The following is a 227589-nucleotide window of genomic DNA, read 5'->3' on the forward strand; positions in this document are numbered from 1 at the left end:
GCTCGGCGGTCGCCTTCATCGCGCTGAACACGCCGTACGCCGTGGAGAAGCCGCTGTCGCCCGAGCCGCCGTTGTGGCCGACGACGTACCGCGTGGCGGTGGCGACCGCGTCGAGGTCCTGCGCCGTCGTACCCACGTCGGCCGCGGTGAAGTAGCGCCCGGAGAGCGTGTCCACGAACCGACCGTACGCCGCCATCAGCTCCGGCGTCTTGATCGAGTCGGGGTCGCCGATGATGACGGCCTTGCCGCCACCGAGGGCGATGCCCGCCGCGGCCGCCTTGTGGGTCATGCCCTGCGAGAGGCGCAGCACGTCGGTGAGTGCCTCGGCCTCGCTGGCGTACGGGTAGAACCGGGTGCCGCCGAGCGCCGGACCGAGCCGGGTGTCGTGGATCGCGATGATCGCGCGCAGGCCGGTGGCCTCGTCACGGCAGAACACGACCTGCTCGTGGCCGGCGGAGCCGAGCTCGTCGGTGCGCTCGAAGACCAGGTCGACAGGTTCGGCGGGGGCGGCGGTGAGGGTCATGCGCACGAGCCTGGGGCCTGGTGGGCCGGGTCACAAGACTTGTCGCCCGGTTTGGCGTCGATCCGCAATCTGGGCGGCGAGTTGGCCCTCGGCTGCGCAACAGGGAGTGGGTCAGGAGTAGATTCCGTTGCGTGAGCGATGCCGCTGTTCTCGACACCACCGACCGCGCGATCCTCGACCTGCTGAGGGAGAACGCGCGCCGGCCGCTGCGCGAGATCGCCACCGCCGTCGGGCTGACCGTCGCGCCGGTGCAGCGCCGGATCGCGCGGATGGAGAAGCTCGGCGTGATCGAGCGCTACACCGTGAAGATCAACCACGGCCGGATCGCCACCGGCATCGAGGCGATGACCGAGCTGCACTTCGGTGACGACCTCGACCTCGCGCAGATCATGGAGTCCGTCGCGCAGATCCCGGAGGTCGAGGAGGTGCTCACCCTCGCCGGTGACCCGGACGCGCTCGTGCGGATCCGCGTCGACGGGGTCGAGGACCTGCGCCGGGTGGTGGGCCAGCTGCGCTCGGGCCGGGCCGTGGCCAGCACGAAGACGCTCGTCGTGCTGGAGCAGTGGACCCGCTTCGGCTGAGGTGGCGCGGGGGATCGGACCCACCGGTTCGGATGGGGTCGGCCGTGCGGGCGCCTCCGGCGCCTCCCGTCCCACCCCTCCGCGGCTCGGAGCGAGGGCCCCGCCGTCGGCGCCACCGTCGTGCGCACGACACATGCGGCTCCCGCGCCGACGGCACCCCGACTTCGCCGCGGAGGGTGGGCCGTCCGGCGCCTGCGGCGCCCGCACGGCCGACCGGGTGGCCGAACCGGTGGGTTCCGGCCGGCTGACGGCGGCTGGTCAGCCCAGCGCGATCGAGGGCGCGGTGCGGTTCCTGATCATCTCGGCGCGTGCGGCGAGGCCGGCGTCGGTGAAGTCGGGGTGCGTGATCACCCAGTACTCGCCGGCGGCAACGGCGTCGAGCACGATCCGGGCGTACTCCTCGCCGGGGATGCCCTCGTCGACGTTCTGCTGGGCGAGGTACTGGTGGAAGCCGAGCAGCGCCGGGTCCTCGGTGTCGGGCGCCTGGGCGAAGATCTCGCTGCGGACCGGGCCGGGCGTGACCACGGAGACCTTGACGGGCGACTGGGCCATCTGGAGCTCCATGGCCAGCGACTCGGTGAGGCCGAGGACCGCGAACTTCGTGGCGGTGTACGGCGCCATCATCGGGCTGGGCAGGAAGCCACCCACCGAGGAGACGTTGACGACGTGGGCCGCGGTGCCCTGGGCGACCAGGCGCGGGACGAACGCGCGGATGCCGTTGACGACGCCGCGCAGGTTGACGTCGATGGCGGTGTCCCAGTCCTTCGCGGAGATCGCCCACGAGTAGCCGATCCGCATCACGCCGGCGTTGTTGACGACGAGCTCGACGCTGCCGAAGCGCTCGAACGCGGCCTCGGCGAGGCGGTCGACGGCGTCGGCGTCGGCGACGTTCGTGACGACGGTCAGCACCTCGCCCGGCAGCTCGGCGGCCACGGCGGCGAGGCGGGCCTCGTCGATGTCCGCGAGGACGAGGTTCATGCCGAGGGACGCGGCGTGCTGCGCGAGCCCCTTGCCGATGCCGCTGCCGGCGCCGGTGATCACTGCGGTGCGGCCGGAGAAGACGTCGTGGGCCGTGCTCATGGGGAACCTCCCGGGTCGTTGGTGACCTCACTGTGGTGAGGCCGACCGGGGCGGTTGCCGCGGGTCCCGCTGGACGGGATCGTCGCAGGGTCAGGCAGGGAGCAGGGCCGCGCGGGTGTGCTCGATCGCGACCTCGCGCTGGGCGGTGCCGCCGCCGTTGACGATCGCGATCGCGAAGCCGTCCCACATCGCCCGCAGCCGGGCCGAGAGCCCCTCCGCATCGACGGTCCCGGGCAGGCAGGCGCGCAGGACCGTGACCAGGTCGCCGTGCCAGTGGTCGTCGAGCTCACGCTGGGCGGCCGCCAGCTCGGCGTCGTACGGCGCCCGCGCCCACAGCTCCAGCCACAGCATCCAGCGCGGGTCGCGCTCGTCGACGGGCAGGAAGACGCCGGCGAACTCGAGCACGGTGGCGAGGTCGCCCGTCCCGTCCGCGGCCCGCTCGACGAGCGGCGCCCGCTGCTCGGCGTACTGGCTCTCGCTCCAGCGCAGCGTCTCCAGGAGCAGGCCGTTGCGGGTGCCGAAGTAGTAGAGGAGGTGGCCGCCGCTGGTCTCCAGTCGGGCGGCGAGCGAGGCGATGGTGACCTTGCCGAGTCCCTGCTCGGCGATCATCTCGAGGGTCGTGGCGAGCACTTGCTCGCGGGGCCGGTCCAGGCGCCGGTTCGATCGGGTGCGTGCCACGGGCCTCACCCTAGAGGTCCTGCTTTGGTGACCGGTCGCGAAGAAAGAAATCCTGGCCCAGGGGTTGACGAGAGACCGTGTCGTACGTCACTTTGAATGTCGTTCAAATGTTTGTACGACGTTCAAAGTGCGTCGAGAGGCACTGCCGAGGAGTCCGGGAATGACCGAAACCATCACCGCGAGGGCGGCGGAGACCGCGCCCGCCGACGGGCGTGAGGGACCTGAGGGACACGGGGGAGGGCTGGCCCGCGTGCTGGGCCCGGCCGGCGCCGTGCTGCTGGTGCTGTCCTGCATCACGCCGGCGTCGAGCCTGTTCATCATCGTCCCCGAGATGATGGCCAGCCAGGGCAGCGGCGTGGTCCTCACGATCCTCGCCGGCATCCTGATCTCGGTCGCCGTCGGCGCCTGCTACGCCGAGCTCGGCACCCGCGTCGCCAGCGCAGGCGGCGAGTACGCGATGGTCAGCCACACCCTCGGCCGTTGCGCCGGCTGGCTGACCTTCGCCCTGTCCGGCGTGCTGCTCTGGGTGATCCCGCCGGTCATCGCGCTCGGCACCGCCGACTACCTCGCCGACCTGGTCAGCCTCGACCGCGCGATCACCGGTGCGGTCGTCATGCTCGTCGCCACCGGCATCGCGTTGCTCGACATCCGCGCCAATGCACTGGTCACCGGCATCTTCCTGCTGCTCGAGATCGTGGCTGCGGCCGTCGTCGCGCTGCTCGGCGCGGCGCACATCCAGCGCGGCCCCGGCGAGCTGCTGAGTGCGCATGCCCTCGGCGACAGCGGCCTCGAGCCGTTCACTGCCGCCCTGCTGGTCTCCGGCCTCACCGTCGGCGTCTTCGTCGTCAGCGGCTTCGGTACGGCGGCCTACCTGGCCGAGGAGGTCGTCGAGCCCCGCCGCAACGTGTCCCGCGTCGTGTTCTGGTCGCTCGGCCTCGGCGGCCTGGTCATCCTGGTCCCGACCGTCACCACCGTGCTGGCCGTCGACGACCTCGGCGCGCTCGCGACGGGCGACTTCTCCGAGTTCGTCCGCGCCTGGGGCGGCGACGCCACCGCCGTCGCGGTCAACCTCGGCATCGCGATCGCGATCCTCAACGCCGCCATCGTGATGGTGCTGCAGAACAGCCGCGTGGTCTACGCCTCGGGTCGCGACCGCGCCTGGCCGCCGGCGGTCAACCGCGCGCTCAGCCTCCTCGGTCCGCGGTACGGCGCCCCGTGGGTCGCCACCCTCGTCATCGGCATCCCCGGCGCGGTCCTCGCGTGGGCCGTCGACATCGAGGCCCTGCTCGGCATCACCTCGGTGATCATCTCGGCGATGTACGTCGCGCTGGCGATCGCCGCGATCAAGGTGCGCCGGATGAGCACCGCCCCGGGCTGGCGGATGCCGCTGTGGCCGTTGCCGCCGCTGCTCGTCGTCGTGGCCGTCGGCTACGCCCTCGTGGGTGCCGACCCCGTCGACCTCGCCATCACCGGCGGCATCCTCGCCGCCGCCCTCGTCTACTACCTCACCTACCTCGCCCGCCGGCCCGACGAGCGCTTCGTCGTGATCGACCCGACCGACGAGCCCGTCCTCCAGGAGAACTGACATGACCTTCCGCGACGTGATCGTGATCGGCGCCGGCGTGACCGGCCTGACCGCCGCCTGGCGCCTGGCCGAGGCCGGCCAGGACGTGCTGGTGCTCGAGGCCCGCGACCGGGTCGGCGGCCGCCTGCGCACCGATCTCACCGACCAGGCCGGCGACCCCGCCATGTTCGAGATGGGCGGCCAGTGGGTCTCGCCCGACCAGGACGCGCTCATCGCGCTGGTGGACGAGCTCGGCCTGGCCATGTACTCCCGCCACCGCGACGGCGACTCGCTGTACGTCGGCCGGGACCGGGTCGCGCGCCGCTTCACCGAGGACCTGCCGGTCTCGGCGTCCACCAACGCTGCGATCGTCGAGCTCACCAAGAAGCTGGACGAGCTCGCCGCCGCGATGGACCCGGCCCGGCCGTGGGAGCTCGAGGACGCCCGTCACCTCGACAGCATCTCGCTGCGCACCTGGCTCGAGGAGCAGTGCGACGACGCCGAGGCCCGCGACAACATCGCGCTCTACCTCGGCCCGGCGATGCTGACCAAGTCCGCCCACGCGTTCTCCGCGCTGCAGGCGGTGCAGATGGCCGCGAGCGCCGGCTCGTTCAGCAACCTGCTCGACGCCGACATCATCCTCGACCGCCGCGTCGTCGGCGGCCTGCAGTCGGTCCCGCTCGAGCTGGCCCAGCGGCTCGGCGACCGGGTCCGCCTCGGCCAGGACGTCACCCACGTCGAGTGGAACGAGGACGGCGTCGTCGTCCGCGTCGGCGACGAGCAGCACGCCGCACGCCGGCTCGTGGTCGCCGTACCCCCGACCGTCGTGCGCCGGGTCCGGTTCACCCCCGAGCTCCCCGCCGAGCACCGGATCGCCCGCGAGCACCAGTCCTTCGGGCTCGTGATCAAGGTGCAGGCGATGTACGAGACGCCGTTCTGGCGCGAGGCGGGCCTCGACGGCACCGCGTTCGGCCCCTACGAGCTGGTGCACGAGGCCTACGACAACACCCCCGAGGGGGAGACCCGTGGCGTCGTCGTCGGCTTCGTCTCCGACGTCAACGCCGACGCCGTGGGTCCCCTGAGCGAGGAGGAGCGTCGCGAGCGGGTCCTCGACTCCCTCGCGGCCTACTACGGCGAGCAGGCCCGCCACCCGATCGCGTACGTCGAGAGCGACTGGCAGCACCAGGAGCTCACCGGCGGCGCGTACGGCACCAGCTTCGACCTCGGCGGCCTGACCCGCTGGGGCCACGTGCTGCGCCAGCCGCTCGGCCCGATCGAGTTCGGCAGCAGCGACGTCGCCGGTCATGGCTTCCAGCACGTCGACGGCGCCGTGCGGGTCGGCTCCGAGATCGCCGCGGGGATCCTCGCCGCTCGCTAGATTCCCTCGCCACCCCGGGCAAGTAACACGCCGTCCACCCGACTGGTCGCCGGTTCTCAGCGCGACACGCCGGTGAATCAGAGCCGGTTCTGCTGACCAGCGTCAGGCAGTCAGGTGGACGGCGTGTTACAGCCCACCCCCGCCGCGCCCCACGGCGCGGCGGCCAGCTCTCGCACGGCCTCCGCTGTCGTCGCCTGCACTCTCCCGTCGTCGGGTCCCCGACGCGGCCGAGGTGCCGCTGGACGTCGTACCCCGGGCGGTCGAGGACGACCGCGAGCACCGTGGTGTGCTCGAAGCAGTAGCGGCCCCGCCCCGCGACCTTCTTGCTGAACGCGTCGAGCGCGGCCCGCGACGGTGTCGTTCACCCGTCGACTCACCCCTCGAGCGTACGTACCTTCCGCACCGGTCCGGTCGCGATCACCTCGATCGTCAGCGCCCGCCGCGCGATCAGCCAGCGGCCGTCGACCTGCGCGTACGCGTCGTCGTAGTGCAGGTACCAGGTCAGGTCGCGGGCCTGGCCGTCCTCGCCGACGCTCACGTGGTGCGCCTCGCAGGCGACCCGACCGGTCGCTCGGTCGGGTCGGTCCGGGTCGGCGTCCGCGATCCGGCCGACCACGGCGTGGAAGGTCGCCGCGAAGCCGGTGAGCCGGCCGAGGGCGGCGACGACCGCTTCGCGACCGTGCACCTCGACGGTCGGGAGGAGGGATGCAGGAGGGTCGGGCAGCACCAGCTCTGCGTCGAGCGTGAACAGCTCGCCCACCGCGGTGAACGAGCGCTGGTCCACGAGCAGGGCGTAGCGGTGGACGAGGTCGTCGAGGGCGAGCCGGTCGGCCGGGGGCAGGGGTGGCATGAGCACAGTCACATCTTGCCCTAGCGTTTGCTTGGTTCGTCACGTACTATGACGATTCGTAATACCCCGGAAGGTCATAACGAGAGGCTCGGGTCCTCGTGTCGAACTGGCGGGCCTGCCCGGTCTGCCCACGGTCATCAGAAGGAAATCTGGGATGAAGACACGTCTGTTCAAGGTGGTCGGCGGTCTGGCCGCCCTCGCCCTCGTCGCAGCGGGCTGCGCCGGCGAGGACTCCGCCAGTGGCAGCAAGGACGGCGAGTACCGCGTCCTGGTGCTCGGTGGCATCTCGGCCGAGGGCCCCCTCGCCGACAACGCGAACACGTCGGTGCTGTCCGCGAAGGCGGGCGTCGAGCTCGTCAACGCCAACGGAGGCATCGACGGCAAGAAGGTCAAGCTCGAGGTCCTCGACGACCAGGCCGACCCGACCGTCGCCGTCACCAAGCTGCGCGAGGCGATCGCCAAGGGCAAGCCCGACCTGGTCCTCAACTCGGGCCCGTCGACGGTCGCCGACGCGACCCTGCCGATCCTGAAGCAGAACAGCATCCTGTCGTTCAACATCGGCCCGACGGCGACCTCCGCGGACCCGAAGACCAACCCGTTGAACTTCGACATCTCGGCCGGCGCCCAGGACCAGCTCGACGCGTTCCCGCCGTACTTCGAGGAGAAGGGCTACAACAAGGTCGGCATCCTGCACGGCTCCAGCTCCTACGGTGAGGTCTACGGCGCCGCCGCCGAGACCACCCTCGATGGTGCTGGCCTCGACGTCGTCGCCAACGAGGAGTACGACGTCGCCGCGCTCGACATGACCGCGCAGCTCGAGGCGATCCGCGCCAAGAACCCCGACGCGCTCGTGCTCGACGCGTACGGCGCGCCGCTCGGCTACGTCCTCAAGGGCATCGAGAAGCTCGGCTGGGACGTCCCGATCGTGGGCAACACCTCGGTCGCCGCGACCAGCCTGATCTCGACCGAGCCGCCGTCGGGCGTCCTCGGCACCCCGGCCACCAAGAACCTGGTCATGCAGGTCTACACCAGCACGGCGTACGACGCGGCCGACTCCGCCGTCGTCGACCTGGTCGCCCGGATGAAGAAGATCGACGAGATCAAGTCGACTCTGATCCTGGCCTACAACAACGACGCCCTCGCCCTGGTGCAGGCCGCTGCCGACGAGGCCGGCTCGACCGACCCGAAGAAGCTTGCCGAGGCCCTGCTGGACCCCAAGGTCCAGGAGGCAGCCCACACCGCGGTCATCGGTACCTACCGGTTCACCGCTGACAAGCACTCGGCCCAGCCGGGTCCGGAGGAGTTCGCGTTCATCGCCCCCGGCCCCATCAAGGACGGCCAGTTCCACTGATGCGCTGACGCCGGCGGGGTGGGGCGACCCGCCCCGCCGGCGTTCGCCGTACGACCTGAGGGAATCACCGTGACTCTGATCTGGGGTGGCCTGTCCCTGGGGGCGATCTACGCGATCGTCGCCATCGGCTACAACATCGTCTTCATCTCTTCGAAGACCTTCAACTTCGCCCACGCGCAGCTGACCATGGTCGGCGCGTTCGTGGCCTACACCGGTCTCGTGACCTGGGACCTGCCCGTCGTCGTCGTGGTTGCGATGGCGGCCGTCGCGGTCGCGGTGGTCGCCGCGATCGAGGAGCGGATCGCGATCCGCCCCGTCGGCGACATGCACAACATCCTGGTCACCACGCTCGGTGCCTCGATCCTGCTCGACGGCATCGCTCAGCTGACCTGGGGCACCCAGCCCCTGACCGTTCCCTTCTTCGGTGGGGACAAGGCCATCACCCTGCTCGGCGGCCGCGCCTACCCGGTCGAGCTGTTCCTGATCGTGCTGGCCGTGCTGCTCGTCGTCGCGCTCGGCATCTACAGCCGCCGCTCGCTCACCGGTCTGGCCCTGCTCGGCATGGCCGAGGACCGGGAGGCCGCCCTGCTCCGCGGCGTCAACGTGCGCCGGATGGCGTTCATGGCCTTCGTTGCCGCAGGCGCGCTCGCCGGCTTCGCCGGCATGTTCGTCGGGTCCAAGACCTTCGCCGTCTCGACGCTCGGCGCGGCGCTCGCGCTCAAGGGCTTCGTGGTGCTGGCCATCGGCGGCTTCGGCTCGATGCCGGGCACGCTCGTCGGCGGCACCCTGGTCGGGCTCGCCGAGGCCTACGCGTCGCGCTACCTCGGCGGTGAGTACGCCAACCTCACGGTCTTCCTGATCCTCATCACCATCCTCATGGTGCGTCCCGCCGGGCTCTTCGTCCGCACGAAGGAAAGGGTGGTCTGACCATGGCTGCTCAGACGCTCGCTCGTCGTGTCGCCGGCGGTCCGCTCTGGATCGTCCCGCTGGCACTGGGCATCCTGTTGATCCTGGTGCCGTACTTCAACCTGGAGTACTCCATCGTCCGCCAGCTCCAGCTGGCGATGATCCTGTCGCTGCTGGTCAGCGGCCTCAACCTGAGCCTGGGTTTCGCCGGTGAGCTCGCGCTCGGCCAGGTGGCGATGTACGCCGCCGGCGCCTACACGGCCGGCCTGCTCTCCGTGCACGGGCACACCGACATCCTGCTGCAGCTGGTCGCGGCCGGCACTGCGGCGCTCCTGGTCGGCGTGCTGACGGGCATCCCCGGCCTTCGCCTGGGCAGCTGGTCGCTGGCGATGACCTCGTTCTTCCTCGTGCTGCTCCTGCCCGACGTGATCGCGATCTTCAAGGAGGACACCGGCGGCCGCAACGGCCTCAGCGGCATCCTCTCCCCGACGCTGTTCGGGCGGATGCTCACGCCCGAGGACTACTTCATGGTCATCGCGGTCGTGACCGTCGCCTGGTTCGCGGTGATGCGCAACATCGCCGTCTCCCGGCACGGCACCGCGCTGCGAGTGCTCAAGCAGAGCCCCGTCCTGGCCGCCTCCATGGGCATCAACGTGTTCCGGATGAAGCTGATGGCCTACGCCCTCGGCGCCGTCCCGGCCGGACTGGCCGGTGCGCTGTTCGCCAGCCTGGACCTCTACATCTCGCCCGAGGCCTTCGGCTTCACCGTCGCCACCACGATCCTGGCGGCCTCGGTGCTCGGCGGCTCGGCCAGCGTGTACGGCGCCGTGTTCGGCGCGTTCGTCCTGCAGTTCGGCCTCAACCAGTCGACCGACTTCCAGAAGTACTCGCTGGTCGTGACGGGCGCCTTCCTCATCATCGGTGGCGTGCTGCTCACCGGCGGCCTCTCCGGCCTGGCCAGGGCGCTGTGGCGCAAGGTGCTCGCCGAGGACCCGACCGCGGCTCCGGCCGACCGGGCCGCCGCCGCGAGCGACGAGGTGCCCGCCGTCCCCGGCAAGGTGCTCAGGGTCGAGGGCGTCGCCAAGGCGTTCGGTGGCAACCAGGCGCTCAAGGGCGTCGATCTCACCGCCGTCCCCGGTCGCGTGACCGCGCTGATCGGGCCCAACGGCTCGGGCAAGACCACGCTGCTCAACATGATCTGCGGCTTCTACCGCACCGACGCGGGCGTGATCGCCCTCGACGACCGGCAGCTGCAGCGGATGGGCCCGGACCGGGTCGCCCGCACGGGTGTCGCGCGTACCTTCCAGACGCCCAACATCCCCGAGGGCATCACCGTCCGCGAGGCCGTGATGGCGGGTCGGTACGCCGGTCACCGGGCCACCGTCCTCGAGGCCGTGCTCCGGCTGCCGCGCTACCGCAAGGTCCGCAAGAGCGACCTCCTCGAGGCCGACCGCGTGCTCGACCTGGTCGGTATCCGGCACCTCGAGAACGCCGAGGCGACCGCGCTGCCCCTGGGCCAGCGCCGGTTGCTGGAGGTGGCGCGCTGCCTGATCAGCAACCCGGGCGTGCTGCTGCTCGACGAGACCGCGTCCGGACTGGACGAGGACGAGGTCGAGCGGCTCGCCGAGGTGATCCGCCGGGTGCGCGACGCAGGCGGCACCGTCGTCCTGGTCGAGCACAACTTCCAGCTCGTGCTCTCCCTGGCCGACGAGATCGTTGCTCTCGCGCACGGTGAGCTGATGGCCAAGGGCACGCCGGAGGAGATCCAGAACAACGAGCGGGTGATGAGCGAGTACCTCGGCATCGACCCCGACGCGCCGTCGGCCCCGCACGTGGTGCTGGCCGACGTACTCAACGACGCAGCGCAGGACGGAGCGGGCCGATGAGCAACGAGAACGAGCTGCTGCTCGAGGTCCGCGGCCTCGGCACCGGGTACGGCGACCTGCGGGTCGTGTGGGACGTGTCGTTCGACGTGCGGGCCGGTGAGATCACCGTCCTGCTCGGCCGCAACGGCGCCGGCAAGACCACGACGATCCGCGCGATCAGCGGCCTCAACAAGATCGTCGCCGGCGAGGTCACCTACCGCGGCGAGTCGCTCGCCAAGGTGCCTGCGCACCAGCGGGTGCGGCAGGGGATCGCCTACGTGCAGGAGGGCAAGCGCGTCTTCCACTCGCAGACGATCGAGCAGAACCTGCTCCTCGGCGGCTACACCCGCAAGATGAAGCGGGCCGAGCTGCGTTCCGAGGTCGAGCGGATCTACGAGCTGTTCCCGATCCTCGCCGAGAAGCGGGCGCTGCCCGCCGCCAGCATGTCCGGCGGCCAGCAGCAGATGCTCGCCATCGGCCAGGCGCTGATGGCGCAGCCGCGGCTGCTCATGCTCGACGAGCCGTCCGGCGGCCTCGCCCCGGTCATCGTCAACGAGGTGATGGAGCGGGTCCACCAGCTCAAGGAGACCGGTATCGGCATCCTCCTGGTCGAGCAGGCGGTCGAGGCGTCGTTCGCGATCGCCGACCACGTCACCGTCCTCGACATGGGCCGCACGATGCTCTCCTCGCCCGCCAGCGAGGTCAGCGACATGACGCTCCTGCAGGACGCGTACTTCGGCAAGACCGCGGGCTGAGCCCTACAGCCGCCGACCCGGCAGAAAGTAGCGCCGGGTCGGCGCCGACCCGGCGCTACTTTGTGCCGGGTCGGCGCAATTCTCAGGCCAGGCGGAGGACGGCGCTGCGCTTGGTGGGCACCCAGTCCGGGTACAGCGTGCGGCTGGTCGTCCGGGCGGCGGCGATCAGCATCGGTCCGACCACGGGAAGCGGCAGGTGACCGCGCCGGACCACCGAGATTGCGGCCAGCGGCCGCGGGCCGCGCGGGCCCGGGATCACGGTCGCCATCGAGCTGATGCCGGTGCCGGGCAGGCCGTCGAGGATCGCGATGCCCTTGCGGCGTCGTACGGCGGCCAGCTCGTGGTGGACCGACTCGAGCCCACCCGGGGTGCGGTCGAGGTGACCGACGAGGGAGTCGACGCGCTCGGGCGCGAGGGCGGCCAGCATGGCCAGGCCGCTGACCGAGTCGGTGGCGATGATCCGGCCGCCGACCCGCGACGGGATGGTCGTGGCGCGCGCACCACCGACCTTGTCGAGGTAGTGCACGATCGGGCCGTCGAGGACCGAGAGGTGGACGACGGCGTCGGTGGCGAGCTGGAGCTCGTTGAGCGCGACCGACGCGGCGGCGCGCAGGTCGAGGTGCTCGCCCTCACTGCTGGTCGGGGACAGCCGGCGGCCGGGCGTGTAGCCGCGGCGGTCGTGGTGGACCCAGCCGAGGTCGCGCAGCGTGGTCAGCAGGCGGAAGACGGTGGTGCGCGGGAGCTCGGTGATCTCGGCGATGTCGTCGAGCCCGAGCGGCCCCGGCGCGTCGTCGAACGCGTCGAGGATCATCGTCGCGCGCTCGAGGACCCCCAGCCGCGTCGCCGTCTCCGTCATCGCCGACTCCCTCCTAGCCGCGGTGCTGCCGCAGCTCTGCCGACGTACGCCGGGCCTCGGCCGCGGACGACGTGCTCCAGGTGCGCGACGCCTCGTCGAGCTCGGCGAGCATCAGCTCGGCGCGGTCGCGCTCGTCGGCGTAGTAGCGCTCGGACCAGCGCAGCACCAGCTCCGGGAACGCCCAGCCGGGCTCGGCGGTCGCGCCCTCGCGATCGGCCTCGGCGCGCACCCGCATCCGCTCGGACTGGTCGCGGTGCTCGGCGAGGACGGTGCGCAGCCGGTCGGGGTCGGACAGGTGGCCGAGCCACAGGCGCAGCATCACGCCGTGCTTGAGGACGACCGGGTCGACATGGTCGTCGGCGGCCCAGTCGCGCAGCGCGGCCTGGCCGGCGGCGGTGATCTGGTACATCCGCTTGCCGCGGACGTCGTCGCGGTTCTCGATCCGCGAGCTCGCCAGGCCGAGCTTCTCCAGACGGCGCAGCTCGCCGTAGATCTGGGAGAACGACGGCGACCAGTAGAAGAACTTCAGGCTCCAGTCGGCCCAGCGCTTGAGGTCGTAGCCGGACAGCTCCTCGCCGAACGAGAGCAGGCCGAGGACCGCCCACCCGGTCGGGGGGAGCGCGGGCGTGGCGTCGTCCGACGGCACGTCGGATCCCTTGGTCGGCACGGTCTCATCCTAGCGTTCTGGTAGCGGATCGAACTATACCTAATAGGCATACAGGTGTCCCGGACGAGCGCTTGGTTGGCCAAGGGGTGATATCCCGCGTGACCTACCAACGAGTCACCGGCAGGGTGGGACACGTGCCTGCGACCCTCGCCGAACTCTGGTTCGACCGCGCCCGCACACATCCCGACGACCCGGCCGTCGACGACGGCCGCGGCTGGCTGACCTGGGGTGAGCTGCTCGCGGGTTGTCGCGCCGTCGGGGCGACGCTCGGCGAGGCCGGCGTCGAGCCAGGTGACGTCGTCGCGCTGCAGGCCCGGAACACGGTCGAGTGGGTGCTGGTCGCGGGCGGCGTCCACCTGCTCGGCGCGACCCTCGCGCCCCTCGGCGCGGAGGAACCGGTCGCGTCGCGCCGGGAGTACGCCGCACGCGTCGGTGCCCGGGTCGTCGTCGCCGAGGTCCCGGTCGCTGGGGAGCTCGACCTCGCGCTGGTCTGTGATCGGTTCAACTACCGAAATCGTCGTGAATCGACCGCTCTGGCGACAAATTCGGTAGTTGAATCGCCGGGACCCGCCGTGGTGCTGGCGACGTCGGGAACCACGGGGCACCGGAGCACGGTCCCGATGGACCACGACGTCCTCGTGCGGCTGTACGGCGACGTGGCGGGCATGCTCGACATCGAGCGGCACGACCGGCTGCTGGGCGTGGTGCCACTCGCGCACTCGTTCGGCTTCAACGGCCTGCTGGTGCTGGCGCTGCTGACCGGCGCATCGCTGCGACTGGTGCCCGACCGCGACCGGAACGCCCTCCCCGGGCTGGTGCGGGGCTCCGGGGCGACGATCGTCGCCGGTCCTCCCGCACTGCTGCACGACCTCGCGGCCGCCGTGAGCGACGGGGAGGAGCTGGGGCCGCAGGTGCGGCTGTTCATGACCGGCGCGACCGAGGTGCGGCCGGATGCGTTGCTGCCGATGGCGGCCCGGGCGGGGATCCCGCGGGTGTCGTCGGGCTACGGACTCACCCAGACCTGCGGCACGGTCGCGATCTGTCCCGACATCGGCCGGCTCACCGACGCGGGCCACGCCCCGATGACCGTCGTGCCCAGCGTCGAGGTGGTCGTGGTCGATGCCCTGGATGCTCCGGTCCCGCCCGGCGCGCGTGGTCGGGTGCTGACCCGCGGCTACCAGGTCGCGGTGCCCACGGACGCCGACGGCTGGCTGGTCACCGGCGACGAGGGACACCTCCACCCCGACGGCACCCTCTGCATCACCGGACGGGTCGACGACCAGCTCGTCGTGTCGGGGTTCAACGTCGACCCCGTGCGCGTCGAGCAGGCGCTTGCTCGGTCGCCGTACGTCGTCCAGGTGGCGGTCGTGGGCCTGCCCGACCTGCGGCGCGGGCACCGGCTGGTCGCGGTCGCCGTACCCGCCGACGGCGTGGATGCCGATGGGCGGAACGACGCGGCGGTGCTGGCGCAGGCGCGGGCTGTACTGGCCGGGTACGAGGTGCCCGACGCCGTGGTCTGGATGGACGACCTGCCGCACACCACCACGGGAAAGCTCTCGCGCGCCACCGTGCGCGGGATGCTCGCCGAGCGCCTGGGGGACCACGACCAGGAGGACTGATGAGCGCAGCAGTGGCGGACCGGTTCGGGGGAGGCGTCGCGCTGGTGACCGGCGCGGGATCGGGACTCGGGGAGGCGATGGCTGCCGAGCTCGCGGCGAGTGGTGCCCACGTCCTCGTCACCGACGTCGACCGTGAGCGCGCCACCGCGGTGGCGACCGCCTGCGTCGCGGCCGGCGGCAGCGCCGAGGCGCACCTGCTCGACGTCGCCGACGGACACGCCGTGGACGCGCTCTTCGCCTCCGTGTGGGAGCAGCACGGGAACGTCGACCTCGTCGTCGCCAACGCCGGCATCGAGGCAGGGGACCGGGTCAGCGACATGACGCCGGAGCAGTGGCGCCGGGTGTTCGCCGTCAACACCGACGGCGCCTTCCACTGCGCCCGCTCCTCGGTGCAGCGGATGACCGACCAGGAGCGCCCCGGCGCGCTGGCGGTCGTCGCCTCGGTGGGCTCGGTGACCACGCTGCCGTACCAGTCGGCGTACATCGCCAGCAAGCAGGCAGTGCTCGGCCTCGTCCAGTGCCTCGACCTCGAGCTGCGCGCCGCCGGGGCTCCGGTGCAGGTCTCCGCGCTGCTGCCCAACTGGGTACGGACCCGGATCTTCGACGACGTGCGTCGTGGGACGGAGCCGGTGAACGAGCTCGCGCGGGCCACCTTCGCCCGGATGGCGGCCTCGATCCAGGAGCAGGGCATGGACCCGGCGCAGGCGGCGGACCTGCTGCTCTCAGCGGTGGCCCGCGGTGACTTCTGGTGCTTCACCGACCCCGAGCGCGCGGCGCAGCTCTTCGAGGAGCGGGCGCGGACCCTGCGCGAGCTGCGCCCGCCCGAGCGCTCGGGGTGGCTGACCGCGCCTACTGCGTGATCGTCCAGCCGCCGTCGACGGGCAGGAAGACGCCGTTGACGTACGACGCCAGCGGCGAGAGCAGGAAGAGGATCGGCCAGGCCATCTCCTCGGGCCGGCCCATCCGCTTCAGCGGTACCCGGCCGAGGATGTGGTGGCCCATGTCGGACTGGGCGAAGCCGGCCAGTCGCGGGGTGTCGGTCATGCCGGGGCCGATGCCGTTGGCACGGATCCGGTCGGCCTTGTGGGCCGCGAGGTGGCGCACGTAGCCCATGACGGCGGCCTTCGATGCCGAGTACCAGTCGCTCTCGGTGCCGACCTTGTTGCCCGCGACCGACGCGGTCACGACCATGGCGGCACCGGCCGGCGTACCCGCGTCGAGCCAGTCCTGGGTCAGGCCGCGGACGCTGCCGACGCTGATCCGCACGGCCTCCTCGAAGTCGAGGGGGACCTGCGAGGACGGGCCGGCGTTGTTGACGAGGTAACGGGGTACGCCGCCGAGCGCCTCGGTCGTCGCTGCCAGCGCGGTGGTCCGGGCCGCGGCGTCCGCGACGTCGCAGACTGCCGTGTGGACGCCCTTGTCGGCGAGCTCCTCGAGGCCGTCGGGACGCAGGTCCCAGCCGCTGACGCGCAGGCCGGCGTCGAGCGCGCCGAGGGCGACCGCGCGGCCGATGCCGCTTCCTGCCCCGGTGACGATGACGGCGTCGCCGGGGGTGAAGCCGAGGTTGATCGTGTCGTTGGTCATCGCTGTCTCCTCAGACCCCGTAGCCGCCGTCGATGTCGAGCTTCTGGCCGGTGATGAACCCCGCCCGTTCGCTGGCCAGGAACGCGACGGCCTCGGCGATGTCGACCGCCGTACCGAACCGGCGCAGGGGGATGTTGGTCCGCGCGATCTCGAGGGCATGGTCGTCGAGGTCGCCGCTGGCGATCAAGCGCTCGGCCATGCCATCGGTGAGCATGCCGGGGCCGACGCAGTTGACGCGTACGCCGAACCGGCCCTCCTCGGCGGCGAGCCCGCGGGCGAGTGCCTCGACGCCCGCCTTGGGGGACGAGGAGAGGCCGTCGCGGATCGGGTACCGCACCGTGGCGGCGGTGGTGACCGCCGTCAGCGATCCCTGGGTCGCGCGCAGCGACGGCAGCACCGCGTGGGCCAGGTTGAAGAACGCGACGAGGTCCTGGTCGACCTGGGTCGAGAACTGCTCGGGGGTGACCTTCGAGAGGTGGACCATCGGCACGTGGGGGCCGGCCGCGTGGACGACCGTGCGGACCTGGCCGTGCTCGGCCTCGAGCTCGCCGATCGCCTGGGCGACGGAGGCGGCGTCGCTGAGCTCGCACTGCCGCGTGCCCCGGACGCTGGTGCCGAGCTCGCCGACGAGGGCGTCGGGCGCCGTACGCCGGTGCAGGAGCAGCAGCTCAGCTCCGTCCTTGGCGAGGCGGCGGCAGATCTCCGCGCCGAGGCCTCCGGTCGCGCCGGTGACGAGGGTGGTTCCGTAGCTCATGCAGTGGCCTCCGTGGGCTGGTCGGTGTTCGTGGGGGTGAGGCGGGCGCCCTGCGCCCAGGCGTCGAGGTGGCGGCGGAGCAGCTCGGGGATCTCGACCGAGTCGATGCCCGGGGAGACGGCGACGATCCGGATCCGTGCCCGCGCGACGACCTTGTCGTCAGCGGTGCGCACCATCCGGTGCAACATCTCGAACGAGCGCCGCCCGACCGCACCGAGCCGCAGCTCGATCCGGATCTCGTCGAACAGCCCGACCGCCTCGAGGTAGTCGCACGCCGTGTGCGCGGTGACCGTCCAGAACCCGTGGCGCTGCTTGAGCTCGTCCTGGCGCAGGTCGTTGAGCCAGAACCACTCGCTCTGCATCCGCTCCATCCACGGGAACCATGCCCCGTAGTACAGGATCCCGGCCGGATCGGTGTCGGCGTAGCTCAGTCGGAAGGTCGTCGAGTGGAGCGCCGGGCCTGGCCCGCCGTCCGCGACGCGTGCGTCGGTCGCCATGAAGACAACCTAGCACTTGCTTGGTTGGGGAGGTAGGGGTGTTGCGCGTGCGACCGGTCCAGAAATGCAGATCGGCGGGGGCCGGATCAACCAGGTTGATCCGGCCCCCGCCGATCTGGGGTCAGTGCCCGAGCCAGAGGGTCAGGCCTGTCGCAGGTCCGTCTTCAGCACCTTGCCGCTGGCGTTGCGCGGCAGCGCCTCCTCGAGCACCACGTCCCGCGGGACCTTGAAGTTGGCCAGCCGCTCACGCACCCAGGCGACCAGCTCCTCGGGAGTTGCAGAGGTGCCGGGGCGGAGGACGACGTGGGCCGCGCCGACGGCGCCCATCCGGTCGTCGGGGACGCCGATGACGGCGCTCTCCATGACGGCGGGGTGGGCGGCGAGGACGTTCTCGACCTCGGCGGGGTAGACGTTGAAGCCGCCGGTGATGAACATGTCCTTGATCCGGTCGGTGATCTTCAGGCAGCCGTGCTCGTCGAGGCGGCCGATGTCGCCGGTGTGGAACCAGCCGTCGGCGTCGATCGCGGCCGCGGTGGCCTCGGGGTCCTCGAAGTAGCCGAGCATGACGTTGGCACCGCGCAGCCAGACCTCGCCGTCGGCGCCGACCTCGACGTCGTTGCCGTCGCCACCGACCACCCGGACCTCGATGCCGGGAACGCCGGGACCAGTGGTCTCGGCGATGTGCCGCGGGTCCTCGTTGCGGCGCGACACGGTGGCGACGACGCACTCGGTCAGCCCGTAGGCCTGCGCGACGGTGTCGAAGCCGAGGATGTCGAGCATCTGCTCGAACAGGGTCTCCGGCACGGAGGTCGCGCCGGCGATGGCGAAGCGCAGCGACGACAGGTCGAACTCGGTACGACGCTCGTGGTTGATCAGCGTGATGAAGATCGTCGGCGCGCCCGGGAGGACGGTGATCCTCTCGTCCTGCACGAGCTGCATGAGTGCGACCGGGTCGAAGGTGATGACCGGGTAGATCGTCGTACCGGCGGTGAGCGAGGTGATCACGCCGGCCTTGTAGCCGAAGCCGTGGAAGAACGGGTTGACGATCGCGTAGCGGTCCTGCGGCGACAGCGAGGCGCCGTCGGCCCACACGTCGGCCACGCCGATGGTCTGGGCGTGGGTGCTCATCACGCCCTTGGGGATGCCGGTGGTGCCGGACGTGTAGAGGATGTCGCAGACGGTGTCGGGGGTGACCTCGGCGGCGAGCTTCTCGACCTCCTCGACCGACACGCGCTCGCCGAGGGAGAGGAACTCGACCCACGGGAGCGTGCCCGGACGGCCGGCGGAGTTGACGTCGACGAGGGTGCGCAGGTGCGGCAGGCCGGGTACGACGGGACCCGGCTCCTCGCCGCCGGCCTCCATCAGCATCGTGGAGTAGTCGGTGGTCAGGAAGCCGTCGCACAGCACGAGGGCGACCGCGCGCGAGCGCTGCAGCACGACCTGGGCCTCGTGGCCGCGGTAGCGCGTGTTGAGCGGGACGACGGACGCGCCGATGTACTGCGCTCCCAGCAGCGCCACGATGAACTCGACCCGGTTGGGCGCCCAGATCGCGACACGGTCGCCGGGCTCCACGCCGATGGCGCGGTAGGAGCGGGCGGTGGCGACGACGAGGTCCCGCAGGCCCTCGTAGGTGACGGTGGTGCCACCGTCGACGACGGCGGGGTGGCTGCCGTGGGTCGCGGCCCCCTGGGCCAGGAGGGCGGGAATGGTCCGTGCTGCCATCAGGCGAGACTCCTCGTGAACAAGTGCTTGTTAGGTACTGTAGTCCTGCCCGTCCCTGCCGGCCTGTGTGTCCGGCGAGAGGGACCGTGGGAAAGGATCAAGTCATGGCGAGCAGCAACAACGAGGCTACGGCCCGCGGCGGTCGACGCCGCAGCAATGGCGCGGGGTCGTCCCGGCGCGCCCAGCTCCTGGCGATCGCGGCGGAGATGTTCGCGACGCGCGGCTACTCGCAGACGACGGTGCGCGACATCGCCGACGAGGCGGGCATCCTGTCGGGCAGCCTCTACCACCACTTCGACTCGAAGGAGGCCATGCTCACGGAGATCCTCCGGGACTTCATGGGCAACCTGCTGAGCGAGATCCGCGACATCGCCGAGCGGGGCCAGACCCCGCGCGAAGCGCTCGACGGGCTGATCTACAACTCGTTCGAGACCATCCACCGGGTGCCGTTCGCGGTCGCGCTCTACCAGAACGAGTCGGCCCTGCTGGCCACGACGCCCGAGTTCGCGTTCGTCCACAAGGCGAGCCTCGACGTCGAGAAGGTCTGGCTCGGCGTGCTCAAGCAGGGGCAGGCCGAGGAGGACTTCCGCGCCGACCTCGACCCGGGCATCACCTACCGCTTCATCCGCGACGCCATCTGGTCGACGGTGCGCTGGTACAACCCGCGCGGCCGGCTGCAGCACCGCACCGTCGCCGATCAGTACCTCGAGATGCTCCACGGCGGCCTGCTCGCCTGAGTCGCGCCGACGACGGGAGTACGACGCGCTCAGCGTCGTACCTCCTTGTCGCGCAGCCCCTTCGGGTCCAGGACCGTGCGGATCAGCTCGAGCTCCTCGGCCGTGGGCAGCCGCGTGGTGCCGGCCGTGCTGGTGTCGATCGCGAACCCCGTGTTCTCGGCGACCTCCTCGGCCGTGACGCCGGGGTGGAGCGAGCGCACCTTGAGCCGGCCCTCGTCGTCGTAGTCGAGGACGGCCAGGTCGGTGACCACGACGCCGAGGTCGTGGAAGCGCAGCGCGCTGCCCTCGTGGGCGCGGGCCCGGTCGTTGCCGACGCCGGACACGACGTCGACGGCCTCGACGAGGACGCGTGCGCTGTGGTTGCTGAGCCAGTAGTCCGTGCGGTGGTTGACCGTGTTGCCGGGCGCCCCGCGCACGCCGATCAGCTGCCGGGTCGGCTTGCGCCAGTCGCCGATCGAGGAGATGTTCTGGTTGCCGTAGCGGTCGACCTGGCTGGCGCCCATCATGCTGTGCCGGCGGCCGGTCGCGAGGATCTCGAAGACCCGGCGGAACGGCGCCCAGGACTCGATCGTCCCGCCGCCGGAAGCGTTGCGGCCCAGTGGCGGCGGCTCGCTCATCAGGAAGCAGTCGCCGTCGGTGAGGACCAGGTCGGGCTCGAAGGTGAGCTTCGCGAGCCGAGCGCTGATCGTCGGCACGATGCCGACCGCGTGGGCCAGGATCTCGCCGGACCCGCGCCAGGCGTCGGCGCAGGCGACGACGCAGACCTCGGCGCGGGTGACGTCGGTGGTCTCGCTCATCGGGTGCTCTCCTCGAGGTAGTTCTTCTCGAACGCGGCCCAGGTCTCCGGGTCGCGGGCGGCCTCGGCGTACGCGCGCTGCGAGGTCTCGTCGCGGCCGTAGTCCGGGTCACAGCTGGTGAAGCCGGCGCCGCCCGGCGCCTCGACGACGCCCGAGACGAACATCCGACTGACCAGCAGCGACTGCGGCGCGGCGGTCGCGGTCAGCTCCTCGGTGGGGACGATCTTCTCGACGCTCATGATGGTGCGGTCGGCGGCCATCGCGTACAGGTCGTCGAAGTACGGGTCCGGGCCGAGGTACTGGCCGTTGCCGGCTGCGTCCGCACGGTTGAGGTGGATCAGCGCGAGGTCCATCCGGACGCCGGGGACGGCGACGTAGACCTCGTCGTCGTACGGCGACGCGACGGTCTTGAGCTCCGGATTCATGGTGAGCACGTCGGAGGCGAGTCCGGCCCGGGTCGGCAGGAAGCTCAGCCGGCTGGCGCCGGCGCGCAGGGCGGCGACGAACATGCCCTCGTCGTACTCGGTCGTCTCGACGGTTCCGGCCTCGCGCGCGGCCCGGAAGTGCGGGTCGAGCGGGATGCTGTCGAGCGAGACGAAGCCGTAGACCAGCCGCTTCACCTTGCCCGCGGCGCAGAGCAGGCCCACGTCGGGACCGCCGAACGTGACGACGGTCAGGTCGGTCACGTCGCTGCGCAGCAGCTCGCGGACCAGTGCCATCGGCTTGCGCCGTGATCCCCAGCCGCCGATTCCGATGGTCATGCCCGACCGCACGTGGCTCGCCACGTCGGTCAGCTGCATGGTCTTGTCCGCCATCAGTCCTCCATACCTAGCGCTTGCTTGGTGGCGACTGTACCTGCGGACGCGCGGCAGTGCCACTGGAGGGGACTGCCCTTGCGGCCGGGTCGCCGTGGTGATTGCATCACAACAAGCAAACGCTTGGTAGAGAGGTGGACCGGTGACCGGACACGTGGTGGTGACGGGCGGGGCGAGCGGGATCGGAGCGGCGGTCGTCGACCGGCTCCGCGAGCGCGGGCACGCCGTGACGGTCTGGGACCTGGCCGCGCCGGCGCGTGAGGACGTCGGGCACACCGAGCTCGACGTGACCGACGCCGACGCTGTGGCTGCTGCGGTGCGCGCGGCCGAGGAGGACCGGGGCGTGGTGCGCCACCTGGTCGCCAGCCACGGCATCCGCGGCGCCTTTGTCCCCGCCCTCGACCTCGACCCGGCCGGCGTACGACGGATGCTCGACGTCCACGTCGTCGGCACCCTGCTGACCGTGACCGCCGTCGCCCGCCGACTGGTGGAGCTCGGCGCGACGCAGGGCGGGTCCGTCGTGACGCTGGCGTCGACGACGGCGTACCGCGGCTGGGTGAACCAGTCCGACTACGGCGTCGCCAAGGCTGCGATCCGCCAGCTCACGGAGAACCTCGCGATCGAGTGGGCCGGCCTCGGGATCCGGGTCAACGCGGTCGCCCCCGGCCACACGCTGACGCCGATGGTGCAGGACATGATCGACAACGGGTACGACGTCGGCCCGGTCGAGGCGCGCACCCCGCTGGGGCGCCTGTGCACGCCGGAGGAGATGGCGCGCGAGATCGTGCACCTGCTGCTCGACGCCACCTTCACGACCGGCGTCTGCGTGCCCGTCGACGGTGGCTGGACGGCGGTGGGCAAGTGAGTGCCCTGCCGAGGCGGCGTCTCGGTGATCTCGAGGTCTCGGCGATCGGCTTCGGCGCGATGACGCTGACCCAGACGCCGGAGAGCGACGTCGAGCGCGGGACCCGCGCGGTGCACGCCGCGCTCGACGCGGGGATCACGTTGTTCGACACCGCCGACGTCTACGGTCCGACCGGCTACGACACCGGCGGTGCCTATGGCGTCAACGAGCGTGCGCTGATGGCGGCGCTGCGGTCGTGGGGCGGACCGCTCGACGACGTCGTGATCGCCACCAAGGGCGGGCACACCCGCGACGGGCTGACCTGGTGGATCGACGGCGGACGCGACCACCTGCGGGCGGCCGCGCTGGCGTCGCGGGAGCGGCTCGGCCTCGACGTGATCCCGCTCTACCAGCACCACCGCCCCGATCCGCGCCGCCCGTACCGCGAGTCGATGGAGGCGCTGCGCAGCCTCGTCGACGACGGGATCGTCGCCCGGATCGGCATCTCCAATGCCGACGTCGACCAGATCAGGCTCGCGGCCGAGGTCGTCGGGGACGCGCTGGTGTCGGTGCAGAACGAGTACTCGCCGCTGGCGCGGAGCAGCGAGCCGGAGATCGACCTGTGCGCCGAGCTCGGCCTGACGTTCCTGTCCTGGGGGCCGTTCGGGGGCATGCGGGAGGCCAAGTCCCTCGGCTCGTCGTTCGCGCCCTTCGCCGAGGTGGCCGAAGCGCGTGGCGTCAGCCCCCAGCGGGTCGCGCTGGCCTGGCAGCTCGCGCGCTCGCCGTGGATCGTGCCGATCCCGGGAGCCAGTCGACCGGAGTCGGTGCTCGACTCGGTGCAGGCGGCGACACTCGTCCTCACCGAGGACGAGCTCGCCGGCTTGTCGGGTGCGGATCAGGCGTGAGTCGGCGGCTCGACCAGCTCCACGCGGACCCGGTCCGGGTCGAGCACGTAGACGACGCGATACCCGGCCATCGGGGCGCTCGCCACGATCGGGTCCGACAGCACCGTGGTCCCCGCGGCGCGCAGGCGATCGAGTGTGCGGTCCAGGTCAGCCACCGCGATCGCGACGTGCGCGGCACCGACGTTGCCGTTGTCCGGGTCGAGCACCACGTCCGACCCGCCGTCGTACTGCAGCAGCTCGACGACCGTCGAGCCCTCCTGGGCGTGGACGAAGGCCTGACGTACGACGACGCCCGGGTAGCCGGTCACGGCGTCGATCCGGGGACCGCTGCGCTCGTACGGCCCGAGCCGCTCGCCGCCGAGCAGGTCCTCGTAGAACGCGAGGGACCGTTCCATGTCGCTGACCGTGATGCCCACGTGATGGATCGTCGTCATGAACGAAACCTAGCAAGCGCTTGGTTTATGTGAAACCCTGAGGAGATGAACATGCCGGACACCGCACCCCACCCGCTCGTCGACCTGACCGACAAGGTCGTCGTGGTCACCGGTGCCAGCCGCGGGCTCGGCGCCGCCCACGCCCGCACGCTGGCGCAGGCGGGCGCCACCGTCGTGGTGACCGACCTCGCCGCCGACGGCGTCGCCGAGGTTGCCGCGGAGCTGGGGGAGCAGCACGCGTCCGCCGCCCTCGACGTGACCTCGCCCGAGGCCTGGGCCGACCTCGTGGCGTTCGTCGTCGAGAAGTACGGCCGCGTCGACGGCCTGGTCAACAACGCCGGCCGGTGCGAGTACGCGCACTTCCTCGAGACCTCCCCGGAGATGTTCGAGGGGCACTTCCAGGTCAACGTGATGGGCGCGGTCCACGGCATGCAGGCGTTCGCCCCGCACATGCGCCCGGGCAGTGCCATCGTCAACATCGCCTCGGTCGCCGGCTTGGCCGCCTGGCCCGGCAGCAGCGCGTACGGCGCCTCGAAGTTCGCCCTTCGCGGCGTCAGCCGGGCTGCTGCGATCGACCTCGGCGGCGAGCGAGGCATCCGGGTCAACTGCGTGCTGCCGGGCGCGGCCGACACCGCGATGCTCTCCGAGGCCTCGCGCCAGGGCGGCGGCGTCGTCGCGACACTGCCCGTCCCGCGCGCCGCGCGCCCGCACGAGATCAGCGCGATGGTGACCTTCCTGCTCAGCGACGCGGCGAGCTACTGCACCGGCCAGGACTTCGTGGTCGACGGCGGGATGAAGGCCTGACCATGCCGTTCTACGAGATCGACGGCGTCGTCCCGGTCTGCGACCCGACGTCCTACGTTCACCCGTCGGCCGACGTGATCGGCGACGTCATCATCGGTCCCGGCTGCTACATCGGCCCCTCGGCCAGCCTCCGCGGTGACTTCGGCCGGATCAGGGTCGAGGCCGGCTCCAACGTCCAGGACTCGTGCACCGTGCACGTCTACCCCGGTGCTGACTGCGTCCTCGGCGAGGGCAGCCACGTCGGCCACGGCGCGATCCTGCACGGCTGCGTGCTCGAGCCGCGGGTCCTGGTCGGCATGAACTCCGTCGTGATGGACGGCGCCCGGATCGGCGAGGACTCCCTCGTCGGCGCCGGGAGCGTCGTCAGTGCGGGGTTCGTCGCCCCGCCGCGCTCGCTGGTGGTCGGCAGCCCGGCGAAGGTCCTCCGCGAGCTCGACGAGGCCCAGCTCGCCTGGAAGTCCAACGGCCCCGACGTCTACCGCCAGCTGGCCGAGCGCTCGCTCGCCACGATGCGCGAGGTGGCGCCACTGGCCGCCGAGGAGCCGGACCGGGCGCGGGTCAGCACCGACGCCTCGGTGAGCAAGCCGCTGCACGAGCTGCGGGCGGAGCGGGAGTCGCGGTGAACCCCCGCCGCGACCTGACGGAGGCGGTGCGCGAGCTCGCCTCTGCGATGGCCGTCACCGACGTCGACGACCCGGAGATGGTGCTGGCGGCCGCATCGGTGCGGGAGCTGACCAAGCTGCTGCGGGAGCGGCAGCTGGACGACGTCCCGCGGACGCCGTACGACGAGGCGGTCGGTGCCACCCACTACGGCTGGCACCTCGACAACCCGGCCCTGCCGGGGCTCACCATGGTCTTCGATGGTGGCCGGGCGACTGCGGTGGTCCCCGACGGTCTCGGGAAGGCCTACGCCGGCCCGCCCGGCAAGCTGCACGGTGGCGTCGGCGCGCTGCTGCTCGACGTGCTCCTGTCGAGCCTGGTCCAGCACCACGGCGTCCGCGCCGTCACCGCGTCGCTCAACGTCGACTACCGCGCCGCCACCCCGCTCGACGTACCGCTGCGGATCACCGGGGAGATCGTCGGCCGCAGTGGCCGGAAGGTCGAGACCGTCGGTGCGCTGTGGTGCGGTGAGGTCGCGACGGTCGAGGCGCGGGGGCTGTTTGTCCAGATCGGCTAGAGGAAGTGAAATCTCCTCAATGCTGCTGCGCGACGACTGGCTGCACGCCTAACGTGCCTCGCGTGCTGGCGGACGCCGATCAGGATCAGGCATCAAGACAGAGGTTCGTGTTGCGAACCGGGCTGACAACTCGCCGACGTGCCCTCGCCCTTGCGGTGCTCGTCAGTCTGGGACTGGTCTTGGTCGGAGTGGCGCCGGCCCGCGCCACGGGCTGGCCCCCGCCTTCGCCGACGGTCCACGACGGGTGCGGAACTGTGCAGGACCGGTTCTTCGTCCCGGCGAGCACGGGGGAGTACGCCGATGTCTCGTGGTTCCTCGGGGCCATCAACGAGGGGAGGAACCTGAGCTCGGGCGCTTGGAACTCGTCGGCGGGTGCGTCCTCTGTGACGGTGACCGCGAAGGACTACGCGAATCCAGCCAATCCGGAGGCGTCCTACACGCTCACGTTCGGCGTCAGCACTGCGGTATGCGTGGAGGCCGAGGATACGGTCGCCACGACGATAGGTGCCTGCAATCCGTCGAACAACGGCACCCAGGTCACGTTCACCTACACGAACACCGATGACGCCACTGACTGGTATCGCAAGGGCATGCAGGTCAACGTCGAGTTCTGGAACGGCGACTATGCGATCCGCGACGCCTATGTACTGCTCGCTCAAGGTGAGGTTGCCGATGGGGCGTCGGCTTCGGTGACTGGAGGCGACGCTTCGGAAATCGGCTCGTACAACGGCCAGTTCAACCAGTTCCGTCTGTATCCCGGGACATATCGACTCTGGCTCTACGGCGCCGGCGTCGCTCCGCACTACTTGGCGAACACCCTGTTCGTACCTCCGTGCGGTACATCATCGCTCGTGCCGGATGATCCCATGGGTGGGCCTCTGCCCGCATGGCTCCAGTCCTCCGCCAAGGTAGGGCAATGCACGGCGAAGAACACGGTCAAGGTCCGTCTCGACGCGCGTAGCTCGGCGATCCCGGTCGACTACCGCGTGACGTCGAAGCCGAGGCGGGGCAAGAAGAAGGAGCGCGCCTTTCAGGTCGGTGCCGGCGCGAGGTCGATCGTCACTCTTCGGAAGCAGCGTTCGGGCACGCTGGTGAAGGTCTCCGTTGGCAGCAAGGTCCTGTCCAAGCGTCGACTGAGCTGCTGACCCGCTAGGCGGGGGGCTGCGAGGCCCTGACGGGTGGCAGCCGCCAGGGCCGAGCGCCGCGGTGGCTACAGCTCGCCGGCGTCCCGCTTGTTCGACTCGGCCATGGCGGCGGCGTCGAGGCCGGCGAGCGAGTCGACGGTCACCTCGGCGTTGTGCGAGTGGGCGGCGTGGTGGAGCCCGAAGACGGAGTCCATGCCGGCACGCTGACCCATCAGGTCCTCGGCCTGGTTGATCGCCTTCTTGGTGAGGGCGAGGCCGAGGCGGGGCATGGCGGCGATGCGGCGGGCCATCTCGTCGACGGCGGCGTCCAGCTCGGGGCGCGGGACGAGGTGGTTGACCATGCCGAGCTCGTGGGCGCGGCGGGCGTCGAAGCGGCCGCCGGTGTAGAGGAACTCCTTGGCGGCGCGGGGGTTCATCACCCAGGGATGGGCGAAGTACTCGACGCCGGGGATGCCCATCTTGACGACGGGGTCCTGGAAGAAGGCGTCGTCGGAGGCGATGATGAAGTCGCAGACCCAGGCGAGCATCAGGCCGCCGGCGATGCACGCTCCCTGCACCTTCGCGATGACCGGCTTGGGGATCTCGCGCCAGCGGCGGCACATTCCGAGGTAGACCTCGGACTCGCGGGCGAACCGCGCGTCGACGCCCTGCGCGCCGACGTGGTCCCACCAGATGACGGCCTTGCGCTCGAACGACTCGTGGATGTCGCGGCCCGGGGTACCGATGTCGTGGCCGCCGCAGAAGTGCTTGCCGTTGCCGCCGAGCACGATCACCTTGACCGCGTCGTCGTCGACGGCGTCGGTGAAGGCCTGGTCGAGGGCGTAGGTGACCTTCGAGTTCTGCGCGTTGGCGTACTCCGGCCGGTTGAGGGTCACGTAGGCGACGCCGTCGCGGACGTCGTACGTCACCACCGGCTCGGTGGTCGTGGTCTCGTCGCTCATGGCTGCTCCCGGGGTCGTCGTACAAACCTAGCGTTTGCTTGGTATCGTAGCAGGATGACGATGCAACCCGACCTCGATGTGACCGACACCGCTGACTGGGCCGGCCGGTCCCTCGGGGAGCGCGAGGTCAGCTGGGACGAGCGCGACGCGATCCTGTTCGCGCTCGCGGTGGGTGCCCCCGCCGAGCGGCTGGACCTCGTCTTCGAGCGCGAGCTGAAGGTGCTGCCGACCTTCGCACTGACCCTGGCGCAGTGGGCGCCCGACGTGCTGGGTTCGGCGGGTGCCTTCGACGTCGGTACGGCGCTGCACGGCTCCCAGAGGCTCGAGGTGCTCGCGCCGATGCCGGCCACCGGTACGACGCTGATGCAGGCTCGGGTCGGCAACGTGTGGGACAAGGGCGCCGCCGCGGTCTTCGAGGTCGTCGTCGAGTGCGAGTACGTCCGCGCCACGTGGTCGATCTTCGCGCCGGGCCGGGGTGGCTTCGGTGGCGAGCGCGGCCCGGGCCGCACGGCCGGTCCCGAGGGCGACCCGATCGCGACCGTCGGCCTCGACGTCGCGGCCAACGCCGCGGCGCTCTACCGACTGAGCGGCGACCGCCACCACATCCACATCGACCCTGTCGCGGCCGAGAAGATCGGTCAGCCGCGGCCGATCCTGCACGGCCTCGCGACCCTCTCGGCCGCCGTGCTCGCCGCCGCCGAGGCGCAGGGCGCCTCCCCGGCCGACCTGACCCTGCTCGAAGGAAGGTTCAGCAGTGCTGTCTTCCCGGGCGAGCACCTGACCGTGCCGGTGTGGGCGGACGGCTCGTTCCGCGTCGACACCGAGCGCGGTACGGCGATCGACGGCGCGCGCGCCCTCTTCGCGTGACCACCGCCGCGGCGCCGGCGACCCCAGCCGTCCGGCTGCGGCCGGTCGTCGCGGTGCTCGCCGCCGCCGGCCTGGTCGGGATCCTCTCGCAGGCGCTGCTCATCCCGCTGCTCGGCGACCTGCCCGCGCGGCTCGACGTCAGCGGCGAGGCCGCGTCCTGGGCGATGACCATCTGCCTGGTCGCCGCCGCGGTGGCGACGCCGGTCAGCGGTCGCCTGGCCGACATCGTCGGTCGCAAGCGGGTCCTCGTCTGCTGCCTGTTCGCGACGACCGTCGGCAGCGTGCTGTGCGCGAGTGGCGGGCACTACCCGCTGCTCCTCGCCGGCCGCGCGCTGCAGGGCGCATCGAGCGCGGTCATCCCGCTCGGCATCAGCGCCCTCGCCGAGATCGCGGTCGGCGTCGGCCTGCAGCGCGGTGCTGCGCTGATCAGCGCCACCATGGGCATCGGTACGGCGGGCGGCGTCGCCTTCTCTGGGCTGATCGCGGCCGTCGCCGACTGGACCGCCGTCTTCTGGGTCGCTGCCGGGCTCGGTCTCCTGGTCACCGCTGCCGTCATCGTCGTGGTGCCGACCCCCAACCCGGACCCAGACCGAGCAAGCGACCGGACAAGGTTCGACGGCATCGGCTGCGTGCTGCTGTCCGTCGGACTCGCCACCGGCCTGCTCGCCGTCACCAACGGCGGCCGCTGGGGCTGGGCCAGCGCGCCGACGATCGGCTGCGCCGTCGGCGGCCTGCTCGTGCTGGCCGGCTGGTGGCGCTGGGAACGGCGTACGACGGACCCGCTGGTCGACCTCGACTCCGCCACCGAGCCACGAATGGCGCTGGTCCAGACGGCCTCCGTGCTCGCCGGCGTCGCGATGTTCACCCACGTGCTGGTGCTGCCCGTGCTCCTGCAGCACCCGGTCGACGGCAGTGCCGTCAGCATCCTCGTGGCCGGGCTGTGCCTGGTCCCCGCGGGTGTCGCGATGATGCTCGCGGCCCCGCTCGGGTCCTGGCTGGTCGACCGCCGTGGCGCTCGGTGGGCTCTCGCGGCGGGCCTGGTCTGCAGCAGCATCGGGTACGCCGCCTCCGCGGCCACCGCCCCGTGGCCGGCCGCGGTGGTCGTCGCGTCGGTCGTCATCGGGATCGGCATCGGCCTGTCCTTCGCGACCCTGCCGTTCCTGGTGGTCCGGCTCACCGCGCCCGAGGCGGTCGGTGCGGTCAACGGCCTCAACACCCTGATGCGGATGATCGGCGCCTCGGTCTCGAGCGCCGTCATCGGCGCCCTGCTCGCTGCCCAGGCCGGGTCGGCCGTCGGGTACGCCCTGGCCTACGGCTGGGGCGCGGTGGCGGCGGCGGTCGGCGGGCTGCTCGCCGTACGGCTCCCGAAGGAGCTGTAGCAGCTCAGACCGTCGTCGTCGTGAGGATGTCGATGACCGCCGCCGGGTCGGTCGCCGGGTTCACGAACGCCAGCCGCAGCACGGTCTGGCCGCGCCACGACGTGGGGACGCAGAGGATCCGGCCGGCGCGGGAGAGCTCGTCGGACCAGGCGTAGTAGTCGTCGCGGGTCCAGCCGGGGCGGTCGAACAGCAGTACCGACAGGTCCGGCTCCATCAGCAGCCGCAGGCTGGCGCTCTCCCTGATCGCGTCGGCGACGGCCCGCGTGGTGGTGAGCGTCTGCTCGACGGCGGCGGCGTACCGATCCGTGCCGTGCACCGCCAGGCTGAACCAGAACGGCAGCCCGCGCACCCGCCGCGACAGGTGCACGGCGAGGTCGGTCGGGTTCCACGCCTCGCGGTCGATCCGGTCGAGGTACGACGCGTGCTGGCTGTGCGCGGCGCGGGCCAGGTCGGGGTCGCGGTAGAGCAGCGCGCAGCAGTCGTACGGCGCGAACAGCCACTTGTGCGGGTCGACGATGAAGCTGTCGGCGCGCTCGATGCCGGTGAACCGGGCACGGGCGGAGGGGGCTGCGAGCCCGGCGCCGCCGTACGCGCCGTCGACGTGCAGCCAGATGCCGTGCTCCTCGCAGACGTCGGCGACGTCGGCGAGGTCGTCGATGATGCCGGCGTTCGTCGTGCCGGCCGAGGCGACGACGGCGAAGACGCCGGGCTCGTCGGCGATGGCGGCGCGCACGGCGGCACCGGTCAGCTGGCCGCGGTCGCCCTCGGGGACCTCGACGACCTCGACGTCCATCACCCGTGCGTCGGCGAGGATCGAGGAGTGCGCGCCGGAGGTGCAGGCGATCCTCCAGCCGCCCTCGGGACGGGACCCGCGGCGAGTGAGCGCGGTGTGCCGCGCGGTCACCAGGGCCGACAGGTTGCCGGAGGTGCCGCCGGAGACGAAGCAGCCGCCGGCCTCCTCGGGCCAGCCGAGCAGGGAGACCAGCCAGGCCAGCGCCTCGTTCTCGGCGAAGATCGCGCCGGCGCCGGCCTCCCAGGTGCCGCCGAAGATGTTGAAGCTCGACACCACGGCGTCGAACGCGAGGGCGGCCCGGGTCGGCGCGGCCGCGATGTAGGCCAGGTTGAGCGGGTCGTCCTGGGCGCGGGTGGCGGGCGCGATGACGTCCTGGAAGACGGAGAAGGCCTGGTCGACGCCGATGCCCGCGGGGGTGATCGTCGTACCGGCGTCGGCGCGCAGCGCGGAGATCGGGCGCGCGGTGGTCTTCGGGTCGGACGGGCTCGAGATCCGGGCGGACGCGATCTTCACGGCGGCTTCGGTGACGCGACGCTCGTCGCCCCAGATGTGGGTGGCCTGCATGGGCTGAGCAGATCAGGTCGGCGCCGGACTCCACAACCTGACCATTGGGAGGTGATCAGGATGCACATATCTGTCGAGCAACTGGCAGCGCAAGTAGGCAGATTGACTAGATTGGACGCGTGCTGACCCTGGACCAGATCGACCTCGCGCTGCTCACCGCCCTCACCGAGCACCCGCGCGCCGGCGACCTCGAACTGTCGCGGCAGACGTCGGTCGCCCGGGCCACCGTGCAGAGCCGGCTGCGCCGGTTGACCGAGGCCGGCGTGATCGCCGACTGGGACCCGACCCTCGACGTCGCCGCGGCCGGGTTCGAGGTGCAGGCCTACGTCACGCTCGAGATCGCCCAGGGCGCGCTCGACGAGGTGGCCCGCGACCTCGAGCAGATCCCGCAGGTGCTGGAGGCGTACGTCACCACCGGCTCGTTCGACGTCCTGTGCCGGGTCGCGACCCGCTCCCACCCCGAGCTCCAGGCGACGCTGGTGCGGATCGACCAGGCCTCCGCGGTCGTCCGCTCGACCAGCGTCATGGTGCTGTCGGTGCTGGTGCCGCCGCGCGTGCTCCCGCTGCTGGCCAGCGCGGAACCGGTGCCGAGTCGCCGCGCTCCGGCGTACCGCGACCAAAGTGGGACATCTGTACTAGACGGTTGACCCACACGCTCGGGATCCGGCACGCTGCCCGTATGGAGGGGCAGGCCGTGGCGAGCGCGCTCCGCGACCCGGTCGAGCCGGCGCCCCGGTCCTGGGTCGCCGCGATCTCGCTGGCGAACGCGGGTCTGTACACCGCGTGGTTCGGCCCGATCCTGACCCTCCTGGGGTTGCAGGCCGAACGCTTCGCCGGTGACGACAAGGAGGCCGCGCTGGCCTGGGTCGTCGGTCTCGGCGCGCTGTGCTCGACGGTGGCGAACCCGGTGTTCGGGGCGCTCTCGGACCGCACGACCTCGCGGCACGGCCGCCGCATCCCGTGGACCGTGGGCGGCGCGCTGGGCGGCGCCGCGTGCCTGGCCCTGCTCGCGTTCGCGCCGAACCTCGTGGTCGTCGCGATCGCCTGGTGCCTGGCCCAGGTCGCCCTCAACGCCAACCTCGCCGCGATCACGGCCGCCGTCCCGGACCACGCGCCGCACCGCCAGCGCGGGGCCGTCGGCGGGTACCTCGGCCTGGCCCAGACCCTGGGTGCCGTGGCCGGTGCGGGACTCGCCGCGGCGCTCGGCGGGATCGCCGGCGGCTACCTCGCCTGCGCCGTGGTGCTGCTGGTCGTCACGGTTCCGTACGTCGTGCTGCGCCGCGACGTCGTGCTCGACCCGGACGAGCGCCGCCCGTTCGACTGGGCATCGTTCGCGCGGTGCTTCTGGGTGAGCCCGCGGCAGCACCCCGACTTCGCCTGGGCCTGGCTGGTCCGCTTCCTGGTGAACCTCAGCTTCTCGATCGGGCTGGTCTATCTCCTGTACTACCTCGACGACGAGGTCGGCTACAGCGACCCCGAGACGGGGGTCTTCGTGCTCAGCGCGGTGAACTCGCTCGCCCTCCTCGTCACGGTGCTCGGCGCCGGCGTCGTGTCCGACCGGGTCGACCGCCGGCGGGTGTTCGTCCTCGTCGCCGGCCTGGTCATCGCGGGCGCGACGCTGACCCTCGCCGCCGTCGACGACTGGCCCTCGGCGGTGGTGGCGGTGGCGATCCTCGGGCTCGGGATGGGCGTGTTCACCTCGGTCGACCTCGCGCTGATGATCGACGTCCTGCCGGACGCGGCCGATCGTGGCAAGGACCTGGGCGTGGTGAACATCGCCGCCGCACTGCCCCAGGTGCTTGCGCCGGTGCTCGCCGCCCCGCTGGTCGCCTGGGGCGGCTATCCGGCGCTGTACGTCGTGGCCGCGGTGATCGCCACCTCCGGGGCACTGGCCGTGCTCCGCATCCGCTCTGTCCGATGAAGCCCGTGGAGGAACCCACATGACTGACCTGCCCGTCCTGCCCGCCGGCTTCGAGTACGGCGTGGCCACCGCGGCGTACCAGATCGAGGGTGCGCCCGACGCCGACGGGAAGGGGCCCTCGATCTGGGACACCTTCGTCGCCGAGCCGGGCCGCGTCCTGAACGGCGACACCGGGGCCGTGGCCTGCGACCACTACCACCGCCATGCCGAGGACGTCGCGCTCGTGCGCGACCTCGGCGCCGACCTGTACCGCTTCTCGGTCTCCTGGCCGCGGATCCAGCCCGAGGGTGCGGGACCGGTCAACGGGCCCGGCCTCGACTTCTACGACCGGCTGGTCGACGAGCTCGCCGCCGCCGGGGTGAAGCCGGCCGTCACGCTCTACCACTGGGACCTGCCGCAGGCGCTCCAGGACGCGGGCGGCTGGCAGGACCGCGCCACGGCCGAGCGCTTCGCCGACTACGCGGCCGCCGTCGTCGACCGCCTCGGCGACCGGGTGGACCGGTGGATGCCGCTCAACGAGCCGGTCGTCGCCACGATGATGGGACACGCGCTCGGCGTCCACGCCCCCGGTCTGGCGCTCGGCTTCGACGCCCTGCCCGTCGCCCACCACCTGCTGCTCGGCCACGGGCTCGCGGTCGCGGCCCTGCGAGCCGGGGGAGCCACCAGCGTCGGCATCGCCAACAACCACCAGCCGGTGTGGTCGGTGTCCGAGGCGCAGGAGGACCGCGACGCCGCCGGCCTGCTCGACACGATCTACAACCACCTCTTCTCCGACCCGGTCCTGCGCGGGGCCTACCCCGACGGCTTCGCCGAGGCGATGCCCGGCCCGGTCGCCGAGGACCTCGCGGTCATCGCCGCACCCCTGGACTGGTACGGCGTCAACTACTACACGCCGCTCCTCGTCGGCGCCCCGACCGACGACGCCGGGCCCTCGCCGGTCCTGGACGGTGCCTCGGCGGCTGGTCTGCCGTTCACGCCCCACGAGCTGGCCGGCGTACCGACCACCGACTTCGGCTGGCCGATCGTCCCCGAGGCGCTGACCGAGGTGCTGGTCGGGCTGAAGGACCGGTACGGCGCCGCCCTGCCGCCCGTGCTGGTGACGGAGAGCGGGTGCTCCTACCACGACCAGGCCGGGCCCGACGGCGTCCAGGACCAGGCCCGGATCGACTACCACGACGCCCACCTGCGGGCCGTCGCCCGGGTGATCGAGGCCGGGGTCGACGTCCGCGGCTACGTCGCCTGGTCCCTCATGGACAACTTCGAGTGGGCGATGGGCTTCCAGGAGCGCTTCGGCCTGGTGCACGTCGACTACGCCACCCAGGCCCGAACGCCCAAGGCGTCGTACCGCTGGTTCCAGCAGCTGATCGCCGCCGGCCGGGCCTGAGCGGACCCACCCCGAAGAGGCTGCGGACGGCGACCACTCCCTCCCGGCTGGCCGCCGTCCGAACCCGACTCGGTCCCTGGTCAGGGGCCGAAGACCTGGACCTCCCACAGCGAGTACCCGTAGTTCGTCGCGCGGCTCACGCCGTGCACCCGCAGGTAGCGCGCGGTCACCGGTGCGAAGCTCGCCACGTCGAGGCCGCCGTTGCCCTGGTCGGTGGACCAGACCGTGCGCCAGCTCGAGGCGTCGTCGGACACCTCGATCCGGTAGCTGCGGCCATAGGCGGCCTCCCAGTCGAGGAGCACCCGGGCGACCGTACGGGGCTGGTGCAGGTCGATCTGCAGCCACTGGTCGGCGCTCCACTCGCTCGCCCACCGTGTGCCCGGGTCACCGTCGCGCGCCTTCCAGCCGGAGTAGTCGTAGAACGACCACCACTCGGCGCTGCTCGCGGTCACCCACGAGGACCGTGCGAGGTTCTCCGGGGCGTTGTACGCCGTCGTCGCGGCCCAGGTGTCGAGGTAGGTCCGGGCTCCCTGGAACATGTCGTGGACCGCGTCGGTGCCGCCGACCCGGCGGATGTCCTCGATCCAGTCGGGCATCAGCCCGTAGTGCGCGACGCCGTCGGTGTTGACGTCCCAGGTCCGCTCGCCGGTGACCTGGCGGTCGAGGACCGCTCCGCCGTCGGTGCTGCGGAACGGGTACTCCACCTTGTTCGGCGCGTCCGCACCGCGCGGGGCCGGCCAGCCGCCGACGCCGTTCATGTCCATGCCGATGCCGATGCCCTTGTCGTACTTCGTGCGCAGCGCGTCGGTGCGTGCGGCCTCCTGCACGAAGCCCGGGCCGGCGGAGTCGTAGATCCCGCTCATCCCGCCGAGCTTGAACACCCGCTCGGTCCAGCTGATGTCCATCCAGCTGTGGCTCGACAGCACGCCCGGGTAGCCGACCGCCTCGAGCATGCTCAGCGCCCGGTCGGCCGCCTTGACGCTCATGTGGTCGATCTCGAGCATCATGTGCCGCTTGATCAGCCCGTTGACGGCGTACTCGCCGAGCCTGGTCAGGCCACGCACGTTGCACTTCGCGCTCGGGTCGTACGTCGGGACGCCGCCCGGCGGGACCGGCAGCTGCGGCGGCGCGGGTGCGTTGCCGATCGGGTTGTCGTACTGGGGGCCCTTGCACTGCTCGGTCTGCCAGAAGGTGCCGGTGGAGAAGAACTGGCCGACGTTGATCAGCGTGCCCTGGGTGCCGGGGTCGAAGCGGACGCCGCACAGGGCGTTGTCGACCTTGTGGCACAAGAACATGCTGCGCACGCCGAGCGCCTGCAGCTCGTCGAGACCGCGGTCGATGTCGGCCTTGCTGCACTGGGCGACGTCCATGATCTGCTTGCAGCCGAACGGCTCGGACGTCTCGACGCCCAGCACGACGGCGAGGCGTCCCGACTCGATGACCTGCTGGGCCTGCTCCGGCGAGGTGACGATGCGGAAGAAGCCGCGGCCGGTGCCGCCGTAGACCTGGTCGATGTAGTCCTGCATCTCGTAGGTCTTCTTGGCCTGCAGCCGCACCGAGTCCATCTCGTCGCAGCCGCGGTCCTTGGGCATGATCGGCAGCGAGCAGATGATGCCGTTGCTGGTGAGGTCGGTGACCATCACCCGCAGGCCACCGCGCCAGGCGCGCTCGATCCAGGCGTAGTAGTTCTGCTGGTGGCTCAGCGAGTCGTGCCGCGGCCAGTCCTTGAAGGTCGGCCAGCCGACCGGGTCGTGGTGCCAGTCCGGGTCGGCGGTGAGGTTCTCGAAGATCGCGCCGAAGCCGTCGGGGTAGTGCTCGGGGCAGTCCTTGAGGGCGTCGGCGATGCCCTTCTGCGAGAACGGCTTGCCGCAGATCATCCGGCCGCCGAAGCCCTCGTTGGTCATCACGTGGTTGTGCAGGTCGGCGAACCCGCGGACGTCACCGTTCTTGTCGGTGCCCGTGAACGGGGCGCCGGTCACGTTGACCTCCGAGTCGGGGGCGGGCCGGTTGGCCGGCTCCCACCAGGGGTCGCCGGGCGCGGCGCCGGCGCTGCGTCCGGGCGTGAGGAACGCCAGCGCGAGCAGCAGCACGGTGGCCAGTGCGGTGCAGAGCGTGCGGCTGCGATGCGGTGCCCGGCGGATGGATGACATGACGCCTCCCGAGAGTTGTGATCGGCGTCACCGTAAAGTGGGACAAGCGACCCGGTCAAGCGTCTCAGACTGCCGCTGGGACGGTCGTGGACAATGGCCGCTGCACTGCAGACGAGATGGGGAGGGTGACGGATGGCACGGGTCGCGGCCGAGGACCGGCGCCGGTTGCTGGTGGACGCGGCGATCCGCGTGATGGCCCGCGACGGCGTCCCGCGCGCGACCACCCGCTCGATCGTCGGCGAGGCCGACATGGCGCTGGCCGCCTTCCACTACTGCTTCCGTTCGAAGGCCGAGCTGCTCGAGCGCGTCGCGGAGGAGATCCTGGCCCGCACGCTCAGCCCCGCGCTGGAGATCGTGACGGGTGAGGGCACGCTCGAGGAGCGGGTGCGCTCGGGCGTGGCGTCGTACTGGCGGCACGTCGTCGAGCACCCCGACGAGCACCGGCTGACCTACGAGATCACCCAGTACGCCAGCCGCACCGAAGGACTGGAGGTGCTGGCCCGCCACCAGTACCGCGCGTACGTCGACGCGCATCGCAGCCTGCTCGAGGCCCTGATCGAGCACGACGAGCTCACCCTGGCCCGGCCTGCCGAGGACGTCGCCCGGTACCTCGCCGCCGTCGTCGACGGGATCACCCTGCTCTACCTCAACGAGGGTGACGCGGCCGCCGCCGCGACCGCCCTCGACGTGGCCGTCGACCACCTGCTGGGGCTACTGGGCTGCTGAGTCAGTCGCCCTCGTCCGGCTCGGTCCCGGTCTCGTCGTCGTCCGGAATCACCTCGCCGTCGAGCAGGTGCTCGACCAGGCCCTGCGCCTGACCGGGGGTCGGCGGGGCGTCGAAGTCCTCGGTCGCCGGCACCAGCTCGTAGAGCTCGGCCAGGCTCACCTCGTCGCCCGGACGCGTGTCATCGGTCCTCGGGTCCCCCATGATCCGAGCCTAGGCGCTACCGCGTCGGCGGGGGCCGGAAAGTTTTTCCTCGCAACATGATGACAACAGAGCGCGCGCTCTGGCATGCTGCTCTCGCCGCCGCAGGTGACCCGAGACGCCTGCGGCGGCTTCCATTTTTCCCTCGCCCGGCTCAGGACTTGAACAGCAGCGCGGTCTTGAAGTCCGTGTTCATGTAGTTCACCAGCGAGGTCAGCCTCTTCTCCGGGACCTTCACCCGCGACGTACCGATGGTGACCGCGACGACATTGCCGTAGACGCTGGAGTTCCACTGCCCCTGCACGAAGGACGGGTAGAGGCTGCCGTCGGGCAGCTCGAAGTCCGTGTCCTTCATCGCACTCTGTGCGGCCTTGGCGTGCCGCTCGGTGTCGAAGACGAGGAACACGTGGGTCAGCCGGACCTTGCCGCCGAGGGCGGTGAAGACCCACCGGGCGGCGTACTCGCAGCGTTGGTCGGTGAGCACCGACCCCTTCTCGACCGGCGCGCAGCTGGGGTGGTCCGTCGAGCTGACCAGGGTGGCGTGGTGCTCCACGTCGCCGAGCTTGAAGTCCCAGTCGCCCGGGAAGTCGGCGACCTCGACGTCGTTGTGGATGTCGTCGTCGGTGTCGTCGGACGGGGTGTACGGCGTCGTCGGGCCCGAGGTCGGCGTCGCGGGGGTGCCCTCGGAGGTGGCCCGGGACGTGGGCGCCGAGGTCGTCGTGCTGCGGGTCGGCTCGTCCGCGGCCCGGTCGTCGTCGCCCCCACCCGCGACGAGGAAGGCGCCGACCGCGACCGCACCGAGCAGCACGATGGCGAGCAGGACGCCGCCGATGACCAGCGCGACCCGCGCACCGCTGCCCTTGTGTGGCGGGGGACCGAAGGGCGGGTACGGCGGCGGCGGTCCCGTCGGAGGAGGGGGCGGGAAGCTCATGGGGGCGGTCCTACCCGTCCTGGTCGTGGCTCAACCGAGCCCGAAGACGACGCTTCCGTCCTCGAGGACGTCGTAGACCTCGATGCCCTCGGCGACGTGCGCCTCGTCGGTGCCGAGCGCGACCGCGACCTTGTTGGCGGCATTGCGGAGCAGGTCGAGGACCAGCTCGACCTGCTCGGCGGGTGAGTAGTGGGTGTGGACCGCGGCGACCAGGTCGGGGCCGAGCCCGGCGGGGTCCCAGACCAGGGCGTCGACCACGGCCAGGCCGGTGCGGTGCCGCTCCGACAGGTTGCTCTCGGTGTAGTCGTCGATCGCGTCGTAGGTCTCCTCGGTGCCCCCGGCGACCAGCGCCGAGCGGCTGCGCAGCGACTGGCAGATCCGGCAGTTGTGCTGGCGGGCCTGGCGCAGCCGGAGCACCTCGGTGGTCACCGGGTCGAGCACGCGCAGCCGGGCGATCGCGCGCCACAGCTCGTCGAGGGTGGGCCACGGGTCGTCGACCGTGCCGTCGGCCGTCGGCTCAGGCCGGCGCTCCCCGGCGAGCTGGCCGAGGGCCCGCCGGGCGCGGGGCACCCAGTCGGCGACGTACAGCTGGCCGGCGAAGGTACGGGTCCGCGGGCCGAGGGTGGCCGCCAGCGCCTGCCGCTGCCCGGTGCTGATCACCGACACGTCGAGCGCGAACTGCTCGGCGAACGCGACCACGTCGGCGGCCTCGTCGGCGACCAGCTCGTCGAGCGGGACGACGGGCAGACGGTCCAGCAGGGCGGCGACCTCGGGCGCGTGGGTACGGAGCACGACGCCAGCAGATCAGGCGGTCCGTGGCGTCCGGAGCCGCCGTGCCGGTGGCCGGGACGCGGCGCCGCGCATTCGAACGATCCAATCCGGAGCGTCGCCGGAACCGTCGTGAGACGGAGGCTTCGCCGATGTGCGTGAAGGCAAAACGGGTGTCATGGTGACTGTCACGCGGACGACGGTGTCCACGGATCGCACGATTCGAACCCCGGAAAAAACCGGGTGGGCTGTGGGGTAGCGTGCCCACACCTTGTCAAGGACCGAAAGGCTGGCGAATAGCACATGGTTGATGTGGAGCGGACGCTCGACGAGGCGGGTCTCACCAACCCCCACGTCCGTGAGTACGTCGCACACTGGGCCAACATCACCGGAGCAGAGCGCATCGAGGTCGTGTCCGCGGCCGACGACGCGCGCCTGATCCAGGAGGCACTGGACGCGGGCGAGCTGCTCCCCGCCGGCGAGGGCCGTTACTACTCGCGCTCCTACTTCAAGGACACCGCTCGCGCGGAGGAGCGCACCATCGTCGCGACCTCGAACGAGGCCGACAAGGGCATCTACAACAACTGGAAGCCCTCCGCCGAGATGAAGCCGAAGCTCGTCGAGCTGATGACCGGCGCCTCGGTGGGCAAGACGATGTACGTCATCCCCTACCTCATGTCGCCGAAGGGCTCGCCGGTCGAGAAGTTCGCCGCCGGTGTGGAGCTGACCGACAACCGCAACGTCGTCATGCAGATGATCCGCATGGCCCGCGTGGGCGTCGAGTACGTCAACGACCTCGGCGACTCGTTCGTCAAGGCCGTGCACGTCACCGGTGACCTGGAGAACCTCGGTCAGGGCACCCCCGACGACAAGCGCTACTTCGTGACCGTCGCCGACGAGCGCACGATCCTGCACTTCGGTTCGTCGTACGGCGGCAACGCGCTGCTCGGCAAGATCGCCCACGGCCTGCGCCAGGGCTCCTACGACGGCTGGAAGAACGGCTTCCTCGTGGAGCAGTTCATGCTGCTCGGCATCACCGACAAGGAGACCGGCAAGAAGTACAACATCTGCGGTGGTTTCCCGTCGGCCTCGGGCAAGACGAACCTCGCGATGACGCTGGCTCCCGACGCCCTCGGCGACCGCTACTACGTCGAGTTCTACGGCGACGACATCGCGTGGATCTGGGTCGGCGACGACGGCAAGCTCTACGGCATGAACCCGGAGAACGGCGTCTTCGGTGTCGCGAAGGACACCAACGAGAAGACCAACCCGACGGCGATCGACTCGATCGTCGACGGCACCGGCGCCATCTTCACCAACGTCGCCTACAACCCGAAGACCCAGGAGGTCTGGTGGGAGGGTCGCGGCGACAAGCCGACCGACCTCGACGGCTGGGAGGACTGGAAGGGCGACGTCATCGCCGACCGGGCCCCCGAGAACGCCGACGACCCGTGGGCGCACCCCAACAGCCGCTTCACGACCACCCTCGCGAACGTCCCGAACGTCGCCAAGGACTTCGAGGCCCCCGAGGGCGTCGAGATCCACGGCATCATCTTCGGTGGCCGCACGCGCGACCGTGAGCCGCTGATCCGTGCGATCACCGACGTCGCCGAGGGCGTCTACGACGGCCTCACCCTGGGCGCCGAGGCCACCGCGGCGGCCGACGGCCTCGAGGGCGTGCTGCGCTACGACCCGATGTCGATGCGTCCGTTCATGTCGTACTCGGAGGCGGACTACGCCGCGCACTGGCTCGAGGTCATCGGCCGCGCGACGACCAAGCCGATCTTCGCGCACGTCAACTGGTTCCAGCGTGGCGAGGACGGCCGCTTCCTGTGGCCCGGCTACCGCGAGAACCTGCGCCCGCTGAACTGGCTCATGGAGTTCCTCAACGGCGAGGTCGAGGGCGTCCAGACCGCCGTCGGCGTGCTGCCGAAGCGCGAGGAGCTCAACCTCGAGGGTCTCGACGAGCAGTGCCTCGCCGACCTGGACACGCTGCTCACGATCGACGTGGCGCGCTGGCAGCAGGAGATGGGCTTCCGCGAGAAGCACCTCGCCCAGTTCGACGGCCTGCCGGAGGAGATCTGGGAGGCGCACCGTCGGGTCGCGTCCGCGCTCGACAACGCCTGAGCTTCACCTCTTGGCGGCACCCCGGCTCTTCGGAGCCGGGGTGCTGTGCTTTTCCAGCAGTACGTCGAGCGCCGCGGTCGGGTCGATGCCCGTCGGCTCGGTCGCGCGGCGGCTGGTGAGTGCGGCCAGGCCGTGCACGCCGGACCACAGGGCGAGTGCTTCCTCGGGGCTCGGGCTGCGGCCGGTCGTGCGGGCCAGGGTGGCGCCGAGGTCGGTGAACCAGCGGCCGGTGATCTCGCGCAGGTTCCCGCCGGCGCCCTCGAGCAGGTCGTGCCGGGTGACCAGCGCGAACATCTCCGGGCGCTGCTGCGCGAAGTCGAGGTAGGCCCGGGCTGCCGCTCGCAGGTCGTCCCCGGCCAGGGCCGGGCCGATCTGCCGGTCCAGGTCCTCGAGGCCGCCGCGGGCGATGGCCGCCAGCAGGGCCTGGTACGTCGGGAAGTGGCGGCGCGGGGCGCCGTGGGAGACCCCGGCTGCGCTCGCGATCGAGCGCAGCGAGATGCCGGCCAGGCCGTGCTCCTCCAGCAACGCGGTGCCGACGGTGACGAGGTGGTCGCGCGGGCTCACGTAGACATTGTCTACGGTGCCGGGGCAGACTGCCAGTAGACACCGTCTACCTGTCCGGGAGGATGCATGTGGTTCTGGGTGCTGCGGTGGGTCCTGCTCGGCCCGGTCGTCCGGTGGTACACCCGCCCCCGGGTGCTTGGCCTGACGCACGTCCCGGCCTCCGGCCCGGTCGTGGTCGCCGCCAACCACCGCGCCGAGATCGACTCGCTGGTGCTCTCCCTGGTGCTGCCGCGGCAACCGCGGTTCCTGGCCAAGGCTGAGTACTACGCCGGCCACGGCCTGCGTGGCCGGCTCGAGCGGTGGCTGTGCTCGGTCACGGGCCAGATCCCCGTCGACCGGGCCGGCGGTGACGCCGCGTCCGCCTCGTTGGCCGCGGCCGAGGGGCTGCTGCGGTCCGGCGGCGTGTGGGCGATCTACCCCGAGGGCACCCGCTCCCCGGACGGCCGGCTGCACCGCGGCCACACCGGGGTGGTCCGGGTCGTGCGGGCCGTGCCCGAGACGGTCGTGCTGCCGGTCGGCCTGCTCGGCACCGAGCTCGTCGACCCGCCCGGCCGCCGGCGTCGGGGGTGGCGCCGCGGGCGGGTCACCGTCGTGGTCGGCGCGCCGGTCGACGTACGGCAGGGGGAGGTGCGGGCCGCCACCGATGCGCTGATGGCCGCGATCGGCGAGCTGACCGGCCAGCAACCACTCACGGAGTACGTCCCCCGGCGAACGGCATGATGTCCGCATGCGCGCCGTCGTCTGCCACCAGGCCGAGCTCACCGTCGAGGACCTCCCCGACCTGACGCCCGAGCGGGGGCAGCTGCTCATCGACGTGGAGCGGTGCGGGATCTGCGGCTCGGACCTGCACGCCCGGCTGCACTGCGACGAGACCGCCTCCGACGTCGCCGAGCTCGGCTACGACCACTTCATGAGGTCGACCGACCGGGTCGTGATGGGCCACGAGTTCGTCGGCACCGTCGCCGACTACGGTCCCAGGACCCGGCGGCTGTTCCCCGTCGGCACCCGCGTCGTCGCGCTGCCGGTGTTGCGCGCCGGCGGCTCCACGCACCTGACCGGGCTGAGCCCGCTGGCCTCGGGCGGGTACGCCGAGCAGGTGCTCGCCGTCCCGTCGATGACGATGCGCGTGCCCGACGAGCTCGACGCCGACGCCGCGGCCCTCACCGAGCCGATGGCGGTCGCCCTGCACGCCGTACGCCGGGGAGAGGTGGGAGCGAAGGACACCGCCGTCGTGATCGGCTGCGGCCCGATCGGCCTGGCCGTGATCGCGATGCTGAAGGCCACCGGCGTGCGCCACGTGATCGCCAGCGACTTCTCCGCCGGCCGCCGTGCCCTCGCCGAGAAGATGGGGGCCGACGTCGTCGTGGACCCCGCCGACGAGTCGCCGTGGGCCTCCTTCACGGAGTCGAAGCGCTACCTCACCGAGGCGATCGCCCTGGCCGACCTCGGCATCGACGCGATGGACAAGCTGCGCGCCGTACCCCTCCTGCCGTGGGCGCACGTCATGCGCGCCGCCGAGAAGGCCGGCGCCACCCCGCGCGGCCCGGTCGTCTTCGAGTGCGTCGGCGTCCCCGGCATGATCGAGCACGTCGTCGCCAACGCCCCGCTGCTCTCGCGCGTGGTCGTCGTCGGCGTCTGCATGGGCCAGGACTCCTTCCGCCCGTCGATGGCGATCAACAAGGAGATCGACCTGCGCTTCGCCTTCGCCTACGACCCCAGCGAGTTCCACCAGACCCTGCAGTGGATCGCCTCCGGCAAGGTCGAGGTCCGCCCGCTCGTCACCGGGGTCGTCGGCCTGGACGGTGTGGCTGGTGCGTTCGAGGACCTCGGCGACCCGGAGCGGCACGCGAAGATCCTGGTCGACCCGTCGGCCTGAGGCCTCAGCCGCGTCCGACCGCCCGCCCGGCGGCGCGGCCGGAGAAGATGCAGCCGCCGAGGAAGGTGCCCTCGAGCGCGTTGTGGCCGTGCACGCCGCCACCGCCGAAGCCGGCGACCTCGCCGGCGGCGTACAGGCCCGGGAAGGGCGAGCCGTCGGGGCGGACGACCTGGCTGTCGAGGTTCGTCTCGATCCCGCCGAGGGTCTTGCGGCTCAGGATGTTGAGGCGTACGGCGATCAGCGGGCCGTGCGCCGGGTCGAGGATCTTGTGCGGCTTGGCGACGCGCATGATCCTGCCGGTGCGGTCCTTGCGGCCGTTGTGGATCGCCATCACCTGGGCGTCCTTGCAGTAGGCGTTGTCGATCTGGCGGTCGCGGTCCTCGATCTGCTTGCGCAGCACGGCGACGTCCAGGACCCGGCCGCCACGGGCGATCTCGTTCATCCCGGCGACCAGCTCGTCGAGGTCGGTGGCGACGACGAAGTCCTCGCCGTGCTCCTTGAACGCCTCGACCGGGCTCGTGGCGCCCTTGCCGAGCCGCTCCTTCAGCATCAGCTTGACGTCCTTGTCGGTCCAGTCCGGGTTCTGCTCCGAGCCGGAGAGCGCGAACTCCTTCTCGATGATCGACTGGGTCAGCACGAACCACGAGTAGTCGGCGCCGGTGGCGAGGATCTGCTTCATCGAGCCGGTCGAGTCGGCGCCCGGGACACCCGACATCCCGCGAAGCCGCTGGCCGTCGGCGTCGAACCACATCGACGACGGGCCGGGGAGGATCCGGATGGCGTGGTCGGGCCAGACCGGGTCCCAGTTGTGGATGCCCTCGACGTAGGCCCACATCCGGTCCTTGTTGACCAGGTGGGCGCCGGCGGCCTCGGAGATGGCGAGCATCCGGCCGTCGACGTGGGCGGGTACGCCGGCGATCATGTGCTCGGGTGCGGGGCCGACCCGGTCGGTGGGCCAGTTGGCGCGCATCAGCTCGAAGTTGTGGCCGATCCCGCCCGAGGTGACGATGACGGCGGGGGCGCGCAGCTCGAAGGAGTCGACGACCTCGCGCGACGACTTCTCGCCGCGTCCCAGGTCGGACGGCTCGAGGACCGAGCCCCGCACGCCGACGCAGGCGCCGTCCTCGACGACCAGGTCGTCGACCTGGTGCCGGAAGGCGAAGCGCACCTGGCCCCGGGCCTCCGCGGCCTCGACCGGCTCGAGGAAGACCCGGACCACCTCGGGGCCGGTGCCCCAGGTCAGGTGGAAGCGCGGGACGGAGTTGCCGTGGCCGCTGGCCGAGCCGTCGCCGCGCTCGGCCCAGCCGACGAACGTGAGGGACTTGAGGCCGAGCTCGCGCAGGTAGGCGCGCTTCTCGCCGGCCGCGAAGTCGACGTACGCCCGCGCCCAGCGACTGCCCCAGTGGTCCTCGCCGCGCTCGGGGCCCGCGTCGTCCGGGTCCTCGCCGATCCGGTCGAAGCCCGCCGAGCCCTGCCAGTCCTGCCACGCCAGCTCGGGGGAGTCCTTGATCCCCATCCGGCGCTGCTCGGGGGAGTCGACGAAGAACAGCCCGCCCAGCGACCAGAACGCCTGGCCGCCGAGGTTGGCGCGGTTCTCCTGGTCGAGCACGAGCACCTTCCTGCCCGCCTTGACGGCCTCGTGGGTCGCGACCAGGCCGGCGAGGCCGGCGCCGACGACGATCGCGTCGGGCTGGAAGGTGGGGTCGACGCTCTGGCTCATCGGGGTCCTCGCTGCTCGGAAGGGGCGGTTCTGTTCCAGGTCCCATTCTGGGGGGCGGCCGGTTGGGTCGAACGCGAGGAGCTGACCTGTGTCACCAGCGCCTGGGCCCCGGACTCGACCGAGATCGACGTCCAGGTTGCACGGCCCGCCGTCACCGCGTGGGTTGGACCCGGCCGAGGTCGTGCATGCGGCAGGCCAGGTGCAGGGCGAACCGGACGTCGGGATCGCCGAGATCGAGCCCGAGGGCCTCCTCGATTCGCTGGACCCGGTAGCGCACCGCGTTGGGGTGCAGGTGCAGGTCCGCGGCCGCCCGTTTGGGCGAGCTCTGGTGGTCGAGGTAGACCGCCAGGGTGTGCACCGCCTCGTTGGCGAGCGTGGTGCCCAGGCGGTCGAGGGGCGCCAGCAGGTCCGTCACGATCTGGCGGCTGAGCGGTGAGGCCCACAGGTCGGCGAGCACGCGGCGCACCCCGGTCGCGTCGAACGAGGTGATCCGGCCGGCACGCGCAGCGGTCCGGCCGGCGTCGGCGGCGACGCGCGCCTCGATCGCGGACTGCCGCAGGCCGGCGATCCCCCGGGCGGCCGTACCGATCCCGAGGTAGACGGGGTCCTCCTGGGCGATCCGTCCGAGCACCCGCTCGAGCAGGCCGGTGACGCGCTGGGTGAGGGCGGTGCCGTCCAGGTCGTCGCTGGCCAGGATCAACAGCTCGCCGCCCATGCGCGAGACGTGGCACCAGCTCGAATCGGGCAGGAACTCCTCGAGGCAGGCCAGCTCGGCGCGGTCGACCAGCCGTCGGCGGACGGCGAGGTCGGACTCGCTGGTCCGGTCGGTGCTCGTCGAGAAGGACATCCACGCGGCGACGTGGTTCAGGTCGACCGGGAACACGAGGCGCCGCGCCTGCTGGGTGAGCGAGGTCAGGTGGGCGTCGTCGGCGACGGCGATCTGCGCGAGCAGCTCGGCCCGGGTCTGCGACGACGCGAACGACTCCTCGAGCTCGCGGCGCCGGCGCACGCTCACCGCCGCGGCGACGGCGGGCAGCACCAGCCGCGCCGCCTGCTGCCCGGGCGGGCTCACCACCTCGCCGACCAGGCGATCCCCGATCAGCACCGCTCCGGGACCGGCGCTCGCCGCGTCGACGACGAGCTCGAGCGGCTCGCCGAGAGCCGCGGTCACGTCGGCGAGCAGGTCCTCGACCGACGCGGCGGCGGGTACGTCGGCCAGCGCGGCCAGCGCAGCCTCGGCGCGCGAGAGCGTCTCCGCCGCTCCGCCACGGACCACACCGGTCAGCCACAGCACGAGCTCGGCGACGCTCGTGTCGGAGGCCGCGTGGACGACGGTCAGTCCGCCTCGGGTGGCCAGCTGCCGGCTGGTCATCGGCAGCGAGACCTCGCCCATGACGACGATGCAGCTGTGGCGACGCGCGATGCAGCCGCGGATCGCCACGTCGAGCTGGTACGGCTCGGCATGGCGCAGTGCGCGCGGCATCCACACCACCATCGCGCCCTCGGCGACCGCCCCGACCTCGGCGAGGTCGTCGACCGCGACGACGTCACCGATCTCGGACGGTACGTCGAACGGGCCGACGATCGCGGTCAGGCCGCGGTAGGCGCCGCCGCGCAGCACGTCGTGGACAGTGGCCATGCCGCATTGTTGCATCCCTCCAAGAAGTGCAACTTCATTGTCGCCAGCCTCCATGGACCTCGCGCGGCCGGTCGACGATGCTCTGTTGCATGACGGAGAAGACGCGTGAGATCAGTCTCACCAACCTCGACGCCTTCGCTCGCGGTTGCGCCATCCTCGGCACGGGCGGAGGCGGTGCGGTCGATCCCGGCCTCCTCGCTGCGCGTGCCGCGATCGAGACCGAGGGGCCGGTCCCGGTCGTCGAGCTCGACCAGCTCGACGACGACATGATCGTGCTGCCGATCGGCAGCATCGGCGCGCCGACGGTCTCGAACGAGATGCTCGGCAGCATCGACATGGTCTGGCGCCTGCGGGACGAGGTCGAGCGCACGGTCGGCCGTCCGGTCGGGGCGCTCATGTCGTCCGAGATCGGCGGCTCGAACGGCGTCCACCCGGTGGCGTGGGCCGCTCGCCTCGGGCTTCCCGTCGTCGACGCCGACGCGATGGGCCGGGCCTTCCCCGAGGTCCAGATGGTCTCCATGCACGTCGCCGGGCTGCCGCCGACCTTCGTCGCGATCGCCGACGTCGTCGGCAACGTGAGCGTGCTGCGTCCCGTGGACGGGCGCTGGGCGGAGCGGCTCGCCCGCTCGGTCGCCGTCGCGGCCGGAGCCTCCGCGCTGATGTCGGACTACGTCCTGAGCGCCGCGGAGTTCCGGGGCGCCGTCATCGAGGGAACCGTCAGCCAGGCCGTCGCGATCGGCGCCGCCACCGTCGGCGCCGCCGACCCGCTCGGCGCGCTGGTCGACGTCCTGGGCGCGCAGCGCGTCCTGACCGGCAAGATCGTCGACATCGAGCGTCGTACGTCCGGCGGCTTCGTCCGCGGCTCGGTGGTGCTCGAGGGCACCGGCGTCGATCGCGGTCGCCTGGTGCGCGTCGAGATCCAGAACGAGAACCTCGTCGTCTTCGAGGGTGGAGACGTGCGCGCGACCGTTCCCGACCTGATCAGCCTCGTCGACACGGCGACCGCCACGGCCATCTCCACCGAGTCCCTGCGCTACGGGCAACGCGCGACGGTCCTCGCCTGGCCCTGCGCGCCGCTGTGGCGCACCGAACGCGGTCTCGACGTCGCCGGGCCGCCCGCCTTCGGCTACGACCTCCCCTACGTCCCTGTCGAGCAGATCGGAGCGACCGTTGCCTGAGAACACCACGACCGAGGGCCGTGCCGTCGACCTCCGCATCGGGATCGACGTCGGCGGCACCAACACCGACGCCGTCGTCCTCGACGAGAGCAACGCCGTCATCGCCTGGACCAAGCAGCCCACCAGCCGCGACGTCATCACCGGGCTCGACGCGGCGGTCGGGCACGTGCTGGAGGACCTGGGCGAGCGGCGCTCCCGCGTCGGGCGCGTGATGCTCGGAACCACCCACGCCACCAACGCCATCCTCGAGCGGCGCGCGCTCGGCAAGGTCGCCGTGATCCGGATCGGGGCCCCGGCCACCACCGAGATCCCGCCCACCCAGGCCTGGCCCACCGACCTGCGCGACGCCGTCCTGCTCGACGCCACCATCGTCGGTGGCGGCCACCTGGTCGACGGATACCCGCTCGCCGAGCTCGACACCGACGCCGTACGACGCTTCCTCGAGTCCGTCGCCGGCAGGGCCGAGGCGGTGGCGGTCACCGGCGTCTTCAGCCCGGCCTTCCACGACCAGGAGCTCGAGGTCGCGGAGATCGTCAGGAGCGTGCTCGGACCGGACGTCCCGACCTCGCTGAGCCACGAGATCGGAAGTCTCGGCCTCGTCGAGAGGGAGAACGCGACGATCCTCAACGCCGCCCTGTACGGCGTCGCACGGGGCGTGACCGAGGCGCTCGCCGCCGTCCTGCGCCGCCACGAGCTGGACGTCACGAGCTACTTCGCCCAGAACGACGGCACCCTGATGGCGCCCGAGTACGCCGCCCGGTACCCGGTGCTGACCATCGGCTCGGGACCGGCGAACTCGATCCGTGGCGCGGCGTTCCTGTCGGGCGTGAGCGACGCCGTCGTGGTCGACGTCGGCGGCACCTCCAGCGACTTCGGCGTCCTCGTCAACGCGTTCCCCCGGGAGTCCGCACTGGCCGTCGACATCGGCGGGGTGCGGACGAACTTCCGGATGCCCGACATCCTGGGCCTGGCGATCGGCGGCGGCACCTGCGTGCGCGGCGACGCCGGCGCGCCGGCCATCGGGCCGGACTCGGTCGGCTACGCGCTGACGACCTCCGGGGTGACCTTCGGGGGCGGCGTACCGACCCTGACCGACGCCGCGGTGGTCGAGGGCCGGACGAGCATCGACGTCGCCGACCCCGGTCGCGTCGGGCCGCAGCTGCACACGCTGCTCGCGGCAGCCTTGAAGGCGACCGACCTCCTGCTCGAGGAGGCCGTCGACCAGGTCAGCCTCGGCAACATCTCGCAACCACTGATCGCGGTCGGCGGCGGCGCCTTCCTGGTGCCCGACGACGTTCCGGGCGTCAGCGCGGTGCTGCGGCCACCCCACGCCCAGGTCGCCAATGCCGTGGGGGCGGCGATCGCCCTCGCGAGCGGGCGCTGGGAGACGATCGTCCCCGCCGGCGCCGGACGCGGCGCCGCGATGGACGAGGCACGCCAGAAGGCCTGCCAGCGCGCGGTCCAGGCCGGCGCCGACCCCACCGCCGTCGAGGTGGTCGAGGTCGTCGAGATCCCCCTCAGCTACCTGCCGGAGCCGGCCGTGCGCGTGAGCGTCAAGGCCGCCGGCCCTCTTGCCCGGATCTGACATCCACCCGAAGGAGCACATCGTGAGAAGGAAGATCGCACTCGTCGCCGCCCTGGCGACACTGGGTCTCGGCGCTGCCTGCGGCTCGGGAGGTGGCACCGCGCCGGCGGACGACACGTTCGTCTACGCCTTCAACCTCGACATCGTCACCGAGTGGGACCCCGGTGTCTCGTACTCCAACGAGATCATCGCGATGCAGAACATCTACGAGACGCTGACGAAGTACGACCCCGCCACGAAGCAGGTCCAGCCGCGGCTGGCCACCGCGTGGAAGCAGTCCGAGGACGGCCTCACCTGGACGTTCACGCTCCGTGACGACGTCACCTTCCACACCGGCCGGAAGCTGGACGCGGCCGCGGCGAAGCAGGCGATCGACCGGACCATCGAGCTCGCCGGCGGCCCGGCGTACATCTGGGACGCCGTGAAGTCGATCGAGGCGCCGGACCCGACGACCCTGGTCCTCCACCTGAAGTACGCCGCACCGGTCGACCTGATCGCCTCGTCGGGGACGGGCGCCTACGTCTACGACGTGGAGGCGGCGGGCAAGGGCGGGGAGGACGCCCTGGCGGCCTGGTTCGACGAGGGACAGGACGCCGGCACCGGCGCCTACACGGTCGACACCTGGGAGCCCGGCACGGAGCGCGAGCTGCTGCTGGCGAAGTACGACGACTACTGGGGCGGCTGGGACGGTCCGCGGTACGACGCCGTCGAGTTCCGCGTGACGCCGGAGGTCACGACGGCCTGGCAGCTTCTGCAGTCCGGTGAGGTCGACTTCGTCCAGCGGCTCAGCCCCGAGCTCTTCCAGCAGGCCGAGAAGACCGAGGGCGTGCGCACCGTCCAGACGCCGTCGTTCCAGAACCTGATCGCCTTCTTCGACACCGCCGACGGCCCGATGGCCGACGTCCGCGTCCGGCAGGCGGTCGCCCACGCGATCGACGTCGACGGCCTCGCGGCAGCGCTCCAGGGGGCGGTCAGCCCCGCCGACGGGCTGGTTCCTGAAGGCCTCGTCGGTGCGGGCGCCGGCTACGCCACCCCCGCCGACCTGGACCAGGCGGCCGCCCTGCTGCGCGAGGCCGGCTACGGCAAGGACCACCCGCTGAAGCTGACGCTCACCTATGCCCAGGGCGACGACGACCAGCAGATGTTCGTGACCCTGCTGAAGTCCGCCCTCGCCGAGATCGACGTCGACCTGCGGGCCACGCCGATGCAGTGGAGCGCCCAGTGGGACCAGGCCAAGACCGGGAAGCGCCAGGACATCTTCCTCATGTACTGGTACCCGGACTACGCCGACGCCTACACCTGGTTCGGCAACCTGTTCCGCTCCTCCGACGAGCCGTACTTCAACCTGTCCTACCTCGACGACCGCGCGATCGACGACCAGATCGACGCTCTCCCGGCCCAGGCGGCCGGCGACCCGGACGCAGCGGTGAAGACCTACCACGCCCTGCAGCAGGAGCTGCTCGTCGACCAGGCCGCGGCGGTGCCGCTGTTCGTGCAGAACTTCCAGCGCGCCTACGCGTCGTCCGTGGAGGGCTACGTGGACAACGCCGCGTACTCGAACGTCGTCTTCGTGCACGACCTGACCGTCGCGGAGTGACCCGATGATCCGCTTTCTGACCCGCCGCCTCGGCCAGGTCGTGGTCGTCGTCCTCGGGGTCGTGGTCATCAGCTTCCTGATGGCCCGTCAGATCCCGGGCGACGCGGCTGTCTCGGCCGAAGGAGCGCGTGCCAGCAAGGAGCAGCTGGCGGCGGCGAGGGAGCGGCTCGGGATCGACCGGCCGTTGGCCGAGCAGCTCTGGAACTACCTGTCCGGCCTGTTCCACGGTGACCTCGGGATCAGTCTGGCGACGAAGCAGCCGGTGGCGGACGACCTCGCCCGGGCGCTGCCCGCCTCGCTGGAGCTGGTCGCCACCGCGATGCTGTTCGCCGTCCTGGTCGGGATCCCGCTGGGGGTGCTCGCGGCGCGGTACCGGCGGGGTCCGGCCGACGTCGCGGTGCGATTGTCGTCGATGTTCCTGGTGTCGGCGCCCGTGTTCCTGCTCGCGCTCACCCTCCAGCTGCTCTTCGCCACGCGACTCGGCTGGCTCCCCACGGCGGGTGAGTACGACGCGACGCTGGCCCGCACGCAGCCGGTCGACGGCCCGACCAACCTGACGATCCTCGACGCCCTGCTCACCGGGAACTGGCCGGTGCTCGGGAGCACGTGCCTGCACCTGCTGCTTCCGGCCGTCGTCCTGGCGGCGTACCCGACCGGGCTGGTCGCCCAGATGGTGCGCGCGTCGCTGGTGGAGGAGGCGACCCAGGACCACGCGGTCATGGAGCGAGCCCTCGGGTTCAGCCGGCTGGCGGTGCTGGTCCGGTTCTCGTTCCGCCCCGCGCTGGGTCCGGTGCTGTCCCTGCTGGCGCTGGTGTTCGCCTACGCCCTCGTCAACAGCTTCCTGGTGGAGGCGGTCTTCAACTGGCCGGGGCTGGGGAGCTACACGACCAAGGCGATCCGCGCGCTGGACGCGCCGGCCATCGCCGGCGTGACCCTGACGGTCGCGCTGGTCTACGTCAGCCTCAATCTCCTGGTGGACCTGGTCCAGGCCGCCATCGACCCGAGGGTGCGCCAGGCATGAGCGCCGTCACGGGCTCCCTGCCCGCACGTCTGGTCCGGTCCGACCGGCTCGCGGCCGTCGGCGCGGTCGTCCTCGCGCTGCTCGTCGTGCTGGCCGTGCTGGCCCCGTGGATCGCCCCCTACCCGGCGGACGCGAGGAACGCGACGCACGCGCTGGAGACGCTCCAGGCACCGAGCGGTCAGCACTGGTTCGGCACCGACACCGTCGGGCGCGACGTCCTCAGCCGGGTTCTCTTCGGCGCGCGGACCTCGCTCGGGATCGCGGCCTGCGTCCTCGTCCTGGCCGCGCTGGTCGGGGTGTCGCTCGGGGTGGTCGCCGGATTCGTCGGCGGCTGGGTCCGTGACGTGATCATGCGCGTCACCGACGTGTTCCTGGCCTTCCCGGCGATCCTGCTCGCGCTCGTCTTCGCGGTGATCCTCGGGCCCAGCGTCCGGACGACCATCGTGGCGATCGCGATCACGTGGTGGCCCTGGTACACCCGGCTCAGCGCCTCGGTCGCCGCATCGGTGCGCTCACGCGGCTACATCGACGCCGCGACCTGCCTCGGCGTACCCCGTCGTCGGATCATCGCCCGGCACGTCCTGCCCAACTCGCTCACCCCCGTCATCGTGCAGCTCTCGCTGGACGCCGGCGGCGTGATCCTCACCGCCGCTGCCCTGTCCTACCTCGGGCTCGGCGCGCAGGAGCCCACCAGCGAGTGGGGCCTGATGGTGCAGCAGGGCCAGAGCCTCTTCTCGACCCACTGGTGGATCGCCGGCGCACCCGGCTGCGCGATCCTGCTCGCCGCCTTCTGCTTCAACGTGCTCGGCGAAGGTCTGCGGCACTCGCTCGACCCCCGTGGAGGAGTCCGATGACCGCCCCTCTCCTGTCGATCCGGGAGCTCACCGTGGCGTACGGCGGACGGACCGTGTCCTCGATGCCCGAGCTCGACCTGCACCGCGGCCGCTGCATCGCGATCGTCGGCGAGAGCGGCTCCGGCAAGTCCACCGTGCTGCACGCGTCCATGGGCCTGCTGGCCGGGACGCAGGCGCAGGTGAGGGGGACGGTCCGCGTCGGTGACGTCGACATGGTGGCGAGCACCGAGCGGCAGATGGCCGCGGTCCGGGGCTCCCGGATCGCCATGGTCATGCAGAGCCCGCAGGGATCGCTGAACCCGGTCCTGCCGTTGCGGACCCTGGCTCGTCGGGCGATGCGCCGGCACGGGATCGGGCGGCGCGAGGCCGACGCGCGGATGGCCGTGGCTCTCGAGCGCGTCCGGCTCGACCCGGCGCTCCTCGACCGGCTGCCGTACCAGCTGTCCGGCGGTCAGGCCCAGCGGTTCGCGATCGGGCTGGCGGCCGCGCTGGGCGCCGGCGTCATCGCCGCCGACGAGCCGACCAGCGCGCTCGACGTCACCGTCCAGGCCGAGGTGATCGGTGTGCTGGAGGAGCTGCGTCGCGAGCAGGGAACCGCTGTGCTCCTCGTCTCCCACGACCTCGCCCTGGTCTCGACCGTCGCCGACGAGATCGTCGTCATGCAGGCCGGCGAGGTCGTCGACCGGGGCACGGTGACCCACATCCTCGAGGAGTCGACCGTGCCCTACACCCGAGCCCTGATCGACGCGGTCCCGACCGTCGGCGCGACCTGGGGAGGCGCAGATGCCTGAACCACTGCTCGAGGCACGGCAGGTGAGCGTCGCCTACGGGCGACACGTGACCGTGCACGAGGTGGACCTGGTGGTCGAGCCGGGCGCCCGGATCGGCATCATCGGCGAGAGCGGCTCCGGGAAGACGTCGGTGGCGCGGACCCTGCTCGGGCTGCTCGCGCCGTCCGCCGGCGAGGTCCGGCACCGCGGCGTCGCCCTGGCGACGATGGCGCGCCGGGAGCGCCAGCAGTACCGCCGCGAGGTGCAGCCGGTGTTCCAGGACGGCGTGGAGACCCTCGACCCGCGCATGTCGATCGCGGACGCCGTCGCCGAGGGGATGTCCGCCGTCCCACGACCCGAGCGCCTGCGTCGCGTCGCGGCCCTGCTCCGCGACGTCGGGCTGGACCCGGAGACCGCTCCCGGACTCCTGGACCGGCGGCCGCACGAGCTGTCCGGCGGGCAGCGGCAACGGGTGGGCATCGCACGAGCCCTGGCCGTCGAACCTCAGCTGCTCGTGCTCGACGAGCCCACGAGCGCCCTGGACGTCACGGTCCAGGCGCGGATCCTCGCGCTGCTGGAGAAGCTGACGGCCGAGCGCGGCCTGGCGCTCGTCCTGATCACCCACAACCTCGCGGTGGTCGACCGCCTGTGCGACACCGCGCTGGTGATGCACGCCGGACGCGTCGTGGAGCGTGGCCCCACCGCCCAGCTGTTGGCCGCGCCACGACACCCCTACACCCAAGCGCTCTGCGCTGCCGTGCCGCGCCTCGGCGGCCGCCCGCCCCGACCGGCAGGGACGGCGACCGGGCAGGTCGACAGCGGCTGCGCCTTCCGGCTGCGCTGCCCGCTGGCGTCCGAGCGGTGTGCAGCGGAGCGCCCTGAGCTACGCGAGAGCGACAACGGTCGCCAGGTGGCCTGCCACCACGTTTCGTCCTGGGTGACGGCAGCGCGGCCTGACATCCCCATCGATCCAGAACCGAGGAAGCCATGATCACCCACACCATCCGTGACGGCATCGCACTGACCGAGGAGCAGCGGGAGTTCGTGGCGCTCGCGCGTGACTTCGCCGAGCGCGAGATCCGTCCCCGCGCCCGCGAGGTCGACGAGGCCGACACCGAGTCGCCCCTGGACCTGTGGCGGGGTTGCCTGTTCAACGGCGGCCGGCCGAGGTGCAGGAGCTGATGGCAGGGCTCCTCCAGATCCCCGAGTGACCCTCGCCACCGTTCCTTGCCAGTGGCAAGGAACGGGTTCTAGTTTCGCCGCGTGGGCACGACGCATGGGGATGACAAGGCGGCCGGCTACGCGCGCTTCGCCGTACGACGAGCCGGGTGGGTGGTGCTCGCCTGGTTGGCGATCACGGTCGTGATGAACGTGGCGGTGCCGCAGCTCGAGGAGATCGCCGGACGCGACTCGTCGCCGATGGTGCCGAAGGACGCGCCGTCGATGCGTGCCGTCGAGCTGATGAACCAGGAGTTCAGCAACGGCGACGCCGAGAGCTTCATCGTGGTCGCGATGGAGCGGACCTCCGGGCTGACCCGGGCCGACCGGACGTACGCCGAGTCGCTGGTCACCGGCCTCGCCCAGGACAAGGGCGACGTCGCGTTCGTCCAGGACGTCCGCGACCCCGCGCTGCGCAAGGCACTGACCAGCGAGGACGAGCAGGCCCGCTACCTGCTGGTCGGCATCACCGGCGCCACCGGGGCGCCGGCGTCGCTGCGCCAGGTCGCCGCCGTCCGCGACATCGCCCGGGCCAGCGCGCCGGACGGGCTCAGCGTCGAGGTCACCGGTCCGACCGCGACGGTCGTGGACCTCGCGACCGAGACCGAGCACAGCGTCGTCCGGATCACCGTGGTCACCATCGGCCTGATCGCGCTGATCCTGTTCCTGATCTACCGCTCGTTCGTGATCCCCGTCCTCATCCTCACCGTGGTCGGCCTGGGTCTGGGACTCGGTCGCGCGGTCGTCGCCTGGTGCGGGCTGCAGGACCTCTTCGCGGTCTCCACGTTCAGCGGCTCCTTCCTCACCGCGATCGTGCTGGGCGCCGGCACCGACTACGCCGTCTTCCTCGTCGCGCGCTACCACGAGCAGCGCCGCCTCGGTGTGGACCCGGGGCGGGCGGCCGCGATCGCGGCGACCCGGGTCGGCTCGGTCATCGCCGGCTCCGCGGTCACCGTCGTGCTCGCCACGCTCGCGATGGCGCTGGCCGACCTCGGCTTCTTCAACACCACCGGCCCCGCGGTCGCGGTCAGCATCGCGGTCAACCTGCTGGTCAGCCTGACCTTGACGCCCGCGCTGCTGGCCCTCGCCGGCCGCCGCGGCTGGGCCGAGCCGCGGGAGTCCAAGGCGTCCGGGGTCTGGGCGCGGATCGCCGGTGTCGTGGCCGCGCACCCGGCCCGGATGCTCACGGCCTCGCTCGTCCCGCTCGCCCTGCTGGCGGCGGTGTTCCCCCTCACCGACCTGTCGTACGACGTCCGGGACCCGCTCCCGAAGGATGCCGAGAGCAACCAGGGCTACGCCCTGCTGGGCCGCCACTTCCCGGTCAACGAGGTGCTCCCGGACTACGTGCTGATCCGGGCCGACCACGACCTGCGCACCAGCACGGACCTGGCGGTGCTCGAGCGCGCGTCGGCCGCGGTCGCACAGCACGACGGGGTGGCGCTGGTGCGCGGCGTGACCCGGCCGCTCGGCGTACCGATCACGGAGGCGTCGGTCGCCTACCAGTCCGGCCTGGTCGGCGACCAGCTCGACGAGGCGCAGGGCAAGGTCGCCGAGGGCACGAGCGGCGCCGAACGGCTGGCGGACGGTGCCGGGCAGCTCGACGACGGAGCCGGGCAACTCGCCGCCGGCGCCGACAAGGCGGTGGCCGGCGCGGACCGGATCGCCGCATCCACCGGCAAGCTGACGTCCGGCATGACCAAGCTGCTCGACGGCGCGGACGCCGCGATCACCGGGACCGGCGACCTGCGGACGGGCGCGGGCGGACTCGCCGACGGCCTCGACGCCGCCGCCGACCAGGTGCAGCTCGCAGTCGATGGTCTCGGGCTGGTCCACGACGCGCTGGCCACCAAGAGCCTGACCTGCGGCCTCGACCCGGCCTGCCGGCAGGCCCGGACCGGGCTGAAGAAGATCTGGGAGGCCGAGCGCGACCAGCTGCTGCCGGGACTGCGACAGGCAGCGAAGGGCGCCCGGGCGCTGGCGACGGGCAGCGGCGACCTGCAGTCGGGTCTCCAGCAGCTGCGGGCCGGGCTCGCGAAGGCCCGCAACGGCAGCCGCCAGCTCGCTGACGGGCAGCGGGTCTTCGCCGACCGCCTCGGCGACCTCTCCGCCGGCGCCGACGAGCTCGCCGCCGGTGCGGACCGTCTGCACGGCGGCACCGAGCAGGTCGCGGCCTCGCTGCCCGAGCTCGAGGACGGCCTCGCGGCGGCGGCGCGCCACCTCCGCGAGACGCGTACGGCTGCCGACGACCCGGTCAGCGGTGGCTTCTACCTGCCGCCGACCGCCCTGCAGGACCAGGACTTCGCCGCCGCCATGCGGCTCTACCTGTCGCCGGACGGCCGCACCGCGCGGCTCGCCGTGCTCGGCACCACCGACGCCTTCGGCCCCGAGGCCTCCGACCGGGTCGAGGACATCCGGGCCACCGTCGAGACCTCGCTCAACGGCACCCGCCTCGACGATGCCGAGGTGCTCACCACCGGCATGGCGAGCACGAACGCCGACCTGCGCGACTACTCGATGTCGGACCTCGAGGTGATCGCCGGCTTCGCCCTGGTCGCGGTCTTCCTGGTGCTGCTCCTGCTGCTGCGCAGCCTGGTCGCGGCGTTCGCGCTGATGGCGACGGTGGTGCTGTCGTACGTCGCCGCGATCGGCCTCTCCGTGCTGGTGTGGCAGTACGGGCTGGGCATCCAGCTCGACTGGACGGTGGCCGCGGTCGCCTTCGTCGTTCTCGTCGCGGTCGGTGCCGACTACAACCTGCTGCTGACCAAGCGGATGCACGAGGAGGCGCCCGACGGGTCGGCGGCCGGGATCGCCCGCGCCACCGCCGCCACGGGCGGCGTGATCACCTCGGCCGGCGTGATCTTCGCGGTGTCGATGATGGCGTTGCTTGCCGGCCGGGTGACGACGATCGGGCAGGTCGGGTTCACGATCGCGGTCGGCCTGCTGCTCGACACCTTCGTCGTGCGCTCGCTCCTCGTGCCGGCACTCGCTACGTTGCTGGGGAGGCGGCTGTGGTGGCCGCAGCGAACCGGGGGCTGATCATGAGGCAGGTCGACCTGCGCCAACGGCTGATCCGCGCGGCTGAGCAGGAGATCGCAGCGTGCGGCCCGGCCAAGGCCAGCCTGCGCGCGATCGCCCGCCGGGTCGGCGTCTCCCACCAGGCGACCGCCCACCACTTCGACGACCGGGCGGGCCTGTTCACCGCGCTCGCGGTCGAGGGCTTCGAGCTGCTGCTGTCGTCGACCCGTTCGGCCGTCGTCGACGTGCCGGTCGCTGGGGGTCAGCAGGTCACGGCCGCGGGGGTCGCGTACGTCGAGTTCGCCGCCCGCCAGCCGACCATGTTCGACGTGATGTTCCGCCCCGAGCTGCTGCACGCCGACGATCCCGCACTCTGCGAGGTCCGGCTGGCCCACCGCGGCCTGCTGCTCGACCTCGTCGGGGCGGCGCAGGCGACGGGGTGGGCGGCATCGGTGCCGACCGAGGAGCTGGTCACGATCGGCTGGGCCACCGTGCACGGGCTGGCGGTGCTGCAGCGCGACGCCCAGCTGACCGCCGTACCCACCGAGGTCGACCTGGACCCGGCCAAGCTGCTCGTGGTGATCGGTCAGGCGCTCGGCGCGCTGGCCTGAGGCTTGTAACTAAGGGTTACAGCACGAGAACCGGTGCCACAGCGCCCGGGTAGTAGCAACAGCACCGAGGTGGATGGGTTTCAGCGTTCGCGCGCGGGGTGTGCGAGGCCGGACGTGCGTGACCGGCCCGGCGAGACAACTACCCGGGTGCTGTGGCCGCTACCCGGGCGTTTTTGCATCGCTCTCCGCGACGTAACACTTAGTTACAAGCGCTGGATCGCCAGGCGGGTCGGCTCGGTCCGGCCTCGGAGCACCACCTCACCGTGCTCGACCCAGTGGGCTGCCTCGGCGTCGCTGGCGGCGGCCACGGAGTCCCAGGACGCGAGCACCCCGCCGGGGACGTCCTTGGCGAGGTCGGTGAGCCGGGCGGCGGAGTTCACGGCGTCGCCGATGACGGTGTACTCGAAGCGCTGCTCGTGACCGACGTTGCCGGCGACGACCTGGCCGGTCGCGACACCGATCCCGGCGCCGACCTCGGGTACCTCGACGGCCAGCCGCGCGGCCGTCGACCGGGCCGCGGCCAGCGCTGCGGTGGCGTGGTCGGCGTGCTCGACGGGGGCGCCGAAGATCGCCAGCACCGCGTCGCCGATGAACTTGTTGACCAGCCCGTGGTGGCGGTCGACCTCGTCGACGACCACCTCGAAGAACCGGTTGAGGATGGCGACGACCTCGGCCGGTCCGTGCTGGGTGGCGTACGTCGTCGAGCCGACCAGGTCCACGAAGAGCACCGAGCACACGCGGGTCTCGCCGCCGAGCTCGATCTCGCCGGCCCCCAGCGCGGCCGCGGCGGCCGCGACCTCCTGGCCGACGTGCCGGCCGAACAGGTCGCGGATCTGCTCGCGCTCGCGCAGCCCGTGGACCATCGAGTTGAAGCCGGATTGCAGCTGCCCGAGCTCGGTACCGTCGTACACGACGATGTCGGTGTCGAGCCGGCCCTTCTCGACCTCCTGCATCGCGTCGCGCACCGACAGCAGCGGTGCGACGACGGAGCGTGCGTTGAGGTCGGTCAGCAGGAAGCCGAAGACCAGGACCGCGCCGCACACGATGATCGTCACCACCGCGAGCTGGGTCAGCGTCGCGTCCGAGCCGGCGGGCGTGAGGGCGAGGATGGCAGCGATGAGCAGCCCGACGACCGGTGCGCCGGTGCCCAGTGTCCAGAAGATCGCCATCCGCGGACCCACCCCGACGCCGCGCACCCGCTGGGTCACCTTCACGTCGGCGAGGGCCCGGGCGGCGATCGGGCGAAGCGTGAACTCGGTGAGCAGGTAGGCGATCCCCGCCACCACGACCGCGCCGATGCCGACGGTGAGGGCGGTGCCGACGGCGCGCGACGGCTGCAGCACGACCGTCAGGACGGTGAACAGGATCGTGCCCACCATCCAGATGTAGAACTGGGCGAAGGTGAGGGTGAGCGGCACCCGCAGCGCCCGCGCCCGTTGCGCCGGGTCGACGTCGATCTCCGGCTGGGTGGCCCAGCGCAGCGCGCGCAGCGACGACGTCGTGCCCCAGATCGCCCCCACGATCGCCGCGAGCACGACGTACGTCGGGATGGCGATCGCCAGCGCCAGCACCATCTCGCCGTTGGGGCCGGGCGACGGGATCGCCCAGGTGTTGATGACGAACACGACCAGGGCGCCGACCAGGTTCGTCGTCACGAGCATCACGGTCAGCAGCGCCTGGATCCGCACCCGCAGCTGGCGGGGCTCCTGGTCGCGCGGACCGAGGACGCGCGAGCCGAACGGGCTGCGTCGTCCGGAGGGCATGGGCCGAAGCCTAGGGCGTCAATTGGCCGGACCTGATTGGATCGACCCATGAGTGCAGCCCCCTCGTTCACCGCCGAGGAGATCACCGAGGCGTACGCCGCCTTCCACGAGCAGGTCGCGGACTTCGCGAAGACCGGGAACTGGGACGGGTACGCCGACCTGTTCACCCCCGACGCGGAGTACGTCGAGCACGCGATGGGCACCTTCCGCGGCCGCGACGAGATCCGCGCGTGGTCGGTGCGCACCATGACGTCGTATCCCGGACGGGTGATGCCGGAGTTCCCGGTCTCCTGGCAGGTGGTCGACGCCGCGCAGAACCGGCTGGTCTGCGAGGTCCTCAACCCGATGCCGGACCCGGGCGACGGGACGATGCTGACCGAGCCCAACATCACGATCATGACGTACGCCGGCGACGGGCTCTTCTCCCGCGAGGAGGACGTCTACAACCCGCTCCGCTTCCACGCGATGGCACAGACGTGGGCCCGGATCGCGGCGGCCCACGGCAACGCCGACGAGGACGTGCTCACCTGGCTCGACCGCTTCGGAGGTGGACGGTGACCGGCGCCGCGAAGCGGATCCTGCTGGAGGTCCTCGGCTGGCTCCTGCTCGTCGCCGGCATCGCCGCGATGGTGCTGCCCGGCCCCGGGCTGCTGCTGATGGCGGCCGGGCTGGCGGTGCTGTCGCAGCAGTACACCTGGGCCGAGCGGCTGCTCGACCCGGTCCTGCTCCGTGCCCTGCGCGCGGCCGCCGAGGGCGTCGAGACCTGGCCACGGATCATCGCCTCGAGCATCGGCGCCCTCGGGATCGGTGCCTTCGGCATGGTCTGGCTGCTCGACCCCGACATGCCGGCCTGGTGGCCGATCGACGAGAAGTGGTGGCTGCCCGGCGGCACCTGGACCGGCATCACCCTGCTGCTGTCGTGCGTGATCGCGCTGGGGCTGCTCGTCTACTCCTACCGGCGGTTCCACGGGAGGCCGGAGGCGCGCGCGGCGCTCGAGGGTGAGATCACCCAGGCGGACGACCGGCGGCACCACACCGACGAGCAGGAGCGGTGAGTGCGGTGGACGACACCCGGTCGACGAAGGAGCGGATGCTCGCCGGCGAGCTCTACGTCGCCGACGACCCCGAGCTGATCGCGGACCACGTCCGGGCCCAGGAGCTGACCGAGGCCTACAACGCGACGGGGATCCACGACCGTGGGCGTCGTACCGAGATCCTGGGCGAGCTGCTCGGCTCCCTCGGCGTGGACAGCGCGATCCGTCCGCCGCTGCGCGTCGACTACGGCAGCCAGATCCGGGTGGGGTCGGGGGTCTTCGTGAACTTCGGCCTGGTCGCCCTCGACGTCGTCGACATCACCATCGGCGACGACGTGCAGATCGGGCCCAACGTCCAGCTGCTCACGCCGCTCCACCCGCTGGAGGCGGGGTTGCGGCGCGACAAGTGGGAGAACGCAGCGCCGATCACGATCGGTGACAACGTGTGGCTCGGCGGCGGCGTGATCGTCTGTCCCGGCGTCACCATCGGGGCGAACACCGTCGTCGGCGCCGGCTCGGTCGTCACCCGCGACCTGCCCGCGGGCGTGCTGGCGGTCGGCAACCCGGCCCGGGTGGTGAGAGAGCTCCCGGAATGACGACCCTGCTCCACGCTCTCGCGCAGCGCCGTGCGTCCGGCAGCCGGCCGGGGCAGCGCACCGACGGTCACCGGATCGCCCTGGCCATCGAAGGCGGTGGCAGCCGGGCGGCGTACTCCGCGGGCATGGCGCTCGCGATCGACGAAGCCGGCCTCACCGACTGCTTCGACGACGTCTACGGCACCTCCGGCGGCGCGCTCAACGGTGCCTGGCTGCTGACCGGCGAGGCGCAGCGCTGGCTGCGCAGCTGGGCCTGGCCCGAGGTCCAGGCCGCGAGGGTGACCGACCCGCGGCGGGTCCTCCGCGGCGGCCCGGTCGTGGACCTGCGGCGGCTGGTCCACCACGTCTACGAGGCGATCACCCCAATGAACTTCGACGCGATCGTCGCCAACCCGATCGGGTTCCACCCGATCGCGACCGACGCCGCCACGGGCAAGGAGACCGACCTGGCGCCGTACGTCGTCGACCGGCTCGGCGCCCAGACCGCACTGCGCGCCAGCTCGTGCATCCCGCTGCTGGCCGGGCGTCCCGTGCGGCTGGGCGATCGGCGGTACGTCGACGGCGGGCTCTCGGAGGGCGTGCCCTACCGCACCGCGCTCGCGCAGGGTGCCACGCACGTGCTGGTGCTGCGTACCCGTCGCTCCGACCAGCGGGCGGTCCCGCCCTCACGGCTGGAGCGGATCCTGTTGGCGCCGTACTTCCTGCGGCACGGTCGGGCCGCCGGTGCCGCGCACATCGACCGCTTCCGGTCGTACGCCGCCGACGACCTGCGCCTCGCTGCGGGGACGCTGGCCGACGTACCGACCCTGGTCGAGGTGCGTCCACCGCTCGGCTCGCCCGACGTGTCCCGGCTCAGCGCCGACCTGTCCGCCATCGACGACGCGATCGAGCGCGGCCGGCTGGTGATGGCCGACTACCTCGACCGACTGTCGGCCTGATGTCCGACACCGTCCCGCAGCGCCGCCCACGCAACCGCAAGCAGCTGATCGTCGCGGCCGCCGCCCGGCAGTTCGAGCGCGCCGGCTTCCACGACGTCTCGGTCGCCGACATCGCCGCCGAGGTGGGTGTCTCGGCCTCCGCGCTCTACCGCCACTTCAGCGGCAAGACAGGGCTCCTCGCCGCTGCGGTCGAGCAGGAGATCGAGCTCCTCGAACAGGCGTACGGCGGCCCCACCGATCTGCCCGGGCTGCTCGATGGGGCGGCATGGGCACTGCTGCGACCGGACCGGCCGGGCAGCGTGTGGCAGCGCGGGCAGGTGTTCCTCGAGCCGGAGCGGGCCGCGGAGCTGGAAGCGCGCTACGACGCCGCTCTCGAGCCGTTGCGTCGTGCGGTCGGCGGGGAGGTCGCGGCCTGGGGTGTGCACTCGGTGCTCACGACCGGACGGGCGTTCGAGCGGGCGAAGGTGGACCGCGATCGCGCGCAGGAGCTGATGGTCCGGGCCGCGACCGCGGTGGCGGGGCTGGGGGACCTCGGGTCCGGTGGTGCCGTCGTACGCCGGCCGGCTGGCTCGGGGGACGGGCTGCAGCCGGCGTCCCGGCGGGAGGCGGCGCTTTCGGCCGCCGTACGCCTGTTCGCGGAGCGCGGCTTCCACGCTGTCGGCATGGACGACATCGGTGCCGCGGCAGGGATCTCCGGGCCGACGCTCTACCACCACTTCCCACGCAAGTCCGCGGTGCTGGCGCACGCCATCACCCGGTGCCTCGACGCGATGCAGTTCGACCTCGCCGGCGTCCTGTCCGCCACCAGCGACCCCGCCGAGGCGCTGGAGAAGGCGTTGGCGTCGCTGGTGCGGATCAACGTCGCGCAGGGCGACGCGCTGGCCGCGCTGTTCACCGAGCTGGTCCACGTGCCCGAGGACGAGCGGGCGCCGATCCGGCGGATGCAGCAGGACTACGTCGACGAGTGGGTCGTGCTGCTCGTCGCCTGCCGGCCCGAGCTGGCGCGCCCCGACGCCCATGCGCTGGTGCGCGCGGCGCAGACGGTCGTCAACACGATGCGGCTGCGGCTGGCGCTCGACGAGGAGGGCCAGCGCGACGGGTTGCTGCGGATCGGGCGGGCGGTGCTGGGGACTCCGTCGGCTTCTGCCGGACCACCTCAGTAGCCTCGGCCCCGATGACCCTCCACCTGCACCGCGCCGCGCGGACCGACCTGCTCGCCGACGAGCTCGGCCGGCTGCTGGCGACCCCGCTGGCCGACCCGTTCGCCAGCGAGGTGGTCGTGGTGCCGGCGCGGGGCGTCGAGCGGTGGCTCACCCAGCGGCTGTCGCACCGGCTCGGTGCGGGGCCGTCGGGTGGCGACGGGGTCTGCGCCGGGGTGCGCTTCCTGCAGCCCGCGTCGCTGGTCGGGCTGCTGCTCGGCCGCGACCGCGACGACCCGTGGCACCCCGACCGCCTGGTGTGGCCGCTGCTCGCGACCATCGACGACGCGCTCGGCGAGCCGTGGTGCATGACCCTGGCGACCCATCTCGGGCACGACCTCGACGGCGAGGAGGGCGAGCTGCGCCGCAGCCGCCGGTGGTCGGTCGCGCGGCGGCTCGCGGAGCTGTTCGCGTCGTACGCCGTCCAGCGGCCCGCGCTGGTCCGCGACTGGCGCGAGGGCCGCGACACCGACGGGGCGGGCGAGCCGCTCGCGGCGGACCTCGCGTGGGAGGCCGAGCTGTGGCGGCGGCTGCTCGCGCGGATGGCCGCGGCGGGGCACACCGAGGCACCCGACGTCCGGCACGACCGAGTGTGTGCGGCGCTGCGGGCCGGCGAGATCGCCGGCCTCGACCTGCCCGACCGGCTGTCGCTGTTCGGCCACACCCGGCTGCCCGAGACCGAGATCGACCTGCTCGTCGCGCTGGCGGCCCACCGCGACGTCCACCTCTGGCTGGCCCAGCCGTCCGCGGCGCTGTGGTCCGCGGTCGCCGATGCCGGGGTCGAGGTCGGCCCGCGGGACGCGTCCGTGTCCGCCGAGCTGGCCCACCACCCGCTGCTCGCCTCGCTGGGTCGCGACTCCCGCGAGCTGGCCACCGTGCTGGGGGCGCGGGTGCGTGCGGGGGAGGCCGCCGACGCCGGTGCGGCGCCGGACCCCGGGGCGCCGGACGACCTGCTCGGGTGGCTGCAGGCGGACCTGCGGGCCAACCGGGTGCTGTCGGAGGAGGAGCGAGCGGCCCGGGTGCTGCGATCCGACGACCGGTCCCTGCAGGTGCACGCCTGCCACGGCCCGGCGCGCCAGGTCGAGGTGCTCCGCGAGCTGCTCGTCGGCCTGCTCGAGGACGACCCGACCCTGGAGCCGCGCGACATCGTCGTGATGTGCCCCGACGTCGAGACCTACGCGCCACTGATCTCCGCCGGGTTCGGCATGGGCGAGCTGATCGGCGAGAGCGCCGGGGCGGGCGGCCCGCGTGACGCTGTGCTGCACCCAGCGCACCAGCTGCGGGTGCGCCTGGCCGACCGTGCCGCCAGCAGCACCAACCCGCTCCTCGCCGTCGCGGTCGTGCTCGTCGAGCTCGCGGGCGGCCGGGCGACCGCGTCCCAGGTGCTCGACCTGCTGGCCCGGCCGGTGTGCCGGCGCCGGTTCGGGTTCACCGACGACGACCTCGCGCGGATGACCCGCTGGGTCGCGGAGGCCGGGGTCCGGTGGGGGATCGACGCCACCCAGCGGGCGGCGTACGCGATGGACGGGTTCGAGCACAACACCTGGCGGGCCGGCCTCGACCGGCTGCTGCTGGGCGTCGCGATGAGCGACGACGACTACCGCCACGTCGGGCGCGGGCTGCCCGTCGACGACATCGCCAGCGGCGAGATCGAGCTGGTCGGCCGGATGAGCGAGGCGGTCGCCCGGCTCGGCGACTGCCTCGGCGCGCTGGACGCCGCGACCGCCGCCGACCAGTGGTTCGCCGCGCTGACCGAGGGCGTGCGCGACCTGTGCGAGGTCGAGGACGACGACGCGTGGCAGCTGCCGCAGTTCGAGCGCGAGCTCGCTCGGGCCCGCGCCAGTGCGGACGAGAGCGATCCCGACGTCCCGCTCCGCCTGGCCGACGTCCGGGCCCTGCTGCAGGCCCGGCTCGCCGGTCGCCCGACGCGGTCCAGCTTCCGCACCGGCATGCTGACGGTCTGCACGATGACGCCGATGCGGTCGGTGCCCCACCGGGTGGTGTGCCTGGTCGGCCTCGACGACGGCGTCTTCCCGCGCACCAGCGGGGTCAACGGCGACGACGTCCTCGGCCGGCGGCCGCGCGTCGGCGAGCGCGACCTGCGCGGTGAGGACCGTCAGCTGCTGCTCGACGCGATCCTGGCGGCCGGTGAGCGGCTGGTGATCACCTACACCGGCGCTGCCGAGCACACCGGTCAGGAGCGGCCTCCAGCCGTGCCGCTCGGTGAGCTGCTCGATGCCCTCGACCGCACGTCCGCCTCGCCCGTGCGCGAGCGGGTCGTCGTACGCCATCCGTTGCAGGGCTTCGACCCCCGCAACCACGTGCCCGGCGAGCTCGTCGGCGCGGGTCCGTTCAGCTTCGACCGTGCGTCGCTGGCCGGGGCACGGGCGTCGGTGCGCGAGCGGATGCCGGTCCCGACCTTCCTGTCCGGCTCGTTGCCGGCGCAACCGGCCCGGGACGTGTCGCTCGCCGACCTCATCGACTTCGTGCACCGCCCGGCGCGGACCTTCCTGCGTGGCCGCCTCGACGTCGCCACCCCGTTCGAGCCCGGCGAGGTCGCCGACGCGATCCCCGTCGACCTCGACAACCTCGAGAAGTGGGCGATCGGTGACCGCCTGCTGCGCGCGGTCCTGTCCTCCGAGGATCCGGCCACGACCGGCCAGGCCGTGATGCTCGCCGAGCAGCTGCGCGGGTCGCTGCCCCCCTTCGGACTCGGGTACGGCGCCCTGGTCGACGTCGTCCGCGACTGCCAGGCCCTGCTCCAGCAGAGCGCGCCGCTGCGCGCCACCCCCGCGCGCAGTGTCGACGTCGATGTCGACCTCGGGGGCGGTCGGCGGCTCACCGGCACCGTGCCGCGGGTCCACGGCAACCTGCTCGTCGATGTCACCTACTCGCGGCCCGGACCCAAGCAGCGGATCGCGGCCTGGCTCCGGATCGTCGCCCTCAGCGCCAGCCATCCCGACGAGAGCTGGACCAGTCACGCGATCGCCCGAGCCAAGGGCGGCCCGCAGCGAGCGCTGGCCGGACCGCTCGACCACCGCGCGGTCGAGTGGCTGCGCGCGGTCGTCGACCTCTACGACGAGGGCGCCGCCCGGCCGCTCCCGATCCCGCTCAAGACCGCGCACGCGTGGGCGGAGGCGCGGGCCAAGGAGCTGCGCGGGATGGACGTCGACCCGGTCGAGGTCGCCGGGCGCTCGTGGGTCACCGACCCGTTCAACCAGTACGGCATCGCCGGCGAGGACAACGACGCCGTGCACCGCCGGATCTGGGGGCACGACGCGCCGGTGTCCGTGCTGATCGACGCCGGGCTGCCGTCGTACGCGTGGACGCTGTGGGAGCCGCTCCTCGCCGGCGCCGAGAAGGTCGGCCCACTATGACCACCCCACGACGTTCTTCTCCTCCGCTTCGCTCCCCCGAACAACGCCGCGGGGGCCCCGGTCCCTCAGCGGATTCCCCCTCGGAGAGCATGACTCCCTTCGACATCCGCGGCCCGCTGCCCACCGGCACCACCCTGCTCGAGGCCAGCGCCGGCACCGGCAAGACCTGGACCATCGGCGCGCTGGTGACCCGGTACGTCGCCGAGGAGGGCGTGCCGCTCGAGCAGCTGCTCGTCGTGACCTTCGGGCGGGCGGCGAGCCAGGAGCTGCGCGAGCAGGTACGCCGCCAGCTGGTCGAGGCCGAGTCCGCGTTGGCCGGGACCCTGGCGACACCGCCCACCGAGGTGATCGAGCAGCTGCTCGACTGCCCGCCCGAGGAGAGGGCGCTGCGGCACCGCCGGGTGAGCCAGGCGCTGGCCGACTTCGACGCGGCCACGATCGCCACCATCCACCAGTTCTGCTCGCTGGTCCTCGACTCCCTCGGCGTCGCGGGCGACACCGACGCCCGGGCCCGGCTGGTCGAGAACCTCGACGACATGCTGGTCGAGGTCGTCGACGACCTCTACCTGCGGGCGTTCGCGCAGCTGCCCGACGGCACCGCGCCGGCGTTCACCCACACCGAGGCGCTCGCCATCGCCCGGCGCGTCGTCGGCGACCCGCAGGCCGACCTCGAGCCGGCGGACCTGCCCCGGGACGACCCGGCCGGGCGGCGGGTGGCGTTCGCCGCCGCCGTGCGCAACGAGATCGACCGGCGCAAGCGCCGCTTGGGCGTGCTGTCCTACGACGACCTGCTCGACCAGCTCGCCCACGCGCTGGAGAAGGAGGACTCCCCGGCCCGGGCGCGGATGCGGGCGCGGTGGCGGATCGTGCTGGTCGACGAGTTCCAGGACACCGACCCGGTGCAGTGGAAGGTGTTCGACCGTGCCTTCAGCGGCCGGGCCACCATGGTGCTCATCGGTGACCCCAAGCAGGCGATCTACGCCTTCCGCGGGGGCGACGTGACGACGTACCTCACCGCTGCGGAGACCGCCACCACCCGCCAGACGCTCGGGGTCAACCGGCGCAGCGACGCGGACCTGATCGCCGGGTTCGGCCGCCTGCTCGGCGGTGCCGAGCTCGGCGACCCGCGGATCGTCGTCCACGACGTGCGGGCCCACCACCAGGAGTCCCGGCTGGTCGGGGCGCCGAAGCCCGCGCCGTTCCGGGTGCGGGTGGTGCGCCGCGAGACCTTCGGCAAGCGCGGCGGCACCAACCTGACGGTCCACCAGGTCCGGCCCCACATCGCGCGCGACCTCGCCCACGACATCCGCGCGCTGGTCACCAGCGGCGCGACCTTCGACGGGCGCGACCTGCGTCCTGACGACATCGCGGTCATCTGCTACCGCCACGCCGACCTTGCCGCCGCCCGTGCCGCCCTGCAGGAGGTCGGTGTCGCCGCCGTCATCGCCGGCGGCGGCAGCGTGTTCGCGACCCCGGCCGCGGTCGAGTGGCTCTCCCTGCTCGAGGCCCTCGAGCAGCCCCACCGCACCCCACGGGTGCGGGCCGCGGCGCTCACCTCCTTCCTGGGGTACGACGCCGCGACCCTCGACGCCGGCGGTGACGACCTCAGCGACGACCTGGGCGACCGGCTCCGGTCGTGGTCCGAGGCGCTCGGCCGGCGCGGTGTCGCCGCGGTGGTCGAGGCCGCGACCTCCGGCGGCATGCCGGAGCGTCTCCTCGGCCAGGTCGGTGGCGAGCGCACCCTGACCGACCTGCGCCACATCGGCGAGGTGCTCCACGAGGCCGCGCTGCGCGAGCAGATGGGGGCTGTCGCGCTGCTGGCGTGGCTGCGCCAGCAGGTGCTCGAGGCGCGCGACGGTCGCGGTGCGGAGCGGACCCGCCGTCTCGACTCCGACGCCGATGCGGTGCAGCTCGTGACGATCCATGCGAGCAAGGGCCTGCAGTACCCCGTCGTCTACCTGCCCTCGCTCGCCGACCGCTGGGTCGCGTCGACGGCCGACAAGCCGCTCTTCCACGACGCCGACGGCCGCCGCTGCCTCGACGTCGCCAACGCCGGCCCCGACTGGGCCGACCACGTCCGGCGCTGGAAGGACGAGGAGAACGGTGAGTGGCTGCGGCTGCTGTACGTCGCCCTCACCCGCGCCCAGAGCCAGGTCGTCGCCTGGTGGGCGCCGACCAGCAACGCCAAGGCCTCCCCGCTCCACCGCCTGCTGCTGCGCGGTCCGGCACCGGACGGCGACGGCCTGAGCAGCGTTGTCCCCGTCGACCCGGCGGTGCCCGACGAGGACGCCGCGACCCGGCTCTTCGCGACCTGGCGCGACCGCGGTGCCTTCGTGCCCGAGGTCGCCGAGCCCGCGACAGCACTGCCCCCGCTGCCGCAGGACCCGCCTGCCGAGCTGAGTGCCCGCGCCTTCACCCGGTCCGTCGACACCGGGTGGCGGCGTACGTCGTACTCCGCGCTGAGCCACGTCGACCTCGGCGTCCCGGCCCCCGGCGTCGGCAGCGAGCCCGAGGTCGAGCCGAAGGACGACGAGGACCTGCCACCGGTGGTCGAGGTCGCTGAGCCCGACCCGGCGCTCGCCGTACCGTCCCCGATGGCGGGGCTGCCGCTCGGTGCGACCTTCGGCTCGCTGGTCCACGGCGTGCTCGAGCACGCCGACCCGGCGGTGCCCGACCTGCGCGCCGAGCTGCTCGGCCACATCGAGGACCAGCTGACCTGGTGGCCGGTGGCGCTCGACACCGAGGAGCTGGCCGACGCCCTCGTGGCGGTGCTCGACACCCCGCTCGGGCCGCTGATGGACGAGACGACGCTGCGTCGCGTCGGCACGGCCGACCGGCTCTGCGAGCTCGACTTCGAGCTGCCGCTGTCCGGCGGCGACCACCCGGTCCACCAGGCGCGCTCGCCGGAGGAGGTGCTGCTCGGCGACGTCGCGTCCCTGCTGAGGAAGCACCTGCCCGAGGGCGACCCGGTGAGGGCGTACGCCGACGCGCTCGACAACCCGCTGCTCGGTGGGCAGGTGCTGCGCGGCTACCTGACCGGCTCGATCGACGTCGTGCTCCGGCTGCCGACGGCCGACGGCGCGGACGTCCGCTACGTCGTCATCGACTACAAGACCAACTGGCTCGGGCCGACCGACGAGCCACTGACCGCGGGCGCCTACCGGCCGAGCGCGCTCGACGACGCGATGGGGCACTCCGACTACCCGCTCCAGGCCCTGCTGTACGCCGTCGTGCTGCACCGGTTCCTGCGCTGGCGCCAGCCCGACTACGACCCCGCGCGCCACCTCGGCGGGGTCGCCTACCTCTACCTGCGTGGCATGTGCGGCCCGGAGACGCCACGGGTCGACGGCAACCCGTGCGGCATCTTCACCTGGCAGCCGCCGGTCGACCTCGTGGTCGGGCTGTCCGACCTCCTGGACGGACGGAAGCCGTGACCGAGATCTTCGAGCCGACCTCGCCCCACGACCCACGCCTGGCACGGCGGGTCGACGGGCTGCTGGGCGCCTTCAACGCCGCTGGCGTCGTGGACGCGGCCGACGTCCGGGTCGCCGAGCGGGTGGCTGCACTCGCGGGTGAGGACGAGGAGCGCGTGCTGCTCGCGGCCGCTCTCGCCGTTCGCTCGGTCCGCGGCGGATCCGTCGGTCTCGACCTCGACGCGCTGCCCGACCTCGACGGCACCGACCTGCTCTGGCCGGACCGCGCCGACTGGGTCGCGGCGATCGAGGCCTCCGCCCTCGTGGCCGCCGAGGTGCTGCACGTCGAGCACGGCCTGGTCTACCTCGACCGCTACCACCGGCTCGAGCGCCAGGTCGCCGACGACCTGACCGCGCGGATCGTGCTCGGTCCGCCCGCCGTCGACGAGGCGGTCCTCGCGGCGACCCTGCAGCGCGTGAGCGGCGACCACCTCAGCACCGAGCAGGCGGCCGCGGTCGAGCACGCCGCCCGCCACCGCACCACCGTGCTGACCGGCGGCCCCGGCACCGGCAAGACCACCACCGTGGCGCGGCTGGTGCTGGCGCTGGCCGACCAGTTCGCGGTGGCCCACGAGCGGCGGATGTCGATCGCGCTGGCCGCGCCGACCGGCAAGGCCGCGACCCGGCTGCAGGAGGCGGTCTCCGCCGAGCTCGGCGCCCTGGGCGCGCTGGGCGACGCCGACCACCAGGTCGCGCCGCCCGAGGCGATGACCCTCCACCGGCTGCTGGGCTGGCGTCCCGACAACACCACGCGGTTCCGCAACGACCGCGGCAACCGGCTCAAGTACGACCTGGTCGTGGTCGACGAGGCGTCCATGGTCGACCTGACCATGATGGCCCGGCTGCTCGAGGCGGTCCGCCCCGACAGCCGGCTGGTCCTCGTCGGCGACCCGCGCCAGCTCACGTCCGTCGGCGCCGGCGCCGTGCTCTCCGACCTGGTCGCCGGCTTCGCCGACCATCCCGACTCGCCCGTCGTCGCCCTCACCGAGAACCACCGCTCCACCGAGGAGATCAAGGGCCTCGCCGCGGCCCTGCGCGACGACTCGCCGGACGCCGCCGACCGGGTGATCGAGGTGCTGCGGGCCGGCACCGGCGAGGTCGAGTGGCGCAACACCGACGACCCCGTCGAGGCGCTGCAGGCCGAGTGCACCGCCGCCGCGCTGCGAGTCCGGTCCGCGGCGGTCGACGACGGGCCCGAGGCCGCGCTCGCCGAGATCGAGGGCTTCCGGCTGCTCTGCGCCCACCGCGACGGCCCCTACGGCGTCCGTGTCTGGAACCGCCACGTCGAGCAGTGGCTCGCCGCCGAGATCGGCGCACCCCTCGGCTCGGCCTGGTACGCCGGACGCCCGCTCCTGGTCACCAGCAACGACTACGCCCTCGACGTCTACAACGGCGAGACCGGCGTCGTCGTGACCGACCCGTCCGGCCGGCCCCGGGCGTGGATCGCCGGCGCCGGCGCACCCCGCCCGTTCGCCCCGGCCCGCCTCGACGCGATCGAGACCATGCACGCGATGACGATCCACAAGAGCCAGGGCAGCCAGGCGACGCGGATCGCCGTGCTGCTGCCGGAGGAGGGCTCGCGCCTGCTCAGCCGCGAGCTCTTCTACACCGCCGTCACCCGCGCGCGAGAGAGCCTGCTCGTGGTGGGGTCCGAGGCCGCCGTACGCGCTGCGGTGACGACGACCGCACAGCGCGCGACCGGCCTGCGGCACCGGCTCGCGCCGTAGGACGCAGCCAGCGACGACGCCGCGCCCAAGCGGTGGCCCCGCAACCGGCCCGAAACCTGGTCGGGTTAGTGTCGAGACCATGCCATTCCTGCTCCGCGTGCTGCTGCCCGACGTCCCGGGGTCGCTGGGTCGCGTCGCGACGGCGATCGGTATGGCGGGCGGCGACATCGAGGCGATCGAGATCGTCGAGCACCGCATCGACGACGGCACCGCGGTCGACGACGTCCTGCTCGAGCTGGAGCAGGGGATGATGCCCGACTCCGTCGTGTCGGCGTGCAATGCGCTCGACGGGGTCGAGGTGCTCTTCGTGAGCCGCTACCCCGCCGGCGGCAACCTGATGCTGGACCTCGAGGCCGTCGAGGAGCTGACCGCTGCGCCCGACCAGGCCTTCGACAAGCTGATCGACCTGCTGCCCGCGACCTTCCGGGTCGACTGGGCCGCGCGGGTGCACCGGGCGAAGGGCGTCGTCTACGGCACCAGCGCCGCGCCCGACGACTTCGAGTTCATCGAGATCGAGTCCCCGACGCGGCTGGAGTCGCCCGAGGACGAGGTCACCCTGTTCGCGGCCGCGCGGCTCGACGGCAACGAGATCGTCGTCGTCGGCCGCCGCGGCGGGCCGGAGTTCGCCGACTCTGAGATCATGCGGCTCGGCCACCTGTGCGGCCTGACCGTCACGATCGCCAACAGCTGAGCCACGGCCGAGGGCTCGGCGTTTCCCGCGCGGTCAGCGCGGCTATCTTCCTGCCATGCATCTCGGGCACAGGTGGAAGGTCGGCGCGGTTCTCGCGTCCCTGGTGGTGACGGCAGCCTGCTCCGGCGGCGGCTCGGCGACGCCGTCGGCGGACAGCAGTCCCTCGGGCTCCCCGGCTGCCCGGGAGGAGAAGCCGAAGGCGGCGCCGACCTGGATCGGCACCGACGGCCAGGAGATCAGGATCGGCGAGCGCCGCTACGTCAGCCCGTGCCAGGTGCTGACGCCGCGGGACGCGTCGGTGGCCGTCGGAGGCTTCTCGGGGCGCGACAACATCGAGGAGGAGTACGTCGACTCCTCGAAGCCGAAGGATGGGCGCGCGTACCCGACGAGGTGTGAATACCTGCTGGTCCGCGGCCTCCTCGACGTCTGGACCCTCTCGGTCGAGGCCGAGCAGGTCGCGGACAGGCCGAAGCCCTCGGAGGCGCTCCTCGTCGACGACTTCGTCGCAGCCAGGGAAGAGCTGGAGCCGGTGGTCGCCCGCCTCGAGCAGGTCGTGACGGCCGACCCGGGACGACAGCTCGTGGCCCAGATGCGGGCCAGCCTCGAGCTGCTGCCCGACGAGCTCGACGTCCCGGTCACCGAGGAGCAGGTGGCGTCCCTCGTGCTGCCCGACCGATGGGCCACGTCCGGCGTGGTCGTGCGGCAGGGCGACACGGAGTGGACGGTCGAGTACCGCGGCGGCGACACCTACGGATTCGAGAAGCTGACCGACGACGACCTCCGCGAGCGGGCCGACGTGCTCGCCAGGGCGGTCGAGTCGGTGCGTGCGCACCTCGCGGACCCGGAGCTGTCCCAGGAGCCCGCGCCGACGTACCTCACGACGACGACGCACCGCGGCCCGTCCCCCGTCCTCGAGCCGTGCGCCATCCTCACCGACGAGGCGTTCGAGAAGATCCTGCACGGAACGCCCACCGTCACGGTCGAGCGGGCCTCGGCGGCGGTCGACCTCGAGGCCTCTCCGAGGGGAGTCGACGGGATCACGATCCTGCCGTGGAACAGCTGCAAACGGACCCACGACAGCGGGATCGGTCCGCTCGACGAGTCGAAGCAGACCTCGATCGAGATCTCCGTGTCCTATGCCGCGGATCTCGCGGAGCTCAAGCGAGACGGCCGACTCGAGTCGAAGTTCGCCCACCGGAAGCTGCGCACCCGGGCCGACTGGGCCAGGGTGAGCCTCGTGCTCGGCTCCCTGAGCTACGTCTTCCGGGTCGGCCCCTACTTCGTGATCCTCGACGTCAGCCGCCTCGATCGCGAGGCCGGCATCGGCGACATCGACACCGTCGACGGTTCGAAGCGCGACCACGTGCGCGCGATCAACGTCCTCTCCGACGCCCTGCGCGCGGCGATCGACCGGTCGACCACCCTGCTGGCCGACTGAACGCCGGGCTCAGGCGGCGACCGGCTCCAGCAGGAACACGGGGATCTCGCGGTCCGTCTTCTCCTGGTACGACGCGTAGGTCGGCCAGGTCGCGACGGCGTGGTCCCACCACTGCCGGCGCTCCTCGCCCTCGGCGATGCGCACCGTGCAGGCCTTCGGCTCCGGGCCGTCCTGGAGCTCGACGAGGGGGTTCGCGACGAAATTGGCGTACCAGCTCGGGTTCTCCGGAGCGCCGCCCATGGACGCGATGGCGGCGTACACGCCGTCCTTCTCGACCCGCATGACCGGGTTCTTGCGGAGCTTTCCGGACCTGGCGCCGACCGAGGTGATCACCACGATCGGGTCCTTCGATCCACGCAGCGTGTTTGCCTTCGTGCCGCCCGAGGCCTCGTACTCCGCGACCTGGTCGCGGACCCACTTCTGGCTGCTGGGCTCGTACTCACCGTGAAGGGTCATGCCCTTCTCAAGGGCACCGTGCGCCCGGCTATTCCGCTCAGCCGGCGAGGGCGTGGTCGATCTCCCGGTCCAGGGCGGCCTTCGGGCGCGCGCCGCGCAGCTCGTGGACGGGTACGCCGTCGCGGAAGACCAGCATCGTCGGCAGTCCCATCACGCGGTAGCGGGCCGAGATCACGGGGTTCTCGTCGCTGTTGACCTTCACCACCCGCAGCGCGCCCTCGCGCTCGTCGGCGATCTTCGCGAGGACCGGCGCGACCTGGTGGCACGGGCCGCACCACTGCGCCCAGAACTCGACCAGCACGGGCTGGTCGGACGCGAGCACCTCGTGCTCGAAGTCGGCGTCGGTGATCTCCTGCAGGGTCATGATGTCTCCTCGTGGTTCGTGGTGGTCGGGTAGTTCTCGGCGTCGCTCAACAGCCCGGACAGCTCGCCGCGCAGCTTGCTCAGCTCCTCGATCCGCTGGTCGATCTCGGCGATCCGCAGCCGGTAGGCGTCCAGCGACGACGGGCACACGTCGGCCCGCTCGTTGCCCGCCCGCAGGCACTCGACGAACGGCACCGTCTCGTCGGCGGTGAGGCCCAGCGAGAGCAGGGCGCGGATCTCGCGTACGACGAGCACGTCCGCGTCGTCGTACTCCCGGTAGCCGTTGGCCGCCCGCTCCGGCGTGATCAGGCCGCGCGACTCGTAGTAGCGCACCGCCTTCACGCTCACGCCGGCGCGTTCGGCGAGGTCCTTGATGAGCACGCACCGACCGTAGACCTTGCCCCCAGGGGCAAGGTCAAGCCCGAACCTCGTCATGCCCTAGGTTCAGGTGCCATGAGTGCGATCGAGGGCGTGAGCGAGACGTTCGACGCGAGCCAGTGGGATGTCGTCCCCGGCTTCGAGGACCTGACCGACCTGACCTACCACCGCGCGAAGGCGCACGGCACGGTCCGGATCGCGTTCGACCGCCCCGACGTCCTCAATGCCTTCCGCCCGCACACGGTCGACGAGCTGCTGCGCACGCTCGAGCACGCGCGCCAGTCCGGCGACGTCGGCTGCGTCCTGCTGACCGGCAACGGCCCCAGCGCGAAGAACGGCAAGTGGGCCTTCTGCACCGGCGGCGACCAGCGGATCCGCGGTCGCGCGGGCTACCAGTACGAGGACGTCTCGGCCGGTGCCGCGGACACCGGTGCCGAGGAGCCCAGCCCGATCGACAAGGCCCGCCTCGCGCGCCTGCACATCCTCGAGTGCCAGCGCCTGATCCGCTTCATGCCCAAGGTCGTCATCTGCGTCGTCCCCGGCTGGGCGGCCGGCGGCGGCCACAGCCTCTTCGTCACCTGCGACCTCGCCCTCGCCTCCACCGAGCACGCCCGCTTCAAGCAGACCGACGCCGACGTGGGCTCCTTCGACGGCGGCTACGGCTCGGCGTACCTCGCCCGCCAGGTGGGCCAGAAGTTCGCCCGCGAGATCTTCTTCCTCGGCCAGGAGTACTCCGCCGACGACGCCGTCCGGATGGGCGCCGCCAATCGCGCCGTTCCCCACGCCGAGCTCGAGGCCACTGCCCTCGAGTGGGGCCGCCTGATCAACGGCAAGAGTCCCACCGCCCAGCGGATGCTCAAGTACTCCTTCAACCTGCTCGACGACGGCCTGGTCGGCCAGCAGTTGTTCGCCGGCGAGACCACCCGGCTGGCGTACATGACCGACGAGGCGCAGGAGGGGCGGGACCAGTTCCTGGAGAAGCGGGAGCCGGACTGGTCGCCGTACCCCTGGTACTACTGATCTGGGCGGTTTGCGCAGGTCAGGAGTTTGACACGCTTGTCCAGGTCAGCGGCCTGCGTGGGCATCGTGAGGCAGATGCGTGGCGGGAATCGCGATCGAGATTCGGATCGCGATCGCTGTCGCCCGGACCGCGTCGCCCTGATGTCTCGCGCCCGTCGGGCCTGACGCCGGCGCCAAGACGGCACTCCTCCAGCAGGTCAGTGGTCGGGCGGTCAGAGACCGCCGGGGTATGGCGACAGCCAATCGGCATGACGGGCCTTGAGGGCGTCGCGCTCGACCGCATGCGGAAGTAGAACGTCGGTACCTCCGTCGTACGGGCAGTAGAGCCACTCGAGATTGGACGCGCCGATCACGAAGTGGCCTCGATCGTCGGCTGCCGCAAGGAGGAGCGCGTCGATCTCGGATTCCGACAGTCCGGTCGCCGCCCAGAAGTAGTTGTGGCCGGTGTCGGGATCTTCGTCTGTCGGGCCACGGCGCCAAGGCCAGGCGTCAGGCACGTGGCGCTTCGACCAGCCGGCAGACAGGTCCTGCCAACCCCAATCCGCAGCGATCACGCGCAAGGCACCAACGCGGTCGGAGCCGCGAAGCTCGTTGAGGACCGTGCGATGCCGTCGGAGGATCTCGGCGTACTCGGCCGGGTTCTCGGCGTACCGCTTCGACTCCGGGAGGCTGTGGAATCGGACCCATCGGTCGGCGTACTCGACTCGAAGCACGTGGCCGAGGGGCTCGGCCTTGGGCCACGTGCGCTGCCACAGATCCGTCAGTCGTGCTGCCCGCGCGCTGATCTCGCCCTGCTCGAACGCGCCGTGATGACCGCGTGCTCGTCGCCAACGGCTCGTGAGCGCCCAGCGCACCTGGAGTGACCTGAACCCGATCCGCCCACGCAGCGACTCGAGGGTGGGCGGCCGGCGCATGGCGACGAGCGTAGTGACCCGGACGGCCGGCAGCGGTACGTCCGCCATTGACAGGACGGTCTCTGTTCTACAGAATCAATCTCTGTAAAGCAGAGAATCGAAACGAAGGGACTGGCGATGGGTGTGGACCAGGAGCTGCTGGCGAACGTGAGGCGCGGCATGCTGCCGGCGCACATCTACAACGACGAGGGCGTCTTTGCTGCTGAGTGCGATCGGCTGTTCAGCCGGGCCTGGCAGTTCGTCGCGCACGAGTCCGAGATCCCCGAGGTCGGCGACTACGTCGTGCGCCGGGTACTGGATAACTCGTTCATCGTGTCGCGTGACCACGGGGGTCAGGTCAACGCGATGTTCAACATGTGCCTGCACCGCGGCATGCAGGTGTGCCGGGCCGAGCAGGGCAACGCTTCGCACTTCCGCTGCCCCTACCACGGCTGGTCGTACCGCAACGACGGCAAGCTGGCCGGCCTCCCGTTCCACAAGGAGGCGTTCGGCGGCGAGGAGGGCTTCACTCGCAAGGGCCAGCGCCTGCTGCCTGCGCCGTCGGTCGAGTCGTACAACGGGCTGATCTTCGTCTCACTCGACCCGGAGGCCATGCCGCTGCGTGAGTTCCTCGGCGACTTCGCCTTCTACCTCGACTACTACACGAAGCAGAGCCCGTCCGGTGTCGAGGTGCTCGGCCCCCAGCGGTGGCGGGTGAAGGCCAACTGGAAGATCGGCGCGGAGAACTTCGCCGGCGACATGTACCACACGCCGCAGACCCACACGAGCGTCGTGGAGATCGGGCTCTTCCGCGAGCCGAAGGCGGAGAAGCGCAAGGACGGCAACACCTACTGGGCCGGTCGTGGCGGCGGTACGACGTACAAGCTGCCGCCCGGCACGCTCGAGGAGCGACTGCGCTACGTCGGCTACCCGGACGAGATGATCGAGCGGATGAAGGCCAGCTGGTCGGCCGAGCAGCTCGACGTCATCGGGCGCGACGGCTTCATGATCTCGGCTGCGTCCGTGTTCCCGAACCTCAGCCTGGTCCACAACTGGCCGAAGGTCGCCGACTCCGACGAGGTGCTGCCGTTCATCTCGCTGCGTCAGTGGCAGCCGATCAGCGAGAACGAGACCGAGGTGCTCTCCTGGTTCGTGGTCGACAAGGAGGCGCCGGAGGAGTTCAAGGCGCTGTCCTACAAGGCCTACCTGATGTGCTTCGGCACCAGCGGCATGTTCGAGCAGGACGACGTCGAGAACTGGGTCTCGCTGACCAACACCGCGGGCGGCACGATGGCTCGTCGCCTCCTGCTGAACGGCCGGATGGGCCTGCTCCACGACGACAGTCCGGTGGTGCAGCCGCTCGGCCCCGACGAGTTCGCAGGCCCGGGGGTCGCGCACGTCGGGTACGGCGAGTACAACCAGCGTCACCTCCTCGACCTGTGGGCCGACCACCTCGAGATGCCGCCGGCACAGTTCGGTTCGATCGAGGTCGGCACGCCCGCGTCGGAGGTCGCGCGATGAGCACCTACATCCCGATCCGCTCCGACGACTCACCCCTCGGGCGTCAGGCTGCCGCGACCCAGCCTGTGGGGGCGAGCCTCGACTTCGCCGACCCGCGCCACCAGATGGCGCACCGCTGGCTGGTGGAGGAGGCCTACGTCCTGGACCGCCAGAGCTACGAGGAGTGGCTCGACCTGCTGGCCGAGGACATCCACTACTACATGCCGATCCGAGTCACGACCGCGCTGGGAGCCGGCTACGACACCGCCCGTCGGATGGCGCACTTCGACGAGGACAAGTACTCGTTGAGCCGACGGGTCGCCCGGTTCGCCACCGAGCACGCCTGGACCGAGGACCCGCCGTCCCGGATCCGGCACCACCTCTCCAACGTGCGCACCTTCGCGACGGAGTCGGCCGACGAGCTGGTCGTCGAGTCCGCCGTGCTGCTGTTCCGCAGCCGGGGCGACGTCAACGAGCCGTCACTCATCTCCGCCGGCCGGACCGACCTGCTGCGTCAGGTCGACGGATCGTGGCTCCTGGCCAGGCGCCACATCGCCGTCGACGAGTCGGTGCTGCGCACCCAGAACCTGGCGATCTTCCTGTGAGCCTCGCGTGGGAGGGGGAGCAGGAGGACGCCGAGGCCGCCCGTCGCGCGGCCGCCGACCGGGATGCCTTCCTCGCTACCCAGGAGGGCCCGGCTCTCGTGCTCGGCAACGAGTTCTCCGAGGTCCGGGTGCTCAAGGTGCACGGACGCAACGGCGCCCGCCTCATGATCGAGGCGCCGCGCTCGGGCCAGTGGATCACCCTCGACCCGCTCGAACTCGAAGCGCTGACCTGGCAGAACGCCGCGACCTTCACGGCGATGGTCGGCCAGCCGTTCGGCCCGCTCGTCCCCGAGGCGGAGTGATGAGCGGCTGGTTGGAGGGCAAGCGCGCCCTCGTCATCGGCGCCGGTTCCGGCATCGGCCGCGCCGTCGTTGACGCCTATCTCGGGGAGGGCGCGCAGGTCGCGGCGCTCGAGCTCGACGACGTGAAGTGTGCGCAGCTGCGAGAGGAACGGCCCGAGGTCGTCGTACTGCAGGGGGACGCCGCCACCCGCGGGGCCAACGACGCGGCCGTGGCCGCGACCGTCGATGCGTACGGCGGGCTCGACGTGCTGGTCAGCACCGTCGGCATCTTCGACTTCTACCGTCCGCTCGGCGACCTCGGGGCCGACGAGCTCGACGGGGCCTTCGACGAGATGTTCGCCGTCAATGTGAAGTCGCTCCTGCACTCGGTGAAGGCGGCGACGCCGGCGCTGCGCGGCTCGGGTGGGAACGTCATCCTCACCGAGTCGACGTCGGCGTACTACCCCGGCCGGGGCGGCGTGCTGTACGTCGCCTCCAAGTTCGCCGTCCGCGGGCTGGTCACCGCGCTGGGGCACGAGCTGGCCCCGGACGTGCGGGTCAACGGCGTCGCACCCGGCGGCACGCTGAACACCGACCTCAAGGGACTGTCCGCGCTCGGGCTGACCGAGAACCGGCTGGACGGTCCCGATCGCGCCGCCGCGCTCGCGGCACGCACTCCGCTCCAGGTGGCACTCAGCGGTGCCGACCACGCCGGGAGCTACGTCTTTCTCGCCTCCGACCGAGCGCGAGGGATCTCCGGCCGCACCGTGCACACGGACGGTGGCATGGGGATCAAGGTCTGAGAATCAAGGAGTTGAACTGAGATGGCTGTCCTCAAGGCCGACCTGGCCGCCTGCCAGGGGTACGCGAACTGCGTCGTCGCTGCCGATGACGCCTACGACCTCGACGACGACGGGATCGTGGTCCTGCTGATGGACCGCATCGACGAGTCCGACCGGGCCCGGATCGAGGCCGCCGCCCGCAGCTGCCCGGTCTCCGCCCTCTCCGTGGAGGACGAGTGAGGCACGGTGACCGCGTCGTCATCGTCGGCGGTTCCGTTGCGGGGGTCCGCGCCGCGCGGGCGCTGCGCGACGCAGGCCACGGTGGGTCGATCACGATCCTCGAGGCCGAGACGGAGCTGCCCTACGACAAGCCGCCGCTGTCGAAGGGAGAGGCCGGCGAGCGCGGCTGCGTCCGCCTGCTGACTCCGGACCAGGCAGACGAGCTGGGCATCGAGCTGCGTCTCGGGTTCCGCGCCGAACGACTGGACGTCGCCCCGCGTCGGGTGTGGCTCACGGACGACACCTTCGTCGACTACGACCACCTGGTCATCGCCACCGGCCTGACCCCCCGCCGGCCGTCGTACGACGTCGCGGGGATCCACGTGCTGCGCACCCTCGAGGACGCCCGCGGCGTGCGGGACGCGATCGACCGAGCCATCCGGATCCTGGTCATCGGTGCCGGGTTCATCGGCGCCGAGGTCGCGTCGATGGCGCGCGCCAGCGGCGTCGAGGTCGTGCTCGTCGATCCGGCGGTCGTGCCGATGCGCAGGATCGTCGGCGAGGAGGTCGGTCGGCGCTTCGTCGAGCTGCATGAGCGCCACGGTGTCGACGTCCGGTTCGGGGTGACAGCCACGACCATCGTCGAGGACGGGGACGGCTACCTGGTCGACCTCTCCGACGGCACTTCGCTCCCTGTTGACGCTGTGATCGCGGGCATCGGGTCCGAGGTCAGCCTCGACTGGCTCGGCGATTCCGGCCTGCCTCTCGACGACGGCGTCGTCTGCGACGAGCGCGGTGCCGTGGTCGGCGTCGACGGGATCCACGCAGTCGGCGACGCGGCCCGCTGGAACGGCGCGCGCGTCGAGCACTGGACCAATGCCGTCGAGCAGGCCGACTGCGTCGCTCACAACATCGTCCATCCGGACCAGACCGTCGCCAACACGGCGGTGCCCTACGTCTGGAGCGACCAGCACGACTGGAACATCCAGATCGTCGGGCACCTCGACCCGGAGGCCGAGCCGGACATCGTCGAGGAGGACGCGCCGTACCGGCTCGCCGCGACCTGGCGCGACGCCTCCGGTACGACGACCGGTGCCGTCACCGTGAACTGGCCGCGCGAGTCGCTGCGGGTGCGCAAGGCGCTGCGGCACGGCGGTGCCGCATGAGCCTCGACTCACTGCGCCAGGACATCGCAGACGGGTGTCGTGTGCTGGCCGCGCGGAACCTCGCGCCCGGCTTCCTCGGCCACATCAGCGTCCGCGTCGACGACGACCTGGTGCTGGTCCGGTGCCGTGGGCCGCGGGAGCGGGGCCTCGCGCACACGGAGGCCGACGACGTCCGACTCGTGCGGTTCGACGGAAGCGCCGGCGGCCCGGGCGAGCTGGACGGCTATGCCGTTCCCGCCGAGCTGCCGTTGCACATCGCGGTGCTGAAGCGACGCCTCGACGTGACCAGCGTCGTGCACGCACACCCCGTCGATGTCGTCGTCGCCGACCTGGCAGGGCTGCCGTTCGTGCCGCTGGTGGGCGCCTACGACATCCCGGGCGCCGTGCTCGCTGCCGGCGGGATCCCCGTCTTCCCGCGGTCCTCGCTGATCTCTACGCCCGAGCTCGGCGACGCGGTCGCGGGAGCCCTGGGTGACCGTCCGGTCGTGGTGATGCGCGGGCACGGCCTGACCTCGACCGGGGCGACGGTTGCGGAGGCGGTGCTGCGGGCGTCGTCGGTCGCGACCATCGCGGGCCTGGCGCGGGCGGTCGCTGCGGCCGGGGGCACGCCCCGGGCCATTCCCGACGAGGACCTCGCCGACCTGCCCGACCTCGGCGGCGGCCTCAACCTGGACACGGCGTGGCGTCACGAGCTCGCCCGTCTCACCGAACGCAGCCTCCTTCCGTGACCATGCGGTGCGCGGTCGTTACAGTGCGCGGGTGACCAACGGCAGCGATGCGCCGCGACCGCAGTACCCGATCGAGTCCGTCGACAACGCGCTCAAGATCCTCCTGCTCCTCGGTGAGCGGCGCAGCATTCGGCTGACCGACGTCAGTGAGTACCTCGGCGTCGCGTCCTCGACCGCCCACCGCCTGATGGCGATGCTGCTCTACCGCGGGTTCGCGCGGCAGTCCACCGACTCGCGCGCCTACGAGCCGGGCCCGGCGATGACGACCATCGCGTTCTCGGTGCTCCGGCAGGTCGACGTCCGTGCGCGGGTGCATCCCTATCTCGAGCGGCTCTCCGCCGGTCTCGGTGAGACCGTCCATCTGAGCCGCCTGCAGGGCAGGGTCGTGTCCTTCATCGACGCGGTCGAGAGTCCGCGGGCGGTGCGCGTGGGTTCGCGCCTGGGAGTGACAATGCCGGCGCACTGCACGTCGTCCGGCAAGGCCCTGCTCTCCACGCTCGACGACGCCGCACTCGAATCCCTCTATCCCGACGAGGAGCTCGTCGGGATGACCCCGAAGTCGATCACCAAGCGCTCGACGTTGCTGCGCCAGCTCGCCCGCGCCCGACAGGACGGATTCGCCGTCAGCAACGGGGAGAGCGAGGAGGGCGTGGCTTCCGTCTCGGTCCCGCTGGGTGAGTACGACGGGGCGCGCTACGCCGTCAACGTGTCGACTCCGAAAGCGCGAATGACCGACGAGACCCGCGCGGAGATCGCTGACGAGCTGAAGGCGGTCGCAGCGGACGTCGCCGGGTTCTTCCTCTGACGCCGCATCGGGTGGTGTGCCCGGCTCTGCCTACAGGCGCTCGATGATGGTGGCGTTCGCCATTCCCGCCGCCTCACACATGGTCTGGAGCCCGTATCGGCCGCCCGTCGCCTCGAGGTGGGTGAGCAGCGTCCCGAGCATGCGCGTGCCCGACGAGCCGAGGGCGTGGCCGAGAGCGATCGCGCCGCCCCGAGGATTGAGCCGGGCCGGATCGGCGTCGAGCTCGCGGGCCCACGCCAGCGGTACCGGGGCGAAGGCCTCATTGACCTCGTAGGCGTCGATCGCGCTCAGGCTCAGCCCGGCGCGTGCCAGCGCCTGTCGCGTCGCGGGGATCGGGGCGGTCAGCATGAGGAGGGGGTCGTCACCGGTGACGGCGAACGACACGAACCGCGCCCGTGGCGTGACACCGAGGCGCAGAGCGGCTGCCTCGCTCATGATCAGGGCCGCTGAAGCCCCGTCGGTCAGGGGCGAGGAGTTGCCGGGCGTGATGTTCCACTGCAGGTCGGGGAAGCGCGCAGCCAGCTCGTCGGTCCGGAAGGACGCCCGCAGGCCGGCGAGGCCCTCGCGGCTCGTCGAGGGACGCACAGTCTCGTCGACGAGATGGGTCGTCGACGGTCCGCCGTCCGTGCCCGGCACGACGAGCGGCACGATCTCGCGGTCGAACGATCCGGCATCGATCGCTGCCGAGGCACGGCGGTGCGACTCTGCGGCGAAGGCATCGAGGTCGTCGCGATCCAGGTTCCAGCGGGCCGCCACGAGCTCGGCCGAGACTCCCTGGTTGACGAGGCCGTCCGGGTAGCGGCTGGCCATCTCGGGGCCCTCGAAGTCCTGGCCCAGGGTGGCCGCGTTCATGGGGACCCGGCTCATCGACTCGACGCCGCAGGCGATCACGATGTCCTGGACGCCGGCCATCACGGCCTGTGCCGCGAAGTGCACCGCCTGCTGGCTCGAGCCGCACTGGCGGTTGAGCGTCGTGGCCGGCACCGACTCCGGGAATCCGGCCCCGAGCACGGCACTGCGCGCCAGGTTCATCGACTGCTCGCCCACCTGCTGCACGCAGCCCGCGATGACGTCGTCGACGACACCGGGATCCAGGTCGTTGCGTCGAACGATCTGCTCGAGGCCGCTGACCAGCAGCGAGACGGGGTGCACTGTTGAGAGTGCGCCTCCGGGCTTGCCTCGGCCGGATGCGAGCCGGACGACGTCGACGAGAACGGCGTGTGCCATGTTCGGTACTCCTCCTACGCGCCGCGACGTACGGCACGGTCGATGACGGCGCGAGCGGCGTCCGCGGCGCTGCGGACCTCCCGCGCCACTTCGGGGATGCGGCTGTGGGGGCATCGGGCACGCGCCATGGCCACGCCGAACGCGCCGTGCACCTCGCCGACCGAGTCCCGGACGGCGACGCCGACCGCGACCACGTCGCGCTCGGTCTCCTCCATGCTCACGGCGTAGCCGGCCCTGCGTACGGAGGCGAGCTGCTTCTTGAGCGCGTCGAGGCTGCGCGGCGCCGGTCCGTAGGAGTCCGGGAGGTCGCGCGGGTAGAGGGCGTCGAGCTCGGACGAGGTGAGGGTGCTGAGCACCGCCTTCCCGACCGCCGTGGCGTGGGCCGGCATCGTCATCCCGACTCGCGACGTCACGCGTCCGGGCAGGGTGCGCTCCGCGCCCGCCATGAAATGGGCCGCGGTGCCCCGGACGACGACGAAGTGCGCGGTCTCGTCCAACCGTCCGGCCAGGTTCGCCAGGATCGGATCGAGGGGGAGGGCAGGTGCCGGCAGGGGCCGTGAACCCTGCGTGGGACCGATCGCCGTCGCTTCGTACGCCCGCCGCGCGTTGCGCGTGGCGAAGCCGCGGAAGACGAGCATCGCCAGCAGCCGATGGGCCGTCGAGGGTGCGACGCGCAGCTCGCGGGCGGCCTCGGTGACGCCGACCGCACCGCGCTCCTCGAGGAGCCGGATCAGCCGAAGCGCGTTGTCGACGGACTCGATCGGATAGGCGACGGAGCTCGGCTGTGCGGTCATGCCCGGTTCTCCTCTCGAACCTGGTGGTGCGGGACGGTCGGCCGGGTCAGGCCCGCGCGCCCCGACGGACCTGGGGGTACTTGGCGGCGTCGGCAGGCACGCCGTCGCTGTCGACCGGCAGGTGGGCGACGTCATCGGCCCGCAACTCACGGGTCCAGGCGGCGAACTCGAGCAGGACGCCGTCCGGGTCGAAGAAGTAGAACGAGCGGACGTAGACACCGTCGTGGAAGTCCCGGGCCACGCCGTACTTGCTCTCGTCGTGGTCGAGCACCGGGCCCGTGGTGACACCCTTCGCCTCGAGGTCGGCCTTGTACTGCTCGAACTTGTCGAGGGGCACCTTGAACGAGACGTGGTTCATGCTCGCGTGGGCCGTGGCGATGTCGCCGATGCCCGGGAGCTCAGCCGGGGAGGCGATGCCCGGGGCCCGGTCGGGGGCGTCCTTGAACCAGAAGAACGCCAGGTACTGGTCGGCGCCCATGTGGAAGAAGAAGTGCTGGCCCATGGGCATCTCCACGGTCTTGGCCAGCTTCATGCCGAGGACGTTCGTGTAGAAGTCGACCGTGCGCTCCATGTCCGAGCACACGAGGGCGAGGTGACACACCCCGCCGAGCTCGAACTCGTCGTTGGTCAGGTCTGCTGCAGTCATCGTCGGCCTCTCGATCCGGGTGCGGCGGTATGTGCCGTCGACGCTAGGAGGGATATGTTCGTTCGACAAGGACGTACGATCGTTCTCTCGAAACCGAACACTTCTGGTCCGCGGTGAACAGCGCGACCGGAGAGGGTGGGACATGGCCGCCTCCAGCACGCACCGGGATGAACACGCGTCGACCGAGCCGGACGGCGCGCTGGTACGGGCGCACCGGACGGCGCAGGGGATCGCGCTGCGTCGCCTGGCGGCCGAGATCGGGATGAGTGCGTCGGCCCTCAGCGACTTCGAGACCGGGAAGACCCAGCTGCGTCCTGCGCGCCTGAGGGCGCTGTGCGACCGCCTCGGCATCGCACTGCCTCCCGAGGAGGACGCCTCTTTCGACGACTGGCGCGTGTACGAACCGATCGCGGTCCCGCGGGTCTACCAGGCCGCGCTCGAGCTGTTCTCCGAGCTCGGCTACCACGGCACCTCGATGCGCATGATCGCGGAGCGGGTCGGCATCTCGGTCGCGGGCCTCTACCACCACGCAGCGAGCAAGCATGATCTGCTGACCTGGTTGCTCGAACGCGCGATGGCCGAGCTCGAGGCACGCTGTACGGCGGCGGCCGCGGAGTCGCCCGACGCGCTGGCGCAGGTCCGGGCCGTGACGGAGTGCCTGATCCGGTTCCACGCCGATCGCAAGGCGTGGGCCCGCCTGGCGGCGAGCGAGCTGCGAGCGCTCGAGCCGCCCGCACGGGCGCGGCTCTGGGGTGAGCGCGCACGGGTCTACGAGCGGGTCCGGGCGAGCGTTGCGACGGCCCGCGGGGTCGCGGAGGACGATCCCGCGGCGGACCACGCCGCGATCGCCATCGTGACGATGTCGGTGGCGGTCGCCGACTGGTACCGGCCCGGAGTGGACGACGTGGAGGCGATCGCGGCCGACTTCGGCGAGCTGGCAGTGGCCATGGCTTCCCGGAGGCCGGAATGTGATTCTGCTCATAAGAATGCCCTGTGATGGGCCGAGCGCGGCCGCCGGGCGGCGGTGATCCTCTCCTGAACCAGCAATCGGCGCAGTCGCGCCGGGACGGATCAGGAGAATCATGCGAAACCAGATCACTCACGACCGGCGGTCCGTCCGCCGGATCGTCCGCTCGCGGGGGCGGGCGGCCGCTCTCGGCGCGGCACTGTCGCTGACCGTGGCGTCCCTGGCCGCCTGCTCGTCGGATGCCGGCGGCGCGGACTCGGACACCATCACGATCATGATCGAGGGCGCGATCTCGGGACCCGTCTACGCGCTCCCCGAGATGGTGACCGGTGCCGGCGCCGCCGTGAAGCGCATCAACGACGACGGAGGCATCGACGGCAGGAAGGTCGAGCTGGTCGTCTGCGACGACCAGGGCAACCCGAACAAGGCGGCCGAGTGCGGCCGCAAGGCAGCGTCCGAGAAGGTCGTCGCCGTCGTCGGCGGACTCTCGACCTACGACAACCGGTTCATCCCGACGCTCGAGGCAGCCAAGATCCCCTACATCGGATCCGTCGACCAGCTGCCCGAGACCCACCTCAGCCCGGTCTCGTTCCCGATCGTGTCCGGTGCGGTGACCTATGTCGCGGGCGCCAAGCTGCTCAGCCGGGAAGGGTGCACCAAGCCGTCGATCCTGGTCGTCGACCAGCCGGGCGTGGACGACACCATCGCGCAGATGACCTCCGGCTACCGCGACTCCGGCACCAAGGACGTCGGCGTGTTCAAGTTCGCCACCAACACCACCGACTTCAGCGCCGCGGTCGGTGCTGCCACGGCGAACGGCGCCGACTGCCTGCAGCTCGGTGCCGGACCGCAGGCGCTCGCCGGGATCCTGCTGGCCGTGAAGAAGGCGGGGATCGACATCCCGCTCGCCGTCTCGACGTCAGCCGTGCTCGACTCGCTGCTCCAGCCGATCGACTTCCCTGCCGGCCAGCTGCGCGCGACCGGTCCGTTCTACCTGCCGGGCTCGGGTGCCGGCGCCGAGCAGGACGAGGCTCTCGAGCAGTTCGTCTCCGACATGAAGGCGATGAAGAAGAGTGGTCAGGAGGCCGCGATCGACGCCCTGTCGCTCAACTCCTACGTGACCACCCTGATGTTCGCCGACGTGGCCAAGGACCTCGACGAGGTGACGGCGTCCTCGGTGCTGGAGGCGATGAGCTCCTACCAGTCGACGCTGCCCTACACGGGCCCGATCGACTTCGGCGGCAAGGCGCCGATCGAGGACCACCCGCAGGTGCACGCCAATGTCTCGATCGTCTACGCGTGGGACGGTTCCGCGCTCAAGGTCGAGGGCGAGCCGATCGTCGTCGAGTGACACGGTCCGTGGGCGGGGCGCCGCCTCGCCCACGGACCTCTCGTCGTCGGCTGCCGGCCAAGGAGAAGTCGTATGTCTTTGTTCTTCCAGTTCGTCCTGCTCGGCCTCGCGAGCGGTGGGCTCTACGCCCTGTCCGCGCTCAGCCTGGTCGTCGTGCACCGCGTGTCGGGGGCGATCAACTTCGCCAACGGTGCGATCGCGGTGAGTGCGGGCTATGCCCTGTCGTACCTGCGCACCAGCGGAATGCCGATCGTGCCCGCCATCGCGATCTCCCTCGCCCTGGGCGCTGTGCTGGGCGTCGTCATCCAGCTGCTCGTGATGCGCCCGCTGCGGGCGGCGAGCACGCTGACCAAGGCGATCGCGACCCTGTGCGTGCTCGTCGTGCTCCAGGCCGCCTGCGCGTTGAAGTTCGGCACCCAGCCCCTGATCGTCGCGACCTACCTGCCGCAGGACCAGGTCACCATCTTCGGCGCGACCATCACGGTCGACGTCCTCATCACCGTGGCGATCGCGCTGGTCCTGGCCGTCGGCCTGTCCGTCCTCTACCGCCGCACGCGTTTCGGTCTCGCGACATCGGCGGTCGCCGAGAACGGCGAGGCGTTGTCGGCGCTGGGCTGGTCCACCGACCTGGTCGCCCTCGGCAACTGGGCGATCGCCGGATTCCTCGCCGCGGTGACGGGCGTGCTGCTGGCGCCGAGCATCGGCGTCAGCCTGGCCGGGATGACCACTCTGCTCCTGCCGGCATTGGCAGCCGCGCTGTTCGGCGGGCTCCGCTCCTTCACCTGGACGTTCGTGAGCGCTCTCGGCATCGGCGTCCTGACCGCCGAGCTGGCCCTGTACGCGCAGCGACCGGTGCTGCGGGACTTCCCGAACCTGCCCGACGCGATTCCCTTCCTCATCATCGTGACCGTGCTGATGGTGCGTGGCCGGAGCCTGCCCACCCGGGACTTCGTGGAGGCCCGGCTGCCCGCGCTGGGCTCCGGGCGGATCCGGCCCGTGGTCGTCGTACCCGTGCTGGTCGGTGCTGTCGTGCTGATCCAGTGGGTGCTGCCGGTCGACTGGGTGCAGGCGGTCACCACGACGATGATCGCCGGTGTCATCCTCTGCTCGCTGGTGCTCCTGATCGGGTACGCCGGACAGCTGTCCCTCGCGCAGCTTTCCATCGGTGGCGTCGGCGCCCTGGTCGCGGCGCGCCTGGTGGCCGATGCCCAGCTCCCGTGGCTGTTGGCGGCTGTGCTGGGAGTTCTGGCCGCCGTACCCCTCGGGCTGCTCGTCGGGCTCCCGGCCGCGCGCGCTCGCGGTGCGACACTTGCCGTCGTCACGCTCGGGCTCGCCGTCACCCTCAATGCGCTGGTGTTCAGCACGACGCGCCTCACCGGAGGCAACGCCGGGATCGATGTCGGGCTGCCGACGGCCTTCGGGGTGAGCATCGACGAGACGCTGTACCCGCGCCGCTACGCGCTGGTCGTCCTCGCGTTGTTCGCGGGACTTTCCCTGCTGCTGTGCGTGATCCGACGCTCGGCCTGGGGACGGCGGATGATCGCCGTCCGTGGCAACGAGCGGGCCGCCGCGTCGGTGGGGATCTCGGTCGTGTCGACCAAGCTGACCGCCTTCGCGGTCTCGGCCGCCATGGCCTCGGTGGGCGCGGTCCTCGGTGCCTTCCGGTACCCGACGGCGCTGTTCACGGCCTTCGACCCCTTCCAGTCGGTCAACTACGTCGTGGAGGCCATCGTCGGCGGTGTCGGGTTCGTGTCCGGCGCGGCGGCGGGAAGCACGCTGGAGCCCAGCGGCGTGGGAGCTCGCATCCTCGAGAACGGACACCTCGGCAACCTGCTCACGCTGGTGGGCGGGATCCTGGCGCTGATCACGGTGGTCGCCAACCCGGACGGGCTGGCCGGCGGCTGGCGTCGCAAGCGCCGGTCGGTCGTTCCCGACGACGAGACGCCGGCGCCGTCCGCGGAGGGGCAGCCGCCGGGTGACCTCGTTCCGCTGCCGTCCGGATCCGACCTGCCGGACCTGACCACCCTCGCGGTGAACGACCTCGTCGTCAGGTTCGGCGCCGTCGTGGCCGTCGACCACGTCGGTTTCGAGCTGCGCGGTGGTGAGGTGCTCGGGATCATCGGGCCGAACGGCGCCGGCAAGACGACGCTGATCGACGCATTGACGGGCTACGTTCCGGCGTCGGGCAGCGTCACCCTCGACGGACGCCCCGTCCACGACCTGGAGCCGCACCGGCGCAGCCGGCTGGGCATCCTGCGGTCGTTCCAGTCACTGGAGCTCTTCGAGGACCTCAGCGTTCGCGAGAACCTCATGGCAGGCCGCAGCCCGGGCCGGCACGGGCGCCGCAAGGGCGAGCTGAGCGACTTCGCGCGCGCAGCGGTCGAGGAGCTCGGGCTGTCGAGCTCGTTGGACCGCCTGCCGAGCGAGCTCAGCTATGGAAAGCGGCGGCTGCTCGCGATCGCCCGAGCGCTCGCCTCGCGCCCGTCGGTGCTGCTGCTCGACGAGCCCGCCGCGGGTCTCGACGACCGCGATCGCGAGGCGCTCAAGCACCTGGTGCGCCACCTGGCCTCCCAGTGGCGGATCGCGGTCATCCTCATCGAGCACGACGTGGACCTGGTCATGTCCGTGTCCACCAGGGTCCTCGCTCTCAACTTCGGCAAGGTGATCACGATCGGGAGCCCGCAGGAGGTGCGACGTCACCCCGAGGTGGTCGACGCGTACCTCGGCGCGGACGTCGCGACGGAGGGAGTCTCATGACAACGAACGGTCTGGTCGCGCGCGGGATCTCGGCCGGGTACCACGGCGTACCCGCCATCTCGGAGGTCGACATCGAGGTCCGGGCGGGGGAGGTGGTCGCGCTCCTCGGCGCCAACGGCGCCGGGAAGACGACCACGCTCAAGGCGTTGTCCGGTCAGCTGCGCCTGATGGGAGGCGAGGTGGCGAGCAACGGTACGACGGTCTGGCGCCCCCTGCACCGACGAGCCCGCGCCGGGCTCGGCCTGCTGACGGAGACCAGGTGCGTCTTCATGGACCTGACCGTGCGCGAGAACCTGCGACTCGGACGCGGCGCCGAGTCGGCGGCGCTGGGCTACTTCCCCGAGCTCGAGCAGCGGATCGACGTCCGTGCCGGTCTGCTGTCCGGAGGGGAGCAGCAGATGCTCGCCCTCGCCCGCATCCTCGCGGGTCGGCCGAAGGTCCTGCTCGCCGACGAGCTCTCCCTGGGGCTGGCCCCGCTGGTCGTCGCCCGCCTGTTGCGCGCCCTGTCCGACGCAGCGGCTGAGGGGACAGCGGTGCTGATGGTCGAGCAGCAGGCCCGCGCTGCCCTCGGCGCAGCCGATCGGGCCTACGTCCTGCGGCGCGGCCGTGTCGTTCTGGACGGTCGTGCTGCCGACCTGGCACAGCGCCCCGAGGCGCTCTCGGAGCTGTACATGTAGTGGGTGGGCCCACCACGACGAAGGGTCGGCCCGCTTCCCTCCGGGGGAGCGGGCCGACCCTTCGTGCTGGTCAGCGGGCGAGGCGCCGAGTCAGCCGATCAGCTCGGCGAGCTCGGTCACGGCCTCCTGCAGCACGCCGACATAGCGGTTGCGTGCCGCGGTGGTCATCCGGTGGACGGGGGCAGCCACGTTGAGCGCGAAGTGGTGTCCCGCGGTCGTGGTGGTCGGCACGGTGACCGCGACGGAGACGACGCCGTCCTCGCTCTCCTCGTGGTTGGTCGCGAACCCGCGGCGGCGTACCTTGCGCAGCTCCGCGACCAGCTGGTCCCAGACGACGATCGACGTCGGGGTCATCTGCTCGAGCTCGTGATCGGGGAAGAGCGCGTCGAGCTGTGCCGTGGAGAGGCTGCTGAGCATCGCCTTGCCGGTGGAGGAGCAGTGCGCCGGCAGCACCCTGCCCGCGCGCGAGACGACTCGCACCGCCTGGTCGGGCTCGATCGAGTCGAGGAAGTGGACCCGGTTGCCTTCCAGGCGCCCGAGGGTGACCGTCTCCTGGACCTCGGTGCTGACCCGTTCCAGGACGGGACGGGCCAGGGCTCGGGCATCCAGGTGCCGGCTCACCGCATTCGCAATGACCGTGAGGGCCGGTCCCGCCACGTAGCTGCGCGAAGCGTCCTGCCGGACGAATCCCCGGTACTGGAGCATCGCGAGCAGCCGGTGCGCGGTCGACGAGGCGACGCCGAGGTGCGCGCTGACCTCGGTCGTGCGGACCCGCGGCCTGTCGGCGAACAGGAGCAGCAGCCGCAGGGCGTTGTCGACCGACTCGATCGGGTACTGCGGAGGCGGTCCGGTGATCATCGACGCCTACCGGCTGCCCTTCCCGAGACGCATGACCTCACGGTTGCCGGTGCACCAGCGCTGGACCGCGCGGACCTTGGTGATCCGCCACGTGCCGTTGTCGGGTGCGAGCTCCATCTCGTACTGGGCGCCGACGGTCCACAGCGGGTCCCCGGTCGGGGTGGCCTTGAGGTGGGTGGCGGTCACCTGCGAGACGCAGCGCACCTTGCCGTCCTCCTCGACCACGAAGTGTCCGCCGACGTGGTGGTGGGTGGCGTCGAGGTTGCCGAGGAGCAGTTCGGCGTTGCGGATGTAGTCCGCACGCGGCGTCCGCATGGCCTCGCCGCCGAAGAGGTCGGTGTAGTCGATCGTCACCTCGGGCGCGAGGATCTCGGCGAGTCGGGACCAGGCCCGCTCGTCAATGAAGTAGGTCAGCTTGGCGCAGGTCTCGATGATGGCGAGGCGGTCGTCGGTGCTGAGGGTCATGGTGTTCCCGTCGGTTCGGTGTCGTGGTGATGGGTGATCCCCGCGTCGAGCAGGGCGTCGATCTCTGCTGAGGTGAAGCCCCAGTCGGACAGCACCGGACGAGTGTCGGCGCCGTCGTCGTGGCCGGGGAAGGGCACGTCGAGCACGGTGCGCGAGAAGCGCGGTGCGGGGGCCGGCTGGACGGTGCCGCCGACCTCGATGAAGACCCCACGTGCCCTGTTCGGCGCGTAGGTGGTCGCCTCCGTGGGCGAGAGGACCGGCGCGAAGCAGGCGTCCGTGCCTTCGAGCAGGTCGCACCAGTGCTGTCGGCTGCGGCTGCGGAACCGTTCGCTGAGTGCTCGCCGCAGCGCGTCCGGGTCATCACGGACGGCGGCATCGATGTCCAGCAGGTCGCACAGCTCGGCCCGGAACCGCGGCTCGAGGGCGCCGACGCTGACGAAGTGCCCGTCCGCGGTCTCGTAGACGTCGTAGTGGGCGGCGCCGCCGTCCAGCACGTTCGCGGCGCGCTCCTCGCGCCACTCGCCGCTCTGGACGAGCTCCAGCATCGCCGTCGTGAGCAGCGCGGCGCCGTCGACGATCGAGGCGTCGACGACCTGACCCTTGCCCGAGGCTCGGGTCTCGAAGAGGGCGCTGACCACCCCGAGAGCCAGCAGCATGCCGCCGCCGGCCATGTCTCCGAGCAGGTTGCTCGGAGGAGTGGGCCGGTCGCGGGGGCCGATGCCGTGGAGCGCGCCGGAGATCGCCAGGTAGTTGATGTCGTGCCCCGCCGCGGCCGCCCACGGGCCGTCCTGCCCCCACCCGGTCATGCGCCCGTAGACGAGACGCGGGTTGACCGCCTGGCAGACGTCGGGCCCGAAGCCGAGTCGTTCGGCGACGCCGGGGCGGAAGCCCTCGATGAGGACGTCGGCGGTGGTGCAGAGGCGGAGCAACGTGTCGATGCCCTCACGACGCTTCAGGTCGAGGGCGATCGAGCGCCGGCCACGTCGTACCGGCTCGACGGTGACGAGCGCCTCGGCGGCCGGGGAGACCCGATCGACGCGCACGACCTCGGCACCGAGGTCCGACAGCAGCATGCCGGCGAACGGCAGGGGGCCGAGCCCCTTGATCTCGAGGACCCGTACGCCGTCGAGCGGCCCGGTCAAGCTGCCCCGCCTGCGGTGGCCGCCTCCGGCTGCCGGTGGGCGCGGAGCAGGTGCACCTGGTCGACCAGGTTGTCGAGGAGGCGGTGGATCAGCTTCGTGGCACCGGGGTCGTTGAGGACGCCGTCGTCGAAGCGGGTGTGCGCCTTCGTGACGAAGACCTCCGGGTGGTTCACGACGTGCGACTGGGTGAAGACGAAGAACTGGCGGAGCTGGGACTGCGCCCGCGCGGTGCCGAGCAGGCTCGGGGAGGCGCCGAGGACGGCGACCGCCTTGTGCTCGAGACCGGAGCGCCCCGGGGGCAGCGAGATCCAGTCGAGGGCGTTCTTGAGCACACCGGGCACGCCGAAGTTGTACTCGGGCGTGACCACGATCAGCGCGTCGGCAGCGCGTACGGCCGACGACAGGTCGGCGACCGCTGCCGGGACGCCGGCCCGGGCCACGTCCTCGTTGAACAGCGGGATCTCGCCGAGACGGTCGAACGCCTCGATCTCCAGGCCCGGAGGGCTGAGCCGGATGACGTTGTCGAGGAGGATCCGGTTGTAGGACTCGGCGCGCAGGCTGCCGACGATGGCGACGGCCCGCAACGGCGGGGTGGGGGTGGTGGTCATGGTCAGTTCCTCGGCTCGGGGCGTTGGGGTTCGCGGGGCAGCGCCAGGACCCGCTCGGCGATGACGTTGCGCATGATCTCGTCGGTGCCGCCACCGACCCGCAGGCCGAGAGCGCCCGTGAGGAGCTCGGACCAGCGGTTGGTCAGGACGCCGTCGGCGCCGAGCGCGTCCAGGGCGGTCTCGGCGGCCAGCTGTTGCCCGGTCGTGGTGAGGAGCTTGGTGATCGAGCCCTCGGGTCCCGGTGGAAGTCCCTCCGTCGCCGCCGACCGCAGCCGGAGCTTGAGGACGGTGAGGATGTGCTGGATCGTGACGACGTCGGCCGCGTGCCGCAGTGTGCTCGGGTCCGAGGTGCCGAGCTCCGCGAGGAGCGCAACGAGCGGGTCGGCGCCCACCTCCTCGGGTGCCAGGCTGTAGCGCTCGGCCATGAGCGTGCTGAGCGCGACCTGCCAGCCCTGCCCCCGCTCGCCCAGCACGGCGCCGGGCTCCACGACGGCGTCATCGAAGAAGACCTCGTTGAAGGTCTGGGCCCCCGTCGCCTGGCGGATCGGGCGCACGGTCACCCCCGGCTGCTCCAGGTCGATGAGGAAGGCGGTGAGGCCGTGGTGGCGCGGGCCCTCCCCGGTGCGCGCCAGGAGATAGCCGAAGCTGGCGTACTGCGCGTACGACGTCCAGATCTTCTGGCCGTTGATCCGCCAACCGTCGGCGGTCTGCTTGGCGGCGGTACGGACCGCGGCCAGGTCTGACCCGGCCTCGGGCTCCGAGAAGAGCTGGCAGGAGAGCTGCTCGCCGCGCAGCAGCGGCGCCAGGTAGCGATCACGCTGGTCGGGGGTGGCCCACTGCGCGAGCGTGGGCACGACCATGCCCTGGGTGACGGACTCCGCGTCCAGCGGCACCCGGTAGCGCGACTCCTCCTCGGTGAAGAGGAGGGACTCCGGCACCGTGCCGCCGGAGCCGCCATGGCTCTCGGGGATGCCGATTCCGGCCCAGCCGTCGGCGTGCTTGCGTGCCTGCCAGGCGAGGGCGGCCGCGACATGCCGGGCGGACTCCTCCGGGGTGCGCATCCCGAACACGGTCAGCCGGCCGGTGTCCGGCTCCTCGTGCTGCGGCGCGTTCTCGGCGAGCCAGCCGGCCGCTCGCTCGCGGTAGCGGAGGTCGGTGGTCGAGTCGGTGAGATCCATGTCTGCTCCTAGGCCTTCGGTGCCCGCAGGCGGGTCATCAGGAGGTCGCGGTGGTCATCGGCACTGCCCAGGAGGAGCGAGAGGAAATGAGCGCGCCGGACGTGCAGGTGCGCGTCGTGCTCCCAGGTGAAGCCGATCCCTCCGTGGATCAGCAGATGAGCCTCGGCGGCCTGGACGTAGGTGTCCGAGCACCAGGCCTTGGCCATCGGCGCCACGAGCAGCAAATCGTCGGTCGCGCCCTGGTCGGCGAGCCACGCGGCGTGGAAGACGAGCGAGCGGGCCGCCTCCACGCGCAGCAGCACGTCGGCGCAGCGGTGCTTGATGGCCTGGAACGAGCCGATCGGGCGCCCGAACTGGCTGCGGGTGCGCGCATACGCCACCGCTGCATCGAGGCAGGCGCTCGCGCCGCCGAGCTGGACGGCCGCGATGGAGACGGCGGCCCGCGCGAAGCCGTCGTCGACGTCCGGCTCGCCCGGCTGGTCGATGCGCCGCGCGGGCGTCGCGTCGAAGGTGATCGGGCTCAGGCCCGACGTCCGGTCGTAGGCGTACGCGGCGTCGTACGGCGCCCGGGTGAGGGCGTCGGCCTCGACAACGAACAGCCCGCGCCCGTCGGCGGTCTCGGCCGGGACGACGAGCAGGTCGGCCGACGACCCGTTGAGCACGGCCGCGCACGTTCCGATGAGGCGGGACTGCGCGTCGGCGCGGACGTCCGGCCGTGCCGGCGATCCCGCGCCGACCGGGAGCGTGGCCGTGGCGACGACCGTGCCGCCGGCGATGTCGGTGAGGTGCTGCTCGGCCACCGGGCCGCCCGCGGCGAGCAGCATCGGCGCCGCCAGCCCCGCGGTCGCCAGGTACGGCGACGGCGCCAGCGTCCGGCCGTGCTCCTCCAGGACGAGGGCAAGCTCGACGGTGCCGCCGCCCGAGCCACCCAGGCCCTCCGGTACGGCGATCCCGGCCAGCTCGAGCTCGTCGGCCGCGCGGCGCCAGGTCGCGGCGTCGTACTCGAGCCCGGCGTCGAGCGTCTCGCGGGCCCGCTCGCGCCCCGCCGTCTCCTCCAGGAAGCGCCGCAGCGCCTCCTGGAGTGCGGCCTGCTCGTCGTTGAATCCGAATCTCACGGGTGCTCCTAGGTGAGGAGGTCGGCCATCAGTCGGATCGCCTCCGGCTGCTTGGTCATGATCGACATCGAGGTGATGGGTGCGGCCGTCCAGTCCTCGACCAGCTCCTTGATGCGTGCCGGCGGACCGCACAGGGCGACCTCGTCGACCAGCTCGTCGGGCACAGCCGCGATCGCGGCTTCCTTGTCGCCGGAGAGGTAGAGGTCCTGGATCTTCCGCGCGGCGTCCTCGTACCCGTAGCGGCAGGCGATGTCGTTGTAGAAGTTCTTGCCGCGTGCGCCCATCCCGCCGACGTACAGCGCGACCATGGGCTTCACCTGTGCCCGGCAGGCATCGACGTCCGGCCCGACGACGACGTCGAGGATCGGGCAGAGGTCGAAGCCGGACCGCAGCTCGACGCCCTGCGGGATGATCTCCTGGTGGCGGCGGGGGGAGAAGAAGACCGGGAACCAGCCGTCCGCGACCTCCATGGCCAGCTCGGCGTTCTTGGGGCCGACGGCGGCCAGGTAGATCGGCAGATCGGTCCGCACGGGGTGCAGGATGAGCTTGAGCGGCTTGCCCAGGCCGGTGCCGTCGGCGCCGGTGTAGGGGATGTCGTAGTGCCGGCCGTGATGCTCGAGGGGAGCCTCGCGGCGCAGGACCTGGCGGACGATGTCGACGTACTCGCGGGTGCGGGCCAACGGCTTGCCGTACGGCGTCCCGTGCCAGCCCTCGACGACCTGCGGGCCGGAGAGCCCAAGACCGAGGCGGAACCTGCCGTTGGACAGGTGGTCCATCGTGGCTGCGGTCTGCGCGGTCAGGGCGGGCGAGCGGCCGGCCATCCCGAGCACGGCGGTGCCGAGGTCGATCCGGCTCGTCCGCGCCGCCAGCCACGCCAGCGGCGTCACGCCGTCCGATCCGTACGCCTCGCCGGCCCAGACGCAGCTGAAGCCGACGTCCTCGGCGAGCTCGACCAGGCCGAGCGTGTTGTCGCGGTCCGAACCCCAGTAGCCGAGGTTGAGGCCGAGTTTCATCGATTCCCTCCGAAGTCGCGTGGCAGACAGGTGGTGCGGGCCCAGCCTGATCGGTGGGACGGGGGTCGGCCACCGCTTGCCAGACAATTCTACTGTGCAGAGCGTTGTTCTGTTTTTGTTGTCACGGCGTGTTTCCCGGTGCGATGCTCGCCGGGCAGAAGCTGAACCTTTTTGATCCGAATGGAGTCCTGATGGCCACCGACCCGATCCTCGTCACGATGCCCGAGCCCGGGGTGCAGCTGATCACGCTGAACCGCCCTGAGCGGCTCAACGCCCTCAACCCGGGACTGATCATGGCGCTCAGCCGGGAGCTCGACGAGCTGGCCCACAAGGACGACGTCAAGGTCGTCGTCATCACCGGCGCCGGGCGTGGCTTCTGCTCGGGCGCTGACCTCTCGGGCGAGGTCTTCCCGACCGGCGTCGAGAACGACCCGAACCGGCACTGGTCCGCGGTCCAGGCGTGGTACTCCGGGGTCATCTCCCGGATGCGGCGGATCCCGCAGCCGGTGATCGCCGCGGTCAACGGCCCCTGCGTCGGTGGCGGGTTCTCGATCGCCATGGCCAGTGAGATCCGCTTCGCGGCACCCGCGGCGTACTTCTCGGCGGCGCAGATCAACATCGGCCAGTCGGTCTCGGAGATGGGCGCGAGCTACCTGCTGCCGCGACTCGTCGGGGGACGCGCGACCGAGATCCTGATGACCGGCCGCCGGGTCGACGCCGCCGAGGCCGACCGGATCGGCCTGGTCAGCGCGGTGGAGGAGGACGTCCTGGCCGCCGCCATGGCGACGGCACGAACCCTGGCGGCCAAGGCACCGCTCGCGCTGCGCATGTCGAAGGCCGCGCTCAACGCCTCCCAGGAGATCGGCAGCTTCGATGCGGCCATCGTGATGGAGGACCGCAACCAGGTCGTCTGCGTGATGAGCCGTGACCTCGCCGAGGGTGAGCTTGCCTTCCGCGAGAAGCGGCCCGCCGTGTTCTCCGATCAGCCCGGGGCCGGGCAGGAGTCCCGGTCGTGACGCCGGACGTGGCCGCGCCGTCCCGCTTCGAGCTCTACCTGCCGGGTGCGCCGCGGATCGCGGACGGGTGGCGGCTGGAGACGCTGCGCGAGCCCGGGCGGTTGTTCGGCGCGAACGGGATCCGCTTCCGCGACGGCCGGCTGTGGATCACCGAGCTCGTCGGCGAGCACATCAGCATCTGGGACCCGGAGGCCGACGTCGTCGCCGTCGAGTCCCCGCAGGGCTCACCGCTGCTCGGCCCGGACGACCTGGCCTTCGACTCCGAGGGCACCGTCTACGTCACCGAGACCATGAACGGCCGGATCACCGGCCGGCGGGCCGACGGCACCTACTTCGTGCTGGTCGACGACTGCCCGGCCGTCAACGGGATCACCGTCGATCCCGCCACGGACCGCCTGTACGTCGACGAGATGCGCGAAGGCGGCCGGATCCTCGAGGTCGACCGGCACACGCCCGACACGGTCCGTGTCATCGCTGAGGGCCTCGACTGGCTCAACGCGCTCGAGGTCGGGCCCGATGGCCGCCTCTACCTCCCGCAGGTGTTCGCCGGGACGGTCCTCGCGGTCGACCCGGAGACCGGTGCGGTCGAGACCGTGGTCGACGCTCTGGCCTGCCCGACCGCGGTCAAGTTCGGCCCGGACGAACGCCTGGTCGTGACGCAGTCGAGCCTCGGCAAGGTCACGGCCGTCGATCTCGTGACCGGGACGCAGGAGTGCCTGCTGACCACGGCGCCGGGCATCGACAACATCGACTTCGACGGTGACGGCCACATCTTCGTCTCGAACTTCGTCGAGGCGGCCGTGCAGCGATTCTCCCTGGCGACCGGCGAGGTCGACCGGGTGCTGTCGAGCGGCTCGTTCCTCGGCCCCTACCAGGTGGCGAGCGGCCCGCAGGGCCTGGTCGCCGCCGACCAGGGCAGCGTCTGCCGGATCACCGCCGACGGCGCGATCGACCGGGTCAGCCGCCTGCTCCTCGACCAGCCCTTCGTCGCGGTCGGCGTCGCGGAGGTGGCGGGACACCTCGTCGCGCTCAGCCAGGGCGGCGAGATCTACAAGCGGGTCGAGGAGACCGGCGAGTGGATCAAGGTGCTCGGCTCACTGAGCAGCTCGACCGACGAGTACTTCGCCACCGATGCCAACGGCGTCACGGCGATCGCCGTCTCCGGCGACTACCTGGTCTGTGGGCTCCGCAACGGCGACATGTCCGTCATCACGATCGACGGCACCGAGCTCAACCAGCACCCGACCGGGCTGGACTCGGTCACGGCCATCGCCGTCGCGGGCGAGACAGTGGTGGTGAGCGACGAGCAGACCGGCGAGGTCCTCGTGATCCACGGCGAGGCCCGGCGTCGGCTCACCGGCTTCGACCGGCCGCAGGGCGTCGCGATCAGCGCGGAGCACATCTTGGTCGCCGACCAGGGGACGCGGCAGCTGATCGCCGTCAGCCGCACGGACGACGAGCGCGTCGTCCTCGCCGAGGAGCTGCCGTTCGGCCTGCCGCGGTTCCGCGCCACCGATGGTCGGCGCAGCTCGGTGGCCGTGAGCGGCGACGGGACGATCGTGCTCGGCTGCGACGGCGACGGCAGCGTCCGCCGTCTGGTCCGCGGATGAGCGGGAGGAGAGAGCGATGAACCTTGCTGGACCGGTGCGGTACTGGGCGACGCGGTCGCCGCAGCGTGTCGCCATCGAGGCCGGGGACCGTGCGGTCACCTGGGAGCAGCTGGATCGCCGTACGTCCTGCCTGGCCCAAGGGCTCCGGTCGATCGGTGTCGAGCAGGGCGACCGCGTCGCCGTGCTGGTGCCGAACACCCTCGAGTTCTGCGAGACGGCCCTCGCCTGCTTCAAGCTGGGAGCGGTGTTCGTGCCGCTGAACTACCGCCTCGCGCCGGCCGAGCTCGGCGAGATCCTCGAGCACTGTGGCGCCACCACCCTCGTCACGGCGCGCGCGATGGTCGACCCTCTCCTCGGCCAGCGCGTCGTGCCGACCGGCGTACGACGCGTCGTCCTCGCGGACGCCGTCGCGGAGGAGCAGACGTACGCCGACGTGCTGGCCGGAGGGACGGAGGTCGATCCGCGCGCGGAGTTCGGGCCGGAGCACCCGGCGTTCATCTGCTACACCTCGGGCACGACCGGCAAGCCGAAGGGCGCCGTGCTCAGCCACCGCAACGTCCTCGCCGCGTGCGCCGAGCGCGCCACGATCGACGGGTGGAATGCGACGGACCGGACCTACGTGCCCTACGCGCTGGGTTTCACCGGTGGTCTGGTGGGCGTGTGGATGGCGCTCTACGCGGTCGGCGGCCAGATGCTCCTCGACGACGACTTCGACGCCGAACGCACGCTGCGTGTGTTCGAGGAGCGTGGCATCACCCAGTTCATCGCGGTCGGCTCGATCCTCGAGTCGATCTCCCGGGCGGCGACCTTCGAGTCGACCGACCTCAGCGCGATGCGTGCCATCGGAACCGGCGGTCAGGCGATCTCGCCCGCGATGCTGCAGGCGTTCGCGGGGCGAGGGATCCACATCAGCCAGGGCTACGGACTCACCGAGGGCGGTGCGATCTGCCTGGTGCTGCCTGGAGAGCTGGCCGAGCAGCACACCGGATCGGCCGGCATCCCCGCCCCGCAGACCCAGACCCGGGTCGTCGACCCGCTCGGCCAGGACGTCGTCCGGGGCGAGATCGGTGAGCTGTGGCTGCGCGGCCCGCAGGTCATGGAGCGCTACTGGCAGGACCCTGACGGCACCGAGGCCGCGATGGGCGACGGTTGGCTGCGCACCGGAGACCTGGTGTGTCAGGACGAGGGCGGCTTCTTCTATGTCGTCGACCGCATCAAGGACATGCTCATCTCCGGCGGCGTGAACGTCTATCCGGCCGAGATCGAGCGGGTCCTTGCCGGGTATCCCGGGATCGCCGAGCTCGTCGTCGTCGCCGTCCCCGACGAGAAGTGGGGCGAGGTCCCGGCGCTCGTGGCGTCTGTCGACAGCTCGGCCGAGCGCGTGCCCTCGGCCGAAGAGATCATCGCCTTCTGCCGTGAGCGTCTCGCCCACTACAAGGCGCCGAAGCACGTTCGCTTCATCGACGCCCCACTGCCGCGCAGCATGTCGAACAAGGTGCTCAAGAAGCAGGTCCTGGAGGAGTCGATGGCTGATCTCGGGCTGCGGGCGCGTGACTGACGCCGTGCGGGCGATCGAGGGACCGCTCCTCGGTGCGGCCGTGCTCGTCGCGGACCTGGACGGCGCGGTCCTGGCCTACGAGAACTGGGGCTTCATCCTCTCGGACCGCTCGTACCGGACGGAGTGGGGCATCGAGGTGGCGACCTTCGGGTTCGCCGACGGGAGCTACCTCGAGCTGGTGACGCCGCGCGACCGGGGCTTCGGCATCGCGTCCGCGATGGCGCGCGTCCTCGGCCGGAAGGGCGACGCGCTCTACCTGACCTGCTACCGCTCGGACGACGTGGCCGCCGCCCACGAGCGGCTGGTGACGGAGGGCATCGCGACGCTCGGCCCACCGCAGCAGGCGCCACCGTCGACCGGGGAGCGGGCCCGGATGGTGTGGCTCGACCCTCGTGCCGCCGCCGCCGCCGACGGCGTCGTTGTGCAGCTGCTGGAGCTGGTGGACGGTCCCCGTCGCTTCGCCCGGGTGACTCCGGGCAGGCGGTTGGTGGACGTCGCCACCACGGTTGCCGGCCGGGCCGGCCTGGTCGTCGAGGTCGCTGCCGGACATCGGCGACCGACGCACCCCCGGCACCTCGCACCCGGATGTGACATCGAGCTCGTCGACGCTGCCGTCGACGGGCCAGAGAACAGGGAAGAGATGGAATGAGTGTGAGCGTGACCAACGACCTGGACGTCCGGTACCTGGGCCTGGCGGCGCCGGGCCAGCCGCGAGCGGGCGCCGGCGGCTGGCCGTGCCAGGGCGCGTACTACACGCCGCGCGGTACCCGCCCGCGTACGGCGTTCATCGTGACCCACTACAACGTCGACTTCTCGCAGCACTACCTCGCTGAGCACCTGGCGTCCCGGGGGTTCGGCTTCCTGGGCTGGAACACGCGCTTCCGCAACGACCCGCTGCACTTTCTGCTCGACCGGGCGCTGGTCGACATCGGCGTGGGCGTGCGGTGGCTGCGCGAGGAGGCAGGCGTCGAGAACGTGATCGTGCTCGGCAACTCGGGCGGTGCGTCCCTGATGGCGGCGTACCAGTCGCACGCGACCGTCGGCAACGTGCTCCCACTCCCGGGCATGCGGCCCGCTGAAGGACTGGCGGAGCTGTCGCCGGGGGACGCCTTCATCGCTCTCGCGGCCCACCAGGGCCGCCCGGACGTGCTGACGAGCCAGCTCGATCCGTCGGTCATCGACGAAGACGACCCGACCAGCACCGACCCCCATCTCTACCTGTGGAACCAGGACCTCACCCGGCCCTTCGAACCCGCCTTCCTCGAGCGGTACCGCAGCGCCCAACAGGATCGGAACGCCCGGATCACGGCGTGGGCGAAGCAGGAGCTGCGACGGGTGAGTGCCGCCGGCCTGCGCGACCGCGTCTTCACCGTGCCGCGCACCTGGGCCGACCCCCGCTTCGTCGACCCGACCCTCGATCCCAACGACCGGCCCGAGAACCTCTGCTACCACGGCGAGCCGGAGCGCTCGAACCGTTCGACCTGGGGTCTGGTGACGTCCTCGACGCTGCGCACGTGGCTGTCGATGTGGAGTCAGGAGACCTCGCAGTGCAACGTCGCGCCGCACCTGGTGAACATCGCGGTGCCGAGCCTCGTCGTCAACGGACTTGCCGACGTCGGGGTGTTCCCGAGCGATGCGCATGCGTTGCACGAGGGGCTCGCCGCCCCGGACAAGACGGCGGTCGACGTTGCCGGTGACCACTACTTCGAGGAGCCGGTGGACGCGCGCAGCGTCGTCGCGGAGCTGCTCGCGGAGTGGGTGGAGGAACGGTTCTGACGAATTCCCACCCGGCAACCAGACCGGGAAGGACAGCGCCCCGCGGAGCTGCGGATTCTCGACCGTGCCGCGACGTCGCGACGCGTCAATCGGGTCGGGTGGGTGCTGACGGAGGACGGTCGGGCTTGAGCACCGGTGCCTGTCAATCCCTGGCGGTTGCCCGCTGCCACACCTGGGTGACGGCTGCGGCCGTCACGGCGAGGACGGCGTCGTGGGTCGAGGTCCAGGTGAACTGTGCCGCCCAGGCACGACAGGCGTCGGCCAGCTCGGCCCGGCGCTGCGCTCCACTGAGCTCGTCCAGCGCTTCGTCCACGGCGTCGGTGAGGGCCGCGACCGTCGTCGCCTCGTCCGGGTCGGCGGCGATCAGCCAGCCGGTGGTGCCTGCTCTCACCGATTCCCGGAGGCCGGGCACCCGACGAGCGACGGTCGGTACCCCGTGTCCCGCGGCTTCGAGGACGACCTGGCCCCATCCTTCGGCCTCGGAGGCGCACAGGTGGACGGTGGCCCGTGACAGCAGCAGGTGCTTGTCCTCCTCGCTCACGCGGCCGTGCATGCGAACGACTGCTGCGGCGTCGAGGGTGTCGATGAGGCGACGCAACCGGCCGTGCTCGGGACCGTCGCCGACGATGTCGACGCGCAGGCCGGGACGTCGCTGGTGCGCGGCGACGAGGGCGCGGACGGCGAGGTCGACCCGCTTGTGGTGGGAGAGGCGGCCGAGCACGATCACCCGCTCGTCGTCGGGCGCCGAGGTGGCCGGTGGTGCCTCGTCGGTCCCGTTGGGTACCACCAGGATCGGCGCCCGCCAACTGAGTCGCGTCGTCATCTCGAGCCGGGTGGACTCGGAGACCGCGACCGTCGTCGCGTTGCGGTACGCCCGCGGCATGGCACGCCGCTCGAGTGCGCGTGCGAGGCCCGCAAGGGGCTGCGGCATCGCCGTGAACTGCGTCTGGTGCACGTGATGGACGACCAGGACGATCGCGGTCCGGCGAGGTGACAGGGCGAGGGGTGAGAACGCCGGAAGTCCGCAGGCACAGTCGACGACCACGTCGAGACGTCGGCGCAGCCGGGCGAGGCGCAGGAAGGCACGCGGGAGGAAGGTGAGCCGCCCGCCGACACGGACGATGCGGATTCCTTCGCGCGTCGTGTGGTGCGCCTGGCCGTGGTCGCGTGCCGTGAGGAACTCGACATCGAGCCCGGCGCCGGCCAGCGCTCGGGCGAGCTCCCACGCGTACCGTTCGGCGCCGCCTGCCCGCGTGTGGTCGGTGTCGCGCCAGTTCACGACGACCGCCCGCCGCCCGGCGAGTCCGCCCTCGGCGGGCCCGGCACGGCGGGACGCGGGCATGGCGGGCCTCCGGTGCATGAGTGGATGGCACGTGCCGACGCGACGTGCGTCGGACGCGACGGTGATCAGCGGTGTTCGGCGACGATCGCCTGGTCGATGGTGCGTGACCAGTCGGCGACCTGATCGCGGAACGTGCTGGAGTCGCCGAGCGCGAAGGTCACCTCGCTACCGCTCAGGAGGCCGGCGACTGCCTTGCGGGCGACCTCCTCGGGCTCGATCGCGCCGACAGGGATCACCCCGGTCCCGAAGGGCTCACCCGCACGAGGCCCGAACTGCTCCGGCCGACTGCGTTGCGAGTCCAGGATGCGACTGGCGACCTGGCCCGGGCAGAGGAGGGTGACGTCGATGCCCTCGGGCGCGAGCTCCTGGCGAAGCCCGCGGCTGATCGCCACCACGGCCTGCTTGGTCGCGCTGTAGAGCGCGGTGTACCCCGGGTCCGGGAGGAAGGCATGGGTCGAGGCGGTGTTCATGATGTGCCGCCATCCGCTCTGCGCGCGCATCCGCGGAACGAAGGCGTGCACGCTGTTGAGCAGGCCCTCGACGTTCACCGACGAGAGCCAACGCCAGTCTCCGATGGGAGAGTCGGCCACGTTCCCGAAGGTGAGGACGCCGGCGTTGTTGCAGACCAGCTCGACGGATCCGAACGACGCGTACGCCATCTGCGCGAGGCGTTCGACGGACGCCGCGTCGCTGGTGTCGACGCGCACGGCGAGCGAGGAGACCCCCCGTGCCTCGAGCTCGCCGGCGATCCGTTGGGCTCCTTCCTCGTCGATGTCGGCCACGACGACCGCCATGCCCCGATCGCCGAGCTCGGCTGCGAGTGCAGCGCCGATGCCGCTCGCGGCTCCGGTCACCACAGCGGTGCGGTCCTTCAGGTCTTCGTGGGTGAGCACGTGATCCTCCTGTGCGAGATGTCGCGGCCAACTGACCGAGCAATAAGTAGGCTACTGCTGGGTGATGCCCCTCACAAGACCGTCCTGATGACCCAGGCCAGGGCCACTGCCGCCGCGACCGCCGTGGCGATCGCGAGGGTGGCCGTCGGTGCCGAGCCGGGCAGGGCGGCGCCGGTGCGCAGGGCGAGCTCGGTGTGGCGCCACCGCTTCCAGCCGGCGAGGGAGCAGATCAGCGCACCGACGCACAGCGCGCCGGAGCTGGTGATCCGCTCGACGTCGGGCAGGCCCGGCACGATCGCGGCGAAGGCCACTGCTCCGGCGATGAGCGCGAGGCTGGTCCGGATCCAGGCCAGGAACGTGCGCTCGTTCGCGAGGGAGAAGCGCGGGTCGGGCTCGTCGCCGTGGTCGTAGACCGATCGGGGTCGGCGGCTCACGGCTGCACCAGCAGGTCGCGGCGCAGCATGGCAGTGAACTCCTTCATCGCGGCGACCATGTCGAAGGTCTCGTCGACGAGCCACTGGGACTCGAGACCTCCGACGCCCGAGATCACGAAGGCGGCGACCAGGTCCGGGTCTGCGGAGGCGCGCACGGTGCCGTCGGCGATGGCGTGGGCGACGACGCCCGCCAGCTGCGCGCGCAGGCGGCGGGTGCGTTCGCGCGCCCAGGCTGTCGCGAGGGGCGGGTGATGGGCGGCGCCGAGATGTCCCAGTCGGGCCAGTGTGCGGTGCTGGGTGTTCCAGGCGACCATCGCCTCCGCGACCTCCAGAGCGCGCTCGAAGGGGGTGACGTCGTAGTCGCGCCCGATGTCGACGGCAGCGAACGCCCGCTGGTCCCGTTCGTCCAGGACTGCCGAGAGCAGGGCCTCCTTGCTGTTGAAGTGGTGCAGCAGGCCGGGCTGACTGATCTCGACAGCGCGGGCCACGGAGGCCAGCGACGTGGCGTCGTACCCCCGGGCTGCGAAGAGCTCGAGTGCGGCGTCGACGATCTGGGCGCGGCGTTGGACGCCCGCGCGCTCTGCTTCTTGGGTGCGTGCCATGGAACTCCTTCAACGAGGGCCGTTGCAAACCGACTTAATGATAGGTAGGTTAGCCCGCGCATGTGGCGATCGCCACACCGCACCATGACCGATGCGGGCTTCCCGAACCCCGCCGATCGCCCGAGGAGTGCGACCTTGCGCAAGCCCACGAAACTCGTCTCCCTGCTGTCCGCCGCCGTGCTGGGTGCCGCCGCACTGGCTGGGTGCGGGGGATCGTCGGAGGGGAACAGCGCGTCCAAGGACACGCTCACCCTCGCCACCCCCACTCCGCTGACGACCTTCGACCCGACGCAGATGGACTGTGGTTCCGGACGCCTGTACTGCCAGGCCGCGTACGACACCCTGCTCCACCCCGGCGCCGACGGCACGCCCGAGCCGGGCATGGCGACCTCCTTCACCTTCAACGAGGCGCGGACCGAGCTCACGCTCGAGCTGCGTCAAGGCATCAGCTTCAGCGACGGCGCCGCCTTCGACGCGACTGCCGCCAAGACGGTCCTCGACTGGTTCCGCAAGACCGACGGTCCGCGCAGCAACATGGCGGACGCGATCGAGAGCGTCGAGGCCCCCTCCGCGGACCGTCTGGTCATCAAGCTGAAGGAGCCGGACCCGGCGCTGCTGGTCAACCTGACCGACAACCTCGGGATCATGACCTCGCCGACAGCCCTGAACGCCGAGGACCTCAAGAAGGCGCCGGTCACCTCGGGGCCCTACGTCTACAACGCCAGCAAGTCGCAGACGGGCACGACCGTGTTCGACCGCAACGAGGACTACTGGGACAAGAAGGCCTACCCCTTCGACCACGTCAAGCTCGTCCAGCTCGCGGACCCGAACACGCTGCTGAACGCGCTCAAGGTGGGCCAGATCGACGCCGCCGGCATCCTGAGCCAGCAGCTGAAGGCCGTCAAGAGCGCCGGCTTCGAGATCCGCGAGTCCGCCGGCTCCTGGTACGGCCTGATCCTCGCCGACCGCGCCGGCAAGGTGCTGCCCGCGCTGGGCGATGTCCGGGTGCGCCAGGCGATCAACCTCGCCGTCGACCGCAAGGTGTTCACCGAGGAGCTCCTGCCCGGTGGATCCACGCTCACCACACAGATCTTCGCGCCCGGCGGGGCCGTCTACGACGAGGAGCTCGACAGGCAGTACGACCGCGATGTCGCCAAGGCCAAGGACCTGATGGCCGCGGCGGGCTACGCCGAGGGGTTCACCGCTGAGATGCCGGACCTGAGCCAGTTCGTCGGCAGCCCGGCGCTCAACACGGCGATCACCCAGCAGCTCGGGTCCATCGGCATCACGGTGGTCTGGAAGAAGATCCCCGTGATGCAGCTGCTCAGCTCCATGCAGGACGGCCAGTTCCCGATGTTCTTCATGTCGCTGGGCACCAAGTCCCCCTGGCAGGACATCCAGCTCTCCGTCCTCCCGAAGGCCACCTTCAACCCCTACCGGAGCGAGGACCCCGCGCTCGATCCGCTGCTCTCGACCGCCAAGAACGAAGCCCCGGGCGAAGCCCAGGACGAGGCCTTCCGTGCCATCGACGCGTGGCTCGTCGAGAACGCCTGGTTCGCGCCGATGTTCGCGAGCTCGACGAACTGGGCCTCGGTCGACGGCATCACCGTCGAGCCGCAGGTCCAGGGCATCGACCTGGTCCGCTTCCAGCGCTCGGAGAAGTGATCTGTCGATGGTGACGATCCTGCTCAAGCGGTTGGTCGCCGCGGTGATCCTGCTCTCGGCGGTCTGCGTCGTCGGGTTCGTGATCACCGGTCTCGGTGACGCCAACCCGGCGCGCAACATCCTCGGGCCCGAGGCGACCAGGGCGCAGGTCGTCGCCGAGAACCACCGACTGGGCGTGGACCGCCCCATGATGGAGCAGCTCGGGGACTGGGTCGGAGGCGTCGTGCGCGGCGACCTCGGCAACTCCTACGTCGGCGACCAGCCGGTCGCGGACAAGATCAGGGCGAATCTGCCGGTGACCATGTCGATGGTCGCGCTCAGCATGCTCGTGATCGCCGCGCTCAGCCTGGCGCTCGCGGTCGCCTCGGTCTACGGGCGCCAGTCGGTGGACCGGTTCGTGCAGTCACTCGCGGTCATCGGGCACGTGCTACCGGCCTACCTGCTGGCTCTCCTCCTGCTGCTCGTCCTGGCCGTCAAGATCCAGGTCTTCCCGGTGTTCGGCTACGTGCCCTTGGGTGAGTCTCCCGGCGGCTGGCTGCGCTCGCTGGTGCTGCCCGTGCTCTCGCTCACCCTCGGCAGCGTGGCCGGCGCATCTCTTCAGGCCCGCGGGTCACTGCTGGACGTGATCGAGGCCGACTACATCCGTACGCTCCGCTCGCGCGGGATCTCCGGCCGCTCGCTGCTGTTCCGGCACGCGCTGCGCAACGCAGCGCCTCCGTGGCTGACATCGCTGTCGCTCGGGTTCGTCGCGATGCTGGGCGGCGCCTTCATGGTGGAGAAGGTCTTTGCCCTCCCGGGACTCGGCGCGCTGTCGGTCGATGCCACCACGACCGGGGACCGGCCGGTGATCATGGGCATGGTCCTGCTGACCGGTGGCCTGGTGATCCTCATCAACCTGCTCGTCGACCTCGCCCAGATGTGGCTCATTCCGAAGGCGAGGACAGCATGAGTGTCGAGATCTCGGCGCAGGCGATGGATGCCGCCCCGGCGCGCACCTCCACGTTCCGAGCGATCCTGCGCAACCCGCTGTCCCGGGTCGGCGCGATCCTGCTGGTCATGGTCCTGTGCGCCCTCGTCGCAGCGATCGTGATGGACTGGGTGGCTCCCGACGCGCCCTGGCACGCGGACCTGTACCACCTCAACGAGGCTCCGGGCACGAACGGGCACCTGCTCGGCACCGACAGCGGCGGTCGGGACGTCCTGGCGCGACTGGTCGTGGCCACGAAGGCCACGATGTTCAGCGGCGTGATCGCGCTGACGGTGGCGATGCTGCTCGGGCTCCCCGGCGGGCTCGTGGCCGGCTACTACGGCGGCCGCATCGACCTGGTGCTGGACTGGCTGTCCAGCTTGGTGATGTCGCTGCCCTCGATCATCGTCCTGCTGGCCATCGTGTCCAGCCTGGGCACCTCCATGTGGATCACGATGACGGCGCTCGGCTGCATGATGGCGCCGGCGGTCTTCCGGCTGCTCCGCGCCCAGGTCCACGCCGTGCGCAACGACCTCTACATCGATGCCGCCAAGGTGGCCGGACTCTCCGACCGACGCATCATCGCGGGCCATGTCTTCCGGGTGGTGCGTGGTCCGCTCGTCCTGATGACCAGCGTGATGGCGGGCGTCGCCATCACCGTGCAGACGGGTCTGGACTTCCTGGGGCTGGGTGACGCCACGACGATCACCTGGGGTGGGATGCTCGGCGAGGGATTCGCCGCGATGAACGCCAACCCCGTGCTGTTCATCTGGCCCGGGTTGGCCATGGCCGTGACCGTGGCGGCGTTCTTCCTCATCGCCAGCGGCGCGCGCGACGCGCTGCAGCAGACCGATGGCGGCCCGAAGACGGCGTCCCGTTCGACGGCGACCCACCTCAAGCCGGTACCGGGCTCCTCGCAGGCGCCTCCCGGCGCCGACGAGGTGCTCGTCGTACGGAATCTCACGGTCGGCTACCCGTCGGGAGAAGCGACGACCGAAGTGGTCCGTGGGGCGAACCTGACGTTGCGTCGCGGTCACACGCTCGGCCTGGTCGGCGAGTCCGGATCCGGCAAGACGCAGACAGCGTTCGCGCTGCTCGACCTCTTGCCGCGCCAGGCGATGTTGATGGCCGGAGAGGTGTGGCTGGACGGAACCGAGATCCGTCGTCTTGCTCCGCGGGACCGTGCCAAGCGCGTGCGTGAGGCGATCGCCTACATCCCGCAGGAACCCATGAGCAACCTCGACCCGGCCTTCACCATCGGGTTCCAGCTGGTCGAGCCGCTGCGCGCCCGCGGGATCGGTCGTGCCGAGGCGACGGAGCGTGCCGCGGTCCTCCTGCGCCGGATGGGCCTTCATGATCCCGAGCGGGTCATGAAGTCCTATCCGCACCAGATCTCCGGGGGGATGGCACAGCGGGTGTTGATCGCAGGCGCGGTCTCGACCGAGCCGCGGATTCTCATCGCCGACGAGCCGACGACGGCCCTCGACGTCACCGTGCAGGCCGAGATCCTCGATCTCCTGCGCAGTGTCCAGGAGGAGTTCGGCATGTCGATCGTCCTGGTGAGTCATGACCTCGGTGTCATCGCGGATCTGTGTGACGACGTCGCTGTGATGCGCAACGGCCAGGTGGTCGAGACCGCGTCGGCAGAGGACTTCTTCGACCGCCCACGGCACGAGTACTCGCGGATGCTGCTCGACGCCGTTCCCGACGAGAACCACGTCCGTCCCGACTACGTCGATGCGCCCGCCGAGCGTCGGGGCGCCCATGCAGGGGAGATCCACCGATGAGCCTGTTGGAGATCGATGACCTGGTCGTGCGGTACCCGGGTCGCCGTCGCGGCCGCAAGTTCACCGCCGTCGATCACGTGAGTCTGGACGTCCGTGCCCACGAGACCGTCGGTCTCGTCGGGGAGTCGGGCTCGGGAAAGACCACGATCGGACGCGCCGTTCTGGGACTCGCCCCGGTCACGTCCGGCAGCATCCGGTACGACGGCGTGGAGATCCAGTCGTTCACCCGGGCGCAGCGGCGTCCCCTGGCGTCGCGGATCCAGGTGGTCTTCCAGGATCCGTACACCTCACTGAACCCGGCGATGACGGTTGAGGACATCCTCTCCGAGCCGCTGCGTGCGGCCGGGTGGACCCGCGCCACGGCGCGGGGGCGCGTCGTCGAGCTGCTCGACCAGGTCGGGCTGCCGACCGGGGCTGCCGACCGCTTCGCGAGGGAGTTCTCCGGGGGCCAGCGACAGCGGGTGGCGATCGCCCGCGCCCTGGCCCTGGAGCCCGAGCTGGTCGTGTGCGACGAGCCCGTCTCGGCACTGGACCTGTCGACCCAGGACCGGGTGCTGCAGCTCCTGATCGACATCCAGGAGCGGACCGGCGTCGCCTATCTCTTCGTCTCGCACGACATCGGGGTGGTGCGCCACATCAGCCACCGGGTGGCTGTCCTCCAGCAGGGACGCAGGGTCGAGTTCGGCTCCTGCGCGCAGGTCACCTCCCGGCCCGCGCACGCCTTCACCGAAGAGCTCCTGCTCGCGTCGCCGGTCGCGAACCCGGCGCGCCAGCGCGAGCGCCGAGCGACGCGTCAGGCGCGGCGCGAGCTCGGGTCCGCTGCTTCGACGCCACCGATCACCATCCAGAGGAGAGTTCCATGAACATCGCCATCGCCGCCGTCGTCGGTGTCCTGCTGGCAGCCGTCACCTCCGTGGCGGGTGTCCATGCGGCGCAGCCGCAGGACCCTTCCAAGCAGGCGCCGGGGATGGTCGTGAGCTACGCCGATGAATGATCTGCGCCTCCAGGTCGTCGTCCCGGCATACAACGAGGCCGCTCGGCTGCCGGCAACGCTGGACCTGTTGCGCCGCCATGCGATCGCGGGCTCGTCCGGACGGGTTCCTCGCCTCGAGGCCATCGTGGTCGACAACGCGAGCACCGACGACACGGCGGCGTTCGCACGATCGGCCTCGAGCGCTCAGCTGCCCGTCGCGGTGATGAGATGCGAGCGACGCGGCAAGGGCGCCGCTGTCGCGGCCGGCGTGGCAGCGTCGGATGCACCGTACGTCGCCTACATGGACGCCGACGGAGCCACCTCGCTCGACGCCCTCGACCGAGCCATGATCGCCCTGACGGCGGGTGCCGACGTCGTGGTGGGCTCCCGGGCCCACCGGGACTCCGTGGTCAGCGCGCGACATCTCGCGCTGCGCGGATGGGGCGCGGCTGCCTATCGGGCGATCGCCGGGCGGGTCGTCGGAGGGATCTCCGACACGCAGTGTGGCTTCAAGGTCATGCGCGGAGAGCTGGCGAGGCGTGCCTTCCGCGACGTCCGCTCGACCGGGTTCAGCTTCGACGTCGAGCTGCTGGCTCGTCTCCGTGAGCACACGGCCGCGGTCGTCGAGCTTCCCGTCACCTGGACCGACGTGCCCGGTTCGACCTTCCGCCCGGCGCGCCACGGCGCGGCGGCGTTCGCGGACCTCGCCCGCATCTACTGGCGCACCCGCCCGGGAACGCAGCCGTTGCGCGAGCTCGTTCGGGTCGATCTGACCGACCCGTTGCAGCCGCAGCAGTGCTTTGCCCAGCTTCACCTCTAGTTCTCGGCCCCACCCTGCTCGACACCAGGAGAAAACCATGCGTCGCAATCTGCCCGTCGTACTCGTCGGCCTCGGTGCCTTCTTCGTCACCGCCGCCCTGGTGCTTCGGTTCTACGGGTCCGCCCAGCTCGCCGTCGCGGACAAGGATCCGCGCGACATCATCACGATGCACGCCAGCAACGCCACCGTCTTCGTCCCCGCGACCCAGTCGGAGGTCACCTCGGACGTCACGGTGAAGCAGAAGACGGTCGGAGACCTCGACTCGGCGAAGAAGGCGCCGGGCGGCGTGGTGGTGTGGTTCACCACGTCCACGCGCTCGACCAGCGATGGAGTCGTGGTGCAGCAGAGCATGGCCCGCACGGCGCTCGACGCCTCCACCGCAGTTGCCAAGCCGTGCTGCGAGAGCTTCGCCGAGGTCGTCGACCAGGCGATCGGCAAGGACCACCGGGACAGCCTGGTGCTGAGGTTCCCGTTCGGCACGGAGAAGAAGACCTACTCGATGTGGGACAGCGTCATGGGCAAGTCGGTGAAGGCCGCCTACCGCGGCACCGAGCAGGTCGACGGTGTCGATGCCTACAGGTTCGAGATCAAGGTTCCCGACACCGTCGTCGGCAGCCAGGAGGTCGTCGCGAAGACCATCGGTCTGACGACCGACGGCAAGGTTCCCGCCGACCGGACCTACGGCATCGACCGGACCATCCTCGTCGAACCGCGCACCGGCGCGATCCTCGACGACGTGCAGGACGTGCGTGACACGCTGACCATCGACGGTGAGGTCGTGCGCACACTCTTCGCCGGCAAGCTCGCCTACACCGACGCGCAGGTCAAGGCCAACGCCGAGAAGTACGGCGACCGCGCGGCAACGCTGCGGCGGGTCGAGGTCGTGCTCCCCGGGATTGCCTTGGTGCTGGGTCTGCTCAGCGCCGGCGCGGGCGCCCTGATGCTCCGTGGTTCGACCGCCCGGTCGGGACGTCGGGCCGCGCAGTGACCCCAGTCCGGATCGGGGTCGATCTCGGCGGCACCAAGGTCCTGGCCGGAGTGGTCGACGCGACGGGGCGGGTGGTGCGCCGGTCCCGCGAGGAGACCAGGATCGAGGACATCGGCAGCATGGTCGACGGCATCCGGCATGTCGTCACGTCGGTCGCTGCCGGTGCCCCGGTCTCGGGTGTCGGCGTGGCGGTCGCCGGGTTCGTCGACGTCAGCCGTTCAAGGGTGCTCGTCGCCCCGAACCTGGGGCTGGGCGACGCGCCGCTGCGCCACCTGCTCGAGGACGCTCTCGGCGCTCCGGTGACGCTCGAGAACGACAGCAACGCGGCGGCCTGGGGCGAGTTCCGCTACGGCGCCGCGCGCGGCCACGAGGAGTGCCTGGTCGTCACGGTCGGCACCGGCGTCGGAGCCGGTCTGATCCTCGACGGTCGGTTGCGGCGAGGCGCGACGGGCGTGGCAGGCGAGGTCGGGCACGTCCCGGCCCACCGTGGGGGCTTTCCGTGCGGGTGTGGTCGCACCGGCTGCCTCGAGCAGTATGCGAGCGGGAGCGCGCTCGTGCGCAACACTCGTGACCTGCTCGGGAAGGGCGGCGAGGAGACCGTCGCGCTGCTCGACCGCCTCGCCGGCGACGTCGGCGCCCTGACCGGGCCCGACGTCACCGAAGCAGCCCAGGACGGCGACCTGTTCGCCCGTGAGCAGCTCGCCGTGATCGGCGGCTGGCTCGGCGAGGTCCTCGCCGGTCTGATCACCGTGCTCGATCTCGAGACGGTGGTCCTCGGTGGCGGAGTGGCGGAAGCGGGGCCGCTGCTCCTCGACCCGGTGGAGCGCTCACTGAACGCCTCGCTCGTGCAACGCGCCGGGATGACCCGGGTCCGGGTCATCCCCGCCGAGCTCGGCGTGGATGCCGGGATCGTCGGCGCGGCCGACCTGGTGGCGATCGGCTGATCGCCACCAGGTCCGGTCAGGCGCCGGCCTCCAAGGCCGCGTAGGCGTGGAAGATCAGGTTGATCGCCCGCAGGTCCTGTGTCTCGGACGACATGTCGTTCATCGCGTAGCTCACGGTCATCCGGGCGTCCCGGTCCACCAGTGCCATGGCGCCGCCCCAGCCTGCCCACCAGAACGATCGCGGGTTCGGGCTCAGCGGGACCTCGGGGCTGACCAGGCCGAAGCCGATGCCGTAGCGCAGCGGATAGCGCATCACCGCGTCGAGCCCGCTGCTCTGCTCCTCCAGCACCCGGTCGAGCATCTCGGGTCCCAGGAGGCGAACGCCGTCGAGGGTCCCGTCGCAGGCGAGGGCTGCGTGCACCCGCGCGATCGATCGCGCGTTGCCCGAGCCGTTGGCGGCGGGGATCTCTGCCTCGCGCCACCAGCGCTCATTGGACTCGGCGCCGGTCAGCGGGCAGCTCGCGGTGACCCGGTTGGCCAGCTCGGCCTCCGTGGGATCGTCGACGGGAGCGGCCGGATCACCTCCGATGCCGAAGGCCGGCGGGGTGATGCGCGCGACGCGGTCGTCGTGGTCGGCAGGCAGGCCGATGTGGAAGTCAGCGCCGAGGGGCTGGGCGACCTCGCGATCGAAGAACGAGCCGAGGCTCAGGCCCGTGACCCGGCGGACGAGCGCGTCCTCCAAGAAGCCCTGGGTGATCGGGTGGTAGCCCGCGCGCGTGCCCGGACGCCACCACGGCTCCTGGTCGGCGAGGGCGGTGGTCACCCGTTCGTGATCGGCCAGGTCGTGCGGCGCGACCGGGATCGACCAGCCCGGGAGACCTGCCGTGTGGGCCAGGACGTGACGGACCAGCACCTCGTCCTTGCCGCGTGTGCCGAACTCGGGCCAGTAGCGCGCGACGGGTGCCTCCAGGTCGAGCTCGCCACGATCGGCGAGCATCAGCATCACGGTGGCGCTCATCGTCTTGGTCACCGACCAGACGTTGACGAGCGTGTCGGCCTGCCATTCCGCGCCGTTGCCGTCGCTGCCTCCCCACAGGTCCACGACGATCTCTCCGTCGAGGGTCACGCAGACGCTGGCGCCGTCCTCGAGGCCCTGGTCGAAGTTGCTGGCGAATGCGTCCCGGACGAGCTCGAACTCCGGTGTGCAGGTGCCCTGGATGGTTGCCATGGTGTCCTTCGCTGTTCCATGCCGGCCCTTGCTGACCGACCGATAGGTAAGTAGGTTAGTGGGCACCCCTCCCGAAAGGAACCGTCGTGCGCGCGATCATGGTCATGTTCGACACGCTGAACCGTCGCTACCTCCCGCCGTACGGCGCCGAAGGCATCCACGCCCCGAACTTCGAACGGCTGCAGCAGCGCTCGGTGACCTTCGACAACTGCTACGCGGGAAGCATGCCGTGCATGCCGGCGCGCCGTGAGCTGCACACCGGTCGGCACAACTTCCTGCACCGCAGCTGGGGGCCGCTCGAGCCGTTCGACGACTCGGTGCCCGAGATGCTCTCCCGCGCGGGCGTCTACACGCACCTGAGCACCGACCACTATCACTACTGGGAGGACGGTGGCGCGACCTACCACAACCGCTTCGACAGCTATGAGCTCTTCCGCGGGCAGGAGGGCGACAAGTGGAAGGGCCACGTGGCCGACCCGGAGGTGCTGGCGAATGCGTCGCGCGGGATGGGTGGCGCCCGCCAGGACACGATCAACCGGCAGTACATGGCCACCGAGGACCTGCACTGCCAGACCCTCACGTTCGATGCCGGGCTGGAGTTCATGGCCACCAACAGGGCTGATGACAACTGGTTCCTGCAGATCGAGACCTTCGACCCGCACGAGCCGTTCTTCAGCTACGACGAGCACCGGGCGCACTACCTGCACGACTACGACGGCCCGGAGTACGACTGGCCGGCGTACGGAAGGGTCACCGACGACGAGCAGGCCGTCGAGCACATCCGTGCCGAGTACTCCGCGCTGCTCACGATGTGTGACAAGTCCCTGGGCCGGGTCATGGATGCCATGGACGAGCACGCCCTGTGGGAGGACACGATGCTGATCGTGTGCACCGACCACGGGTTCCTGCTCGGTGAGCGCGGGTGGTGGGGGAAGTCGGTGCAGCCGTGGTACGACGAGACCATCCACACTCCACTGTTCATCTGGGACCCGCGTGCCGGCTCCCGCGGCGAGCGCCGGGACAGCCTGGTGCAGACCATCGACCTCGGTCCCACCCTGCTCGACTGGTTCGGCCTGGCCCCGACCCCCGACATGCAGGGCCAGCCGCTGGCGGCCGCGGTCGCCACGGACGAGCCGGTGCGCGAGGCCGGGTTGTTCGGGGTCTTCGGCGGGCACATCAACGTGACCGACGGACGCTACGTCTACATGCGCGCGAGCATCGACTCCTCCAACTCCCCGCTGGAGGAGTACACGTTGATGCCGACCCACATGAAGAGCCGCTTCGATCCCAGCGAGCTCCGCAGCGCTCAGCTCGCCGCGCCTTTCGGCTTCACCAAGGGCGTCCCGGTCCTGAGGCTTCCGGGCTCCAGCTGGGGCAACCCCTACGCCTTCGGGACCATGCTCTTCGACCTGGAGACCGACCCGACACAGCAGCAGCCGCTCGTCGACGACGAGCTCGAGCTGAGGATGGCGACTCACCTGGTCGGCCTCCTGCGCTCCGGCGAGGCGCCCCCCAGCCAGTTCGAGAGGCTGGGGCTGCCGGTGACCGGGCCGGTCACCACCGAGCACCTCCTCGCCCGCGAGCAGCGGGAGCAGGTCGTGGCGTCCTCGCGTCCGCTGCCCCCGCCCTCAGCGTTCCAGCGGGACGGGCTGAGTGCGCTGAGCACGATCGAGGAGCTCCTCGACGACGAACGCGGTCATGCCGCGATCGTCGCGCTGATGCCGATCCTGGCCCACGACGACCTGCGGTCGCGGGTCGGGCGGATGACCCCCTACAACCTTGCTGCCACCACGCCCGCGGTGTCGCCGGAGCTGCTGCACGAGCTGAATGCCGCCCTGGCCGAGCCCGACCAGGCGCCGGCGTGACCGCCTCCTCCGCAGAGACCGTCGAGCGGTACGTCGCGGCGGACGGCGTCACCTGGTTGGACCTGCACGTCTGCTCGCCCTCGGCGCCCCCGCGTGCCGCGGTCCTGCTCTTCCACGGCGGCGGATGGATGAAGGGGACACCGGCGATGCTGCTGCCCCATGCCCGGCGTCTTGCCGAGGCAGGGATCCTCGTGGCCAGCTCCGCCTATCGGCTCGTCGGATCGGGAGCCGCCTCCCCGGCCGACTGCCTGGCCGACGCCGCCCGGGCGGACCGTGCGTTCCGCAAGATCGCCGCGGACGCGGGCCTCGACCGCATCGCGATCGGCGGCGGTTCGGCAGGTGCGCAGCTCGCGCTTGCGCTGGCCATGCCCGCGAACGGGAACCAGCCGTCGGCGTACGACGGCCTCGTGCTCCTGAACCCCGCGGTGGACGTGTGCTGCAGCCGCGGCCCCCTGGCCGCCCTGTCCCGACGCCTGGTTGGTCTGACGCCCCAGACCGCGCGAGATGCCTCCCCCCTGCACCACGTCCGTCCCGGCGCCCCGCGCTCGATCGTCCTGCACGGTACGCGCGACCGCATCGTCCCGCTCCGGCTGGCGCAGGAGTTCCGGAAGGCGATGACGGCGGCGGGCAACGAGTGCGACCTGGTCGAGTTCGACGGGGCCGGCCACGGGTTCTTCCTGCCCCGACCGGACGGCAACCCGGCGTTCGACCGCACCGTGGAACTGATCGAGCAGTTCCTCCTTGCCACCACTGCCGATCCCGATCGGGATGGCCGGACTGACGACGGGAAGCATCCGGCGTGACCTCATTCCTCTGGGGAGCCAGCACCTCCCCCCACCAGACCGAGGGCAACAACCTCAACAGCGACTGGTGGGAGCTGGAGAACGCAGACCCCTCCTTCCTGCCGGAGCGCAGCGGCGACGCCCTCGACAGCTACCACCGCTACCGCGAGGAGATGACCCTGCTGGCGGAGGCGGGCCTGAACGCCTACCGGTTCGGCGTGGAGTGGGCTCGGATCGAGCCGGAGCCGGGCCGGTTCTCGGTTGCCGCTCTGGCCCACTATCGACGCATGATCGACGCGGCGCTCGAGCTCGGACTCACGCCGGTGGTCACGCTGCACCACTTCAGCAATCCGCGCTGGTTCGCGGCCGAGGGTGCCTGGGGGCGCCCGGACGCGGTCGAGCGGTTCACCAGGTACGTCGAGCGCACCTGCGACATCCTCGACGGCGTCGAGTGGGTGTGCACGATCAACGAGCCCAACATGCTCGCGATCATGGACAAGGTCCGCACGCTGCTCGCGGGACCGGACGGGTTCGAGGCTCTCGCTGCGGGGATGCCCGGACCGGACGAGGAGATCGGCAAGGTCCTGGTCGAGGTGCACCGTGCGGCGGTCGACGTGGTGCGCGAGCGCACCGACGCGGCCGTCGGATGGACGATCGCCCAGCAGGCGTTCCAGGCGGCCGGTCCCGAGCACGAGGACGTGCTGCGCCGGACGAACTGGGAGTGGGAGGACCTGTACCTCGAGGCATCCCGGGGCGATGACTTCGTCGGCACGCAGTCCTACACCAGCCAGCTCGTGGGGGCGGACGGGCCGATCCCTCACCCGGCGAGCCCCGACAACACGATCACCGGATGGGCCTACCGCCCCGACGCGCTCGGCATCGCGGTTCGCCACGCGTGGGAGGTCACCGGAGGCGTGCCCGTGCTGGTGACCGAGAACGGCATCGCCACCGACGACGACCGGCGCCGGATCGCCTACACGGAGGCGGCGCTGAGCCATCTGCGAGACGCGATGGCTGACGGAGTCGATGTGCGGGGCTACCTGCACTGGAGCGCCGTCGACAACTACGAGTGGGGTCACTGGGCCCCCACGTTCGGCCTGATCGCGGTCGACCGGAAGACGTTCGTGCGCACGCCCAAGCCGAGCCTCGCCTGGCTCGGCGAGGTGGCCCGTTCCGGCCGACCCTGAGGGTCGGCCGGAACGGCGTCAGATCCCGCCGGCGAATGCCTTGAACAGGGCCCGCTCCTCCGGTCGGAGGGGCGGGCCCTCGGCGTTCCACGACGCCACCACGGCGCCGTTGCCCGGGTGCAGCCGTGCGTACAGGTCGTCGGCCGCCTCGGGCCGTCCGGTGGCACGCAGGTGCGCCATGTAGTCCTCCGGGTCGGAGTAGAGCGTCGGGCCGTGCTGCAGCGAGACCTGCATCGGGTCGGGCAGCGCCCCCGGGGTGCCGGCGTGGAAGCTCCACCACTCGAAGAGCCGGGCCCGCATCCGGTCGGCCAGGTCCGGCTCCGCCTCGATCAGGTTCGTGGTCAGGTTCGGGTCCGCCTCCATGTCGAACAGCGACTCCCACTCGGCCTTGAACGAGCCCGGGTGGTACGTGCGGATGTAGAGATGCGTGCGGGTGCGTACGGCGCGCTGGAAGGTGTGCGCGCCGTGGCCCCAGACCAGGTGGTCGCGCGACTCGATCGACTCTCCGCGTACGGCGTCGGCGAAGGACGTCCCCTGCCACTTCTCGGGGATGGGGAGCCCGAGGAGGTCGCAGATCGTCGGCGCGTAGTCGATGTTGTAGAGCAGCGCGTCGTGGCTGCGCACCTCGGCCCGGTCGGTGACGCCCGGCCAGAACACCACCATCGGCACGTGGTGGGTCGGCTCGTTGGCCAGGCCGTGCTCTGCGTAGGACCCCTGCTCGCCGAAGGACTCACCGTGGTCGGCACTGACCACGATGGCGACCTCGTCGCTCAGCCCCATCTCGTCCAGGGCGGCGCGCAGCCTGCCGAACTGGCTGTCCCAGTACATGATGGCGCCGTCGTACCCGTTGATCAGGTGCTCGAAGTCAGCCCGGGTGGCGATCTGGTCGGGCATGTTGTGCGGAACCGGGCTCGTGCGCGGCGCCATCGAGTAGTGCAGGTCGCGCGCCGAACGGGGGCCGTAGATGTCCTGATGTCCGTCGATCGCGGCTTGGTCGGGCCAGGCGGGTGCCGGCCCGGATGCGGCCGCGGCCTCGGTCCAGCTGACGTCCTGGAGGTAGTCGGTGTGCGGGTCCCAGTAGGTCAGGTGCAGGTACCAGTCGTCGCGATGCCGGTTGCGTGCGATCCAGTCGATCGCCACGTCGGTGACTGCGTCGGCCGGTTCGTCACCGATCTCCGGCGTCGAGCGGATGCTCTCGCGGAAGTTCCCGTGGAAGAAGTGCGCACGGTGCCGTTCGGCGAAGCTCGACACGGCTGCCGTGTAGTAGCCATGGAACCCCAGCCACTGTCCGAGCAAGGGCCTGTCGAACTGCATCGCGTGCCCGGTGTCCATCCGGAACTGCGCGGCCGGGCCGCCATGGCCGACGACCCCGTTGGTGATCCCGAACTGACCGCTCATCAGTGCCGTGCGCGAGGGCAGGCACGGCGAGTCCGAGCAGTAGTAGTGATCGAAGCGCACCGAGTCCGCTGCCATGGCGTCCAGGTTCGGTGTCGTGGGACGCTGGTAGCCGTAGGGGCCGGTGTGGTCCGGACGCAGGGTGTCCACGTCGACGTAGATGATCTTCACGATGCCTCCGGCTGATTGCGAACTGACTTATTGCTCGGTAGGTTAGTTGAGGCGATGTGATTGCGGAAGGCCGGAGGTGGTCATGGGCGGGAGCTGTTGCGGCCCCGACCGGAGGTCGGTGGGCGACGGGCTCGCACCGCCCGCTCCGCGGTCGGTCCCGGCCGGGGGCGCCCGATCCCGGCCGGGTCGGCACCAGGTCGAGCAGGTCGCCGTACCCGGCGGCTCGTACCTGATCGGCGACATGCACGGTGACGGCAAGACCGGTGACGGCGAGACGCCGGTGCACGCGGTGGAGATCGACGGCTTCGAGATCGATGCCACGTCGGTGACCAATGCGGACTGGGCGCGGTTCGTCGACGCCACCGGGCACGTCAGCGAGGCGGAGCGGTTCGGCTACTCCGCCGTGTTCCACCAGGCGCTCGCGGCCGATCCGCAGGACGTGATGAGCCGCGCCGACCGGACGCCGTGGTGGCTCGGCGTCCGCGAGGCCGACTGGCGCCGCCCCGGAGGACGGCGCAGCTCCCTCGAGGGCCTCGAGGACCATCCGGTCGTCCACGTGAGCTGGAACGACGCCCAGGCCTACTGCGCGTGGGCCGGTCGTCGGCTCCCGACCGAGGCGGAGTGGGAGATCGCCTCGCGCGGCGGCCTGGCGGATGCCCGCTATCCCTGGGGTGACGACCTGCCTGCCCGCGACGGGACGGGGGAGTGGCCGTGCAACATCTGGCAGGGCAACTTTCCCCAGCTCAACACGGCGGAGGACGGCTGGCTCACGACGGCTCCGGTGCGCAGCTACCGGCCGAACGGCTACGGCCTGTGGCAGACGGTCGGCAACGTCTGGGAGTGGTGCGCGGACTGGTTCGACCCGCGCTACTACGCGCGCTCGCCTCGCCGCGACCCGCGGGGCCCGGATTCCGGGAGTGCCAAGGTGCTCCGCGGGGGCTCGTACCTGTGTCACGACTCCTACTGCAACCGCTACCGCAATGCCGCCCGCTCCGCCAACACGCCGGACTCGTCCATGGGCAATGCGGGCTTCCGCACCGCCTCGGTGCCGGTCGCCTAGGCTCCAGCCATGGCCAGTACCGAATCCGCCGAACGGTCGGGGAAGCTCTCCCGGGCGCGCATCATCGACACCGCGTTCGACCACTTCGCCGCGAACGGGTACCGCGGCACGTCCCTGGCCAAGATCGCAGCCGAGGTGGGCATCTCGCAACCCGGTCTGCTGCACCACTTCCCGAACAAGTCGGCGCTGTTCATGGCAGTGCTCGTCGAGCGGGACACGCGCGACCTCGATGCCGTGGGCATGCGTGTCGAGAAGATCGCTGAGCTGGATGCCCACGAGCTGCTCGAATTCTTCGAGGGACTCGTGCGCCACAACGCCCAGAACCGGAACATGGTGCAGATGGCCCACCTCACCGCTGCCGAGGCCACCGGACCGGACCACCCGGCCCACGAATGGGTGGTGCTGCGAACGAGCTACTTCCGGGAGCTGTGCACCTCCGCGCTGCAGAACGGCATCGACAGCGGCCAGGTGCGCAAGGACGCGGACCCGGGAGCCGTGGCGACGATGCTGATCGCGGCGTCGGAGGGCTTGGAGAACCAGTGGCTGGTCGACCCGACCGTGGACCTGGCCGGCTCCTTCGCCGAGTTCACCGCGATGCTGCGACGCGACCTGAAGCCGAGAAGGCGCTAGCACTGGCCTACCGAGTGTTCGGGTGGCTAGAGTCGCCGCGTGCGCCCGAACTTCCTGTGGATCGTCAGCGAGGACTGCCCCCCGCGCTTCGGCTGCTACGGCGACGCTCTCGCGCGCACTCCTCACCTCGACGCCCTCGCTGGCGAGTCGGTGCTCTGGGAGCGCGCCTACTCGCCCGCGCCGGTGTGCGCGCCCTCGCGGTTCGCGCTCCTGACCGGCATCCCGCCGGAGGCCCACGCCCCGGCCAACCACATGCGTGCACTGGCGCCCGTGCCGGCGTGGATGACGACCTATCCACAGGTCCTGGGCTCCCTCGGCTACTACTGCACCAACAACGCGAAGACCGACTACAACGCCGACGTCGACCCCGACCGCCTGTGGGACGAGTGCTCGGATCGGGCGCACTGGCGCAACCGGCCCGATGACCGGCCGTTCCTCGCGGTCTTCAACATCGATGGGACGCATGAGTCGGCGGTGTTCAGGTCCACGCGGCCTATCCTCGATCCAGCCGCGGTGCGGGTCCCGGCGTACCTGCCGGACACCGCGGAGATCCGTGCCGACATCGCGCGCTACTACGAGGACGTCGAGCGGATGGACGCCGTCGTCGGCGATCTGCTGGCACAGCTGGCTGACGACGGGTTGACGGACTCGACGATCGTCCTGCACACCTCTGACCACGGTGGGGTGAATCCGCGCTCCAAGCGACACTGCTACGACGAGGGGCTCCACGTCCCGCTGCTGGTGCGCGCCCCCGCTCCGTTCGCGCGGCGGCTCCCTCCGCCCGGCACCCGGCTCGGCTCGGCCGTCAGCACGGCCAGCATCCCGGTCACCCTGATCGACCTGGCCGGCGGCGACGTCCCGGCCCACATGGCCGAGCCGAGCCTGGCCGATCCCCGGCCGCCGACGGCGACCCTGGCCTTCGGCGCACGCAACCGGATGGACGAGCGCTACGACTTCGTCAGGACCGTGACCGACGGCCGGTACCGCTACGTGCGCAACTTCATGCCGCATCGCCCGTGCGGACAGCACAACGCCTTCGCGTGGGTGGCCGCCGGCTACCGCTCGTGGGAACGCGAGCACCTCGCCGGCCGGTTGACGCCCGGGCAGGACGCCTTCTGGCGCCCACGTCCGTCAACCGAGCTCTACGACCTCGACGCCGATCCCGACCAGGTGGCCAACCTCGCCGGCGATCCGTCGACCACCGAGGTCGAAGGGCGGCTGGCGTCTGCCCTTCGTGCGCGCATGCTGGCGATCAACGACAACGGATTCCTGCCCGAGGGTGCCCCGGCTGAGGGATGGGACGCGAGCCGCGAACCGGGAGCCTACGACCTGTCCGCCGTCCTGGACCTCGCGGACCTCGCGCTGGAGCGCGATCCCGATCACGCCTCGCTGCTGGTCGAGCGCCTGGGCGACGCCGATCCGCTTCTCCGGCGCTGGGCGGCCCTCGGGCTGGTCATACTGGCCGATCGCCTCGGGGGGCTGGCTGCCGCGGTGGCGCCGGCGCTGGCTGCGCGGCTCGATGTCGAGGACGATGCGACGGTGCAGGTCGCCCTGGCAGAGGCGCTCGCCCGGGTCGACCCGAGTGATGAGGTCGGCATCGCGGTGCTCGCGGACCTGGCGGGGCCCGACCTGCCGTTCGGGGTCCGCCTGGAGGCGCTCGACGCCCTCGGTTGCCTGGCGCCCGAGCGCCTGGGTCACCTGGGTGGGCGTCGTCTGGAGGGACGTGATCCGGATCCCTACATCTCGCAGGCCGTCGAGTACCTCGAGCTGCGGGTCTCGGGCAGGTACGAGCCCTCGGCGCCGATCGGTCCCTGGGCGGCCCTTTTCGCAGCGGAGGGCTAGCCTACCGAGTACTCGGTTGGTAGGTTGGGCGCTCCGCCACCCCGAGGAGAGCCATGTCGTCCGCGAACACCCCCGTCCCGTCCGACGAGCTCGAGGTGGTGCTGCTCGAACGTCTCGGCAAGCTCGACCTGGCGGCCAAGGTGCGCCTCCTCTCGGGCGCGGACTTCTGGACCCTTCCCGCCGACGAGACCATCGGACTCCGCTCGATCCTGTTCTCCGACGGCCCGGCCGGCGTTCGGGGAGAGATCGGTGACGAGCGCAACTCGTCGCTGAACCTGCCCTCCGGCAGCGCTCTCGGAGCGACCTGGGACACCGAGGTCGCCCGGAGATACGGCGACCTGCTCGGCCGCGAAGCGCTCCGCAAGGACGCCGACGTCGTGCTGGGGCCGACCATCAACCTGCACCGCTCGCCCTACGGCGGCCGTCACTTCGAGGCGATGGCCGAGGACCCCCTGCTGACCGCGCGACTTGCGTCGGCCTACGTGGAGGGCGTCCAGGCCCACGGGGTGGCGGCGTGCCCGAAGCACTATGTCGCCAACGACTATGAGGTCGAGCGGCACACGGCGAGCTCCGAGGTCGACGAGCGGGCGCTGCGCGAGCTCTACCTGGCCGCGTTCGAGGACGCGATCGTCGAGGCCAAGGCCTGGGTCGTGATGTCGGCCTACAACGGCGTCAACGGCGTCACGATGAGTGAGAACGACCTGTTGCGCGACCCGCTCAAGACCGAGTGGGGCTTCGACGGGGTGGTTCTGTCCGACTGGATCGCCGTCAAGACCACGGAAGCCTCGGCGAACGCGGCCCAGGACGTGGTCATGCCGGACCTGCTCAGTCCGTGGGGCGATGCGCTGGTCGACGCGGTCCGGGACGGTCGCGTCGCGGAGGCCGCGATCGACGAGAAGGTGCTCCGGGTGCTCCGCCTCGCCGCGCGAGTCGGCGCTCTCGATGGAGTGAAGCCCGCGCCGCGGACTGCCGGCGAAGCATCCGACCCGCTCAACCTCGTCACCGAGCTGGGTGCGGAGAGCATGGTGCTGCTGCGCAACGCGGACGAGCTGCCCTGGGGCCCGGGACCGCGCTCGATCGCCGTGATCGGCCCCAACGCCCTGTGCGCGCGCAGCCAGGGCGGAGGCAGCGCCACGGTCGTTCCCGATCGGGTGATCTCGCCCCTCGAGGGCCTGCGCAACCACTTCCCCGAAGCCACCATCTCCTTCGACATGGGGGTGCCTGCGCCGACGGAGATCTTCCCGCTCGACCGCGACCTCCTCCACGACCCCGTGGCCGACGGGCCGGGCGTCCATGTCGTGTTCTCCGCGGCCGACGGCTCCGTGCTGCTGGAGGAGGTCCGGTTGAGTGCCGAGCTGGCCTGGATGGGCACGATGCCCGAGGGCGCCACGACCCTCACGATGCAGACCCGATACACGCCGGCGACCACAGAGCGTTGCGACGTCGGCGTATCGGTGGCAGGCCAGGTCACGCTGTCCATCGACGGCGAGACCGTCATCGACAGGTCGAGCATCGTCGAGAGCGCAGGATCCGGTGACGGTGGCCTCGACACCTCCGACATCACCGCCAACATCTTCGCGCCACCCGTGACCACGGTGTCCGTCGACCTGGTGGAGGGCACCCCGGTCGACCTGTTCGCCGTCTGCGACCTGACGACGGCTCCACTGCCGATGGTCCACGCGATCATGATCGGCATGGCGCCACGGTCGGGGTCCGAGGAGACGATGCTGGCCGAAGCGGTCGCGGCCGCGGCTGCGGCCGAGGTCGCGGTCGTCGTGGTCGGCACCAGCTCGCGCACCGAGAGCGAGGGGTTCGACCGGACGACGCTGGCCCTGCCCGGTGGTCAGGACGCCCTGGTGGAAGCGGTCATCGACGCCAACCCACGCACGATCGTCGTGGTCAACGCGGGCAGCCCGGTGCTGATGCCGTGGCACGACCGGGCTCGAGCGGTCCTGCTGACCTGGTTCGGTGGGCAGCAGACCGGCGTCGCCCTCGCCGAGGTCCTCGCGGGGGACCGGGAGCCCGGCGGTCGGCTCCCCACCACCTGGCCCGGCGACGAGGAGTCCGTGCCGGTGGGACCGGACAAGCCCGTCGACGGGAAGGTCCGCTATGCCGAGGGCATCGACATCGGTCACCGAGCCTGGTTGCGGCAGGAGGGAACGCCGGCGTACTGCTTCGGCCACGGTCTCGGCTACACCACCTGGAGCATGTCGGACCTGGTCGTGCCGGCTGAGGTGGCGAGCGGGGAGAGCGTCTCTGTGACCGCGAAGGTCTCGAACACCGGCGACCGCCGCGGCAAGGAAGTGGTCCAGGTGTACGCCGCGCGCGAGGACAGCGACGTGGCCCGCCCTGTGCGGTGGTTGGCTGGCTGGGGCGTCGTCCGTGCCGATGCCGGCGAGACGGTGACCGTGGAGATCGTGGTACCTGCGCGGAGCCTCGCGGCCTGGGTCGACGGGGCGTGGTGGCACGAGCCCGGAAGCTTCGACCTTTACGTCGGCTCCAGCATCGACGACCTGCTTCTCCACGCGAAGGTCGAGGTGTCCGCGTAGGCGCGGAGGTCGGTGAAGCTCGGATGCGTCACATCTCCAGGCCCCTGCCTCGCGGGCATCGAGCTCTCCATCCAGCAGATCCACGCCTGGATCCGCGCCGAGCGCAACCGTCGGACAGGCTGAGGGCTGCCGATTCGCCACGGAGAAGGGCCGATTCCGGGTTCGCTTCGTGGCGTCTTGGTACTACCGAGCCGGCTCCTCGCGGCTGCGTCCCGCCGGCCACAGCGTCTCGATCGGCACCCGCTCGCCGAGCACGTTCTCGGCAGCGCGGTGCCCCGAGCGGAGGGCGGCGGTGACCGTTGCCGGGTCCTCGGTCCAGGTCGCCTCGCCCGCCAGGTGCAGGACATCGCCGACCGGCGTGGCGAGGACGTCGTGGTCGTCGGTCGTGGACCCGACGGTCATGTAGGCGTACGAGCCGCGGGCGAAGGGATCGTCGCGCCAGCGCGTGATCTCGACCGCCGTGGGAGTGACGTCGGCGTACGGGTGGATCTCGCGCAGCGCGGCGAGCACGGACTCGGTGATCGCCTCGTCGGTCCAGTCCCGGATCGCCTCCGCACACGGACCCGCCGCGAAGGTCAGCAGGGTCGGTACGCCGTGCAGCCGGGTGAGGTCGTACCACGAGTGCCACCAGGCGGCCGCCGGTCCCTGGCGCCGAATCGCATACACGTCGGGATCCCAGAACCGCTCGCGGAACCGCAGGAACACCTTCTCGAAGGCGTTCATCTCGAGACGATCGAGGGCGCCGGCCAGGGGTTCGGGCAGGGGCGGCTCGATGGCGAGTGCCCCCGACTTCAGCACGCCGACCGGAACGGTCACGATCGCGCAGCCGGCACGGACGGCCCGATCGCCGCAGCGTGCGACGACGCCGTCCGCGCTCCACTGCAACCGGGTCACCACCTGCTCCAGGCGTACGTCGAGGCCCTCCGCCAGACGCGTCGCGAGCACGTCGAACCCGTCGGGGAAGACGACCTCGTCGCCCTCGACCTGGTCGTCGTCGAGACCGTGCGCATCGAGGTCGCCGATCCACACGCCGTACTGCTCCTCGGTGCGGTGCCGCAGGAACTCACGTACGCGCTGCTCGCGATCGGCCGGCCACGCCAGCTCCGCCAGCGTCGCTTCGACCACGGTCTCGTACGACGTGCCGCGGGTCGATGCCGCGACGGTCGTGGCGAGTCGCGCGTCGAAGGTGTGGACATCGGCGGCGAACCGGTCCGCCTGCACCTGGTCGAGGCGCACGCCGTCGGGGTCGTAGTAGGCGATCGGGCGGCTGTCGGGCTGGTAGCTGCCGACGGTGAGCTCCACGGTCGGCATGCCGAAGGCCCGGGCCGCGGCGAACAGCGGGTTGTCGTCGATGCCGTGGATCCACGAGGCGCCGAGGTCCGTCACGATGCCCCCGCTCCGCTGCGAGTGCGTCCGCCCGCCGATGCGGTCGCGCGCCTCGAGCACGACGACGCGTTGCCCGGCGGCGGCCAGGAGTCGGGTCGCGGTCAGGCCCGCGACACCCGCCCCGACGACGATGGTGTCGATGTCACTCATGGCGAGAGGCTAGGCGACTCGACCTCGGGCGGAGACCGACAGCGCGAGCATTCGGGTGCGTTCGGGTCCGTTCGCGACAATGGCCGACGTGGTCAGCCTCCTGTTGTCGGTCTCCTTCTGCTGCGGCCTCGTCATCGCCGTGGCGCACGTCCTGAACCGCGCGTTCGTCGCTCCCGTCTACGACGTGGTGCTGAACCTGACGGCGTTCGGGGCGGCCGTCGCTGCGTCCTCGCTGCTCGACCACTGGGTGCCGGCCCTGCTGTCGACGGGCGCGATCGGCTGCTGGATCGTGCTCGCCCGGCGGACCCTGGTCGAGCGAGGTCGCCTGCGCGCGTGACCAGGCTCAGCCCAGCTCGAGGACCAGGTCGCCCCCGTCGACGGCGTGCGTCCCGCTGAACGCCAGCCGCTGCACGACCCCGGCCACGGGCGCGGTGATCGACGCCTCCATCTTCATCGCCTCGATGGTGGCGACCGTGTCGCCGGCGGCGATCTCGTCGCCCTCGGCGACGGTGACGGTGACGACGCCCTGGAAGGGGGCCGCGACGTGGCCGGGCTTCGTGGGGTCGGCCTTCTCGGCGGCAGCGACCTCGGCGGACACGGAGCGGTCGCGCACGGAGATGGGGCGGATCTGGCCGTTGAGGCGGGCCAGCACGGTGCGGTAGCCGCGCTCGTCGGGCTCGCTGATCGCCTCGAGCGCGACGAGGAGGCGCTTGCCCTCGTCGATGTCGACGGCGTGCTCGGTCTCGGGCTGGAGGCCGTAGAGGAACTCGGCGGTGGGTACGACGGACAGGTCGCCCCAGCGGGCCCGCGCCTCGGCGTACTCCCGGGTCGGGCCGGGGAAGAGCAGCTCGTTCAGGGTGCCGCGGCGATCAGTCGAGGCGGAGGCCAGGCCGGCCTCGTCCTCGTCCGAGAGCGAGGAGGCCGGCGGGGTCCACGGGCGGCCCTCGATCGCGCGGGAGCGGAACGGCTCGGGCCAGCCGCCGGGCGGGTCGCCGAGCTCGCCGTGGAGGAAGCCGATGACCGACGCCGGGATGTCGTACGACGACGGGTCGGCCGCGAACGCCACCGGGTCCGCGCCCGCGGCGACGAGCGCGAGGGCCAGGTCGCCGATCACCTTCGACGACGGGGTGACCTTGGGGACGCGGCCGAGGATGTCGTTGGCGGCGGCGTACATGTCCTCGACCTGCTCGAACTTCTCGCCGAGGCCCAGCGCGATCGCCTGCTGGCGCAGGTTGGAGAGCTGACCGCCGGGGATCTCGTGGCGGTACACCCGACCGGTCGGGGCCGGGAGCCCGGACTCGAAGGGCGCGTAGAGGCGGCGCACCGCCTCCCAGTAGGGCTCCAGCGCGTTCACGGCCGACAGCGACAGGCCGGTCGAGCGCTCCGAGTGGTCGGTGGCCGCGATCAGCGAGGACAGCGGCGGCTGGGAGGTGGTGCCGGCCATCGACGCGGTCGCGGCATCAACCGCGTCGACACCGGCCGCGATCGCGGCGGTGAGCGTGGCGAGCTGGCCGCCGGCCGTGTCGTGGGTGTGCAGGTGCACCGGCAGGTCGAACCGCTCGCGCAGCGCCGTCACCAACGTGGTCGCGGCGGGCGCCCGGAGCAGCCCGGCCATGTCCTTGATCGCCAGCACGTGCGCGCCGGCGTCGACGATCTTCTCGGCCAGGCGCAGGTAGTAGTCGAGGGTGTACAGGTCCTCGGCCGGCGACGACAGGTCGCCGGTGTAGCAGAGCGCCACCTCCGCGACCGAGGTGCCGGTGGCCCGGACCGCGTCGATGGCGGGCCGCATCTGCTCGACGTCGTTGAGCGCGTCGAAGATCCGGAACACGTCGATGCCGGTGGCGGCGGCCTCCTCGACGAAGGCGTCCGTGACGGCGGTCGGGTACGGCGTGTAGCCGACCGTGTTGCGGCCTCGCAGCAGCATCTGCAGGCAGATGTTCGGGACGGCCGCGCGCAGCTTGGCCAGCCGGTCCCACGGGTCCTCGGAGAGGAAGCGCAGCGCGACGTCGTACGTCGCCCCGCCCCAGCACTCCAGCGACCACAGCTCGGGCGTCATCCGGGCGACGTGCCCGGCCACGCCGACGAGGTCATGGGTCCGCACCCGCGTGGCGAGCAGCGACTGGTGGGCGTCGCGGAAGGTGGTGTCGGTGACCGCCACGCCCGACCGGGAACGCAGCTCCGCTGCGAACGCCTCCGGGCCGACCGCGAGCAGTCGCTGCCGCGAGCCGTCCGGCACGGCGGCCGCCAGATCGAGCGACGGCAGCTTGGCCGCCGGGGCCACCGAGATCGGGATGGCGCCGTGCGGCTGGTTGACCGTCACGTCGGCCAGGTAGGTGAGCAGCCGCGTGCCGCGGTCGCCCGACGCGCGGGCGGTCAGCAGCTGCGGGTGCGTCTCGATGAAGGACGTGGTGACGGACCCCGAGGCGGCGGCCGCGAAGTCCGGGTCGTCGAGCAGCGCCTGCAGGAAGGGGATGTTGGTGGCCACGCCACGGATCCGGAACTCGGCCACCGCCCGCCGGGCCCGCGCGACGGCGTCCTCGAAGGTGCGGCCGCGGCAGGTCAGCTTGGCCAGCAGGGAGTCGAAGTGCGGGCTGACCTCGGCGCCGGTGAACGTCGTACCGCCGTCGATGCGGACGCCCGCCCCACCCGGGGAGCGGTACGCCGTGATGGTGCCCGTGTCGGGACGGAACCCGTTCGCGGGGTCCTCGGTCGTGATCCGGCACTGCAGCGCCGCACCCCGCAGCCGCACCGTGTCCTGCGACAGCCCGAGGTCGGCGAGGGTCTCGCCCGACGCGATCCGCAGCTGGGCCTGGACCAGGTCGACGTCGGTGACCTCCTCGGTGACCGTGTGCTCGACCTGGATCCGCGGGTTCATCTCGATGAACACGTAGTTGCCGGCCGGGTCGAGCAGGAACTCCACCGTGCCGGCGCACGAGTAGCCGATCTCGCGGGCGAACCGCACCGCGTCGGCGCACATCCGCTCGCGCAGCTCCGGGTCCAGCCCGGGCGCCGGAGCGATCTCGACGACCTTCTGGTGCCGCCGCTGCACCGAGCAGTCCCGCTCGAAGAGGTGGATGACGTTGCCGACCGCGTCGGCCAGGATCTGCACCTCGATGTGCCGTGGGTCGACGACGGCCTGCTCGATGAAGACGGTCGGGTCGCCGAACGCGCCCTCGGCCTCGCGCATGCAGGTCTCGATAGCCTCGCGCAGCTGCGCCCGGTCGTCGACCCGGCGCATGCCGCGACCGCCACCACCGGCGACGGCCTTGACGAACAGCGGCGCCGGGATCGCCTCGGCCGCCGCGAGCAGGGCGTCGACGTCCGTGGACGGGTCCACCGACGACAGCGTGGGTACGCCGGCCGCCTTGGCCGCCGCGATGGCCCGCGCCTTGTTGCCGGTCAGGGTGAGCACCTCGGCCGACGGACCGACGAAGGTGATGCCGGCCGCCGTACAGGCCTCGGCCAGTGCCGGGTTCTCCGACAGGAAGCCGTAGCCCGGGTAGATCGCGTCGGCTCCGCACGCCACCGCCGCCGCCACGATCGCGTCCGGGTCGAGGTAGCTGCGCACCGGGTGGCCGCGCTCGCCGATCTCGTAGGCCTCGTCGGCCTTCAACCGGTGCTCGGAGCCCCGGTCCTCGTGCGGGAACACGGCGACGGTCGCCGCTCCCAGCTCGTACGCCGCACGGAACGCGCGGATCGCGATCTCGCCACGGTTGGCGACCAGGACCTTCGAGAACATCGGGACTCCTGCAGGCTAGAGCGAGAGACGGCGTACGTCGGCGGCCAGGTGGGCGAGGTGCGCGGTGAACCGTGCGGCCAGCGCACCGTCGATCACCCGGTGGTCGTAGGACAGGCACAGCGGCACCATCAGCCGGGGGACGAAGGTCTCGCCGTCCCAGACGGGTGCCGTCTTCGAGCGTACGACGCCGAGGATCGCGACCTCGGGCGCGTTGACGATCGGCGTGAACGCCGTGCCGCCGATGCCGCCGAGGCTGCTGATCGTGAACGTCGCGCCCTGCATGTCGGTCGCGGTCAGCTTGCCGTCGCGGGCCCGGGACGAGAGGTCGGCGAGGTCGCGGCTGATCTCGAGGATGCCCTTGCGGTCGACGTCGCGCACGACCGGGACGACCAGACCGCCGGGGGTGTCGACGGCGACGCCGACGTGCACGTAGTCCTTGAGCACGAGCTCGTCGCCGGACAGCGAGCTGTTGACCTCGGGGTACGTGCGCAGCGCCGCGGCCGCGGCCTTGAGCAGGAAGCTGAGCAGGGTCACCCGGTACCCGTCGGCCTTCGCGGCCTCGTCGAGCTCGCGGCGGTAGACGTCGAGGTCGGTGATGTCGGCCTCGTCGCAGTGGGTGACGTGCGGGACGTTGAGCCAGGACCGCTGCAGGTGCGGGCCGGAGATCTTCTTGATCCGCGACAGGGGCACGCGGCGGACCGGGCCGAACTTCGAGAAGTCCACCTCCGGCACCGGCGGGATCCCCGTACTTGCGGGGGTTCCGGCTGCCGCCGGTGCGACGCTGCGGTCGTAGTGGGTGAGCAGGTCCTGCTTGGTGACCCGGCCCTTGGGGCCGCTGCCGGTCACCGTGGTGAGATCGACGTCGAGCTCGCGGGCGAGGCGTCGTACCAGGGGGGTGGCCCGCAGGCCGTCCTCGGAGCCGGCCGTCGCCGGCTCCGGTACCTCGACCGCCTCCGGTACGGCCACCGGAGCGGGCGCTTGCTCGGCGGGAGCCTCGGCGGGCGCGGCCGGAGCGGCCGGAGCGGCAGCCGTCTCCGCCACCGCGATCACCGTGCCCTGGCTGACGGTGTCACCGACCTTCACCGAGACCGACACGATGGTGCCGTCGACGGGCGAGGGCACCTCCATGGTGGCCTTGTCGGTCTCCAGGGTGATGAGCGGGTCCTCGGCGCGCACGACGCTGCCGGGGGCGACGAGCACCTCGATGACGGGTACGTCGGAGAAGTCGCCGATGTCGGGAACCTTGATGTCCACTGTTGCTGTCCTCACGCGTGGGCCGGGTCGGCCCGGTCGGGGTCGATGCCGTACTTCTCGATCGCCTCGGCGACGACGTCGGGGGTGACGACGCCCTCGTCGGCAAGGCGGCGCAGGGCGGTGACGGCGATGAAGTGCCGGTCCACCTCGAAGTGCCGGCGCAGGTTGCGGCGGTAGTCGGAGCGGCCGAAGCCGTCGGTGCCGAGCGCGGTGTAGCCGCCGGGCACGAAGCCGCGGATCTGGTCGGCGTACGCCTTCATGTAGTCGGTCGCCGCGACCACGGTCCCGCTCCGTCCGGCGAGGCACTGCGCGACGTACGACGTCCGCGGCTCCTCCAGCGGGTGCAGCGTGTTCCACCGCTCGGTGGCCAGGCCGTCGCGGCGCAGCTCGGTGAAGCTGGGCACGCTCCACACGTCGGCCTTGACCTTGAAGTCCTTGGCGAGCAGCTCGGCCGCGGCGAGCACCTCGCGCAGGATGGTGCCCGAGCCGAGCAGGTCGACCTTCGCGGCGCCGCGGCCCTTGCCGGGCTGCAGCAGGTACATGCCCCGGAGGATCCCGTCGGTGACGCCCTCGGGCATCGGCGGGTGCTCGTAGTTCTCGTTCATCAGGGTCAGGTAGTAGAAGACGTCCTCCTGCTCGGCGTACATCCGGCGCAGGCCGTCGGCGACGATGACCGCCAGCTCGTAGGCGTACGTCGGGTCGTAGGCCACGCAGTTGGGGATCATCGCGGCCTGCAGGTGGCTGTGGCCGTCCTCGTGCTGGAGGCCCTCGCCGTTGAGCGTGGTCCGGCCGGCGGTGCCGCCGAGCAGGAAGCCGCGGGCGCGCATGTCGCCGGCAGCCCAGGCGAGGTCGCCGATCCGCTGGAACCCGAACATCGAGTAGTAGATGTAGAACGGGATCATCGCGGTGTCGTTGCTGGAGTACGACGTCGCGGCGGCGATCCACGACGACATCGCGCCCGCCTCGTTGATGCCCTCCTGGAGGATCTGGCCGCTGGCGTCCTCCTTGTAGAACATCAGCTGGTCGGCGTCCTCGGGCGTGTACAGCTGGCCGCTCTGCGAGAAGATGCCGACCTGCCGGAACAGGCCCTCCATGCCGAAGGTGCGCGCCTCGTCGGGGACGATCGGGACGACCCGCTTGCCGATCTCCTTGTCGCGCAGCAGCTTCGTCAGGATCTGGACGAAGGCCATGGTGGTGGAGATGGCGCGGCCGTTGGAGCCGGTCAGCTGGCCGAACGCCTCGACCCCGGGGACCTCCAGCGCGGTCGACTTCTCGCGGCGCAGCGGCAGGTAGCCGCCGAGCTCCTTGCGTCGCGCGTGCAGGTAGGCGTGCTCCTCCGAGCCCTCCGGGAAGGAGAGGTAGGGCAGGTCGAGCAGCTGCTCGTCGGCGATCGGGATGGAGAACCGGTCGCGGAAGGCGCGCAGTGCGGGCTCGGCGACCTTCTTGGCCTGGTGGCTGATGTTCATCGCCTCGCCGGCCGCGCCGAGGCCGTAGCCCTTGACCGTCTTGGCCAGGATCACCGTGGGCGTGCCGGCGTGGGCGTTCGCGGCCGCGTAGGCGGCGTACACCTTCTGCGGGTCGTGGCCGCCGCGGGTGAGCCGCCAGATCTCGTCGTCGCTCCAGCCGGCCACCATCTGCGCGAGCTCGGGGTCGACACCGAAGAAGTGCTCGCGGACGTAGGCGCCGTCCTTCGACTTGAAGGTCTGGTACTCGCCGTCGACGCACTCCATCATCCGCCGCTTGAGCGCACCGGTGGTGTCCTTGGCGAGCAGCTCGTCCCAGCCGGAGCCCCAGATCACCTTGATCACGTTCCAGCCGGCGCCGCGGAAGACGCCCTCGAGCTCCTGGATGATCTTGCCGTTGCCACGCACCGGGCCGTCGAGGCGCTGCAGGTTGCAGTTGACGACGAAGACCAGGTTGTCGAGCTTCTCCCGCGCGGCCATCGAGATCGCGCCGAGCGACTCGGGCTCGTCGGTCTCGCCGTCGCCGAGGAAGGCCCAGACCTTGCGGCCGGCGGTGTCGGCGAGGCCGCGCGCGTGGAGGTACTTGAGGAAGCGGGCCTGGTAGATCGCCATCAGGGGGCCGAGGCCCATCGAGACCGTCGGGAACTGCCAGAAGTCCGGCATCAGCCAGGGGTGCGGGTACGACGACAGCCCGTTGCCGCCCGTCTCCTGGCGGAAGCTGTCGAGCTGGGCCTCGGTGAGCCGGCCCTCGAGGAAGGCGCGGGCGTAGATGCCGGGGGAGAGGTGGCCCTGGACGTAGACCAGGTCGCCGCCGTGCTTCTCGGTCGGGGCGTGCCAGAAGTGCTGGAAGCCGACGTCGTACAGGGTCGCGGCGGACTGGAAGCTGGCGAGGTGGCCGCCGAGCTCGGTCGAGTCCTTGTTGGCGCGCAGCACCATGGCGAGCGCGTTCCAGCGGATCGCGGAGCGGATCCGGTGCTCGACCGCGCGGTCACCCGGGTGGGCGGGCTCGTCGTCGGCCGGGACGGTGTTGACGTACGGCGTGGTCGCCACGAACGGCACGCGCGAGCCGAGGCGCTGGGCCTCCTCGAGCACCTGGTCGAGCAGGTACTTCGTGCGCGCCTCGCCCTCGAACTCCAGGACGGCGGCGAGCGCGTCGCGCCACTCCTGGGTCTCGGCAGGATCGATGTCGGTCAACAGAGGTCCTCGGGTCGGTGGTGATGGCCGTCACCATCCTCAGGTCCTCGGCTGGAATGCGTCCAATGCCTAGTTTTTGGTTGATCTATGCATCGCCGACATGGATCTTCCGGCTGGCCCGCAGCACGTGCTCGCGGAAGTGGGCGGAGGCCGGCGGCAGGCTGCGGTCGCGGACCCAGGCCAGCCCGATCTCGCGGGACGCGCGCACGTCCTTGAGCCGGATGGAGGGTGCGGCGGGGGAGGCGCCGCCCCGCGGCTCGGGGAGCAGCGCGACACCGAGGCCCGCGGACACGAGGCCGCGCAGGGTCTCGACCTCCTCGCCCTCGAACCCGATCCGCGGTGCGAAGCCGACCTCGGCGCAGAGGTCCTCGGTGACCGTCCGCAGGCTGAAGCCGGGCTTGAGCACGATGAACTGCTCGTCCTGGACGTCACGCAGGCGCGCGGTGCGCCGACGCGCGAGCGGATGGTCGGGAGGTACGACGAGCCGCAGCGGCTCGAGGAACAGCCGCCGGCTCTCGAGCTGCGGGAGCTCCGGCCTGTCGCCGGTGATGGCGAGGTCGACCGCGCCGCCGAGCAGGTCGTCGATCAGTCCCTCGTCGCCGTGCTGGCGCAGGTCGAAGCGCACCTGGGGACGCTTGGCGCGGAACTCGCGGATCAGCTCGGGCACCAGCCAGGTGCCGAGCGTGTGCAGGAAGGCGACCGGTACGAAGCCGCCGTCCGGCGCGGTGATGTCCTGCACCGAGCGCACCCCGCGTTCGTAGGACTCGACGGTCTCCCGCGCGTGCACGGCCAGCTCGCGCCCGGCCGGCGTCAGCACCAGTCCGCGCCCGACGCGCTGGAACAACGGCGTGCCGACCTCGCGCTCGAGCCGGGCCAGGGCCCGCGACACGGCGGGCTGGGTGCGGTGGACCTGCTCGGCCGTCTCGGTCACGGTGCTGCCGTCGGCCACGGCGAGGAATGCGCGGATGGTGTCCAGCTCCATGGCACCCATGTTCTCAGCGCATGGGTAGTGGGGGTGTGGGAATCACCTCCTCGGAGGTGATTCCCACGCTTCCTGGCCGGTGCAACGGCCAAGAAGCGCCAGTTCCAGTCAGGAAGTCCCCGCGAAACCTCAAGCGCCGCCCGACAACTCCTCGAGGACCGCCTCCCGCAGCTCGGCCAGCCGAGGCCCGACGCCGGTGGCCCGCTCGACCAGGTCCGCGCCGGCAGCCGTCCGGTCGGCGTCGGTCAGGTCGAGCAGGTCGAGGACGTCGTACGGGTCCCAGCGGTCGTAGGCGATGCACTGGAACCGCGCGCCGGCCTTGGTGCGCCGCTGCGAGATCCCGACCAGTTTGCGGCCCTCGACGAGCACCTCGCCCGGCCCGAGCGCCGCGAAGCAGACCAGCCGGCCCCACGGCGTCTGCTCGAGCCCGCCGCGGTAGAGCTCGGAGGAGATCCCGAGGCGTGCCAGCGCCCGCTGCCACGCCTCCCCGAGCCAGAACACCGACTGCCGCACGTCGTCGCTCCACCGCTCGTCGTGCCGCGGCACCACGACGTCGATCCACACCGAGCGGGCCGGGTCGACGTGGACGGCACCGCCGCCGCTGCGGCGTCGTACGACGTCGACGTGGGCGGCTGCCGTCGCCTCCGCGGAAGCGGTGGTGTGGTCCTGGGCGCTGCCGAGGACCAGGGCCGGGGCCGAGGGCTCGAAGGACCACACCTCCGCCTCGGCGAGGTCGTCCGGGATCACCCGGGCGTGGAAGTCCGCGATCGAGCCGGTGACGTGGCGCAGCTGCACGATCACCGATTCTGCCCGAGGCCCGGGTCAGGGCGGTGGCGGCCTCCAGGCCACGCGGTGGGCCGCGCCGACGGCCGCAAGCTGCGACGACATCTCGAGCTTTGCGAGGATCGACTTGATCTGACTGCGGACCGTCGCCTCGACGACCACGCGTGCCCTGGCGATGTCCCGCACCTGGTCGCCGCGCATCAACGCTCCCAGGATCTCGCTCTCGCACGGGGTCAGGAGGTCCAGTCGGGTGCGGATCGCCTGCGTCTCCTCCCGATCGGCGAGCGCACCGAAGACCAGCGTCGCCCTCTGCTCGGCCGGCATCAGGGGCAGGCCGTCACGCACTCGTCGCGCGGTCGTGATCACCTGGGCCAGCGAGCACGTCTTGTGCAGCACGTCCTTGGCCCCCTGCCGCACGGCCTCACCCCAGAGGAGGCGGTCCCGGGACTCGGTGAGCAGCACGACGGATGCTCCCGAGGCGGTCAGCGGCGCGATCAGGCGCAGGCCGTTGCCGGCCCGGCCGAGGGTCTGCTCGAGCAGCACGAGCCGCCCGGCGCTCCGCAGCCCGGCGGCGAGCACGCTCGCGAGGGAGGCGTCACGCTCAGCGAGCTCGACGGAGCTGACGATGAACCCCTCGCACTCGAGGGTCAGTGCGAGCGAGTCGGCGAAGAGCGTGTGGTGGTCGATGATCGTGATGCGCATCGGGCGCGGACGGCCGACGGACACGGCATCGCCTCGTGGACGCACCGCAGCCGGGGCGGACGGAAGTGGAACGACGGACGACGACATGGACCCCCCAAGAAGCGCTGCGCGGAGGACTCGCGGGGTCCGGGCGGGTCGGTGCCGTCCTGTCTACCAGACTGCGGCGCCGTCCGCCAGCGTCGATCGGACGGACGAGTGACGCCGGGGACCGGGCCGGCCCGGTCTCAGGAGAGAGTGAGCTGGTTGCCCGTGAGCGAGCGATCGACCACCCGTCGCGCGACATCCTTGACCGGGAGGTTGTTGCGACGGCTGTAGCCCCGCATCATCTGGAAGGCCACGTCGACGTCGACGCCGGCACTCGCCATCAGGACACCCTTGGCCTGCTCGACCAGCACCCGGTTGTCGAGGGCGGTCTGGAGCTGCTCGGCGATCAACCCGGACTGGCGGACCGCGCGCTCCTGGAGGAGGCCGATGGTGGCGATGTCGGCGAGGGCCTGACCGACCGCCACGTCGTCGTCGCTCAGCCGGGCGTCGGTGGTGCAGAACAGGTTCATCGCACCGACGACGGAGTCCCGCAGGCGCAGGGGGATGGCGTGCGCGGACTGGAAGCCGACCTCCGCGAGCGCGGTGCTGAACCGTGGCCACCGGGAGCGGGCCTGCTCGCCCCCCACGTTGACGACCGCTCGCCCGGTCTCGAGGCACTCGAGGCACGGGCCCTCGTCGTTCTGGAGCTCGAGGAGCTCGAGGAGCTGTGCCCGGTCGCTCGTCGAGGCGACGACGTGCAGGACCCCGCGAGCGTCGATCAGGATCACGCCCGCGGCATCGGCGTCCAGGAGCTCGACGCTCCGTTCGGTGAGCGTCGAGAGGAAGTCAAGGGCGTCGAACTCGTCGACCAGCGTGTCGGCGAGCTCGACGAACACGCGGGTGAGCCGTTGGTCGTTCGTCATCGCGATCGCACCTCGTGGGTCCGGACCGGCGCGGGACGCCGGTGCCTGTACACAATCATTCCTCGTTCTCCTCAGGATGGATCCGGAGTCGCCCCGCCAGGATCTCGCGGGCGACGTGCACCAGGGACTCCTCCGCGGCGAACGCATGGGCGCGCATCAGCAGCAGCGCCTCGGCCATGCCGACCGAGGCCGTGACCGAGAGGAAGCCGGTCGCCTGGTGGATCACGGCGCGGTACGTCACCGGCCGGCCGAGCTCGGGGTGCAGCGTGCCCTGTGGCCACACCTGGTCCTGCAGGTGGAGCAGGACGGCGACCGCGGCGGCGCCGTAGGCACGGGCCGCCGTGGTCCGGTCGGCGTCCAGGCTCCCCGGGGCCGACCGGTAGAGGCACAGGCTGCCGAGCCGGACGCCGTCCACCTGGAGCGGCAGCGCGGTCACGGCCCTGATCCCGGCCGCCAGCGCGGACGAAGCGAACGCGGGCCAGCGGGCCAGGGCGGCCCTGCCGAGGTCGTCGTTGCTGACGATCCGGTTGGTGCGCGACGCATCCAGGCTCGGTCCCTCGCCGAGGTCGAACTGCAGGTCCTCGAGCCGGGAGGCGAGCGGTCCCGACGTACCGACCACCGCCTGGTGCCCGTCGTCGTTCATCAGCGTGATGCCGGCGCCGGCCAGGTCCAGGGACCGGGCGCAGTCGGCGCACAGCAGCTCGGGAAGCGATCGCCCGGTGCCGTCAGCGGCGCTGATCGCAGCGAGGATCTGCGTCGTCGTCCGCACGCTTTCGCCCCTCGGGCCGCAGGAGTAGTCTCGAATTCAAAGCCACCTCGGACCCCGGCGGCGCCATCTGCGAGCAGCCGGGAGTGTCATGTCCATCACCGATTCGGTGCATCCGCTGCCGCGCAGTGACTACGGCGAGCTGGTACGTGAGGTCCGGCATCGAGGACTCCTCCACCCTAGACCCGGCTACTACCTCGGGCTCGGCGCCCTCGACCTGGGATGCCTGGCCGCGCTCGTCCTGGCCCTCGTGGCGCTGCGGGACTCGTGGTGGGCAGTGGCCCTGGCTCCCGCCTTCGCCGTGGTGTCGACGCAGATCGCGTTCCTCTCCCACGACGCCGCCCACCGCCAGGTCGTCCGGGGCCGTCGTGCCACGACGGTGCTCTGCCTGGTGCTCGGCAACCTGCTCAACGGCCTCAGCTACGGGTGGTGGGTGGCCAAGCACGATGCCCACCACGCGCACCCCAACGACCTGGAGACGGATCCGGACGTCGCTCCCGGGGTGTTCGTCTTCGATCCGTCGCAGGCCGGTGCCCGCGACGGGGCAGCGGGTTGGCTGACCCGGCACCAGGCCCTGCTGTTCTTCCCCCTGCTGACGCTCGAGGCGTTCAACCTACGCGTCGAGGGAGCGCGCGCCCTCCTCCGGCCCGGGATCCGGAACCGACCCGTCGAGGCCGCGCTCGCCGTCGGCTACGTGGCCCTGTACGTCGGGCTGGTCCTCAGCACGCTCAGCCTGGTGCAGGGCATCGTGTTCGTCCTCGTCCACCAAGCCCTGTTCGGTGTCTACCTGGGCTGCTCCTTCGCGCCGTCGCACAAGGGCATGCCCGCCCCCACGGCAGAGCAGAGCGCGGACCCCCTGCTCCGGCAGGTGGTGTGCTCCCGCAACATCCGGGGCGGTCCCTTCCTCGACCTCGCGCTCGGCGGCCTGAACCTCCAGATCGAGCACCACCTGTTCCCGAGCATGCCGCGGCCCAACCTCCGGCTGGCCGCACCGATCGTGCGCCAGCACTGCCGGGAGCGCGACATCCCGTACGCCGAGGCGACGCTCCTCGCGTCGTACGGATCCGGGCTCCGGCACCTGCGCCAGGTCGGTGCCGTGCTGCGGGCGCGAGGACGGTCCCACCGGGCCGACAAGCCATCACAGGGAGGGACGTCATGACCACGCCGACCGAATCGAACCAGCCCACCACCGCCCGCGTCCCGCTGAGGATTCGGCTCGACAGCGGGTTCCCGTCACGACCGCTCGACGGAGCATGGTGGCCGCAGTCGCGCGACCTCCAGGTCGAGTGCGCCGACCTGGTCGACCACTTCCCGGGCATCGTCGGACGGCCGTCCAGGCTGCTGTTCTCGCGACCGGACTGGAACGCCATCGCCGGCGAGCCGTCCGTGCGCCAGATCATGGCGAGCCGGGGCATGGTCAAGGTGGGATCCTTCCCCAACGACGACACCCACCTGATGGTGGTCGTCATGGGCTCGGGAGAGCGGCTGCGCCTGCTCGTGATTCCCAGCGACGTCGACGCCGAGGTCGCACAGACGCTGATGGCGCAGGCGGCTGACGAGCGGAACAGCCGCTCCGCGACGGACCTGCTCGCGACCGCGCGCCGGCACTCGCACGATGCCTCGCCCTTCGCCACGAGTGTCTGGGACGACGAAGGGGGAGCCGGAGGCTGAAGCGGGCTCGCGGACCAGCTCCGCTCGGGGAGGACGGCGCGCGTCAGGGCCGGTGGCGCGTGGACGACGCCCGGACCACCAGGTCTGTCGCGAGATCCGCGCGGACCGTCGGCGGCCTCCCGGCCAGGGTCGCGGCGAGCGCGTCGACCGCGGCGCTGATCGTGTCGGCGGGGCGCAGCGAGACGGTGCTGACCGGCGGCGAGGTCGAGGCGTACGTCGGGTCCTCGCTCGCCGTGACCACGAGGACGTCGTCGGGAACCCGGAGGCCGAGCGCCTCCGCGGCCGCGACGATGCCGCGCCCGCTGTCGTCGAGCAGGCTGTAGACGGCGTCGGCCCCGTCCCGCAGCAGCTCTTCGGCCTCGGCGCGCCCGACCGGGTCCGTGCTGTCGGTGAGGGCGATCCGGGGCCGGCGCACCTGGGACCGGTACGCCGCGACGCAGTCGCGCGTGTAGTGGTCGGAGGTGTTCTGGGCGAGCAGTGCGATCCGCCGGGCGCCCTGCTCGCGGAGGTGGGCCACGACCTTCGCCATGGTGGCGGCGTGGTCGTTGTCGACCCAGGAGTCGAGGGGACCGAGCTCGTGGGGCCGGCCGTCGAAGGCGATCGGGATGCCGCGGGCCCGCAGCACCTGGGCCGCGGGGTCGCCCTCCGGGGAGTCGAGCAGGACCACGCCGTCGGCGGCCACGGCGTGCCAGCCGTCGGCGTCGAGGCTGGCCGGCAGCACGGTCAGGGCGTACCCGTGGGCGTGGGCGGCGGACGTCGCCGCGGCGACCATGTGGGCGTAGTAGGTGATCTCCGCGAAGTTCCAGGTCTGCTCGCCGAAGGTGGTCACCGCCAGGGCCAGGACGCCCGTGCGGCCGGTGCGCAGCGTGCGGCCTGCGGCATTGGGGCGGTAGCCCATCGTCGCGGCCACCTCGCGCACCCGGGCGCGGGTCGCGGTCGAGGCCCGGCCGGTGCCGTTGAGGGCGTTGGACACGGTCGCGACCGACACCCCGGCGGCCCGGGCGACGTCGAGGATCGTCGGCTTCATTTCCGTGGACCCCTTGTGATTAATGGATTAATCACCCACGGTACTGCCCATGCGCCTCGCACTGCTCGCCGCTGCCACGATCGCGGCCACCCTGGTCACCACGACCCCGACGACGGGCGCGGCCGCCGCCGCGACCGCGCGGGCCGACCTGGTGCTGCGGCACGGCTCCGTCGAGACCCCGACCGGTACGCCGGCCGAGGCGGTCGCCGTACGCGACGGGAAGATCGTCTACGTCGGCTCCGACGCGGGCGTGCGCCGCTTCGTCGGCAAGACCACGAAGGTCGTCGACCTCCAGGGCCGCACCCTGATGCCCGGGATCGAGGACGGGCACATCCACCTGAGCCCGCGACTGCCCGTGTGCGACCTCGACTACGCGTACCTCACGGTCCCCGAGACCCAGGCCCGGATCCAGAAGTGCCTCGACGACGACAAGGCGGCCGGCAAGACGGCCGCCGACTGGCTCTCGGTCGTCAACTGGGACCTGCCCGGCATGAAGCCGGCCGGCACGGTGCCGACCAAGGCGATCCTCGACGCGCTCGACACCGACCGGCCCATCTTCGTGTTCTCCGACGACGGCCACAACGCGCTGGTCAACAGCAAGGCGCTCGCCGTGGCAGGCGTCTCGGCGAGCACGCCGGACCCGCAGGGCGGCGTGATCGTCCGCGACGGCCAGGGAGAGCCGACCGGCTACCTCAAGGAGGACACCGCGATCGGCCTGGTGGCCGGCAAGATCCCGCCCGCGCCGCTGGCCGAGCGGGTCAAGGGCCTGCGCGAGACCCTCGCCTACGTCACCGCGAACGGCCTGACGGCGTACCAGCCCCAGCTGCTCGACGAGACCGACCTCCAGGCGTGGAAGTACCTCGCCGACCGGCACGAGCTGCCCGGCCTGGTGCGGGCCTCGCTCGACCTCGACGCCAACGACGCGTACGCCGACCTGCCCGGCACCCTGGCCCGGATCGAGGCACTCAAGGAGAAGTACGAGGGCCCCGGCTTCCGGATCACCGCGGTCGGCGAGATCTTCGTCGACGGCGTCATCGAGTACCCCAACCAGACCGCGCAGCTGCTGAAGCCGTACCTGGTCCGCAACAAGCACGGGAAGTGGGTCCCCGGCCCGACCCGAGGCCCGGTCCGGGTCAAGCAGAAGCGGCTGGACAAGGTCGTCGCCGCGCTCGACAAGGCGGGCTGGCAGGTGCACCTGCACGCCATCGGCGACGGCGCGACCCGGCAGGCGCTCGACGCGGTCGCCTACGCCCGCAAGCGCAACGGCAAGGACGGCCCGCGCCACATCGTCGCCCACGCCCAGCTGGTCGACCCGGCCGACTACCGCAGGTTCGCGAAGCTCGACGTGATCCCGGCGGTCGCGACGCAGTGGGCCGAGCGCGACCCGTACACGATGGACGCCCTCAAGCGGTTCATCGGCACCGAGCGGTGGCAGCGGATGTACCCGTGGCGCTCGCTCCTCGACGCCGGCGCGCGCCTCGCGAACGGCTCGGACTTCCCGGTCGACGACCTCAACCCGATGGCCCAGCTCGAGCGCGCGGTCACCCGCACGGCCGAGCCCACCGAGGGCACGAAGTACGACGCGCCGCTCGGTGCGGACCAGCGGATCACCCTCACGGAGGCGATCCGCGTCCACACCCTCAACACCGCTGCCCTGCTGGGCCTGCAGAAGCGCACCGGCTCGCTGGAGGTCGGCAAGCGCTTCGACGCGATCATGCTCTCGGGCAACCTGCGCACCGTCCCGGTGACGTCGATCAGCAAGCTGCGCGTCAAGGCGACCTGGGTCGCCGGCGAGAAGGCGTCGTGAGCGCCACCGCCCCGGGGACCGTCTTCTCCCGCACGACGGTCGACCGCGCCGTCGTCGACCACGCGCTCGCCGACGTGCGGGACGGCTGCTTCTGGATCGACGACCTGGCGCAGCGGCCCGCCCACCCGCCGCTGCGCAAGGCGATCGACACCGACCTGCTGGTCGTCGGCGGCGGCTACACCGGCCTGTGGACCGCTGTGGTCGCCAAGCAGCGCGAGCCCGACCGGCGGGTCGTGCTGGTCGAGGCCGCGCGGATCGGCTGGGCGGCGTCGGGGCGCAACGGCGGGTTCTGCGCTGCGAGCATCACGCACGGCGAGGAGAACGGCCGGTCCCGCTGGCCGGACCAGTACGACGAGCTGGAGCGGCTCGGGGTCGCCAACCTGGACGCGATCGAGGCGACCGTCGGGCACTTCGCGATGGACTGCGACTACGAGCGCACCGGTGAGCTGGACGTGGCCATCGAGCCGCACCAGGTCGAGGACCTGCGCGCCAGCGGTGCGGACGTCATCGAGGCCGACGATCTGAGGCGGATGGTCGCCAGCCCGACGTACCTCGCGGGCGCGCTCGACCCCGACGTCGCGCTGGTCCACCCCGCCAAGCTGGCCCAGGAGCTGGCCCGCGTGGCGGCCGAGCTCGGCGTCGAGATCTTCGAGGGCACGCGAGCGACGGGCATCGACGGCGACGGCACGCGAGGTCCGGTCCGGGTCACCACCGAGACCGGGATCGTCACCGCCCGCCGCGTCGCGCTGGCCACCAACGTGTTCCCGAGCCTGCTCGCGCGCTACCGGATGCACACCGTGCCGGTCTACGACTACGCCCTGATGACCGAGCCGCTGAACGCCGACCAGCTCGCGTCGATCGGCTGGGAGGGCCGCCAGGGCATCGGCGACATGGCCAACCAGTTCCACTACTACCGGCTCAGCCGCGACAACCGCATCCTGTGGGGCGGGTACGACGCGATCTACCACTACGGGCGCAAGGTCCGGCCGTCGTACGAGCACCGCCCGGAGACCTACCGTCGCCTGGCCGAGCACTTCCTCACCACCTTCCCGCAGCTGGAGGGTCTGCGCTTCAGCCACCAGTGGGCCGGCGCGATCGACACCTCGACGCAGTTCTGCGCCTTCCACGGACGGGCCATGAACGACCGGGTCGCCCACACCGCCGGCTTCACCGGCCTCGGGGTGGGGGCGTCCCGGTTCGCGGCCGAGGTGATGCTCGACCGCCTCGCCGGCCTCGACACCGAGCGCACCCGCCTCGACATGGTGCGCCGGATGCCGCTTCCCTTCCCGCCGGAGCCGATCGCCTCGATCGGCATCCAGACCACCCGTTGGGCGCTCGACCGGGCCGATCACCGCGGCGGACGCCGCAACGCCTGGCTACGCACCCTCGACGCTCTCGGACTGGGGTTCGACTCGTGACGACATCCACCATCGCCACCGCGGGGACCACCGCGGCCACCGCGCCCGTCATCTCGCTGCACGGCGTCGTCAAGGAGTTCGGCGACCACCGCGCGGTGGACGGCGTCGACCTCGACATCGCGCGCGGCGAGTTCCTCTCCCTGCTTGGCCCCTCGGGCTGCGGCAAGACCACGCTGCTACGGATGATCGGCGGCTTCGAGGAGCCCGACGCCGGTGACATCCGGCTGTCCGGCGACTCCGTCGTCGGGGTGCCGCCGCACCGCCGTACGGTCAACACGGTCTTCCAGGCCTACGCGCTGTTCCCGCACATGAGCGTCGCGCAGAACGTCGCCTACGGCCTGCGTCAGCGTCGTACGCCGCGCGGCGAGATCGCCTCCCGCGTCAAGGAGGCGCTGCGGCTGGTCCGGATGGAGGAGTTCGCGGACCGCCAGCCCCGCAAGCTCTCCGGCGGCCAGCAGCAGCGGGTCGCGATCGCGCGCGCCATCGTCAACCGGCCCGACGTGCTGCTGCTCGACGAGCCGCTGTCCGCACTCGACCGCCAGCTGCGTGAGCGGATGCAGGTCGAGCTCAAGCTGCTGCAGCGCGAGGTCGGCATCACCTTCGTCTTCGTCACCCACGACCAGGCCGAGGCGCTCGTGATGAGCGACCGGATCGTCGTGATGAATGCCGGCCGGATCGAGCAGGTCGGTACGCCGCAGGAGGTCTACCAGCAGCCCGGCAGCGCGTTCGTCGCGTCCTTCGTCGGCACCGAGAACCTCGCCGACGTCGTGCTCGGTGCCGACGGTGTGGCGGAGGGGTGCGGTGCCCGGTTCGCGGTGTCGCCCGACCAGGTGGCGCCGTACGCCGCCGGGGACGCGCTGCGCCTCGCCCTGCGCGCCGAGTCGGTGCGGGTGAGCGCGACCGAGCCCGCGCAGCCGGTCGACAAGGTGGCCGGCCGGCTGGCCGGGACGTCCTTCCTCGGCGGCGAGATCCAGTACGTCGTCATCGGCCCCGACGGTACCGAGCTGTTCGCGCGCAGACCCCTGCGCGAGGCCGCCGACGTGCAGACCGGCGACACGGTCTGGTGCTCGTGGGATCCCGAGTCGGTGCTCGTCTTCCCTGCAGGAGCGGGCTCTTGAGGGTCCTGGCGCCGCGGGCCGCCGTACCCCGGCTGAGCCGGCGCGCCCTCCTCGGCGGCGCGAGCGTCGTCGGTCTCGGTGCACTGGCCGGCTGTGGCGACCGCGCCTACGCGCCGACCGCCGCTGTCGACGGTCACAGGGAGAGCCGCCTCAACGTCTACTCGTGGGGCGACTACGACGATCCCGCGAACGTACGGCGGTTCCAGGACCGCGAGGGCGTCACCGTGCAGATGGACGCCTTCGCCTCCAACGAGGAGATGATCGCCAAGCTCGGCACCGCGCGCGGCACGAGCGGCTACGACATCGTCGTACCGACGGGCAGCTACGTGCAGCAGATGATCGCCAACGGGATGCTCGCGAAGCTCGACCACGACAAGCTCCTGAACCTCGCCCACCTCGAGGACAGCGCGCGCGGCCGGAGCTGGGACCCGCACGACGAGTACGTCGTCGCGAAGACCATCGGCACCACCGGCTTCGTCTACGACACCCGCCGGATCACCCGGCCGATGACGTCGTGGGCCGACTTCATCGCCGCCGCCCAGGCCGAGGCGAAGGGATCGACCTCGGTGCTCGACGACCCGTGGGAGGTGTGCGCGATCTACCTCGCCGCCAACGGCCAGGACCTCAACACCACCGACCCCGACGTCCTCGCCGCGGCACGGAAGTTCCTGGTGAGCGACCTCGCGCCGTGCATCCGCAACTTCAGCTCGGACCCGTCGCAGAACATCGTGCAGCGCGACTTCGTGCTGATGCAGGCCTACAACGGCGATGCGCGGCTCGGCATCGAGGAGGGCGACTACGAGCACTGGAAGTTCGTCTACCCGACGCCGACCGCGAACCTGTGGATGGACACCTGGGCGATCGCCGCCGGCTGCCAGCATCCTGACAACGCGCACGCCTGGATCGACTTCATGCTCGACCCGGCCGTGGCCTACCGCGACGTCGAGTACATCGGCTACCCGACCGGCCTGCGCGGGCAGCGGGACCTCGCCGAGAGCAACGACCTCAGTCACCCCGACCTGGTCTTCCCGTCCGACGACGTGATGGCGCGGCTGACGCCCGGGCTGGTCACCGGGTCCCAGTCGACGCTGGTCGACATCCTCAACGAGGTGAAGGCGGTGGCAGGAGCATGAGGCGTGGCGCGGCCTGGCTGTCGTTCCCGATCTGGGCATGGCTGCTGTTCTTCGTGTTCATCCCGATCGGCCTCGTCGGCTGGTACAGCTTCGGCTACAAGCCGAGCCTGTTCACCCCGGTCGCCAACGACCGGCTCTCCCTCGACCGCTACGGCGAGGCGACCACCGGCACCTTCGTGCGCACCTTCTGGAACACCCTCGAGATCGCCGGCATCGGTACGGCGCTGTGCGTGCTCGTCGCGGTGCCCTTCGCCTACTGGATGGCGGTCAAGGCGTCCCCGCGGCTCCGTGGCCTGCTGGTCGCGCTGGTGCTGGTGCCGTACTGGACCAACTTCCTGGTCCGCACCATCGGTTGGCGGATCATCCTCGCGCCGCACGGCTTCCTGTCCGACCTGCTCCAGGACCTGCACCTGATCGACAGCCCGCTCGCCGTCCTCTACACGCGCAGCGCGGTGCAGCTCGGCGTCGTCTACAACTACCTGCCGCTGATGATCCTGCCGCTGTACGTCGCCTTCGAGCGGACCGATCCCGCGCAGCGCGAGGCCTCGCGCGACCTCGGTGCCGGACGGGTGCGCACCTTCTTCTCGGTCACGCTGCCCGACGCCCTGCCGGGCCTGGCGGCCGGCTGCCTGCTGGTGTTCATCCCGCTGATGGGCGACTACATCACGCCGTCGGTACTGGGCGGGGCGCGCGGCAACATGGTGGGCCAGATGGTCGCGCAGCAGTTCTCCAGCGCCCAGGACTGGTCGCTCGGCGCGGCGATGGCGTTCGTCCTGATGGGCTTCATCCTGATTGCCGCGCTCGCGGTCGTGCTCGTCTTCCTCGCCGTGCGGGCCGCGCTCAGGTTCCGCCGCCGCATCGACCTGGCAGGAGTGGCCTGATGCCCGCCGCTGTTCGTCGTACCCGCCGCGATCCCGTGGACGCGCTGTTCTGGCTGCTCGGCCTGGCGGTGTTCGCGTTCCTGTTCGCGCCGATCCTGGTGATCGTCGTCTACTCCTTCAACGAGGGCCGCCTGCTCGCCTCGTGGGACGGCTTCGGCTTCAGCGCCTACAGCAAGGCGATGCACGACCCGACCATCCGCGGCTCGGTCCAGGTCTCGCTGATGTCCGGCGTCCTCGCCACGATCGTGGCGACCGCGCTCGGCACCATCGGCGGCGTCGCCCTCGCCCGGTCCCGGAGCAGGTGGGCGTTGGTGCTGACCGCCCTGCTCGCGATCACCCTGGTCACGCCGGAGATCGTGGACGCCATCTCGATCCTGCCGTGGTTCGTCACCCTCGGCACCGACGGGCACCTGGCCCTCTTCAACAACGGCCTGGTGCGGCTGGTCGTCGTACACACGTCGGTGGCGCTCGCGACGGTCACCTTCATGGTCCGCGCGAGGATGTCCGGCATGGATCCCGCGATCGAGGAGGCTGCGGCCGACCTCTACGCCGCGCCGTGGAACCGGTTCCGCCAGGTCACGCTGCCGATGGCGCGGCCGAGCATCCTGGCCGGCGCCCTCATGGCCTTCACGCTGAGCCTCGACAACACGGTCGTGTCGTCGTTCGTCTCCCTGCCCGGCTCCACGTCGTGGCCGGTACACCTCTTCGGCTCGCTGCGCACCGGGCTGCGACCCGAGGTCGCCGCCGTGTCGACGGCGATGCTGCTGCTCACTCTGGGGTCCCTGGTCCTCGTCGCGATCGTGCTCCGGCGCGGCGGCGAGGGCGACCTCGCGAGCACCCTGGCGGCGTCGTGAGGACCCGGGTCGTGGCGGCGAGTGCCGTCGAGGTCCCGCACGAGCCCGCCGAGGACGTCGTGTCCGGTACGCCGACCGTCGGCGTCGTCGAGCTCGGCACCTTCAAGGACGTCGAGCTCGGCATCTGGGAGATCACGCCCGGCGTGGTCCGCGACGTCGAGGCCGACGAGGTCTTCGTCGTCCTCGAGGGCGAGGGCACGGTGCGCTTCGAGGACGGCAGCGAGATCGAGCTGGCGCCCGGGTCGATCGTGCGGCTGCACGAGGGCGAGCGGACCGAGTGGACGATCCGCACTCGCCTGCGCAAGGTCTACCTGGCGTAGTCCGGCGCCGGCGCGTCCTTCAGCGCCGGGTCCAGCTCGAAGCCGCGGGTGAGGGCCGTGCGGGCCTCGGCCTCGTGGCCGAGGTGGCGCAGCGCGTACCCGAGCCGCACGTGGGTCGCGGCATCGTCGGGCTTGACCGCCAGCACCCGCCGGTAGAGGTCGACGGCCGCCTCGAGGTCCGCGCCCTCGGTGAGGATCGCGAGGTTGTAGAGCGCGGGCGCGAGGTCGGGATCGGTGTCCAACGCCCGCTGGTACTCGTCGATCGCGGTCGCCACGTCCGCGTCGTTCTGGGCGAGGTAGCCGAGGTTGTAGTGGGCCCACGCGTTCGCCGGGTCCAGGTCGAGCACCGATGCGAACGTGTCCCGCGCGGTCTCGAGGTCGCCGGCCGCGATCTGGTCCAGTCCGCTGGCCACGAGCCGGTCCGCCGTCGAGGTGGTCGGCTTCGCGGCGTCGGGCTTCTCATCGCCGCTGCCGCACCCGGCCAGGGCGAGAGCGGCGGCGAGCGCCAGGCTGCCGAGCGCGGTGGCGCTGCGGAGTCGGCGGGGCAGGAGCGGTGCGGGCACGGCCGGCCTTTCGTCGTACGGACAGGGCGGGACCCGGTCCCGATCGGTCGTCCGAGGGCGATTCTGAGAACTCTTCACCAGACGACCGCTCAGGAAGGCCGACCGGCCGCCGATGCGGGCCCACAGTGTCGGCGTCCCGCCGGCGGCTCACCCCCAGGACCGCGCATCCGGGTCCGTCCCCACTGAGGAGTTCGATGTCGATGAACAAGAAGTGGTGCCAGGTCGGGCTCTACTCCGTCTCCGTCATGGCCACGACGGCGGCGACCCTGTTCCCGCACGTGCCGGCGTCCGCCGCGGACGAGGCTGCCAAGGCTCGCCGCCAGGTGGTCGGCTGCTACGACAGCGAGACCGGCGCTCTCCGACTGGTCCTGAAGAACGGTCGCTGGCTGGTCGACGGCGACGCACGCAAGTGTGCGCCGGGTGAGCGGCTGATCCGCTGGCGGGTCGGCAAGGTCGTCAAGGTCAGTGGTGCCGAGTCCGGTACGCCGGGCGCGAAGGGCGCCACCGGAGCGACCGGTGCCACGGGCGTCACCGGTGCCATCGGTGTCACCGGGCCGGCCGGGCCGACCGGCGCCACGGGTGCGACCGGTGCCACGGGCATCGCCGGTGCCGACGGTGCGACCGGTGCGACCGGTGTGATCGGCCCCACGGGTGCGACCGGTCCGACCGGTGCGATCGGCCCCACCGGTCCGACGGGTGCCACCGGTGCCACCGGTGCCACGGGTGCCGGCGTCGCTCCGGCGTACGGCTCGTTCGTCAACAACTCCGCCGCGGTGATCGCAGTGGTCCTCGGTGGGACGCACATCCCGCTGCCGGCGAGCGGCGCGACCTCGGGCGTCTCGGCCGACGGCTCGAACACCCAGTTCACCGTCGACACCGCCGGTGTCTACCAGGTGTCGTTCCAGGTCCAGGCGACGGTAGGGCTGATGGCGAGCGTGCAGGTGACGGTCAACGGCAGTGGGTCGCCGCTGCTGAACGACACCACGACCGTTTCCGCCATGGTCTGGGCGGGCTCGGCGACCGTGCCGCTCGCCGCCGGTGACGTGCTCAGCCTCGACGCCTACGGCCTGCTGGGTGTGCTCACCCTTGACGGCACCGCGGGCGCGAACCTGTCGATCGTCCGGGTCGGCTAGCGTGCGCGAGGGGGCAGGGGCGTCGGGCCCCGCCCCCTCGCCACGGCAGGGAAGGGAGTCCAGGCGTGCCGGGCATCGGCCTGATGATGATCGTCAAGGACGAGGCGCACGTGATCCGGCGCTGCCTCGACAGCGTGCGGCCCTTCGTCGACTGGTGGGTCGTCGCCGACACCGGCTCGACCGACGGCACGCAGGACCTGGTGCGTGAGGCGCTGGACGGCGTACCCGGCGGGCTGGTCGAGCGCCCCTGGGTCGACTTCGGCCACAACCGGCAGGAGGTCCTCGAGCTCGCCCGCGCCAGCGCCCACCGGGCACCCGGCGACCATGCGCTGTGGATCGACGCCGACGAGCAGCTGTGTGGCCTGCCCGACCGCCGGCCCGAGCTGACGGAGTCCGGCTACCACCTCCAGGTGGGCTACGCCGGCACGACGTACGCCCGGCTGTGCCTGGTCCGGCTCGACGACCCGTGGCGGTGGGTCGGTCCGATCCACGAGTACCTCGATCTCCCCGGCGCGAGTCTCGGCAGCCTGCCCGCGCCGACCGTGCTGGTCACCCATGACGGCGCCCGAGCCGGCGACCCGGACACCTATCGCAAGGACGCCGCCCTCATCGAGCGGGCGTTGCGCGAGGACCCCGCCAACCCCCGGCTGCAGTTCTACCTCGGCCAGTCCTGGCGCGACGCGGGCGAGCCCGAGCGCGCCCTCGCCGCCTACGGCACCCGGATCGACAACCCCGCCGGCTGGGACCAGGAACGCTGGCAGGCGCGCTACCAGTCCGCACGACTCCGCGAGCGACTCGGCGAGCCGGTCGCGGCCGTGGTCGACGCCCACCTGGCGGCGTACCAGCACTGTCCCTGGCGGGCCGAGCCCCTCGTCGATGCGGCCAGGCTCGAGCGGTCGCGGGAGCGGTACGAGGTCGCGCTCGTCTATGCCCGCACCGCCACCACGATCCCGATGCCCGCGGGCGAGGCGCTGTTCGTCGACGCCGCGACGTACGCGTGGCGGGCGTGGGACGAGGTCGCCGTCAGTGCCTACTGGACCGGTCGGTACGACGAGGGCCTGGTCGCTGCGCGCCGTGCTCTCGCCGCCTGCCCCGACGAGCCACGCTTGCAGGCGAACGTGGAGTGGTGCAGGCAGGGCCTCGCCGCGCGCGGCGATGAACTCGTGGACGGGTGACGGCCGTCACCGGGGCGGCGGGTAGCCTCCCGTCGTGCCCCAGATCGTCGTCCTGACCGGTGCCGGCATCTCCGCCGAGAGCGGGGTGCCGACGTTCCGCGACGCCGACGGGCTCTGGGAGGGCCACCGGGTCGAGGACGTCGCGACGCCGGAGGGCTTCGAGCGCGACCGCTCCACCGTGCAGCGCTTCTACGACGAGCGCCGCGCCGCGCTCGCCACCGTCGAGCCGAATGCCGCGCACCGCGCCCTGGCCGAGCTCGAGGAGACCCTCGGCACCGGCCTGCTCGTCGTCACCCAGAACATCGACGACCTGCACGAACGCGCCGGCTCGCGCAACGTGGTCCACATGCACGGTGAGCTGCTCAAGGCGCTGTGCCGTTCGTGCGGCGTCGCCTCCCCGTGGTCCGGCACCCTGCTCGACGAGCCGGCCTGCCCGGGCTGCGGTGTCCACGAGCTGCGCCCCGACGTCGTCTGGTTCGGCGAGGTCCCCTACGAGATGGACCGGATCGCCGACGCGCTCTCCGAGGCCAGCATCTTCGTGTCCATCGGCACCTCGGGCGCGGTCTACCCGGCGGCCGGCTTCGTCCAGCACGCCCGCCGCCACGGCGCCCGCACCCTCGAGCTCAACCTCGAGCCCAGCGAGGGCAGCCACTTCTTCCACGAGTCCCGGCAGGGCCGGGCTGGTGAGCTCGTCCCGCTGTGGGCGCGCGAGGTGCTCTGGACCTGATCACCGGCTCCGCGCCGATGTCAGGACCTCGGCGAGCCGCGCCACGTCGGCCGCGTCGGTCCTGCGGTACGAGCGGCCCAGCACCCCGGACAGGGGCCCGAGTGCGCCGCGCAGGGTGATCTCGGTGTGCAGGTCGACGCGGCTCCTGTCCTCGTCGAGGGCCGTCACACGACGCCAACCCGCGACGTCGACGCTGGCGCTGCCGCCCGAGTAGGCGGCTTCGAGCGGGCCCGCTGCGTCGATGACCGTCGGCGTCCGGAACAGCATCCCGGCGAAGCTGAGCTCCTCGACCAGGACCTGCCCGGGTGTCGCCTGCCCGGGTGGGTCGACGGTGAACGTGCGGACCTGTGAGCGCCACAAGGGGTCGTTCCCCCAGTCCAGCACGAACGCCGCCACCTCGGTGGCAGGGCGTTCGATGCAGGTCGAGGAGACGAGCGTGATGGGGGATCGAACCGTCATGGTGCTACCCCTTGACCCGTACGGCGGAGCTGGTCGCCGTGCTCGCGGCGTATCCCGACCGGGTCGCGGTCACGCGTACGGCGAGCCGCTTGCCGCGGTCGGCGCGCACGACCCGGTAGGACCGCTTCTTGCCGGCCCTGCCCTTGATCGCCCTGCCGTTGCGCAGCCAGGTGAAGCGGTAGCTCACGCCCGGGACGGACCAGGCGCCGACGTGGGCCGTCAGGACGCGTCCCACCCTGGCCTTGCCCTTGATGCCGGGCCGGACCGTGTTGCTCAACGCGTGGTTCTTGTGCGGCTCCGGTGCGCTGAGCGCCGCCGGGGACCAGTCCGGCTCCGAGCCGCCGGGCAGGATGAGGGCGGACGGGATCGAGCAGTTCTGGGCACCTGATCGGGCCCAGATGCCGTCGGACTCCTGCCAGGCGAGCGAGTCGCCGTCGGGTCCCCAGGTCGGGTTCGTGAGTCCCCGTGCCGGGCCGATCTGGCACAGCGGGTCCGGCAGGCCCGGCGGCGGGCCGGCCGTCGCGTTGCCGTTCACTGCGTACCAGTAGATCGACGCGCCGTCGTCGAAGCCGCGCACTGCGGCGAGGTACCTGCCGTCCCGGGAGAGCTCGGTGTTCCCGAGGTCGGTCGAGGGCTCGTAGATGTCCTCGTCGTCGAACCAGTGCACCGGCTCCGTACCCAGGTCGTGGATCTGCACCTGGGAGTCGTAGCCTCCGGTCTGCAGGGTGCGTCCGTTGCCCACCCACGACGGCGACCAGAAGAACGTCGAGCGCAGCGGTGCCGGGTCCGTCACGCGGTCGGCCGCGGTGTAGCCGGTGGCCGAGCGGTAGCCGCCCGCCTCGGTGTCGAACTTGGTGAACGTGTAGGCGATGCGGGAGCCGTCCGGGGCGATGGCGGCGTCGACCGGCGTACCGTCGATGTTGTTGCCCATCGACGTCGGCAGGGAAGGCGGGTCGATGACGTTGAGCACCGTTCCCTGCTGGTCCATGCGGACCAGGCGCCCGATGGTGGTCGCCACGATGATCCCGCCGTCGGACTGGCTCGGTGAGCCGTAGGGCGACGACTGGCTGCCGTCGGTCGTGACCGCCCGGGCGTTGCTGCCGTCACCGCGGGCGATCCATACGTTGTCGTTCGAGATGTACACGATGGTTCCCGCTGAGGTTCCGGTCGTCACGGCCGCTCGGCCGCTGATCGTCACGGGGGACTCTGCCGCGGCCGAGCCGGGGGAGCCCGCCGTGAAGGCCGTGGCCAGCACCGCCAGGCCCAGTCCGTGCACCAGTGCTCCAGGTGGCTTGTGTCTCATCGCTTCTCCGTCGGCTGTCGATGTGCTCTTCGGCGTGACGATGCGGCACGACGCTGGGACGCGACTGGGGGTCGGCTGGTGCCGCGGCTGCCGTCGAGGTGGGCGGCCGGGCCGGGTGACGGGTTCCGGACGCTCCCCCAGTCCGCTCCCAGTGCCGCCGCGCACGCTCACGCCATGAGCAGCCACACCGACAAGTCGACCGACCACCCGCCGCTCCTCCTGTCGGGCCAGGCGGCGTCGCCGCCGGGGCCGTGCGACATGAGCGGGATGTACCTCATGCACCACGCCTTCCGCCGTGACCTGCGCGACCTCCTCGCAGCAGCCGAGCACACGCCGGTCGACGACCGGGCGACCTGGAGCGAGATCGGCCTGCGCTGGGAGCGCTTCGCCCACCACCTGCACGAGCACCACGCGGTCGAGGACCGCGTCCTGTGGCCCCTGCTCCTCGAGCGGGTCACCGCGTCACGCGACGGTGCCGGCCGTGCGGTGCTCACGGCGATGGAAGCTGAGCACGCCCTGATCGACCCGCTGCTGGACCGGTGTGCCGACCTGGTCCGGCGACTGACCGTCGGCCCCGACGAGGAGTCGCGGACCCCGTTGGTCGACATCCTCGCCGAGATCCGTCAGGTGCTCGACAACCACCTCGCCCACGAGGAGCGCGAGGCCGTCGTCCTGGTCCAGCGGCACGTCGGCGCGGATGAGTGGGATCGCCTGGAGCGCACCGAGTTCCGCGGTCGTCCCACGATGGGCGAGCTGCGCTTCCAGCTGCCGTGGATGGTCCACGAGGTCCCGGGCGAGGTGGTGACCGGCCTGGTCAAGGCGGCCGGTCCGGTCTTCGCGCTCATCCTCCGCATGTCCCGCGCGCGGTTCGTGCGGCACCAGCGGGCCGCCTTCCGATACGTGCCCGGTCAGGCGTGACCGGGCGGCAGCCGCAGCTCCATCCGGGTCCCTGAGCCGGGGCTCGGCGAGGTGATCTGAAGGACCCCGCCGAGCTCCTCGGCCCGCTCGCGCATCGAGCGCAGGCCGACTCCCTCGAGGGCGCCTTCGCCGATGCCGGTGCCGTTGTCGGACACGATGAACAGGGTGCCCGCGTCGGCCCGCCGGCGCAGGACGATGTCGCACCTCCCGGCGCGCGCGTGGCGCTGGGCGTTGAGCAGCGCCTCGCTGGCCATCTGGTAGATCGCGAGCTGGACCGAGGGCTCGAGATCCACGTCGGACGGGACGCTCACCCGGACCTCGAGCTCGTCGCTCTCGAACCGGCTCGCCAGCGACGTGAGCGCCGAGGCGAGGTCGCCCTCGTCGAGCGCCAGCGGGACCAGGGATCGGCTGAGCCGTCGCACCTCCTCGCCCTGGTTGCTCAGCTCGTGCTCCAGGGCGTCGAGCATCTCGTCCGCGGCGCGGGGGTCGCGCCGCTGGAGCCCGCGGGCGGCCAGGAGACCGAGCCGGATGCCGGCCAACGCCGGGCCGAGGCCGTCGTGCAGGTCCCGACGCAGGGTCCGCCGCTCCTCGTGCCTGATGCTCGTCATCCGACGGCGAGCGGCCGTCAGCGCGTCGACCGACTGGGTCAGGTCGATGGTCATTCCCACGAGTCCGGCCACCTCGGTCAGCGTCCTCGTGGTGCGCTGGTCCAGCCGCTCGCCCGGACGGGGCGTGGCGACCAGCAGGCCGACGCGGCGGCCGCGGCTGCGCAGGGTGATCGTCACATCACCGTCGCGCACGACAGGGTCGCGTGGCTCGCTACCGGGCTGCTCGGTCAGGATGTGGACGTCGGCCAGACGCAGGCTGCGGCGTAGAGCCGCGGCGAGGCCGTCGACGTCGTGCTCGCCCCGGCGCTCCGTGGTCGAGAGCAGCTGCGCGGGATCGGTCCCGGTGCCGTAGACCAGGTCGTCCACGCGACGTTGCACGAGCTGTCGCAGGGGGGCCGAGCCCAGGCCGACCAGCCCGACGCCCAGGGCGAGCGCGATCTCGGACTTGTGCGGCATCAGCCAGGTGGTGAGGCCGACGAGGAGGAGGTAGGAGAGCGCGATGGTCACGGTCATCATGGCCCACACGACGGTGCGGTTGATCCGCGCATCCACTCCCCACAGCTGCTGCCCGAGGACCAGGACGAGGAGCGCGGCGGGCAGGAACAGCTGAGCGAGCAGCAGCAGTGTGCCGCTCGCCTCGGTCGCGGCTGCCGCCCAGCCATCCGGTAGCGGTGCAAGGGACGCCGCGAACGTCGCGAACGTCGCCACCATGGCGGTGTGGCCGGCGAGCAGCCAGGTGAGCCCACGTCGTCGCGGTCCGCGGGTGCGGCGCACGAGGCTCGCCAGCCAGAGCCATTCCGCGGCGCCGAGCAGCGCGACGGCCCAGTGCGGCCACATCCCGAGGGCACGGCGAACCGACTGCCACCAGGCCACGTCGATGCCCAGGGCGTTGTGGGGGAGACCCGGTACGACGGCGGTCATGTCGGGAAGCGTCGTCAGCGTGATCAGCACCGCCGCGAGCGCCACCACGGGCCAGCGCCGCCGGACGCCCGGAACGACGAGGAGCGGGATGACCACGACGGTCGCGTACACGCCGGGCGGCCAGGCCCAGTACTGCGCGTAGAAGGCCAGGTCCTGGCCGGGTGGGCCTCCCGGGAGCGCCAGGTAGGCGGTCGCCAGGCCGGCGGCGCCGCACCCCAGCGCGGTCAGCGCCAGCAGCCACACCACCGGGTGCCGGGAGCGGGGCAGCATCATCACCACGACGATCCCGTAGACCGTGGCCGTCACCAGATCCATCACCCAGTTGGCGACCTCCGCGGGCTTCATCGCGGTCGCGACGAGCGCCGCCACGGCACCGAGCACCATCAACCAGGCCGTGCCCGCGATCAGCCACGCCACGGCGGTCCAGGGCGCGGCCCGTGGGTACCGTGTCGCGGCCGGTCGTCGCACGGTGGCAGGAGCGGCGAGGGTCATCCGGGCTCCGTCGGGCCGGCCAGGCGCGAGCGTGCCGCATGGGCGACGGCGGCGCCGATGATGAGCTCGCCGCGGGCCACGCCGCGGATCGCGCGCAGCACGTCGCCGGCCTCGGCCGCCTTGAGGAGGTAGCCGGCGGCGCCGGCCTGCAGCGCGCCGGTCACGTACTCGTCGTCCTCGTGCATGGTCATCACGAGGACCTTGAGGTCCGGGTGGGTGGCGAGGAGCGCGCGGGTCAGGTCGATCCCCGACTCGCCAGCCAGGTCGAGGTCCATCAGCACGACGTCGACGCCACGCTCGACCAGCTCGTGTGCGCCGGCGGACTCACCGGCGGCGCCGACCAGCTCCAGCCCGTCGAGCGAGCCGAGCAGACCGGTCATGCCCATCCGGAACACCGGATGGTCGTCGACGACGGCCACGCGCAGCGGTGCCGCTGGCCAGCCGTCGGCGGCGGCCGCCAGATCCCCACCGGCCGCGTCCGGCGCCTTCGCCCGCATCGGGTCGAGGACCCGCTGCCACAGCCAGGGGGCCGTTGCACTTCCTGGTTCCTCCAGAGCCGGCCCTGCCGCGACAAGCCGGGTCGCGGGTGGCGGAGTCCGCTGCCAGGTCACCGATGGGTCCTGGCGAAGGATCGCGGTCTGGAGCTCGCGTACCGGGGCGCTGGGCTCGACGCCGAGCTCCTCGTCCAGGACGGCGTGCAGGCGCTGCAGCGCCGCGAGCGCGTCGGCCTGCCGACCGGACCGGGCCAGAGCGACCGCCCACAGGGTCCACCACCGTTCGTGGAGCGGGTGAGCCTGGGTCATGGCCTCGAGCGCTGAGGCGATCTGGTCGTGTCGTCCCAGCGCCAGATGGGCCACCACGCGCAGTTCCTCGGCCGCGGCTCGGTGGTCCTCCAGCCGGGTCCGCTCCGCCTTGGTGTCCGAGTCGTCGTCGAGGTCGGCGTACGGGACGCCGCGCCACCCGGCCAAGGCCTGGTCCACGGTCGCGAGTGCCTTCTCGACGCTGTCGCGGACGGCTGTCGGCGCGCTGGGCCGCAGAGGATCGGGCACGACTGCCAACAGTTCCCGTGCCTGCGCAACGGTGTCGACGAGGATGCCGTCGTCCCGGTGCTCCCGATCAATGCGCAGCGCGTACCCGTTGTGCTCGGTGATCAGCACCCGAGCCGGCTGCCGCGGTCCGCGGTCGGGCTCGAGCGCGCGACGCAGCTGGCCGATGTAGCTCTGCAGGGTGCCCTGGACGCTGACCGGCGGCCGATCACCCCAGACTCGGGCGATCAGGCCAGAGACCGACAGGACCTTCCCGTGCTCGAGCGCCAGCGCAGCGACGATCGCGCGTTGCCGCGGGGTGCCGAGATCGATCTCGCGAGCATCCCGACGTACCCGGACGGGGCCCAGCACATCGATCTGCACGCTGGTCATCGTAGGGGCGTGACTGGGAGTCGACTGGGGCTTTGCCGGGACTGTGGTGGTGGTGTCGGCGCCCAGCGATCCACCAGCGCGGCGACGCAGGCTGCCCGACGAGATTCCACCGATCCGAACGGAGCACTGATGTCATCCCCCCGACACCGACCCTTGGGGCTGTGGGCCGCACTGCTGGCAGTGCTGGCGCTCGTCCTCACCGTCGCCCCGGCGCATGCCGAGCGCAACGACGACCCCACCGACCCCGGTGACCCGACCGGGCCGGCGTTGAAGTTCACCTCGCTGTCCGTCGGCCCCACCCCGGCCTACGGCGGCAGGCTCTCCTTGAGGTTCAGCACCAACTACACCGCCCAGGAGACCAGCGCGACGGTCTTCCTCACGCCCTCGCCGAACAGCCCCCTCACCGACGTGCTGGCGACGTCCAGCGAGGAGGGGTCGATCTCGTGGGCGACCTCGCCGCGGTTCAAGCCGGGCAGCTACCAGGTCACGCTTGTCGTCGGCAAGGAGACCACCTCGATCCAGAGCAGCCGGCTCACGGTCACCGTGGCCAAGTCCCGCGTGACCGCGACGGCGGCCGACGACGACCTGCGGGTCGCCCAGTACCGCCCGATCGACCTGACGGTGAGCCTGGCGAGCACGGCCCCCGACGCACCACTGGCGGGCGCGTACACCCTCTTGGCCCAGCCCGCCGCCGGCGGTCCCGACGTCGTGGTCCAGGAGGGTGGCTACGACGGACCCGGCCCCCACTCCTTCTCCCTGCAGCAGTTTGCCGCCACGCACCCCGGCCGGTGGGAGCTCCACTTCCTCACCTCCGAGACGCCGCTGCTCGCGTTCAGCAGCACCCGGGTCGCCGCACTCGAGGTGCTGCCGAGCCGGGTGCCGACCACCCTGGAGCTGACGCCCGGCACGACCGGCCACCGGTACGGCGACCCGTCGGCCGCCATCGCCGCCACCCTCACCCCCGGGTTCGAGGTGGCCGGGCTCGTGGGCCGGGTCCGCCTCCTCGACCATGGCGTGCCGACCGGGGACGAGGTCGAGGTGGCCGGCCCCGGCACCGTGCGCTTCGCGCTGACCACTCTCGCAGTCGGAGAGCACAGCCTGTCGCTGGAGTTCCTCGGCAACGACGTGTTCGACGGCTCCGCGACGGCGGCCCGGACGGTCACCGTCACCAAGCCGGTCCAGCAGGACCCCGGGAACGACCAGTCGCAGAAGCCGGGCACGACGACCTTCGCGGCCCAGGTCACCGGCAAGGTGAAGCTGAAGAAGGCCCGAAGGACGGTCGTCGTCAAGGCGGCGGTCATCGCTCCGGGCCTGAGCGTGCCGTTGACCGGTCAGGTGCAGGTCCTGGACGGCGCGAAGGTGCTGCGGACCGTGGACGTCACGACCACCGGTGGCCTGGTGAAGGTCAAGCTGAAGCTGAAGCGGCTCAAGCCGGGCAAGCACCGGTTCACGGTGCGCTACCTCGGCGCCGCGAACGTGCTGCCCGCAACTCAGGTGTGGAAGGTCAAGGTGCCCCGCCGCTGATCCTTCCCCCACGAGCAGGGGTGGCCTCGCCCGGGCGACGCCACCCCTGCTGTCCGAGAGCGCCCGAGAGCCCTGAGAGAAAGCCCGTCCATGTACCACGCACTACCGATGTTCAACCTCGCCCACCGCCACACGCCGCGCGATGTCGTCGTACCCCGCAGCGCCCGGGAGGTGCTCGAGGTCGTCCGCCGCGCTGCGGGTGCCCGCGAGCGGGTCCACCCGGTCGGCACCGGCCACGGCTGGATCCGCTCCATCGAGGGCGGAGTCGCGCTCCTGACCCGCGAGCTCGCCGGGGTGGAGGTCGATGCCGTGGCCCGCACGGCGCGGATCGGCGCCGGCAGCACGCTGGCCGACGTGCTCGCCGCCACCGCACCGTACGGGCTCAGCCCGCTGCCGGGATCCGCCCCGGGCGTGGGTGCCGTCGGGTATCTCCTCGGCGGCGGGCTCAGCCCGCTCGGTCGGACCTACGGCTGGGCCACCGACCACGTCCGGTCCTTCCAGGTCGTCACCGGAGGCGGCGAGCTCCTCACCGCCTCCGCGAGCAGCCACCCCGACCTCTTCCGTGCCCTGCTCGGCGGCAAGCGAGCCCCCGGCGTGGTGACGTCCGTCGAGCTCGACCTGGTCCGCCTGGCCACGGTGTACGGCGGTGGCCTGTTCTTCGACGGCGCCGACGCTGATGCGGTGCTGAGGGCGTGGGCCGCCTGGTCGGCCGGTGTGCCCGAGGAGGTCAACACCTCCGTTGCCCTGCTGCGACTGCCCGACCTGGAGAGCGTGCCGGCACCCCTGCGTGGCCGGTTCGTGGTCCACGTCCGGGTCGCGATCGTCGGGGACGAGGAGACGGCCGTCGCCCTGCTCGAGCCGATCCGCGCGGTGGCACGACCCCTCGTCGACACCGTCGCCACGCTGCCCGTCGCGGCGATCGGCGCTGTTCACGCCGATCCCGAGGACCCGATGCCGGTGCTCGAGGCCGGAGCGCTGCTGGCGTCGTTCGACGCCGACGCAGCCCGGGCGCTGCTCGCCGTCGCCGGTCCGCAGGCCAGGGTCCCGCTCGCCGCGGTCGAGCTCCGCCGGCTCGGCGGTCGACTGGCCGCGCCGCCGGTTCGTCCCGACTCGGTCGCCGGCCGCGATGCCGCCTACGGGCTCTTCGTCGTCAGCGCCCCTGTCCCCGAGCTGTTCGACGGTCCCGTGCCTGCGGTCGTCGGCGGCCTCGCCCGAGCCATGGCGCCGTGGGCGAGCGGTGGGTTCCAGCCCAACTTCGTCGGCTCGCTGAACCAGCCGACGGCCCTCGACGCCGCGTGGCCGGCCGACGTACTCGATCGGCTCGAGCAGGTCCGGGAGACCTACGACCCGGCCGGCGTCATCAGCCACTGAGCCGAACTCTGGACCAAGGAGAACCACCATGTCCCTCACCTCCCTCGCCCGCCGGGCGCTGGCCGGCAGTGCCGTGGGTGCACTCGCCCTGTCCGGGCTGGCGCTGACTGTCTCGGACGCCACCGCGACCACCCCGGCCCTGACCCCGGCCGCCGCGACGTCCGGCCCGGGCACCCTGGTCTACGTCAAGGGCCACGACCTGTACGTCGCCCGCTCCGACGGCAATGGCGAGCGTCGGATCACCTTCGACGGCACCGCCGCACAGCCGTGGCACTCGCCCACCGGAGCCGACGACGGCACCGTGGTGGCCGTCCGCGGCACGCTCGTGCACCGGATGGACCAGTGGGGCACGGTGCTCACCTTCCTCGACCCGCCCGACCTGCGTGACTCCGCCGGTCAGGTGATCGGCGGCAATGTCGACAGGGCGGCCGTCTCGCCCGACGGCGGCCTGATCGCCTACTCCTACCGGCACTACAGCTGTCCGCCCGGCCTCGCCTGCAAGACGCGGTGGGCGACCGCCGTGACGGCCGCCGGCCAGCTGACCTCCCCGGACGCCTACGGCACCACCTTGTACGGCAACCCCAGCTGGGTGACGGGATCGCGGCTGGCGGTCAACGGGATCAACTTCGACGCGATCCAGCTCTTCGACCTGGCCGCAGCCACCCGGCACTGGTTCCACGACGGCAACAACTCCAGCGAGTACCTCCAGCTCTCCGATCCCGCGGTCTCGCGCGACGGCACCATGCTCGCCAACCTGCGGGGGGAGGGGAACCAGTCCCACATCTGGACCTACCAGGTCGAGGGCAACGTGCTGTTCGGCGCGCCGCCGCCCCCGCCGGACCCGGCCTGCTCGACCCATCGCGCGGACGGCTTCGCGAGCCCGACCTTCGCCCCCGACAGCAGCGCGATCGCCTGGCAGGAGGTGGACGGCATCTACGTGAAGCAGTCGCCTCTGGACTGCGCGGTGCAGCCGGAGCTGGCCATCGCGGGCGGTACCGACCCGCACTGGACTGCTGCAGCGCTGCAGACCGTCCGGCCGACGTATCCGGACAAGAACGGAGGCAAGACCGGTCCCAAGACCAGCGGCGGCAGCTTCACGCTGGCGACCGCACCGAAGGTGTCCGGCAAGGCGCAGGTCGGGAGGGTGCTCAAGCTCAAGGGCGCCGCCTGGTCCCCGGCGCCCTTCAAGGTGGCCTACCAGTGGCTGCGCAACGGCAAGCCGATCGCGAAGGCCACGAAGGCGTCGTACCGGGTCACCGGCAAGGACCGCGGCGCGAGGATCTCGGTGCGGGTGACCGCCAGCGCCCCTGGACTCGCGAGCACCCGATGGACGAGCGCCAAGGTCAAGGTCCGGCGCTGACCCCAGCCGGCCACGGCCGACCCGTCAGGGGCGGGCGAGCTCCTCGTCGAGGATCGTGATGATCCGCTCCCGCTCGTGGCGCAGGCCGAGGGGCTCGAGCCAGTCGAGCAGCGTGGCGCGGAAGAGCTGGCCGGACTCGATGACCCGTGGGTCGCAGTGGCCCGTGGACTCGAGGGTGACGACGCCGTAGAGCGCCGACCAGGCGCGCATGTAGATCCACAGCAGGCCACGGTCCTCGGGCGGGATGTGGTCGGCCTTGGCCGGGATGAGCGGGTCGAGGACGGCCTCACGGATGACGGGGTCGAGGTCGTCGAGCGCCGGGTACGGGAACTGGTAGATCTCCCAGATCTGCCAGAGCAGGTCGGTGAAGTAGTGACCCGACGTCGACAGGGTGAGCAGGCCGCGGCGATCGCTGTCGGCCTCGGCGACCGGGTTGGCGAACACGAGGGCGAACTCCCGCGGCTTCGCCAGCGCCCACTGCCGGAAGCGCGCGCACGCCACGGCCAGGCGCGCGGCCGGGTCGTCCTCCGGGAACCGGGCGGCGGCCTCGGCCCACTCGGCGGTCGCCGCCTTGTCGAGCTCGAAGGCGACCAGGTCGACGAGCTGCTGGTAGCTCGCGACGTACCGGTACAGCGCCGGTGCCGTCATCCCCATCCCTGCGGCGACCGCGCGCAGTGACAGGTCCGCGCCTTCGTCGAGCAGGCGGGCGGCGACCTCGACGATCTCGTCGTACGTCGCCTCGCGCTGACGTTCCCTGCGGGTGGCGGGTGCGCGGAGGTGCGGCACAGGACTCCTCGAGATGGCCCGGGTCAGCGGGGTGAACACTTGACGACCAGAGTTTACACCGTTTACGGTTAACACCGTTCACGAAACTGACAGAGGTTTACTCGGGCCTCCGGGAGGAGTCGACATGATCGAGCGATGGGGTGCCCTGGTCGTGCGCCGGGCGGTTGCGGTCCTGCTGGTCGGGCTCTGTGTGACCGCGCTCGCCGCGATCGCCGGCGTCGGGCTCGAGGACAAGCTGTCGGCCGGCGGCTTCGACGACCCCGGCACCCAGTCGGCCCGCGAGCTGGCGCTCGAGCGCTCGACCTTCGGCAACCGGTCGATCGACGCCATCGTGATCTTCTCCAGCGACGACGAGGAAGCCTCCGCCCCGGCGTTCCGGGCCGAGGTCCAGCGCACCGTCGCGGCGATCCCGCAGGACAGCGTGGTCTCCGTGCTCACCTGGTACGACGTCCAGGACCCGGCGATGGTCAGCAAGGACGGCCATGCGACCGCGGTCTACGTCTCCCTTGCCGGTGACAGCCAGAACGACTTCATCGACTCCTTCGACGAGATGCGTCCCGCCGTCCAGAAGAGCTCGCTGCACACTGAGCTCGCCGGACCGTACGCCGTCTACACGGACGTCAACGAGGAGACGAAGTCCGACCTGCTCCGCGCCGAGATGGTGTCGATGCCGATCGTGCTCATCCTGTCGCTCATCATCTTCCGCAGCGTGGTCGCGGCGCTGATGCCGCTGCTGGTCGGCCTGGTGGCGGTGCTCGGCGCCCGCGCCACGATCGCCGGCCTCAACCACCTGGTCGACGTGTCGATCTTCGCGCCCAACATCATCACCCTGCTGGGGCTCGGCCTGGCGATCGACTACGCGCTCTTCGTGGTCTCCAGGTTCCGCGAGGAGATCGCCCGCGACCCCGACGACACGAGCGGCGCCGTCGTGCGCACCATGGCCACCGCCGGCCGCACGGTCGCGTTCTCGGCGCTGACCGTCGCCGCCGCGATGAGCTCGCTGCTGGTCTTCCCGCAGACCTTCCTCAAGTCGATCGGGTACGGCGGCATCGCGGCCGTCCTCATCGCGATGGTCGCCGCGCTCACCGTGCTCCCGGCCGTGCTGGCACTGCTCGGCACCCGGATCGACGCGATCCGGATCCCGTTCCTGCAGCGGGCCACCCCGGTCGAGACCGGCCACGGTGCCTGGGCCCGGCTGGCCCGCGCCGTGATGCGGCGCCCGGTCGTGGTCGCGACCGCCGTCGTGGTGGTCCTGCTCGCGGTGGCCTCGCCCTTCCTCGGCGTGAAGTGGGGCAGCGTCGACTACCGCGTGCTGCCCTCGGACACCCCGTCCCACCAGGCCTCGGAGCGGCTCAACAGCGACTTCGGTCCCGAGCGCTCGACCGCCAACATCCTGGTGCAGGGTGCGGACGAGGCTGGCGTGGCGTCGTACGAGAAGGCCCTGGCCGACGTCGACGGCGTCGTCGACGTCCGCCCCGTCGCCCAGGAGGGCGACACCACGTTGCTGCGGGCCGCGTGGGAGGGCAACAGCCAGACCGACCACTCCCAGCAGATGGTCCGCGACCTGCGCGCGGTAGCCGCGCCTGAGGGCTCCGACGCCCTCGTGGGTGGTCTGACCGCCGACACCGTCGACCTGGCCGGCTCGGTCGGCGACCACCTGCCGCTGATGGGCCTGATCGTCGTCAGCGTGATGCTGGTGCTGCTGTTCCTGGCGTTCGGCTCGGTCGTGCTGCCGCTGAAGGCGGTGCTCATGAACGGGTTCTCGATCACCGCCTCCTTCGGCGTCGTGACCTGGATCTTCAGCGACGGCCACCTCGCCGACCTGCTCGGGTTCACGCCGCAGGGCTTCCTGGACCTCACCAATCCGATCGTCATGCTCGCGGTGCTGTTCGGCCTGTCGATGGACTACGAGGTGTTCCTGCTGTCCCGGGTCCGCGAGCAGTGGGACGCGACCGGCGACAACGACCTCGCGGTGCAGACCGGCGTCCAGAAGACCGGCCGGATCATCACCAGCGCCGCCCTCCTGCTGGCCGTCGTGATCGGAGCGTTCAGCCTCAGCGGCGTCGTGTTCATGAAGATGCTGGGCCTCGGCATGCTGGTCGCCATCCTGGTCGACGCGACCGTCGTCCGCGCGCTGCTCGTACCGGCCACGATGAAGCTCCTCGGCCGCTGGAACTGGTGGGCGCCCGCGCCGCTGGCCCGATGGTGGGAGCGGCACGGGTTCCGTGAGGGTGGCGACGTACCTGCTGGTCCGGCCAGCCCGCAGGAACGGGTACTGGTCTAGACCCGAGCGGCAACGGAGGGCGACCTACGCAAAGAACGGCGGAATCCAGACACGTTGTGACGGACACTTGCGGATAATCGCCCCCGTGAACCGGGTGATCCGGGTGGGCGCGATCGACAACCACCCCGTGGTGCTGCTGGGTCTCGGGGCTGCGTTCGCCGAGACCGCTCCGGACATGCGCCTGGTGGCGATCGCGGGCTCGGCCGAGGAGCTCCTGGCGCGAGCATCCGACGGGCTCGACGTCGTCCTGCTCGACATGCGGATCCCCGGGCAGCCGGCGGCCGACGAGACCGTGGCGACGCTGGTCGCCCACGGCCTGGTGGTGGTGCTGTTCACCGCCGAGGAGCGGCCGGTGCCGGTACGCCGCGCGATCGACGCCGGCGCCGCGGGACTCATCCTCAAGGTGGATCCGGTCGAGTCGATCGCCCAGTCGATCCGCGACGCGGTGGCGGGCGAGCTGGCCTGCTCGAGCCAGCTGGCGACGATGCTGCTGTCCGACGAGGACGTCGGCGCCCGGCTCTCGCCGCGGCAGATCGAGATCCTGCGCGCGGTCAGCGCCGGCCTGCCCTACCGCCTGGTCGCCCGCCAGCTCGGCATCGGTGAGGTCACCGTCCGCGAGCACCTCGCCCGCGCCGCGAAGGCCTACCGCGAAGGTGGGGTCGAGACCGGCAACGTGCACGGTCTGATCAGTCGGGCGCGGGCTGACGGCCACCTGGACGGCTGACCGCACTCACCGCCGCCACCTCGAGCTCCCCGGGCGGCCCGGTGAGCAGCGTGGCGTCGGGGTCGAAGGTCGCCACCCAGGTCCGCGGCAGCGCCGCGGTGAGGGCGTCGGCGGCGGCAGCCGGAACCGCGGGTACGACGACCAAGCTGGTCTGCAGGGCGGTGCCGGAGAGTGTCACCCGGCCGGGGGCGACGGCGCGCAGCACCGCGATCGCGCTGGCCAGGGTCGCGCTCGCGGCCAGGTCCTGGTGGAGGGTGACGACGACGTGGGTGCCGGTACGGCGCAGCTGGTGCAGCTCCTCGCGCAGTGCCAGGTGGGTCGGCCCGGGGAGGTAGAGGCAGTCGCGCACCGAGTGGGCCAGCACGGCGGCACCGGCGGCGGTCTCGGTGCAGGTCGGCTTGGCGAGGGTGCGCTCGACCTCGGGCAGCAGCGGGCCGAGGAGGCTGCGCGCGGCGCTGCCGCGGTCCCGGCCGGGGCCGGCGCCGAGGCCGGCGAGGACCAGGCCGGCTCGACGGCACACGCCGATGATCACGGCCACGAAGAAGGTGTTGAGCGGCTGGACGAAGAGCAGGTGGGGGAGGTCCGCCGCCGCGACGCCCGCCTGGAGGGCGACCACCGTGATCGCGATCCCGTTCGGCACGAGGAGCAGGGCGACCACCCGCAGCGAGGCGGTCCAGGCGAGCACCATCGCGGGCAGGGCGGTGAACTCGACGATCCACGACTCCAGCCCGCCGAGGCCGCCGACCGAGACGGTGGGCAGCACGAGGGTGAGCACCGTGGCGGGGACCAGGCCGCCGACGACGAGGGTGGCGGCCGACACCGGACCGCGGTCGATCCGCCGCGCGAGCCCCGCGACCAGGACCGCGACGACGGCGGCACCGGCCCAGGTGGCGGGTTGGCGCACGCCGTCGGCCGCGAGCAGCAGCCCGGAGACGGCGTACCCGGCCATGAGGACCCCGCACATCCGCAGCGCTGCGCGCCCCGGCCGCCCGACGGCCGCCCGGGCGAAGGTGTCGGTGTCGGCGGAGAGGCCGAGGAGCCGAGCCACCCGGTGGGCGCGCCAGCCGAGGGTGACCAGGGTGCCCCCGCCCGGCGTGCTCGTGACGAGCGCGGTGCCGCCCGCCGCCTCGACCCGCCCCGTGACCGCCACGCGCAGGCCGACCCCCGGCGTGACGACGAAGCCCACGCCGTCGTCCTCGACGGTGAGCCGGATCCGGCCCGGCCGCTGCGTGAGGGTGATCGTCGCCCGGTGCCCGCCGCTGTGCCGGGCGACGTTGCGCAGGGCCTCGCGCACGGCGCCGACCAGGGCGTCGCGCACGTCCTCGGGTACGGCGGTCCGCCGGCCCCGCACGACCAGGAGCACGTCGAGCCCGCTGCTGTCCGCTGCCGCCCGGACCTGCTCGGCGAGCTGCGCCCGCGACCAGGTCGGTGTCTCGGTGCTGAGCCCGTCCAGCGCGTCGGCGGCCGCGGCCAGGGTGGGCTCGGCGCGCGGCAGGCTCGCGACGGAGAGCAGTGCAGGCACCAGGTCGTCGTGCACGAACGCCGTCGCCTCGACCTCGGCACGGTCGTCCTCGGCCGCCAGCCGTGACCCCTCCGCGCGCAGTGCCTGCTCGGCCCGCGCGGAGGTGCGCCGCATCAGGCCGACCAGCACGAACACGGCGAGCACGGTGCCGGTGATGAACGCGGCCTCCTGGACGCCGTACTGCAGCGACGCGGCGGTGCGGCCGGTCTCCCATCGCAGCAGGACGTACAGGCCGGCCACCGCGAGGATCGTCGCGGCCGGCAACCGTGCGGCCACCACGAGCAGCATCGGCTCGACGAGGTGGATGATCGGTGAGTCCGCGGCGCCTGCCAGCGGGACCGCGCCCTGGTGCAGCAGCGCACCGGCGACCATCGCGAGCGTGCACAGCAGCACGTCCGCGCGGCCGGGCCGGCCCAGGACGCAGCGCACACCGGCGGTGCCCACGCACGCGACCACGGCCAGGGAGAGCAGCACGTCGCGGGCGTCGTACGACGTCCGCTCGGTCAGGGCGGCGCCGAAGACCGTCGTCTTGGCGAGGATGACGACGCCGATCGCGATGTGGAGGCCGCGTTCGACGGACGCCGCGAAGTCGCGCGTCGGCCGCGGGTTCCCCTCCACACGTCGATGCTAGGAGCGCGGTTGCCGGACCGCAGCCGATCACGGAGGACTGCGGCTGTCCTCCATTCCGCTGGTACCGCTGCACCCACGCGGGCCGGGAGAATCGGGACCGGGTTCGCACCGTGGGGGAGCGAGCCCGGTCACGAGGAGCCGCGGCGCTCCATCCCCGCTCCGGACCGTGCTCTCGGGGACAACTGGGGGGTTGGTCGGTCCGGCGGGCAGCGCCGCGCTCCTCGTCAACGTCGCGCTGTGGTCCAGGAGATTCCGCACGTGGGCGGCGTCGTCGCGAGCGTCGCGAGACGCGGGTGATGGCATGGCGGCGGAGCGAAGTCGTGCTTGTCCGCCCATCGAGCGACGCCAACGCCGCCAGCGCCCGTGTGTCGCGGCGCGCAGCAGGCGGCGCCTACGTGCGGGATCTCTTGGTCCGGTAGAACAGAGGGGTGTCCTCGTCCTCCGGCCCCGATGGTCCCGGTGGCCCGCGCGAGCCCACGGCCGTCGGCGCCCGGATCGGGCGGTTCCGGATCCTCGAGCAGCTCGGCCAGGGCGGCATGGGCGTGGTCTACCGGGCGCTGGAGGAGAACCTCGGCCGCGAGGTGGCGCTGAAGGTCATCGCGCCGCTGTTCGCGCACGACCCCGAGTTCCGCGAGCGGTTCACCCGCGAGGCACGGGCCCAGGCCTCGCTCGAGTCGGCTCACGTCGTCGCGGTCTACGCGCACGGCGAGGAGGACGGCTACCTCTACATCGCCAGCCAGCTGATCTCCGGCGGTGACCTCGGTCAGCTGATCCGCAGCCAGGGCGTGCCGTCGCTGGTGGAGGCGCTCGAGATCATCGAGCAGGTCGCCAGCGGACTCGCCGACGCGCACGATGCGGGGCTGGTGCACCGCGACATCAAGCCCGGCAACGTGCTCGTACGCCGGCGGCCCGGCTCGGTCCGCGCGTACCTCGCCGACTTCGGCATCGCGCGCCGCATGAACGCGGACGCGACCCGGTTCAGCTCCTCGACGGCCGGTACGCCGTCCTACATGGCGCCCGAGCTGCACGGCGGTGCGCGCGCCAGCGCGGTCAGCGACCTGTACGCCCTGGGGTGCCTGCTGTGGGTGACCCTGACCGGGCGGCCGCCGTACCGCGGGGACTCGGAGTACCAGATCATCGCCGCCCACGTCCGCGACCCGGTCCCGCAGCTGGCCGGGACCAGCGCGATGGTGCACGCCACCAACCGGATCCTGCGCACCGCGATGGCCAAGGACCCGGGCGAGCGCTACCAGCGCGCTGCCGAGATGGGCGCCGACCTGCAGGCCGCGCTGCGGCTCCCGGTCACGCCCGGTGTCGCGCAGCCCGAGGAGCAGGGCGCCACCGCGCTGCGCCCGCTCGCCCGGCCCGTGGCGCCCACGCCCACGCCGACGCCGGCTCCGGCGACCACGATGCCGCCGCCCCCACCGCCCACTCCCGCGCCGCTGCCGTTCGCCGCCCCGCCGTCCGCGCGGCGTACCGGCCCCGGGCTGCGGACCTGGCTCCTCGTCACCGTGCTCGCCGTGCTGCTGGCCGCGGGGATCGGCGTCGCCGTGGCCCTGCTGACCCGCGACAGCGCCCCGGGTGGCGGGGGCGACTCCTTCCTCGACCTGCCGGCGAAGGAGATCGTCCGCGCGTCGCAGAAGGACATGTCGGTCGTGGAGACCGCCCGGATCCGCGGCGAGTTCGCCGACGGCGACGACACGGTCCGGGTCGACGTCGTCTCCACGACCCGCGGCGACTGCAAGGGCACGCTGACGTCCAGCACCTCCGGCGGCACGGCCGACATCCTGCACGTCGGCGACACGACCTGGCTGCGCGCCGACGCCACGTTCTGGGACGGCGTCGTCGGCGCGGGTACGGCGGGCTTCGTGCTGCCGCTGATCGGCGACAAGTGGGTCGTCGACGACTCGATGACCGACAGCACAGAGGCGTTCTGCGACCTCGACGAGCTGCTCGAGCGCGACGGCCGGGAGGACGCCGTGGCGAAGAGCCTCGGTACCACCACCGTCAACGGCGAGCAGGGCGTGAAGATCGAGCAGACCGAGGGCTCGCAGCGCGAGGTGCTCACCATCCGGGTCGCCGAGCCGCACTACGTCCTGCGCATCGACGAGTCCGAGGTCGACCACTTCGAGTTCTCGGACATCGACGAGAAGGCGACGATCGAGGCGCCCGACCCCGATCTGGTGCTCGACCTCGACAAGCTGCTCGCCAGCCTGCCGGGAGGCGCGGGCTGAGACCAGCCCGCACCGCCCCGGCGTACGGTCAGGCGTTCTCCTTCTTGAACACCGAGGTGCCCCACCACACGGCCAGCCCGAACAGCACGACGGTCCAGCCGACTCCCCACAGCATCGAGGCGTCGAAGTCGCCGAAGAAGGCGGAGCGGACGGCGTCGACGACGTGGCGGATCGGCATGAAGTCGCTGAGTCGCTCGAGCCAGCCCGCGCCGAAGCTCATCGGGAGCAGGATGCCGCTGAGCAGCAGCACCGGCATCATCACGACGTTGATGACCGGCGCCATCACGTCCTCGCTCTTGGTGGTGAGGGCGAGCGCGTTGGACGCGGCCGCGCAGGCGCCGCCGAGCATCAAGGTGAGCACGACGCCGACGACGATGCCGCCGAACGACGCGTCCATGCCGAGCCACAGGCCGAGGCCGACGAGGATCACGGCCTGCACGAACAGCTGGAGCAGGTCGCGGTAGAGGCGGCCGAACAGCAGGGCCGAGCGGTGGGCGGGGGTGACCCGCTCCGCCTCGATGACGCCTTCGCGCCACTCGCCGATCAGCGAGAAGCCCGCGAAGAAGGCGCCGAAGATGCCGAGCTGGACCAGCATGCCGGGCACGAACCAGGTGTACTTGTTGCCGCCGAGCTGGGCGATGACCGGCTCGAGCAGCGGCCCGAACAGCAGCAGGTAGAGGACCGGCTGCAGCATGCCGATGATCACCCACGCCGGGTTGCGCAGGTTCATCCGCAGCTGGCGGTTGAAGACGATCCAGGACTCGCGGAAGAACGTGCTCATGCCGAGGCTCCTTCGGCGGTCGGGGCGGTGGCATCCTCGGCGGAGGGGCTGTCCTTCGCCTCGGCGGCGGCCTCGGCGTCGCGCAGCGAGCGGCCGGTCAGCGTGAGGAAGACGTCGTCGAGGGTGGGGCGGACGACCTCGATCGACTCGAGCCCGACGCCGGAGTTCTCCAGGTCGCGGAGCAGGCCGGGCACGGCCTTGCCGGCCCGGGCGACCCGGCCGCGGACGTGGTGACCCTCGACCTCGACCTCGGCGCTGATCGAGCCGAGCTTGTCGCGGGCGACGGCGACCTGCTCGTCGGTGGCGACCTCGAGGTCGACCAGGTCGCCGGCGACGGCGGCCTTGAGGTTGTCGGCGGTGTCGCTCGCGACGATCTCGCCCTTGTCGATGATCACGATCCGGTCGGCGAGCGCGTCGGCCTCGTCGAGGTAGTGCGTGGTCAGGAAGACCGTCGCGCCCTGCTGGGTGCGCAGGTCGGCGATGTGGTGCCACAGGTTGATCCGCGCCTGCGGGTCGAGGCCGGTGGTCGGCTCGTCGAGGAACACCAGGCCGGGCGAGTGGATGAGGGCCATCGCGATGTCGAGGCGCCGCTTCTGTCCGCCCGACATGTTCTTGGGCATCCGGCGCCACAGCCCCTCGAGCTGCAGCTTGTCGAAGAGCTCCTGGCCCTTGGCCACGGCCGCCTTCTTCGACATCCCGTAGAGCATCCCGTGGTCGACGACCTCGTCACCGGCGTAGGCGCCGGAGAAGGTCGAGCCGACCTGGGAGCAGTAGCCGATGCTGCGGCGTACGTCGACCGCCTGGGTCGCGACGTCGAAGCCGGCCACGGTCGCCGTACCGGCCGTCGGCTTGAGCAGCGTGGTCAGCATCCGCAGCGTGGTGGTCTTGCCGGCGCCGTTGGGCCCGAGGAAGCCGACGACCTCGCCCTCCTCGACGTCGAGGTCGACGCCACGCACGGCGTGGACCTCCTTCTTCTGCTTGCCCTGCCCGCTGTGGAAGGTCTGCACGAGTCCTCGTGCACGGATCATCGTCGTATCCCCTCGTCGTCAACGTTGAACACCAGGAGTATTCAATGTTGAACACTGGTCCGTCAAACGGGTTCTCCCGAGTACGACAGCACCGGCCACCGACATTCATCGGTCCCCGGACGTCGAGGAGGTTGCGCAGCAACCGTCACGAGACGCCTCGAGGTGCTGCCGGAACCGTCACCGGCCAGTTCCGGAAGTACCTCACCGGGTCTCGCGACGCGCCACGACCTCGCTTGCTTCGCGGCGCGAGCTCGTCGGCGCTCCTCGACCTTCGGCCGCTCTCCGCGCCTTCGCCAGCTCAGGCGCGGGCGGCCTCGAGCAGGGCCCGGTAGCGCTCGCGGTCGGCGTTCATCTGCCAGCCGGGGTCGTCGGCGGGCGGCGTCCAGGTGGACGCGTCGAGGGCGAGCCGACCGGCTTTCAGCTCCTCGATGGTCTCGCGGAGCCAGGCCAGCTCGGCCACGGCCAGGTCGAGCCACATGACGACCGTGCGCAGCGCGTGCGGGGGAGCGTCCCCGGGTGCCGGCGGGGAGGCGAGCCGGGCGACGAGCTCCTCGAGCGCGACCCGTCGGCGGACCAGCGAGCGCTGCGCCTGGTCGGGGGACACGAGGGGGAGCAGGCCGAATGCCGCGCTGAACGCCGTGCGGTCGACGACGCTGACGTCCTCGAGGCCGGCGGTGACCAGGCGTTCGAGCTCGGTCCGCCCGGACGGCGTCGACTCGTAGACCGCCACCTCGCGGCCGCCGTCCTCGAGGTCGTGGCGCACCAGGAAGCCCTGCCTGGTCAGCGTGGCAAGGCCGTTGTAGATCGAGCCCGGGTTGAGGTGGGCCCAGTCGTCGACGCTCCAGGAGAGCAGCTCGCGGCGGATCTGGTAGCCGTTGACCGGCTCGAACAGCGCGACGGCACCCAGCAGCAGCATCCGGGTGTCGTGGGCGGCCATGGCAGCAGTCTCCTACGCGTCGGCGGCGAGCGTCGCGGCGAGGCCGTCGCGTCCCACGCCGAGCTTGCGGTACGCGCGGGACAGGTGCACCTCGACGGTCTTGGTGCTGAGGAACAGCCGCTGGGCGATCTCGCGGTTGCGCAGCCCGGAAGCGGCCAGCTCGACCACGCGGCGCTCGGCGGAGGTGAGCGCCGCGAGGCCGCTGACCTCGATCCGTCCGGTGCGGCCGCCGGCGAGCGCGAGCTCGGTGGTCGCCCGCTCGGCGAGCACGGACGCGCCGAGGCGGTGGGCGAGCTCGCGTCCGATCCGGAGCTGCTCGCGGCCCTCCACCCGCTGTCCGGTACGACGCAGCGCGGCTCCCAGCGCGACCCGGGACCGGGCCTCCTGGAGCCGGGCCTGGGAGCCGGTGAGGACCTCGACCGAGCGCTCCAGCAACGCGATCCCGTCGGTGGCCGCGACCTCGCCGGCGATCCGCAGCGCCTGGCCGAGCATGCTGGCGGCGGCCTTCTGCTCGGCGACGGCCAGCTCCGTGGCCGCCAGCTCGCGAGCCTCCTCGACCCGGCCGAGGGCCCACAGGCTCTCCGCCGCGCCGACCCGCCAGCCGCACCACGTCGGCGAGTCCATGTCGAGCTCGGTGAGCCGCTCGGCGCACTGGTGCAGCGACGCGAGGGCGCCCTCGTGGTCGCCGGCTGCGGCACGGACCAGGCCGCGGGAGCGGAGCAGGTGGATGCCGGTGGCATGGCTGCGGTCGGCGGCGACCTCCTCGGGGACCTGCTCGACCGCGGCGGCGGCCTCGACCAGCCGGCCCTGCGCCAGCAGTGCCTCGGCCAGGCCGGCGGCGGCCATCAGCCGGAGCAGCTGACCGCCGGGGACGACCTCGGCGTGACGCAGCGCCTCGGCGAAGTCGGTGCCGCTGTCGTCGAGGCGGCCTGCCCACAGGTGCGCCCAGCCGCGGGTGACGGACGCGGCGGCGTACAGCGGCACGGAGCCCTCGCGGGCCGCGAGCTCGAGACCCTGCGCGCACAGGTCGGTGACGGCGGCGTACTCACCCGCACAGGCGAGGTGGATCCGAGCGATCGTCCACGCGAACGGGCTCGCGACCTGCTCGGGGGTGGCGCCGTCGCCGATCGCGCGACGGGCCAGCTCACCGGCGTCCGCGATGGGCGCGAGGGTGGCGTTGGCCACCGAGGCCTGGTGGATGAGGAGCAGCCGCTCGCCGGGGGTGGCGCCGGCGAGGTGGCCGTGGGCGGCGAGCCGGGCGCGGGCCTCCTCGACCAGGCCGGGCACCGGTAGCGCCGCCGCGACGAGCGCGGCCTCGACGACGAGAGTGAGGTCGCCGTGCTCGGGGCCGAGGTCGGCGAGCGCGTCGCTGAGGATCGGCACGGAGGGCTCGTAGAACCCGCCGACGTGGTACGCCGCCGCGAGCCCCAGCGCGCACTGCGCCCGCAGCACGGGGTCGGTGACACCGCGGCCGGCACGCTCGAGCGTGGTCACCGACGCCGGGTCGCCGGCGTGCAGCTCGGCGGTGCCGAGCTCGACGAGCAGGCCCGGGAGCTCGGTGGCCGGCGCCGGCTCGGCGACCGCGCGGCGGAGCAGGTCGACGGCGGCCTGGGGAGCTCCGTCGGCGAGCGCCGCACGAGCCGCGGTCCGCAGCAGCTCCGCCGCCCACGGATCCGCGATGCCCTCGGCCTCGAGCAGGTGGCCGGCGGCCAGGTGGAGGCCGTCGGGTTCGTTCGCGAGGGCGCGGGCGGCCCGGCGGTGCAGGTCGTCGCGGGTGGCGGCGCCGGTCGCGGCGGCGACGGCACTGCGGAGCAGGGCGTGCCGGAACCCGAGCAATCGCTCGGTCGAGAACAGGCCGGAGTCGCGCAGTCGGTCGGCCGCGATGCCGGCCTTCTCGGGCGACAGGTCCGCCAGGTCGGCGGCAATGCGCAGCGGCGCTGACTCGAGGATCGCGACGGCACGGGCGAGCGCTTGTTCGGCCGCGCCGAGCGCGGTGAGGCGCTGCACGACCGTGTCGACGACGGTCCGGGGGACGAGCGAGCGGACGTCCGTCGTACCGAGCAGCTCGGCGAGGGCGGTGACCAGGAACGGGTTGCCGCCCGTGACGTCGGCGCAGGCCGCGGCGAGCTCGTCGCTGATCCCCGCGTGGCCCAGGTCGGCCAGGCAGGAGCGGACGCCGGCCACGCTCAGCGGCTCGAGGTCGAGCCGGGTCGACTCGGCCACCAGTGCCGCAAGGGCGGGGCTGCGGCGCTCGGGCAGGATGTCGCGGGCCGCGACGAGCAGCAGGACCGGCAGTTCGCCGGCCCGGCTCAACAGGTGCTGGCAGAACAGCAGCGACGCCTCGTCGGCCCAGTGCGCGTCGTCGACGGCGAGCACCAGCGGGCCGTCGGCGGCGAGCCCGTCGAGCAGCCAGTACAGGCTGTTGAGCATCACCGACGCGTCGCCGACCGGCTCGCCGCGGTGCAGCACGAGGTCGACCGCTGCCCTGGCCGCCCCGTGCGCGATCCCGTCCAGGCCGTCGAGCGCGGCCGGGTCGAGGGAGGTGAGGACACGGCCGAACAGGTGCCGGACGACGCCGTACGGCGCGTGTGCCTCGAGCTCGCCCGCTGCCGCCTGCAACACCCGCAGATCGCCGGCCTCGGCCAGGATCGAGTCGAGCAGGGAGGTCTTCCCGACCCCTGCGGGGCCGAGCAGGCAGAGCGCGCCGCCGTTCCCGGCGCGCAGCCGATCGAGGGCAGCGCCGGCCTGTGCGAGGCTCGCCTCCCTCTCGACGAGTCGACCGCTGGGCACGAAGGAAGCGTAGTGCCGGCGCACCACAGGATTGGGGTCATTCCCTGATGCGGTCTCCCGGCCGGTCGTGACTGGATGGGGCCGTGACCCGTGCCCTGCGACGCCCGGCCGCGCTCCTCGCCGGCGCCCTCCTCCTGCTCCTCACGACCACCGCCTGCGGCTCGGACGGCGACGGCCCGACGGCCTCGGACAAGACGTCGGCGCCGGAGTCGACGCCGCCGGCCCCCGAGCCCGACCCGGCCGTGACCCCGACCAGCCACGGACCGGCCGACCCCGACAAGCGCCTCGACTTCGCGGCGGTGGAGGCCGCGACCAGGGACCTGACCAGCGACAACCCGTCGTGCGCCGTCGTGAAGTGGAGCCCCAACGAGACCGGGGTCTCCGGGCAGGTCGACTTCCGTCAGCTCGACTGCTACGGCGACCAGGACGCCGTCGACATCGGGCTCCCGGCGCTCCTGCAGACCATCATCTGGGTCGAGATGCCCTCGGCCGACCAGGCGCGGAGCTATGCCCAGGACAACCTGTACGAGGACAAGCAGGCCCTCGTCGCCGGCTCGACCGCGCTGATCGTGAACGGCCTGTGGGGGCAGCAGGGAACCGACCTGTACGCCGAGGTGCAGGCAGCCTGCGGCTGCGGGGAGCTGGTCCCGGCCGCCTCCTGATCGTTTCCGGCGACCAATGCCGGGGTGGGTTTTGTTGTGCTCGGGGACAACGACCGCCGATGTGACCCGCGAGTAGAGTCGCCGGCATGAAGCGTGAGATCTACGACGAGGACCACGAGGCCTTCCGCGCATCCGTCAAGGAGTTCGTGGACCGCTCGGTGCTGCCCCACGCGGAGGAGCACATCAAGGCCAAGGCGCTGCCGCGCGAGTTCTGGCTCGAGGCCGGCAAGCAGGGCCTGCTCGGCCTGTGCATCCCCGAGGAGTACGGCGGCTCCGACGCCGGCGACTTCCGGTTCAACGCCGTCCTCCAGGAAGAGCTCGCCAAGGTCGGTGCGGCGTACCCCACCTGTCACGGCATCCACGCCGACATCACGGCGCCGTACATCGTCGAGCTCGGCACCGACGAGCAGAAGCAGCGCTGGCTGCCGGGTGTCGCGTCCGGTGAGATCCTGCTCGGCATCGGCATGACCGAGCCGTCGGGCGGCTCCGACCTCGCCGCGCTGAAGACCACCGCCGTGCGTGACGGCGACTCGTGGATCATCAACGGCTCGAAGACCTTCATCACCAACGGCTACTCCGGCGACCTGTTCGTCACCGCCGTGCGCACCGACCCGGAGAAGGGCCCGAAGGGCATCACCCTCTTCGGCATCGAGGCCACCATGGAGGGCTTCTCGCGTGGCCGGAAGCTCGACAAGGTCGGCATGGAGGAGTCCGACACCGCCGAGCTGTTCTTCGAGAACCTCCGCGTCACCGACGCCGAGATCATCGGCGAGCTCAACATGGGCTTCATCCACATGATGCAGAAGCTCCCGCAGGAGCGGCTCGGCTGCGCGGTCGCCAACATCGCGCACGCCAAGCAGATCCTGCTCGAGACCATCGAGTACGCCAAGGAGCGCCAGGCCTTCGGTGCCCCGATCGGCACCTTCCAGCACAACAAGTTCCTGCTGGCCGACCTGGTCACCCGGATCGAGGCCGCCGAGGCCTACATCGACAAGTGCGTGCTCAACCACTCGCAGAAGACGCTCACCGCGATCGACGCCGCCAAGGCCAAGTGGTTCTCCTCGCAGGTCCAGTCCGAGGTGCTCGACCACTGCGTCCAGCTGCACGGCGGCTACGGCTTCATGAACGAGTACCGCGTCGCCCGCGCCTGGCGCGACGCCCGGGTCACCAAGATCTGGGCCGGCTCGAACGAGATCATGAAGGAGCTCATCGGCCGCGACCTGGGCCTCTGAGGCTGGCTGCAGGAATCCCCGCTTCAGCGGGGATTCCTGCGCTTCCTGCCCGTTGCAAAGGGCAGGAAGCGCCAGTTCAGGTCAGGAAGCGCCGCCGCCGAGGCCCTCGGAGAGCGCGCGGGTGGTGCGGACCAGGGCCTGCGCCATCGGGCTGTCGACCTGGTCGGACACGGTGACGGCGGTGCCGACGATGGCCATCGCGGCGACGATGGTGTCGCCCTCGAAGATCGGGGCCGCGATCGTGCGGACACCGTTGATGTCGGGCGAGTTGAGCGACAGCCCGTGCTCGCGGATCGCCTCGAACTCGGCCGCGAGCTCGGGCGCGCGGCGCAGGATCGTCTTGAGGCCGGGCACCTGCTCGGGCGGCAGGAACGCGCAGAACACACGCCCCTGTGCGGAGTCGGTCAGGTCGAGGCGCGCGCCGGAGCGGACGCCGATCCGGATGATGTGGTCGGTGTTGTCGACCGAGCGCACCACGGTCGCGGTCTCGCCGTCCCACACCGACAGGACGACGGTCTCGTCGACCTCGTGCAGCAGCGACTCCATGTAGGGCTCGGCGGCCGCCACGATCGGCAGGCCGGCGCGGGCCGACGCGGCGAGCGTCAGCACCTGGGGCCCCAGTGAGTACAGCGCCGTGCGCTCGTCGTACCGCAGCAGGTGGGCGGCGCGGAGTGCCTTCGTGTAGCGGTGCGCGGTCGCCTTGCTCGTGCCGAGCGACGCCGTCAGCTCGTTGAGGCTCAGGTAGGGCTTGGCGACCGTGAAGGACCCGAGCACGACCGCAGCCCGCTCCACCGTCTGGATGGTGGGAGCGGTCTCGGTGGACTCGGCCTTCGGGTTCTTGCTGGTGCTCATGTGACCTCGGATTCGGGGCGCGGGCTCGACGGAGTATCGCACGGGTGGGGCTCCTCAGAGGTCCGACGAGTGGCCCGGCGTGAGCGCGGATCCGGGACGGACCAGCGCCGTGATGTGGTTGACGGCCAGGGCGGCCTCGCCGAAGCCGATCGAGATCAGCTTGACCTTGCCGTCGTGGTGGGCGATGTCGCCGGCGGCGAACACCCGCTCCCGGTTGGTCCGCATGGTCCGGTCGACGAGGATGTGTCGCCGGTGCTGCTCGAGGCCCCAGTCGTCGATCGGGCCGAGGTCGGCGATGAAGCCGAGGGCGGCGACGACCGCCTGCACCTCGAGCGTACGACGATCGCCGGCGCCGGTCTCGACGACGACCTCCTCGATCCGGTCCTCGCCGGACACCTTCGCGACCTCGTACGGCGTCAGCACCTCGACTCCCGATTCGGCGAGCTGTGCCACGCTGCGCTCGTGCGCACGGAACTGCGGTCGACGGTGGACGAGCGTCACGCTGCGCGCGATCGGCTCCAGGCCCAGCGCCCAGTCCAGCGCGGAGTCGCCGCCACCGACGACGAGCACGTCCTGGTCGGCGAGCTCGGCGAGCCGGGGCACGAAGTAGCGCAGCCCGCGGTCGAGGTACTCCGAGCCGACGGGCAGCTCGCGCGGCGTGAAGCTGCCGATGCCGCCGGTGATGAGCACCGCGCCGGCGCGGATCGTCTCACCGGTGTCGGTGGTGACCTCGACGCCGTCCGCGCGCTCCACCAGGCCCACCGCGGCGCGGCCGAGGAGCATCAGCGGGTCGGCGGAGCGGGCCTGCTCGTGCAGGGCGTCGACGAGCTCCTGGCCGCGGACGGCGGGGAAGCCGGCGACGTCGTACAGGGCCTTCTCGGGGTAGAGCGCGGCGACCTGGCCGCCGACCTCGGGCAGGGCGTCGAGAAGCGCGACCCTCAGGTGCCGGAAGCCCGCGTAGTAGGTGGCGTAGAGGCCCGAAGGCCCGGCGCCGACGACGAGCAGGTCGACGTCGTGGACGGCGCTCATGCGACGTCCGGGTGGTCGGCGCCGGTGCGGCCCACCTTGCGGGCGCCGCCGGGCGAGCCGAGGTCGGCGAAGAACTCGGTGTTGATCCGCTCGTAGTCCTTGCGGTCCTCGGGCAGGTCCTCGTGGTGGTAGATCGAGATCTGCGGGCACACCGGCTCGCAGCGCCCGCACTCGACGCACTCGTCGGGCTGGATGTAGAGCATCCGGTCGCCCTCGTAGATGCAGTCGACGGGACACTCCTCCACGCACGACCGGTCCATCACGTCGATGCAGGAAGCGGTGATCACGTAGGGCACGGCGACTCCAATCCGTATATGCATTCCGAGATAGCATCTCTTATTCCAAGACAGGACAATGAACCCCGAGGGGCGCCCCCGTCAACCCGTCGAACGGATTCATCCGACCTCTTGACAGCCCTCGCGGGGTCGGCGAGGCTATGTCGCATCGCGAGATGGCATCTCGCGATAGGTACTCAGTGGACGAGGGCGAAGGAGCGACCGAGATGCCAAGCGAAGTGACCGAGCGAGTGGCGGAGCCGATGCTCGTCGAGGACTGGGAGCGGCTGACCTTCCGCGTCAACCGGGAGGCCTACCGCTCGCCCGAGATGTTCGCGCGTGAGCGGGTCGACATCTGGTTGCGGACCTGGCTCTACCTCGGGCACGAGACCGAGATCCCGAACGCCAACGACTTCAAGGTGCGCACGATCGCCGGCCGGCCGCTGATCTTCTGCCGCGACGCCGACGGTGAGGTCCGGGCCTGGCTCAACTCCTGCCCCCACCGCGGCACCGTGCTGTGCCGCGAGACCGAGGGATCGCAGAAGCGCTTCCAGTGCTTCTACCACGCCTGGACCTTCAACAACGACGGCTCTGTCGCGGCGATCCCGGACAACGGCGCGTACGAGGACATCGAGGCGCTGCAGAACGACATGATGCTGCGCTCGGTCCCGCGCCTGGAGATCCACGAGGGCTACGTCTTCATCTCGTTCAACCCCGACGTGCCGCCGCTGCTGGAGCACCTCGGCGACGCGGCCGACTACATGACGATGATCGAGCAGCAGCACGCCAGCGGCGTCACCACGCTGCCCGGCGTCCAGCTCTACAGCGTCCGCGGCAACTGGAAGCTCGCCGTCGAGAACGCGATGGACGGCTACCACTTCTCGCCGACCCACAACACCTTCGTGGGCTACCTGCGCGAGTCCGGCTTCGCGGTCACCGACGATGACCAGTACGCCTACAACCTCGGCAACGGCCACTCGCTGCTGGTGCTGACCGGCCACGGCGGCCGGATCTCGATGGTGTGGGAGCCGCGCTTCGGCGAGGCCGAGAAGACCCGCACCGAGGAGCATCTCGCCGAGATGGTCGAGCGGCTCGGCGAGAAGCGCGCCCACTACGTGGCCGACGAGAGCCACATCCTCTTCGTCTTCCCCAACCTGCTGCTGTTCGACATCGAGGGCCTCTCGATCCGCCAGCTCGAGCCGGTTGCGCCGGGCCACACCGACGTCCGTGCCTGGCAGCTGGTGCCGCGCGAGGAGCACGAGGAGTCGCGCGCGCTGCGGATGAAGACGGTCGTCAGCTTCGTCGGCCCGGGCGGCCTCGCCACGCCCGACGACATCGAGGCCTACGAGGCCGTCCAACGCGGCATCGAGGCCACCCGCGGTGCCGGCGACCTCGACTACAGCGACATGTCGCGCGGCATGCGCGACGAGGTCAAGGGCGAGCAGGGCCGGTCCATCGACGAGGGCGCGATGCGCGGCTTCTGGCGCCACTGGGAGCAGGCCGTCGGCGGCGGCCTGGAGGTGTCCGGCGACCGGCCGGAACGCTTCCTCGAGGGGAGGGACCTGGCATGACGCAGACAGACGTGCGCGGCTCGATCGACGTCGCCGGCCGGGTCGTGACCCGCGGTGAGGTCGAGGACTTCCTGTACGCCGAGGCCGACATCCTCGACGCCTGGGACTACGACGCGTGGTTCGACCTCTTCGAGGAGGGCGCCCGCTACGAGATCCCCACCACCGACTACCGCGGCTGGTCGCTGCACACCGGCGGGTCGTTCGTCGACGACGACTACGACCTGATCAAGGCCCGGGTGAAGCGGCTCAAGTCGCGCAAGGCGCACGCGGAGAACCCACACTCGCGCACCCACCGGCTGGTCTCGAACGTCCGGCTCTTCCCCGGGGAGGAGGAGGGCACGCTGCGGATCCGCGCGTCCTTCGTCGTGCACCGGGCGCGGGACGGTCAGTTCGACCAGTACGTCGGCTGGTACGAGCACGTCGTCGTACCCACCGATGCGGGCCTCAGGTACCGCGTGCGGCGGTCGATCCTCGGTCACGAGGCGCTGCCGGTCGGCGCCCGGTTGAGCTTCATCCTCTAGAGGGGACGCAGATGATCCGCCACACCCTGATGTTCCGGTTCGCCGACGAGGTCCCCGAGGGGACCCGACAGTCGATCCTCGCGGAGCTGGAGACCTTCCCGGAGCGCTACCCGGCGATGCGGCACTGGTCGATGGGCGAGAACCTCAGCAGCCGCGACCAGACCTACACCCACGCGATGTCGGTCGAGTTCCCCGACGAGCAGGAGCTGCTCGCCTACCTCACCAGTGAGTCGCACGAGACCTTCGTGCGCGAGAAGTGGCGGCCGGTGATCGCCGACCAGGCGATCGTCGCCTACGAGTTCGCGGGGCCGGAGGCCGACGCGGGAAGGGAGGGACGCATGGCGCGTCCGCACGGTCCGTTCGGCATGGAGTACGCCCGCATCGAGGTGCCCGACATGCAGGCCACCATCGACTTCCTCGAGTACCACGTCGGTCTGCAGCTGGAGGAGCGCACCGACGAGTACGCCTACCTGCGCGCCGACATCGAGCACCACGCGATCGAGCTGATCAGCGCCCCCGAGCGCACCGACGGCTGGACCACCGCGGTCGGCTTCAGCGTCGAGAGCGCGGAGGTCCTCGAGGAGGTCAAGCAGCGCGCGATCGCCGCCGGTCACGAGATCCTCGCCCTGCAGAAGCGCCAGCAGGAGCTGTGCGACGACGGCTTCGCGATCGCCGATCCGGAGGGCCTGCTCGTCGAGCTGTTCATCGGCTTCCAGGAGTACGCCGAGCCGCCGCACATCGAGATCCGGCCGCTCGACCTGGTCCACCCCTTCCTCGCGACCACCAAGTACGAGGAGATGCTGGACTTCTACATCAAGGTGCTGGGCTTCATGCCGTCCGACCACATCGTCGGCTCGGCGACGTTCCTGCGCTGCGAGGACCGCTACCACCACAGCCTGGCGATCCAGAAGAACGACGAGCACTACGTCGCGCACCTCTGCTTCGCGATGAAGAGCCTCGACCACGTCATGCGGATGCGGGCCCGGGCGCTCTACAAGGGCGCCCCGATCGCCTCGGACATCGTCAACCACTCGGCGTCGACGTCCATCGCGTTCTACCTGCACGACACGAAGTTCGGCCCGCGGTTCGAGCTCTGCGACAGCCACCGGGTGTTCACGCCCGAGGAGCACGAGACGCACCGGGCCCGGAAGATGCCTGCCGACCCGCGCAACATCGACGTGTGGCGGCCGGCGTCCGATGACTGGGGTCGTTTCTGAGCGACCAGCTCGTCGAGCTCCTGCGGGTGCTCGACGCAACGCCCTCGCCGCGCGGACGGGAACGCCGCGCGGCTGAGGCGTTGGCGCAGTGGAGCGGGCAGCGCTGGCCCGAGGTCGACTGGACGGTGCAGTCGTACGGCGAGCACGGCGCCAACCTGGTCGCCCACTGCGGCGACGGGCCCTTGCTCTACTCGCACCTCGACACCTCGCTCGACGAGCCCGTCGGTGAGCTCGAGGTGACCGACGGCCTCGCCGAGGGCTTCGGCCTCGGCGTGGCCCGGGCGCCGGTCGCGGCCGCCGTGGCGGCGTTCGCGTCGGCCCGCCGCGGCACCCTGCTGCTCGCCGGCGGCGGCACCCATCGCCGTGGCGGACGGGCCGAGGGCGTGCGTGCCTTCCTGGCCCAGGCGCCCCGGCCCCCGGCCGCGATCGTGGCCAAGGGTGGACCGCGCGGGCTGCTCTGGGAGGAGCCCGGCGCGGCGTACGTCGAGGTGCGGGTCTCCGGCCTCCCCGGAGCCGCCCTCGCGCCCGAGTCCGCAACACCCACCGGAGGCGTCGCCCGGTACGCCGGACTCGTGCTCGACGCGATCGGCGAGTGGCGCGAGCGCTACCTCGCCAACCGCGCACCGGTCGGCCAGGTCGGCCCGCAGGTGGGCATCGGCGCGGTGCGCGCCGGCATGCCGGACAAGCCGGACCTGCTGCCGGCCGACCTCGTCGTCGACCTGTACGTCGTGACCGTCCCCGGCGAGCGCGACACCCGGCTCGGCACGGAGCTGACCGCCTGCCTGCACGCGCTGCTGGCCGGCACCCCGCTCGACGGCTGCCGCACGGCCGTGGACGTGGAGTGGCTGCACGGAGCCCAGGCGACGCCGGAGCGAGCGGGCGTCGTACGGGCTGCGCAGCACGCGTGGGAGGACGTCTTCGGTGAGCCGCCCACGCCGATCACCGGGTGGACCGGGTCGACCGACGGGGTGGTCCTGAGAGAGCACGGGATTCCGACCGTGCGGGTGGGTCCGCAGAGCGTACGATCGGCATCCGACCCGCGTCGCGACGTCGTCGACCTCGTCGACCTCGCGCGCTACCAGCGGCTCTACGAGGTCTTGCTACGCCCCGGTCACCACCACTGACTGGTATCGCATCGCAAGATGTCATCTTGCATGCTTGACGTGTGTGGTGCGGCTCACTAGTCTCGGCAGGGACGGTATCGCTCTCCAGTCCGGAGGGTCCGATTCAAGCCTTGACGCACTGCGCGCCGGGTGTGCGGCCGACAGCCATCCGATGCCCTTCGCCACGATCGTGGCGGGCCGGTGCGTCGCTGAGGCGTGATTTCGCTCCCCGGGAGCGGGAACTGGAGGCCAGATGCGCGTGGACACCATCGTCGCGAACGGGCGGATCGTCAGCCCGAGCGGGATTGTCGAGGCGGCGATCGCCGTGAAGGACGGTCGCGTCGTCGCCATCGCCGACGAGAGCGTGCTCCCGGAGGCGAACGAGCGGATCGACGCGGGCGGCAACTACGTGCTGCCGGGCATCGTCGACCCGCACGTCCACCTGGGCGGCGGCCGGCCGCTCTCGGAGATCTTCGCGTCCGAGACGGCGTGTGCCGCGGTGGGCGGGGTGACGACGGTGCTGCAGTACCGCCGCTCGCCCACGACCTTCCTCGACACCTTCCCGAACGAGCTCGAGCTGGCGCAGACGCGGATGCTCGTCGACACCCAGTTCCACTTCATCATCTCGACGATGGAGCAGGTGGAGGAGATCCCCCGCTACGCCGAGGAGTTCGGCGTCACGAGCTTCAAGTTCTACATGGGCGGCTACGAGCCCGGTAACCCGATCGGGCTGGTGTCGGTCAACGACGCCGTCCTGTACGCCGCGATGGAGAAGATCCGCGAGCTCGGCCCGTACGGCTGGTGCATGGTGCACTGCGAGGACGACTCGCTCGTGTGCCACCTCACCGCCAAGGTCAAGGAGACCGGCGGCGACGACCTGGCGGCGTACACCGCGTCGCGCCCCGACTTCGTCGAGGAGCAGGACCTGCTCCGCGCGATCTGGCTCGCCGACCTGCAGGAGTGCTCGCTCTACGTGCCGCACACGACGGTCGGCATGGCCGTCGACGCGGCCGCCGAGTCGCGGCGCAAGGGGCGGGTCGTCGTCCTCGAGACCTGCCCGCACTACCTGGCGCTGACCGCCGACGACCCGAGGCTCTCGGCCGAGGGCTCCGGTGTCGGCAAGGTCGCGCCGGCGCTGCGCAACTCCGAGCACCAGGCCGAGCTGTGGCGCGGTCTGCGCGAGGGCTGGATCTCGACGATCGGCTCCGACCACGTGCCGATCCCCAAGTCCGGCAAGGGCATCTGGGAGGAGGCGCCCGGCTTCGCCGGTCTCGCCACCATGCTCCCCGTCGTCCTCACCGAGGGCGTGCTCAAGGGCCGGATCGCGATCGAGAAGGTCGCCGAGACGATGGCCTACAACCCCGCCCGCCTGTTCGGCATGGCCCCGCAGAAGGGCTCGCTCCAGGTGGGCTCCGACGCCGACCTGGTCATCGTCGACATGGAGACCGAGAAGGTCGTCGGCCCCGACGTCACCCAGAGCGAGTTCGTCAGCGCCTTCGAGGGCGTGCCGCTGCGCGGCTGGCCGACGCTGACCATGCGCCGCGGCGAGGTGATCTACCGCGACGGCGAGGTGCTCGCCGTACCGGGCAGCGGCCAGGTGGTCGTCAAGCCCGAACCCGAGAAGGACAAGGAGAGGAACTGGCATGCCGCTTAACGTGAAGCTCGACCCGCGGGACGTGGGTCTGCTCGTCGTCGACATGCAGAACGGCTTCTGCCACCCCGAGGGGTCGCGCGGCCAGGCGTTCGGCGCGGACGCCGTCAAGAACCCGCAGGCGATCATCCCCGCCGTGCAGCAGACCATCGACCTGGCGCACCGGCTCGACATGCCGGTCTGGTTCACCCAGCAGGTCCACTACGACGACGACGTGCTGCGCGCCCGACGCCGCATCCCGTCGCACCTGGAGCGCCGGGGCGTCAAGCTCGAGCTGTGCCGGCGCGGCACCTGGGACGCCGAGCTGCTCGACGAGATGAAGGCGATCAAGGAGGACCGCGACGAGGTCGTCGTCAAGCACCGCTCGAGCGCGTTCTTCCAGACCACGCTCGAAGTCGAGCTCCGGATGAAGGACGTGCAGGTCCTCGTCGTCACCGGTACGACGACCAGCTTCTGCGTGGACTCCACGATCCGCGACGCCTACGCACGGGACTTCGACGTCGTCGTCCCCGCCGAGTGCGTGGCCGACTCCGACGACGCAGCCCATGCCGCGACCCTGGCGAGCATCGAGCGCTTCCACGGCGTCGTCACCGACCTTCCTGGGTTGACCGCCGCCCTCGATGGCTGAGCACCTCCGGGTCGACGGCGACGTCGTCCCGGCCGGCGCCCCGGGGTCCTCCCTGCTGGAGGCACTCCGGGGTTCCGGGAACTTCGCCGCGAAGCAGGCCTGCGGGCGCGGCGAGTGCGGCGCCTGCACGGTCCTGGTGGGCGGACGTGCGGTGATGTCCTGCACGACCCTGGCCGCGCTGGTGACCGACGAGGTCACCACTGCGGCCGGCCTCGGCGACGACGCGGCCGACCTGCGTGCCGCGTTCGCCGATCATGCCGCGTTCCAGTGCGGCTTCTGCACGCCCGGCCAGGTGGTCCGCGCCGAGGCCGTGCTCCGCGCCGACCTCGACCGGAGTCGCGACGACATCGTGCGCGAGATGTCGGGCAACGTGTGCCGTTGCACGGGCTACCGCCAGATCGTCGACGCCGTCTGCGCCGTCGCCGAGAGCCGGCGGGCCGCGCGATGATCGGGGAATCGGTCCGCCCGCTCGACTGGGCGGAGAAGACGTCCGGGACCGCGCGGTACGCCGCCGACCAGCCGCCCGCCGGCACCCTCGTGACCCGGGTGCTGCGCTCGCCGTACCCCCACGCCGACATCCGCCGCCTCGATGTCTCCGCCGCGCTGCGCGTGCCCGGTGTGCACGCCGTCGTCACCGCTGACGACTTCCCCGCGGGGCGGCTCTACGAGCACAGCGGCGGTCCCTACTCCGACCGGCCGCCGCTCGCCGTCGACCGGGTGCTGTACGTCGGCCACGAGGTCGCCGCGGTCGCCGCCGAGACCGCGGAGGCGGCCGACGAGGCTCTGCGTCGGATCGTCGTGCGCTACCGGCGTCGGCGCGCGGTGCTGACGGTGCCGGACGCGCTGGCTCCCGGCGCTCCGCAGCTGCACAGGCGTGAGGCGGGCGGGAATGTCGCCGTCGCGACCGCCGAGCACTGGGGCGACGTGTCGCTCGCCGAGGCCAACGCCGTCGTCAGCACCGGCGGCACCTTCCACTACCCGCGCGTCACCCACGTCTGCATGGAGCCGAACACCACCGTCGCCTGGTGGCACGACGAGCGGCTGGAGCTGTGGACGTCGAGCCAGGCGCCGCACTTCGTGGTCCACGAGCTCGCCGGGTTGTTCGGACTCGAGCTCGACCAGGTCGTGTGTCGCGACGTCTCCGTGGGCGGCGGTTTCGGCTCGAAGTCGAAGATCTCCGAGCACGAGGCGCTCGCCGCCGCGCTGTCGATGAAGTGCGGCCGGCCGGTGCTGATCGAGCTCACGCGGGCCGAGGAGTTCGCGTTCACCAAGCCGCGCCATGCGTTCACCACGACGCTGCAGGCGCACGCCGACGCAGAGGGCCGGCTCTGCTTCCTCGACGCGAAGATCGACGTCGACAACGGTGCCTACAACCACTACGGGCCGTCGGTCATGCGCGCCGGCATCAAGCAGCTCGGATCGATGTACCGCCCCGACGCCGTCCGCTGGGACGCTCGGCTGGTCGACACCAATCTCGTACCCGGTGGGCAGTTCCGCGGCTACGGGCAGCCGCAGACGGCGATCGCGCTCGAGACCGCCATGGACGAGCTCGCCGAGAAGTGCGGCCTGGACCCGATCGAGTTCCGGATCCGCAACGCCGGACTACCGGACACCACGCAGCTGTCCGGATCGCAGATCGGCTCCAACCGGCTCGCCGAGTGCCTGGCGCAGGTGCGCGAGCGGATCGGCTGGGACGCGAAGCGTGGGCCCGACCGTCGGGCGTTCCGTGGCGTGGGCGTCTCGTCGGGCATGCACGCGAGCGGCTCGTACGCCTACCCGGGCGGCAACACCAGCGCCGCCGGCATCGAGGTACGCGGGTCGGGCGAGGTGGTGGTCCGCTTCGGGGGTGCCGACGCCGGCACCGGCCAGCGCACCATCCTCGGCCAGATCGCGGCCGACGTGCTCGGCGTACCGATGGACCGGGTCAGCGTGATCATGGCCGACTGGGACGAGACCCCGCCCGACATGGGTGCGTGGTCCTCGCGCGGGACGCACATGGGCGGGCACGCCGTACGGCAGACGGCCGAGGCGATGGCCGCGCGGCTGCGCGAGCTGGGCGCGGCCAAGCTCGGCACGTCGGAGGTCGTGCTGCGGGACGGGTGTGTCGTGTCGGGCGTCGACAGCGTTGCCGTCGAGAGCCTGGTCGACGGGTCGCTGCGGATCGACACCGAGTACGTCGAACCGAAGATGCAGCCCTACTGGACAGGGATTCCGCGACCGAACATCTCCGCCACCTATGCCTACGCGGCACACGCGATCGAGGTCGAGGTCGACCCGGACACCGGCGTGATCCGGGTGGTCCGGTACGCCGCCGTGCACGACATCGGCCGGGCGATCAACCCCGCGCTGGTCGAGGGCCAGATCATCGGCGGCGCGGTGCAGGGGCTCGGCGCAGCGCTGGGGGAGAAGCTCGTCCACGAGGGCGGCCGGGTGGTGAACGCCGGCTACGTCCACTACCCGGTGCCGCGGGCGACGACCGTGCCGTCGATCGACGTCGCGTTGGTCGAAGGCCCCGAGCCGGCAGGGCCGTTCGACGCCAAGAGCGTCGGTGAGATCGCGCTGATCCCGGCGGCGCCGGCGCTGCTCAACGCGGTGTACGACGCGACAGGCATCCGGTTCCGTGAGCTGCCGCTGACACCGGACGTCGTGCTGGCGGCGCTGCGCGAGAAGGAAGGCAGGGAGCCGCGGAAGCACCACCTGGCGCGGCGGCCGGGGCGCTGGCAGATCGGTCTGTTCCGCGCGCTCTACCCGTACGGTCTCCACACGGTTCTCGACCGCTGGGGGACGCGGTTCGCGCGCCGTCGTACGCCGCGGCCGGTGGAGCGGGTGGCCCTGCCTGCCTCGGTGCCGGAGGTGGTGGCCGAGCTGACCGCGCCGGACGCGGTCGTCATCGGCGGGGGCACCGACGTCCTGGTCCAGCGCGACCAGGGCCTGCTCTTCCCGACGGTCCTGGTCGGCACGAGCGGGGTCGCTGCCCTGCGCGGGATCACCGAGGACCCCGGTGGCGACTGGCGGATCGGCGCAGCCGTGACCCTGGCCGAGCTCTCCGCCTGGGCGGATGGGCGGGTGCCGATGCTCGCCGAGGCGGTGGGGACGATCGCGTCCGCGCAGATCCGCGAGGTCGCGACGGTGGCCGGGAACCTCGGCCAGGAGAAGCGCTGCTGGTTCTTCCGCAACGGCTTCGACTGCTACAAGCGCGGCGGCGTCAGCTGCCCCTGCTACGCGGTCGAGGGCGACCACCGGCTGCACCACGCGGCCATCGGCGCGCACCGTTGCCAGGCGGTCACGCCGTCCGACCTGGCCACCGTGTTCGACGCGCTGTCCGCGACGGTCGTCGTGACCGGGCCGTCGGGGAGCCGTGAGGTCTCGATCGCCCGTCTCTACGGGGGTCCTGGCGAGCTCGACCTGCGACCGGGCGAGCTGGTCGAGGCGGTCGTGCTGCCCGCCGCGGCGCTGTCGGCGCGGGGCGTCTTCGTGAAGCTGCAGCAGTGGGACGGCGACTTCGCACTCGTCTCGCTCGCCGCCTGTGCCACCGTCGGCGCTGACGGTCACTGGACGTCCGGCCGCTACGTCTTCGGCGGAGTCGCGCCCAAGCCGTGGGCCGCACCACGGCTCTGCCGTGCACTGACGGGGGTCGTGACCACCGACCGGGTGGTCGAGGCGCTGGAGCAGGACCTGGCCCGGGAGGCCCATCCACTGCCGGGGAACCGATGGAAGCTCGATGCTGCCGTCGGCCTGGCTCGACGAGCGACCGAGCGCCTGCTCGGTGAGGAGGAACGATGAGTGACGTCGACACCGCCACGGCCCGGGGGGCGACGATCGTCGACCGGCTCAAGGCCGGCGGCGTGGGCCTGGCCGCGTACCTGCCCGACAGCTGGCTCAGCCCGCTGATCGGCGAGGTGGTCGCGGACCCGGGACTGGTCGACGTACGCGTGACACGGGAGGACGACGCGGTCGCGATCGCCGGTGGCGCGGCGCTGATGGGGCTGCGCTCCGCGGTGCTGTGCCAGAACGCGGGCGTGCTGCTGTCGGCCAACGTGCTGGCGGCGTTCGCGCACCACCACGAGCTGCCGCTGGTCGTCGTGGCCGCGGCGCGGGGCGGGGCGGAGGACGGCTTCTACTACCAGGCCTACAAGGGCCAGGTGACTGCCGGTGTGGCCGCCGCGGCCGGACTGACCGTGCACCACGTCGACGGTCCCGCGGACGACTGGCTGTTCGAGCGGGCGAGCGAGCAGGCCTGGCTGCAGCGGCGGCCGGTCGTGCTGCTCTGCTCGAAGCGGGCGCTGCTCGGGGAGCCGGCGTGAGGCGCGCGGACGTGGCTGCGGCCGTGGCTGCCGCGGCGCCGTCGTCGGTGGTCGTGGCGAGCCTCGGCACCGCCGGCCGTGCCTGGCGCGAGCACGGTGGTCCGAACCCGACCTTCTACGCGTCCGACCCGATGGGCGCCGCGCCGGGCCTCGCGCTCGGTGCCGCCCTGGCCCGGCCGGACCTGGACGTCGTGCTGCTCGAGGGCGACGGCGACCTGACCATGAACCTCGGCTCGCTGCTGGCGATCGCCGACGCGGCGCCCGCCAACCTGCGGGTCGTCGTCTTCAACAACGGCCGGTACGAGACCGGCGGCGGCCAGCCGCTCGCGGCGGGTGCGCTCGCCGACCTGGCCGTCATCGCGCGGGGGGCCGGCTGGCCGTTCGCGCGGAGCGTCGTACGCGATGCGGACGTCGCGGATCTTGCCGAACAGGTCGGCGCACTGCTGGAGGCCGCCGGACCGGCGCTGCTCGTCGTCGAGGTGGACCCGGAGGCATCGCCGTACGGCGGTCCGGGCGAGCTGTCGGGCGCCGAGGCGCAGCGCGAGTTCCGGGCGGCACTGGCGAACTGGGAACGGACGAAGGGTGGAGAAGGATGACGACACGGCTGCTGCGCAACGCCCGGCTGCTGGACCTCGAGCACGGTGGTGAGATCGGCGACGTGGTGGTCGTGGACGGCGTGATCGCCGACCTCGGCCCGGGCGCCGCCGATCGGTGGACCGCGGCGGGAGGTGACCGGTCGGTCGACTCCGTCGATCTGGGCGGCGACCTGCTCATCCCGGGCCTGGTCAACGCCCACACGCACTCGAACCAGACCATCGAGAAGGGCCTGTGTGACGCGCTCCCGCTCGACGCGTGGATGGTCGTCGCCAGCTACGGCGGCGCCGGAGCCCGGCTCTCGCCGCGCGACCTCTACGTGTCGGCGATGATCGGCGCGATCGAGATGGTCCGAAGCGGTGCGACCTCCGTGCTCGACTGTGCCCGCTCGGACAACGAGTGGGTCGACGACGGCATGGACGCGATCATGCAGGCCTACGCCGACCTCGGCTTCCGCGCCAACGTCGCGATCCAGTACTCCGACCTCGACTTCTTCTCCTCGATCCCGGTCGACCTGGTGCCCGGCGGCGCGGACCTGCGCAGGCCGCCGGTGGCGTCGCCCGATGTCGTCCTCGCGGCGGCGAACCGGTTCGTCGACCGCTGGCAGGGACGCTCGCCGCTGCTGCAGCCGCTGCTCGGGCCGTCGTCGCTGCCGCGCTGCTCGACCGAGCTCTTCGAGGCGAGCGTCGAGACCGCCCGCACGCGGGGCGTACGGATGCAGACGCACCTGCTCTCCGCGCAGTCGCAGGTCCGGATGGCGCAGCAGCGCTACGGCGTCTCGACGGTCGAGTTCCTCGCCAAGCTCGACGCCCTGCAGGACTGGGCGTCCTTCGCGCACGCGATCTGGCTGAGCCCCGAGGAGATCGACCTGTTCGCGCAGACCGACGCGGTCGCCGTGCACAACCCGGCGAGCAACCTCAAGCTCGGTGCGGGTGTTGCGCCGGTCCCGGCGCTGCTCAAGGCCGGCGCGAAGGTCGCCATCGGCGCCGACGGCGCCAGCAGCAACGACACCCAGAACATGTTCGAGACCCTCAAGCTCTCGACCATCCTCCACCGCGTCCACGGTCCCCAGGAGACGTGGCCGACCGCCACCGACGGCCTCGGCATGTGCTGGAACGGCGGCGCCGCCGTCCTCGGCGCCCCCGTCGGCCGCCTCGCCGTCGGTGCGGCCGCCGACCTCACCGTCATCGACACCGACTACGTCTGGCCCGCGCCCGCCGAGCAGCTGCGCCAGCAGCTCGCCTACGCCGAGCTCGGCTCGGCCGTGCGCAGCGTCTACGTCGCCGGCCAGCCGGTTCTCGTCGACCGGGTCTTCCCCGGCATCGACGAGGCCGCCATCCGTGCCGAGGCCCGTGCCATCGCCGAGCGGATCTGGACCAGCCTCCCGTCTCGCCTGGAGCGCTTCGAGGAGGTGCGGCCGATCCTGGAGCAGGTGGAGGCGGCTGTCGGTGGTGGCGGGGCTTCCTGCCACTGACACCCGTCTCCAACGACATCGGCGGGGATCGGTCAACCAGCTTGATCCGATCCCCGCCGATGTCCGTGCGGGCGCCGCCCTGGTCAGCCGAGCAGCTTGACCGCGATCGCCTTCTCGCGGGTGAACTCGTACATCCCCCGGTAGCCGTTGCCCGACGAGAACCCGCTCTGCTTGGCCATGTTGAACGGCATGCCGATCACGCCGGCGTCGGAGAACTGGTTGACCGAGACCTGGCCGGCGCCGACCTCGGAGGCCATCCGCAGGGCGCGGGAGACGTCGTTGGTCCAGATGCAGGCGAGCAGGCCGAAGTCGGTGCCGTTGGCGAGCGCCAGGGCGTCGGCGTCGTCGGTGAAGGTCTCGACGGTGAGGACCGGGCCGAAGATCTCCTGGCCGACGATGGGGGCGTTGCGGTCGGTCACCGAGAGCACGGTGGGCGCCAGGAAGTTGCCGGAGCCGAGCCCGGACGGGGGCTCGCCACCGAGGAGCAGCTCCACGCCGTCGCCCAGCGCACCCGCCACGAGGCAGCTGACCCGCTCGTGCTGGACCGGGTTCACGAGTGGGCCCATGTCGAGGTCGTCGTCCCAGGCGCCGATGCGGATCTCGCCCATCGCGGCGAGGACCCGCGTGCGCACCTCGTCGGCGACGTCGGCCTGGACGAGCAGGCGGGAGCCGGCGTTGCAGTTCTGGCCGGCGTTCTCGGTGATGGACCGCACGATGGCGGGTACGGCGACGTCGAGGTCCGCGTCCGCGAAGACCAGGTTCGGCGACTTGCCGCCGAGCTCGACCTTGAGGGGCGTGAGGTTCTGGGCGGCGGCCTGCATGACCAGGCGGCCGGTGGCGACGGAGCCGACGAAGCTGATGTGGTCGATGCCCGGGTGGCCGACGAGGGTGGCGCCGAGCTCGGCGCCGACACCGGTCAGCACGTTCACCACGCCCGGTGGGATGCCGGCCTCCTCGCCGAGCTCGACGAGCGCGTGGATGACGAGGGGCGCGACCTCGGAGGGCTTGAGGACCACGGTGTTGCCGGCGGCCAGTGCGGGCGCGAGGTTGGCCGCGCACAGCACTGCCGGGACGTTCCAGGGCAGCACGATCGCGCACACGCCGTGCGGCTCGCGGCGGGTGAACCCGAAGTAGTCGGGGGAGCGGGTCGGCAGCGTGGCGCCGGCGAGCTTGTCGGCGCCACCGGCGGTGTACTGCAGGATCGAGCCGGCGATCTGGACGTTCAGGAGCCCGCCGGAGAGCGGCTTCCCGACGTTGCGGGCCTCGAGCGCGGCCAGCCGGTGCATGTTCTGGAAGACCAGTCCTGCCCAGCGGCCGAGGATCGCGCCGCGCTCGGAGGCCGACGTACGCGACCAGTCGCGTGCGGCCGCGCGTGCGGCGGCAACGGCGCGGTCGACGTCGGCGACCTCGCTGGCCGAGACCTGGCCGAACGTCTCGCCCGTGGCGGGGTCGACGGAGGCGAACGAGGACTCCCGTTCGAGCCAGCTGCCGCCGATGAAGGTACCGAGGTGGTCGCCGCTCGGAGCGGCCGTCGAGAGGGTCTTCCCATCCATGGTCACACCCTGATCGTCCGACCGGCTGATCACATTAGTCAAGATGATGTGTTGCATTGCGAGACGGGCTGGTGCATGCTGGCGCAGTCCCGGGGCTCGGCCGACAGGCACTCGGACCTAGGTCGGAACGACCCGCAAGTCACGCACTACTCGGATGGATCGAGGGCGGAGAAACATGCGAATCCAGAAGTTCTCAGCAGCCTGCGCTGCAGTCGCGATGCTCGCGATGGCAGGTTGCGGCTCATCGAGCGATGAGCCGAAGAAGAAGGGCTTCGACGGCCCCGACCCGTTCGCGGTGGCCCGCGGCGCGGAGATCGGCGAGCCGGGTACGGCGACCGCGCCGCAGTGGAAGGGCGAGGGCAGCGTCCCGAAGGGGCAGCCGGACATGAACGGCGACGGCAAGGTGTCGATCGGCGTCATCACCTCGGGCGACACCAACGACGGCACCTACTACCAGAGCACCGCCGACGCGGTGGCCCACGCCGCCGAGAAGAACGGCTGGAAGCACACCGTCCAGGGCCTGGTCCCGCTGACCCAGGCAGTCACCGCCGCGGAGAACCTCTGCCGCCAGCGGGTCGACCTGATCGTGATCGGCGACGCGCAGCTCGCGCAGGCCGTCACCGCTGCGTCCAACCCGCTGTGCAAGGACACCTTCTTCTACCTGCAGGGCGGTTACGGCTCGCCGGAGCAGGACGCCACCTTCACGCAGTCGTACGACGTCGGTCTCGACTACGCCTACGTCGCCGGTGTCGCGATGGGCGCCTACATGAAGGCCAACGACATCAAGAAGACCGGCTTCCTCGCCGGCATCGCGGCCCCGTTCAACACGACGATCGGCAAGGTGTTCAAGGCCGGTGTGACCTCGCAGGTCCCGGACGCCGAGGTCGTCGAGACCTACACCGGCGACCAGATCGACGTCGGCAAGGCCGTCGAGGGCTTCAACGCCCAGGTCTCGCAGGGCATCGGCGCGGTCTATCCGTACTTCGGGGCCCCGACCATCGCCGTCGCCAAGAAGGCCAAGGAGTCCGGCATCCCGGTGCTCGGGTCGCCGAAGACCTTCTGCGACTCGAAGGACGCCGACTTCATCGGCGAGGTCGTCTTCGCGCCGGGCTACTACCTGGCCCCGATGCTCGACCTCTTCGCCGACGGCAAGCTCGAGCTGGGCGTGACCCGCAACTGGCGCCTGGGCGTCGACCCGGTCCCGGCCGTGCACGCCTGCGACAGCGCCGGCGACGGCAAGGACCCCATGAGCCAGGCGATCGAGCAGGCGCAGGCGGACGTCAACGACGGCAAGATCGACCTGTTCGGCCTGGCCGGCGTCTCCTGATCCGGCGATGACTGCGGCTTCCCGACCGGAGGCGGAGACGGTGGCACCGGCGCTCCGCATGGCCGGCATCACCAAGCACTTCAACGGGGTCCCGGCCTGCCTCGACGTCGACCTCGAGGTCGCGCCGGGGGAGATCCACGGACTGCTGGGCCAGAACGGCGCCGGCAAGTCCACCCTGATGAACATCCTCCTGGGGCTGGTCCGCGCCGATCGCGGCGAGGTCAGCCTGGCGGGTACGCCGGCGACGATCCGCGATCCCAACGCGGCCCGCGCCCTCGGCGTACGGATGGTGCACCAGCACTACAGCCTCATCCCGACCCTGTCGGTCTGGGAGAACGTGGTCCTCAGCGGTGGCGGCCCGGTCGACCGGGTCCGCACGATGGCCCAGATCCAGGCGGTCAGCGAGCGGTTCGGCCTGGATGTCTCCCCGCGCGCGATGGTCGGCGACCTCAGCGTCGGCGAGCAGCAGCGCGTCGAGCTGGTCACCTGCCTGATCGACCAGCCGAGGCTGCTCGTCCTCGACGAGCCGACGGCCGTCCTGACCCGCCAGGAGTCGCGCTCGCTGTTCACGATGCTGCGCGGGCTGGTGGAGCAGGACGGCTGCTCGGTGGTCCTGATCAGCCACAACCTGGCCGAGATCACCGCAGTGGCCGACCGGGCCACGGTGATGCGCGGCGGCCGTGTCGTCTCCCGGGTCAGCCCCAAGGAGACGCCGGTCGCCGAGCTCGCCCGGCACATGATCGGCCGCGACCTCCCGGGTACGGCGGACGTCGCCGCCGCCATCGGTGCCGCGCCCGCACTCGGTGGCGAGGACCGGGCACCCGAGACGGCGACCGACGAGCCGCCGGTGCTCAGCATCGTCGGCGCCCGCACCCCGTCGTACGACGGTGCCCCGCCCGGCCTCGACGCACTCGACCTCGAGCTGCGGGCCGGCGAGATCGTCGGCGTGGCCGGGGTCGAGGGCAACGGGCAGCAGTGGCTGTCCGCGCTGCTCGCCGGATCGCTGTCCCTGCAGGGTGGCGAGGTCCGCGTGCACGGGAAGCGGGTCGCCGTCGGGCGACCGGGCGCGACGCGCAAGGTCGGCGTCGGCGTCGTACCGGAGGACCGGAAGACGTCCGGCTGCATCCTCGACATGTCGGTCGCCGACAACCTGGCGCTGGCGGGGCTGCGCTCACTGTCGCGGGCCGGCGTCGTCTCGCGCCGGCGGCTGCGGGCGCTGGCCGAGCGGCTGGTCGACGAGTTCGACATCGCGGTCGCATCGGTGGACCAGCCGATGCGGTCGCTGTCGGGCGGCAACCAGCAGAAGGTCGTGCTCGCGCGCGAGCTGTCCGCCGGACCGGCGGTGCTCGTGCTCGCCCAGCCCACCCGTGGCCTGGACGTCGGTGCGGTCGCCGACCTGCACGAGCGGATGCGGCAGGCGGCCGCTGCCGGCGTCGCCGTCCTGCTCATCTCCTCGGACCTGAACGAGATCATGCAGCTCTCCGACCGCATCGCCGTGATCTACCGGGGCCGGATCCAGGGGGAGCTGGCCCGCGCCGACGCCGACCCCGAGCGGCTCGGCCTGCTGATGGGAGGGGTGAGCGCATGACGACGGAGGTCTCCGAGCCGACGGCGACGCAGGGGAGCACGTCGCCCCCGACGCCACCCGGGAGCGCCGATGCCGCCGCGGCGGGCCTGCTGGCCTCGCTGCGGTCCGGTGCGCGCCCCGCCCTGGAGCAGGTGCTCGCCTTCCTCGGCTTCCTCGCGCTGGGCATCGGCGTCGGTCTGGTGCTCGGTGCCGCGACCGGCCACGACCCCGGCGTCATCCTGCGCGACCTGTACGACGGCAGCATCGGCAGCGGCATCTCGATCGGCTACCTGCTGACCGCCGCCGCGCCGCTGCTCCTCGTCGCGATCGGTGCCGTCATCTGCATGCGCGCCGGTCAGTTCAACATCGGCCAGGAGGGTCAGGTCACCCTGGGCGCGATCGGCGCTGGGTTCGTGATCTTCCACGTCGACACGTCCGGGCCGCTCACCATCCTGCTCGCCTTCGTGGCCGCCGCGGCCGCGGGCGCCGGGTGGGCGCTGCTGGCCGCGCTCCTCAAGTTCGCCCGTGGCGTCGACATCGTCGTCAGCTCGCTGCTGCTGGTGTTCCTCGCCGAGCAGCTGCTGACCGGGCTGATCAGCGGCGACGGTCCGCTGCACGACAAGGGGAACGGCGTCCTCGGCGGCGGTACGGCGTCCCAGTCGCCGCGCGTTCCGGAGAAGGCGATGCTGCCGACGGTCCACGTGCTCGGGGTCGACGTACCGTTCGCGTTCCTGCTCGCGCTGGTCGCCGCTGTCCTGGTGGCGTGGTTCCTGTCGTCCGCGCACGCCGGCTACCGGCTGCGGATCCTGGGCCAGAACCCCACCGTGGCCGGCACGATCGGCATCAGCGCACCCCGGCTCGGCTCGCTCGCCGTGGCCGCGTCCGGTGCCTTCGCCGGCGCCGCCGGGGCGGCGATCCTGATGGGCCAGAGCTTCCAGCTCAACCCGGGCGTCTCCAGCTCGATCGGCTGGAGCGGCCTGCTCATCGCCCTCGCCGCGCGGACCAACGCCGGCGTGAGCGTCCTGCTCGCGCTCGTGTTCGGCGCGATGGTCGCGGGCGGCGGGCTGCTCGGCGGCGACGGCGTACCCGTCGACATCGTCAACGTCATCACCGCCGCGATCGTGGTCGCACTGCTGTGTCCCCCCGTCCTGCTCGCGGCGTTGCGGCGCCGCCGGATCCGCCGCGCCGTGGAGGCCTGAGATGAACCTGACGACGGACCTCGAGACGATCCTGACCGCGTCGGTGCCGTTGACGGTGCCGCTGCTGTTCGCCGGCCTGGGCGAGTACGTCGCCCAGCGGGCCGGCACCTTCAACCTCTCGGTCGAGGGGATGATGCTCGGCTCCGCGTTCGCTGCGGCGTACGGCGCCTCGGCGTCGGGCTCGCCGATCGTCGGCCTGCTCTGCGGCATGGCGGCCGGCCTGGTCGTCGCGTTCGTGCACGGCAACCTCAGCCACCGGCTGCAGCTGAACACCTATGTCGTCGGGCTCTCGCTCAACGTGCTGGTGCTCGGCGTGACCAACTACCTGCTGTCGACGACCGTGCTCGACATCCCCGCGGGCTCGGCCTGGCGGATCCCGCTGCTCTCCGGGCTGCCGGTCGTCGGCAAGGCGTTCTTCGTGCAGCCCTGGGTCGTCTACCTGCTGCTGCCGCTGCTCCTGCTGATCTTCCTCGTTCGACGGCGCCGCCTCGGCCTCGAGCTGCGCGCCGCCGGTGACGACCCGGTCGCCGGTGACCTCACCGGCATCGACGTCAACGCCCGCCGCCGCCAGGCGCTGCTCTTCTGCGGCTTCTGCTCCGGCATCGGCGGCGCCTACCTGTCGGTCTTCCAGTCCGGCTCGTTCACCTCCGGCATGACCGCCGGGCGCGGCTACATCGTGATCGCGGCGGTCATCTTCGGCGGCTGGATGCTGCGCGGCGTGATCGGCGCGTGCTTCGTGTTCGGCGTGGCGCAGGGCCTGCAGCTCGCGCTGCCCGCGATCGGGTACTCCGTGTCGCCGCAGCTGCTGGCGGCCACGCCGTACCTGCTGGCGCTGGTGTCGCTCGCGCTGCTCGGGGCCCGGTCGAAGCGGCCGCTGGCTCTCGGGCAGCCGTTCGCTCCCGCGAGGTAGCCGCCCGCCGCCGTACGCGCTGGTCGTCGGGCCGGCGGGTACGGCGCCCGGGTGGGGCGGGTGACTTCTTGATGGTCTCTTGCGCTTCTTGACCGTTGCAACGGTCAGTATGCGCAGGAATCGCCGCTGAGGAGGTGATCCCTGCAGGGCCCCACCAACCCACGACCTCACACACAACGGGGCCGCACCACCGGTGCGGCCCCGTTGTCGTGCGACGTGGCTCAGTCGAACAGCACGACACCACGCAGGTTGCGACCCGCGTGCATGTCGGCGTACCCCTGGCCGATCTCGTCGAGCGAGTACGTCCGGGTCACGATCTCGTCGAGCTTGAGCGCGCCGGCGCGGTACATGTCGAGCAGCGCCGGGATGTCGGCGGTCGGGTTGCACTGGCCGAAGAGCGACCCTTGGAGCCGCTTCTGGTAGAGCGTCAGCTCGGTGAGGCTGATCGGGGCACCGACGGCGGCGTTGTTGCCGAGGCCGGTGACGACGGCGGTGCCGCCCTTGCGGATGGCGGCGAAGGCCTCGCCGACGTGGTCGCCGGTGACGACGCCGACGGTGACGATGGCGGCGTCGGCGCCCTGGCCGTTGGTGTGCTCGCGGGCGATCTCGGCGGCCTCGGCCATGGTGGCGAAGGCGTGCGTGGCGCCGAAGCGCTTGGCCTCCTCGCGCTTGAGCTCGACAGGGTCGACGGCGATGACGGTGGTGGCGCCGGCGTGGACGGCGCCCTGGACGGCGTTGATGCCGATGCCACCGATGCCCATCACGATGACGACCTGGCCGGGACGTACGGCGGCCGAGTTGACCGCGGCGCCCCAGCCGGTGGCGACGCCGCAGCCGACCAGGCAGGCCTTGTCGAGCGGCAGGTCCTTGCCGATCCTGACGACGGAGCGCGCGTCGACGGTCGTCGTCTCCAGGAACGCGGAGACACCGCACATCTGGCCGACCGGCGCGCCGCCGTCGGCGAGGTGGACGCGCGGTACCTCCGGCGCCATCCAGACCTTGCCGCCCTCGTCGCACAGGTTCTGCATCCCGCTCGCGCACCAGCGGCAGCGGCCGCAGGCGGGCAGGAAGGAGAAGATGACGTGGTCGCCCTCGGCGAGGTCGGCGACGCCGCGGCCCACCTTGGTGACGACGCCGGCCCCCTCGTGGCCGAGCGCGAACGGGTAGATCGCGACAGGGGAGTCGCCGACGGCGATGTGGTCGTCGGAGTGGCACAGCCCGGCGGCGGCCAGGCGGACCTGGACCTCGCCCTCGGCCGGGTCGGCGACCTCCAGGTCGACGACCTCGTAGGGGCCGGGAGCGGTACGAACGATGGCACCTCTGGTTCGCATGTGCAGATCCTTCTCGTGTCCGTGCGCTTGCTGTAGGACGACCGTAAAGGACATCCGACCATTGCGCAATGCAAGACGTTGACTCGCTTTGCGAGACGGCCTAGGCTCCCGTTGCGAGTTCGGTCACACGATCTTCAGAGGGACAGGTATGTCAACCTACGAGAACTTCGACCACCATTCCGCGGAATGCCGCGACGACATCGTCGGCTACTACGCGGCCTTCCGGGACAAGTGTCCGGTCGGTCGGTCCGACGCCCACGAGAACGGCTACGTCTACCTGACGCGGTACGCCGACGTGTTCCACGTCGCCCGCAACGACGCCCTGTTCTCGTCCACGCGCGCGGCCGGCAACCTCGAGGGCACGGCCATCGTGATCCCGAGCGGTCCGTTCGGCGGCAACATGCAGCAGCCGCTCGAGCTGGACCCGCCCGACAACGTCGAGTACCGCCGGCTGCTCGACCTGATCCTCTCGCCGGCCGCGGTCGACGAGCTGCGCCCGATGATCGCGCGGCACGCCTCGCGGATCGTCGACGAGTTCATCGAGTCCGGCAGCGTCGACCTGGTCGAGGTGCTCACCAATCCGCTGCCCAGCGCGGTCACCCTCGACTGGATCGGGTTCCCGGAGGAGGACTGGATGCGGATCGGTCGCCCGATCCATGACGTCTTCACCTCCGAGCCCGGCAGCGAGCGCGCCCAGCGTGCCTACGAGGGCATGGCCTACATGGAGAAGCGGCTCGCCGAGCTGATCGCCGAGCGGCGCGCCCACCCCGGCGACGACGTGATCAGCCAGCTGCTGCGGGAGCGCAAGGCCGACGGCTCGGAGTTCACCGACGCCGAGCTCTTCTCCGTGATCGGCATCGCCATCACCGGCGGCGTCGACACCACCACCTCGCTCACCGGCTCGGTGCTCGTCCACCTCGACGAGCACCCCGAGATGCGCCAGCAGCTGATCGACGCGCCCGACCTGCTCGTCGACGGCACCGACGAGTTCCTGCGCCGCTACGGCTCGGTCACCGCCATGTCGCGTACGACGACCACGGACACCGAGATCGGCGGCTGCCCGGTCGCGGCCGGCGAGCGGGTCCTCGTGCCCTGGTTCGCGGCCAACCACGACCCCGAGGTGTTCAGCGAGCCGCAGGAGGTCCGCCTCGACCGCGACGCCAGTCGCCACCTCACCTTCGGCATCGGCACCCATCGCTGCCCGGGCGCGCACCTGGCGCGGGCGATGTTCCAGGAGATGATCCACCAGGTCCTCACCCGACTGCCTGACTTCAAGGTCGACCGCGAGCGCGTCGTCGGCTACGCCTCGCGCGGCAACCACATGGGATGGGACGTCATCCCCGCGACCTTCACGCCGGGGCCGCGCGTCGGCGACCAGGTCGACCGGTTCGAGGGCGCCAGCCACGGCGCCGAGACCTACGAGGTCGTGATGGACGACGTCGACGTGGTCGCCGACGACGTCGTCGCGGTCACCGTCCGCGCAGCCGACGGTGCCCCGCTGCCGCGCTGGCAGCCCGGTGCCCACCTCGAGGTGCGGCTGCCGTCGGGCCGGCTGCGGCAGTACTCGCTGTGCGGTGCGCTCGACGACCGGTCGGCGTACCGGTTCGCGGTGCTGCGCGAGCGTGAGGGCCGCGGCGGTTCGGAGGAGCTGCATGACATCGCCGTCGCCGGCCGCGAGCTGACCGTCCGCGGTCCGCGCAACCACTTCCCGCTCGTCGACGCCGACGGCCACCTGCTCATCGCCGGCGGCATCGGCGTGACGCCGATCCTGGCGATGGCGCGCTCGCTGTCGACCCGCGGGCGGCCCGCCCGGGTGCTGTACGGCGGCCGCTCGCGCGCCACCATGGCGTTCGCCGACGAGCTGACCGCCCTGCCCGGCATCGAGGCCGACCTCGTGCCGCAGGACGAGCACGGCTTCCCCGACCTGCGTGGTGCGATCGCCGCCACGCCCGTCGGTACGGCGATCTACTGCTGCGGCCCGGGCGCGATGATCGCCGAGGTGCAGCGGCTCTGCGACGATCTCGGCCGCCGCGCCGACCTCCATGTCGAGCGGTTCGCCGCCAGCGACGAGATGGAGGCCCGGCTCACCTCGACGGAGGGCAACACGCCGTTCGAGGTCGAGCTGCGCCGCACGGGCGTCACGGTCGACGTACCCGTCGACAAGCGGCTGATCGAGGTGATCCGCGAGGCCGTGCCCGGGATCGCCTACGACTGCGAGAAGGGCTTCTGCGGCTCCTGCGAGACGCGGGTCCTGGAAGGCACGCCCGACCATCGCGACGAGGTGCTCAGCGAGACCGAGCAGGCCACCGGGCGCTCCATGATGATCTGCGTCAGCAGGTCCTGCACGCCCAAGCTGGTCCTCGACCTCTGATCCATTTCTGAACTGACGACCACCCGGTACCGCACAGCGGTGCCGGGTGGTCGTGCTGCCCGGAAACCCTGCCTGCAGGCGGGTTCTGAGGCCGTTCGAGACCGCGTCCGGAGGCCATGGCCATCTCGCATGTGTATCGCTTGACATGATGCCATCTCGCATTGAAAGATAACCGCCATGCACGCGGTGACCACCGAACACGGGATCGGGCGAGTCGAGAGCGACCAGATCGCCCTCCTCGCGACCTCGTTCCACGACCTCGGCGCGGTCGTCGAGGCGACCGGCTCGCTCGCCTGCCTCGACGACTGCGCCGAGACCCGCCGGGTCCCCCTGGCGGGCACCCGGCTGCTCGCGCCGCTGGGCCGCCCGCGGGCGATGTGGGGCGTCGGCCTCAACTACCGATCGAAGGCGGCGAAGGCCGGGCGCGACCTGCCGACCGAGCCGATCCTCTACCTGGCGGCGTCCTCGGCACTGCTCTCACCCGACGCGGAGGTCGCCTTCCCGGCCGACGCGACCGAGCAGCTCGACTACGAGGGCGAGATCGCCGTCGTCATCGGCCGCCGGCTGCACCGTGCGGCCCCGGAGGACGTGTGGCCCGCCGTCGCCGGCATCACCGCCGCCAACGACATGACCGCTCGCGACGTGATGAAGCGGACCGCGACGCCGACCCTCGCCAAGAGCTTCCCCGGCTGCAACCCGCTCGGCAGCTCGATCTGCACGCTCGACGAGCTCGTCGACGCCGACGCGATCCCGGTGCGCACCTGGGTCAACGACGAGCTGCGCCAGGAGGACACCAGCGCCGGGATGATCTTCACGATCCCCGACCTGGTCTCGCGGATCTCCTGGTACGCCGCGCTCGAGCCCGGCGACGTCGTCCTCACCGGCACCCCGGCCGGAACCGGCCAGGACCTCGACCGCTTCCTCGCCCCCGGCGACCGGATCCGGATCGAGGTCGGCCCGGTGCTGCCGCTCGTCACCACCGTCGGCGATCCGTCCTGATCGCCTCCCTCCGACCCAGCCACGACTCTCTCCAGGAGCAATGAATGTCCGAACAGCAGGGATATGACCTCGTCCTCACCGGCGGCACCGTCCTCGACCCCGCCTCGGGGCTCGACGCGGTCAGTGACGTCGCGATCAGCGGCGGCACCATCGCCGCGATCGGCCCGGACCTCGTCCGGGACGGCGCCGAGGTCGTCGACTGCTCCGGCTCCACCGTGGTGCCCGGCCTGGTCGAGGGGCACAGCCACATCTTCCAGCACGTGTCGAAGGTCGGCGCGCCGGCCGACGAGGCGCACCTGCGCCGGGGCGTGGTCGCGGTCGCGGACGCCGGTACGGCGGGCGCCTCGACGTTCGACGCCTTCCGCAAGGTCGTCGTCGACGGCAACGCGATCCGGGTCGTGAACTTCCTCAACGTCTCCGTGCTCGGCCTCATCGACTTCCGCTTCGGCGAGCTGCTCAACCCCGACACCCTGGTCGTGGACGACGCCCTCGCCACCGCGGCCGCCAACCCCGACGTCGTGCGCGGCTTCAAGATCCGGCTCTCCGAGGACGTCGTCGGCCACCACTGGCAGGCACTGCTCAAGAAGTCGGTCAGCCTCGCCGAGGAGGCCGGCCTGCCGCTGATGGTCCACATCGGCGAGACCGAGGAGCCGGTGCCCGCCGTGCTGGACTACCTGCGCGCCGGCGACATCGTCGCCCACTGCTACACCGGCAAGCCGCACGGCATCCTCGCCGAGGACGGCACCGTCCTGCCCGGCGTGACGGCGGCCCGCGAGCGGGGTGTCCTCTTCGACTCCGCCCACGGCAAGAGCAACCTGTCCTTCGAGGTCGCCAGGCGCGCGATCGCCGACGGCTTCCTGCCCGACATCCTCAGCTCGGACACCAGCGCCCGCAACTGGCGCGGCCCGGTCTTCGACCTGGTCACCAGCATCTCCAAGCTGCGCGCGCTCGGCGCCCCGCTCGACGAGTGCATCCGCCGTGCCACCGTGGTCCCCGCACAGGTGCTGGGCCTCGACTCCGAGGGCTACGGCCGACTCGAGGTCGGCGGCCGCGCCAACGTCACGGTGCTCACCGAGACCAGCGAGGTCACCCTCCCCGACGCGTCCGGCAACAGCATCGTCGCGCCGCGCCTCGAGCCCACCGTCGTCCTGCACGACGGCGTCCGCGTCGAGACCACCCCGTGGCGAGGTGGCGTGTCGGCGTGAGGAGCGTCCACCAGCTGCGACGACGTCTGCGCGAGGGACTGGCGAGCGGCCGACGTCAGGTCGGCACGTTCGTGAAGCTCCCGTCGCCGGACGTCGTCGAGCTGGCCGGCGACGCCGGGCTCGATCTCGTGGTCGTCGACCTCGAGCACGCGACGCTCACCGAGCCGGACGCGATCGGCCTGGTCCGGCACGCCGCTCTGTGCGGGATCCCCGCACTGGTGCGGCTGCCGGAGGTCGACGCGCCGCTCGTCACACGCCTGCTGGAGAACGGCGCTGCCGGCTTCCAGCTCTCCACCCTGCAGTCGGTCGCCGAGCGCGAGCGGCTGCAGGCGGCCTGCCGGTTCGCTCCCGCGGGGGCCCGGTCGGTCAGTCTCGCGAACCGGGCGGCGGGCTTCGGCGCCGTCCCGCTGGCCGAGGTGCTGCGCCTCGAGGACGCCGACCCGCCGCTGCTCGTCGGCCAGATCGAGACGCCGGTCGAGGAGCCGCTGGCGGACGTCGTCCGGGGTCTCGACGTCGCCTTCGTCGGCACCACCGACCTCGCCGTCAGCCTCGGCCTGCCCGCGCCCGACGAGCTCGCGGACGCCGTCGGCGCCGTGTGTACGGCGGCCGCCGAGGCCGGGGTCGCCTTCGGCGGCTGGACCCCCGGACTCGGGGACGTCGACCGGCTCGGGCTCGGCGGGGCGTCGTACGTCCTCGTCGGCTCCGACCTGCAGCTGCTCGCCCACGGCCTGCGGGCCGTCGTACCCCAGGAGGAAGCGTGACCGCGCTCAACCCGTCGCTCTTCGGCAAGGTCGTCAACTGGGACGACCTGCCGCAGCGCGAGATCCGCCCCGGCGTGCGGCGCCGGATCTTCGCCACCGACGAGGTGCTCATCGCGCACCACGAGCTCGAGGTGGGCATGACCCTCAACCCGCACGTGCACGAGGACTTCGACCAGCTGGTGTTCATTGCCTCGGGTCGCTGCCGCTACCACGTCGCGGGCACCCCGCACGAGATGGGACCGGGCTCCTTCATGCTCGTCCCGCGCGGTGCCGAGCACTTCGTCGAGCCGACCGAGGGACCCTGCGTCAACATCGACTACTTCGTGCCGCCGCGGGCCGATCTGCTGGCGAAGCTCGAGCTGCCGGTCTAGCCACGGGGGGTGCGGGAATCGCCGCTGAGGAGGTGATTCCTGCGCTTACCGACCGATGCAGCGGCCAACAAGCGCAGGAAGCGGTCAAGAAGTCCGGCGCGGCAGAAGGCACCGCGGCGAGCGGGCGCGGAGCGCGCCGGCCCACAGTCCGGCGCCGTAGGCCAGGTCGTCGAGCCGTCGCGCCACGAGCGCGTACGGCGCTCCCGGGTGCTCGACCCTCGCGACGACCGCGTCGACCACCAGCGCCGAGGCCACCATCCGGCGTACGGTCCGGCTCGGCAGAGCGACCACGGTCAGCGGCCACCAGTGGCGCAGCAGCAGTGCAGCCTCCTGGCGCACGGCCCAGCCGAAGCCGCGCGCGACCAGCCCGGCCGCGCTCCGGTGGCGGCCGGTGTGGGCGGGCAGCCGGCGCTCGACCGAGACCAGGCCGACGGCCAGGCCCGCGACGACGACCGGCGCCGACCAGCGCTTCCGGGCAAGTGCTGCCGCGGCTGCCGCGGCCATCGGCAGCGAGAGGACGGCGGGCGCGATCGCGTCGCCGTGCCGCGCGGCCAGCGGCGCGCCGCCGGTGCCGTAGACGAACTTCCGGCCCAACCAGCCGGCCATTCTCGCCCGCACGTCGTGGTGCGCGACCTCTGCCGGGTCGTAGCGCACCACCCGTCCCTCCGCGACGGTCCGCCAGGCCAGGTCGACGTCCTCGCCGACCCGCATCGACGCGTCGAAGCCCGGGCGCACCGCATCGGTGCGGGCGACCAGGCAGGCGCTCGGCAGCCAGCCGACCGCAGCGCCCGGACGCACCGAGCAGGCGCGGGTGCCGAGGGTGAGCGAGGAGGCCCGCTCGTCGTACCGCTGGAACCAGCGGGGCTTCGGCTCCCTCGCCCGGCCGACGATCCGCGGCCCGACGAGGGCCACGGCGGGGTCCTCGAAGTGACGCGCCAGGCGCTGCAGGGTCGCGGCGTCGACGGTGACGTCGGAGTCGACGAAGGCGACGTACGGCGTCCGCACCCGCGCCAGTCCGGCGTTCCTGGCGCCGGCGGGGCCGACGTTGGCGCGCAGCGTCACCACCTCGGCACCGTGCGCCGCAGCCACCCGGGCCACCGCCGCAGGGTCGTGCGAGGCGTCGTCGACCACGATCGTCGCCAGCGGGGCCACGGCTGCGAGGGCCCGGGCGAGCTGCTCGGGCCGGTCGCGGACCGGGACGACCACCGTCAGCAGGCCGGCGTCGATCCCGGCCCCTGCCAGCTCCGGGTCGGCCAGGTTGCCGTCGAGCAGCCGCCGGGCGACCAGGCCGCTCGCAGCATCGCGCACCTCGAGCCGGTCGCCGTCGAGCAGGGCGCGGGCGCGCGGGGTGAGGCGCAGCGCCCGCAGGGGCGAGCCGCCGACGAGCAGGTCGCCGTCGTCGGTGCGCGTCACGTCGACGCGCAGTCGTACGGCGAAGCCCGCGGGCAGCGTCACGGCGCGAACCCGCCGTCGGCCTGGACCACCGAGCCGTTGAGGGCGGCGGCCTCGCGGCTGCAGCAGAAGGCGAGGGTGGCGGCGACCTCCTCGGGCTCGAGGATCCGGCGCAGGAGCTGGTTCTCGGCGAAGGTGTCGACGTCGCTCAGGCCGTAGAGCTCCGCGGTCGCGGACAGCATCGGGGTGCGGGTGGAGCCGGGGGAGACCGCGCACGCGGTGACGCCCGTGCCGACCAGGTCGGCCGCCAGGCCCTTCACGAGGCCGATGACCGCGTGCTTCGCGGCGTTGTAGGCGGCGAGGTGGTGCAGGCCGTGGTGACCGGCCGCGGAGGCGACGGCGACGAAGCGACAGCCGGACGGGTCGGGGCCGGCCAGCATGGCCGGAACGGCGACGGCGGCGGTGTTCCACACGCCCTTGACGTCGACGTCCCAGAGCAGGTCGAGGTCGGCCTCGGGCGTCTCCCAGAGGGGCCGCCCGCCGGCGATGACTGCGGCCGCGGCGACAGCGGCGTCGATCCGCCCCCAGCGGTCCAGGGCGAGGTCGACGGCGGTGGCCAGGGCCGCCCGGTCGCGGACGTCGGCCGTGTGCGCCAGGACGTCCTCCTCGCCGGCGACCGCGAGCTCGTCCACCGCGACCACCCGGTCGCCGCGGGCGACGAGGGCGCGCACGGTGGCGGCCCCGATCCCGCGGGCAGCGCCGGTCACGAGGACGACCCGGCTCATCGTCGTACCGCCCGGACGACGTCGGCCACCATCGAGGCCAGCACGGTGGCGCCCTCAGCGGCCGAGGCGCCGGCGGGGTCGCCGAGGACGCCGTTGGGCGAGACCGCCTTGACTCCGCCGGCCATCATCAGCGGCAGCAGCTCGGCGAGGGTCCCGGTGTTGCCGGCCTCGGCCCGGTCCAGCCGGACCGTGTCGGGCGCGAGGTGGAGCATCAGCGAGGTCTCGGTGCGGCCGGCGTGCAGGTCGACGTCCTCGGTCGCACACGCCACCCAGCCGACGTCGTGGCCCTCGCCGGTGAGCTGCTCGACCGCCGCCCGCAGCGCCATCACGTTGCCGCCGTGGGCGTTGACGAGCACCACGCGGGTCGCCCAGGTCCGCATGGACCGGGTCAGCTCGATGACGACCTGGTGCAGGACGTCGGTGCCGATCGAGCTGGTGCCCGCGAAGTCCTGGTGCTCACCGCTGGAGCCGTAGGCGAGGGCCGGGGCGACCAGCACCGCGGGCCCGAGCTCCGCGGCAACCCGGGTCGCCACGGACGTGGCGATCACGGTGTCGGTGTCGAGCGGCAGGTGCGGCCCGTGCTGCTCGACCGAGCCGACCGGCACGAGCACGGTCGGCCCGGCCGGGAGGCTCGGCGAGGTGGCGGCCGCGAGGGTCATGGTCAGCGGCCCGCCGGCGTCGTCTCGGGTACGCCGAGCGCGCGGTCGAACCCGTCGGGGATGAGCAGGTGCTCGGGGCGCAGGTCGGCGGTCGAGGCGAGGGCCAGACCGCGCAGCGCGGAGTCCACGCCGCCGGAGAGGACGTCGAGGACGTTCTCCACGCCGGCCTGGCCGTTGGCGGCGAGCCCCCAGAGGTACGCGCGGCCGATCATGACCGCCTTCGCGCCGAGCGCGAGGGCCTTGACGACGTCGGACCCGCGGCGCACGCCGCCGTCCATGACCACGTCGATCTGCCCGCCCACCGCCTCGCTGATCGGGCGGACCATGCGGATCGCGGCCGGCGTGCCGTCCAGGTTGTTGCCGCCGTGGTTGGACACCGAGATGCCCGCGACGCCCGCGTCCACCGCCCGCAGGGCGTCGTCGACGCGGCACACGCCCTTGAGCACGAACGGCGTCCCGCTGATCTCGGCCCACGTCGAGCGCATCCACGCGACGTCGTCCCAGGTGGGCGGCGGGGTGGTCATCCACTCGTAGTAGGCGCCGAAGAAGGTCGGTGCCTCGCCGCCCGGAGGGGCCAGGTTGGGGGCGGTCAGATCGGGGAGCCTCCCGGTCTCGCGGAACTGCTGTCCGAACTGCCACATCCAGCGACCCTTGGTCGCCACCTTGGGCGCCAGCCGGATCATCGCCTTGAGGTCGACCTTCTCGGGGATCTCGGGACTGCCCCAGTCGCGGCCCATGGAGAACGACCAGTCCAGGGTGGCGATCAGGCCGTTCGCGCCGGCGTCGTGGGCCCGGGTCATCCGCTGGACCATGGTGTCGCGATCGCCCGTCCAGTACATCTGGAAGAAGGTGGTCGCGCCGGTGGCGGTGACCTCCTCGACGGACTTGGAGGCGAAGTTCGACAGGCCCATGATCGTGCCGCGCGCCGCGGCCGCGCGGGCGACGGCGACCTCACCGTCGGGGTGCACGGCCTGGACGCCGGTCGGGCTGATGATGACCGGGCTGCCGATCTGCTGGCCGAAGACGGTGGTGGCCTGCGAGCGCTCGGGGAGCTGGCCCACGACGTGCGGGGCGAGGCCGAGCTCGGCGAACGCGGCTTCGTTGTCGCTCACGGACTGGCCGCGCTCGGACCCGGCCACCAGGGCGCCGTAGACCGGCTGGGGGAGGCGCTTGCGGGCGCGGTCCTGGGCCACGGCCACCGACTCGAACCAGGGGTTCTGCTTCCAGGGGTTCTCGAACTTCATCTCGGCTCTCTCAGGTCTGGTTCGGGTCGAAGTCGGCCAGCGGGCTCTCGGCACACGCCGAGACCGGCGGGCGCGTGAGCAGCTGCAGCATCACCGGCTGGTTGCGGGTGGGCGTGGCCTTCGAGTGGTCCTGGCTGGCCGCCGGGACGACCCGGTCGCCCGCCAGCGCGTGCTCGCCGTACCCCTGTACGCACTCGGGGTCGGGGCCGTCGAGCGGCAGGCCGGTGAAGAACTTCGCGGCCATGCAGCCACCGCGGCACGAGTCGAAGAACTGGCACGACGAGCAGGCGCCGCCGGTCTGCGGGGAGCGCAGCTCCTGGAACAGCGCCGAGGTCTGCCAGACCTGCTGGAAGCCGCCGTCGGCGAGCAGGTTGCCGGCGAGGAAGTTGTCGTGGATCGCGAACGGGCAGGCGTAGACGTCGCCGATCGGGTCGATCAGGCAGACCACGCGCCCGGCGCCGCACAGGTTGAGCCCGGGCAGGGACTCGCCGAACGCGGCGAGGTGGAAGAACGAGTCGCCGGTCAGGACCTGCTCGCCGTCGGCGGTCTGCGCCATCAGCCAGTCGTAGAGCTCGCGCTGCTGCTCGGGCAGGGGGTGCAGCTCGTCCCACACGTCGGCGCCGCGGCCGGACGGGCGCAGCCGGGTGAGGCGCAGCGTGGCGCCGTACTCGTCGGCGAGGGCCTTGAACTCGTCGAGCTGGCCGATGTTCTCCCGGGTGCAGACGACCGAGATCTTGGCGTCGCGGAAGCCCGCGACCTTGAGGTTCGCCAAGGCGCGCAGCGCGGTGTCGTAGGAGCCCGGGCCACGGACGTAGTCGTTGACCTCGGCGGTCGCGCCGTCCAGCGAGATCTGCACGTCCACGTAGCCACCACACGCAGGCGACGCGAGGAAGCGCGCCCGCTCCGGGGTGATCCGCACGCCGTTGGTGGAGAACTTCACGCCGACCTGGTGGTCGACGGCGTACTCCAGCAGCTCCCAGAAGTCCGGGCGGATGGTCGGCTCGCCGCCGCCGATGTTGACGTAGAAGACCTGCATCCGCTGCAGCTCGTCGATGACCGCCTTGCACTGCTCGGTCGAGAGCTCGCGCGGGTCGCGCCGGCCCGACGACGAGAGGCAGTGGGCGCACTCGAGGTTGCAGGCGTAGGTCAGCTCCCAGGTCAGGCAGATCGGGGCGTCGAGGCCGTACTCGAACTGCTGGACCAGGCTGCCGGTCTGCGGGCGCTCGATCAGGGCGGTCATGAGGGGGTCTCCGTTCGGGGCCGGATCATGTCGGTCGCGGCCAGGCCGCGCAGGGCGGCCGCGTAGGCCGCGTGCTGGGAGGCCGGGACACCGGCGTCCGCGAGCGCCGTGCGTACGTCGGGCGCCGCAGCGAGCCCCCGCACCACCGCGACCAGCTCGGGCCGCTTGAGGAAGGTCAGCTTGCGGTTGCCGAAGTGGTAGGCCAGCGCCCCGAACGGCTCGGGGCGCAGCGCCACGGACGGCGAGAGCGTCCACGGCTCTCCCAGCAGGGCGTCCATCAGTAGACGCCGCACATGCCGTCGATCGAGACCTCCTCGATCAGGTCCTCGGCCACCAGCTCGTCGTTCTGCTCCAGCTCGGGGTTCATCGCTACCTCCTTCGTCTCTGTGGTGCCGGCCACACTAATGGCACTCGTGGCCAAAAAGGAAGGGTGGTCGCGTGCTAACTTGCGGCGCCATGGTCGAACCCGCACGGACGTCGGCACGGGGACGCCCCGTCGCCACCAGCCATGCCGCCATCGAGCAGGCGGCGTTCGAGCTGTTCACCGAGCGCGGCTTCGCCTCGACCACCCTCGACGACATCGCCCGCGCGACCGGGGTCGGGCGGCGCACGCTGTTCCGCTACTTCGAGTCCAAGAACGACATCCCGTGGGGTCGCTTCGACCTCACCCTGGCCGGTTTCCGCGAGCTGCTGGCGGGCCAGCCGCTCGACGTACCTCTGCACGTGGCGGTGCACCGCGCCGTCGTCGCGTTCAACCGGTTCCCCGCCGACGCGCGGCCGAGCCACCGCGAGCGGATGCGGCTGATCCTCGCCACGCCGGAGCTGGAGGCCCACTCCGTGCTGCGGTACGCCGACTGGCGCGCCGTCATCGCCGAGTACGTCGCCGAGCGCACCGGCGCCGCCCCGTCCGACCTCCAACCCCAGCTCGTCGCTCACGTGGCGCTCGCGCAGGCACTGACGGCGTACGAGGCGTGGCTGCGCGACGAGGACGCCGTGCTCGAGGAGCTGCTCGACGAGACGATGGCCGCGCTCGCTGACTACCTCGGCACTGCCTAACCGGGTCGCGCACCCGTCGCCGGTCGGGGATGATGGGAGCGTGGTCGATGCGGAAGCGACAGGACAGGTGATCGGTCCCCACGAGGACGAGCCCCACCGGGAAGGCCTCAACGACCGGCTGAACTGGCTGCGTGCGGGGGTGTTGGGCGCCAACGACGGCATCGTGTCGACGGCGGGCATCGTGCTCGGTGTCGCCGGAGCCACCACGGACCGCACGGCGATCCTGGTCGCCGGCATCGCGGGCCTGGCAGCGGGCGCGATGAGCATGGCCGCAGGGGAGTACGTCTCGGTCAGCACCCAGCGCGACTCCGAGGAGGCGCTGCTGGCCAAGGAGCGCCGCGAGCTGCGCGAGGACCCCGACGACGAGCTGGCCGAGCTCGCCGGTCTCTACGTCGACAAGGGGCTCGACCCCGACCTCGCGCTCCAGGTCGCCGAGCAGCTCACCGAGCACGACGCGCTCGGCGCGCATGCCGAGGCCGAGCTCGGGATCGACCCCGACGACCTCACCAGTCCCTGGGGCGCTGCGCTCGCCTCGATGGTGTCCTTCACGATCGGTGCCCTGCTGCCGCTGCTCACGATCCTGCTCGTGACCGCTGACGCGCGCGTGCCGGTGACCGTGGTCGCCGTGGTCGCCGCACTCGCCGTCACCGGATGGGCCAGCGCCCGGTTCGGCTACGGAGCGCCCAGCCGGGCCGTCGTACGCAACGTGCTCGGCGGCCTGCTCGCCATGGCGGTCACCTACGGCATCGGCCAGCTGGTCGGCACCCAGGTCTGATGAGGATCTTCGCGGCGGTCGTCCCGCCCCCCGGTGCGGTCGAGCACCTCGACGCCTTCCTCGACCCGCGCCGCGCGGCCGCGCCCTTCCGCTGGACCCGGCCCGAGCAGCTCCACGTCACCCTCGCCTTCATGCCCGAGGCCGAGGCGCGCCGCGTCGACGTGTACGTCGACCGCCTGGCCGAGTCCCTCGACGGGCTCGCCCCGGTCGAGCTGACCCTGGCCGGCGCCGTCGTGTTCCCGAACGTCGCCGAGGGCCGCGTGCTGGCCACCGGGGTGACCGGCGGCGACGAGGTCCTCGCGGCCGCCTCGGTCCGGGCCCGCAACGCTGCCGTGGCCTGCGGGATCGAGGTCGACGGGCAGCGGTTCCGGCCCCACGTCACCGTCGCCCGCACCGGCGGCCACCCGACCGAGATGACCAGCTGGGTGCGGCTGCTGGACACCTACGAGGGACCGGCCTGGCCGCTGGAGGCGATCTCCGTCATCGCGTCCCACCTCGGGGAGGGCCCGCGTCGTACCCCGCGCTACGAGCCGCTCGCCGAGATCCTGCTCTGACCTGACGCCAAAACGAGCGAGGGCCCGGATCCCATGGCGGATCCGAGCCCTCGTCGTACGACTGGTGTCAGCCGAGTGCCTTGACGATGTCCTCGACGCGGTCCTTCGCGTCGCCGAACAGCATCTGGCTGTTCTCGCGGAAGAACAGCGGGTTCTGGACGCCCGCGTAGCCGGCGGCCATGGAGCGCTTGAAGACGATGACGTCCTTGGCGTTCCAGACCTCGAGGACCGGCATGCCCGCGATGGGGGAGGTCGGGTCCTCGGACGCGGCCGGGTTGACCGTGTCGTTGGCGCCGATGACCAGGACGACGTCCGTGTCGGGGAAGTCGTCGTTGATCTCGTCCATCTCGAGCACGATGTCGTAGGGCAGCTTCGCCTCGGCGAGCAGCACGTTCATGTGGCCCGGGAGGCGACCCGCGACGGGGTGGATGCCGAAGCGGACGTCGATGCCCTTGGCCCGCAGCTTCGCGGTCAGGTCGGCGACGGGGTACTGCGCCTGCGCGACGGCCATGCCGTAGCCGGGGGTGATGACCACCGAGGACGCGCCGGAAAGGAGCTCGGCGACGGCGTCGGCCTGGATCTCGCGGTGCTCGCCGTAGTCCTTGTCGTCGGCCGGGCCGGCCTCGATGCCGAAGCCACCCGCGATGACGGAGATGAACGAGCGGTTCATCGCCTTGCACATGATGTACGACAGGTAGGCACCGGAGGAGCCGACGAGGGCACCGGTGACGATGAGCAGGTCGTTGTTGAGCAGGAATCCCGACGCCGCCGCGGCCCACCCGGAGTACGAGTTGAGCATCGACACCACGACCGGCATGTCGCCGCCGCCGATGGAGGCGACCAGGTGCCAGCCGAGGAACAGCGCGAGCAGGGTGAGGACACCGAGCAGGATGTCGGCCGAGGTGTTGTCGTGCGTCTCGAGCGAGACGTAGACCGCGGTCAGGACCGCGAACAGCACCAGCGAGCCGACGTTGATCAGGTTCTTGCCGGGCAGCATGAGCGGCGCCGACGAGATCTTCGCGGACAGCTTCAGGTTGGCGACGATCGAGCCGGTGAAGGTGACCGCACCGATGAAGATGCCGATCGCGACCTCGGCCTCGTGGATGTTGACCAGGCTGTCCAGCGACTCGTGGGAGCCGAGGATGTGGCCGTTCCAGCCGATCGCGACGGCCGCGAGGCCGACGAACGAGTGCAGCAGCGCGATCAGCTCGGGCATGCCGGTCATCTCGACGATCTTGGCGCGCCACAGGCCGACCGCCGCGCCGATGGCGACAGCGCCGAGCATCAGGGCGATGACCAGGCCGCGGTTGTCGACGAACTCGCTGCCATCGATCACGCCGACGACGGTCGCGACGAGCGCGACCACCATGCCGACCATGCCGAACGTCAGGCCGTTCTTGGCCGACTCGTGCTTCGACAGCCCGGCCAGCGACAGGATGAACAGCAGAGCGGCGACGATGTAGGCCGCGAGGGTGATGGAGGTGATGTCCATGGTCAGGCTCCCTTGCTGAACATCGCGAGCATGCGGCGGGTCACCGCGAAGCCACCGAAGACGTTGATCGAGGCGAGCAGGATCGCGACCGCCGACAGGCCGACGACGAGCTTGTCGTCATTGGCGATCTGCAGCAGCGCGCCGACGACCACGACGCCGGAGATGGCGTTGGTGACCGACATCAGCGGCGTGTGCAGGGCGTGCGCGACCTTGCCGATCACGTAGTAGCCGATCACGATCGACAGCATCAGCACCGTGAAGTGCGTCCGCAGCTCCTGGGTCGGGGCGACCGCGTTGACCAGCCAGAACAGGGCGATGCCGGCCAGCGTGATGCCGACCTTCTTGCCCGGCGCCATCGGCGCCTTCGGCTCCTTGACCGGTACGGCGGCCGCGGGGGCGGCGGCCGGCGCGGCCGAGACCTGCACGGCCGGCGGCGGCCAGGTCGACTCACCCTCGCGGACGACGGTGATGCCACGCTGGACGACGTCGTCGAAGTCCAGGCCGAGGTTGCCGTCCTTCTCGGGCGTCAGCAGCTTGAGCAGGTTGACGATGTTGGTGCCGTACAGCTGCGACGTCTGCGCGGCCAGGCGGCCGGCGAGGTCGGTGTAGCCGAGGATCGTGACGCCGTTGGCGGTGACGACCTTCTGGTCGGTCACGGTGCCGGCGGCGTTGCCGCCGTTGGCGGCCGCCATGTCGACGATCACGGAGCCGTTGCGCATGCCGGCGACGGTCTCGGCGGTCAGCAGCGACGGAGCGGGGCGTCCGGGGATCAGCGCGGTGGTGATGACGATGTCGGCGGCGCGCGCCTCCTCGTCGTACATCGCGGCGGTCGCGGCGACCTGGGCCTCGGACATCTCCTTGGCGTAGCCGTCGGAGGAGACCTCCTGCTCCATGTCGACGTGGACGAACTCGGCGCCCATCGACTCGACCTGCTCGGCGACCTCGGGACGCACGTCGAACGCGCGCACGATGGCACCCATCGCGGAGGCCGCACCGATCGCGGCGAGGCCGGCGACACCGGCACCCACGACGAAGACGCGGGCCGGCGGGATCTTGCCGGCGGCGGTGACCTGCCCGGTGAACATCCGCCCGAACTCGTGAGCCGACTCGACGACGGCGCGGTAGCCCGCGACGTTCGCCATCGAGGACAGCACGTCCATCGACTGCGCGCGCGAGATCCGCGGCACCGCGTCCATGGCCAGCGCCGTCACGCCCTGGGCCTGCAGCCTCTCGAGCAGCTCGGGGCTCCGGCCCGGCGCCATCATCGAGATGATCGTGGCGCCCTTGCGGAGCCGGCCGATCTCCTCGTCGGAGGGCGCGTTGACCTTGACGACGACGTCGGCGGCCCACACCTCCTGCGTCGTCCCGACCCGCACCTTGGCGTCCTCGAGCCCCGTGAACGCGCTGTCGGGCTGGTCGGCGAGGTCGCCGGCGCCCGACTCGACGATCACGTCGTAGCCGAGGTTGGTCAGTTGAGTTACGGTCTTTGCGGTCGCCGCGACCAGGGTTTCGCCCTGTTTCGACTCGCGCGGGATGCCGATCAGCATCGAGCCTCCAGCCATTCTGTGGATACAGCGCGAGCCAAGTTACACAGACCTCACCCCCTCACGGGGGCCGTCTTACGTGTGACGTACATCTAGGGGATACGGGTTGCGCTGACCGGGACTGGGGTGGACGTCGGCCTCGTCCGGTGCGGTTCAGTCGTCGAGGGCCGGGTCGTCGACGTCGGTGTCGTCATCGGCGGAGTCGTCCCCGCCGCGGTGGGAGGCGCACCGGTCGCTCGAGTCGTCGTCCGTCTCGTCCTCGACATCGTCGACGTCGTCGTCGGAGGTCAGGTCGTCCAGCGAGTCGTCGTCGACCTCCGGGGCGTCGTTCTCGTCCTCGTCGTCGACCCCGTCGCGGTCGGTGTCGTCGTCATCGGCCCGGCAGGTCTCGCGCAGGTCGTCCTCGTCCTCGTTCGCCGTGCCGTCCTGGTCGGCGTCCTCGTCGCCGTCGGGTACGCCGTCGCGGTCGGTGTCCGCACGCAGCAGCCGGGTGGTCCCGCTGCGGTCGTGGACCTCGTCGCCGTCGTCCTGCCCGTCGTCGTCGGTGTCCTCGTCGGACGGGTCCGAGTGCCGCCGGTACTCGACCAGGTTGGTGAGCCCGTCGTGGTCGGCGTCCTTGCGGGCGTCTGCCCTGCGCGGGTCGAGGCCGTGCCGGGCCTCCCACCGGTCGGGCATGCCGTCGTGGTCACGGTCCCGGGCGGCGTACGCGGGGCCGGTCAGGACCGTGGTCGCCAGGGCGACGGCTGCGACGGCGCCGGTGGCGGCGATCCGGACGAACGGGTTGCGGGTCATGCGGGGTCCATCGGCCCCGCGGTCACCCGCCTGAGTCAGATCCAGGGTCAGCCCGCGGCGATGCCGTACATCCGGTCGCCGGCGTCGCCGAGGCCCGGGACGATGTAGCCCTTCTCGTTGAGCCGCTCGTCCATCGCCGCGGTCACGATGGTCACCGGGATCTCGAGGTCGCCCAGCTCCTTCTCGAGGCGTGCGCAGCCCTCGGGCGCGGCCAGCAGGCACACCGCGGTGATGTGGTCGGCGCCGCGGTCCACGAGGAAGCGGATCGCCGCGGCGAGCGTGCCGCCGGTGGCGAGCATCGGGTCGACCACGTAGCACTGGCGGCCGGACAGGTCCTCCGGCAGGCGCTCGGCGTACGTCGTCGCCTCGAGCGTCTCCTCGTTGCGCACCATGCCCAGGAAGCCGACCTCGGCGGTCGGCAGGAGCCGGACCATGCCGTCGAGCATGCCGAGGCCCGCCCGCAGGATGGGGACAACGAGCGGACGCGGCGTCGCGAGCCGCGTGCCGGTCGTCGGGGCCACCGGGGTCTCGATCTCGGTCGGCTCGACGCGGACGTCGCGGGTGGCCTCGTAGGCCAGCAGGGTGACCAGCTCGTCGGCCAGGGACCGGAACGTCGGGGAGTCGGTGTCCTTGTCGCGGAGCACGGTCAGCTTGTGGGCGACGAGGGGGTGATCCACGACCAGGATGCGCATGGTGGTGAGCCTAGGACACCCGCATGCCCGGACGGCAGTCGAGCGCGGTGGGGAGCTGGCCCGACGCCCCGGGCGCGGGTGGCTGAATTCGGTCGGTGAATTCACACTGGAATTCGCCGGTCCGCGGTCGGGAATTGGAATTCGGTGCCCGACATCGCGTCATGACGACGTGCCATGATCCGTCCGCTTATCAGGGGGCAGGAATTCAGGCTACGACGTGATGATGGGGAGGGCTGTGCTCGTGGACCAGGCGCACGAAGGAGTGCCCGGGTACTGGCGGGTGGCGATCGTCGAGGACCATCGGCTGCAACGGCTGCGGACCGAGGAGCTCCTCGGGCGCCAGCCCGGGCTGCGGGTCGTGCACTCGTGCGAGACGCTCGACGAGCTCGTGGCGTGGATGGCGGCGGGCACCCCGCAGACGCTCCCGCACCTGGTGGTGCTGGATCTCGTCGTCGACCGCGGCCGCGACGCCGACCCGGCCGTCGTCGAGCGACTGGTGCGCTCGGGACTGCGGGTGCTGGTGCTCTCAGCGATGGCCTCCGTGCCCCTCGTGCGCTCCATGATCCGGGCCGGAGTGTCCGGTTTCGTGGGGAAGCGGGACACCGAAGAGGACATCATCGCTGCGGTGTGGGCGGTCCTCCGGCGCCGCCAGTGGATCACGCCGGAGCTGGCGAGCGTGATGGCCGGCGATGCGCAACGACCGCGGCTGAGTGACCAGGAGGAACGTGCCCTGGTCCTCTACGCGTCCGGGCTGACCCTCGACGCCGTGGCCGTCGCACTCGGCGTGAAGCGGGACACCGTCAAGAAGTACCTCGAGCGCGTGAAGGCGAAGTACGCCGAGGTCGGCCGCCCGGTGCGGACCAAGATCGACCTCAACCGGGAGGCGATCAGGGACGGGCTGATGTCTCCGTCGCCGGAGGCTGTGGCCGAGTAGGAGCCGATATTCCCTGACCCCTGAAAGGGGGCCAGGAAAGGGGCGATTCCGGCCAGTCCTTTCTGATTCGTGTCACCCGTTCAGGGGACATTTTCGGGCCATGTCGACCGATGCGTTCCAAGTGGCCCCACCCCTCTTATTCGGCGTCCGTGACGATCTTTGGGATCACTCTGCTTTGTCCTCTCCCTCTAGTCGAGAAGCGAGGAACCCGACGTGACGTCAGGACCTTCTGGGCGCGCTCCGCTCGCACGCCGCACGGTCGCCAGGTTGGCGGCGCTCGCCGCGGTGGCCGCGGGCGCCCTGACCTTCACCGCGGCCGGCCCGGTCGCCGCCCCGGCCCAGGCCGCCAGTGGTGACGACGCGCTCACCGTGCGCGTCATCCGCGACATGGGTGCGAACGGCGCGTGGGACGCGCTGATCGACCTGCCTCTCGCCGGCGTGACGGTCACCGTGACCGATGCCTTCGGTGCCAGCGTCGACCTGGTGACCGACGCCAGCGGTGCGGCGACCCTGACCGCCGGCGACACGCGGCTGGCCGGTGCCAAGTACCGCGTCAACGTCGCCAACCCCGACGCGGCGTACTACTCGGCGGCGGTCGCCTCCTTCGACGACCCGGCCGACACCCCGCCGGCGACCCGGCTCTCGTCGAACCAGGAGTTCGTCGACCTGACCGCCGGCGACGTCACCGTGACCACGGGCTTCATGCACGCGCGCGACTACTGCCAGTCGAACCCGCAGGTCGCCAACGCCAGCCAGCCGGGCATGTTCAACCACGTTGACAGCGACTCGGTCGACACCAGCGCGCGCGGCACCCTGTTCCTGAAGAACTACACGTCGGTGAGCCTCGACTCGATCGTCCAGTCGGCCGACACCCCCGCGGCCGGCACCGGCACCGTCTACGGCATCGCCGACGACCGGGTCCGCAAGAACGTCTTCTCAGCGGCCTACGCCAAGCGCGACGGCGCCTACGGCCCCCTCGGCGCCGGCGGCATCTACGTGACCGACCCCGCGACCGGCCAGACCAAGCCGTTCACGACGGTGCCCAACGCCGGCATCACGCCGCACGACTTCACCACCGTGGTCGACGGCGGTGACAAGGACGCCGTCTTCGCGGCGGTCGTCGGCAAGGAGTCGTTCGGCGCGATCATCATGAGCGAGGACTACTCCAAGCCCTTCGCCGTCAACGTGGTGGGCCTGCGGCAGCGCGGGCTGCTGTTCATCAGCTTCCAGAACACCCTGCGCGCGTTCACCGCGACCATGCAGCGCCTCGACGAGTCCGACCGGATGATGGAGTTCGCCGCCACCACCACCGCGTCCGGCACCTTCCTCGTGCTCCCGGGGCACACGGCGACCCGACCGCTCGGTCCACCCTGTTCGGCTGAGCGAGGCGCACCGTGACCCGTCGTGGGTGGGCGACCTCGAGCTTCGAGCGCGCGGTGCGGTGGGCGTTCCTCGCCGGCATCGTGGTGTGGACGCCGGTCGTGGTCGCGGCGTACGTCGCCGGTCCGGAGCGGCACCACGATGCCACCTTCACGGTCATGGTGAACGTCGCACTCCTCGCGCTCGCTGTCGGTGGGTGCCTGTCGCGGCGAGTGCCGGCGTGGTGGGTGTTCCGGATCCAGCACGTCGTGTTCGTGTTCGACTGGGCCCAGACCACGGGGCCGTCGACCCCGTTCGCCGTGGCGACCTATCAGGTCTTCATCTTCGCCACCGTGGCCGAGGGCCTCACGATGCGGCGTCGTGCGCACGTCGTCTTCTCGGTGCTGTGGTGCCTGGCCCTGCCTGTCTGCGTCTACCTCGTCCAGCCGTCGTACGGCGTCCAGGTGCCGCTGACCGTTGCGGTGACCGGCCCGCTGCTCCTCGCGGTGAGCCAGCCCGGGGTCACGCCCCTGCTGCGCTTCGCCCGGTCGGTCGACAAGAACCACGACCAGTCGGTCCGCGCACTGGTGCGGCTCGACGCACAGGCCGCGACCGTGCGAAGGGCCGCCGAGGAGCAGCGGCAGGTCCACGACACCGCCATCAACACCCTGGCCGCCATCGCCCGCGGTGGCTCGGCCGTCGTCGACGTCGAGGCGGTCCGCGACCGGTGCCGCGCCGACACCGCGGTCCTCGAGCAGCTGATCAGCGCCTCGGCGCTCGGGGTCGTCGCGCCCGCACCACCCGACGAACCACGTGCGCGGCGCACGATCGGAGTGGTGATGCCCGGCCTCTCGGGGATTCCGCTCGCCGGGTTCTGGGAGGGGTTGCCGTTGGGTGTCCGGTCCGCCCTCGGCGGCGCGATCGGCGAGCTGGTCACCAACGCGGAGAAGCACTCGGGTGCGGCCGAAGTCAGCGTCGACATCCGCGGCGACGACGGCCACGGCGTCCGGGTCGTCGTGAGGGACGAGGGGTGTGGCTTCGCGCCGGCGCAGATCGTGCAGCGGGGGCTCGCGTCCTCCGTGCGGGACCGGCTCGCCGACGAGGGCATCGGCCTCGATCTCCGCACCGCACCCGGCGAGGGCGTCCGGGCCACGATGACCTGGCGACCGACCGCCGCTCGTGGTCCTGCCGAGGGCGCGGACTTCCGCCATGATGTCGACCAGATCCGGATGATCGGCGCTCTCCTGATGCTCTTGCTGGCGGGCACCGGCGGGATCGCGGAGGGCGCGCTCAACCACCCGGGGGAGCTGACCCCCGACTACCTGCTGTGTGCCGTGGTCCTCGCGACGGCGTGGCTGTCGTGGCGCGGCTGGCGCCGCCACGGCCGGTTGACCCGGACGGCGGCCGCGGCGCTGGTGGTGGTCGCGCCGGTCACCTTCCTGATCTCGGGCTGGAGCGTCGACTTCGGCGGGGGCTACAACCTGGCCTGGCAGGCCCTCGCGGCGTCCTTCTCCCTCTTCGTGCTGGTGGCCGGGACCCGG

General features: G+C 71.7%; 206 protein-coding genes and 1 pseudogene (2 of these 207 only partly in view). 126 read left to right on the forward strand and 81 right to left on the reverse strand.

All coding sequences use genetic code 11. The features are described from left to right. Positions 1-523, reverse strand: partial view of a Glu/Leu/Phe/Val family dehydrogenase gene (locus tag ACZYRU_RS01350; protein ID WP_488955274.1) — the beginning only. Its footprint begins 584 nt before the window's first position; the window shows 523 of its 1107 coding nt (coding positions 1-523); it begins with the start codon at positions 521-523; its stop codon lies off the left edge, out of view. A gap of 131 nt (positions 524-654) precedes the next feature. Here ACZYRU_RS01350 and ACZYRU_RS01355 point away from each other — a divergent pair, with 131 nt between their 5' ends. Beyond that, a complete protein-coding gene (locus ACZYRU_RS01355; protein ID WP_488955275.1) occupies positions 655-1104 on the forward strand; it encodes an Lrp/AsnC family transcriptional regulator in 450 nt (149 codons plus the stop codon). A gap of 258 nt (positions 1105-1362) precedes the next feature. On the opposite strand, the gene ACZYRU_RS01360 is transcribed toward ACZYRU_RS01355, so the two are convergent. Then, positions 1363-2184, reverse strand: coding sequence for an SDR family NAD(P)-dependent oxidoreductase (locus ACZYRU_RS01360; protein WP_488955276.1), 822 nt, complete (start codon positions 2182-2184; stop codon positions 1363-1365). 90 nt (positions 2185-2274) lie between these two features. Beyond that, positions 2275-2862: a TetR/AcrR family transcriptional regulator gene (locus ACZYRU_RS01365; protein WP_488955277.1), complete on the reverse strand. Its 588-nt coding sequence runs from the start codon at positions 2860-2862 to the stop codon at positions 2275-2277. A gap of 160 nt (positions 2863-3022) precedes the next feature. Here ACZYRU_RS01365 and ACZYRU_RS01370 point away from each other — a divergent pair, with 160 nt between their 5' ends. Continuing rightward, entirely contained in the window at positions 3023-4447 is a 1425-nt protein-coding gene (locus tag ACZYRU_RS01370) for an APC family permease (RefSeq protein ID WP_488955278.1), read from the forward strand. A gap of 1 nt (position 4448) precedes the next feature. After that, a complete protein-coding gene (locus ACZYRU_RS01375) occupies positions 4449-5804 on the forward strand; it encodes a flavin monoamine oxidase family protein (RefSeq protein WP_488955279.1) in 1356 nt (451 codons plus the stop codon). A 211-nt stretch (positions 5805-6015) separates the two neighbouring features. Here the strand turns inward: ACZYRU_RS01375 and ACZYRU_RS01380 are convergent. Further along, a pseudogene (locus tag ACZYRU_RS01380) lies at positions 6016-6108 on the reverse strand (hypothetical protein); the annotation flags it as partial. Between the two features lie 69 nt (positions 6109-6177). Further along, the gene (locus ACZYRU_RS01385) at positions 6178-6654 is read right to left on the reverse strand and encodes a nuclear transport factor 2 family protein (protein WP_488955280.1); all 477 of its coding nucleotides are present in this window, start codon (positions 6652-6654) and stop codon (positions 6178-6180) included. A 154-nt stretch (positions 6655-6808) separates the two neighbouring features. Here ACZYRU_RS01385 and ACZYRU_RS01390 point away from each other — a divergent pair, with 154 nt between their 5' ends. The 4 genes from ACZYRU_RS01390 (at position 6809) to ACZYRU_RS01405 (ending at position 11531) form a co-directional block, all read left to right on the forward strand. Then, positions 6809-8005, forward strand: a complete 1197-nt coding sequence (locus ACZYRU_RS01390) for an ABC transporter substrate-binding protein (RefSeq protein ID WP_488955281.1) — start codon at positions 6809-6811, stop codon at positions 8003-8005. Positions 8006-8074: 69 nt separating this feature from the next. Beyond that, positions 8075-8932 (forward strand): branched-chain amino acid ABC transporter permease, encoded by an 858-nt coding sequence (locus tag ACZYRU_RS01395; RefSeq protein WP_488955282.1) that lies wholly within the window; start codon positions 8075-8077, stop codon positions 8930-8932. 2 nt (positions 8933-8934) lie between these two features. Then, on the forward strand, positions 8935-10797 hold the full coding sequence (locus ACZYRU_RS01400) for a branched-chain amino acid ABC transporter ATP-binding protein/permease (RefSeq protein WP_488955283.1): 1863 nt from the start codon (positions 8935-8937) through the stop codon (positions 10795-10797). Continuing rightward, positions 10794-11531: an ABC transporter ATP-binding protein gene (locus ACZYRU_RS01405; protein WP_488955284.1), complete on the forward strand. Its 738-nt coding sequence runs from the start codon at positions 10794-10796 to the stop codon at positions 11529-11531. Before ACZYRU_RS01400 ends, ACZYRU_RS01405 begins: the two co-directional genes overlap by 4 nt. A gap of 82 nt (positions 11532-11613) precedes the next feature. Here the strand turns inward: ACZYRU_RS01405 and ACZYRU_RS01410 are convergent, their stop codons facing one another. Together ACZYRU_RS01410 and ACZYRU_RS01415 are read right to left on the reverse strand one after the other, a co-directional pair. Continuing rightward, positions 11614-12387 carry an IclR family transcriptional regulator gene (locus ACZYRU_RS01410; RefSeq protein WP_488955285.1) on the reverse strand — a complete coding sequence of 258 codons (774 nt, stop codon included), beginning with the start codon at positions 12385-12387 and terminating at the stop codon, positions 11614-11616. A 13-nt stretch (positions 12388-12400) separates the two neighbouring features. Further along, positions 12401-13054, reverse strand: coding sequence for a helix-turn-helix transcriptional regulator (locus tag ACZYRU_RS01415; protein ID WP_488955286.1), 654 nt, complete (start codon positions 13052-13054; stop codon positions 12401-12403). Positions 13055-13188: 134 nt separating this feature from the next. On the opposite strand from ACZYRU_RS01415, the gene ACZYRU_RS01420 reads away from it, so the two are divergent. Both ACZYRU_RS01420 and ACZYRU_RS01425 read left to right on the forward strand, forming a co-directional pair. After that, complete coding sequence (locus ACZYRU_RS01420) at positions 13189-14673, forward strand: class I adenylate-forming enzyme family protein (RefSeq protein WP_488955287.1); 1485 nt, start codon at positions 13189-13191, stop codon at positions 14671-14673. Next, positions 14673-15533, forward strand: coding sequence for an SDR family NAD(P)-dependent oxidoreductase (locus ACZYRU_RS01425; protein WP_488955288.1), 861 nt, complete (start codon positions 14673-14675; stop codon positions 15531-15533). The genes ACZYRU_RS01420 and ACZYRU_RS01425 overlap by 1 nt, the downstream gene beginning before the upstream one ends. Here ACZYRU_RS01425 and ACZYRU_RS01430 read toward each other — a convergent pair. The 4 genes from ACZYRU_RS01430 to ACZYRU_RS01445 all read right to left on the reverse strand — a co-directional run bounded on the left by ACZYRU_RS01430 (position 15523) and on the right by ACZYRU_RS01445 (position 19230). After that, positions 15523-16257, reverse strand: a complete 735-nt coding sequence (locus tag ACZYRU_RS01430; protein WP_488955289.1) for an SDR family NAD(P)-dependent oxidoreductase — start codon at positions 16255-16257, stop codon at positions 15523-15525. The genes ACZYRU_RS01425 and ACZYRU_RS01430 overlap by 11 nt on opposite strands. Positions 16258-16267: 10 nt before the next feature. Further along, on the reverse strand, positions 16268-17011 hold the full coding sequence (locus ACZYRU_RS01435) for an SDR family NAD(P)-dependent oxidoreductase (RefSeq protein ID WP_488955290.1): 744 nt from the start codon (positions 17009-17011) through the stop codon (positions 16268-16270). Then, positions 17008-17508, reverse strand: coding sequence for an acyl-CoA thioesterase (locus ACZYRU_RS01440; RefSeq protein ID WP_488955291.1), 501 nt, complete (start codon positions 17506-17508; stop codon positions 17008-17010). Before ACZYRU_RS01440 ends, ACZYRU_RS01435 begins: the two co-directional genes overlap by 4 nt. A gap of 141 nt (positions 17509-17649) precedes the next feature. Continuing rightward, positions 17650-19230 carry an AMP-binding protein gene (locus ACZYRU_RS01445; RefSeq protein ID WP_488955292.1) on the reverse strand — a complete coding sequence of 527 codons (1581 nt, stop codon included), beginning with the start codon at positions 19228-19230 and terminating at the stop codon, positions 17650-17652. A gap of 104 nt (positions 19231-19334) precedes the next feature. On the opposite strand from ACZYRU_RS01445, the gene ACZYRU_RS01450 reads away from it, so the two are divergent. Continuing rightward, positions 19335-19967 (forward strand): TetR/AcrR family transcriptional regulator, encoded by a 633-nt coding sequence (locus ACZYRU_RS01450; protein WP_179728283.1) that lies wholly within the window; start codon positions 19335-19337, stop codon positions 19965-19967. Positions 19968-19996: 29 nt separating this feature from the next. On the opposite strand, the gene ACZYRU_RS01455 is transcribed toward ACZYRU_RS01450, so the two are convergent. Next, on the reverse strand, positions 19997-20764 hold the full coding sequence (locus ACZYRU_RS01455) for a CoA-transferase subunit beta (RefSeq protein WP_488955293.1): 768 nt from the start codon (positions 20762-20764) through the stop codon (positions 19997-19999). Next, the gene (locus ACZYRU_RS01460; RefSeq protein ID WP_488955294.1) at positions 20761-21579 is read right to left on the reverse strand and encodes a CoA transferase subunit A; all 819 of its coding nucleotides are present in this window, start codon (positions 21577-21579) and stop codon (positions 20761-20763) included. Before ACZYRU_RS01460 ends, ACZYRU_RS01455 begins: the two co-directional genes overlap by 4 nt. A gap of 142 nt (positions 21580-21721) precedes the next feature. Here ACZYRU_RS01460 and ACZYRU_RS01465 point away from each other — a divergent pair, with 142 nt between their 5' ends. Continuing rightward, a complete protein-coding gene (locus ACZYRU_RS01465) occupies positions 21722-22444 on the forward strand; it encodes an SDR family NAD(P)-dependent oxidoreductase (RefSeq protein WP_488955295.1) in 723 nt (240 codons plus the stop codon). After that, entirely contained in the window at positions 22441-23328 is an 888-nt protein-coding gene (locus tag ACZYRU_RS01470) for an aldo/keto reductase (RefSeq protein ID WP_488955296.1), read from the forward strand. The genes ACZYRU_RS01465 and ACZYRU_RS01470 overlap by 4 nt, the downstream gene beginning before the upstream one ends. Here the strand turns inward: ACZYRU_RS01470 and ACZYRU_RS01475 are convergent. Further along, positions 23319-23762 carry a VOC family protein gene (locus ACZYRU_RS01475; protein WP_488955297.1) on the reverse strand — a complete coding sequence of 148 codons (444 nt, stop codon included), beginning with the start codon at positions 23760-23762 and terminating at the stop codon, positions 23319-23321. The genes ACZYRU_RS01470 and ACZYRU_RS01475 overlap by 10 nt on opposite strands. A 51-nt stretch (positions 23763-23813) precedes the next feature. Here ACZYRU_RS01475 and ACZYRU_RS01480 point away from each other — a divergent pair, with 51 nt between their 5' ends. The 4 genes from ACZYRU_RS01480 (at position 23814) to ACZYRU_RS01495 (ending at position 26888) form a co-directional block, all read left to right on the forward strand. Further along, positions 23814-24566 (forward strand): SDR family NAD(P)-dependent oxidoreductase, encoded by a 753-nt coding sequence (locus ACZYRU_RS01480; protein WP_488955298.1) that lies wholly within the window; start codon positions 23814-23816, stop codon positions 24564-24566. A gap of 2 nt (positions 24567-24568) precedes the next feature. Next, entirely contained in the window at positions 24569-25189 is a 621-nt protein-coding gene (locus ACZYRU_RS01485) for a gamma carbonic anhydrase family protein (protein WP_488955299.1), read from the forward strand. Next, positions 25186-25743, forward strand: a complete 558-nt coding sequence (locus ACZYRU_RS01490; RefSeq protein ID WP_488955300.1) for a PaaI family thioesterase — start codon at positions 25186-25188, stop codon at positions 25741-25743. Before ACZYRU_RS01485 ends, ACZYRU_RS01490 begins: the two co-directional genes overlap by 4 nt. A gap of 62 nt (positions 25744-25805) precedes the next feature. Next, positions 25806-26888, forward strand: coding sequence for a hypothetical protein (locus ACZYRU_RS01495; protein ID WP_488955301.1), 1083 nt, complete (start codon positions 25806-25808; stop codon positions 26886-26888). A gap of 65 nt (positions 26889-26953) precedes the next feature. Here the strand turns inward: ACZYRU_RS01495 and ACZYRU_RS01500 are convergent, their stop codons facing one another. Beyond that, a complete protein-coding gene (locus tag ACZYRU_RS01500; RefSeq protein ID WP_488955302.1) occupies positions 26954-27829 on the reverse strand; it encodes an enoyl-CoA hydratase in 876 nt (291 codons plus the stop codon). 54 nt (positions 27830-27883) lie between these two features. Between ACZYRU_RS01500 and ACZYRU_RS01505 the strand changes: the two genes are divergently transcribed. Further along, the gene (locus ACZYRU_RS01505; RefSeq protein WP_488955303.1) at positions 27884-28696 is read left to right on the forward strand and encodes a MaoC/PaaZ C-terminal domain-containing protein; all 813 of its coding nucleotides are present in this window, start codon (positions 27884-27886) and stop codon (positions 28694-28696) included. Then, the gene (locus ACZYRU_RS01510) at positions 28693-30075 is read left to right on the forward strand and encodes an MFS transporter (RefSeq protein ID WP_488955304.1); all 1383 of its coding nucleotides are present in this window, start codon (positions 28693-28695) and stop codon (positions 30073-30075) included. Before ACZYRU_RS01505 ends, ACZYRU_RS01510 begins: the two co-directional genes overlap by 4 nt. Before the next feature lie 4 nt (positions 30076-30079). Here the strand turns inward: ACZYRU_RS01510 and ACZYRU_RS01515 are convergent, their stop codons facing one another. Then, positions 30080-31432 (reverse strand): pyridoxal phosphate-dependent decarboxylase family protein, encoded by a 1353-nt coding sequence (locus ACZYRU_RS01515; protein WP_488955305.1) that lies wholly within the window; start codon positions 31430-31432, stop codon positions 30080-30082. Between the two features lie 119 nt (positions 31433-31551). Here ACZYRU_RS01515 and ACZYRU_RS01520 point away from each other — a divergent pair, with 119 nt between their 5' ends. From ACZYRU_RS01520 to ACZYRU_RS01530, 3 genes are read left to right on the forward strand one after another with little or no spacing between them, the layout of a single operon-like run. Then, positions 31552-32079, forward strand: coding sequence for an Lrp/AsnC family transcriptional regulator (locus ACZYRU_RS01520; RefSeq protein WP_488955306.1), 528 nt, complete (start codon positions 31552-31554; stop codon positions 32077-32079). Between the two features lie 47 nt (positions 32080-32126). Further along, positions 32127-33353 (forward strand): MFS transporter, encoded by a 1227-nt coding sequence (locus ACZYRU_RS01525; RefSeq protein WP_488955307.1) that lies wholly within the window; start codon positions 32127-32129, stop codon positions 33351-33353. Between the two features lie 19 nt (positions 33354-33372). Then, positions 33373-34737 carry a GH1 family beta-glucosidase gene (locus ACZYRU_RS01530; RefSeq protein ID WP_488955308.1) on the forward strand — a complete coding sequence of 455 codons (1365 nt, stop codon included), beginning with the start codon at positions 33373-33375 and terminating at the stop codon, positions 34735-34737. An 80-nt stretch (positions 34738-34817) separates the two neighbouring features. Here the strand turns inward: ACZYRU_RS01530 and ACZYRU_RS01535 are convergent, their stop codons facing one another. Beyond that, positions 34818-36887 carry a galactose-binding domain-containing protein gene (locus ACZYRU_RS01535; RefSeq protein ID WP_488955309.1) on the reverse strand — a complete coding sequence of 690 codons (2070 nt, stop codon included), beginning with the start codon at positions 36885-36887 and terminating at the stop codon, positions 34818-34820. A 132-nt stretch (positions 36888-37019) separates the two neighbouring features. On the opposite strand from ACZYRU_RS01535, the gene ACZYRU_RS01540 reads away from it, so the two are divergent. Continuing rightward, positions 37020-37613: a TetR/AcrR family transcriptional regulator gene (locus ACZYRU_RS01540; protein WP_488955310.1), complete on the forward strand. Its 594-nt coding sequence runs from the start codon at positions 37020-37022 to the stop codon at positions 37611-37613. Position 37614: 1 nt separating this feature from the next. Here ACZYRU_RS01540 and ACZYRU_RS01545 read toward each other — a convergent pair whose 3' ends face one another. From ACZYRU_RS01545 to ACZYRU_RS01555, 3 genes are all read right to left on the reverse strand, one after another. Further along, positions 37615-37815 carry a hypothetical protein gene (locus ACZYRU_RS01545; protein WP_488955311.1) on the reverse strand — a complete coding sequence of 67 codons (201 nt, stop codon included), beginning with the start codon at positions 37813-37815 and terminating at the stop codon, positions 37615-37617. Between the two features lie 151 nt (positions 37816-37966). Next, positions 37967-38743 (reverse strand): flagellar basal body-associated FliL family protein, encoded by a 777-nt coding sequence (locus tag ACZYRU_RS01550; RefSeq protein ID WP_488955312.1) that lies wholly within the window; start codon positions 38741-38743, stop codon positions 37967-37969. 30 nt (positions 38744-38773) lie between these two features. Beyond that, positions 38774-39535: a carboxymuconolactone decarboxylase family protein gene (locus ACZYRU_RS01555; protein WP_488955313.1), complete on the reverse strand. Its 762-nt coding sequence runs from the start codon at positions 39533-39535 to the stop codon at positions 38774-38776. A gap of 279 nt (positions 39536-39814) precedes the next feature. Here ACZYRU_RS01555 and ACZYRU_RS01560 point away from each other — a divergent pair, with 279 nt between their 5' ends. After that, the gene (locus ACZYRU_RS01560) at positions 39815-41638 is read left to right on the forward strand and encodes a phosphoenolpyruvate carboxykinase (GTP) (RefSeq protein ID WP_488955314.1); all 1824 of its coding nucleotides are present in this window, start codon (positions 39815-39817) and stop codon (positions 41636-41638) included. Between the two features lie 3 nt (positions 41639-41641). Here the strand turns inward: ACZYRU_RS01560 and ACZYRU_RS01565 are convergent, their stop codons facing one another. Next, the gene (locus ACZYRU_RS01565) at positions 41642-42202 is read right to left on the reverse strand and encodes a TetR/AcrR family transcriptional regulator (RefSeq protein WP_488955315.1); all 561 of its coding nucleotides are present in this window, start codon (positions 42200-42202) and stop codon (positions 41642-41644) included. A gap of 66 nt (positions 42203-42268) precedes the next feature. Here ACZYRU_RS01565 and ACZYRU_RS01570 point away from each other — a divergent pair, with 66 nt between their 5' ends. Further along, positions 42269-42922, forward strand: a complete 654-nt coding sequence (locus ACZYRU_RS01570) for a lysophospholipid acyltransferase family protein (RefSeq protein ID WP_488955316.1) — start codon at positions 42269-42271, stop codon at positions 42920-42922. Between the two features lie 7 nt (positions 42923-42929). Continuing rightward, positions 42930-44078 carry a zinc-binding dehydrogenase gene (locus ACZYRU_RS01575; protein ID WP_488955317.1) on the forward strand — a complete coding sequence of 383 codons (1149 nt, stop codon included), beginning with the start codon at positions 42930-42932 and terminating at the stop codon, positions 44076-44078. A gap of 4 nt (positions 44079-44082) precedes the next feature. Here ACZYRU_RS01575 and ACZYRU_RS01580 read toward each other — a convergent pair whose 3' ends face one another. Together ACZYRU_RS01580 and ACZYRU_RS01585 are read right to left on the reverse strand one after the other, a co-directional pair. Continuing rightward, positions 44083-45798, reverse strand: coding sequence for an FAD-binding dehydrogenase (locus ACZYRU_RS01580; protein WP_488955318.1), 1716 nt, complete (start codon positions 45796-45798; stop codon positions 44083-44085). A 151-nt stretch (positions 45799-45949) separates the two neighbouring features. Further along, entirely contained in the window at positions 45950-47437 is a 1488-nt protein-coding gene (locus ACZYRU_RS01585) for a PucR family transcriptional regulator (protein WP_488955319.1), read from the reverse strand. A gap of 89 nt (positions 47438-47526) precedes the next feature. Between ACZYRU_RS01585 and ACZYRU_RS01590 the strand changes: the two genes are divergently transcribed. From ACZYRU_RS01590 to ACZYRU_RS01635, 10 genes are all read left to right on the forward strand, one after another. Beyond that, on the forward strand, positions 47527-48615 hold the full coding sequence (locus ACZYRU_RS01590) for an S-methyl thiohydantoin desulfurase family protein (RefSeq protein ID WP_488955320.1): 1089 nt from the start codon (positions 47527-47529) through the stop codon (positions 48613-48615). Next, the gene (locus tag ACZYRU_RS01595; protein ID WP_488955321.1) at positions 48608-50200 is read left to right on the forward strand and encodes a hydantoinase/oxoprolinase N-terminal domain-containing protein; all 1593 of its coding nucleotides are present in this window, start codon (positions 48608-48610) and stop codon (positions 50198-50200) included. Before ACZYRU_RS01590 ends, ACZYRU_RS01595 begins: the two co-directional genes overlap by 8 nt. Before the next feature lie 22 nt (positions 50201-50222). Then, positions 50223-51797, forward strand: a complete 1575-nt coding sequence (locus ACZYRU_RS01600; protein ID WP_488955322.1) for an ABC transporter substrate-binding protein — start codon at positions 50223-50225, stop codon at positions 51795-51797. A gap of 4 nt (positions 51798-51801) precedes the next feature. Continuing rightward, positions 51802-52818 (forward strand): ABC transporter permease, encoded by a 1017-nt coding sequence (locus ACZYRU_RS01605; protein ID WP_488955323.1) that lies wholly within the window; start codon positions 51802-51804, stop codon positions 52816-52818. Beyond that, positions 52815-53672 (forward strand): ABC transporter permease, encoded by an 858-nt coding sequence (locus ACZYRU_RS01610; protein WP_488955324.1) that lies wholly within the window; start codon positions 52815-52817, stop codon positions 53670-53672. Before ACZYRU_RS01605 ends, ACZYRU_RS01610 begins: the two co-directional genes overlap by 4 nt. Continuing rightward, entirely contained in the window at positions 53669-54463 is a 795-nt protein-coding gene (locus ACZYRU_RS01615; RefSeq protein WP_488955325.1) for an ATP-binding cassette domain-containing protein, read from the forward strand. Before ACZYRU_RS01610 ends, ACZYRU_RS01615 begins: the two co-directional genes overlap by 4 nt. Then, entirely contained in the window at positions 54456-55433 is a 978-nt protein-coding gene (locus ACZYRU_RS01620; protein WP_488955326.1) for an ABC transporter ATP-binding protein, read from the forward strand. Before ACZYRU_RS01615 ends, ACZYRU_RS01620 begins: the two co-directional genes overlap by 8 nt. Next, entirely contained in the window at positions 55430-55624 is a 195-nt protein-coding gene (locus ACZYRU_RS01625; RefSeq protein ID WP_488955327.1) for an acyl-CoA dehydrogenase family protein, read from the forward strand. Before ACZYRU_RS01620 ends, ACZYRU_RS01625 begins: the two co-directional genes overlap by 4 nt. A gap of 81 nt (positions 55625-55705) precedes the next feature. Beyond that, positions 55706-58696 carry an MMPL family transporter gene (locus ACZYRU_RS01630; RefSeq protein ID WP_488955328.1) on the forward strand — a complete coding sequence of 997 codons (2991 nt, stop codon included), beginning with the start codon at positions 55706-55708 and terminating at the stop codon, positions 58694-58696. Continuing rightward, entirely contained in the window at positions 58672-59286 is a 615-nt protein-coding gene (locus ACZYRU_RS01635) for a TetR/AcrR family transcriptional regulator (RefSeq protein ID WP_488955329.1), read from the forward strand. Before ACZYRU_RS01630 ends, ACZYRU_RS01635 begins: the two co-directional genes overlap by 25 nt. A 203-nt stretch (positions 59287-59489) precedes the next feature. Here the strand turns inward: ACZYRU_RS01635 and ACZYRU_RS01640 are convergent, their stop codons facing one another. Then, positions 59490-61049, reverse strand: coding sequence for an adenylate/guanylate cyclase domain-containing protein (locus tag ACZYRU_RS01640; protein ID WP_488955330.1), 1560 nt, complete (start codon positions 61047-61049; stop codon positions 59490-59492). Positions 61050-61097: 48 nt separating this feature from the next. Between ACZYRU_RS01640 and ACZYRU_RS01645 the strand changes: the two genes are divergently transcribed. From ACZYRU_RS01645 to ACZYRU_RS01690, 10 genes are all read left to right on the forward strand, one after another. After that, positions 61098-61607, forward strand: coding sequence for a nuclear transport factor 2 family protein (locus ACZYRU_RS01645; protein ID WP_488955331.1), 510 nt, complete (start codon positions 61098-61100; stop codon positions 61605-61607). After that, positions 61604-62104, forward strand: a complete 501-nt coding sequence (locus ACZYRU_RS01650; RefSeq protein WP_488955332.1) for a PGPGW domain-containing protein — start codon at positions 61604-61606, stop codon at positions 62102-62104. Before ACZYRU_RS01645 ends, ACZYRU_RS01650 begins: the two co-directional genes overlap by 4 nt. Before the next feature lie 5 nt (positions 62105-62109). Next, positions 62110-62679, forward strand: coding sequence for a sugar O-acetyltransferase (locus ACZYRU_RS01655; RefSeq protein WP_488955333.1), 570 nt, complete (start codon positions 62110-62112; stop codon positions 62677-62679). Then, a complete protein-coding gene (locus tag ACZYRU_RS01660) occupies positions 62676-63617 on the forward strand; it encodes a patatin-like phospholipase family protein (RefSeq protein WP_488955334.1) in 942 nt (313 codons plus the stop codon). Before ACZYRU_RS01655 ends, ACZYRU_RS01660 begins: the two co-directional genes overlap by 4 nt. Continuing rightward, the gene (locus ACZYRU_RS01665; RefSeq protein WP_488955335.1) at positions 63617-64780 is read left to right on the forward strand and encodes a TetR/AcrR family transcriptional regulator; all 1164 of its coding nucleotides are present in this window, start codon (positions 63617-63619) and stop codon (positions 64778-64780) included. The genes ACZYRU_RS01660 and ACZYRU_RS01665 overlap by 1 nt, the downstream gene beginning before the upstream one ends. 11 nt (positions 64781-64791) lie before the next feature. Continuing rightward, the gene (gene recC / locus ACZYRU_RS01670) at positions 64792-68193 is read left to right on the forward strand and encodes an exodeoxyribonuclease V subunit gamma (protein ID WP_488955336.1); all 3402 of its coding nucleotides are present in this window, start codon (positions 64792-64794) and stop codon (positions 68191-68193) included. Positions 68194-68282: 89 nt separating this feature from the next. Next, complete coding sequence (locus ACZYRU_RS01675; protein WP_488955337.1) at positions 68283-71627, forward strand: UvrD-helicase domain-containing protein; 3345 nt, start codon at positions 68283-68285, stop codon at positions 71625-71627. Beyond that, positions 71624-73393 carry an exodeoxyribonuclease V subunit alpha gene (recD, locus tag ACZYRU_RS01680; RefSeq protein ID WP_488955338.1) on the forward strand — a complete coding sequence of 590 codons (1770 nt, stop codon included), beginning with the start codon at positions 71624-71626 and terminating at the stop codon, positions 73391-73393. Before ACZYRU_RS01675 ends, recD begins: the two co-directional genes overlap by 4 nt. Positions 73394-73472: 79 nt before the next feature. Continuing rightward, complete coding sequence (locus ACZYRU_RS01685; protein WP_488955339.1) at positions 73473-74084, forward strand: ACT domain-containing protein; 612 nt, start codon at positions 73473-73475, stop codon at positions 74082-74084. A gap of 55 nt (positions 74085-74139) precedes the next feature. After that, entirely contained in the window at positions 74140-75522 is a 1383-nt protein-coding gene (locus ACZYRU_RS01690) for a hypothetical protein (protein WP_488955340.1), read from the forward strand. A gap of 9 nt (positions 75523-75531) precedes the next feature. On the opposite strand, the gene ACZYRU_RS01695 is transcribed toward ACZYRU_RS01690, so the two are convergent. Genes ACZYRU_RS01695 through ACZYRU_RS01705 form a run of 3 tightly spaced genes read right to left on the reverse strand, consistent with a single transcriptional unit; the run spans position 75532 to position 76722 of the window. Continuing rightward, entirely contained in the window at positions 75532-75978 is a 447-nt protein-coding gene (locus ACZYRU_RS01695) for a nitroreductase family deazaflavin-dependent oxidoreductase (RefSeq protein ID WP_488955341.1), read from the reverse strand. Between the two features lie 37 nt (positions 75979-76015). Then, positions 76016-76342 carry a thioredoxin gene (trxA, locus tag ACZYRU_RS01700; protein ID WP_488955342.1) on the reverse strand — a complete coding sequence of 109 codons (327 nt, stop codon included), beginning with the start codon at positions 76340-76342 and terminating at the stop codon, positions 76016-76018. After that, positions 76339-76722, reverse strand: coding sequence for a MerR family transcriptional regulator (locus tag ACZYRU_RS01705; RefSeq protein WP_488955343.1), 384 nt, complete (start codon positions 76720-76722; stop codon positions 76339-76341). Before ACZYRU_RS01705 ends, trxA begins: the two co-directional genes overlap by 4 nt. Positions 76723-76794: 72 nt before the next feature. Here ACZYRU_RS01705 and ACZYRU_RS01710 point away from each other — a divergent pair, with 72 nt between their 5' ends. After that, positions 76795-77739 carry a 1,4-dihydroxy-2-naphthoyl-CoA synthase gene (locus ACZYRU_RS01710; protein ID WP_488955344.1) on the forward strand — a complete coding sequence of 315 codons (945 nt, stop codon included), beginning with the start codon at positions 76795-76797 and terminating at the stop codon, positions 77737-77739. Between the two features lie 212 nt (positions 77740-77951). Here ACZYRU_RS01710 and ACZYRU_RS01715 read toward each other — a convergent pair whose 3' ends face one another. Next, entirely contained in the window at positions 77952-78701 is a 750-nt protein-coding gene (locus ACZYRU_RS01715) for a DUF3885 domain-containing protein (protein WP_488955345.1), read from the reverse strand. 69 nt (positions 78702-78770) lie between these two features. Here ACZYRU_RS01715 and ACZYRU_RS01720 point away from each other — a divergent pair, with 69 nt between their 5' ends. The 8 genes from ACZYRU_RS01720 to ACZYRU_RS01755 are packed head-to-tail and all read left to right on the forward strand — an operon-like array spanning position 78771 to position 84718. After that, positions 78771-80153, forward strand: a complete 1383-nt coding sequence (locus ACZYRU_RS01720) for an aromatic ring-hydroxylating oxygenase subunit alpha (RefSeq protein WP_488955346.1) — start codon at positions 78771-78773, stop codon at positions 80151-80153. Continuing rightward, positions 80150-80737: a 3-phenylpropionate/cinnamic acid dioxygenase subunit beta gene (locus ACZYRU_RS01725; RefSeq protein ID WP_488955347.1), complete on the forward strand. Its 588-nt coding sequence runs from the start codon at positions 80150-80152 to the stop codon at positions 80735-80737. Before ACZYRU_RS01720 ends, ACZYRU_RS01725 begins: the two co-directional genes overlap by 4 nt. Further along, positions 80734-81039, forward strand: coding sequence for a hypothetical protein (locus ACZYRU_RS01730; RefSeq protein WP_488955348.1), 306 nt, complete (start codon positions 80734-80736; stop codon positions 81037-81039). The genes ACZYRU_RS01725 and ACZYRU_RS01730 overlap by 4 nt, the downstream gene beginning before the upstream one ends. Continuing rightward, a complete protein-coding gene (gene hcaB / locus ACZYRU_RS01735) occupies positions 81039-81821 on the forward strand; it encodes a 3-(cis-5,6-dihydroxycyclohexa-1,3-dien-1-yl)propanoate dehydrogenase (RefSeq protein ID WP_488955349.1) in 783 nt (260 codons plus the stop codon). Before ACZYRU_RS01730 ends, hcaB begins: the two co-directional genes overlap by 1 nt. A gap of 21 nt (positions 81822-81842) precedes the next feature. Next, on the forward strand, positions 81843-82040 hold the full coding sequence (locus ACZYRU_RS01740; protein WP_488955350.1) for a ferredoxin: 198 nt from the start codon (positions 81843-81845) through the stop codon (positions 82038-82040). Next, positions 82037-83185, forward strand: a complete 1149-nt coding sequence (locus tag ACZYRU_RS01745) for an NAD(P)/FAD-dependent oxidoreductase (RefSeq protein ID WP_488955351.1) — start codon at positions 82037-82039, stop codon at positions 83183-83185. The genes ACZYRU_RS01740 and ACZYRU_RS01745 overlap by 4 nt, the downstream gene beginning before the upstream one ends. Next, positions 83182-83913, forward strand: coding sequence for a 3,4-dihydroxyphthalate decarboxylase (gene phtC, locus ACZYRU_RS01750; RefSeq protein ID WP_488955352.1), 732 nt, complete (start codon positions 83182-83184; stop codon positions 83911-83913). Before ACZYRU_RS01745 ends, phtC begins: the two co-directional genes overlap by 4 nt. Positions 83914-83944: 31 nt before the next feature. Then, entirely contained in the window at positions 83945-84718 is a 774-nt protein-coding gene (locus ACZYRU_RS01755; RefSeq protein ID WP_488955353.1) for an IclR family transcriptional regulator, read from the forward strand. Positions 84719-84748: 30 nt separating this feature from the next. Here ACZYRU_RS01755 and ACZYRU_RS01760 read toward each other — a convergent pair whose 3' ends face one another. The 3 genes from ACZYRU_RS01760 to ACZYRU_RS01770 are packed head-to-tail and all read right to left on the reverse strand — an operon-like array spanning position 84749 to position 87385. Continuing rightward, the gene (locus tag ACZYRU_RS01760) at positions 84749-85945 is read right to left on the reverse strand and encodes a thiolase family protein (protein WP_488955354.1); all 1197 of its coding nucleotides are present in this window, start codon (positions 85943-85945) and stop codon (positions 84749-84751) included. A gap of 14 nt (positions 85946-85959) precedes the next feature. Further along, entirely contained in the window at positions 85960-86739 is a 780-nt protein-coding gene (locus ACZYRU_RS01765; protein ID WP_488955355.1) for an IclR family transcriptional regulator, read from the reverse strand. 46 nt (positions 86740-86785) lie between these two features. Continuing rightward, on the reverse strand, positions 86786-87385 hold the full coding sequence (locus ACZYRU_RS01770) for a VOC family protein (protein WP_488955356.1): 600 nt from the start codon (positions 87383-87385) through the stop codon (positions 86786-86788). A gap of 142 nt (positions 87386-87527) precedes the next feature. Between ACZYRU_RS01770 and ACZYRU_RS01775 the strand changes: the two genes are divergently transcribed. From ACZYRU_RS01775 to ACZYRU_RS01790, 4 genes are all read left to right on the forward strand, one after another. Next, entirely contained in the window at positions 87528-88382 is an 855-nt protein-coding gene (locus ACZYRU_RS01775; RefSeq protein WP_488955357.1) for a TetR family transcriptional regulator, read from the forward strand. An 85-nt stretch (positions 88383-88467) separates the two neighbouring features. Further along, positions 88468-89703 (forward strand): ABC transporter substrate-binding protein, encoded by a 1236-nt coding sequence (locus ACZYRU_RS01780; RefSeq protein ID WP_488955358.1) that lies wholly within the window; start codon positions 88468-88470, stop codon positions 89701-89703. Between the two features lie 72 nt (positions 89704-89775). Beyond that, the gene (locus ACZYRU_RS01785) at positions 89776-92460 is read left to right on the forward strand and encodes an ABC transporter permease subunit (RefSeq protein ID WP_488955359.1); all 2685 of its coding nucleotides are present in this window, start codon (positions 89776-89778) and stop codon (positions 92458-92460) included. After that, positions 92457-93137: an ABC transporter ATP-binding protein gene (locus ACZYRU_RS01790; protein WP_488955360.1), complete on the forward strand. Its 681-nt coding sequence runs from the start codon at positions 92457-92459 to the stop codon at positions 93135-93137. The genes ACZYRU_RS01785 and ACZYRU_RS01790 overlap by 4 nt, the downstream gene beginning before the upstream one ends. Before the next feature lie 90 nt (positions 93138-93227). Here ACZYRU_RS01790 and ACZYRU_RS01795 read toward each other — a convergent pair whose 3' ends face one another. Genes ACZYRU_RS01795 through ACZYRU_RS01825 form a run of 7 tightly spaced genes read right to left on the reverse strand, consistent with a single transcriptional unit; the run spans position 93228 to position 99516 of the window. Further along, entirely contained in the window at positions 93228-93995 is a 768-nt protein-coding gene (locus ACZYRU_RS01795) for an IclR family transcriptional regulator (protein ID WP_488955361.1), read from the reverse strand. Positions 93996-94001: 6 nt separating this feature from the next. Continuing rightward, positions 94002-94460: a nuclear transport factor 2 family protein gene (locus ACZYRU_RS01800; RefSeq protein ID WP_488955362.1), complete on the reverse strand. Its 459-nt coding sequence runs from the start codon at positions 94458-94460 to the stop codon at positions 94002-94004. After that, the gene (locus tag ACZYRU_RS01805) at positions 94457-95602 is read right to left on the reverse strand and encodes a CaiB/BaiF CoA transferase family protein (RefSeq protein ID WP_488955363.1); all 1146 of its coding nucleotides are present in this window, start codon (positions 95600-95602) and stop codon (positions 94457-94459) included. The genes ACZYRU_RS01800 and ACZYRU_RS01805 overlap by 4 nt, the downstream gene beginning before the upstream one ends. Then, positions 95599-96210 carry an NADPH-dependent FMN reductase gene (locus tag ACZYRU_RS01810; RefSeq protein WP_488955364.1) on the reverse strand — a complete coding sequence of 204 codons (612 nt, stop codon included), beginning with the start codon at positions 96208-96210 and terminating at the stop codon, positions 95599-95601. Before ACZYRU_RS01810 ends, ACZYRU_RS01805 begins: the two co-directional genes overlap by 4 nt. 2 nt (positions 96211-96212) lie before the next feature. Further along, complete coding sequence (locus tag ACZYRU_RS01815) at positions 96213-97388, reverse strand: acyl-CoA dehydrogenase family protein (protein WP_488955365.1); 1176 nt, start codon at positions 97386-97388, stop codon at positions 96213-96215. Positions 97389-97396: 8 nt separating this feature from the next. After that, positions 97397-98503 (reverse strand): acyl-CoA dehydrogenase family protein, encoded by a 1107-nt coding sequence (locus ACZYRU_RS01820; RefSeq protein WP_488955366.1) that lies wholly within the window; start codon positions 98501-98503, stop codon positions 97397-97399. An 8-nt stretch (positions 98504-98511) separates the two neighbouring features. Beyond that, positions 98512-99516, reverse strand: a complete 1005-nt coding sequence (locus tag ACZYRU_RS01825) for an LLM class F420-dependent oxidoreductase (RefSeq protein ID WP_488955367.1) — start codon at positions 99514-99516, stop codon at positions 98512-98514. 191 nt (positions 99517-99707) lie between these two features. Between ACZYRU_RS01825 and ACZYRU_RS01830 the strand changes: the two genes are divergently transcribed. From ACZYRU_RS01830 to ACZYRU_RS01850, 5 genes are read left to right on the forward strand one after another with little or no spacing between them, the layout of a single operon-like run. Then, positions 99708-100532, forward strand: a complete 825-nt coding sequence (locus tag ACZYRU_RS01830; protein WP_488955368.1) for an enoyl-CoA hydratase/isomerase family protein — start codon at positions 99708-99710, stop codon at positions 100530-100532. Further along, positions 100529-102142: a hypothetical protein gene (locus ACZYRU_RS01835; RefSeq protein ID WP_488955369.1), complete on the forward strand. Its 1614-nt coding sequence runs from the start codon at positions 100529-100531 to the stop codon at positions 102140-102142. The genes ACZYRU_RS01830 and ACZYRU_RS01835 overlap by 4 nt, the downstream gene beginning before the upstream one ends. Positions 102143-102158: 16 nt before the next feature. Continuing rightward, positions 102159-103700, forward strand: coding sequence for a class I adenylate-forming enzyme family protein (locus ACZYRU_RS01840; protein ID WP_488955370.1), 1542 nt, complete (start codon positions 102159-102161; stop codon positions 103698-103700). Beyond that, entirely contained in the window at positions 103693-104349 is a 657-nt protein-coding gene (locus ACZYRU_RS01845) for a VOC family protein (RefSeq protein WP_488955371.1), read from the forward strand. The genes ACZYRU_RS01840 and ACZYRU_RS01845 overlap by 8 nt, the downstream gene beginning before the upstream one ends. Positions 104350-104357: 8 nt before the next feature. After that, entirely contained in the window at positions 104358-105476 is a 1119-nt protein-coding gene (locus ACZYRU_RS01850; protein ID WP_488955372.1) for an alpha/beta hydrolase, read from the forward strand. Positions 105477-105618: 142 nt separating this feature from the next. Here ACZYRU_RS01850 and ACZYRU_RS01855 read toward each other — a convergent pair whose 3' ends face one another. The 4 genes from ACZYRU_RS01855 to ACZYRU_RS01870 all read right to left on the reverse strand — a co-directional run bounded on the left by ACZYRU_RS01855 (position 105619) and on the right by ACZYRU_RS01870 (position 108747). Then, positions 105619-106818: a glycosyltransferase family 4 protein gene (locus tag ACZYRU_RS01855; RefSeq protein WP_488955373.1), complete on the reverse strand. Its 1200-nt coding sequence runs from the start codon at positions 106816-106818 to the stop codon at positions 105619-105621. Between the two features lie 65 nt (positions 106819-106883). After that, on the reverse strand, positions 106884-107711 hold the full coding sequence (locus tag ACZYRU_RS01860) for an SDR family NAD(P)-dependent oxidoreductase (RefSeq protein WP_488955374.1): 828 nt from the start codon (positions 107709-107711) through the stop codon (positions 106884-106886). A gap of 71 nt (positions 107712-107782) precedes the next feature. Beyond that, a complete protein-coding gene (locus ACZYRU_RS01865) occupies positions 107783-108145 on the reverse strand; it encodes a YidH family protein (RefSeq protein WP_488955375.1) in 363 nt (120 codons plus the stop codon). Continuing rightward, entirely contained in the window at positions 108142-108747 is a 606-nt protein-coding gene (locus ACZYRU_RS01870) for a TetR/AcrR family transcriptional regulator (RefSeq protein ID WP_488955376.1), read from the reverse strand. The genes ACZYRU_RS01865 and ACZYRU_RS01870 overlap by 4 nt, the downstream gene beginning before the upstream one ends. Positions 108748-108882: 135 nt before the next feature. Between ACZYRU_RS01870 and ACZYRU_RS01875 the strand changes: the two genes are divergently transcribed. Genes ACZYRU_RS01875 through ACZYRU_RS01910 form a run of 8 tightly spaced genes read left to right on the forward strand, consistent with a single transcriptional unit; the run spans position 108883 to position 116891 of the window. Further along, entirely contained in the window at positions 108883-110412 is a 1530-nt protein-coding gene (locus ACZYRU_RS01875; protein WP_488955377.1) for an ABC transporter substrate-binding protein, read from the forward strand. A 7-nt stretch (positions 110413-110419) separates the two neighbouring features. Further along, positions 110420-111361 carry an ABC transporter permease gene (locus tag ACZYRU_RS01880; RefSeq protein ID WP_488955378.1) on the forward strand — a complete coding sequence of 314 codons (942 nt, stop codon included), beginning with the start codon at positions 110420-110422 and terminating at the stop codon, positions 111359-111361. Then, positions 111358-113166 (forward strand): dipeptide/oligopeptide/nickel ABC transporter permease/ATP-binding protein, encoded by a 1809-nt coding sequence (locus ACZYRU_RS01885; protein WP_488955379.1) that lies wholly within the window; start codon positions 111358-111360, stop codon positions 113164-113166. The genes ACZYRU_RS01880 and ACZYRU_RS01885 overlap by 4 nt, the downstream gene beginning before the upstream one ends. Then, positions 113163-114029 (forward strand): ATP-binding cassette domain-containing protein, encoded by an 867-nt coding sequence (locus ACZYRU_RS01890; protein WP_488955380.1) that lies wholly within the window; start codon positions 113163-113165, stop codon positions 114027-114029. The genes ACZYRU_RS01885 and ACZYRU_RS01890 overlap by 4 nt, the downstream gene beginning before the upstream one ends. Further along, entirely contained in the window at positions 114026-114160 is a 135-nt protein-coding gene (locus ACZYRU_RS01895; protein ID WP_488955381.1) for a hypothetical protein, read from the forward strand. Before ACZYRU_RS01890 ends, ACZYRU_RS01895 begins: the two co-directional genes overlap by 4 nt. Further along, positions 114153-114959, forward strand: coding sequence for a glycosyltransferase (locus ACZYRU_RS01900; RefSeq protein ID WP_488955382.1), 807 nt, complete (start codon positions 114153-114155; stop codon positions 114957-114959). The genes ACZYRU_RS01895 and ACZYRU_RS01900 overlap by 8 nt, the downstream gene beginning before the upstream one ends. A gap of 37 nt (positions 114960-114996) precedes the next feature. Then, positions 114997-115947, forward strand: a complete 951-nt coding sequence (pgfA, locus tag ACZYRU_RS01905) for a cell envelope lipid trafficking protein PgfA (RefSeq protein ID WP_488955383.1) — start codon at positions 114997-114999, stop codon at positions 115945-115947. Next, a complete protein-coding gene (locus tag ACZYRU_RS01910) occupies positions 115944-116891 on the forward strand; it encodes an ROK family protein (protein ID WP_488955384.1) in 948 nt (315 codons plus the stop codon). Before pgfA ends, ACZYRU_RS01910 begins: the two co-directional genes overlap by 4 nt. A 16-nt stretch (positions 116892-116907) precedes the next feature. Here ACZYRU_RS01910 and ACZYRU_RS01915 read toward each other — a convergent pair whose 3' ends face one another. Further along, positions 116908-118059, reverse strand: a complete 1152-nt coding sequence (locus ACZYRU_RS01915; protein WP_488955385.1) for a serine hydrolase domain-containing protein — start codon at positions 118057-118059, stop codon at positions 116908-116910. Positions 118060-118145: 86 nt separating this feature from the next. Here ACZYRU_RS01915 and ACZYRU_RS01920 point away from each other — a divergent pair, with 86 nt between their 5' ends. The 3 genes from ACZYRU_RS01920 to ACZYRU_RS01930 are packed head-to-tail and all read left to right on the forward strand — an operon-like array spanning position 118146 to position 121893. Beyond that, entirely contained in the window at positions 118146-119924 is a 1779-nt protein-coding gene (locus tag ACZYRU_RS01920; protein WP_488955386.1) for a sulfatase, read from the forward strand. Then, positions 119921-120727 carry an alpha/beta hydrolase gene (locus ACZYRU_RS01925; protein ID WP_488955387.1) on the forward strand — a complete coding sequence of 269 codons (807 nt, stop codon included), beginning with the start codon at positions 119921-119923 and terminating at the stop codon, positions 120725-120727. The genes ACZYRU_RS01920 and ACZYRU_RS01925 overlap by 4 nt, the downstream gene beginning before the upstream one ends. Then, on the forward strand, positions 120724-121893 hold the full coding sequence (locus ACZYRU_RS01930) for a family 1 glycosylhydrolase (protein WP_488955388.1): 1170 nt from the start codon (positions 120724-120726) through the stop codon (positions 121891-121893). Before ACZYRU_RS01925 ends, ACZYRU_RS01930 begins: the two co-directional genes overlap by 4 nt. An 18-nt stretch (positions 121894-121911) precedes the next feature. Here ACZYRU_RS01930 and ACZYRU_RS01935 read toward each other — a convergent pair whose 3' ends face one another. After that, positions 121912-123459: a sulfatase family protein gene (locus ACZYRU_RS01935; protein WP_488955389.1), complete on the reverse strand. Its 1548-nt coding sequence runs from the start codon at positions 123457-123459 to the stop codon at positions 121912-121914. A gap of 82 nt (positions 123460-123541) precedes the next feature. Between ACZYRU_RS01935 and ACZYRU_RS01940 the strand changes: the two genes are divergently transcribed. From ACZYRU_RS01940 to ACZYRU_RS01955, 4 genes are read left to right on the forward strand one after another with little or no spacing between them, the layout of a single operon-like run. Continuing rightward, positions 123542-124519, forward strand: coding sequence for a formylglycine-generating enzyme family protein (locus ACZYRU_RS01940; protein WP_488955390.1), 978 nt, complete (start codon positions 123542-123544; stop codon positions 124517-124519). A gap of 9 nt (positions 124520-124528) precedes the next feature. Beyond that, positions 124529-125149 (forward strand): TetR/AcrR family transcriptional regulator, encoded by a 621-nt coding sequence (locus ACZYRU_RS01945; RefSeq protein ID WP_488955391.1) that lies wholly within the window; start codon positions 124529-124531, stop codon positions 125147-125149. Between the two features lie 39 nt (positions 125150-125188). After that, positions 125189-126991, forward strand: a complete 1803-nt coding sequence (locus tag ACZYRU_RS01950; protein ID WP_488955392.1) for a sulfatase family protein — start codon at positions 125189-125191, stop codon at positions 126989-126991. Between the two features lie 53 nt (positions 126992-127044). After that, on the forward strand, positions 127045-129540 hold the full coding sequence (locus tag ACZYRU_RS01955) for a beta-glucosidase family protein (protein WP_488955393.1): 2496 nt from the start codon (positions 127045-127047) through the stop codon (positions 129538-129540). Positions 129541-129723: 183 nt separating this feature from the next. Here the strand turns inward: ACZYRU_RS01955 and ACZYRU_RS01960 are convergent, their stop codons facing one another. Beyond that, positions 129724-131076, reverse strand: a complete 1353-nt coding sequence (locus ACZYRU_RS01960; RefSeq protein WP_488955394.1) for a flavin monoamine oxidase family protein — start codon at positions 131074-131076, stop codon at positions 129724-129726. An 88-nt stretch (positions 131077-131164) separates the two neighbouring features. On the opposite strand from ACZYRU_RS01960, the gene ACZYRU_RS01965 reads away from it, so the two are divergent. Next, positions 131165-131413: a hypothetical protein gene (locus ACZYRU_RS01965; protein ID WP_488955395.1), complete on the forward strand. Its 249-nt coding sequence runs from the start codon at positions 131165-131167 to the stop codon at positions 131411-131413. Between the two features lie 6 nt (positions 131414-131419). Here the strand turns inward: ACZYRU_RS01965 and ACZYRU_RS01970 are convergent, their stop codons facing one another. From ACZYRU_RS01970 to ACZYRU_RS02005, 8 genes are all read right to left on the reverse strand, one after another. After that, complete coding sequence (locus ACZYRU_RS01970; RefSeq protein WP_488955396.1) at positions 131420-134815, reverse strand: pyruvate carboxylase; 3396 nt, start codon at positions 134813-134815, stop codon at positions 131420-131422. A gap of 15 nt (positions 134816-134830) precedes the next feature. Then, entirely contained in the window at positions 134831-136069 is a 1239-nt protein-coding gene (locus ACZYRU_RS01975) for a 2-oxo acid dehydrogenase subunit E2 (RefSeq protein WP_488955397.1), read from the reverse strand. 11 nt (positions 136070-136080) lie between these two features. Next, positions 136081-138726 (reverse strand): pyruvate dehydrogenase (acetyl-transferring), homodimeric type, encoded by a 2646-nt coding sequence (gene aceE, locus ACZYRU_RS01980; protein ID WP_488955398.1) that lies wholly within the window; start codon positions 138724-138726, stop codon positions 136081-136083. A gap of 85 nt (positions 138727-138811) precedes the next feature. After that, positions 138812-139708 (reverse strand): LysR family transcriptional regulator, encoded by an 897-nt coding sequence (locus tag ACZYRU_RS01985; RefSeq protein ID WP_488955399.1) that lies wholly within the window; start codon positions 139706-139708, stop codon positions 138812-138814. A 129-nt stretch (positions 139709-139837) separates the two neighbouring features. Further along, complete coding sequence (locus tag ACZYRU_RS01990) at positions 139838-140503, reverse strand: lipoyl protein ligase domain-containing protein (protein WP_488955400.1); 666 nt, start codon at positions 140501-140503, stop codon at positions 139838-139840. A gap of 27 nt (positions 140504-140530) precedes the next feature. After that, positions 140531-141217 (reverse strand): LuxR C-terminal-related transcriptional regulator, encoded by a 687-nt coding sequence (locus tag ACZYRU_RS01995; protein WP_488955401.1) that lies wholly within the window; start codon positions 141215-141217, stop codon positions 140531-140533. A 200-nt stretch (positions 141218-141417) separates the two neighbouring features. Then, complete coding sequence (locus ACZYRU_RS02000; RefSeq protein WP_488955402.1) at positions 141418-142140, reverse strand: GAF and ANTAR domain-containing protein; 723 nt, start codon at positions 142138-142140, stop codon at positions 141418-141420. Between the two features lie 55 nt (positions 142141-142195). Beyond that, on the reverse strand, positions 142196-142909 hold the full coding sequence (locus ACZYRU_RS02005; RefSeq protein WP_488955403.1) for a GAF and ANTAR domain-containing protein: 714 nt from the start codon (positions 142907-142909) through the stop codon (positions 142196-142198). Positions 142910-142997: 88 nt separating this feature from the next. On the opposite strand from ACZYRU_RS02005, the gene ACZYRU_RS02010 reads away from it, so the two are divergent. Both ACZYRU_RS02010 and ACZYRU_RS02015 read left to right on the forward strand, forming a co-directional pair. Then, positions 142998-144065, forward strand: a complete 1068-nt coding sequence (locus ACZYRU_RS02010) for a fatty acid desaturase family protein (protein WP_488955404.1) — start codon at positions 142998-143000, stop codon at positions 144063-144065. Beyond that, positions 144062-144577, forward strand: coding sequence for a DUF5994 family protein (locus tag ACZYRU_RS02015; protein ID WP_488955405.1), 516 nt, complete (start codon positions 144062-144064; stop codon positions 144575-144577). Before ACZYRU_RS02010 ends, ACZYRU_RS02015 begins: the two co-directional genes overlap by 4 nt. Before the next feature lie 43 nt (positions 144578-144620). On the opposite strand, the gene ACZYRU_RS02020 is transcribed toward ACZYRU_RS02015, so the two are convergent. Then, positions 144621-145604: a LacI family DNA-binding transcriptional regulator gene (locus tag ACZYRU_RS02020; RefSeq protein ID WP_488955406.1), complete on the reverse strand. Its 984-nt coding sequence runs from the start codon at positions 145602-145604 to the stop codon at positions 144621-144623. 49 nt (positions 145605-145653) lie between these two features. On the opposite strand from ACZYRU_RS02020, the gene ACZYRU_RS02025 reads away from it, so the two are divergent. The 7 genes from ACZYRU_RS02025 to ACZYRU_RS02055 are packed head-to-tail and all read left to right on the forward strand — an operon-like array spanning position 145654 to position 153135. Further along, entirely contained in the window at positions 145654-147411 is a 1758-nt protein-coding gene (locus ACZYRU_RS02025) for an amidohydrolase (RefSeq protein ID WP_488955407.1), read from the forward strand. Next, the gene (locus ACZYRU_RS02030) at positions 147408-148829 is read left to right on the forward strand and encodes an NAD(P)/FAD-dependent oxidoreductase (RefSeq protein WP_488955408.1); all 1422 of its coding nucleotides are present in this window, start codon (positions 147408-147410) and stop codon (positions 148827-148829) included. Before ACZYRU_RS02025 ends, ACZYRU_RS02030 begins: the two co-directional genes overlap by 4 nt. After that, complete coding sequence (locus tag ACZYRU_RS02035; protein ID WP_488955409.1) at positions 148826-149947, forward strand: ABC transporter ATP-binding protein; 1122 nt, start codon at positions 148826-148828, stop codon at positions 149945-149947. Before ACZYRU_RS02030 ends, ACZYRU_RS02035 begins: the two co-directional genes overlap by 4 nt. Then, positions 149944-151080: a polyamine ABC transporter substrate-binding protein gene (locus ACZYRU_RS02040; protein WP_488955410.1), complete on the forward strand. Its 1137-nt coding sequence runs from the start codon at positions 149944-149946 to the stop codon at positions 151078-151080. The genes ACZYRU_RS02035 and ACZYRU_RS02040 overlap by 4 nt, the downstream gene beginning before the upstream one ends. Further along, positions 151077-151961: an ABC transporter permease gene (locus tag ACZYRU_RS02045; RefSeq protein WP_488955411.1), complete on the forward strand. Its 885-nt coding sequence runs from the start codon at positions 151077-151079 to the stop codon at positions 151959-151961. The genes ACZYRU_RS02040 and ACZYRU_RS02045 overlap by 4 nt, the downstream gene beginning before the upstream one ends. Further along, the gene (locus ACZYRU_RS02050) at positions 151961-152815 is read left to right on the forward strand and encodes an ABC transporter permease (RefSeq protein ID WP_488955412.1); all 855 of its coding nucleotides are present in this window, start codon (positions 151961-151963) and stop codon (positions 152813-152815) included. The genes ACZYRU_RS02045 and ACZYRU_RS02050 overlap by 1 nt, the downstream gene beginning before the upstream one ends. Further along, positions 152812-153135 carry a cupin domain-containing protein gene (locus tag ACZYRU_RS02055; protein WP_488955413.1) on the forward strand — a complete coding sequence of 108 codons (324 nt, stop codon included), beginning with the start codon at positions 152812-152814 and terminating at the stop codon, positions 153133-153135. The genes ACZYRU_RS02050 and ACZYRU_RS02055 overlap by 4 nt, the downstream gene beginning before the upstream one ends. On the opposite strand, the gene ACZYRU_RS02060 is transcribed toward ACZYRU_RS02055, so the two are convergent. Continuing rightward, positions 153123-153698, reverse strand: a complete 576-nt coding sequence (locus tag ACZYRU_RS02060) for a tetratricopeptide repeat protein (protein WP_488955414.1) — start codon at positions 153696-153698, stop codon at positions 153123-153125. The two genes, ACZYRU_RS02055 and ACZYRU_RS02060, sit on opposite strands and share 13 nt — an antisense overlap. Positions 153699-153892: 194 nt before the next feature. Here ACZYRU_RS02060 and ACZYRU_RS02065 point away from each other — a divergent pair, with 194 nt between their 5' ends. The 3 genes from ACZYRU_RS02065 to ACZYRU_RS02075 all read left to right on the forward strand — a co-directional run bounded on the left by ACZYRU_RS02065 (position 153893) and on the right by ACZYRU_RS02075 (position 156733). Beyond that, positions 153893-154831, forward strand: a complete 939-nt coding sequence (locus ACZYRU_RS02065; RefSeq protein ID WP_488955415.1) for a BclA C-terminal domain-containing protein — start codon at positions 153893-153895, stop codon at positions 154829-154831. A 65-nt stretch (positions 154832-154896) separates the two neighbouring features. Beyond that, a complete protein-coding gene (locus ACZYRU_RS02070) occupies positions 154897-156006 on the forward strand; it encodes a tetratricopeptide repeat-containing glycosyltransferase (RefSeq protein WP_488955416.1) in 1110 nt (369 codons plus the stop codon). 34 nt (positions 156007-156040) lie between these two features. Continuing rightward, positions 156041-156733: an NAD-dependent deacylase gene (locus tag ACZYRU_RS02075; RefSeq protein ID WP_488955417.1), complete on the forward strand. Its 693-nt coding sequence runs from the start codon at positions 156041-156043 to the stop codon at positions 156731-156733. Here the strand turns inward: ACZYRU_RS02075 and ACZYRU_RS02080 are convergent, their stop codons facing one another. Further along, the gene (locus ACZYRU_RS02080) at positions 156734-157192 is read right to left on the reverse strand and encodes an SRPBCC family protein (RefSeq protein ID WP_488955418.1); all 459 of its coding nucleotides are present in this window, start codon (positions 157190-157192) and stop codon (positions 156734-156736) included. 4 nt (positions 157193-157196) lie between these two features. Further along, complete coding sequence (locus ACZYRU_RS02085; RefSeq protein WP_488955419.1) at positions 157197-158495, reverse strand: TolB-like translocation protein; 1299 nt, start codon at positions 158493-158495, stop codon at positions 157197-157199. A gap of 174 nt (positions 158496-158669) precedes the next feature. Between ACZYRU_RS02085 and ACZYRU_RS02090 the strand changes: the two genes are divergently transcribed. After that, positions 158670-159413 (forward strand): hemerythrin domain-containing protein, encoded by a 744-nt coding sequence (locus tag ACZYRU_RS02090; RefSeq protein WP_488955420.1) that lies wholly within the window; start codon positions 158670-158672, stop codon positions 159411-159413. On the opposite strand, the gene ACZYRU_RS02095 is transcribed toward ACZYRU_RS02090, so the two are convergent. Next, entirely contained in the window at positions 159404-161434 is a 2031-nt protein-coding gene (locus ACZYRU_RS02095; protein ID WP_488955421.1) for a sensor histidine kinase, read from the reverse strand. The genes ACZYRU_RS02090 and ACZYRU_RS02095 overlap by 10 nt on opposite strands. Next, positions 161431-162843 (reverse strand): BTAD domain-containing putative transcriptional regulator, encoded by a 1413-nt coding sequence (locus tag ACZYRU_RS02100; protein WP_488955422.1) that lies wholly within the window; start codon positions 162841-162843, stop codon positions 161431-161433. The genes ACZYRU_RS02095 and ACZYRU_RS02100 overlap by 4 nt, the downstream gene beginning before the upstream one ends. A 138-nt stretch (positions 162844-162981) precedes the next feature. Here ACZYRU_RS02100 and ACZYRU_RS02105 point away from each other — a divergent pair, with 138 nt between their 5' ends. The 3 genes from ACZYRU_RS02105 (at position 162982) to ACZYRU_RS02115 (ending at position 167107) form a co-directional block, all read left to right on the forward strand. Next, positions 162982-164376, forward strand: a complete 1395-nt coding sequence (locus ACZYRU_RS02105) for an Ig-like domain-containing protein (RefSeq protein WP_488955423.1) — start codon at positions 162982-162984, stop codon at positions 164374-164376. 90 nt (positions 164377-164466) lie between these two features. Next, on the forward strand, positions 164467-165747 hold the full coding sequence (locus ACZYRU_RS02110) for an FAD-binding oxidoreductase (RefSeq protein ID WP_488955424.1): 1281 nt from the start codon (positions 164467-164469) through the stop codon (positions 165745-165747). A gap of 28 nt (positions 165748-165775) precedes the next feature. Further along, positions 165776-167107 carry a TolB-like translocation protein gene (locus ACZYRU_RS02115; RefSeq protein WP_488955425.1) on the forward strand — a complete coding sequence of 444 codons (1332 nt, stop codon included), beginning with the start codon at positions 165776-165778 and terminating at the stop codon, positions 167105-167107. Positions 167108-167131: 24 nt separating this feature from the next. Here the strand turns inward: ACZYRU_RS02115 and ACZYRU_RS02120 are convergent, their stop codons facing one another. Beyond that, positions 167132-167893 carry a TetR/AcrR family transcriptional regulator gene (locus ACZYRU_RS02120; protein WP_488955426.1) on the reverse strand — a complete coding sequence of 254 codons (762 nt, stop codon included), beginning with the start codon at positions 167891-167893 and terminating at the stop codon, positions 167132-167134. A 124-nt stretch (positions 167894-168017) separates the two neighbouring features. Between ACZYRU_RS02120 and ACZYRU_RS02125 the strand changes: the two genes are divergently transcribed. Beyond that, a complete protein-coding gene (locus ACZYRU_RS02125) occupies positions 168018-170177 on the forward strand; it encodes an MMPL family transporter (RefSeq protein ID WP_488955427.1) in 2160 nt (719 codons plus the stop codon). Positions 170178-170262: 85 nt separating this feature from the next. Beyond that, a complete protein-coding gene (locus ACZYRU_RS02130) occupies positions 170263-170901 on the forward strand; it encodes a response regulator (RefSeq protein WP_488955428.1) in 639 nt (212 codons plus the stop codon). On the opposite strand, the gene ACZYRU_RS02135 is transcribed toward ACZYRU_RS02130, so the two are convergent. Beyond that, positions 170864-173041 (reverse strand): sensor histidine kinase, encoded by a 2178-nt coding sequence (locus tag ACZYRU_RS02135; protein ID WP_488955429.1) that lies wholly within the window; start codon positions 173039-173041, stop codon positions 170864-170866. The genes ACZYRU_RS02130 and ACZYRU_RS02135 overlap by 38 nt on opposite strands. Before the next feature lie 440 nt (positions 173042-173481). Between ACZYRU_RS02135 and ACZYRU_RS02140 the strand changes: the two genes are divergently transcribed. After that, positions 173482-175287: a serine/threonine-protein kinase gene (locus ACZYRU_RS02140; protein ID WP_488955430.1), complete on the forward strand. Its 1806-nt coding sequence runs from the start codon at positions 173482-173484 to the stop codon at positions 175285-175287. A 28-nt stretch (positions 175288-175315) separates the two neighbouring features. Here the strand turns inward: ACZYRU_RS02140 and ACZYRU_RS02145 are convergent, their stop codons facing one another. From ACZYRU_RS02145 to ACZYRU_RS02160, 4 genes are all read right to left on the reverse strand, one after another. Beyond that, positions 175316-176068 carry an ABC transporter permease gene (locus ACZYRU_RS02145; protein WP_179728148.1) on the reverse strand — a complete coding sequence of 251 codons (753 nt, stop codon included), beginning with the start codon at positions 176066-176068 and terminating at the stop codon, positions 175316-175318. Beyond that, on the reverse strand, positions 176065-177096 hold the full coding sequence (locus ACZYRU_RS02150; protein ID WP_488955431.1) for an ATP-binding cassette domain-containing protein: 1032 nt from the start codon (positions 177094-177096) through the stop codon (positions 176065-176067). The genes ACZYRU_RS02145 and ACZYRU_RS02150 overlap by 4 nt, the downstream gene beginning before the upstream one ends. Before the next feature lie 298 nt (positions 177097-177394). Beyond that, positions 177395-178033 carry a PadR family transcriptional regulator gene (locus tag ACZYRU_RS02155; protein ID WP_488955432.1) on the reverse strand — a complete coding sequence of 213 codons (639 nt, stop codon included), beginning with the start codon at positions 178031-178033 and terminating at the stop codon, positions 177395-177397. 12 nt (positions 178034-178045) lie between these two features. Beyond that, on the reverse strand, positions 178046-180823 hold the full coding sequence (locus tag ACZYRU_RS02160) for an ATP-binding protein (RefSeq protein WP_488955433.1): 2778 nt from the start codon (positions 180821-180823) through the stop codon (positions 178046-178048). An 83-nt stretch (positions 180824-180906) separates the two neighbouring features. Here ACZYRU_RS02160 and ACZYRU_RS02165 point away from each other — a divergent pair, with 83 nt between their 5' ends. Continuing rightward, positions 180907-181485, forward strand: a complete 579-nt coding sequence (locus ACZYRU_RS02165; RefSeq protein ID WP_488955434.1) for a hypothetical protein — start codon at positions 180907-180909, stop codon at positions 181483-181485. Positions 181486-181571: 86 nt separating this feature from the next. After that, the gene (locus tag ACZYRU_RS02170; protein ID WP_488955435.1) at positions 181572-182717 is read left to right on the forward strand and encodes an acyl-CoA dehydrogenase family protein; all 1146 of its coding nucleotides are present in this window, start codon (positions 181572-181574) and stop codon (positions 182715-182717) included. A gap of 81 nt (positions 182718-182798) precedes the next feature. On the opposite strand, the gene ACZYRU_RS02175 is transcribed toward ACZYRU_RS02170, so the two are convergent. From ACZYRU_RS02175 to fdxA, 3 genes are read right to left on the reverse strand one after another with little or no spacing between them, the layout of a single operon-like run. Next, on the reverse strand, positions 182799-183569 hold the full coding sequence (locus tag ACZYRU_RS02175; protein WP_488955436.1) for an IclR family transcriptional regulator: 771 nt from the start codon (positions 183567-183569) through the stop codon (positions 182799-182801). Positions 183570-183623: 54 nt separating this feature from the next. Beyond that, positions 183624-184598, reverse strand: coding sequence for an NAD(P)/FAD-dependent oxidoreductase (locus tag ACZYRU_RS02180; RefSeq protein ID WP_488955437.1), 975 nt, complete (start codon positions 184596-184598; stop codon positions 183624-183626). After that, positions 184595-184894 carry a ferredoxin gene (fdxA, locus tag ACZYRU_RS02185; RefSeq protein ID WP_488955438.1) on the reverse strand — a complete coding sequence of 100 codons (300 nt, stop codon included), beginning with the start codon at positions 184892-184894 and terminating at the stop codon, positions 184595-184597. The genes ACZYRU_RS02180 and fdxA overlap by 4 nt, the downstream gene beginning before the upstream one ends. A gap of 206 nt (positions 184895-185100) precedes the next feature. Between fdxA and ACZYRU_RS02190 the strand changes: the two genes are divergently transcribed. The 11 genes from ACZYRU_RS02190 to ACZYRU_RS02240 all read left to right on the forward strand — a co-directional run bounded on the left by ACZYRU_RS02190 (position 185101) and on the right by ACZYRU_RS02240 (position 197936). Further along, positions 185101-186444, forward strand: a complete 1344-nt coding sequence (locus tag ACZYRU_RS02190) for an aromatic ring-hydroxylating oxygenase subunit alpha (RefSeq protein ID WP_488955439.1) — start codon at positions 185101-185103, stop codon at positions 186442-186444. Further along, on the forward strand, positions 186441-186965 hold the full coding sequence (locus ACZYRU_RS02195) for an aromatic-ring-hydroxylating dioxygenase subunit beta (protein WP_488955440.1): 525 nt from the start codon (positions 186441-186443) through the stop codon (positions 186963-186965). The genes ACZYRU_RS02190 and ACZYRU_RS02195 overlap by 4 nt, the downstream gene beginning before the upstream one ends. A gap of 11 nt (positions 186966-186976) precedes the next feature. Then, a complete protein-coding gene (locus ACZYRU_RS02200; protein ID WP_488955441.1) occupies positions 186977-188182 on the forward strand; it encodes a Dabb family protein in 1206 nt (401 codons plus the stop codon). 80 nt (positions 188183-188262) lie between these two features. Next, on the forward strand, positions 188263-189306 hold the full coding sequence (locus tag ACZYRU_RS02205; protein ID WP_488955442.1) for a M20/M25/M40 family metallo-hydrolase: 1044 nt from the start codon (positions 188263-188265) through the stop codon (positions 189304-189306). Positions 189307-189538: 232 nt separating this feature from the next. After that, positions 189539-190939 carry a dihydroorotase gene (locus ACZYRU_RS02210; protein WP_488955443.1) on the forward strand — a complete coding sequence of 467 codons (1401 nt, stop codon included), beginning with the start codon at positions 189539-189541 and terminating at the stop codon, positions 190937-190939. Beyond that, positions 190929-191564, forward strand: a complete 636-nt coding sequence (locus tag ACZYRU_RS02215; protein WP_488955444.1) for a cysteine hydrolase family protein — start codon at positions 190929-190931, stop codon at positions 191562-191564. The genes ACZYRU_RS02210 and ACZYRU_RS02215 overlap by 11 nt, the downstream gene beginning before the upstream one ends. Next, entirely contained in the window at positions 191557-192012 is a 456-nt protein-coding gene (locus tag ACZYRU_RS02220; protein ID WP_488955445.1) for a (2Fe-2S)-binding protein, read from the forward strand. The genes ACZYRU_RS02215 and ACZYRU_RS02220 overlap by 8 nt, the downstream gene beginning before the upstream one ends. Next, complete coding sequence (locus ACZYRU_RS02225) at positions 192009-195347, forward strand: molybdopterin cofactor-binding domain-containing protein (protein ID WP_488955446.1); 3339 nt, start codon at positions 192009-192011, stop codon at positions 195345-195347. The genes ACZYRU_RS02220 and ACZYRU_RS02225 overlap by 4 nt, the downstream gene beginning before the upstream one ends. After that, positions 195344-195868, forward strand: coding sequence for a hypothetical protein (locus ACZYRU_RS02230; RefSeq protein ID WP_488955447.1), 525 nt, complete (start codon positions 195344-195346; stop codon positions 195866-195868). Before ACZYRU_RS02225 ends, ACZYRU_RS02230 begins: the two co-directional genes overlap by 4 nt. 11 nt (positions 195869-195879) lie before the next feature. Continuing rightward, positions 195880-196464, forward strand: coding sequence for a thiamine pyrophosphate-dependent enzyme (locus tag ACZYRU_RS02235; protein ID WP_488955448.1), 585 nt, complete (start codon positions 195880-195882; stop codon positions 196462-196464). Further along, positions 196461-197936: an amidohydrolase family protein gene (locus ACZYRU_RS02240; protein ID WP_488955449.1), complete on the forward strand. Its 1476-nt coding sequence runs from the start codon at positions 196461-196463 to the stop codon at positions 197934-197936. Before ACZYRU_RS02235 ends, ACZYRU_RS02240 begins: the two co-directional genes overlap by 4 nt. Before the next feature lie 83 nt (positions 197937-198019). Here ACZYRU_RS02240 and ACZYRU_RS02245 read toward each other — a convergent pair whose 3' ends face one another. Next, positions 198020-199489: an aldehyde dehydrogenase family protein gene (locus ACZYRU_RS02245; RefSeq protein ID WP_488955450.1), complete on the reverse strand. Its 1470-nt coding sequence runs from the start codon at positions 199487-199489 to the stop codon at positions 198020-198022. Between the two features lie 175 nt (positions 199490-199664). On the opposite strand from ACZYRU_RS02245, the gene ACZYRU_RS02250 reads away from it, so the two are divergent. From ACZYRU_RS02250 to ACZYRU_RS02265, 4 genes are read left to right on the forward strand one after another with little or no spacing between them, the layout of a single operon-like run. Continuing rightward, on the forward strand, positions 199665-200816 hold the full coding sequence (locus ACZYRU_RS02250) for a BMP family ABC transporter substrate-binding protein (protein WP_488955451.1): 1152 nt from the start codon (positions 199665-199667) through the stop codon (positions 200814-200816). Positions 200817-200856: 40 nt separating this feature from the next. Next, positions 200857-202404, forward strand: a complete 1548-nt coding sequence (locus tag ACZYRU_RS02255; protein ID WP_488955452.1) for an ABC transporter ATP-binding protein — start codon at positions 200857-200859, stop codon at positions 202402-202404. Next, positions 202401-203582, forward strand: a complete 1182-nt coding sequence (locus tag ACZYRU_RS02260) for an ABC transporter permease subunit (RefSeq protein WP_488955453.1) — start codon at positions 202401-202403, stop codon at positions 203580-203582. The genes ACZYRU_RS02255 and ACZYRU_RS02260 overlap by 4 nt, the downstream gene beginning before the upstream one ends. Position 203583: 1 nt before the next feature. Next, on the forward strand, positions 203584-204492 hold the full coding sequence (locus ACZYRU_RS02265) for an ABC transporter permease (protein WP_488955454.1): 909 nt from the start codon (positions 203584-203586) through the stop codon (positions 204490-204492). Positions 204493-204713: 221 nt separating this feature from the next. On the opposite strand, the gene ACZYRU_RS02270 is transcribed toward ACZYRU_RS02265, so the two are convergent. Continuing rightward, positions 204714-205823: an NDMA-dependent alcohol dehydrogenase gene (locus ACZYRU_RS02270; protein ID WP_488955455.1), complete on the reverse strand. Its 1110-nt coding sequence runs from the start codon at positions 205821-205823 to the stop codon at positions 204714-204716. A 148-nt stretch (positions 205824-205971) separates the two neighbouring features. Between ACZYRU_RS02270 and ACZYRU_RS02275 the strand changes: the two genes are divergently transcribed. From ACZYRU_RS02275 to ACZYRU_RS02295, 5 genes are all read left to right on the forward strand, one after another. Further along, a complete protein-coding gene (locus ACZYRU_RS02275; RefSeq protein WP_488955456.1) occupies positions 205972-208194 on the forward strand; it encodes a cytochrome P450/oxidoreductase in 2223 nt (740 codons plus the stop codon). Between the two features lie 186 nt (positions 208195-208380). Beyond that, positions 208381-209193 (forward strand): fumarylacetoacetate hydrolase family protein, encoded by an 813-nt coding sequence (locus tag ACZYRU_RS02280; protein ID WP_488955457.1) that lies wholly within the window; start codon positions 208381-208383, stop codon positions 209191-209193. Positions 209194-209237: 44 nt separating this feature from the next. Then, positions 209238-210398, forward strand: coding sequence for an amidohydrolase family protein (locus tag ACZYRU_RS02285; protein WP_488955458.1), 1161 nt, complete (start codon positions 209238-209240; stop codon positions 210396-210398). After that, positions 210395-211159 carry an HpcH/HpaI aldolase family protein gene (locus tag ACZYRU_RS02290; protein WP_488955459.1) on the forward strand — a complete coding sequence of 255 codons (765 nt, stop codon included), beginning with the start codon at positions 210395-210397 and terminating at the stop codon, positions 211157-211159. The genes ACZYRU_RS02285 and ACZYRU_RS02290 overlap by 4 nt, the downstream gene beginning before the upstream one ends. Beyond that, complete coding sequence (locus ACZYRU_RS02295; protein ID WP_488955460.1) at positions 211156-211530, forward strand: cupin domain-containing protein; 375 nt, start codon at positions 211156-211158, stop codon at positions 211528-211530. Before ACZYRU_RS02290 ends, ACZYRU_RS02295 begins: the two co-directional genes overlap by 4 nt. 84 nt (positions 211531-211614) lie before the next feature. Here ACZYRU_RS02295 and mftF read toward each other — a convergent pair whose 3' ends face one another. The 7 genes from mftF to mftA are packed head-to-tail and all read right to left on the reverse strand — an operon-like array spanning position 211615 to position 217217. Continuing rightward, a complete protein-coding gene (gene mftF / locus ACZYRU_RS02300; protein ID WP_488955461.1) occupies positions 211615-212985 on the reverse strand; it encodes a mycofactocin biosynthesis glycosyltransferase MftF in 1371 nt (456 codons plus the stop codon). Beyond that, positions 212982-213707, reverse strand: coding sequence for a mycofactocin-coupled SDR family oxidoreductase (locus ACZYRU_RS02305; protein ID WP_488955462.1), 726 nt, complete (start codon positions 213705-213707; stop codon positions 212982-212984). The genes mftF and ACZYRU_RS02305 overlap by 4 nt, the downstream gene beginning before the upstream one ends. Beyond that, positions 213704-214366, reverse strand: coding sequence for a mycofactocin biosynthesis peptidyl-dipeptidase MftE (mftE, locus tag ACZYRU_RS02310; protein WP_488955463.1), 663 nt, complete (start codon positions 214364-214366; stop codon positions 213704-213706). Before mftE ends, ACZYRU_RS02305 begins: the two co-directional genes overlap by 4 nt. 2 nt (positions 214367-214368) lie before the next feature. Continuing rightward, entirely contained in the window at positions 214369-215610 is a 1242-nt protein-coding gene (gene mftD / locus ACZYRU_RS02315) for a pre-mycofactocin synthase MftD (protein WP_488955464.1), read from the reverse strand. 10 nt (positions 215611-215620) lie between these two features. Beyond that, positions 215621-216850, reverse strand: coding sequence for a mycofactocin radical SAM maturase (mftC, locus tag ACZYRU_RS02320; RefSeq protein WP_488955465.1), 1230 nt, complete (start codon positions 216848-216850; stop codon positions 215621-215623). Further along, entirely contained in the window at positions 216847-217128 is a 282-nt protein-coding gene (mftB, locus tag ACZYRU_RS02325; RefSeq protein ID WP_488955466.1) for a mycofactocin biosynthesis chaperone MftB, read from the reverse strand. The genes mftC and mftB overlap by 4 nt, the downstream gene beginning before the upstream one ends. Next, the gene (gene mftA / locus ACZYRU_RS02330) at positions 217128-217217 is read right to left on the reverse strand and encodes a mycofactocin precursor MftA (RefSeq protein ID WP_488955467.1); all 90 of its coding nucleotides are present in this window, start codon (positions 217215-217217) and stop codon (positions 217128-217130) included. The genes mftB and mftA overlap by 1 nt, the downstream gene beginning before the upstream one ends. A gap of 89 nt (positions 217218-217306) precedes the next feature. Between mftA and mftR the strand changes: the two genes are divergently transcribed. The 3 genes from mftR to thpR are packed head-to-tail and all read left to right on the forward strand — an operon-like array spanning position 217307 to position 219235. Beyond that, positions 217307-217906, forward strand: coding sequence for a mycofactocin system transcriptional regulator MftR (mftR, locus tag ACZYRU_RS02335; protein ID WP_488955468.1), 600 nt, complete (start codon positions 217307-217309; stop codon positions 217904-217906). A 40-nt stretch (positions 217907-217946) separates the two neighbouring features. Then, a complete protein-coding gene (locus tag ACZYRU_RS02340; protein ID WP_488955469.1) occupies positions 217947-218681 on the forward strand; it encodes a VIT1/CCC1 transporter family protein in 735 nt (244 codons plus the stop codon). Beyond that, complete coding sequence (gene thpR / locus ACZYRU_RS02345; protein ID WP_488955470.1) at positions 218681-219235, forward strand: RNA 2',3'-cyclic phosphodiesterase; 555 nt, start codon at positions 218681-218683, stop codon at positions 219233-219235. Before ACZYRU_RS02340 ends, thpR begins: the two co-directional genes overlap by 1 nt. A gap of 67 nt (positions 219236-219302) precedes the next feature. Here the strand turns inward: thpR and pntB are convergent, their stop codons facing one another. The 4 genes from pntB to upp form a co-directional block, all read right to left on the reverse strand. Continuing rightward, complete coding sequence (pntB, locus tag ACZYRU_RS02350; RefSeq protein ID WP_488955471.1) at positions 219303-220727, reverse strand: Re/Si-specific NAD(P)(+) transhydrogenase subunit beta; 1425 nt, start codon at positions 220725-220727, stop codon at positions 219303-219305. A 2-nt stretch (positions 220728-220729) separates the two neighbouring features. Beyond that, positions 220730-222274, reverse strand: a complete 1545-nt coding sequence (locus ACZYRU_RS02355) for a Re/Si-specific NAD(P)(+) transhydrogenase subunit alpha (RefSeq protein WP_488956234.1) — start codon at positions 222272-222274, stop codon at positions 220730-220732. A 150-nt stretch (positions 222275-222424) separates the two neighbouring features. Next, positions 222425-223063 (reverse strand): hypothetical protein, encoded by a 639-nt coding sequence (locus ACZYRU_RS02360; RefSeq protein ID WP_488955472.1) that lies wholly within the window; start codon positions 223061-223063, stop codon positions 222425-222427. A 47-nt stretch (positions 223064-223110) separates the two neighbouring features. Further along, positions 223111-223755, reverse strand: coding sequence for a uracil phosphoribosyltransferase (upp, locus tag ACZYRU_RS02365; protein ID WP_488955473.1), 645 nt, complete (start codon positions 223753-223755; stop codon positions 223111-223113). Positions 223756-223996: 241 nt separating this feature from the next. Between upp and ACZYRU_RS02370 the strand changes: the two genes are divergently transcribed. The 3 genes from ACZYRU_RS02370 to ACZYRU_RS02380 form a co-directional block, all read left to right on the forward strand. After that, positions 223997-224689 (forward strand): response regulator, encoded by a 693-nt coding sequence (locus ACZYRU_RS02370; RefSeq protein WP_488955474.1) that lies wholly within the window; start codon positions 223997-223999, stop codon positions 224687-224689. A gap of 213 nt (positions 224690-224902) precedes the next feature. After that, positions 224903-226087 (forward strand): hypothetical protein, encoded by a 1185-nt coding sequence (locus ACZYRU_RS02375; protein WP_488955475.1) that lies wholly within the window; start codon positions 224903-224905, stop codon positions 226085-226087. Further along, positions 226084-227589, forward strand: the 5' portion of a protein-coding gene (locus tag ACZYRU_RS02380; RefSeq protein ID WP_488955476.1) for a sensor histidine kinase. Its footprint extends 732 nt past the window's final position; the window shows 1506 of its 2238 coding nt (coding positions 1-1506); it begins with the start codon at positions 226084-226086; the stop codon falls past the right edge of the window. Before ACZYRU_RS02375 ends, ACZYRU_RS02380 begins: the two co-directional genes overlap by 4 nt.

The sequence above is a fragment of the Nocardioides sp. F233 genome (assembly GCF_057813895.1).

Bases quoted from the DNA above. Each gene is read 5' to 3' on its own strand.
- ACZYRU_RS01360 (WP_488955276.1), bottom strand. From the start codon at position 2,184: ATGAGCACGGCCCACGACGTCTTCTCCGGCCGCACCGCAGTGATCACC.
- ACZYRU_RS01370 (WP_488955278.1), top strand. From the start codon at position 3,023: ATGACCGAAACCATCACCGCGAGGGCGGCGGAGACCGCGCCCGCCGAC.
- ACZYRU_RS01375 (WP_488955279.1), top strand. From the start codon at position 4,449: ATGACCTTCCGCGACGTGATCGTGATCGGCGCCGGCGTGACCGGCCTG.
- ACZYRU_RS01385 (WP_488955280.1), bottom strand. From the start codon at position 6,654: ATGCCACCCCTGCCCCCGGCCGACCGGCTCGCCCTCGACGACCTCGTC.
- ACZYRU_RS01390 (WP_488955281.1), top strand. From the start codon at position 6,809: ATGAAGACACGTCTGTTCAAGGTGGTCGGCGGTCTGGCCGCCCTCGCC.
- ACZYRU_RS01400 (WP_488955283.1), top strand. From the start codon at position 8,935: ATGGCTGCTCAGACGCTCGCTCGTCGTGTCGCCGGCGGTCCGCTCTGG.
- ACZYRU_RS01405 (WP_488955284.1), top strand. From the start codon at position 10,794: ATGAGCAACGAGAACGAGCTGCTGCTCGAGGTCCGCGGCCTCGGCACC.
- ACZYRU_RS01410 (WP_488955285.1), bottom strand. From the start codon at position 12,387: ATGACGGAGACGGCGACGCGGCTGGGGGTCCTCGAGCGCGCGACGATG.
- ACZYRU_RS01425 (WP_488955288.1), top strand. From the start codon at position 14,673: ATGAGCGCAGCAGTGGCGGACCGGTTCGGGGGAGGCGTCGCGCTGGTG.
- ACZYRU_RS01430 (WP_488955289.1), bottom strand. From the start codon at position 16,257: ATGACCAACGACACGATCAACCTCGGCTTCACCCCCGGCGACGCCGTC.
- ACZYRU_RS01435 (WP_488955290.1), bottom strand. From the start codon at position 17,011: ATGAGCTACGGAACCACCCTCGTCACCGGCGCGACCGGAGGCCTCGGC.
- ACZYRU_RS01440 (WP_488955291.1), bottom strand. From the start codon at position 17,508: ATGGCGACCGACGCACGCGTCGCGGACGGCGGGCCAGGCCCGGCGCTC.
- ACZYRU_RS01445 (WP_488955292.1), bottom strand. From the start codon at position 19,230: ATGGCAGCACGGACCATTCCCGCCCTCCTGGCCCAGGGGGCCGCGACC.
- ACZYRU_RS01450 (WP_179728283.1), top strand. From the start codon at position 19,335: ATGGCGAGCAGCAACAACGAGGCTACGGCCCGCGGCGGTCGACGCCGC.
- ACZYRU_RS01455 (WP_488955293.1), bottom strand. From the start codon at position 20,764: ATGAGCGAGACCACCGACGTCACCCGCGCCGAGGTCTGCGTCGTCGCC.
- ACZYRU_RS01460 (WP_488955294.1), bottom strand. From the start codon at position 21,579: ATGGCGGACAAGACCATGCAGCTGACCGACGTGGCGAGCCACGTGCGG.
- ACZYRU_RS01475 (WP_488955297.1), bottom strand. From the start codon at position 23,762: ATGACGACGATCCATCACGTGGGCATCACGGTCAGCGACATGGAACGG.
- ACZYRU_RS01480 (WP_488955298.1), top strand. From the start codon at position 23,814: ATGCCGGACACCGCACCCCACCCGCTCGTCGACCTGACCGACAAGGTC.
- ACZYRU_RS01485 (WP_488955299.1), top strand. From the start codon at position 24,569: ATGCCGTTCTACGAGATCGACGGCGTCGTCCCGGTCTGCGACCCGACG.
- ACZYRU_RS01500 (WP_488955302.1), bottom strand. From the start codon at position 27,829: ATGAGCGACGAGACCACGACCACCGAGCCGGTGGTGACGTACGACGTC.
- ACZYRU_RS01505 (WP_488955303.1), top strand. From the start codon at position 27,884: ATGACGATGCAACCCGACCTCGATGTGACCGACACCGCTGACTGGGCC.
- ACZYRU_RS01515 (WP_488955305.1), bottom strand. From the start codon at position 31,432: ATGCAGGCCACCCACATCTGGGGCGACGAGCGTCGCGTCACCGAAGCC.
- ACZYRU_RS01530 (WP_488955308.1), top strand. From the start codon at position 33,373: ATGACTGACCTGCCCGTCCTGCCCGCCGGCTTCGAGTACGGCGTGGCC.
- ACZYRU_RS01535 (WP_488955309.1), bottom strand. From the start codon at position 36,887: ATGTCATCCATCCGCCGGGCACCGCATCGCAGCCGCACGCTCTGCACC.
- ACZYRU_RS01540 (WP_488955310.1), top strand. From the start codon at position 37,020: ATGGCACGGGTCGCGGCCGAGGACCGGCGCCGGTTGCTGGTGGACGCG.
- ACZYRU_RS01545 (WP_488955311.1), bottom strand. From the start codon at position 37,815: ATGGGGGACCCGAGGACCGATGACACGCGTCCGGGCGACGAGGTGAGC.
- ACZYRU_RS01550 (WP_488955312.1), bottom strand. From the start codon at position 38,743: ATGAGCTTCCCGCCCCCTCCTCCGACGGGACCGCCGCCGCCGTACCCG.
- ACZYRU_RS01560 (WP_488955314.1), top strand. From the start codon at position 39,815: ATGGTTGATGTGGAGCGGACGCTCGACGAGGCGGGTCTCACCAACCCC.
- ACZYRU_RS01570 (WP_488955316.1), top strand. From the start codon at position 42,269: ATGTGGTTCTGGGTGCTGCGGTGGGTCCTGCTCGGCCCGGTCGTCCGG.
- ACZYRU_RS01575 (WP_488955317.1), top strand. From the start codon at position 42,930: ATGCGCGCCGTCGTCTGCCACCAGGCCGAGCTCACCGTCGAGGACCTC.
- ACZYRU_RS01580 (WP_488955318.1), bottom strand. From the start codon at position 45,798: ATGAGCCAGAGCGTCGACCCCACCTTCCAGCCCGACGCGATCGTCGTC.
- ACZYRU_RS01585 (WP_488955319.1), bottom strand. From the start codon at position 47,437: ATGGCCACTGTCCACGACGTGCTGCGCGGCGGCGCCTACCGCGGCCTG.
- ACZYRU_RS01590 (WP_488955320.1), top strand. From the start codon at position 47,527: ATGACGGAGAAGACGCGTGAGATCAGTCTCACCAACCTCGACGCCTTC.
- ACZYRU_RS01605 (WP_488955323.1), top strand. From the start codon at position 51,802: ATGATCCGCTTTCTGACCCGCCGCCTCGGCCAGGTCGTGGTCGTCGTC.
- ACZYRU_RS01610 (WP_488955324.1), top strand. From the start codon at position 52,815: ATGAGCGCCGTCACGGGCTCCCTGCCCGCACGTCTGGTCCGGTCCGAC.
- ACZYRU_RS01615 (WP_488955325.1), top strand. From the start codon at position 53,669: ATGACCGCCCCTCTCCTGTCGATCCGGGAGCTCACCGTGGCGTACGGC.
- ACZYRU_RS01620 (WP_488955326.1), top strand. From the start codon at position 54,456: ATGCCTGAACCACTGCTCGAGGCACGGCAGGTGAGCGTCGCCTACGGG.
- ACZYRU_RS01625 (WP_488955327.1), top strand. From the start codon at position 55,430: ATGATCACCCACACCATCCGTGACGGCATCGCACTGACCGAGGAGCAG.
- ACZYRU_RS01640 (WP_488955330.1), bottom strand. From the start codon at position 61,049: ATGCCCTCCGGACGACGCAGCCCGTTCGGCTCGCGCGTCCTCGGTCCG.
- ACZYRU_RS01645 (WP_488955331.1), top strand. From the start codon at position 61,098: ATGAGTGCAGCCCCCTCGTTCACCGCCGAGGAGATCACCGAGGCGTAC.
- ACZYRU_RS01660 (WP_488955334.1), top strand. From the start codon at position 62,676: ATGACGACCCTGCTCCACGCTCTCGCGCAGCGCCGTGCGTCCGGCAGC.
- ACZYRU_RS01665 (WP_488955335.1), top strand. From the start codon at position 63,617: ATGTCCGACACCGTCCCGCAGCGCCGCCCACGCAACCGCAAGCAGCTG.
- recC (WP_488955336.1), top strand. From the start codon at position 64,792: ATGACCCTCCACCTGCACCGCGCCGCGCGGACCGACCTGCTCGCCGAC.
- ACZYRU_RS01675 (WP_488955337.1), top strand. From the start codon at position 68,283: ATGACTCCCTTCGACATCCGCGGCCCGCTGCCCACCGGCACCACCCTG.
- ACZYRU_RS01685 (WP_488955339.1), top strand. From the start codon at position 73,473: ATGCCATTCCTGCTCCGCGTGCTGCTGCCCGACGTCCCGGGGTCGCTG.
- ACZYRU_RS01690 (WP_488955340.1), top strand. From the start codon at position 74,140: ATGCATCTCGGGCACAGGTGGAAGGTCGGCGCGGTTCTCGCGTCCCTG.
- ACZYRU_RS01695 (WP_488955341.1), bottom strand. From the start codon at position 75,978: ATGACCCTTCACGGTGAGTACGAGCCCAGCAGCCAGAAGTGGGTCCGC.
- trxA (WP_488955342.1), bottom strand. From the start codon at position 76,342: ATGACCCTGCAGGAGATCACCGACGCCGACTTCGAGCACGAGGTGCTC.
- ACZYRU_RS01710 (WP_488955344.1), top strand. From the start codon at position 76,795: ATGAGTGCGATCGAGGGCGTGAGCGAGACGTTCGACGCGAGCCAGTGG.
- ACZYRU_RS01715 (WP_488955345.1), bottom strand. From the start codon at position 78,701: ATGGCGGACGTACCGCTGCCGGCCGTCCGGGTCACTACGCTCGTCGCC.
- ACZYRU_RS01720 (WP_488955346.1), top strand. From the start codon at position 78,771: ATGGGTGTGGACCAGGAGCTGCTGGCGAACGTGAGGCGCGGCATGCTG.
- ACZYRU_RS01725 (WP_488955347.1), top strand. From the start codon at position 80,150: ATGAGCACCTACATCCCGATCCGCTCCGACGACTCACCCCTCGGGCGT.
- hcaB (WP_488955349.1), top strand. From the start codon at position 81,039: ATGAGCGGCTGGTTGGAGGGCAAGCGCGCCCTCGTCATCGGCGCCGGT.
- ACZYRU_RS01740 (WP_488955350.1), top strand. From the start codon at position 81,843: ATGGCTGTCCTCAAGGCCGACCTGGCCGCCTGCCAGGGGTACGCGAAC.
- phtC (WP_488955352.1), top strand. From the start codon at position 83,182: ATGAGCCTCGACTCACTGCGCCAGGACATCGCAGACGGGTGTCGTGTG.
- ACZYRU_RS01760 (WP_488955354.1), bottom strand. From the start codon at position 85,945: ATGGCACACGCCGTTCTCGTCGACGTCGTCCGGCTCGCATCCGGCCGA.
- ACZYRU_RS01765 (WP_488955355.1), bottom strand. From the start codon at position 86,739: ATGACCGCACAGCCGAGCTCCGTCGCCTATCCGATCGAGTCCGTCGAC.
- ACZYRU_RS01770 (WP_488955356.1), bottom strand. From the start codon at position 87,385: ATGACTGCAGCAGACCTGACCAACGACGAGTTCGAGCTCGGCGGGGTG.
- ACZYRU_RS01775 (WP_488955357.1), top strand. From the start codon at position 87,528: ATGGCCGCCTCCAGCACGCACCGGGATGAACACGCGTCGACCGAGCCG.
- ACZYRU_RS01780 (WP_488955358.1), top strand. From the start codon at position 88,468: ATGCGAAACCAGATCACTCACGACCGGCGGTCCGTCCGCCGGATCGTC.
- ACZYRU_RS01785 (WP_488955359.1), top strand. From the start codon at position 89,776: ATGTCTTTGTTCTTCCAGTTCGTCCTGCTCGGCCTCGCGAGCGGTGGG.
- ACZYRU_RS01790 (WP_488955360.1), top strand. From the start codon at position 92,457: ATGACAACGAACGGTCTGGTCGCGCGCGGGATCTCGGCCGGGTACCAC.
- ACZYRU_RS01795 (WP_488955361.1), bottom strand. From the start codon at position 93,995: ATGATCACCGGACCGCCTCCGCAGTACCCGATCGAGTCGGTCGACAAC.
- ACZYRU_RS01800 (WP_488955362.1), bottom strand. From the start codon at position 94,460: ATGACCCTCAGCACCGACGACCGCCTCGCCATCATCGAGACCTGCGCC.
- ACZYRU_RS01810 (WP_488955364.1), bottom strand. From the start codon at position 96,210: ATGACCACCACCCCCACCCCGCCGTTGCGGGCCGTCGCCATCGTCGGC.
- ACZYRU_RS01815 (WP_488955365.1), bottom strand. From the start codon at position 97,388: ATGGATCTCACCGACTCGACCACCGACCTCCGCTACCGCGAGCGAGCG.
- ACZYRU_RS01825 (WP_488955367.1), bottom strand. From the start codon at position 99,516: ATGAAACTCGGCCTCAACCTCGGCTACTGGGGTTCGGACCGCGACAAC.
- ACZYRU_RS01830 (WP_488955368.1), top strand. From the start codon at position 99,708: ATGGCCACCGACCCGATCCTCGTCACGATGCCCGAGCCCGGGGTGCAG.
- ACZYRU_RS01840 (WP_488955370.1), top strand. From the start codon at position 102,159: ATGAACCTTGCTGGACCGGTGCGGTACTGGGCGACGCGGTCGCCGCAG.
- ACZYRU_RS01855 (WP_488955373.1), bottom strand. From the start codon at position 106,818: ATGCCCGCGTCCCGCCGTGCCGGGCCCGCCGAGGGCGGACTCGCCGGG.
- ACZYRU_RS01870 (WP_488955376.1), bottom strand. From the start codon at position 108,747: ATGGCACGCACCCAAGAAGCAGAGCGCGCGGGCGTCCAACGCCGCGCC.
- ACZYRU_RS01880 (WP_488955378.1), top strand. From the start codon at position 110,420: ATGGTGACGATCCTGCTCAAGCGGTTGGTCGCCGCGGTGATCCTGCTC.
- ACZYRU_RS01885 (WP_488955379.1), top strand. From the start codon at position 111,358: ATGAGTGTCGAGATCTCGGCGCAGGCGATGGATGCCGCCCCGGCGCGC.
- ACZYRU_RS01890 (WP_488955380.1), top strand. From the start codon at position 113,163: ATGAGCCTGTTGGAGATCGATGACCTGGTCGTGCGGTACCCGGGTCGC.
- ACZYRU_RS01895 (WP_488955381.1), top strand. From the start codon at position 114,026: ATGAACATCGCCATCGCCGCCGTCGTCGGTGTCCTGCTGGCAGCCGTC.
- ACZYRU_RS01900 (WP_488955382.1), top strand. From the start codon at position 114,153: ATGAATGATCTGCGCCTCCAGGTCGTCGTCCCGGCATACAACGAGGCC.
- pgfA (WP_488955383.1), top strand. From the start codon at position 114,997: ATGCGTCGCAATCTGCCCGTCGTACTCGTCGGCCTCGGTGCCTTCTTC.
- ACZYRU_RS01915 (WP_488955385.1), bottom strand. From the start codon at position 118,059: ATGGCAACCATCCAGGGCACCTGCACACCGGAGTTCGAGCTCGTCCGG.
- ACZYRU_RS01940 (WP_488955390.1), top strand. From the start codon at position 123,542: ATGGGCGGGAGCTGTTGCGGCCCCGACCGGAGGTCGGTGGGCGACGGG.
- ACZYRU_RS01945 (WP_488955391.1), top strand. From the start codon at position 124,529: ATGGCCAGTACCGAATCCGCCGAACGGTCGGGGAAGCTCTCCCGGGCG.
- ACZYRU_RS01955 (WP_488955393.1), top strand. From the start codon at position 127,045: ATGTCGTCCGCGAACACCCCCGTCCCGTCCGACGAGCTCGAGGTGGTG.
- ACZYRU_RS01960 (WP_488955394.1), bottom strand. From the start codon at position 131,076: ATGAGTGACATCGACACCATCGTCGTCGGGGCGGGTGTCGCGGGCCTG.
- ACZYRU_RS01970 (WP_488955396.1), bottom strand. From the start codon at position 134,815: ATGTTCTCGAAGGTCCTGGTCGCCAACCGTGGCGAGATCGCGATCCGC.
- ACZYRU_RS01985 (WP_488955399.1), bottom strand. From the start codon at position 139,708: ATGGAGCTGGACACCATCCGCGCATTCCTCGCCGTGGCCGACGGCAGC.
- ACZYRU_RS02000 (WP_488955402.1), bottom strand. From the start codon at position 142,140: ATGACGAACGACCAACGGCTCACCCGCGTGTTCGTCGAGCTCGCCGAC.
- ACZYRU_RS02010 (WP_488955404.1), top strand. From the start codon at position 142,998: ATGTCCATCACCGATTCGGTGCATCCGCTGCCGCGCAGTGACTACGGC.
- ACZYRU_RS02015 (WP_488955405.1), top strand. From the start codon at position 144,062: ATGACCACGCCGACCGAATCGAACCAGCCCACCACCGCCCGCGTCCCG.
- ACZYRU_RS02020 (WP_488955406.1), bottom strand. From the start codon at position 145,604: ATGAAGCCGACGATCCTCGACGTCGCCCGGGCCGCCGGGGTGTCGGTC.
- ACZYRU_RS02025 (WP_488955407.1), top strand. From the start codon at position 145,654: ATGCGCCTCGCACTGCTCGCCGCTGCCACGATCGCGGCCACCCTGGTC.
- ACZYRU_RS02045 (WP_488955411.1), top strand. From the start codon at position 151,077: ATGAGGCGTGGCGCGGCCTGGCTGTCGTTCCCGATCTGGGCATGGCTG.
- ACZYRU_RS02050 (WP_488955412.1), top strand. From the start codon at position 151,961: ATGCCCGCCGCTGTTCGTCGTACCCGCCGCGATCCCGTGGACGCGCTG.
- ACZYRU_RS02065 (WP_488955415.1), top strand. From the start codon at position 153,893: ATGTCGATGAACAAGAAGTGGTGCCAGGTCGGGCTCTACTCCGTCTCC.
- ACZYRU_RS02080 (WP_488955418.1), bottom strand. From the start codon at position 157,192: ATGACGGTTCGATCCCCCATCACGCTCGTCTCCTCGACCTGCATCGAA.
- ACZYRU_RS02085 (WP_488955419.1), bottom strand. From the start codon at position 158,495: ATGAGACACAAGCCACCTGGAGCACTGGTGCACGGACTGGGCCTGGCG.
- ACZYRU_RS02090 (WP_488955420.1), top strand. From the start codon at position 158,670: ATGAGCAGCCACACCGACAAGTCGACCGACCACCCGCCGCTCCTCCTG.
- ACZYRU_RS02095 (WP_488955421.1), bottom strand. From the start codon at position 161,434: ATGACCCTCGCCGCTCCTGCCACCGTGCGACGACCGGCCGCGACACGG.
- ACZYRU_RS02105 (WP_488955423.1), top strand. From the start codon at position 162,982: ATGTCATCCCCCCGACACCGACCCTTGGGGCTGTGGGCCGCACTGCTG.
- ACZYRU_RS02110 (WP_488955424.1), top strand. From the start codon at position 164,467: ATGTACCACGCACTACCGATGTTCAACCTCGCCCACCGCCACACGCCG.
- ACZYRU_RS02115 (WP_488955425.1), top strand. From the start codon at position 165,776: ATGTCCCTCACCTCCCTCGCCCGCCGGGCGCTGGCCGGCAGTGCCGTG.
- ACZYRU_RS02125 (WP_488955427.1), top strand. From the start codon at position 168,018: ATGATCGAGCGATGGGGTGCCCTGGTCGTGCGCCGGGCGGTTGCGGTC.
- ACZYRU_RS02145 (WP_179728148.1), bottom strand. From the start codon at position 176,068: ATGAGCACGTTCTTCCGCGAGTCCTGGATCGTCTTCAACCGCCAGCTG.
- ACZYRU_RS02150 (WP_488955431.1), bottom strand. From the start codon at position 177,096: ATGATCCGTGCACGAGGACTCGTGCAGACCTTCCACAGCGGGCAGGGC.
- ACZYRU_RS02155 (WP_488955432.1), bottom strand. From the start codon at position 178,033: ATGGCCGCCCACGACACCCGGATGCTGCTGCTGGGTGCCGTCGCGCTG.
- ACZYRU_RS02170 (WP_488955435.1), top strand. From the start codon at position 181,572: ATGAAGCGTGAGATCTACGACGAGGACCACGAGGCCTTCCGCGCATCC.
- ACZYRU_RS02175 (WP_488955436.1), bottom strand. From the start codon at position 183,569: ATGAGCACCAGCAAGAACCCGAAGGCCGAGTCCACCGAGACCGCTCCC.
- ACZYRU_RS02180 (WP_488955437.1), bottom strand. From the start codon at position 184,598: ATGAGCGCCGTCCACGACGTCGACCTGCTCGTCGTCGGCGCCGGGCCT.
- ACZYRU_RS02190 (WP_488955439.1), top strand. From the start codon at position 185,101: ATGCCAAGCGAAGTGACCGAGCGAGTGGCGGAGCCGATGCTCGTCGAG.
- ACZYRU_RS02195 (WP_488955440.1), top strand. From the start codon at position 186,441: ATGACGCAGACAGACGTGCGCGGCTCGATCGACGTCGCCGGCCGGGTC.
- ACZYRU_RS02200 (WP_488955441.1), top strand. From the start codon at position 186,977: ATGATCCGCCACACCCTGATGTTCCGGTTCGCCGACGAGGTCCCCGAG.
- ACZYRU_RS02210 (WP_488955443.1), top strand. From the start codon at position 189,539: ATGCGCGTGGACACCATCGTCGCGAACGGGCGGATCGTCAGCCCGAGC.
- ACZYRU_RS02215 (WP_488955444.1), top strand. From the start codon at position 190,929: ATGCCGCTTAACGTGAAGCTCGACCCGCGGGACGTGGGTCTGCTCGTC.
- ACZYRU_RS02220 (WP_488955445.1), top strand. From the start codon at position 191,557: ATGGCTGAGCACCTCCGGGTCGACGGCGACGTCGTCCCGGCCGGCGCC.
- ACZYRU_RS02225 (WP_488955446.1), top strand. From the start codon at position 192,009: ATGATCGGGGAATCGGTCCGCCCGCTCGACTGGGCGGAGAAGACGTCC.
- ACZYRU_RS02230 (WP_488955447.1), top strand. From the start codon at position 195,344: ATGAGTGACGTCGACACCGCCACGGCCCGGGGGGCGACGATCGTCGAC.
- ACZYRU_RS02240 (WP_488955449.1), top strand. From the start codon at position 196,461: ATGACGACACGGCTGCTGCGCAACGCCCGGCTGCTGGACCTCGAGCAC.
- ACZYRU_RS02245 (WP_488955450.1), bottom strand. From the start codon at position 199,489: ATGGATGGGAAGACCCTCTCGACGGCCGCTCCGAGCGGCGACCACCTC.
- ACZYRU_RS02250 (WP_488955451.1), top strand. From the start codon at position 199,665: ATGCGAATCCAGAAGTTCTCAGCAGCCTGCGCTGCAGTCGCGATGCTC.
- ACZYRU_RS02260 (WP_488955453.1), top strand. From the start codon at position 202,401: ATGACGACGGAGGTCTCCGAGCCGACGGCGACGCAGGGGAGCACGTCG.
- ACZYRU_RS02265 (WP_488955454.1), top strand. From the start codon at position 203,584: ATGAACCTGACGACGGACCTCGAGACGATCCTGACCGCGTCGGTGCCG.
- ACZYRU_RS02270 (WP_488955455.1), bottom strand. From the start codon at position 205,823: ATGCGAACCAGAGGTGCCATCGTTCGTACCGCTCCCGGCCCCTACGAG.
- ACZYRU_RS02275 (WP_488955456.1), top strand. From the start codon at position 205,972: ATGTCAACCTACGAGAACTTCGACCACCATTCCGCGGAATGCCGCGAC.
- ACZYRU_RS02285 (WP_488955458.1), top strand. From the start codon at position 209,238: ATGTCCGAACAGCAGGGATATGACCTCGTCCTCACCGGCGGCACCGTC.
- ACZYRU_RS02305 (WP_488955462.1), bottom strand. From the start codon at position 213,707: ATGAGCCGGGTCGTCCTCGTGACCGGCGCTGCCCGCGGGATCGGGGCC.
- mftE (WP_488955463.1), bottom strand. From the start codon at position 214,366: ATGACCCTCGCGGCCGCCACCTCGCCGAGCCTCCCGGCCGGGCCGACC.
- mftD (WP_488955464.1), bottom strand. From the start codon at position 215,610: ATGAAGTTCGAGAACCCCTGGAAGCAGAACCCCTGGTTCGAGTCGGTG.
- mftC (WP_488955465.1), bottom strand. From the start codon at position 216,850: ATGACCGCCCTGATCGAGCGCCCGCAGACCGGCAGCCTGGTCCAGCAG.
- mftB (WP_488955466.1), bottom strand. From the start codon at position 217,128: ATGGACGCCCTGCTGGGAGAGCCGTGGACGCTCTCGCCGTCCGTGGCG.
- mftA (WP_488955467.1), bottom strand. From the start codon at position 217,217: ATGAACCCCGAGCTGGAGCAGAACGACGAGCTGGTGGCCGAGGACCTG.
- mftR (WP_488955468.1), top strand. From the start codon at position 217,307: ATGGTCGAACCCGCACGGACGTCGGCACGGGGACGCCCCGTCGCCACC.
- thpR (WP_488955470.1), top strand. From the start codon at position 218,681: ATGAGGATCTTCGCGGCGGTCGTCCCGCCCCCCGGTGCGGTCGAGCAC.
- pntB (WP_488955471.1), bottom strand. From the start codon at position 220,727: ATGGACATCACCTCCATCACCCTCGCGGCCTACATCGTCGCCGCTCTG.
- ACZYRU_RS02355 (WP_488956234.1), bottom strand. From the start codon at position 222,274: ATGCTGATCGGCATCCCGCGCGAGTCGAAACAGGGCGAAACCCTGGTC.
- ACZYRU_RS02360 (WP_488955472.1), bottom strand. From the start codon at position 223,063: ATGACCCGCAACCCGTTCGTCCGGATCGCCGCCACCGGCGCCGTCGCA.
- upp (WP_488955473.1), bottom strand. From the start codon at position 223,755: ATGCGCATCCTGGTCGTGGATCACCCCCTCGTCGCCCACAAGCTGACC.